Source organism: Burkholderia sp. BCC1047, from assembly GCF_902833155.1.
In the GTDB taxonomy this organism is placed as follows: domain Bacteria; phylum Pseudomonadota; class Gammaproteobacteria; order Burkholderiales; family Burkholderiaceae; genus Burkholderia; species Burkholderia sola.
Genome location: NZ_CADFEH010000008.1, coordinates 1 through 221,162, shown reverse-complemented (window position 1 = coordinate 221,162; position 221,162 = coordinate 1). Strand labels below are relative to the sequence as shown.

General features: G+C 67.1%; 189 protein-coding genes and 2 pseudogenes. 96 read left to right on the top strand and 95 right to left on the bottom strand.

The window, feature by feature from the left end; translation table 11 throughout:
* A partial coding sequence (locus HWX55_RS11835) for a leucine zipper domain-containing protein (RefSeq protein WP_175975734.1) occupies positions 1-408 on the bottom strand: 408 nt, incomplete at its 3' end.
* Between the two features lie 281 nt (positions 409-689).
* Here HWX55_RS11835 and HWX55_RS11830 point away from each other — a divergent pair.
* Positions 690-1,838 (top strand): porin, encoded by a 1,149-nt coding sequence (locus tag HWX55_RS11830; RefSeq protein ID WP_175975733.1) that lies wholly within the window; start codon positions 690-692, stop codon positions 1,836-1,838.
* Positions 1,839-1,891: 53 nt separating this feature from the next.
* Here the strand turns inward: HWX55_RS11830 and HWX55_RS11825 are convergent, their stop codons facing one another.
* Complete coding sequence (locus tag HWX55_RS11825) at positions 1,892-2,350, bottom strand: Lrp/AsnC family transcriptional regulator (protein ID WP_050012095.1); 459 nt, start codon at positions 2,348-2,350, stop codon at positions 1,892-1,894.
* A 183-nt stretch (positions 2,351-2,533) separates the two neighbouring features.
* Here HWX55_RS11825 and HWX55_RS11820 point away from each other — a divergent pair, with 183 nt between their 5' ends.
* Together HWX55_RS11820 and HWX55_RS11815 are read left to right on the top strand one after the other, a co-directional pair.
* Positions 2,534-3,631 (top strand): branched-chain amino acid aminotransferase, encoded by a 1,098-nt coding sequence (locus HWX55_RS11820; RefSeq protein WP_175975732.1) that lies wholly within the window; start codon positions 2,534-2,536, stop codon positions 3,629-3,631.
* Positions 3,632-3,768: 137 nt separating this feature from the next.
* The gene (locus HWX55_RS11815; protein ID WP_244140541.1) at positions 3,769-5,685 is read left to right on the top strand and encodes an FUSC family protein; all 1,917 of its coding nucleotides are present in this window, start codon (positions 3,769-3,771) and stop codon (positions 5,683-5,685) included.
* Here the strand turns inward: HWX55_RS11815 and HWX55_RS11810 are convergent.
* The 5 genes from HWX55_RS11810 to HWX55_RS11790 all read right to left on the bottom strand — a co-directional run bounded on the left by HWX55_RS11810 (position 5,674) and on the right by HWX55_RS11790 (position 14,506).
* Positions 5,674-7,203 (bottom strand): mannitol dehydrogenase family protein, encoded by a 1,530-nt coding sequence (locus HWX55_RS11810; RefSeq protein ID WP_175975731.1) that lies wholly within the window; start codon positions 7,201-7,203, stop codon positions 5,674-5,676. The genes HWX55_RS11815 and HWX55_RS11810 overlap by 12 nt on opposite strands.
* A gap of 30 nt (positions 7,204-7,233) precedes the next feature.
* Positions 7,234-7,962, bottom strand: coding sequence for an HAD-IA family hydrolase (locus HWX55_RS11805; RefSeq protein ID WP_175975730.1), 729 nt, complete (start codon positions 7,960-7,962; stop codon positions 7,234-7,236).
* Positions 7,963-8,017: 55 nt separating this feature from the next.
* Positions 8,018-9,433 (bottom strand): sugar porter family MFS transporter, encoded by a 1,416-nt coding sequence (locus tag HWX55_RS11800; RefSeq protein WP_175975729.1) that lies wholly within the window; start codon positions 9,431-9,433, stop codon positions 8,018-8,020.
* Between the two features lie 647 nt (positions 9,434-10,080).
* Entirely contained in the window at positions 10,081-11,019 is a 939-nt protein-coding gene (locus HWX55_RS11795) for a response regulator (RefSeq protein ID WP_175975742.1), read from the bottom strand.
* 67 nt (positions 11,020-11,086) lie between these two features.
* The gene (locus HWX55_RS11790; RefSeq protein WP_175975728.1) at positions 11,087-14,506 is read right to left on the bottom strand and encodes an ATP-binding protein; all 3,420 of its coding nucleotides are present in this window, start codon (positions 14,504-14,506) and stop codon (positions 11,087-11,089) included.
* 224 nt (positions 14,507-14,730) lie between these two features.
* Here HWX55_RS11790 and urtA point away from each other — a divergent pair, with 224 nt between their 5' ends.
* From urtA to HWX55_RS11750, 8 genes are all read left to right on the top strand, one after another.
* Complete coding sequence (urtA, locus tag HWX55_RS11785; protein ID WP_175975727.1) at positions 14,731-16,005, top strand: urea ABC transporter substrate-binding protein; 1,275 nt, start codon at positions 14,731-14,733, stop codon at positions 16,003-16,005.
* 55 nt (positions 16,006-16,060) lie between these two features.
* Positions 16,061-16,978, top strand: a complete 918-nt coding sequence (urtB, locus tag HWX55_RS11780) for an urea ABC transporter permease subunit UrtB (protein ID WP_011875582.1) — start codon at positions 16,061-16,063, stop codon at positions 16,976-16,978.
* 55 nt (positions 16,979-17,033) lie between these two features.
* Complete coding sequence (urtC, locus tag HWX55_RS11775; protein ID WP_175975726.1) at positions 17,034-18,203, top strand: urea ABC transporter permease subunit UrtC; 1,170 nt, start codon at positions 17,034-17,036, stop codon at positions 18,201-18,203.
* Positions 18,204-18,206: 3 nt separating this feature from the next.
* Positions 18,207-18,950 (top strand): urea ABC transporter ATP-binding protein UrtD, encoded by a 744-nt coding sequence (gene urtD, locus HWX55_RS11770; RefSeq protein WP_175975725.1) that lies wholly within the window; start codon positions 18,207-18,209, stop codon positions 18,948-18,950.
* A 34-nt stretch (positions 18,951-18,984) separates the two neighbouring features.
* Positions 18,985-19,674: an urea ABC transporter ATP-binding subunit UrtE gene (gene urtE, locus HWX55_RS11765; protein ID WP_175975724.1), complete on the top strand. Its 690-nt coding sequence runs from the start codon at positions 18,985-18,987 to the stop codon at positions 19,672-19,674.
* Positions 19,675-19,735: 61 nt separating this feature from the next.
* Positions 19,736-20,974, top strand: coding sequence for a formamidase (gene fmdA / locus HWX55_RS11760; protein WP_175975723.1), 1,239 nt, complete (start codon positions 19,736-19,738; stop codon positions 20,972-20,974).
* A gap of 37 nt (positions 20,975-21,011) precedes the next feature.
* Positions 21,012-21,347 (top strand): zinc ribbon domain-containing protein, encoded by a 336-nt coding sequence (locus HWX55_RS11755; RefSeq protein ID WP_175975722.1) that lies wholly within the window; start codon positions 21,012-21,014, stop codon positions 21,345-21,347.
* A gap of 76 nt (positions 21,348-21,423) precedes the next feature.
* On the top strand, positions 21,424-22,449 hold the full coding sequence (locus tag HWX55_RS11750; protein WP_175975721.1) for an aliphatic amidase: 1,026 nt from the start codon (positions 21,424-21,426) through the stop codon (positions 22,447-22,449).
* Between the two features lie 26 nt (positions 22,450-22,475).
* Here HWX55_RS11750 and HWX55_RS11745 read toward each other — a convergent pair whose 3' ends face one another.
* Positions 22,476-23,285: an alpha/beta hydrolase gene (locus tag HWX55_RS11745; protein ID WP_175975720.1), complete on the bottom strand. Its 810-nt coding sequence runs from the start codon at positions 23,283-23,285 to the stop codon at positions 22,476-22,478.
* Positions 23,286-23,402: 117 nt separating this feature from the next.
* Between HWX55_RS11745 and HWX55_RS11740 the strand changes: the two genes are divergently transcribed.
* On the top strand, positions 23,403-24,320 hold the full coding sequence (locus HWX55_RS11740; RefSeq protein WP_175975719.1) for a LysR family transcriptional regulator: 918 nt from the start codon (positions 23,403-23,405) through the stop codon (positions 24,318-24,320).
* A 39-nt stretch (positions 24,321-24,359) separates the two neighbouring features.
* Here the strand turns inward: HWX55_RS11740 and HWX55_RS11735 are convergent, their stop codons facing one another.
* Positions 24,360-25,253 (bottom strand): LysR family transcriptional regulator, encoded by an 894-nt coding sequence (locus tag HWX55_RS11735; RefSeq protein ID WP_175975718.1) that lies wholly within the window; start codon positions 25,251-25,253, stop codon positions 24,360-24,362.
* A gap of 134 nt (positions 25,254-25,387) precedes the next feature.
* Here HWX55_RS11735 and HWX55_RS11730 point away from each other — a divergent pair, with 134 nt between their 5' ends.
* Entirely contained in the window at positions 25,388-26,389 is a 1,002-nt protein-coding gene (locus HWX55_RS11730; RefSeq protein WP_175975717.1) for a zinc-binding dehydrogenase, read from the top strand.
* 98 nt (positions 26,390-26,487) lie between these two features.
* Here the strand turns inward: HWX55_RS11730 and HWX55_RS11725 are convergent, their stop codons facing one another.
* The gene (locus tag HWX55_RS11725) at positions 26,488-26,793 is read right to left on the bottom strand and encodes a DUF4148 domain-containing protein (RefSeq protein ID WP_175975716.1); all 306 of its coding nucleotides are present in this window, start codon (positions 26,791-26,793) and stop codon (positions 26,488-26,490) included.
* Positions 26,794-27,086: 293 nt separating this feature from the next.
* Here HWX55_RS11725 and HWX55_RS11720 point away from each other — a divergent pair, with 293 nt between their 5' ends.
* Both HWX55_RS11720 and HWX55_RS11715 read left to right on the top strand, forming a co-directional pair.
* Entirely contained in the window at positions 27,087-27,281 is a 195-nt protein-coding gene (locus HWX55_RS11720) for a hypothetical protein (protein ID WP_244140540.1), read from the top strand.
* A gap of 128 nt (positions 27,282-27,409) precedes the next feature.
* A complete protein-coding gene (locus tag HWX55_RS11715; RefSeq protein ID WP_175975714.1) occupies positions 27,410-27,619 on the top strand; it encodes a hypothetical protein in 210 nt (69 codons plus the stop codon).
* Between the two features lie 35 nt (positions 27,620-27,654).
* On the opposite strand, the gene HWX55_RS11710 is transcribed toward HWX55_RS11715, so the two are convergent.
* The 5 genes from HWX55_RS11710 to HWX55_RS11690 all read right to left on the bottom strand — a co-directional run bounded on the left by HWX55_RS11710 (position 27,655) and on the right by HWX55_RS11690 (position 34,453).
* Complete coding sequence (locus tag HWX55_RS11710) at positions 27,655-27,927, bottom strand: DUF4148 domain-containing protein (RefSeq protein ID WP_175975713.1); 273 nt, start codon at positions 27,925-27,927, stop codon at positions 27,655-27,657.
* A 270-nt stretch (positions 27,928-28,197) separates the two neighbouring features.
* Positions 28,198-29,664 carry an efflux transporter outer membrane subunit gene (locus HWX55_RS11705; RefSeq protein WP_175975712.1) on the bottom strand — a complete coding sequence of 489 codons (1,467 nt, stop codon included), beginning with the start codon at positions 29,662-29,664 and terminating at the stop codon, positions 28,198-28,200.
* On the bottom strand, positions 29,657-30,862 hold the full coding sequence (locus HWX55_RS11700) for an efflux RND transporter periplasmic adaptor subunit (protein WP_175975711.1): 1,206 nt from the start codon (positions 30,860-30,862) through the stop codon (positions 29,657-29,659). Before HWX55_RS11700 ends, HWX55_RS11705 begins: the two co-directional genes overlap by 8 nt.
* The gene (locus tag HWX55_RS11695; RefSeq protein ID WP_175975710.1) at positions 30,852-34,106 is read right to left on the bottom strand and encodes an efflux RND transporter permease subunit; all 3,255 of its coding nucleotides are present in this window, start codon (positions 34,104-34,106) and stop codon (positions 30,852-30,854) included. The genes HWX55_RS11700 and HWX55_RS11695 overlap by 11 nt, the downstream gene beginning before the upstream one ends.
* Before the next feature lie 209 nt (positions 34,107-34,315).
* On the bottom strand, positions 34,316-34,453 hold the full coding sequence (locus HWX55_RS11690) for a hypothetical protein (protein ID WP_175975587.1): 138 nt from the start codon (positions 34,451-34,453) through the stop codon (positions 34,316-34,318).
* Positions 34,454-34,504: 51 nt separating this feature from the next.
* Between HWX55_RS11690 and HWX55_RS11685 the strand changes: the two genes are divergently transcribed.
* Positions 34,505-34,879 carry a hypothetical protein gene (locus tag HWX55_RS11685; protein WP_175975709.1) on the top strand — a complete coding sequence of 125 codons (375 nt, stop codon included), beginning with the start codon at positions 34,505-34,507 and terminating at the stop codon, positions 34,877-34,879.
* 102 nt (positions 34,880-34,981) lie between these two features.
* On the opposite strand, the gene HWX55_RS11680 is transcribed toward HWX55_RS11685, so the two are convergent.
* The gene (locus tag HWX55_RS11680) at positions 34,982-35,740 is read right to left on the bottom strand and encodes an SDR family oxidoreductase (RefSeq protein WP_175975741.1); all 759 of its coding nucleotides are present in this window, start codon (positions 35,738-35,740) and stop codon (positions 34,982-34,984) included.
* 134 nt (positions 35,741-35,874) lie between these two features.
* Entirely contained in the window at positions 35,875-36,819 is a 945-nt protein-coding gene (locus HWX55_RS11675) for a LysR family transcriptional regulator (RefSeq protein ID WP_175975708.1), read from the bottom strand.
* 166 nt (positions 36,820-36,985) lie between these two features.
* Between HWX55_RS11675 and HWX55_RS11670 the strand changes: the two genes are divergently transcribed.
* On the top strand, positions 36,986-38,200 hold the full coding sequence (locus tag HWX55_RS11670; RefSeq protein WP_175975707.1) for an FAD-dependent monooxygenase: 1,215 nt from the start codon (positions 36,986-36,988) through the stop codon (positions 38,198-38,200).
* A 110-nt stretch (positions 38,201-38,310) separates the two neighbouring features.
* On the opposite strand, the gene HWX55_RS11665 is transcribed toward HWX55_RS11670, so the two are convergent.
* Both HWX55_RS11665 and HWX55_RS11660 read right to left on the bottom strand, forming a co-directional pair.
* On the bottom strand, positions 38,311-39,258 hold the full coding sequence (locus tag HWX55_RS11665; protein ID WP_050012845.1) for an alpha/beta hydrolase-fold protein: 948 nt from the start codon (positions 39,256-39,258) through the stop codon (positions 38,311-38,313).
* A gap of 61 nt (positions 39,259-39,319) precedes the next feature.
* Positions 39,320-40,417, bottom strand: coding sequence for an OpgC domain-containing protein (locus HWX55_RS11660; protein WP_124554984.1), 1,098 nt, complete (start codon positions 40,415-40,417; stop codon positions 39,320-39,322).
* 381 nt (positions 40,418-40,798) lie between these two features.
* Between HWX55_RS11660 and HWX55_RS11655 the strand changes: the two genes are divergently transcribed.
* Positions 40,799-41,953: a porin gene (locus HWX55_RS11655; RefSeq protein ID WP_175975706.1), complete on the top strand. Its 1,155-nt coding sequence runs from the start codon at positions 40,799-40,801 to the stop codon at positions 41,951-41,953.
* A gap of 41 nt (positions 41,954-41,994) precedes the next feature.
* Here HWX55_RS11655 and HWX55_RS11650 read toward each other — a convergent pair whose 3' ends face one another.
* A complete protein-coding gene (locus HWX55_RS11650) occupies positions 41,995-42,906 on the bottom strand; it encodes a LysR family transcriptional regulator (RefSeq protein WP_175975705.1) in 912 nt (303 codons plus the stop codon).
* Between the two features lie 143 nt (positions 42,907-43,049).
* Between HWX55_RS11650 and HWX55_RS11645 the strand changes: the two genes are divergently transcribed.
* Together HWX55_RS11645 and HWX55_RS11640 are read left to right on the top strand one after the other, a co-directional pair.
* Positions 43,050-44,051, top strand: a complete 1,002-nt coding sequence (locus tag HWX55_RS11645; protein ID WP_175975704.1) for an aldo/keto reductase — start codon at positions 43,050-43,052, stop codon at positions 44,049-44,051.
* 132 nt (positions 44,052-44,183) lie between these two features.
* Positions 44,184-44,924 (top strand): sulfite exporter TauE/SafE family protein, encoded by a 741-nt coding sequence (locus HWX55_RS11640; RefSeq protein ID WP_175975703.1) that lies wholly within the window; start codon positions 44,184-44,186, stop codon positions 44,922-44,924.
* An 83-nt stretch (positions 44,925-45,007) separates the two neighbouring features.
* Here HWX55_RS11640 and HWX55_RS11635 read toward each other — a convergent pair whose 3' ends face one another.
* From HWX55_RS11635 to HWX55_RS11625, 3 genes are all read right to left on the bottom strand, one after another.
* Complete coding sequence (locus tag HWX55_RS11635) at positions 45,008-47,170, bottom strand: hypothetical protein (protein ID WP_175975702.1); 2,163 nt, start codon at positions 47,168-47,170, stop codon at positions 45,008-45,010.
* Between the two features lie 504 nt (positions 47,171-47,674).
* Positions 47,675-48,061, bottom strand: coding sequence for an ester cyclase (locus HWX55_RS11630; protein ID WP_175975701.1), 387 nt, complete (start codon positions 48,059-48,061; stop codon positions 47,675-47,677).
* Between the two features lie 46 nt (positions 48,062-48,107).
* Positions 48,108-49,004: a LysR substrate-binding domain-containing protein gene (locus HWX55_RS11625; protein WP_175975700.1), complete on the bottom strand. Its 897-nt coding sequence runs from the start codon at positions 49,002-49,004 to the stop codon at positions 48,108-48,110.
* 501 nt (positions 49,005-49,505) lie between these two features.
* On the opposite strand from HWX55_RS11625, the gene HWX55_RS11620 reads away from it, so the two are divergent.
* From HWX55_RS11620 to HWX55_RS11610, 3 genes are all read left to right on the top strand, one after another.
* The gene (locus HWX55_RS11620) at positions 49,506-50,378 is read left to right on the top strand and encodes a peptidoglycan DD-metalloendopeptidase family protein (RefSeq protein ID WP_175975699.1); all 873 of its coding nucleotides are present in this window, start codon (positions 49,506-49,508) and stop codon (positions 50,376-50,378) included.
* Positions 50,379-50,586: 208 nt separating this feature from the next.
* The gene (bla, locus tag HWX55_RS11615) at positions 50,587-51,486 is read left to right on the top strand and encodes a class A beta-lactamase (RefSeq protein ID WP_175975698.1); all 900 of its coding nucleotides are present in this window, start codon (positions 50,587-50,589) and stop codon (positions 51,484-51,486) included.
* Positions 51,487-51,605: 119 nt separating this feature from the next.
* Complete coding sequence (locus HWX55_RS11610) at positions 51,606-52,478, top strand: LysR substrate-binding domain-containing protein (protein ID WP_050012835.1); 873 nt, start codon at positions 51,606-51,608, stop codon at positions 52,476-52,478.
* A gap of 25 nt (positions 52,479-52,503) precedes the next feature.
* On the opposite strand, the gene HWX55_RS11605 is transcribed toward HWX55_RS11610, so the two are convergent.
* The 13 genes from HWX55_RS11605 to HWX55_RS11545 all read right to left on the bottom strand — a co-directional run bounded on the left by HWX55_RS11605 (position 52,504) and on the right by HWX55_RS11545 (position 66,167).
* Positions 52,504-52,839: a type 1 fimbrial protein gene (locus tag HWX55_RS11605; protein ID WP_175975697.1), complete on the bottom strand. Its 336-nt coding sequence runs from the start codon at positions 52,837-52,839 to the stop codon at positions 52,504-52,506.
* 363 nt (positions 52,840-53,202) lie between these two features.
* Positions 53,203-53,457, bottom strand: coding sequence for a GlsB/YeaQ/YmgE family stress response membrane protein (locus HWX55_RS11600; RefSeq protein ID WP_175975696.1), 255 nt, complete (start codon positions 53,455-53,457; stop codon positions 53,203-53,205).
* Between the two features lie 155 nt (positions 53,458-53,612).
* Positions 53,613-54,617, bottom strand: a complete 1,005-nt coding sequence (locus HWX55_RS11595; protein ID WP_175975695.1) for a fimbrial protein — start codon at positions 54,615-54,617, stop codon at positions 53,613-53,615.
* 9 nt (positions 54,618-54,626) lie between these two features.
* Positions 54,627-57,224 (bottom strand): fimbria/pilus outer membrane usher protein, encoded by a 2,598-nt coding sequence (locus tag HWX55_RS11590; RefSeq protein WP_175975694.1) that lies wholly within the window; start codon positions 57,222-57,224, stop codon positions 54,627-54,629.
* Positions 57,225-57,419: 195 nt separating this feature from the next.
* The gene (locus tag HWX55_RS11585) at positions 57,420-58,160 is read right to left on the bottom strand and encodes a fimbria/pilus periplasmic chaperone (protein ID WP_175975693.1); all 741 of its coding nucleotides are present in this window, start codon (positions 58,158-58,160) and stop codon (positions 57,420-57,422) included.
* Between the two features lie 122 nt (positions 58,161-58,282).
* Complete coding sequence (locus HWX55_RS11580) at positions 58,283-58,834, bottom strand: fimbrial protein (RefSeq protein ID WP_175975692.1); 552 nt, start codon at positions 58,832-58,834, stop codon at positions 58,283-58,285.
* A gap of 431 nt (positions 58,835-59,265) precedes the next feature.
* On the bottom strand, positions 59,266-60,042 hold the full coding sequence (locus HWX55_RS11575; protein ID WP_175975691.1) for an ABC transporter ATP-binding protein: 777 nt from the start codon (positions 60,040-60,042) through the stop codon (positions 59,266-59,268).
* Positions 60,039-60,953, bottom strand: a complete 915-nt coding sequence (locus tag HWX55_RS11570) for an ABC transporter ATP-binding protein (protein WP_175975690.1) — start codon at positions 60,951-60,953, stop codon at positions 60,039-60,041. The genes HWX55_RS11575 and HWX55_RS11570 overlap by 4 nt, the downstream gene beginning before the upstream one ends.
* A gap of 1 nt (position 60,954) precedes the next feature.
* Positions 60,955-61,869 carry a nickel transporter permease gene (gene nikC, locus HWX55_RS11565; protein ID WP_175975689.1) on the bottom strand — a complete coding sequence of 305 codons (915 nt, stop codon included), beginning with the start codon at positions 61,867-61,869 and terminating at the stop codon, positions 60,955-60,957.
* Between the two features lie 67 nt (positions 61,870-61,936).
* Positions 61,937-63,007 (bottom strand): ABC transporter permease, encoded by a 1,071-nt coding sequence (locus tag HWX55_RS11560; protein WP_175975688.1) that lies wholly within the window; start codon positions 63,005-63,007, stop codon positions 61,937-61,939.
* A 10-nt stretch (positions 63,008-63,017) separates the two neighbouring features.
* Complete coding sequence (locus tag HWX55_RS11555) at positions 63,018-64,619, bottom strand: ABC transporter substrate-binding protein (RefSeq protein WP_175975687.1); 1,602 nt, start codon at positions 64,617-64,619, stop codon at positions 63,018-63,020.
* Positions 64,620-64,699: 80 nt separating this feature from the next.
* Complete coding sequence (gene ddpX / locus HWX55_RS11550; protein WP_175975686.1) at positions 64,700-65,263, bottom strand: D-alanyl-D-alanine dipeptidase; 564 nt, start codon at positions 65,261-65,263, stop codon at positions 64,700-64,702.
* Positions 65,264-65,279: 16 nt separating this feature from the next.
* On the bottom strand, positions 65,280-66,167 hold the full coding sequence (locus tag HWX55_RS11545; protein ID WP_175975685.1) for a MurR/RpiR family transcriptional regulator: 888 nt from the start codon (positions 66,165-66,167) through the stop codon (positions 65,280-65,282).
* 257 nt (positions 66,168-66,424) lie between these two features.
* Between HWX55_RS11545 and HWX55_RS11540 the strand changes: the two genes are divergently transcribed.
* The 4 genes from HWX55_RS11540 (at position 66,425) to HWX55_RS11525 (ending at position 70,987) form a co-directional block, all read left to right on the top strand.
* The gene (locus HWX55_RS11540) at positions 66,425-66,673 is read left to right on the top strand and encodes a helix-turn-helix transcriptional regulator (protein ID WP_050012821.1); all 249 of its coding nucleotides are present in this window, start codon (positions 66,425-66,427) and stop codon (positions 66,671-66,673) included.
* Between the two features lie 3 nt (positions 66,674-66,676).
* Positions 66,677-68,011, top strand: coding sequence for a type II toxin-antitoxin system HipA family toxin (locus tag HWX55_RS11535; protein WP_175975684.1), 1,335 nt, complete (start codon positions 66,677-66,679; stop codon positions 68,009-68,011).
* Positions 68,012-68,327: 316 nt separating this feature from the next.
* The gene (locus tag HWX55_RS11530; protein WP_050012819.1) at positions 68,328-69,584 is read left to right on the top strand and encodes an oxalate decarboxylase family bicupin; all 1,257 of its coding nucleotides are present in this window, start codon (positions 68,328-68,330) and stop codon (positions 69,582-69,584) included.
* 95 nt (positions 69,585-69,679) lie between these two features.
* Complete coding sequence (locus tag HWX55_RS11525; RefSeq protein ID WP_175975683.1) at positions 69,680-70,987, top strand: Nramp family divalent metal transporter; 1,308 nt, start codon at positions 69,680-69,682, stop codon at positions 70,985-70,987.
* Between the two features lie 151 nt (positions 70,988-71,138).
* Here the strand turns inward: HWX55_RS11525 and HWX55_RS11520 are convergent, their stop codons facing one another.
* From HWX55_RS11520 to HWX55_RS11505, 4 genes are all read right to left on the bottom strand, one after another.
* A complete protein-coding gene (locus HWX55_RS11520; protein ID WP_175975682.1) occupies positions 71,139-72,728 on the bottom strand; it encodes an ABC transporter substrate-binding protein in 1,590 nt (529 codons plus the stop codon).
* A gap of 127 nt (positions 72,729-72,855) precedes the next feature.
* Complete coding sequence (locus tag HWX55_RS11515; RefSeq protein WP_175975681.1) at positions 72,856-73,191, bottom strand: sugar ABC transporter ATPase; 336 nt, start codon at positions 73,189-73,191, stop codon at positions 72,856-72,858.
* 272 nt (positions 73,192-73,463) lie between these two features.
* Positions 73,464-75,023 (bottom strand): DHA2 family efflux MFS transporter permease subunit, encoded by a 1,560-nt coding sequence (locus HWX55_RS11510; protein ID WP_175975680.1) that lies wholly within the window; start codon positions 75,021-75,023, stop codon positions 73,464-73,466.
* Between the two features lie 404 nt (positions 75,024-75,427).
* A complete protein-coding gene (locus tag HWX55_RS11505; protein WP_124639145.1) occupies positions 75,428-76,330 on the bottom strand; it encodes a LysR family transcriptional regulator in 903 nt (300 codons plus the stop codon).
* A gap of 146 nt (positions 76,331-76,476) precedes the next feature.
* On the opposite strand from HWX55_RS11505, the gene HWX55_RS11500 reads away from it, so the two are divergent.
* Positions 76,477-78,507, top strand: a complete 2,031-nt coding sequence (locus tag HWX55_RS11500; RefSeq protein ID WP_175975679.1) for an FUSC family protein — start codon at positions 76,477-76,479, stop codon at positions 78,505-78,507.
* A 114-nt stretch (positions 78,508-78,621) separates the two neighbouring features.
* On the opposite strand, the gene HWX55_RS11495 is transcribed toward HWX55_RS11500, so the two are convergent.
* Positions 78,622-80,946 carry an FdhF/YdeP family oxidoreductase gene (locus HWX55_RS11495; protein WP_175975678.1) on the bottom strand — a complete coding sequence of 775 codons (2,325 nt, stop codon included), beginning with the start codon at positions 80,944-80,946 and terminating at the stop codon, positions 78,622-78,624.
* A 153-nt stretch (positions 80,947-81,099) separates the two neighbouring features.
* Between HWX55_RS11495 and HWX55_RS11490 the strand changes: the two genes are divergently transcribed.
* Positions 81,100-82,521, top strand: coding sequence for a PLP-dependent aminotransferase family protein (locus tag HWX55_RS11490; protein WP_175975677.1), 1,422 nt, complete (start codon positions 81,100-81,102; stop codon positions 82,519-82,521).
* 487 nt (positions 82,522-83,008) lie between these two features.
* Complete coding sequence (locus tag HWX55_RS11485; protein ID WP_175975676.1) at positions 83,009-84,727, top strand: SulP family inorganic anion transporter; 1,719 nt, start codon at positions 83,009-83,011, stop codon at positions 84,725-84,727.
* Between the two features lie 97 nt (positions 84,728-84,824).
* Here HWX55_RS11485 and HWX55_RS11480 read toward each other — a convergent pair whose 3' ends face one another.
* On the bottom strand, positions 84,825-85,700 hold the full coding sequence (locus tag HWX55_RS11480) for a LysR substrate-binding domain-containing protein (protein WP_175975675.1): 876 nt from the start codon (positions 85,698-85,700) through the stop codon (positions 84,825-84,827).
* Positions 85,701-85,796: 96 nt separating this feature from the next.
* On the opposite strand from HWX55_RS11480, the gene HWX55_RS11475 reads away from it, so the two are divergent.
* Complete coding sequence (locus HWX55_RS11475; RefSeq protein WP_175975674.1) at positions 85,797-86,396, top strand: LysE family transporter; 600 nt, start codon at positions 85,797-85,799, stop codon at positions 86,394-86,396.
* Between the two features lie 36 nt (positions 86,397-86,432).
* Here HWX55_RS11475 and HWX55_RS11470 read toward each other — a convergent pair whose 3' ends face one another.
* The 5 genes from HWX55_RS11470 to HWX55_RS11450 all read right to left on the bottom strand — a co-directional run bounded on the left by HWX55_RS11470 (position 86,433) and on the right by HWX55_RS11450 (position 90,407).
* Positions 86,433-87,893, bottom strand: coding sequence for a DHA2 family efflux MFS transporter permease subunit (locus tag HWX55_RS11470; protein WP_175975673.1), 1,461 nt, complete (start codon positions 87,891-87,893; stop codon positions 86,433-86,435).
* Complete coding sequence (locus tag HWX55_RS11465; RefSeq protein ID WP_175975672.1) at positions 87,890-88,453, bottom strand: isochorismatase family protein; 564 nt, start codon at positions 88,451-88,453, stop codon at positions 87,890-87,892. The genes HWX55_RS11470 and HWX55_RS11465 overlap by 4 nt, the downstream gene beginning before the upstream one ends.
* Positions 88,454-88,517: 64 nt before the next feature.
* Complete coding sequence (locus HWX55_RS11460; protein WP_175975671.1) at positions 88,518-88,973, bottom strand: MarR family transcriptional regulator; 456 nt, start codon at positions 88,971-88,973, stop codon at positions 88,518-88,520.
* A gap of 73 nt (positions 88,974-89,046) precedes the next feature.
* Positions 89,047-89,280 (bottom strand): hypothetical protein, encoded by a 234-nt coding sequence (locus tag HWX55_RS11455; protein WP_175975670.1) that lies wholly within the window; start codon positions 89,278-89,280, stop codon positions 89,047-89,049.
* Between the two features lie 44 nt (positions 89,281-89,324).
* Positions 89,325-90,407 (bottom strand): serine hydrolase, encoded by a 1,083-nt coding sequence (locus tag HWX55_RS11450; RefSeq protein WP_175975669.1) that lies wholly within the window; start codon positions 90,405-90,407, stop codon positions 89,325-89,327.
* A 231-nt stretch (positions 90,408-90,638) separates the two neighbouring features.
* On the opposite strand from HWX55_RS11450, the gene HWX55_RS11445 reads away from it, so the two are divergent.
* Positions 90,639-91,628 (top strand): hypothetical protein, encoded by a 990-nt coding sequence (locus HWX55_RS11445; RefSeq protein WP_175975668.1) that lies wholly within the window; start codon positions 90,639-90,641, stop codon positions 91,626-91,628.
* Here the strand turns inward: HWX55_RS11445 and HWX55_RS11440 are convergent, their stop codons facing one another.
* Positions 91,629-91,907, bottom strand: coding sequence for a hypothetical protein (locus tag HWX55_RS11440; protein ID WP_175975667.1), 279 nt, complete (start codon positions 91,905-91,907; stop codon positions 91,629-91,631). It lies immediately after the preceding gene.
* A 51-nt stretch (positions 91,908-91,958) separates the two neighbouring features.
* On the opposite strand from HWX55_RS11440, the gene HWX55_RS11435 reads away from it, so the two are divergent.
* A complete protein-coding gene (locus HWX55_RS11435; RefSeq protein ID WP_175975666.1) occupies positions 91,959-92,834 on the top strand; it encodes a LysR family transcriptional regulator in 876 nt (291 codons plus the stop codon).
* 71 nt (positions 92,835-92,905) lie between these two features.
* A complete protein-coding gene (locus tag HWX55_RS11430) occupies positions 92,906-93,190 on the top strand; it encodes a transcriptional regulator (protein WP_175975665.1) in 285 nt (94 codons plus the stop codon).
* Positions 93,191-93,304: 114 nt separating this feature from the next.
* On the opposite strand, the gene mgtA is transcribed toward HWX55_RS11430, so the two are convergent.
* The 3 genes from mgtA to HWX55_RS11415 form a co-directional block, all read right to left on the bottom strand.
* Positions 93,305-96,073 carry a magnesium-translocating P-type ATPase gene (mgtA, locus tag HWX55_RS11425; RefSeq protein WP_175975664.1) on the bottom strand — a complete coding sequence of 923 codons (2,769 nt, stop codon included), beginning with the start codon at positions 96,071-96,073 and terminating at the stop codon, positions 93,305-93,307.
* A 716-nt stretch (positions 96,074-96,789) separates the two neighbouring features.
* The gene (locus HWX55_RS11420) at positions 96,790-98,457 is read right to left on the bottom strand and encodes a S8 family peptidase (RefSeq protein ID WP_175975663.1); all 1,668 of its coding nucleotides are present in this window, start codon (positions 98,455-98,457) and stop codon (positions 96,790-96,792) included.
* Positions 98,454-98,855, bottom strand: a complete 402-nt coding sequence (locus tag HWX55_RS11415; RefSeq protein ID WP_175975662.1) for a hypothetical protein — start codon at positions 98,853-98,855, stop codon at positions 98,454-98,456. Before HWX55_RS11415 ends, HWX55_RS11420 begins: the two co-directional genes overlap by 4 nt.
* Before the next feature lie 20 nt (positions 98,856-98,875).
* Between HWX55_RS11415 and HWX55_RS11410 the strand changes: the two genes are divergently transcribed.
* Positions 98,876-99,772 carry a glutamate/aspartate ABC transporter substrate-binding protein gene (locus tag HWX55_RS11410; RefSeq protein ID WP_175975661.1) on the top strand — a complete coding sequence of 299 codons (897 nt, stop codon included), beginning with the start codon at positions 98,876-98,878 and terminating at the stop codon, positions 99,770-99,772.
* 359 nt (positions 99,773-100,131) lie between these two features.
* Here the strand turns inward: HWX55_RS11410 and HWX55_RS11405 are convergent, their stop codons facing one another.
* Positions 100,132-100,269 carry a hypothetical protein gene (locus HWX55_RS11405; protein WP_175975660.1) on the bottom strand — a complete coding sequence of 46 codons (138 nt, stop codon included), beginning with the start codon at positions 100,267-100,269 and terminating at the stop codon, positions 100,132-100,134.
* On the opposite strand from HWX55_RS11405, the gene HWX55_RS11400 reads away from it, so the two are divergent.
* From HWX55_RS11400 to HWX55_RS11385, 4 genes are all read left to right on the top strand, one after another.
* The gene (locus tag HWX55_RS11400; protein ID WP_175975659.1) at positions 100,268-101,110 is read left to right on the top strand and encodes an ABC transporter substrate-binding protein; all 843 of its coding nucleotides are present in this window, start codon (positions 100,268-100,270) and stop codon (positions 101,108-101,110) included. The genes HWX55_RS11405 and HWX55_RS11400 overlap by 2 nt on opposite strands.
* An 88-nt stretch (positions 101,111-101,198) precedes the next feature.
* Positions 101,199-102,701 (top strand): amino acid ABC transporter permease/ATP-binding protein, encoded by a 1,503-nt coding sequence (locus tag HWX55_RS11395; protein ID WP_175975658.1) that lies wholly within the window; start codon positions 101,199-101,201, stop codon positions 102,699-102,701.
* 23 nt (positions 102,702-102,724) lie between these two features.
* The gene (locus HWX55_RS11390; protein ID WP_175975657.1) at positions 102,725-104,065 is read left to right on the top strand and encodes an amidase family protein; all 1,341 of its coding nucleotides are present in this window, start codon (positions 102,725-102,727) and stop codon (positions 104,063-104,065) included.
* Positions 104,066-104,126: 61 nt separating this feature from the next.
* Positions 104,127-104,525: an ectoine synthase gene (locus HWX55_RS11385; protein WP_175975656.1), complete on the top strand. Its 399-nt coding sequence runs from the start codon at positions 104,127-104,129 to the stop codon at positions 104,523-104,525.
* A gap of 66 nt (positions 104,526-104,591) precedes the next feature.
* Here HWX55_RS11385 and HWX55_RS11380 read toward each other — a convergent pair whose 3' ends face one another.
* The 3 genes from HWX55_RS11380 to HWX55_RS11370 form a co-directional block, all read right to left on the bottom strand.
* Positions 104,592-105,266 (bottom strand): GntR family transcriptional regulator, encoded by a 675-nt coding sequence (locus tag HWX55_RS11380; RefSeq protein ID WP_175975655.1) that lies wholly within the window; start codon positions 105,264-105,266, stop codon positions 104,592-104,594.
* 85 nt (positions 105,267-105,351) lie between these two features.
* A complete protein-coding gene (locus HWX55_RS11375) occupies positions 105,352-106,212 on the bottom strand; it encodes a DUF1989 domain-containing protein (protein WP_175975654.1) in 861 nt (286 codons plus the stop codon).
* Positions 106,213-106,502: 290 nt separating this feature from the next.
* The gene (locus HWX55_RS11370; RefSeq protein ID WP_175975653.1) at positions 106,503-107,039 is read right to left on the bottom strand and encodes a hypothetical protein; all 537 of its coding nucleotides are present in this window, start codon (positions 107,037-107,039) and stop codon (positions 106,503-106,505) included.
* A 292-nt stretch (positions 107,040-107,331) separates the two neighbouring features.
* Between HWX55_RS11370 and HWX55_RS11365 the strand changes: the two genes are divergently transcribed.
* Positions 107,332-108,579, top strand: coding sequence for a multidrug effflux MFS transporter (locus HWX55_RS11365; RefSeq protein WP_175975652.1), 1,248 nt, complete (start codon positions 107,332-107,334; stop codon positions 108,577-108,579).
* 20 nt (positions 108,580-108,599) lie between these two features.
* Positions 108,600-109,121 carry a GNAT family protein gene (locus tag HWX55_RS11360; RefSeq protein ID WP_175975651.1) on the top strand — a complete coding sequence of 174 codons (522 nt, stop codon included), beginning with the start codon at positions 108,600-108,602 and terminating at the stop codon, positions 109,119-109,121.
* Between the two features lie 28 nt (positions 109,122-109,149).
* Here the strand turns inward: HWX55_RS11360 and HWX55_RS11355 are convergent, their stop codons facing one another.
* From HWX55_RS11355 to HWX55_RS11345, 3 genes are all read right to left on the bottom strand, one after another.
* Positions 109,150-109,839, bottom strand: coding sequence for a hypothetical protein (locus HWX55_RS11355; protein ID WP_175975650.1), 690 nt, complete (start codon positions 109,837-109,839; stop codon positions 109,150-109,152).
* A gap of 123 nt (positions 109,840-109,962) precedes the next feature.
* Positions 109,963-112,206 (bottom strand): penicillin-binding protein 1C, encoded by a 2,244-nt coding sequence (gene pbpC, locus HWX55_RS11350; protein ID WP_175975649.1) that lies wholly within the window; start codon positions 112,204-112,206, stop codon positions 109,963-109,965.
* An 11-nt stretch (positions 112,207-112,217) separates the two neighbouring features.
* The gene (locus tag HWX55_RS11345) at positions 112,218-118,268 is read right to left on the bottom strand and encodes an MG2 domain-containing protein (protein WP_175975648.1); all 6,051 of its coding nucleotides are present in this window, start codon (positions 118,266-118,268) and stop codon (positions 112,218-112,220) included.
* Positions 118,269-118,578: 310 nt separating this feature from the next.
* Here HWX55_RS11345 and HWX55_RS11340 point away from each other — a divergent pair, with 310 nt between their 5' ends.
* The 8 genes from HWX55_RS11340 (at position 118,579) to HWX55_RS11305 (ending at position 126,185) form a co-directional block, all read left to right on the top strand.
* The gene (locus tag HWX55_RS11340) at positions 118,579-119,085 is read left to right on the top strand and encodes a sugar dehydrogenase complex small subunit (RefSeq protein WP_050012792.1); all 507 of its coding nucleotides are present in this window, start codon (positions 118,579-118,581) and stop codon (positions 119,083-119,085) included.
* Positions 119,085-120,704, top strand: coding sequence for a GMC family oxidoreductase (locus tag HWX55_RS11335; RefSeq protein WP_089489433.1), 1,620 nt, complete (start codon positions 119,085-119,087; stop codon positions 120,702-120,704). The genes HWX55_RS11340 and HWX55_RS11335 overlap by 1 nt, the downstream gene beginning before the upstream one ends.
* Positions 120,705-120,706: 2 nt before the next feature.
* Positions 120,707-121,984: a cytochrome c gene (locus tag HWX55_RS11330; protein ID WP_175975647.1), complete on the top strand. Its 1,278-nt coding sequence runs from the start codon at positions 120,707-120,709 to the stop codon at positions 121,982-121,984.
* Between the two features lie 176 nt (positions 121,985-122,160).
* The gene (locus HWX55_RS11325) at positions 122,161-122,580 is read left to right on the top strand and encodes a DoxX family protein (protein WP_050012789.1); all 420 of its coding nucleotides are present in this window, start codon (positions 122,161-122,163) and stop codon (positions 122,578-122,580) included.
* Positions 122,581-122,642: 62 nt separating this feature from the next.
* Complete coding sequence (locus tag HWX55_RS11320; RefSeq protein WP_175975646.1) at positions 122,643-123,749, top strand: porin; 1,107 nt, start codon at positions 122,643-122,645, stop codon at positions 123,747-123,749.
* Between the two features lie 486 nt (positions 123,750-124,235).
* Positions 124,236-125,165 carry an aminoglycoside phosphotransferase family protein gene (locus HWX55_RS11315; protein ID WP_175975645.1) on the top strand — a complete coding sequence of 310 codons (930 nt, stop codon included), beginning with the start codon at positions 124,236-124,238 and terminating at the stop codon, positions 125,163-125,165.
* 42 nt (positions 125,166-125,207) lie between these two features.
* Positions 125,208-125,681: an NUDIX hydrolase gene (locus tag HWX55_RS11310; protein WP_175975644.1), complete on the top strand. Its 474-nt coding sequence runs from the start codon at positions 125,208-125,210 to the stop codon at positions 125,679-125,681.
* Between the two features lie 3 nt (positions 125,682-125,684).
* Positions 125,685-126,185 carry an AAA family ATPase gene (locus HWX55_RS11305; RefSeq protein WP_175975643.1) on the top strand — a complete coding sequence of 167 codons (501 nt, stop codon included), beginning with the start codon at positions 125,685-125,687 and terminating at the stop codon, positions 126,183-126,185.
* Between the two features lie 40 nt (positions 126,186-126,225).
* On the opposite strand, the gene HWX55_RS11300 is transcribed toward HWX55_RS11305, so the two are convergent.
* From HWX55_RS11300 to HWX55_RS11290, 3 genes are all read right to left on the bottom strand, one after another.
* On the bottom strand, positions 126,226-126,768 hold the full coding sequence (locus HWX55_RS11300; RefSeq protein WP_175975642.1) for a cysteine hydrolase family protein: 543 nt from the start codon (positions 126,766-126,768) through the stop codon (positions 126,226-126,228).
* A 240-nt stretch (positions 126,769-127,008) separates the two neighbouring features.
* Positions 127,009-128,334, bottom strand: a complete 1,326-nt coding sequence (locus HWX55_RS11295; RefSeq protein WP_175975641.1) for an MFS transporter — start codon at positions 128,332-128,334, stop codon at positions 127,009-127,011.
* Positions 128,335-128,377: 43 nt separating this feature from the next.
* A complete protein-coding gene (locus HWX55_RS11290) occupies positions 128,378-129,562 on the bottom strand; it encodes a M20 aminoacylase family protein (RefSeq protein WP_175975640.1) in 1,185 nt (394 codons plus the stop codon).
* Between the two features lie 182 nt (positions 129,563-129,744).
* Here HWX55_RS11290 and HWX55_RS11285 point away from each other — a divergent pair, with 182 nt between their 5' ends.
* Together HWX55_RS11285 and HWX55_RS11280 are read left to right on the top strand one after the other, a co-directional pair.
* Positions 129,745-130,647, top strand: coding sequence for a LysR substrate-binding domain-containing protein (locus HWX55_RS11285; RefSeq protein ID WP_175975639.1), 903 nt, complete (start codon positions 129,745-129,747; stop codon positions 130,645-130,647).
* 173 nt (positions 130,648-130,820) lie between these two features.
* Positions 130,821-131,141 (top strand): pyrimidine/purine nucleoside phosphorylase, encoded by a 321-nt coding sequence (locus HWX55_RS11280; protein ID WP_006478890.1) that lies wholly within the window; start codon positions 130,821-130,823, stop codon positions 131,139-131,141.
* Between the two features lie 98 nt (positions 131,142-131,239).
* On the opposite strand, the gene HWX55_RS11275 is transcribed toward HWX55_RS11280, so the two are convergent.
* The 4 genes from HWX55_RS11275 to HWX55_RS11260 form a co-directional block, all read right to left on the bottom strand.
* The gene (locus HWX55_RS11275) at positions 131,240-131,572 is read right to left on the bottom strand and encodes a hypothetical protein (protein ID WP_006482964.1); all 333 of its coding nucleotides are present in this window, start codon (positions 131,570-131,572) and stop codon (positions 131,240-131,242) included.
* A 435-nt stretch (positions 131,573-132,007) separates the two neighbouring features.
* Positions 132,008-133,795 carry a chloride channel protein gene (locus tag HWX55_RS11270; protein WP_175975638.1) on the bottom strand — a complete coding sequence of 596 codons (1,788 nt, stop codon included), beginning with the start codon at positions 133,793-133,795 and terminating at the stop codon, positions 132,008-132,010.
* Between the two features lie 14 nt (positions 133,796-133,809).
* The gene (locus HWX55_RS11265; protein ID WP_050012872.1) at positions 133,810-134,223 is read right to left on the bottom strand and encodes a helix-turn-helix domain-containing protein; all 414 of its coding nucleotides are present in this window, start codon (positions 134,221-134,223) and stop codon (positions 133,810-133,812) included.
* Between the two features lie 120 nt (positions 134,224-134,343).
* On the bottom strand, positions 134,344-135,516 hold the full coding sequence (locus HWX55_RS11260; RefSeq protein WP_175975637.1) for an HPP family protein: 1,173 nt from the start codon (positions 135,514-135,516) through the stop codon (positions 134,344-134,346).
* Positions 135,517-135,876: 360 nt separating this feature from the next.
* On the opposite strand from HWX55_RS11260, the gene HWX55_RS11255 reads away from it, so the two are divergent.
* Positions 135,877-136,845, top strand: coding sequence for a LysR family transcriptional regulator (locus HWX55_RS11255; protein ID WP_050012775.1), 969 nt, complete (start codon positions 135,877-135,879; stop codon positions 136,843-136,845).
* A gap of 27 nt (positions 136,846-136,872) precedes the next feature.
* Here HWX55_RS11255 and HWX55_RS11250 read toward each other — a convergent pair whose 3' ends face one another.
* Entirely contained in the window at positions 136,873-138,237 is a 1,365-nt protein-coding gene (locus HWX55_RS11250) for an MFS transporter (protein ID WP_175975636.1), read from the bottom strand.
* A gap of 64 nt (positions 138,238-138,301) precedes the next feature.
* Entirely contained in the window at positions 138,302-139,240 is a 939-nt protein-coding gene (locus tag HWX55_RS11245; RefSeq protein ID WP_175975635.1) for a 2-hydroxyacid dehydrogenase, read from the bottom strand.
* Positions 139,241-139,353: 113 nt separating this feature from the next.
* On the opposite strand from HWX55_RS11245, the gene HWX55_RS11240 reads away from it, so the two are divergent.
* The 6 genes from HWX55_RS11240 to HWX55_RS11215 all read left to right on the top strand — a co-directional run bounded on the left by HWX55_RS11240 (position 139,354) and on the right by HWX55_RS11215 (position 146,431).
* The gene (locus HWX55_RS11240; RefSeq protein ID WP_069617946.1) at positions 139,354-140,262 is read left to right on the top strand and encodes a LysR substrate-binding domain-containing protein; all 909 of its coding nucleotides are present in this window, start codon (positions 139,354-139,356) and stop codon (positions 140,260-140,262) included.
* A gap of 280 nt (positions 140,263-140,542) precedes the next feature.
* A complete protein-coding gene (locus HWX55_RS11235; protein ID WP_175975634.1) occupies positions 140,543-141,577 on the top strand; it encodes a TRAP transporter substrate-binding protein in 1,035 nt (344 codons plus the stop codon).
* 3 nt (positions 141,578-141,580) lie between these two features.
* Positions 141,581-143,467, top strand: coding sequence for a TRAP transporter large permease subunit (locus HWX55_RS11230; protein ID WP_175975633.1), 1,887 nt, complete (start codon positions 141,581-141,583; stop codon positions 143,465-143,467).
* Between the two features lie 8 nt (positions 143,468-143,475).
* Positions 143,476-144,558 (top strand): LacI family DNA-binding transcriptional regulator, encoded by a 1,083-nt coding sequence (locus tag HWX55_RS11225; RefSeq protein ID WP_175975632.1) that lies wholly within the window; start codon positions 143,476-143,478, stop codon positions 144,556-144,558.
* Positions 144,555-145,577 carry a hydroxyacid dehydrogenase gene (locus HWX55_RS11220; RefSeq protein WP_175975631.1) on the top strand — a complete coding sequence of 341 codons (1,023 nt, stop codon included), beginning with the start codon at positions 144,555-144,557 and terminating at the stop codon, positions 145,575-145,577. Before HWX55_RS11225 ends, HWX55_RS11220 begins: the two co-directional genes overlap by 4 nt.
* Complete coding sequence (locus HWX55_RS11215; RefSeq protein WP_175975630.1) at positions 145,574-146,431, top strand: amidohydrolase family protein; 858 nt, start codon at positions 145,574-145,576, stop codon at positions 146,429-146,431. Before HWX55_RS11220 ends, HWX55_RS11215 begins: the two co-directional genes overlap by 4 nt.
* 134 nt (positions 146,432-146,565) lie before the next feature.
* On the opposite strand, the gene HWX55_RS11210 is transcribed toward HWX55_RS11215, so the two are convergent.
* Positions 146,566-147,654 carry an ionic transporter y4hA gene (locus HWX55_RS11210; protein ID WP_069617941.1) on the bottom strand — a complete coding sequence of 363 codons (1,089 nt, stop codon included), beginning with the start codon at positions 147,652-147,654 and terminating at the stop codon, positions 146,566-146,568.
* Positions 147,655-148,196: 542 nt separating this feature from the next.
* Here HWX55_RS11210 and HWX55_RS11205 point away from each other — a divergent pair.
* The 5 genes from HWX55_RS11205 (at position 148,197) to HWX55_RS11185 (ending at position 153,920) form a co-directional block, all read left to right on the top strand.
* A complete protein-coding gene (locus HWX55_RS11205; RefSeq protein ID WP_175975629.1) occupies positions 148,197-149,753 on the top strand; it encodes a 3-hydroxyacyl-CoA dehydrogenase in 1,557 nt (518 codons plus the stop codon).
* A gap of 55 nt (positions 149,754-149,808) precedes the next feature.
* Complete coding sequence (paaK, locus tag HWX55_RS11200) at positions 149,809-151,131, top strand: phenylacetate--CoA ligase PaaK (protein WP_175975628.1); 1,323 nt, start codon at positions 149,809-149,811, stop codon at positions 151,129-151,131.
* A gap of 38 nt (positions 151,132-151,169) precedes the next feature.
* Positions 151,170-151,970 carry an enoyl-CoA hydratase-related protein gene (locus HWX55_RS11195; RefSeq protein WP_175975627.1) on the top strand — a complete coding sequence of 267 codons (801 nt, stop codon included), beginning with the start codon at positions 151,170-151,172 and terminating at the stop codon, positions 151,968-151,970.
* A gap of 137 nt (positions 151,971-152,107) precedes the next feature.
* Positions 152,108-152,779 carry a MarC family protein gene (locus HWX55_RS11190; protein ID WP_027780810.1) on the top strand — a complete coding sequence of 224 codons (672 nt, stop codon included), beginning with the start codon at positions 152,108-152,110 and terminating at the stop codon, positions 152,777-152,779.
* 160 nt (positions 152,780-152,939) lie between these two features.
* Positions 152,940-153,920 (top strand): aldo/keto reductase, encoded by a 981-nt coding sequence (locus HWX55_RS11185; protein WP_175975626.1) that lies wholly within the window; start codon positions 152,940-152,942, stop codon positions 153,918-153,920.
* A 42-nt stretch (positions 153,921-153,962) separates the two neighbouring features.
* On the opposite strand, the gene HWX55_RS11180 is transcribed toward HWX55_RS11185, so the two are convergent.
* The 4 genes from HWX55_RS11180 to HWX55_RS11165 form a co-directional block, all read right to left on the bottom strand.
* Positions 153,963-154,829 carry a CPBP family intramembrane glutamic endopeptidase gene (locus HWX55_RS11180; protein WP_175975625.1) on the bottom strand — a complete coding sequence of 289 codons (867 nt, stop codon included), beginning with the start codon at positions 154,827-154,829 and terminating at the stop codon, positions 153,963-153,965.
* 85 nt (positions 154,830-154,914) lie between these two features.
* Positions 154,915-155,571: a VC0807 family protein gene (locus tag HWX55_RS11175; RefSeq protein ID WP_124554925.1), complete on the bottom strand. Its 657-nt coding sequence runs from the start codon at positions 155,569-155,571 to the stop codon at positions 154,915-154,917.
* Positions 155,572-155,914: 343 nt separating this feature from the next.
* Positions 155,915-156,979, bottom strand: a complete 1,065-nt coding sequence (locus HWX55_RS11170; protein ID WP_124653151.1) for a 2,3-butanediol dehydrogenase — start codon at positions 156,977-156,979, stop codon at positions 155,915-155,917.
* Between the two features lie 348 nt (positions 156,980-157,327).
* A complete protein-coding gene (locus tag HWX55_RS11165; protein ID WP_175975624.1) occupies positions 157,328-158,068 on the bottom strand; it encodes a GNAT family N-acetyltransferase in 741 nt (246 codons plus the stop codon).
* 363 nt (positions 158,069-158,431) lie between these two features.
* Between HWX55_RS11165 and HWX55_RS11160 the strand changes: the two genes are divergently transcribed.
* The gene (locus HWX55_RS11160) at positions 158,432-158,902 is read left to right on the top strand and encodes a DUF3331 domain-containing protein (protein ID WP_175975740.1); all 471 of its coding nucleotides are present in this window, start codon (positions 158,432-158,434) and stop codon (positions 158,900-158,902) included.
* A gap of 24 nt (positions 158,903-158,926) precedes the next feature.
* Here HWX55_RS11160 and HWX55_RS11155 read toward each other — a convergent pair whose 3' ends face one another.
* Positions 158,927-160,129, bottom strand: coding sequence for a GNAT family N-acetyltransferase (locus HWX55_RS11155; protein WP_175975623.1), 1,203 nt, complete (start codon positions 160,127-160,129; stop codon positions 158,927-158,929).
* A gap of 195 nt (positions 160,130-160,324) precedes the next feature.
* Here HWX55_RS11155 and HWX55_RS11150 point away from each other — a divergent pair, with 195 nt between their 5' ends.
* The 7 genes from HWX55_RS11150 to HWX55_RS11120 all read left to right on the top strand — a co-directional run bounded on the left by HWX55_RS11150 (position 160,325) and on the right by HWX55_RS11120 (position 168,474).
* Positions 160,325-161,803 (top strand): PLP-dependent aminotransferase family protein, encoded by a 1,479-nt coding sequence (locus HWX55_RS11150; RefSeq protein ID WP_175975622.1) that lies wholly within the window; start codon positions 160,325-160,327, stop codon positions 161,801-161,803.
* Between the two features lie 42 nt (positions 161,804-161,845).
* Positions 161,846-162,247 carry a hypothetical protein gene (locus HWX55_RS11145; RefSeq protein ID WP_244140539.1) on the top strand — a complete coding sequence of 134 codons (402 nt, stop codon included), beginning with the start codon at positions 161,846-161,848 and terminating at the stop codon, positions 162,245-162,247.
* A gap of 368 nt (positions 162,248-162,615) precedes the next feature.
* Positions 162,616-163,461: a type II CAAX endopeptidase family protein gene (locus HWX55_RS11140; protein WP_175975621.1), complete on the top strand. Its 846-nt coding sequence runs from the start codon at positions 162,616-162,618 to the stop codon at positions 163,459-163,461.
* A gap of 44 nt (positions 163,462-163,505) precedes the next feature.
* Entirely contained in the window at positions 163,506-164,411 is a 906-nt protein-coding gene (locus HWX55_RS11135; RefSeq protein WP_244140538.1) for a hypothetical protein, read from the top strand.
* Positions 164,412-164,759: 348 nt separating this feature from the next.
* Positions 164,760-166,361: a trypsin-like peptidase domain-containing protein gene (locus HWX55_RS11130; protein ID WP_175975620.1), complete on the top strand. Its 1,602-nt coding sequence runs from the start codon at positions 164,760-164,762 to the stop codon at positions 166,359-166,361.
* Between the two features lie 228 nt (positions 166,362-166,589).
* Positions 166,590-167,801, top strand: a complete 1,212-nt coding sequence (locus HWX55_RS11125; protein WP_175975619.1) for an MFS transporter — start codon at positions 166,590-166,592, stop codon at positions 167,799-167,801.
* Between the two features lie 133 nt (positions 167,802-167,934).
* Positions 167,935-168,474, top strand: a complete 540-nt coding sequence (locus HWX55_RS11120) for a DUF4303 domain-containing protein (protein WP_175975618.1) — start codon at positions 167,935-167,937, stop codon at positions 168,472-168,474.
* Positions 168,475-168,529: 55 nt separating this feature from the next.
* Here the strand turns inward: HWX55_RS11120 and HWX55_RS11115 are convergent, their stop codons facing one another.
* The 6 genes from HWX55_RS11115 to cobA all read right to left on the bottom strand — a co-directional run bounded on the left by HWX55_RS11115 (position 168,530) and on the right by cobA (position 173,644).
* A complete protein-coding gene (locus HWX55_RS11115) occupies positions 168,530-169,228 on the bottom strand; it encodes a fumarylacetoacetate hydrolase family protein (RefSeq protein WP_050012751.1) in 699 nt (232 codons plus the stop codon).
* A gap of 117 nt (positions 169,229-169,345) precedes the next feature.
* Positions 169,346-170,287, bottom strand: coding sequence for a helix-turn-helix transcriptional regulator (locus HWX55_RS11110; protein ID WP_050012750.1), 942 nt, complete (start codon positions 170,285-170,287; stop codon positions 169,346-169,348).
* Positions 170,288-170,376: 89 nt separating this feature from the next.
* Positions 170,377-170,976, bottom strand: coding sequence for a uracil-DNA glycosylase family protein (locus HWX55_RS11105; protein ID WP_175975617.1), 600 nt, complete (start codon positions 170,974-170,976; stop codon positions 170,377-170,379).
* A gap of 134 nt (positions 170,977-171,110) precedes the next feature.
* Positions 171,111-172,163: a CmpA/NrtA family ABC transporter substrate-binding protein gene (locus HWX55_RS11100; RefSeq protein WP_175975616.1), complete on the bottom strand. Its 1,053-nt coding sequence runs from the start codon at positions 172,161-172,163 to the stop codon at positions 171,111-171,113.
* 5 nt (positions 172,164-172,168) lie between these two features.
* Entirely contained in the window at positions 172,169-172,762 is a 594-nt protein-coding gene (locus HWX55_RS11095; protein WP_175975615.1) for an ANTAR domain-containing protein, read from the bottom strand.
* A 120-nt stretch (positions 172,763-172,882) separates the two neighbouring features.
* Positions 172,883-173,644 carry a uroporphyrinogen-III C-methyltransferase gene (gene cobA / locus HWX55_RS11090; RefSeq protein ID WP_175975614.1) on the bottom strand — a complete coding sequence of 254 codons (762 nt, stop codon included), beginning with the start codon at positions 173,642-173,644 and terminating at the stop codon, positions 172,883-172,885.
* A gap of 195 nt (positions 173,645-173,839) precedes the next feature.
* Between cobA and HWX55_RS11085 the strand changes: the two genes are divergently transcribed.
* From HWX55_RS11085 to HWX55_RS11050, 8 genes and pseudogenes are all read left to right on the top strand, one after another.
* Complete coding sequence (locus HWX55_RS11085; protein ID WP_244140537.1) at positions 173,840-174,205, top strand: hypothetical protein; 366 nt, start codon at positions 173,840-173,842, stop codon at positions 174,203-174,205.
* Positions 174,206-174,303: 98 nt separating this feature from the next.
* Positions 174,304-175,629 (top strand): MFS transporter, encoded by a 1,326-nt coding sequence (locus HWX55_RS11080; RefSeq protein ID WP_175975613.1) that lies wholly within the window; start codon positions 174,304-174,306, stop codon positions 175,627-175,629.
* 21 nt (positions 175,630-175,650) lie between these two features.
* Entirely contained in the window at positions 175,651-178,224 is a 2,574-nt protein-coding gene (nirB, locus tag HWX55_RS11075) for a nitrite reductase large subunit NirB (protein WP_175975612.1), read from the top strand.
* A 38-nt stretch (positions 178,225-178,262) separates the two neighbouring features.
* Positions 178,263-178,610 (top strand): nitrite reductase small subunit NirD, encoded by a 348-nt coding sequence (nirD, locus tag HWX55_RS11070; RefSeq protein ID WP_050012744.1) that lies wholly within the window; start codon positions 178,263-178,265, stop codon positions 178,608-178,610.
* Between the two features lie 16 nt (positions 178,611-178,626).
* On the top strand, positions 178,627-182,820 hold the full coding sequence (locus tag HWX55_RS11065) for a bifunctional nitrate reductase/sulfite reductase flavoprotein subunit alpha (RefSeq protein ID WP_175975611.1): 4,194 nt from the start codon (positions 178,627-178,629) through the stop codon (positions 182,818-182,820).
* Between the two features lie 208 nt (positions 182,821-183,028).
* Positions 183,029-183,462: pseudogene (locus HWX55_RS11060) on the top strand (hypothetical protein).
* Between the two features lie 425 nt (positions 183,463-183,887).
* A complete protein-coding gene (gene mprF / locus HWX55_RS11055) occupies positions 183,888-186,482 on the top strand; it encodes a bifunctional lysylphosphatidylglycerol flippase/synthetase MprF (protein WP_175975610.1) in 2,595 nt (864 codons plus the stop codon).
* Positions 186,479-187,759: a virulence factor family protein gene (locus HWX55_RS11050; protein WP_175975609.1), complete on the top strand. Its 1,281-nt coding sequence runs from the start codon at positions 186,479-186,481 to the stop codon at positions 187,757-187,759. The genes mprF and HWX55_RS11050 overlap by 4 nt, the downstream gene beginning before the upstream one ends.
* Positions 187,760-187,842: 83 nt before the next feature.
* On the opposite strand, the gene HWX55_RS11045 is transcribed toward HWX55_RS11050, so the two are convergent.
* From HWX55_RS11045 to HWX55_RS11030, 4 genes are all read right to left on the bottom strand, one after another.
* Complete coding sequence (locus HWX55_RS11045; protein ID WP_175975608.1) at positions 187,843-188,280, bottom strand: DUF934 domain-containing protein; 438 nt, start codon at positions 188,278-188,280, stop codon at positions 187,843-187,845.
* On the bottom strand, positions 188,277-190,061 hold the full coding sequence (locus HWX55_RS11040; RefSeq protein WP_175975607.1) for a nitrite/sulfite reductase: 1,785 nt from the start codon (positions 190,059-190,061) through the stop codon (positions 188,277-188,279). Before HWX55_RS11040 ends, HWX55_RS11045 begins: the two co-directional genes overlap by 4 nt.
* A gap of 195 nt (positions 190,062-190,256) precedes the next feature.
* Positions 190,257-190,646 (bottom strand): hypothetical protein, encoded by a 390-nt coding sequence (locus HWX55_RS11035; protein ID WP_175975606.1) that lies wholly within the window; start codon positions 190,644-190,646, stop codon positions 190,257-190,259.
* Between the two features lie 95 nt (positions 190,647-190,741).
* Positions 190,742-192,175 carry a PLP-dependent aminotransferase family protein gene (locus tag HWX55_RS11030; RefSeq protein ID WP_175975605.1) on the bottom strand — a complete coding sequence of 478 codons (1,434 nt, stop codon included), beginning with the start codon at positions 192,173-192,175 and terminating at the stop codon, positions 190,742-190,744.
* Between the two features lie 249 nt (positions 192,176-192,424).
* Between HWX55_RS11030 and HWX55_RS11025 the strand changes: the two genes are divergently transcribed.
* Both HWX55_RS11025 and HWX55_RS11020 read left to right on the top strand, forming a co-directional pair.
* The gene (locus tag HWX55_RS11025) at positions 192,425-193,552 is read left to right on the top strand and encodes an extracellular solute-binding protein (RefSeq protein ID WP_175975604.1); all 1,128 of its coding nucleotides are present in this window, start codon (positions 192,425-192,427) and stop codon (positions 193,550-193,552) included.
* Entirely contained in the window at positions 193,549-195,321 is a 1,773-nt protein-coding gene (locus HWX55_RS11020; RefSeq protein ID WP_124592809.1) for a GGDEF domain-containing protein, read from the top strand. Before HWX55_RS11025 ends, HWX55_RS11020 begins: the two co-directional genes overlap by 4 nt.
* Before the next feature lie 84 nt (positions 195,322-195,405).
* On the opposite strand, the gene HWX55_RS11015 is transcribed toward HWX55_RS11020, so the two are convergent.
* Positions 195,406-195,705, bottom strand: a complete 300-nt coding sequence (locus tag HWX55_RS11015; RefSeq protein ID WP_050012713.1) for a DUF4148 domain-containing protein — start codon at positions 195,703-195,705, stop codon at positions 195,406-195,408.
* A 281-nt stretch (positions 195,706-195,986) separates the two neighbouring features.
* Positions 195,987-196,244: a hypothetical protein gene (locus tag HWX55_RS11010; protein ID WP_006478949.1), complete on the bottom strand. Its 258-nt coding sequence runs from the start codon at positions 196,242-196,244 to the stop codon at positions 195,987-195,989.
* Positions 196,245-196,466: 222 nt separating this feature from the next.
* On the opposite strand from HWX55_RS11010, the gene HWX55_RS11005 reads away from it, so the two are divergent.
* Together HWX55_RS11005 and HWX55_RS11000 are read left to right on the top strand one after the other, a co-directional pair.
* A complete protein-coding gene (locus HWX55_RS11005) occupies positions 196,467-197,363 on the top strand; it encodes a LysR family transcriptional regulator (protein ID WP_175975603.1) in 897 nt (298 codons plus the stop codon).
* A gap of 116 nt (positions 197,364-197,479) precedes the next feature.
* Entirely contained in the window at positions 197,480-198,112 is a 633-nt protein-coding gene (locus HWX55_RS11000) for a LysE family translocator (protein WP_175975602.1), read from the top strand.
* A gap of 70 nt (positions 198,113-198,182) precedes the next feature.
* Here the strand turns inward: HWX55_RS11000 and yddG are convergent, their stop codons facing one another.
* The 3 genes from yddG to HWX55_RS10985 form a co-directional block, all read right to left on the bottom strand.
* Positions 198,183-199,127, bottom strand: coding sequence for an aromatic amino acid DMT transporter YddG (gene yddG, locus HWX55_RS10995; protein ID WP_175975736.1), 945 nt, complete (start codon positions 199,125-199,127; stop codon positions 198,183-198,185).
* Positions 199,128-199,311: 184 nt separating this feature from the next.
* Positions 199,312-199,599 carry a hypothetical protein gene (locus tag HWX55_RS10990; protein WP_175975601.1) on the bottom strand — a complete coding sequence of 96 codons (288 nt, stop codon included), beginning with the start codon at positions 199,597-199,599 and terminating at the stop codon, positions 199,312-199,314.
* A 106-nt stretch (positions 199,600-199,705) separates the two neighbouring features.
* A complete protein-coding gene (locus tag HWX55_RS10985; RefSeq protein ID WP_175975600.1) occupies positions 199,706-201,391 on the bottom strand; it encodes a metallophosphoesterase family protein in 1,686 nt (561 codons plus the stop codon).
* Positions 201,392-201,684: 293 nt separating this feature from the next.
* Here HWX55_RS10985 and HWX55_RS10980 point away from each other — a divergent pair, with 293 nt between their 5' ends.
* The 7 genes from HWX55_RS10980 (at position 201,685) to HWX55_RS10950 (ending at position 206,992) form a co-directional block, all read left to right on the top strand.
* Positions 201,685-201,984: a YXWGXW repeat-containing protein gene (locus HWX55_RS10980; protein ID WP_175975599.1), complete on the top strand. Its 300-nt coding sequence runs from the start codon at positions 201,685-201,687 to the stop codon at positions 201,982-201,984.
* 237 nt (positions 201,985-202,221) lie between these two features.
* Complete coding sequence (locus HWX55_RS10975; RefSeq protein WP_175975598.1) at positions 202,222-203,016, top strand: RNA polymerase sigma factor; 795 nt, start codon at positions 202,222-202,224, stop codon at positions 203,014-203,016.
* Positions 203,013-203,432 carry a hypothetical protein gene (locus tag HWX55_RS10970; RefSeq protein WP_175975597.1) on the top strand — a complete coding sequence of 140 codons (420 nt, stop codon included), beginning with the start codon at positions 203,013-203,015 and terminating at the stop codon, positions 203,430-203,432. Before HWX55_RS10975 ends, HWX55_RS10970 begins: the two co-directional genes overlap by 4 nt.
* Entirely contained in the window at positions 203,429-203,932 is a 504-nt protein-coding gene (locus HWX55_RS10965; RefSeq protein ID WP_050012705.1) for a periplasmic heavy metal sensor, read from the top strand. Before HWX55_RS10970 ends, HWX55_RS10965 begins: the two co-directional genes overlap by 4 nt.
* 230 nt (positions 203,933-204,162) lie before the next feature.
* Positions 204,163-205,557: a DUF1800 domain-containing protein gene (locus tag HWX55_RS10960; protein WP_175975596.1), complete on the top strand. Its 1,395-nt coding sequence runs from the start codon at positions 204,163-204,165 to the stop codon at positions 205,555-205,557.
* The gene (locus HWX55_RS10955; RefSeq protein ID WP_175975595.1) at positions 205,554-206,717 is read left to right on the top strand and encodes a DUF1501 domain-containing protein; all 1,164 of its coding nucleotides are present in this window, start codon (positions 205,554-205,556) and stop codon (positions 206,715-206,717) included. The genes HWX55_RS10960 and HWX55_RS10955 overlap by 4 nt, the downstream gene beginning before the upstream one ends.
* Positions 206,718-206,773: 56 nt before the next feature.
* Positions 206,774-206,992, top strand: a complete 219-nt coding sequence (locus HWX55_RS10950; protein ID WP_175975594.1) for a YXWGXW repeat-containing protein — start codon at positions 206,774-206,776, stop codon at positions 206,990-206,992.
* A gap of 129 nt (positions 206,993-207,121) precedes the next feature.
* On the opposite strand, the gene HWX55_RS10945 is transcribed toward HWX55_RS10950, so the two are convergent.
* Together HWX55_RS10945 and HWX55_RS10940 are read right to left on the bottom strand one after the other, a co-directional pair.
* Positions 207,122-208,318: a tyrosine-type recombinase/integrase gene (locus tag HWX55_RS10945; protein WP_175975593.1), complete on the bottom strand. Its 1,197-nt coding sequence runs from the start codon at positions 208,316-208,318 to the stop codon at positions 207,122-207,124.
* A gap of 415 nt (positions 208,319-208,733) precedes the next feature.
* Positions 208,734-209,204 (bottom strand): hypothetical protein, encoded by a 471-nt coding sequence (locus HWX55_RS10940; RefSeq protein WP_175975592.1) that lies wholly within the window; start codon positions 209,202-209,204, stop codon positions 208,734-208,736.
* A gap of 519 nt (positions 209,205-209,723) precedes the next feature.
* Between HWX55_RS10940 and HWX55_RS10935 the strand changes: the two genes are divergently transcribed.
* Entirely contained in the window at positions 209,724-210,104 is a 381-nt protein-coding gene (locus tag HWX55_RS10935) for a DUF4377 domain-containing protein (RefSeq protein WP_089489398.1), read from the top strand.
* Positions 210,105-210,113: 9 nt separating this feature from the next.
* Here the strand turns inward: HWX55_RS10935 and HWX55_RS10930 are convergent, their stop codons facing one another.
* The gene (locus HWX55_RS10930; RefSeq protein ID WP_175975591.1) at positions 210,114-211,502 is read right to left on the bottom strand and encodes a DHA2 family efflux MFS transporter permease subunit; all 1,389 of its coding nucleotides are present in this window, start codon (positions 211,500-211,502) and stop codon (positions 210,114-210,116) included.
* 91 nt (positions 211,503-211,593) lie between these two features.
* The gene (locus HWX55_RS10925) at positions 211,594-212,871 is read right to left on the bottom strand and encodes an acyltransferase (protein ID WP_244140536.1); all 1,278 of its coding nucleotides are present in this window, start codon (positions 212,869-212,871) and stop codon (positions 211,594-211,596) included.
* Between the two features lie 511 nt (positions 212,872-213,382).
* Between HWX55_RS10925 and HWX55_RS10920 the strand changes: the two genes are divergently transcribed.
* Positions 213,383-213,619: a DNA-binding protein gene (locus tag HWX55_RS10920; protein ID WP_069618041.1), complete on the top strand. Its 237-nt coding sequence runs from the start codon at positions 213,383-213,385 to the stop codon at positions 213,617-213,619.
* Here the strand turns inward: HWX55_RS10920 and HWX55_RS10915 are convergent.
* Positions 213,590-214,487: pseudogene (locus HWX55_RS10915) on the bottom strand (transposase); the annotation flags it as partial. The gene HWX55_RS10920 and the pseudogene HWX55_RS10915 overlap by 30 nt on opposite strands.
* 605 nt (positions 214,488-215,092) lie before the next feature.
* Here HWX55_RS10915 and HWX55_RS10910 point away from each other — a divergent pair.
* Positions 215,093-216,235: an acyltransferase gene (locus HWX55_RS10910; protein WP_175975590.1), complete on the top strand. Its 1,143-nt coding sequence runs from the start codon at positions 215,093-215,095 to the stop codon at positions 216,233-216,235.
* Positions 216,236-216,708: 473 nt separating this feature from the next.
* Here the strand turns inward: HWX55_RS10910 and HWX55_RS10905 are convergent, their stop codons facing one another.
* Positions 216,709-217,743 carry an acyltransferase gene (locus tag HWX55_RS10905; RefSeq protein ID WP_175975589.1) on the bottom strand — a complete coding sequence of 345 codons (1,035 nt, stop codon included), beginning with the start codon at positions 217,741-217,743 and terminating at the stop codon, positions 216,709-216,711.
* A 257-nt stretch (positions 217,744-218,000) separates the two neighbouring features.
* On the opposite strand from HWX55_RS10905, the gene HWX55_RS10900 reads away from it, so the two are divergent.
* From HWX55_RS10900 to infA, 3 genes are all read left to right on the top strand, one after another.
* Positions 218,001-218,432: a type II toxin-antitoxin system VapC family toxin gene (locus HWX55_RS10900; protein ID WP_175975735.1), complete on the top strand. Its 432-nt coding sequence runs from the start codon at positions 218,001-218,003 to the stop codon at positions 218,430-218,432.
* A 392-nt stretch (positions 218,433-218,824) separates the two neighbouring features.
* On the top strand, positions 218,825-219,028 hold the full coding sequence (locus HWX55_RS10895) for a cold-shock protein (RefSeq protein WP_006483056.1): 204 nt from the start codon (positions 218,825-218,827) through the stop codon (positions 219,026-219,028).
* 465 nt (positions 219,029-219,493) lie between these two features.
* Entirely contained in the window at positions 219,494-219,757 is a 264-nt protein-coding gene (gene infA, locus HWX55_RS10890; protein ID WP_006483034.1) for a translation initiation factor IF-1, read from the top strand.
* Positions 219,758-219,969: 212 nt separating this feature from the next.
* Here the strand turns inward: infA and HWX55_RS10885 are convergent, their stop codons facing one another.
* On the bottom strand, positions 219,970-221,064 hold the full coding sequence (locus HWX55_RS10885) for an IS5 family transposase (protein ID WP_175975588.1): 1,095 nt from the start codon (positions 221,062-221,064) through the stop codon (positions 219,970-219,972).
* Positions 221,065-221,162: the final 98 nt, after the last annotated feature.

Below are 221,162 nucleotides of genomic sequence, written 5' to 3'. Positions count from 1 at the left end.
CAGCAAATCGCCTGGCGCCTCGTGTTCGTAGCGCTGAACGGGTTCGCGCGGTTGCAGGTCGCTCAACCGGGATAGCCCAGCACGCGCCAGTACGCGGCTGACGGTCGAGGCAGACACGCCTGCCTGTCGGGCGATCTGGCGCTGCAGCAAGCGCTGCTGGCGCAATTCCACGATCAGCAAGGCCGTCGCCGGAGCGATTGAACGCGGGGAGCGGGCCGGGCGCGACGAGGCATCAGCCAGCGCTGGTGCACCACCGACCAAATAGCGGCCCAGCCATTTACGCACGGTCGGCGCTGTCACGCCATGATCGGCTGCGGCCTGCTGCACACTCGAACCGAATTCGGTGATCTCCTGAACCATCTCAAGTCGACGCGCGAAAGTGAGTCGGGCATTCTTATGGGTGTTCATCCGGCTGGGTTCCTGGAAGGTTGGGTGTTTGGCGACTTCCAGTCTCCCAGACTCAGTCCGGATGAACCATCGATACAACCTATTGAAGCTTCACAGCTAGCCGTTTTCCTCGCTGACAAACATCCCCCATTTTGAAGAGCACCTTCCTGCCGCGAGGGGCTAACAGTAAAAAATCGGCTCATTACACTGCGCCCGTCGCATCGCCGAGCAGTCTCGACGCGGCACAGACGCAGCGCGGAAGCGTTACGACCGGCAAACGAAAGATTTGGGGGTAAATCGTCATGAACAAGCGTTGGGGGATCGTCGCACCCGCCGCGTTGCTTGCTGCAGCCGCTCATGCGCAGAGCAGCGTGACCCTGTACGGCAAGATCGAGGACGGTATCAACTACACGAGCAACGCACGCGGCCACGGAACCGTGCAACTGCAAAGCGGCTATGACTACGGGAGCCGCTGGGGCATCAAGGGCACGGAAGACCTTGGCGCGGGCTACCAGGCGATTTTCACGCTCGAGAGCGGTTTCGACGTCAACACCGGCAAAATGAACCAGGGTGGTCGGGAGTTCGGCCGCCAGGCCTTCGTCGGCATCGCGTCGGATCGATACGGCACGCTGACGTTCGGTCGCCAGTACGACCCGAGCGTCGATCTCTTCTCGCCGCTCACCGCGAACGGCAACTGGACGGGCTACCTGTTCTCGCATCCGTACGACAACGACAACACCGACTACTCGTTCCGCGTGAATAACGCGGTCAAGTACGTGTCGCCGGTGTGGCACGGCGTGACCGCGGAGGCGATGTACGGGTTCAGCAATCAGGCGGGCGGTTTCGCGAACAACCGCCTGTATGGCGCCGCGCTGCAATACCAGCAGGGCGGGCTGACGGTCGGCGCGTCGTATTTGAAGATCAACAACGCACGCAATGCCGACTCGACCGGCGCGATCACCGGCGACAACACGTTCGATGCGTCGTCGCAGCAGAACATCGGCATCGGCGTGAATTATGCGTTCTCGAATGCGCTCGTGGGATTCACGTATTCGCACGTCGACGTCTACGACCCGACTTCGAACGCGTATTTCACCGGCACGACGCAGCCGGCGGGCGGTGCATGGAAATCGTGGAAATTCGACAACTTCGAGGTGAACGGACTCTATCACTTCACGACTGCGTTTTACGTCGGCGCGGCATACACGTACACGCAGGCCCGCGTCGCGTCGACGATCGGCGCGTTCAATCCGAAGTGGCATCAGCTGAGCACGAAGGTGAATTACGACTTGTCGAAACGCACGTCGGTATTTGTCGAGGGCGTCTATCAGCATGCGATGAACGCGCACACGGGAACCGACTTCGACTACGCGTACATTCCGGGCGCCGCCGATATCTCGTCAGGCCCGAATCAATATGTCGCACGTATCGCGCTGCTGCATCACTTCTGATGCCCATGCCCCGTTCGACACGACGCGCCGGCGTTTCCTGGCGCCGTGCGCGATTAGAGCGGAAGCACGGAAGTCTGCTTGATCTTCTGCATCGGAATCTCGGTCTTCACGCTCTGCACGCCTTCGATCCGGGTCAGGTGGTCGATCTGGAGTTGCCGATAGGCGTCGATATCGGCGGTCACGACACGCAGCAGGCAATCGCAATCGCCCGCCATCAAGTGGCACTCGAGCACCTGCGGAAGACGCTGAACCGCTTCGGTGAAACGGTCGACGGTTTTCGCGTCCTGGCTCGTCAGCCAGATGCGGACGAAGACGGTCAATCCCGCGCCGATCTTCGATGCGTCGAGCAGCGCCGCGTAGCGCTCGATGACGCCCGCCTGTTCCAGCTGCTTGACCCGACGCAGGCACGGTGACGGCGATAGCCCCACCTTCTGCGCCAGTTCCACGTTCTGGATTCGTCCGTCTTCCTGAAGCACGTTCAGAATGCGACGGTCCATTTCGTCCAGTTCGATGACGGCCATTGATCGGACCTATTCGGTTGAGGCACGCGGTGCCCGGGTTTTCGGGTTTTGAAGCATGGAATTGCTAAATCGCGCCCATCTTAAGGCGAACACGCAACCTGAAATTATTTTTTTTACGATAAATTTTTGCCCGTAGCAGCCGGGACGGTCCCGCTGCCGATCAAGGGGCAAACGATGAGCACCGATTCCGTCCAGCACTTCGAATTCGAACAAAATCCTCACCCCGTCGCGGCGGCCGAGCGCGCCGCGCTGCTCGCCAATCCCGGTTTCGGCCGGGTCTTCACGGATCACATGGTGACGATCCGGTACTCGGCGGACGAAGGGTGGCATCACGCGAAAATCGGGCCGCGCGAACCGTTCCGGTTCGATCCGGCGACGCTCGTGCTGCACTACGCGCAGGAAATCTTCGAGGGCTTGAAAGCCTTCCGGCTGCCGGACGGCGGCGCGGCGTTGTTCCGTCCCGATGCGAATGCGCGGCGCTTTCGTCATTCGGCCGAGCGGCTCTCGATGGCGCCGTTGCCGGAGACGATGTTCGTCGAATCGGTACGTGCGCTGGTCCGCGCCGACCGCGACTGGATTCCGGCGTTCGACGGCGCGGCGCTGTATTTGCGGCCGTTCATGATCGCGACGGAGGCGGTGCTGGGCGTGAAGCCGTCGCCGGAGTATCTGTACTGCGTGATCGCGACGCCGGTCGGGGCGTACTTCAAGAGCGGCGCGTCGGGCGTGACGCTGTGGGTGTCCGAGCAGTACACGCGGGCGGCGCCGGGCGGCACGGGCGACGCGAAATGCGGCGGCAACTACGCGGCGAGCCTGGCCGCACAGGCGGAGGCGACTCGCGAAGGCTGCGAGCAGGTGGTGTTTCTCGATGCGGTCGAACGCCGCTGGATCGAGGAACTGGGCGGGATGAACGTGTTCTTCGTGTTCGACGACGGGTCGATCCAGACGCCGCCGCTGAACGGGACGATTCTGCCGGGCATCACGCGCGCGTCGTTGATCACGCTGGCTCGGGAACTGAATTACACGGTGCGGGAGGAGGGCTACACGATCGAGCAGTGGCAGGCGGACGCGCGCAGCGGTCGGCTGGTCGAGGCGTTCGCGTGCGGCACGGCGGCGGTCGTGACGGCGATCGGCCGGGTGAAGGGTCGCGCGTACGACTTCACGATCGGCGAAGGCGGCGCGGGGCCGGTCACGTCGCGGCTGAAGGCGGCGCTGCTCGATATCCAGAACGGGCGCGAAGCCGATCGCCACGGCTGGGTGGACCGCGTGTTTTGAGTTCGGCACGGCGGCCGTCGCGTGTCGTGGCGGCCGTCCTGAAAGCTGCGGCCGGCATGCCGGCCGGCACCCGACGTGCGCCCTCCTGGAATGCTCCGATCATGTCAGCTGTTTCGTTGTCACGCGCCATTGACCGCTTGTTCATTGTCGACCCCGGTCTTCATCGGCTGCTGGGCGGTGCGCGCGCCGCACTGGCGAGCGTGCTTGCCGGCGCGCTCGGCATTGCGTCGGCGCTGCATCTCGGTCTCGCGATCACCACGGGCGCCGTGGGCATCCTGTTCGCGATGATCGCGCCGCTCTTCCTGCGCGATGCTCGCCGGCTGGACTGGTATGAATCGCTGGCGTGGCAATACGGCGTCGCATGCGCGAGTTTCGCCGCGGCCGCCGTCGCGAGTGCGTGGCCAGCGGTCGGCAAGGCGGGTTTCGTGATCGTCCTGTTCTGTTCGATGCTGTGCCAGACCCAAGGGCCGCGTACGATCGGATGTGCGTTCCTGGCGATCGCGATGTACTACCTCGGCCTTTATCTGCATCCGGCCGCGCTACAGGTCGGCCACATGCTGGCGATGTCGATCGCGGGCCCGGCGGGCGTCGTGCTCGTCTGCCGGATGCTGTTGCCGACGCATGCGGCGCACACGCCCCGGCTCACCGCGCGCTCGGTATCGCTGCACGCGGCATGCATTGCGCGAAGCGACGTGTCGGACGCGGGCGAGTTCGATGCGATGGCGCATTTGCTCGCGTTGAACGAAGCCGCCATCGCGCTCGAGAATCATGCGTCGACATTCGATGAACGCGACGCGCGTGCATTGCACGCCGCGCTCGTCGCATTGGAGATCGCGGCCGCCCGGCGCGTGCTGAACCATGACCGGACGGATGCCGCCGCCGCGGCGCTACGCGCGGCGATTGCGCGTTTCGATGCCGTCGCCGGCGACGTGGCGGCGCGCAGGACCGCCACACGTCCGCCCGCGTCCCCGCCGCATGCGCGTGCGGTTCGGTGGGGCGCCGGCTGGCGCACGCTTGCATGGTTGCCGGCGGTCCGCGCCGTGGCGGCTGCGTGCGCCGCGATGTTGATCGGCGAGACGCTGTCGTCGGAGCGATGGATGTGGGCGGTGCTCAGCACGTTCGTCGTATTCTTTGGTACGTATTCGTGCGCTGACACGATCTATCGCGGCGCGCAACGCGTCGCTGGCACGCTCGCCGGCGCACTCGCGAGCGTACTCGTCGTCAGCGCCGTTCATCATGCGAATGCAGTCGTGGTCATCGTCATGGGCGTGTGTGTGTTTGCCTGGGCGTACCACATCCTGCATGCCTACGGGCGCGGCGTATTCTTTTTGACGGTGCTGATCGGCGTCGTCTATGCGCAACTGGGGTTCGAGATCGGAACGCTTGCGGAACTGCGTATCGGCGAGGTGTTGATCGGCTGTGCGGTTTCGCTCGCGGCGGCGCTGCTGGTGATGCCGCTGGCGGCATCGCGCCACATCGCGACGCGCTCGCACAACCTGTTGGCGGCGCTGCGCGAACTCGTGCACGAACACGACGACGGCACGCGGTCGCAGGCGGCGCAGACGCGCATGGCCGATCGTCGTTTTCACGACGTGCGGATGGCGATCAGGCCGTTGGCTGCGTGGAGCATGTTCCGCGTATCCGGCGATGCGCGACGGTTGTCGGACACGCTACTGTCTTGCTGGCTGCATGGCCGAATCGTCGCGACGCTCCTGCCTGCTGAAGCCGACGGCTCGGTTGTCGGATTCGAACGGCATTCACGCGCAGCCATCGTCACGCGAATCGATGCGTTGATGGACGATCTGGATCACAGTCGGTCGATGCGACTCGACGCGGCTGCGAACGTGGGGCACGGAACGCTCGCGATATCCGGTGATCGTCCGTTACCGGCCCATCCGGAACTGGCTCGGCTCGACGCGAAGCTGACCGAACTCAACCGCGCATTCGAGGACGCGCTGTTCGGAAAAACGACGGGCGAGGACCGGTCGCATCGCTCCGACCGCAGCGTTCTCGCCACCGATGTTCGGGAAGCGATACGTTGTTCAGGCATCTGAAGCATCGAGCGCCAGCCGGATGGCATCGCGTGTCCTGCGTGCCGCCACGGCTGCCTGCATCGTGCGGAACAGCGCGACGAATTCCGCGTTGGCATCGAGGTCCAGTGCGGCGAACGGTTTTGAGTCGAGGATCGCGAGCGGATCGCCGCTTCGCACACGATCGAGATCCGCTGCATCGAACTGCGGTTCGCTGACGACGAACGGGTTGCCGAGATCGTCGACACCCTTCAGGTAATGCCGAAAGCAAGCCAGCAGCAGAGCTTCGCGGCGCATGTCGCCGTTGCGCGCGACCAGTGCCCCGATGGTCTTTGCATGAAACACCGGGATCTTCGAGGCGCCGTCGTGCGCGACGCGCAGCAACTGGTCGCCGAGCGCGGCGTTGCGGAAGCGCGCGAGCGTGCTTTGAGCATAGGCGTGCGCGGACACGCCGTGCGGTAGCGTGACGATCGGAGCGACGTCCCGGGTCAGGAAGGTGTCGAGCAGCGCGGCGAGATCGCGATCAGCCATTGCGTCATGGACGAAACGATGCCCCAACAGAATCGCCGGGTAAGCGAGCAACATGTGAGAAGCGTTCAGCATGCGCCCCTTCATGGCCTCGTACGTATGGACGTCGTCGCGCAATTCGACGCCCGCGGCGTCGAATGCCGGACGTCCGGCGCTGAAACTGTCCTCGACCACCCATTGCGAGAACGATTCGGCAACGACGGGTGCCGTGTCGTCGATGCCTGACGACTGGTTGGCGCGCAGGCGGGCCGCGTTCGTCACCTGCGGCGCGATTCGATCGACCATGCTGTTCGGGAACGCCACGTAACGCTCGATCCACGCAGCGAGATCGACGTCGACCGCACGTGCGAAATCGAGTACGGCGCGTCGCGCGGTATCGCCGTTACTGCGCAGGTTGTCACAGGACATCACGGTGAAGGGCAGTACGTTGGCGGCTCGACGCCGTCTGAGCGCTTCGACGATGAACCCGAACGCGGTACGGGGTGGTCCCCCCAGCAGATCGTGCGCGACGTCGGGCGTATCGAATCGAAATGCGCCGGTCGTCTCGTCGAGGTTGTAACCGCCTTCCGTGATGGTCAGCGAGACGATCCGGATCGCCGGATCGGCAAGGCGGGTCAGTACGGCCTCCGGATCGCCCGGTGCGTGCAGATACTCGATCATTGCACCGATGACGCGCACTGTCGTCGTGCCATCGCTCGAGAACTCCGTCAGCGTATAGAGGCAATCCTGTGCGCGGAGCGCGTCGGCCTTTGCGACCGAGGTCGGGCCGTTACCCAGTCCGATTCCGCATATTGCCCATTTTTCGTGACCGGGCAGATGCAGCACGTGATCGATGTAGCGCGCCTGATGGGCGCGATGGAAGTTGCCGACGCCGATATGCGCGATGCCTGCGGTCAGGCGACGACGGTCGTAGGCGGGAACGGCGACGTGCGGTGCCACGCGTCCGAGCGTCGCATCGGAGAGCGGATGGGGCGCGCCGTCTTCGCGCGCCAGAGGGGAGGCGTTGTCGTTCATGATCGCGAGGTGTGTCTGGTTCGAGGAAGGTCAGGCGCGCATGCGCAAAGCGGGTGTCGTGCCGTGCATGTGTTGCAGCCAGCGCTCGACGAGCGACGGCAGCGCGGCCATGTCCTCGAAGACGACGTACGCACCCGCGGCGCGCAACTTGTCCGCTTGCGTTCGTGCCGCATGCGCGGCGCCCACGAAACCGAGTACGGTCATGCCGGCGGCAATCGCGGCTGCCGTACCGGTCGCGCTGTCCTCGACGACGATGCACCGTTCGGGCGCGACATGCATGCGACGGGCGGCGGCCAGATAGACATCGGGCGCGGGCTTGGGCGAGGGCACCTGGTCCGCCGTGAACAAGCGTTCGCCGAACATGTCGGCCAGGCCGATCCGTTCGACCACGCTGCGCACGTAGGCAAGATCGCTGTTGCTCGCACACGCCTTGACGAGCGGGATGGCGGCGAACGCGTCGCGCACGCCGTCGATGGCCGGTGCATTCACCGCGTTTGCGTGAACGTCCGCGCGAATCGCCACGAGCGTGTCGTCGTCGAGCGGCCGATCGACGATGGTGGCGACCGTGCGCAGCAGTTGCTCGGCGCGCATGCCGAGGAGGGGACGCACGACGTCGCGAAGGCCGGACAGCCCCCAGAGGTGCTCGAGGCGCGTCACGATGATGCGTTCGGCGATGGCCTCGCTATTGACGAGCACGCCGTCGCAATCGCTGATCAGCGCGTGGTCGGAAAGCTCACGCATGTCGGTGAGTTCGTTCATGTCGGTTTCCGTGACGAGAAGGCGGGATGGACGTAACTGGCTTGAGCGGGGGCGATCATGAATGGTGCGGCCCGAAGGTTCCGCGCTTCAATGCGCGTTCGATGTCCTCGAGACTGCGACCGCGCGTTTCCGGCACCATGAAGAAGATGAACACCCAGGCGAGCGCGTTGAGACACGCGTACGCCCACATCGCCCCGCCGACACCGAGCCATTGGGTCACGGTCAGCGCGGTGCCGGTCAGCAAGAGGTTCGAGCCCCATAGCATTGCCGCGTGCGCGCCGGTGGCCTGGTTGCGAATCGCGACGGGGTAGATTTCGGCGCCCGTGAGCCAGCCGATGACCTGGATGCCGCCGGCGTTGAACACCATGAACGCGATCAGGCAGATGACGATCCACAGTTGCTGCATGGGCCAAACGAAGTCGCCGCGCAGCAGGCAGCCAAGCAGCACGAGGCTGGCTGCCGCGACGGGCAGCGTCGCCAGGCTGAGCGCGCGGCGGCCGACATGGTCGACGATCAGCTTGCCGATGAAGGTCATCACGAGATACGTGATGGCGACGCCGAGTGCGGCCCACAGCGATGCCGACGCGCCGAATCCCGCGTCGCGAAGGAACGTCGGCGTGTAATAGATCATCATCTCGATGCCGCTGAGCTGGGTGAACGCGGCGACGCCGAGGCCGGCAACGAGGGCGGGGCGTACCCAGCGCTCGCGCATCGTGCGCCAGCCCGACGTCGCGCTGTCCTGCTGTCGCTCGACCACATCCTGAATATCGGCAATCTCGTGCCGGACGGCCGCCTGGGATTCCCGCACCTTCGACAACTCGCCATGCGCGTCGGCGATGCGATCCTGCTCGACAAGCCAGCGCGGGCTGCGCGGCAGTCGCGTCATGCCGACCATCAGGATCACCGACGGGACGACCGCGATGCCGATCATCGCGCGCCAGGAAAACAGGTCGTTACCCGCGACGCCGATCAATGCCGCGAGCAAGATGCCGATGCCGATCGATACGTTGAAGTAGGTGACCAGGCGACCGCGCTTGTGCGGCTCCGCGAGTTCCGCGATGTAGGTCGGCACGATCTGCGTCGAGCCGCCGACCGCGAATCCGAGCACGAGCCGGGAAGCGGCAAGGGACCAGACGTCGGGCGAGAGCGCGGCAGCCAGTACGCCAACCGCATAAATCGCCGACACGATCGTAATGGTCTTGCGGCGTCCGAGTACGGCTGACATGCGGGTGCCGGCCAGCGCACCGATCACCGCGCCGAGCAGGATCGCCGCGGCGACGAGTTCCTGTGCGCGGTAGTCGAGCGCGAACTCTCGCGCGATGAGGGGCAGCGCGCCCGAAATGATGCCGGTGTCGTATCCATAGAGCCCGCCGGCGATCGCCGCGATCGATGCGACGGTACGCATGTAGGCGGACGGGGCGGGCCGGGGGCGGGCCGCGGGTGTGTCGGGAAGGGCGGAATCAGAAGCCATGACGGTTTTCCTTGTGATGCGGTTCGTCGCACGGGCGAACGAACGCGTAACGTGACGGCATGTGCCCACTCCGGTAACCGGCGCCGCCGCACGTGCGGCGGCGCGTCGCTGAAGTCGCGGAGCGGGAAGTCGCGGACGGGCGCTCAGGCGAGCGCGTGGACGTGGCCGGGCGGCGTGCCGCCGCGTCGGGCATATGGCACGCGCCGACAGGAGGGACTTCCGGTTTGTACGTGGGGTGATTGCTTCGTCATGTCGGGCACCGGGTAGGGACATCGCTCACGGCCCGTCCAAACCGGTTTGGATCGAAGGCGCGACGATTCCTCTGGTTGAGCACGATCTGGAGCCGCACTTTGGAGCAAGGCGCCAGTGTCTCCTCTGGCGCTTCACGGCCTGCGTTGCAGGCGAACGATTCCGCCGTTGCCGGGGGAGTCGTGACGGTATTTCGGCGGACCAACAGGTCAGGCGCCGAAACAGGGGATGCCAGCCGAGAGGGGCTGGCGGGCTATGGTCTCGTGGCGCGCGCTACAGGGAGCACGTCGCCCGAGGCATGAACAATTATCCAGAATAAGAGCAAAAGATCAAGTTTACGAAATTATGCCTCGGCGAGCGGCCAGATAAGGGTGTGGGAAGTCGATGATCCGGCCCTTTCACGTGCGCTCGAGCATCTTGATCGCCGCGGCGGCGGCTCCCGCACGGGTCTCGACATGCAACTTGCGGAATAGGTGTTCGAGATGCTTGTTCACCGTGCGCGCGGCGATGCCCAGAATGTCGCCGATATCGCGGTTCGTCTTGCCGTGCGACACCCAGAGCAGCACTTCGGCCTCCCGCATGGTCAGGCCGAAGCGTTCGGCGAGCGCATTGCAATGCACCGTGTCGTCTCTTTCCTTGAGGATCACGATCCATTCACCCGGCTCCGGACCGAGCGTCGCACTGGCCGAGCGGCGTATCTGGCCCGAGCCGAATTCGTGCACGGCGTCGCCCTGGGCGCCGCGCGCGAGCCAGTCGATGAACCAGGTGCGCAGCGGCGCAGGCAGTTTCGGCGGCGCATCGGTATCGCGCGCGTTCGTGGTTTGCGCCGCATCGGAGCGGTCGTCATCCGCGGCCGTGTATGCAGCGATATGATGCGCCGCCTGAGGGCTCTGCCACCGAATCGTGCCGTCCGCGCCGACGATCAGCGCCGCGCGCGTGTCGAGCGACAGTGCGGCCTCCGCATACAACTGTGCGCGTGAACGCCGCACGTGGGCGCCGATGCGCGCGCACAACTCCTCGGGCTGCACCGGCTTGGTCACGTAATCGATGCCGCCCACGCGAAAGCCGCGTACGACGTGCTCGCTTTCCGTCAATGCAGTCATGAAGATGACGGGCAGATGCTCGTGCCGTCCGTCCTGCTTGATGCGCACACAGGTTTCGAAGCCGTCCATGCCGGGCATCATTGCGTCGAGCAACACTACGTCGGGCGTCACGCGCGCGAGGCGTTTGAGCGCGTCCTCGCCGGACAGCGCGACGATCACCGCGTAGCCGTTCGCCTGCAGCGTATCGGAGAGAAAGGCGAGGTTCTCCGGCGTATCGTCGACGATCAATATCATGGGCCGTTCGCGCAGCCACGCGGCCGGAGCCTCGACGATCGGGGAGGCCGCGATCGGGGTGTGCGCGTCATGCGTCCGCGCCGCGCGCGAGTCGGTCAAGTTCATGCTCGAGTTCCCTTAGCTGAAAACGTTCCGCCAACGAGCGCAACGCGTCGATTTGATCCCGCAACGCGGGCCAGGCCTCACGGGCGGCGTCGAGCTGTTCGATCACGCCCTGTACGTAGCCGACTTCGAGATGCGCATGCAGATGCTCGACGAGCCCGCGCGGCCACACGGCGGGCGTGAGCGGCGGTGTCGCGACCGGTGCGCTCGCGCCGGTATCGGACGCGATCCAGTCGAGTGCAAGCAGTTGCGCAAGCTTGTCGAGCAGCAGATTCACCTGCAGCGGTTTCACCAGATAACCCTTGCATCCGGTCGCGCTCGCGCGATCTCGGTCGTCGGCGAATGCGTTGGCGGAGAGCAGCACGATGGGCGCGCCCGACAACTGATTCTCGGAGATCAGGCGGCTGGTCTCGTAGCCGTCCATCAACGGCATCGAAATGTCCATGATGATCGCGTCCGCCGTGTGCATCGCCAGCCAGCGCAGCGCATCGGTGCCGCTGGCCGCTTCGGCGACGTCGAAGCCGAGCGGCGTCAGCAATTGCACGACGATGTCGCGCTGGTCGTCGAGGTCGTCGACCACGAGAATGGTGCGGCGCGCACCCGTATAGCCGCGAATCGACGCGAGTTCGGTCGGGGTTTCGGCCGCCGCGTCGACGGCCGGGGCGAACAGGCGCACCACGAAGCGCGTGCCGTGGCCGACTTCGCTGTCCACTTCGAGGCTGCCGCCGAGCGCGTGCGTGAGCAGGCGGCAGATCGTGAGTCCGAGGCCGGCGCCGTGATCGTACGCATGGGCCGCTTCGCCGCGTTCGAACGGCAGGAACAGGCGCTCCATTTCGGCGGGCGGGATGCCGGGGCCGGTATCGATCACCTCGAACTTGAGCGTATCGAGCCCGTGACTCACGCGCAGCGTGATCGTGCCGCTCGACGTGAAGCGGATCGCATTGCCGATCAGGTTCGTGAGGATCTGGCTCATGCACTTCTGGTCGGTGCGCACGGTGGCGGGCAGTCGGCCGACCGTCCGCACGTCGAAGGCGAGCGCCTTTTCGAGCGCCTGCGGACGGAGCATCGACGTCAGATGCGCGACGAAATCGGCGAGCGATACCTTGGCGATGTTCAACTGAAGCTTGCCCGCCTCGATGCGCGCGATGTCGAGCAGACCGTCGACGAGCGCGAGCAAATGCTCGCCGCTGCGATGGATCGTGCGCACGGCGTTGTAGCGCGTGGGCGTGAGTTCTTCCTTCGCCTGCAGCAGCAACTGCGTGTAGCCGAGAATGCTGTTCAGCGGCGTGCGCAACTCGTGGCTCAAGCCGGACACGTAACGGCTCTTGGCCTGATTGGCCGATTCCGCGGCGGCGGTCGCGCGCTTGAGCGCCGCGTCGGTTTTCTGATGCGCGTCGATTTCCAGCATCAGCAATTCGTTTTGCCGCTGCGATTCTTCCTGCGTGACACGACGGTTTTCGCGCTCGAGCACGAACCACCAGGCCGCGATGCAGCCCACCAGCGAGAGCGCGAGAAAGATATTCAGAAAACTGCCCGAGAGCGCATGGCCGATCGACGGTCCGGCGGCGCTCATCGACGTCGCGCTCTGCGACCAGATCAGATAGAGCACGCTCCCCAGCACCGCGAGCATCGCGAACACGAGGCTCGCATAGTGGATCAGGCGTAGCGCGGCGGGGCCGAGTCGCGCACCGGGCAGCACGCGATGCAGCGCGCGGCCGGCCTGCGACGCGAAGCGCGCGTGCGGCTTGCAGCGGTCGTGGCAGCGCGAGTCGAGCGAGCAGCACAGCGAGCAGATCGTGCCGCCATAGGCCGGGCAGTACGCCGTATCGTAGGGTTCGAAGGTGTTTTCGCAGATCGCGCAGCGCAGCGAGGTGGCGTCGCCGGTCGGTTGCGCGGCGCGGGCAATGTAATAGCGACCGCGTGTGAGTACCGCGAGCATCGGCGCGCACGCGAACGCCACGCCGAACGCGATGAACGACGACATCGCCTGGGCGAGCGCGCCGAACAGGCCGCTATGCGCGAGCATCGCGACGGCGGCCGCGATCAGCATCGCGCCGACGCCCACGGGGTTCACATCGTAGAGGTGCGCGCGCTTGAACTCGATATGTCGCGGGCTATAGCCGAGCGGCTTGTTGATGACGAGATCGGCGAACAACGCGCCGATCCACGCGATCGCGATGTTCGCGTAGAGCGACAGCACCTTGGCGATCGCATCGAACACGCCCATTTCCACGAGCAGCAACGCGATCATGACGTTGAACACGAGCCACACCACGCGGCCCGGATGGCTGTGCGTGAGCCGCGCGAAAAAATTGGACCACGCGAGCGAGCCCGCATAGGCGTTGGTCACGTTGATCTTCAACTGCGAGACGATCACGAACAGCGTCATCGCGGGCAGCGCCCAGCTCGCGAGCCCCAACGGATCGAGCAGCAGATGATAGGCGACGAGGTACATCTGCGTCGGCTGGGTGGCGTGGCCGGCATCGACTTCGTACTGGAGCGCGATGAAGGCGAGCAATGCGCCGCCCAGCATCTTGAGCGCGCCGGGCACGATCCAGCCCGGCCCCGTCGAGAGCAGCGCGAACCACCAGCGCGTGCGGTTCTTCGCGGTGAGCGGCGGCAGGAAGCGCAGATAGTCGACCTGTTCTCCCACCTGCACGATCAGCGCGAACACGACCGTCGACGCCTGACCGAAGGCGATCAGGCTGAACGCGCGACCTTGCGGGGCAAAGCCCGCGAAGGTGGTCCATTGCGCGATCAGGTCGGGATGGCGCCACAGCACGGCGGCGTAGGGCAGCACGAACAACACGAGCCACAGCGGCTGCGTCCAGCTTTGCAGGCGGTTGATCAGCGTGATGCCGAACATGACGATCGGAATCACCACGAGCGAACTCACGACGTAGGCGATCGCCAGCGAAATATGGAAATACAGCTGGAGCGCCAGCGACATGATGGCCGCTTCGAGCGCGAAAAAAATGAACGTGAACACCGCGTACAGCAGCGACGTGACCGTCGAGCCGATATAGCCGAAGCCCGCGCCGCGCGTGAGCAGGTCCATGTCGACGCCGTAGCGCGCCGCGTAATAGCTGATGGGCAAACTGGTCAGCCAGATCAGCACGGAGACGGCCGCGATGGCCCAAAACGCGTTCGTGAAGCCGTAGTTGACGACGAGACTGCCGCCGATCGCCTCCAGCACCAGAAACGACACCGCGCCGATCGCCGTATTGGCCACGCGCAACTCCGACCAGCGCCGGAACGAGCGCGGCGTGAAGCGCAGCGCGTAGTCCTCGAGGGTTTCGTCGCCGACCCACGCGTTGTAGTCGCGGCGCACCTTGACGATGCGTTGGGTACCGGGCGCGCCCATTGACGGGTGACTCTGGGACATGAAGATGATCCGAATTGGTGCGAAAGCGGCACGAGCGGGGCGCGAACGGCGTAACGGCGGACCACGCCGCTCAGGATCGCCCTGCAATGCAAATTACATTCCAGTCCGCGCACCGGGAATACGTCGATTGACGTATTCCGATCCTCAAATTGGCTTCCTACATTGCGTCCAACCTCGACCCAGCCCGCAGCGCTCCGCGCCGGGCACCCGATAAGGAGAACGTGATGTCCGCAGACGATCGACTCGATGACGATGGCCAGATGCCTTCGCCGCTGCGCCGGAAAATGCTCGGCGGTCTCGCCGCCGCGCCGCTGATGGCGCTGGGCCTGCCACGCGGCGCGTTGGCGCAAACGCCGCCCACGGCGAAGGTCAACACCACGGGCCTCGCGGTCACGGATACGACCGTGACGGTCGGCCAGCTCCACTCGGCCACGGGCACGATGGCGATTTCCGAAACCGGCTCGATCCAGGCCGAGCGCCTCGCGATCGAGCAGATCAACGCGATGGGCGGCGTGCTCGGCCGCAAGGTGCGGATCATTCAGGAAGACGGCGCGTCCGACTGGCCGACCTTCGCCGAAAAGTCGAAGAAGCTGCTGGAGAACGACCACGTCGCGGCCGTGTTCGGCTGCTGGACCTCGGCCTCGCGCAAGGCTGTGCTGCCGGTGTTCGAGAAGGACAACGGCCTGCTGTATTACCCGACCTTCTACGAAGGCCTCGAACAGTCGAAGAACGTGTTTTACACGGGCCAGGAAGCGACCCAGCAGATTGTCTGGGCGCTCGACTGGGCGTCGAACACGAAGAAGGCCAAGACCTTCTTCCTGATCGGCTCCGACTACATCTGGCCGCGCACGTCGAACAAGATCGCGCGGCGCCATATCGAACAGCATCTGCATGCGAAGGTGGTGGGGGAGGAGTACTACCCGCTCGGCACGACCGAGTTCGCGTCGCTGATGAACAAGATCAAGCTCGCGCGCCCGGACTGCATCTTCGCGACCGTGGTGGGCGGCTCGAACGTGGCGTTCTACAAGCAGTTGAAGGCCGCGGGCATCACGCCGCAGAAGCAATTCCTGCTGACGCTGTCGGTGACCGAGGACGAAGTGCTCGGCATCGGCGGCGACAACTTCGCGGGCTTCTATTCGTCGATGAAGTACTTCCAGTCGCTCGATAACGACAACAACAAGAAGTTCGTCGCGGCATTCAAGGCGCGCTACGGCCAGAAGTCGGTGATCGGCGACGTGACGCAGGCCGCCTATCTCGGCCCGTGGATCTGGAAGGCCGCCTGCGAGCGCGCGGGCAGTTTCGACGTGGACAAGGTGGTCGCGCATTCGGCCGGCATCGAAGTGGCGAACGCGCCGCAAGGCTACGCGAAGGTCGATGCGAACCATCACCTGTGGAGCCGCTCGCTGATCGGGCAGGGCCAGGCGGACGGCCAGTTCAAGGTCGTCGCGCAGTCGGAGCAGCCGATCCAGCCGAATCCGTTCCCGAAGGGCTACATGTAATCCGTCAACCGCAGCGGCGCGGCGGCCGATGACGCCGCCGCGCGAGGAGCGTTCGATGTCCGCTACCGATATTTTCAACATCACGCTGATGCAGGGCTTCGCCGGTCTGAGCCTCTTCAGCGTCCTGCTCCTGATGGGGCTCGGGCTCGCCGTGATCTTCGGCCAGATGGGCGTGATCAACATGGCGCACGGCGAATTCATGACGATCGGCGCGTATACGGTCTACTTGTTTTCGTGGTTTTCGCAGAACGTCTGGCACGCGCTCACGCCCGTGTATTTCTTCTTCGCGATTCTCGCGGCGTTCGCGCTGGCCTTCGCGGCCGGCTGGCTCGCCGAATGGGCGCTGATCCGCCATCTGTACAAGCGGCCGCTCGACACGCTGCTCGCCACCTGGGGCCTGAGCCTCGGCATGCAGCAGGTGTTCCGCTCGACCTTCGGGCCGAAGGAAGTGAGTCCGGCGCTGCCCGACTGGCTGATGGGTTCGTGGGAGCCCACGCCCGGCCTCGACATTCCGGTGAGCGGCATGTTCGTGATGGGCCTCGCGCTGCTGATGACGGGCGGCCTGCTGCTCGCGCTCTATCGGTCGCGCTGGGGCTTGCGCGTGCGCGCCACGGTCGCGAACCGGCCGATGGCGAACGCGGCGGGCATCAACACGCGGCGTACCGACCGCATGACGTTCGCGATCGGTTGCGGGATCGCGGGCGTGGCGGGTGCGGCCTTCACGGCGATCGGCTCGACGGGACCGACGAGCGGCTCGCTCTATATCGTCGATTCGTTTCTCGTCGTGACGTTTGGCGGCGCGGCGAGCCTGCTCGGTACCGTGGCGTCGGCGTTCGGCATCGCGCAGATGCAGTCGATCAGCGAGTTCTTTCTGTCGGGCTCGATTGCGCGCGTGCTCACGCTGCTGACCGTCGTCGTGATTCTGATGCTGCGTCCGCAGGGCCTGTTTGCGTCGAAGGTGCGGCGAGTTTAAGCGCGCGTTCATGCACAAGCGTCATTTACAGCTTCATTCGACTGGAGAGAGGAACATGGAACCCATCCAATCCGCGGCGGGCGGCGTATCCCCGCGATCCGGCCCGGGCGCGCCGTCGGCCGGCTGGCGCGTGCGCGTGGCGCGACTCGATGCGTCCGGCTACGCGGGCATCGTGCTGCTCGCGCTGCTGATCGTGGTCGTGTTTCCGCTCGCGCTCGACACGTTCCGCCTGAACCTGATGGGCAAGTACCTGACCTACGCGTTCGTGGCGATCGGCCTCGTGGTCGCGTGGGGCTACGGCGGCGTGCTCAGTCTCGGCCAGGGCGTGTTCTTCGGCCTCGGCGGCTACGCGATGGCGATGTTTCTCAAGCTCGAGGCGTCCGATCCGGCCGCCACGCACACGCAGACCACGCCCGGCATTCCCGACTTCATGGACTGGAACCAGCTCACCGCGCTGCCCACGTGGTGGAAGCCGTTTCACTCGTTGCCGTTCTCGATCCTCGCGGTGCTCGTCGTGCCGACCGCGCTCGCGTTCGTGATCGGCTACGCGATGTTCAAGCGGCGCGTGGGCGGCGTGTACTTCGCGATCATCACGCAGGCGGTCGCGCTGATTCTGTCGGTGCTGATCATCGGCCAGCAAGGCTATACGGGTGGCGTGAACGGCATCACCGACCTGCGCACGCTGCTCGGCTGGGACATCCGCACGGATCACGCGAAGCTCGTGCTGTATTTCGTGAACGCCGCGTTGCTGATCGGCGCGCTGCTCGCGTGCCGCTGGGTTCAGCGCAGCAAGCTCGGCACGCTGCTGCTCGCGATGCGCGACAAGGAAGACCGCGTGCGCTTCTCGGGCTACGACGTCGCCATGTTCAAGGTGTTCGCGTTCTGTCTCGCGGCGATGCTCGCGGCCATCGGCGGTGCGATGTTCACGCTGCAGGTGGGCTTCATGTCGCCTTCGTTCGTCGGCATCGTGCCGTCGATCGAAATGGTGATCTACGCGGCCGTCGGCGGGCGCATGTCGCTGGTCGGCGCGGTATACGGCGCGATTCTCGTCAATCTCGGCAAGAGCTGGTTTTCGGAGAGTTTTCCGAACCTCTGGCTCTATCTGATGGCGGCGATGTTCATCGGCGTGGTGATGGTGTTTCCGAACGGGCTGGCGGGTCTGTACGACGAGCATGTGCGCCCGCGCGTGCGGCGGCTGCTCGGCGCGGCGAACGAGGAGGCATGAAGCATGAGCAATACCGACTTTCTGCTCGCGATCGAAGACCTGACCGTGTCGTTCGACGGCTTCAAGGCGATCGATTCGCTCAATCTCTATCTCGAACGCGGTGAGCTGCGCGTCGTGATCGGCCCGAACGGCGCGGGCAAGACCACGCTGCTCGATCTCATCTGCGGCAAGACGAAGGAAACGGCGGGCAGCATCAAGTTCCGCAACGAGGAAATCACGCAGCTCGCGGAATTCCGCCGCGTGCGTAAAGGGATCGGCCGCAAGTTCCAGACGCCGTCGATTTACGAAAACCTGAGCGTGGCGCAGAACCTCGAAGTGTCGTTTCCGCGCGGCCGCAGCGTGTTCGGCGCGCTCGCGTATCGCGAGGACGCCGACGTGGCCGATCGCGTACGCGACGTGGCCGATGAAATCGGCCTCGCCGGCACGCTCGATCTGGAAGCGGGGCTGCTGTCGCACGGCCAGAAACAGTGGCTCGAAATCGGCATGCTGCTGATGCAGGACCCCGAACTGCTGATGCTCGACGAGCCGATTGCGGGCATGAGCGTGCGCGAACGCGAGCTGACCGCCGATCTGCTCGACCGCATCTGCCGCAACCGCTCGATGATCGTGATCGAGCACGACATGGCTTTCGTGGAGCGCATCGCGCACAAGGTCACGGTCATGCATCAGGGAAGGATTCTCGCGGAAGGGCCGATGGCGCAGGTGCAGGCCGATCCGCGCGTGATCGATGTCTACCTGGGCCACTGAGCCGGCAACCGAACGACAACACGGAGAACACATCATGCTGGAAGTCGACGATCTCGTCGTCAGCTACGGCCAGAGCGAGGTGCTGCACGGCATCGGCTTTGCCGTTGCGCAAGGCGAAAGCGTGGCCGTGATGGGCCGCAACGGCATGGGCAAGACGACGCTGTTCAAGGCGCTGATCGGCATGCTGCCCGCCAATCGGGGCACGGTGCGCGTGGCCGGCGCCGACGTTTCGAAGGACGAGAGCTACCGCCGCGTGTCGAAAGGCATCGGCTACGTGCCGCAAGGGCGGCAGATCTTCGCGTCGCTGACCGTCGAGGAAAACATCCAGACGGGCCTCGAAAACGCGCAGAGCCAGCGCGTGCCCGACGAACTTTACGCGTTGTTTCCCGTGCTGTTCGACATGAGAAAGCGCAAGGGCGGCAATCTGTCGGGCGGCCAGCAACAGCAACTCGCGATTGCGCGCGCGCTCGCGACCGACCCGAAAGTGCTGCTGCTCGACGAGCCGACCGAAGGCATCCAGCCGTCCGTCATCAAGGACATCGCCAAGGCGCTCAACCAGATTCGCACGAGCCGCCATATCGCCATCGTCGTGTCGGAGCAGGTGTTGAGCTTCGCGCTCGACGTGGCCGACCGCCTGTTCGTGATCGAGGGCGGGCGCTTCGTGCACCAAAGCACGCGCGATGCGGGCGACACCGGCCGCATCCGCGAATATCTGTCTGTCTGAGCGCGGCGCGGCGTTCGCGCGCCGCGCCGTATGTCAATCCGCGAACCCAGGAGCGAACGCCATGCCCGAGACTCTCATCAAGGTCGATCTGAACCAGTCGGCTTACGAAAACGAACAGGTGCACAACCGCTGGCACCCCGATATTCCGATGGCCTGCTGGGTCAAGCCCGGCGACGATTTCATCCTCGAAACCTACGACTGGACCGGCGGCTTCATCAAGAACGACGACAGCGCCGACGACGTGCGCGACATCGACCTGTCGATCGTGCACTTTCTGTCCGGCCCGGTCGGCGTGCATGGCGCGGAACCCGGCGACCTGCTGGTGGTCGACCTGCTCGACATCGGCGCGAAGGCCGATAGCCAATGGGGCTTCAACGGCTTCTTTTCGAAGACCAACGGTGGCGGCTTTCTCACCGATCATTTCCCCAGCGCGCAGAAATCGATCTGGGATTTTCACGGGGTGTACACGAGTTCGCGCCATATTCCGGGCGTGAATTTCGCGGGCCTGATTCACCCGGGCCTGATCGGCTGCCTGCCCGATCCGACGCTGCTCGAGACCTGGAACGCGCGCGAAACCGGCCTGATCGCCACCGCGCCCGATCGCGTGCCGCCGCTCGCGAATCCGCCGTTCGCGGCCACCGCGCACATGGGCAAGCTCGCGGGCGACGCGCGCGACCAGGCCGCCGCGCACGGCGCGCGCACGGTGCCGCCGCGCGAGCATGGCGGCAATTGCGACATCAAGGATCTGTCGCGCGGCTCGAAGGTGTTTTTCCCCGTGTACGTGGATGGCGCGGGCCTGTCGGTCGGCGACCTGCACTTCAGCCAGGGCGACGGCGAGATCACGTTCTGCGGCGCGATCGAAATGGCCGGCTGGGTGCATATGCGCGTGAATCTGATCAAGGGCGGCATGGCGAAATACGGTATTCGCAACCCCGTCTTTCAGCCCAGCCCGATCACGCCGACCTATAACGATTACCTCATTTTCGAGGGCATTTCCGTCGACGAGCACGGCGGCCAGCACTATCTCGATGTCACCACCGCGTATCGCCAGGCGTGTCTGAACGCGATCGAGTACCTGAAGAAATTCGGTTATTCGGGCGCGCAAGCGTATTCGCTGCTGGGCTGTGCGCCGGTGCAGGGGCATATCAGCGGCGTGGTGGACATTCCGAACGCGTGTGCGACCTTGTGGCTGCCCACGCAGATCTTCGACTTCGACATTCGCCCGAATGCCGACGGCCCGATCCGGCACATCCAGGGCGGCGTCGATCTGCCGTGTTCGCCGGATCTCGCGAACGCGTGACCGACACACTGAAACGACGCAGGAACAGGAGGCCGTCATGCCAATCTACGACTTCGAATGCGCGAGCTGCGGGCCGTTCTCGGTCATGCGTCGCATCGCGGATCGCGACAAACCGTGCCGCTGTCCGGACTGCGGCGCCGAAGGCGGGCGCGTCGTCAGCGCGCCTTCACTGGCGCTGATGGGAGGCGCGCGCCGCGCCGCACACACGACCAACGAACGTGCCGCGCACGCGCCGCGTCAGTCCGGCGACGGGCCGCCACTGCGCCATCGCGCCGGTTGCAGTTGCTGCTCGGGCGGCCCGGCGAAGCTCGCGGGCACGGCGTCGGACGGCCTCAAGCGGCCGGCGGGACGGCCGTGGATGATCAGCCACTAAGGTGTGCCGCGCGCGAGCCGATGCGCGAAGCAGCGGCCGTCGCGCGCGGCGTGAATGTGTTCAAGGAGGAAGCGTCATGCGACATGGTGATATTTCGAGTAGCCGCGACTGCGTGGGCGTCGCGGTGGTCAACTACAAGATGCCGCGTCTGCACACGAAGGCGGAGGTGCTCGACAACGCGCGCCGTATCGCCGACATGGTGGTCGGCATGAAGCAGGGTTTGCCGGGCATGGATCTCGTGGTGTTCCCCGAGTATTCCACGCACGGCATCATGTACGACCGCCAGGAGATGTTCGATACGGCGTCGACGATTCCCGGCGAAGAGACGGATATTTTCGCGGCGGCGTGCCGCAAGGCCAACGTGTGGGGCGTGTTCTCGATCACGGGCGAGCGCCACGACGAACATCCGCGCAAGGTGCCGTACAACACGCTCGTGCTGATCGACAATCGCGGCGAGATCGTGCAGAAGTATCGCAAGATCATGCCGTGGACGCCGATCGAAGGCTGGTATCCGGGCGACCGCACCTATGTGACGGATGGGCCGAAGGGCCTCAAGATCAGCCTGATCATCTGCGATGACGGCAATTATCCGGAGATCTGGCGCGACTGCGCGATGAATGGCGCGGAGCTGATCGTGCGCTGCCAGGGCTACATGTATCCGGCGAAAGAGCAGCAGGTGATGGTCGCGAAGGCGATGGCGTGGATGAACAACACCTACGTGGCCGTGGCCAACGCGACGGGCTGGGACGGCGTGTATTCGTACTTCGGCCATTCGGCGATCGTCGGGTTCGACGGGCGCACGCTCGGCGAATGCGGCGAGGAGGAAATGGGCGTGCAGTATGCGGAGCTGTCGCTCGGCATGATTCGCGACGCGCGGCGCAACATGCAGTCGCAGAACCATCTGTACAAGCTGCTGCATCGGGGTTATACCGGCACGATCAATTCCGGCGATGGCGCGAATGGCGTCGCCGAATGTCCGTTCGGCTTCTATCGCGACTGGATTGCGGATCCCGACGCCACGCGTCGCCGTGTCGAAGCGCTCACGCGCGCAACACCCGGCACGCCGGAATGTCCGATCGACGGCATTCCGCACGAAGAGTGAGTATGCGCGCCGTGGGCGTCGGGTGCTCATTGTGCGGCGGATGCGGCACGCCATTCAGGTTTTGCCGCAGCAACGAAGTCTTCGATGAGTCGCGCAACTTCGGTCGGCGCCTCTAGCGGCGCCAAGTGGCCGACGCCAGGAAGAATGTGCATGGTCGCTTGCGGAATACGCGGCAGCAGTTCCGTCCGCAATGTGACCACGCGATCCACCTGGTCCAGTTCCCCGGAGATGACGATCGTCGGTACGTCGATCGACGTTACCGCCGCACTGATATCTTCGCGCATCGCCACCTCCGGCCAGGCAGCTTTAGCCTGCGGCGCAGCCTTCAGGCTATCCTCGATGACCATTTCGCGGCAGGCGGCGTCGAGCGGTTTGGCGGTAAGTACGTGGTCGATAACGAATTCGACCGACTCGCGCGATTGATAGGCGCCCGTCAGCGTCGCTCGTTCTTCCGCGGAAAGCAGCATCGGTGAGGGTGGCGATGGCGCGACCAGCACAAGGCCTTGAAGCCCGTTCGGCCGTCGCGACGCGATGAACTGCGCGACCTTGCCACCCATCGAATGACCGACGAGTACGTAGCGTTGCAAACCCAGTGTCTCGATGACGCCCTCGGCGTCGGCCGCGAGATCGGCAATACCGTAGCCATCCGCCGGTGCATCGGACTTGCCCCAGCCCCGATGGTCAGTGGCGACGGTGCGATATCGGCTCGATAGCTGGTCTGTCACGCGTTGCCATGTCCGCGACGAGCCGCCGTAGTAATGCAGGAACACCAGGGCCGGGTCGCCTTGGCCGGCTTGGGTCACGTGGATTCGCGTGCCATTCGCTTCGATTTCCATTTGCGCTGCCTCTTCTCGGTTGGATGGATGAATCGTAGCGTCGCGCCTGCAATTTGATAATTGCACGCAGGATAGCGGCAGTCGATAATGATGTTATCGAATCAGGCGAGGGCGAAAATGGACCGATTGACCAGCCTTGGCGTGTTCGTCGCTGCTGTCGAAGAGGGCAGTCTGGCCGCGGCTGCGCGGCGCTTCGGGTTGTCGCCGGCGATGGCCGGGAAACACGTGAGTGCGATCGAGGCTCAACTGAATGCGCGACTTCTGCAACGCACCACGCGGCGTTTGAGCCTGACCGATATCGGCCAGACGTACTACGCTCGCAGCAAGCAAATTCTGGAAGCATTTGAAGACGCCAACCGGGAAGCGCATGATTCGCAACGCACGGCGCGCGGCGTTCTCCGCATTGCGGCGCCTGTCACGTTCGGTGCGATGCACTTGGGCGAGGTCACGGCCCGCTATCTCGAGGACCACCCGCAGGTCAACGTGGAAGTGCTGCTCGGCGACCGCTATGTCGATCTCCTGGAGGACGGCATTGACGTCGCCATCCGAATTGGGAGGCTGCAGGACAGCGAGCTCGTTACAAGTCGCATCGCGCCATGTCGAATGGTCATGTGCGCGTCGCCCGCGTACATCGAACGGCATGGAATGCCGCGTAAGCCGAGTGATCTGCTTCATGCACGGCGGCTCGTCTTCAGCGAGGCCGTCTCAGCCGGGGATTGGACATTATTCGATGCGAAGAACCGCGCGCATGTTATCGAAGGGCCTTGTCGAATCGCTGCCAACAATACCCAGATGCTTCTGTCTGCCGCGTTGGCGGGCGCCGGCGTCGCGTACGGCCCGACTTTCGTCTTCGGGGAGCATGTGCGACGTGGCGAGCTCGTCGCGCTACTGCCAGGCTACCGAGCAACCGAGTTGACGATACAGGCGGTCTACCCGAGTGCGCGGCGCATCCCGCTCAAAGTTCGACGGTTCGTCGACTACCTGACTGCAGCGTTGGGCAACGAGCCTCCGTGGGATCGGGGTATGAAGAGGTAGGTAGTGACAAGCCGCTACGCGCGATCGGTTGGCGCCGGTTCAAGTAGAAGTGGTTCCGAGTGCCGACATCAAATAATCGATCACCACCCTGACTCGCGTCGGTACGCGTCGACCGGCTGGATAGACGAGGTGGGTCGCCATGCGTTCCGGCTGAAACTCGGGCAGGAGGACTTCGACCTGTCCGGTATCGATTTCCGCTCCGAAAAGCCATCGTGGCGCCTGGGCAATACCGAGCCCGTGCAGTACCGCGGCGCGCACCTGCTCTGCGTCACCCGTCAAGAAAGACCCCTGAGGAACGCGATGAACGGTTTCCCGCCCGACCTTGAAGCGCCAAGGGCGGCGCTCATGGTTTCGAGCGAAGACGACGCCTGTATGTCCGTCCAGATCGGCCAGCCGGGCGGGCCTGCCTTTGGCTGCGATATAGCCCGGACTGGCCACGAGCAGCGATTCCGTCTCCGATAGTTTTCTTGCGGTCAGCGAGGAATCCACCAGCGGCCCGTGGCGGATCGCCAGATCCACGCCTTCCCCGACCAGGTCGACCTGTCGTTCGGATACGGATAATTCGAGCTCAACGTGCGGATAGTGCCGAAAGAACCCGGGAAGGAGTGGCGTCACGCACAGGCGGCCGTAGGCAGGCGCGGTCGTCAATCTCACCAAGCCTTGCGGAGATTGCTGTCGTGTCCCCACCGACGACTCCAGCGAATCGAAGTCCTCCATCAAGGGCTTGGCCGACTCATAGAACGCCTGGCCCGCCGCGGTGATCACCACCTGACGCGACGTTCGCAACACCAGCTGAGCGCCGAGATACTGCTCCAGCGCGGCAATCTGCTTGCTTACGGTTGGTTGTCCAATGCCTTCCTCTCGCCCCACGGCGGAAAAACTGCCGCATTCGACTAGTCGAACAAACAGGCGAATTGCATCCAGACGATCCATGAGATTCGTATCGATCCATTCTGTATTGGAATCGATGGTATGCCGGGAGACTGCGTTTCGGCAACAGGCGGACTTGTTTAAGTTACCGCCTGTGCAGTTACCGTCATCACTGTTTACCGCTGGAGAAACGCGTCATGAAAGCGATTTGCGTTACCGCTGAACGCTCGTTGGAAGTACGGGATATCCGGCCGCCGAGCCGGCCGGAAGCAGGCCATGTGCTGATCGACATGGAGGCATCTGCAATCAACCATGGCGACAAGATATTTTTGCGTGCGCGTGCTGACGATGGCAAAGCGCTGCCGGCGAGCCAGCACGGCGTGTGGGGCGCATCCGGTGCGGGGATGGTGGTGGCGACGGGTGCCGGTGTACCAGAGCGTTATATGGGTAGACGCGTCGCTGTCTACCGCTCGCTGAACCGTAGCGCGTACAACATCGGGCTTTGGTGCGAAAAAGCGCAAGTGCCTTACACGAGTTGCCTGATCTTGCCCGAACACGTCAGCGCACGGGACTATTGCGGGTCGCTGGTCAACGTGATCACAGCCTATGCGTTTCTCGAAACGATTAGCGAGGCCGGGCACCACGGCGTGATCGCCACGGCGGGGAACTCGGCAACGGGGCTGGCGCTCGCGGCACTCGCTCGTCAGAGAAATATGCCGGTCATCTCCATGGTGAGGAGCCAGGCTGCGCAGGAGGCGCTGCAACGCGATGGTGTCGAGCATATCGTGCGCGCCGATGAAGACTTTACCGACACACTTGGAAAGCTGTCCTCGGAGCTTGGAACGACGGCCGTATTCGATGGCGTGGGCGGTGCGCTGACCGGCCGGATGGCGGCCTGTCTGCCGTTGCACTCGTCCGTATATTTCTACGGCACGATGGCCGGGCCCGTTCCTTTTCCCGTGTCGGCTCCGCTCTTCATGATGAAAGACCTATCGATGCAGCGTTTCAGCAATTTCGAGAGCCGCACGGTGCGAGAGCATGAAAGGCTGGTGGCTGCGCTGAATGCGCTCGAGAGCGTGATCGGCGATCCCGTGTTCAGGACGCGCGTCGGTCAGGAATTCAGCTTCGATCTGATCGACGACGCCATGGCGTACGAGTCCGTCGACGGACGAAAGGCGATACTGACAAGCCGGTCGTGAAGCATCGATGGGGCGTATTGGTTATCAACTTCACAAGAAAACGCGCGCGGTCACGAGGCTCGCGCGCAAACTCGGAGAAGGGTTGCCAGGCGGACAATTCAATTACCGCTCGCCGCGACGGTGTTAGCTACCCCGGCGCAATCGCGCCGGTACTTCTGCATCAGGCGCGCCTGCGCCGAATCGATATCGTCGGGATAGCTGCTCTCGTCTCCGGACGACGGGTCGTAGCCGACGGACTCCAGCACGTTCAGTTCGTTGACGAGCTGTCGGTGGGAGACCGGGCCGTTCGTGTGCACGAACGGATAGTCATGGCATTGCGCCGACGTGAGTTTCGTCTCGGCATGCGCGGAGACGCTCGATGCGAGCATGGCGGCGCAGACGAGGTAACGGACGGGATGATGCATCTTCGGCTCCTGGATAGCGTTGGGTCGAGGCCGTACGGCAGGATGCCTGCGTCGGCCGCAAGATGAAGATTAGGGACAGCGGACTATCCAAGCAGCAGCGCGAGGATGAAACATGTTTTAGGAAAATCCGCATCGGGTCATGCATTGGCTGCCGCATGCACTGAAAGTTAAAGAATCCTTCATGCCTGTGTTCCCGGATGGTCAGGCGCAGCGGCGTATCGTCGAGCGATGGATCATTCGATGCCGCGCACCGCGCGGTGCGCACTGGGGGTAATGCAATGAAATCGACCGTCATGACGGCTGGACTGATCGCGCTGGCGTGTTCGTCGCTGCCGGCGTTCGCGAAGGTGCAGGGAACCGGGCTCGCGATCGCCGATGTGACGCTCGCGCACGCAAAAACCGAACATAGAGATCGTGCGATCGATGCCGAGCGCAATCTCGCGTCGCATCGCGCGGACAGATCGAGCACGCAATCGCACCAGGGCTGAGCTGCCCGACGTTCGAATCGATAGCGCGAGCCGCTACGGTTATCCGGTGACGCCGCCGGACGCATGAACGCGCGACTCCGGCCGAGCAACGAACATGACGGGCGCCTGCCGATGGCAGCGCGCCCGTCATGTTCGTTTACGAGCCGAAGAACGGCACGCAGAAGTCGGGCGGGCCGACACAATCGTCTGGGCCGTCGGGCCGCGCGGAGGCGCACCCGGACAACATGACGCTGACAGCCATCGCGACGAGTGCGATACGGGCGGAACGAGCGAGCAACGGACGAAGTTTCATGAAGTTTGAGCCATTCGGTGGACGGCTGGCGGCGCTGCCGGCGTGAGCCGGGCACCCCGCCCGGCCGCACGGTCGCGCGCATCAATGCGAATAGAGCGTGGAGTTCAGGTACTTGAGTTGTCCGTCCTGTTCGGCGTGCACGAGCTCGGCATGGACCTCGGCGCGCGTCTTTTCATGAATCAGCTGGCCGTAGGGCGGCACCCATTGGCCGGCAGCCTGAGTGCCTGGCACGCCGTCCTTGGTGGCGGCCGGGGAGATCTGCACCGGCCGGCTGCCGGTCAGTGCAAACGCGGGAACGGACAGCGTGCCGATTGCGGCGAGCAGGGCAGTGGCGATGACGTTGGCGGTTTTCATGTTGGGAGTCCTCATGATGATTGAACGGGTTCATCCACCGGCGCGGCGTGTCGGTGTCGCGCACGGGTTGAGGACAAGCATAGGGGGCGGACATTAGCGGATCGGCATACGCAACGTGAAAAGAAATTCATGCATCGGCGCGCAGTCGCGGCGGCATGAAACCGGCATGTCGTGAAGCGTTCCGCGCGATCGGGCCGACGTAAAAAACGGCACCCGTCGTCGCGACGGGTGCCTTGAAATACGACACGCCTCGTCCGTGTCGCAAGGGAATCAGTTCGTTGCACAGGCCGGCGTCGCGGCCGGCGCTTGCGTACCGGATGCGGCTTCATCGGTCGACCACCCGCCACCCAGCGCGGCGATCAACCCCACCGCCGCCAGTTGCCGGCGCGTGTCCAGCGCCAGCATCGCAACCTTCGTATTGAGTTCGGTGGTCTGCGCGGTTACCACATCGAGATAGCTGACGACGCCGTCCCGATAGCGCGACATCGACAGCTGCAACGTGCGTTCGGCCGCCTCGAGTGCTTCCTGCTCGCGATCGGCTTCGTCGCCGAGGTGATGCGTGAGTGCGAGGTTGTCTTCCACCTGCTGACACGCGTCGAGCACCACCGCGCGGTATTTCGCGCCGTTCTCGGCCAGCTGCGCGCGCGCCTGGTCGGTGAGCGCCTGGCGCCGGCCGCCGTCGAACAGCGTCAGCGCGAGGCTGGGCCCGATCGACCAGATCTCGTTCGGCGCGCGGAGCCAGTGGCCGAGGCCCGAGCTCTGGTAGCCGCCGACCAGCCCGAGCGTGACGTCGGGGAAGAACGCCGCGCGCACCACGCCGATCTTCGCGTTGGCGGCGGCCATGCGCCGCTCGGCGGCCGCGACGTCGGGTCGCCGCTGCAGCAGCGTCGCGGGAATGCCGGCCGGGATCGTCGGCAGGTACGCCGCATTCAGGTTCGGCGTCAGCGAGAACGACGACGCCGGTACGCCCGTAAGCGTCGCGATCGCGTGCTCGTCGAGCGCGCGCCGGGCCCGTATGTCCTCGGCCGACGCGCGGGCCGAATCGAGCTGCGTCTGCGCGCGCGACACGTCGAGATCGGACGCGATGCCGCCCGCGTGCCGGCTCATCGTCAGGCGCAGCGCGCGCCGGTAGGTGTCGATCGTGTCGGCCAGCAACCGTTGCTGCTGGTCGAGCCCGCGCAGGCTGAAGTACGCGCTGGCGAGGCTGGCCTGCAGGCTCAGTTGGACCGACGCGAGATCGTCGGCGCTGGCCTGTGCGTCGGCGCGCCCGGCCGCGACTTCGTTGCGGACTTTCCCCCACAAGTCGAGGTCGTAGTCGAAGCCGGCGTCGAGTGTGTTGTCGCCATAGACGTTCGGCTGGTTCGCGCCGCGCAGCGGCCGCGTGGCCGATTGGCGGTTGCTCGAGACCTGCGCGCCGAGGCCGATGGTCGGGAACAGCCCCGAGCGCGCCTGATCGAACAGCGCGGCCGCTTCGTCGTGGCGCGCCACGGCCGCGGCCACGTCGGGGTTGGCCGCGGCCACCCGTGCCTCGAGCCGGTCGAGCACGGGGTCGCGAAACGCCGTCCACCAGCCGTCGCGCGCGATGCGGTTGGCCGGCTTCGCGGCCTGCCAGCCGCCCGCTTCCTTGAAGCTCGCCGGCAGCGCCGTTTGCGGCGCGTGATAGGCGGGCGCGAACGAGCACGCGCAGAGGAACGCGACGCCGGCGAGCATCGCGCAGAGCCGAAGCCGGTTAGCCATGCGCACGCTCCGTGTCGCGCTTGGCAGACGCAACGGTGGGGGCCGGCGCCGCGAGCCTGACCGGGTCGCCGTCGGCCAGCGAATCGGGCGGATTGTCGATCACGCGATCGTCCGGCGCGAGGCCGGTCGCGATCTGCACGTGCGTGCCGAGATCGGTCGCGATCGTCACGGGCTTGAATACCGCGCGATCGTCCTTGCCGACCACGGCGACCTGCAGGCCGGCCTGCCGGAAGATCAACGAGCTGGCCGGAATCGTCAGCACGTGGGTGCTGCCGGCCGGCAGCGCGAAATGCACTTCGGTGTATTCGCCGGGGATCAGCTTGCCGTCGCGGTTGTCGACCATCAACTGGACGAGCAGCGTGCCGGTTGAATCGGCGATCGCGTCGTCGGTATCGGCGAGCGTCGCCCGGAAGGTCTCGCCCGGATGCTCGGGCACGGTCAGCGTGGCCGTCATGCCGGGCCGGATCGCGGCGGCCTCGTTCTGCGGCACGCTCACGTAGACGCGCATCCGGTGGACGTCGGACACCGCAAACAGCTCCGGGCCGGCGCCGCCGCCGGCCGAGATCAACTGGCCGATGTCGGTCTTGCGCGCGGTGACGACGCCGTCGAACGGCGCGACGATGCGCTTGAACGCCTCCAGCGCGTCGAGGCGCCGCACGTTTGCTTCGTTGGCGGCGACGATCGCCTGCTTGGCCGCGAGGTCGCTGGTCTTCTCGTCGGTTTCCTGCTGCGACACCGAATCCTGCGCGAGCATCCTGGTCCAGCGCGCGGCCGTCGACGCGGCCAGCTTCTCGTTGGCGAGCGAGCTCTGCAGGTCGGCGCGCGCCTGCTGCAGTTGCTGGTCGAGTTCGGGCGTATCGATCAGTCCGAGCAGTTGCCCCGACTTCACGTGCGCACCGATATCGGTGTACCACGCATGCAGGTAGCCCGACACCTGCGCGTGGATCGGCGCGCTCTCGAATGCGGACAGATGGCCGGGCAGCACGAGCGTCCCGCCGTCGCCGCCGGCCGACGGCGTGTACGCGACCACGGTCGGCACCGCTTGTTCGGCGGACCAGGTCGTCATTTCCTGTTTCGCGTGCGCGCGGCCGACGATGCCGGTCGCCACGATGCCGACCGCGATCAGCGCGGTGAGCGTGGCGACGAGCTTGAGGTTGGGCAGCCGTTTCGGCGACTTGATATCGATCTCAGTGGACATGGGAAGCTCCGGACGCGGAAAGGGAGGAAGCGCGGGACGCGTCGTGCTTCAGCGCGTCGCGCCGATGCACGAGGCTGAACACGACGGGAACGAAGAACAGCGTCGCGATCGTCGCGCACGCGAGGCCGCCGATCACCGCGCGGCCGAGCGGTGCGTTCTGTTCGCCGCCGTCGCCGAGGCCGAGCGCCATCGGCGCCATGCCGATGATCATCGCGAGCGCGGTCATCAGCACCGGGCGGAAGCGCGTGAAACCGGCTTCGAGCGCGGATGCCAGCGCGTTGCCGGTGTCGGCCAGGCGCTCGCGCGCGAAACTGACGACGAGGATCGCGTTGGCGGTGGCCACGCCCATGCACAGGATCGCGCCGGTCAGCGCCGGCACCGACAGCGGCGTATGTGTGGTGAACAGCATCCAGACGATGCCGGCCAGCGCCGCCGGCAGCGCCGAGACGATCACGAAAGCGTCGGCCCACGAATGGAAGTTCACGACGATCAGCAGGTAGATCAGCACGATCGCGCCGACGAGCCCGAGCAGCAGGCCGGCGAACGCGCCGTTCATGGTCTGCACCTGGCCGCGCAGCGTGACGGTCGAGCCCTTGGGCAGATCCTTCGCGGTGGCTTTGACGATGCCGTCGATGTCGGCCGCGACCGCACCGAGGTCGCGCCCCTGGGTGGTCGCGTAGATGTCGAACAGCGGTTCGATGTTGTAGTGCGACACCACTGCGTTGCCGACGCCGCGCGTGATCGTGGCCAGGCCGCCCAGCAACTGGGACTGGCCGTTCGCGCCGGTGACCGGCAGGTTCCGCAGCGCCGACAGCGTGGTCATCCTGTACTGCGGCGTTTGCGCGACGATCGGATAGGACACGCCGTTGTGCGGGTTGAGCCAGTAGGTCGGGTCGACCTGGCTGGTGCCGGCCAGCGTCGCGACCACCGAGTTCGTCACGTCCTGCTCGGTGATGCCGAGCTGGTCGGCGCGCGTGCGATCGACCGTCACCGTGAACTGCGGATAGGTGCTGGCCTGCTGGATGCGCGGATCGGCGACGCCGGCGATCAGCCGCAGCTTGCGGTACAGCTCGCGCGCATAAGCGAGATTGGCCTGCTGGTTCGGGCCGGCCACCTGCAGGTCGACCGGCGCCGGCGCGCCGAAGTTGAGGATCTGGCTGACGATGTCGGCGGGCAGGAACGAGAACGTGGTGCCCGGATAGGCGCGCGGCAGGCGTTCGCGCAGCGTGTGCACGTAGTCGGCGGTCGGCGCGTGATCGTGCGACAGCGAGATCAGGATGTCGCCGTCCTGCGGCCCGAGCGTGCCGCTGTTGTTGTAGGTCAGGTTGATCCCGCTGTTCGGCAAGCCGATGTTGTCGATCACTGCGCGCAACTGCGCGGGCGGGATCACGCCGCGAATCGTGTTCTCGATGCGGTCGAGCTCGGCGGCGGTTTCCTCGACACGTGTGCCGACCGGCGCACGCACGTGTAGCGCGATCTCGCCGGAATCGATGGTCGGGAAGAAATTGCGGCCGAGCGACGGTGCGAGCAGGAAGGACGCGGCCACGATGCCGAGGAAGGCGACGACGAACGGCTTGCGGCGCGTGAGCGCGAGGCCGAGCAGGATTCGGTACGACGCGCGCACGGCTTCGAAGCGGCGCTCGAACGCACGCTGGAAGCGCACCAGCGGGTTGCGCGACGGCGGGACGTCGTGCGCGCCGGCATGGCCCGCGTGCGGATCCATGACCGCGGCCAGTTCGCCCGACGCGTGACCGGCCGATGCGTGCGGCTTAAGCAGGTATTGCGCGAGCATCGGCACGAAGGTGCGCGACAGCACGAACGACGACGCCATCGAGAAGATCACCGCCTTGGCCATCGGCACGAACAGAAAGCGCGAGATGCCGTCGAGCATCAGCATCGGCACGAACACGATGCAGATGCACAGCAGCGAGACGAGCGCCGGCATCACGATCTGCTTCGCGCCGTCGACGATCGCGGTGCGCGTGTCCTTGCCCTGTTCGAGGTGCCAGTTCACGTTCTCGATCGTCACGGTCGCATCGTCGACCAGGATCCCGACCGCGAGCGCGAGGCCGCCGAGCGTCATCACGTTCAGCGTTTCGCCGGTGGCCGCGAGCAGCGCGATCGCCGACAGCACGGCCAGCGGGATCGACGCGGCGATGATGAGCGTCGAGCGCCACGAGCCGAGGAACAGCAGGATCATCAGCGAGGTCAGCGCGGCGGCGATGATGCCTTCGCGCGCGACGCCGCTGACGGCGCCGTTCACGAAGGTCGACTGGTCGCCCATCGTGACGAGCTTCAGGCCCGGCGGCAGCGTCTGTTCGACCAGCGGCAGCTTCGCCTTCACGCCGGCGATGATGTCGAGCGTCGAGGCCGAGCCGTTCTTCAGGATACTCATCAGCACCGCGCGGTGGCCGTCCACGCGCACGATGTTGCCCTGCGGCGGGAAGCCGTCGCGCACATGCGCGACGTCGCGGATATAAATCGTCGTGCCGTCGACCGACTTGATCGGCAGGTCGTTCAACGCGTCGAGCGAGAGCGGGCTGTTGTTGAGCTTGATGTTGTATTCGAAGCGGCCGATCTTCTGCGTGCCGGCCGGGATGATCTGGTTCTGCTGCGCGAGCGCGTGCGCGACGTCCTGCGCCGACAGCCCTTTCGACTGCAGCGCCTGCGGATCGAGGTCGATCTGCACTTCACGTGTCTTGCCGCCGTACGGCGTCGGAATCGCAACGCCCGGCACCGACAGCAACTGCGGTCGAATGAAGTTGACCGCGTAATCGCCGAGCTTCTGTTCGTCGAGCGTGTTGCTGGTCAGCGCGATCTGCAGCACGGGCACGGTCGACGCGTTGTAGTTGAGGATCTGCGGCGGCGTGGTGCCGGGCGGCATCTGCTTGAGCACGGTCTGCGAGATCGACGTGACCTGCGCGGTCGCCGTGCGGATATCGACCGTCGGCTGGAAGAAGATCTTCACGATGCCGTAGCCGCGGAACGATTGCGACTCGATATGCTGGACATCGTTGACCGTCGTGCCGAGCGTGCGCTCGTAGTACGTGATCACGCGTCCGGCCATGTCGTCCGGCTGCAGACCCGCGTAGTTCCAGACGACGCTGATCACCGGGATGCGGATGTCCGGGAAGATGTCGATCGGCGTTCGGACCGCCGCGAGCGGGCCCGCGATCAGGATCAGCAGAGCCAGTACGACGAACGTATAGGGCCGGGCGAGCGCGAGCCGGACAATTTTCAGCATGAGGTGCTGCTCCGTTCAATATCGTCGTGAAGAAGAGCCGGATGTGCGCGTCGTCGGGAAAAACCCGAGGCGCAACCGATGAGCGCATTCTGCGGAGCGGCCACTAACAGCCGGTCGCAAAAAAGATGAAACAAGTTTTAAGGAGCGGGTGGGCTTAACCGGGCAGGATCGTCGGGATGTGTGCCACCGCGTGCGCGATGCCGGGGGAATCAGGCGGCGGCGAGATGCGTGGCGGTGCGGTCGGGCGTGCGATAGTGGGCAACCACATAGCCGATGAAGCTGCGCACTTTTCCAGCGCTTTCTAAAAAAAGATTCATGCGCAGATCACGAATCTTCAGCCGGTTCACGTGTACCGACGTCGATAATTGGATCGCGTAATTCCGGCAAGGACGACAAAAATGACACAACCGTTGAGCATCAAGATGATCGAGGAGCGCGGCAAGCTCGTGGTGCTGATGTCGATCGAACGGGGCGCGGCCGTGCTCGATCCGGAAGACGTGGACGCGGTCATCCAGTACTTGAGCTTGCTGCGCGCGTCGATGCAGCCGGCGGTGCCGGAGCGTCCGCCGCACGGGCAGCAATTCGTGACGGAAATGGATCCCTGCTGGTATGCCGAGCGCCATCCGGTGCAGGGCGGCGTGGTACTGTTACTGCGTCATGGCGGGCTCGGTTGGGCAAGCTTCGCACTACCGCCGTGCAGCCTCGAACGGTTGCACGCTTCGCTGACGCAACTGCTCGAGGACGAGCGGCGAGCGATCGGCCTGCCTCACTGAATCTGTGTCGCGAACGTGCTTGCATGCAGCGTCGTTGCGACGGCGTGATTCGGTAGCAGCCAGTGCGTGAACGCCGCCTCCCGGCACGGGCCGCGGCGCGCGCTATCCGCGCCCGACGAACGGCATCGCAGTCGCCATGATCGTCATGTTGAGGATGTTGGTATCGAGCGGCAGATTCGCCATCTGGACGACCGCGTTCGCGACATGCGCGACGTCCATCCGCGGCTCGGGCGCCAGGCTGCCGTCCGCTTGCGGGACGCCTTGCATCATCCGTTCCGTGAGCGACGTCGCGGCGTTGCCGATATCGATCTGGCCGCACGCGATGTTGTACCGGCGGCCGTCCAGCGCCAGCGACTTCGTGATACCGGTCACCGCGTGCTTGGTGGCCGTGTACGCGATCGTATCGGGGCGCGGTGCGTGCGCAGAGATCGAGCCGTTGTTGATGATCCGGCCGCCCTGCGGCGTTTGCGTTTTCATCAGCCGCCACGCGGCGCGCGCGCACAGGAAGACGCCGGTCAGGTTCGTCGCGACGACGCTGTTCCACACGTCGAGTTCGTATTCCTCGAGGGACACGACCGGGGCGTTGCGCCCGGCATTGTTGAACAGGACATCGAGCCGGCCGAACCGTTGCGCGATCTGTGCGAACGCGTGGTCGACCGAGGCCTCGTCGGTGACGTCGACGGGAAACACTTCGGCGTCGCTGCCGGCGGCGCGGATCGCGTCCTGCGTGTCGCGCAGCGACGCCTCCGTGCGCCCGAGCAGCGCGATGGTGAAGCCGGCCTGGGCGAGTGCGAGGGCCGCGGCGCGACCGATGCCGGAGCCGGCGCCCGTGACGGCGGCGAATTTCTTCGAGACGGACATGGCGTGATTTCCTGCGGGTTGAATGACGGGGGAGGTGGCCGAGGGTCGATGCCGTCGCCACTTCGACAATGTAGTCGAAATGCATGATGCCCGGATTCGGGCGGCATCGTGAAACACGCTCGCCGCGACCGCGACTATTTCTTCCTGCCGGGCGCGATTTTCCGGCTTCGCGCGCTGGTGTCCGCGAATAGCGCCACGACGACGTCGCGCAGCCACCGGTTCCCTTCGTCCTGATTGACCCGCGTGTGCCACAGCATATGGATCGGCGCGCCGGGCAGCGTGACGGGCAGCGCACGCCAGCCGAGCGAAAACGGCGCGGCGAGCTGCAGCGCGAGATGCTCGGGCACCGTCGCGATCAGGTCGGTGCGCTGCAGGATGTAGCCCACGCTCATGAAATGCGGCACCGTCAGCCGCACCTGGCGCTTCACGCGGCGCCGCGTCAGCCATTCGTCCACTTGCCCATGCCCGGTGCCGGCCGACACCACGACCAGATGTTCGGCGTCGCGCCACGCGTCGACCGTCAGCGGCGCTCCCTCGAGCGGGTGCCCGCGCCGGAACAGGCATACATAGCGCTGATCGAACAGCCGGCGCTGATAGAACCCGCCCTTCAGTTGCGGCAGCAGGCCGATCGCGAGATCGACGCGGCCGTCGGCCATTTCGTCGCCGAGGTTGACGCTCGTGTTGCGCACGGTGTTCAGCGCGATGCCCGGCGCCGCATGCGACAGGTGTTCGAGCAGCGCGGGCAGGAACACGACTTCGCCTATATCGGTCATGCCGATCGTCAGCGTGCGCGTGGCGCGCAGCGGATCGAAGCCGGTGTCGGGGTTCAGCGCCGCGTGCAGCGTCGCGAGCGCCTGCGACACGGGTTCCGCGAGACGCAGCGCGAACGGCGTCGGCACGACGCCGCCGGGCCCGCGCACGAACAGCGGATCGCCGAGCCGGCGGCGCAGCTTGGCGAGCGCGTTGCTGACGCCCGGCTGGCTCATGTTCATTTGCTCGGCGACGCTAGACACGCGCCGTTCCTGCATCAGCCGCTGGAAAAGCAGCAGCAGGTTGAGGTCGATGTCGCTCAGTTCCATCGGTTGTGCGTGGCTCGGTTCATTGCATTCAGTGATGAAGCAGATTCATTTCATTTTATTGCCGGATAAAAGTCCACTCCTGAAAATACCGATACGGCACAGGCATTCGACATGACCGCCGCGCCCGTCGCGCCCCTCACATACGCCTATCGGAGACACCTTCATCATGCAGACGAACCTGAAGATCGCGATCGTCGGCGCCGGCATCGGCGGCCTGACCCTCGCGCTCGCATTGCGCGAGCACGGCATCGATGCGCAACTCTACGAGCAGACCCCTGAATTGCGCGAAGTCGGCGCGGCGGTCGCGTTGTCCGCCAATGCGACGCGTTTCTACGAACGCATGGGCTTGCGCGCGGCCTTCGATGCGGTATGCGCGGACATCCCCGGCCTCGTCTATCGCGACGGGCGCAGCGGCGCGGTGATCGGCCATCATCGCGGCGAGCCCGACTACCGCCGGCAATTCGGCGGCGCGTACTGGGGCGTGCATCGCGCGGATCTGCAGGCCGTGCTGTCGACGGCGGTCGGCCTCGACCGCATCCATCTCGGCCATCGTCTGGTCGACCTCGCGCAGCACCCCGATCGCGTGACGCTGTCGTTCGACAATGGCACGCAGGTCGACGCCGATCTCGCGATCGGCGCGGACGGCGCGCGGTCGATCACGCGACGCTGGATGCTTGGCTACGACGATGCGCTGTATTCGGGCTGTTCGGGCTTTCGCGGCGTGGTGCCGGCCGCGTGCACGGACCTGCTGCCCGATCCCGACACGATCCAGTTCTGGATCGGGCCGCACGGGCATCTGCTGCACTATCCGATCGGCGACGACGGCGACCAGAATTTCCTGCTGGTCGAGCGGCATCCGTCACCGTGGCCGTCGCGCGACTGGGTCATGCCGGCCGAGGAAGGCGAGCAATTGCGTGCGTTCCGGCACTGGCATCCGGCGGTGGTGCAGATGATCACGGCCGTGCCGATCAGCCAGCGCTGGGGGCTGTTTCACCGTCCGCCGCTCGGCCGATGGAGCCGAGGGCGCGTGACGTTGATCGGCGATGCCGCGCATGCGCTGGTGCCGCATCACGGGCAGGGCGCGAATCAGTCGATCGAGGGTGCGGTGGTGTTGGCCGCGCAATTGGCGAAGGCCGGCCCGGGCAATTGGCGCGAAGCGCAGGAAGCCTACGAGCGGCTGCGTCGCGGCCGGACGCGCAAGGTGCAATACGCGTCGATCTCGGCAGCCGACGTGCTGCATCTTCCCGACGGGCCGGCCGCGCACGCACGCAACGCGCGTCTGGCCGACCGCGATCGCGTGCTGCATCACCTGGACTGGATCCACGATTTCGATGCGCTCGATACGGAGCCGAGCGAGCGGCAGGGCGGGACGTGGCTTTGAGCGGCGGGCGGCGCGCCGAAGCGCGGCGCGCAGGGCACGGCGGCCCTCGACGGCGGCGGCCGATTACCGACCCGCCAGCCCGAAACGGTCGGCGCAACGCCCGCCGGCCATTACTTCACGCACTCCAGCGCATACTTCAACCCCTGCCCGAGCAACCCGCGCCACACATCCCACGTATGCCCGCCGTCGACGATGCGCAGCTCGGCCGGGTTCTGCGCGCGGCGCAGGTGCGTGTACAGCACGCTCGATTCCGCCTGGATCGTCAGGTCGTCGTCGCCGGCGGCGATGAACATCGGCACGCGCCAGTTGCGCGCGAAATAGCCGCGCAGTAGCGCCGGGTAGTTCAGTTCGTGCCACACGCGCGAATCGAACTGCCGATCGCCGAACACGCCGACGTAGCGCGCCGCGGAATTGAGCGGCGGCTCGTTCGCATAGATCGCGGGGCTTAGCAGCATCGCGCCGCAGAACAGCCCCGGTTCGAGCAGCGAGAAACGCAGCGCGCCGAAGCCGCCCATCGACACACCGCCGATCGCTCGGCCCGCGCGCTGGTTCGACACCGCGAAGTGCGCTTCGACTTCGGGCAGCAGGTCGTTGAGGAACGCGCTCTGCATCTTCTCCTTGCGGTCGACGTACCAGTCGGTGCCGCCCTGCGGCATCACGATCACGACAGGCGGAATGTCGTGGCGCTCGATCAGCGTGTCGGCGGTGGCCTGCAGCCGGCCTTGCGTGACCCAGTCGTTCGCGTTGCCCGCGTTGCCGTGCAGCAGGTACATCACCGGGTAGCGCGCGCCTTCCGGGTTGTAGCCGGGCGGCAGGTAGACCGTGTACGACCAGTCGCGCTTCAGCGACGCCGACCGGAACGTGCGCAGCACGACGCTGCTGCCCGGATTGACGGGCGGCTCCTGCGCGGTCGATGGCGTCGTCGCGGTCTGGACGGCCGGCGGCGCGGGCGATATGGCCGGCGCGGCGGCAGGCGCGGCCGACGGCGGCGTGGCGTGGGCAGTGGCGATCGCGCCGGCGATCAGGGCGAGGGCGAACGGAAGGGCGAGTCGGCGCATGGCGAATCGTTTCAGGAGTGGCGCCGGCTATCGTAGCAGCGGCGCATGACGGCGCGGCGCGTCATGGCCGCGAACCGAACGGCAGCCGCGCGACGAGCGGCCCGTAGAGTTTGGCGACGAGATACAGCAGCCCGATCGCGACCACGTCGGCGGTCAGGCCGAGCGGCACGTCGAGATAGCCTTCGGTCGCCTGGTAGAGCAGCGAATCGACCGCGAGCGAGATGCCGGTGCCCGCGACGAAGCACAGCAGCCCCTGCCGGCCGATCGTGCCGATCCACGGCATCGCGTGCGCGACCTTCTTCATCCAGCCGAGGTGCACGAGCTTGGCGGCGAGCCACGCGATCGCGAGGAAGTTCACGAGCCGCAGCGCGCCGAGGTTCTGCTTGATCGATGGATCGGTCGGGAACGGCTCGATGCGCAGCCGGTAGTACGCGCCGGCCGCGACGATCGCGAGCGCCGCGGCCGTCAGCAGCCAGCCTTGCGGCTTCGGCGCGAGGGTCTGGTAGACGGGCTGGCAGCGCGCGATCACGCCGAGCACGAACAGGAATTGCCACGCGAACGGGTTGAAATCCCACGGCGCGCCTTCGACGGTCGGCAAGAAGCGTGCGACGTGCGGCGCCGCGTACCACAGCGATCCGCTGAACGCGAGCATCAGCCAGGGCTGCGTGCGCGCGAGCGGCAGCGCGAGCGGGACGAGCAGCGCGAAGAACGCGTACATCGGCAGCACCGACGCCAGGTACGGCTGGCGGCGGAACAGCAGGATGTCGCGCAGCGCGGCGAGCGGCTTGTGCAGCAGCCCGTCGAGATCGTTGGTCGGCATGTTCGGGCCGTCGATCGCGAACGCGTTCAGCGCGGCGGTGATCAGCAGCATCAGGCCGGCCGTCACCAGGAATGCGCGGTAGATCTCGAACGCACGCCGGATGAAACGCTGGCGCGCGGCGGCCTCGTCGTGCCGCTCGGCGAGCGAGTTGTATGCAATGGCGGTCGCGAAGCCGCCGAGGAACACGAACACCTCGGCCGCGTCGCACAGCGCGTACGCGTGCAGCGTCACGCGCGACAGGATGCTGCCGCCGATGTGGTCGACGACGATGACGAGCAGCACGAGGCCGCGGAAGAAATCGAGCTCGGCGTAGCGGCCGGCCCGGGCCGGCGCGGTCATCGGAGCGCCTTTCGGCGCGGGCCGCGGGCACGGCCGGCACGCGCCGCGCATGAATCGGGGTCAAGCATGACTTCGTGAAGAAATGGCGAACGGATGCGCATTGTGCCATCGATGCGAAGCCTTCCGGGTTTACGCGAATGGCGGGCCGGCCGGCCGCTACCGACAAGCCCGGTCAGGCCGTCCGCGCAAGGGGCAGTTGGACGAGCGCAACGCTTTGCGCGCGACGACCTGCACCCGATGGACGGGCGGTTTGCGTCGTGACACCATTTTGTCCTCACGCGGCCGCACACCGCGTCGTCCGCCCTGCGGGCCACACATACAACAGATCGAACAATTCGCCGGGCGCATGGCCTGCCCGGCCCCCGGCTCCGGAGATTCGTCATGAGGAAGCACGTCATTTTTGCCGCCGCGCTCGCCGCCTTCGCCGCGCCGGCCTTTGCCGAGACCAGCGTGACGCTGTACGGCGTGATCGACGAAGGCTTCAATTACACGAACAACGTCAACGTCAATGGGGTCGGAAAGACCAATTACCAACTCGCAAGCGGCTATGCGCAGGGCAGCCGATGGGGCCTGAAGGGCAGCGAGGATCTCGGCGGCGGGCTGAAGGCGGTCTTCACGCTGGAAAACGGTTTCGACGTGAACAACGGCCGGCTCGGCCAGGGCGGCCGCATGTTCGGCCGTCAGGCGTTCGTCGGGTTGTCCGAGTCGCGCTTCGGCACGCTGACCTTCGGCCGTCAGTACGATGCCGTCGTCGACTATCTCGCGCCGCTGACCGCGAACGGCAACTGGGGCGGCACGCTGTTCTCGCACCCGTTCGACAACGACAACACGGACAACTCGTTCCGCGTCAACAACACGGTCAAGTACGCGAGCGCCGACTGGAACGGCCTGACGTTCGGCGGCACGTACAGCTTCAGCAACAGCACGGGCTTCTCGAACAACCGCCAGTACAGCATCGGCGCGCAGTATTCGCTGGCCGGGCTGCAGGTCGCGGCCGCGTACCTGCAGGCGAACAACCCGGGCATCGGCAACGCGGGCGCGATCGCGGCCGACGACGCGAACTTCGTCGCCGATCGGCTGCGCATCTTCGGCGGCGGCGTCAACTACACGTTCGGCCCGGCGACGGTCGGCGTCGTCTATACGAAGACCGACGTGAAGAATCCGGTATCGACGGTCTACCTGCCGGCGTCGACGTTCGCCGGCCTCGGGCTGACCGCGACGAAGTTCCAGAACTTCGAGATCAACGGCAAGTACCAGCTCACGCCCGAGTTCTACCTCGGCGCGCAGTACGTGTATACGGACGGCAAGTACGACGCCGCGGCCGGTTCGTTCAAGCCGAAGTACCACACGGTCGGCCTGATGGCCGACTACAGCCTGTCGAAGCGCACCGACGTGTACCTGCAGGGCGCGTGGCAGAAGGTGGGCGGCGACAAGACGGGCACGGCAGCCGACGGCGGCTATGTCGTCGGGACCGACGGCCCGTCGGCGTCGTCGAATCAGTTCGCGGTGCGCGCCGCGATCCGCCACAAGTTCTGAGTGCGCCGGCGCCGGGGCGAACGGCCCCGGCACGGCCGCCGTCAGTCCGCCCGGCGTGTGCCGCCGAGCGTTTCCGCGAGCCAGTCGACGAAGATCCGCACGCGCGGCGCGAGATGCCGGCCGGTCGGAAACACCACCGACACGGGCAGCGGCCCCGCATTCCATTCCGGCAGCACCTCGACCAGCGAGCCGTCGGCGAGCAGCGGCGCGAGCCCGTCGCGCGGCGCCTGGATCAGCCCGAGGCCCGCGAGGCAGCACGCGAGATACGCCTGCGAGCTGTTGACCGACACGACGCTGTGCATCTTCACCGTGTGCATCTCGCCCGAATCCATGTCCGTATATTCCCAGTCCAGCTCGCGGCCCGTGCGGCTCGAAAAATAGCCGACCGCGACGTGGTCCGGCAGATCGTCCGGCGAGCGCGGCGTGCCGTGTCGCGCGAGATACGCGGGCGACGCGCAGTTGATCTGCGCCATTTCGCCGACGCGCCGCGCGACGAGCGACGTGTCGGACAGCACGCCGACCCGCACCGCGCAGTCGATGCCGTCCGCGACGAGATCGACGAAGCGGTCGGTCGTGCTGATCGCGATGCGCAGGTCGGGATAGCGCGCGTGGAAATCGGGCAGCGCCGGAATCACCTGGTTCAGCGCGAACCGCTCGGGCAGATCGACGCGGATCACGCCGCGCGGCGACGCGCCGGCATCCTCGAACAGCGTCTCCGCATCGTCGAGATCGGCGAGCAACTGCACGCAGCGTTCGTAGTAGGTCGCGCCCTCGGCGGTCAGCGCGACGCGCCGCGTCGTGCGTTGCAGCAGGCGGATCTTCAGGTGCTTTTCCAGATACTGGACGGCATTGCTGACCGTCGGGCGCGGCAACTGGAGCTGCTCGGCCGCTTTCGTGAAGCTGCCGAGATGGGCGACGCGCGCGAAGACGCGCATTGCTTGCAGATGGTCCATGCGGGCGAGAACCTTGGCGGGAACGGGAACAAGGCTCCATTGTTAATCAGCGTCGAATGGTTTGGTGGAGCGTTTCGCGTTTATCGCGCGGCGTCGTGCGGCCAGAATCCGTTTCATCCACTCACCATTCGAAGGAAACGGACATGGACAGGCGTCAACTGGGCCGCACGGGCCCGCAGGTTTCGGCGATCGGGCTCGGCTGCATGGGGATGTCGGATCTCTACGGGCCGGCCGATCGCGACGAAAGCATCGCGACCCTGCACGCGGCGCTCGACCACGGCATCACGCTGCTCGATACCGGCGACTTCTACGGGATGGGCGACAACGAGATGCTGATCCGCGACGCGCTGCGCGGCCGCACGCGCGACCAGGTGCTGATCAGCGTGAAGTTCGGCGCGCTGCGCGATCCAGCCGGCGGGTTTGCCGGCTACGACGCGCGGCCCGCGGCGATCCGGAACTTCGTCGCGTATTCGTTGAAGCGGCTCGGCACCGACTACCTCGACATCTACCGGCCGGCGCGGGTCGATCCGGCGGTGCCGATCGAGGAGACGGTCGGCGCGATCGCCGATCTCGTGAAGGCCGGCTACGTGCGCCATATCGGGCTGTCGGAAGTCGGCGCGGACACGATCCGCCGCGCGGCCGCTGTCGCACCGATCGCCGATCTGCAGATCGAATATTCGCTGCTGTCGCGCGGGATCGAGGCCGAGATCCTGCCCGTCTGCCGCGAGCTCGGCATTGGCGTGACGGCCTACGGCGTGCTGTCGCGCGGGCTGCTGGGCGGGCGCTGGACGGCGGCGCGGCAGGGCGAGCGCGATTTCCGCGCGGCGAGCCCGCGCTTCCAGGGCGAGAACCTCGCGCACAACCTCGCGCTCGTCGACGCGCTGCGCGCGATCGCCGACGAGAAGGGCAGCAATCCGGCGCAGGTCGCGATTGCGTGGGCGCTGTCGCGTGGCGCCGACATCGTGCCGCTGGTCGGCGCGCGCAAGTGCACGCAACTGCAGGACGGTTTGCTGGCGACAGAATTGCAACTAACGGTCGAAGAGCTTGCACGCATCGAAGCGGCGGTTCCCGCCGGGGCGGCTGCCGGCGAGCGCTATCCGGCCGCGCAGATGGCGCACCTCGACAGCGAGCAGGGCCGGGGGTGATTCATGGGGCCGGATCAGCAGGGCCCCGAAGCCCCGTCCGGCGGGCCCGAGCCAGCCTCAGGCAAAGCCAGATGGCGGGCGGCATGGCGGGCAGGCACCATCGGCGCCGTACTCAACGGACGGAATGCCGCCATGCCAATTCATACGCTGACGATCATCGTGCTGGTTTTCCTGCTGGCCGGCGCGGTGAAGGGCATGATCGGGCTCGGGCTGCCGACGATCGCGATGGGGCTGCTGACGCTCGCGATGCCGCCGTCGGCCGCGGCGAGCCTGCTGCTCGTGCCGTCGTTCATCACCAACGTGTGGCAGTTATGGCTCGGCCCGTCGTTCGGCGCGCTGCTGCGCCGGCTGTGGCCGCTGCTCGCCGGCCTGACGGTCGGCACGCTGACGGGCGGGCTGCCTGCGCTCGCGGCCGGCAGCACATGGACGCACGCAGCGCTCGGCATCGTGCTGGTGCTTTACGGGCTGTGGGGGCTGGCGGCGGCGCGGCTGCCCGCCCCGGGCCGCCATGAAACATGGCTGTCGGCCGTGGTCGGCTACCTGACGGGCGTCGTGACGGCTGCAACCGGCGTGTTCGTCGTGCCGGCGGTGCCGTACCTGCAGGCGCTGCGGTTGTCGAAGGACGATCTGATCCAGGCGCTCGGGCTGTCGTTTACCGCATCGACGATCGTGCTCGGCTTGCAGTTGCGCGTGACGGGTGCGCTGCAGACGGTCGATCTCGGCGTGTCGGCGCTCGCGCTCGTGCCCGCGCTGGCAGGGATGGCCGGCGGGCAATATGCGCGGCGCGTGATGAGCGAGAAGATGTTCAAGCGTTGCTTCTTCGTCGGGCTGATCGCGCTGGGCGCGTATATGGCGGGATCGCGGTGGTGGTGAACGCGGGCCCGGGCGCTGCATGATCCCGAAGCCGGTTTCGGCAACCGGCTTCGGGAAGGGGCGCGGGAGCGCGGTTTTGCCGCTTACGCCGGATCGGCGTACCTCAGCGTCCAGCCGACCGTGCGGGTCGCGCCCGCGCCGAGCGCGAACGGTTTCGTCGTGCACGCGAAGTTCGAATGCAACTGCCCGATCGGCGTCGTCGACAGCGGATTCGTCGTGCCGTTCGCCGTGTCGAAGGCGGACAGCGCGCAGTTGTCGAAGCCGGACGCCGCATAGCCTGTCGCGGCGCTGTTCGCGTACGTCACCGACACGCCGTCGCCGTTGGCCTGCGTCGACGCGAAATCCGCGAACGACGTGAAGTCCGTCTCGACCGCGAGGTTGCCCGCGAGCGTGCCCGAACTCAGCGTATCGCTGCGCGAGATCGTGCCGTGCGCGAACGTCAGCACCGTGTGCACCTGCAGGTCGAGATCCGTCGTGTACGCGGCGTTCTTCGATGCGAGGCGGAACTTCGTCGTATCGAACGACACGATCACCTGGCCGTTGCTTTGCTGCACGTTCAGGTTCTTGTAGTACGTGACGGGAATGTAGGTCTTCGCGTTGTACGTCACCTGCGGCACCAGCAGCGCATAGCCGAGGTCGGTCGTGCCGTAGATCAGCTTGTCGGAGAACGGCACCGGGTAATACGGCGTGTACGCGTTATAGTCGGGCGCCTGGCTGAGGTTCAGGTTGATCACGCGCCGGCCGTCGCGCACGGTGAGCAGCGCGGCGCTGTACGGATGCGCGGCATCGCCCGGCTGGTTGTACCAGGTGAGCGTGTAGCGCGGCAGCGCGTCGAGCCACGCGCGGTAGTCCGCATCGGCCATCGGCGTCTGGCCGCCGAAGCCGAGCTTGTTCCACCATGCGTTCACGTACAGGTACTGGTGCAGCAGGCTGAAGTTCTCGCCCATCACGCGCGGCTTGCCGCGATACGTGTCGGTGCCGCGGCCCTTGACCCACATGTTCACCGACGGCGTCGGCAGCGACGGGTCGTACCAGTACGTGTCGAAACGACGCGCGGCCTGATAGATGAATGCATACGCAACCTGTTTCTCGCGATCGGTCAGCACGCCGGCATTGGCCGCGGCCGTCAGCACCTCCATGAACGCGGAATCGCCGTACGGGCCGATCGAGCGGCCGTAGTTGAAGCCCTGGCCGTCGGCGTTCAGCTGCGGCAGGATCAGGTCGACCGACTTGCGCAGATAGCCCTTCAGCTCCGACGTCAGATTCGCTTCGTTGCCCATCTCGAACGTGCGCTCGACCACTTCGCCGATCAGCAGCGTGCTGTAGCGGTCGAAGCGCGCCTGGTCGTAGTAGGTCGTGTGCGTGTTGGATGCTTCGTCGGAGAACCCGCCCGACGAATCGTTGCGGATGTGGTTCGTCAGCGTGTACAGCAGCGCGTCGCGTGCGCTCATCGTCGCGACCGCCGGATCGGTCTTCGATGCGAACGACGGGCTGCTCCAGCCGAGCTTCTGGCGCAGCCCGGCAATGCCGTAGGACACCGCATAGTAGTTCTGCGCGGTGTTGAGCGACGCGATGTCGATCGGCGTGCCGGCGGCCGGGCAGGTCGTGGTCTTGCCGCTCGCATCGGGGCCGAACATGTCGCAGAACGTGAGCCGCTGCTGCAGCGTCGCCAGCATCGCATCGCTGAAGACTTCGTTGAGCATCCCGTGCGCCTTCAGGTTGTTCAGCGCGACGAGGTAGTAGTACTCGCCCCACGAGGTATTCGCATACGCATAGTTGCCGCCCGACTGCGCCATCATCGCGGTCGTGATCGTCTGGTACGTCGCGAGGTAGCTCGCGTATTGCGGGTCGTTCTTCGACTTCATGTCGATCAGGATGTACGACAGGCCGAGCGCGAGCTTGCCGGGCAGGAATTTGTCGCCGGTGTTCGTGTCGAGCACGTGGACGGGCGTGCCGTCGCCGAGATCCATCACCACCTGCGTGAAATCGGGCGATTTCCGGATCAGGTCGAACAGCGCGCGCATCTGGCCCATCATCGTGAGCGGGATGTTCGTGCCGGCCGGCACGCGGGTGTCGGGCGCGCCGTAGACGAGCGCCTGCAGCGAGTTCGCTGCGAGCGTGGGCGGGGTGGACGTAGTGGGCGCCGACGGCGTGTCGGTCACGTCGTTGCCGCCGCACGCGCTGACGAGCACGACGGAAAGGGCGCTGAGCGCGGCGCCGAGCGTGAATCTGCTGCGCGGATGCATGGTGTCTCCAATTTTGAATAGTGATGAAGCACGGGCACGTGTCGCCGATGCCGCGCTCGGTGCCCGTACCGGGCGTCCGCCTTGCAAACTCTGATCCTTGAAGACGGACGGCCCGAATCGCAAATCGGGCAGGCAAGCGTTCCCCCTGCACGGGCCGTGATCGGCGTCGCGCTCGAGCATTGGAAAACGTTTTCCAAATTTAGGCATCGATCGGCGCGATGTCAATGAACTTTCACATCGGATGCGCCGGTAGAAACCCGAATGGAGGAAGCAGGGGCGTGCGAAAGGGGAATCGGAATTACGCGTAAATCGCCGGGATGTTTATCTTGACGATCGCGTGGTCATCGTGCGAAAGAAAAGCTTTGAAGCGGGGAGGGCGAGCATGGGCGGGAAACGGGTTCTCGGTGCATGAAGAGGGAAAACGTTATCCATAAGAATCGGGATGCAGCGAACCGCTCACGGCTGCCCGCCGCCGCATGCGCCGACCCGCCGTTTCGACGACGTTCAAAGCTGCTTCTCGATCGCCGCCTTGTCGATCACCGACCACACCTGGCGGATCTTGCCGTCGTGAAACTCGTAGAACACGTTTTCGGCGAACGTGACCTTGCGGCCGTCGACGGCGAGCCCCATGAACGTTCCTTTCGGCGAACACGCGAAGCGAAGGCGGCACGCGACGCGCGGCGGCTCGCACACGAGCAGCCGGATGTCGAAGCGCAGATCGGGAATGTCGTGGAAGTCCTGCTCCAGCATCGCGCGGTAACCGGCGAGGCCGAGCGGCCGGTCGTTGTGGATCACGTCGTCGGACACGTATTCGCCGAGCGCCGTCCAGTCCTGCCGGTTCAGGCAGTCGATATACGCGCGATAGCGGGTTGCGAGATCGGTATCGGTCATGGCCAAGTCTCCGTATGTCGATGGGGCGAATCGAATGCGGCGCGCGTTACGGCGGCGACGCGTCGCCCGACAGGAACGCGACGAATTCGCGCGTGTACTTCGGCAGCGCGTCGAACGACCGCGCGCAGAGCGTCAGTTTCCGATGGCTCCATGGATCGGACAACTCGACGAGCCGCACGTCCATCGTCTGCATCGCGCGCTCGGCCGCATGCCGCGACACGATGCCGATGCCCACGCCGCTCGCGATCATGCGGCAGATCGCGTCGAAGCTCTTCAACTGCACGCGATAGCGGATCCGCTTGCCGAGCGCGCGCGCCTGGTCGGCGAGATGCACCTGCAGCGCGCTGCCGTCGGTGAGGCCGATGAAGTCTTCGCCGGCGATGTCGTCGAACGCGACCGCGCCGTACGACGCGAGCGGATGCGCGGCCGGCACGACGACGATCAGCCAGTCTTCGCGGAACGGCTTCTGTTCGAGGCCACCGAGCCCGACCGAATCGGCGACGATGCCGACCTCGGCCGTCTTGTTGCGGATCGCATGCACGATCTCCTGGCTCGAGCGTTCCTCGACGCTGATCGACAGCTTCGGATGGTGCGGCAGGTAATCGGCCAGCGCATCGGGCAGGTATTCGCTCAGCGACGCGGTGTTGCACAGCAGCCGGATGTGGCCGCGCAGCCCCTGGCCGTATTGCTGCAGTTCGCCGCGCATGTGATCGATCTGCTGCAGCACGGTGCGCGCGTGGTGTTCGAGCGCGCGGCCCGCGTCGGTGGCCTGCGCGCCGGACTTGGTCCGGTGCAGCAGCGGCACGCCCAGCTCGTCCTCCATCCCGCGAATGCGCTCGCTCGCGGCCTGCAGCGTGATGTGCGTTCGCTCGGCGCCGCCCGTGATCGTGCCGGCTTCGCAGATGTTCAGGAAGAGCCGCAGGTCGGTCAGGTCGAAGCGCATGATGGGCGGAGGGATGGATGGGGGAATGGCCGATAAGTTAGCAGGAACCGCGGCGGCGGTCTCAGGGCCAGCCTGAGACCCGGTTCGCCGCTTCCGCATTTTCGGGGCGCGATCGACGCCCGATCATGGACGCACATCAACCGGGGAGCCTGCCATGCAGATCGATTCGTCGTGGGGCGTGTCGTTCAAGATCGCGCTGCATCTGCTATTCCTGTGCATCGGTGTCGCGTGGGCCGGTGCCGAATTCGTCGCATGGTTGCGGTGAATGTCGTCGCGCGCGACTATCGAAACAAATGAGCCATAGTTTTTTGCGACGAAAATTCTTCCGTTTTTCTGCGCCCAAACCATCAAGTTTTTCCGGATCGGACCGTATTACCGGTAGCGAATGCCGGCCGGCATCCGGTCCGTGATCGTTTGTCATCATTGTTTGCATCCGGTTACACGTCGGCCGTTCCGTTTTTGAGATGCTTGAAAGATTGTCAAACCGGAGTCGGATCGTCCATGAAAACGCGCGAGATTCACCGCAAGGCGGCGTGGCTGTCGGGCCTGGCCGCTGTGCTCGTCATGGCCGGTTGTGCAAATACGCAGTCCGTTCCGCCGAGCGACACGCTGGCGGCGCAGCCCTCTGATTCGAGCTCGTCCGCCGCGGCGCCGCCGGCCGCCACGATGCCGGCCGCGCCGATTCTCGTCGCGCGGAAGTACGTCGTGAAACGCGGCGACACGCTGACGGGCATCGCCACCGCGAACGATTGCAGCGTGGCCGACTTGCGCACCTGGAACAAGCTGGCCGCGAACGGCAGGCTGCGCATGGGGCAGGTGCTGCGGATCGTCAAGCAGCAGCCGCTGCCGCCCGCGGGCGCGGCCGGCACGCAGGTCGTCGCGAACAATGGTGCGGCGGGGAATCAGGGAACTGCGCAGGCAACGTCGCAGGCCACGTCGCCGGCCAGCGCGTCGACCGCGAACGACCGTCAGGTCGTCAAGGAAACGAAGCGTCATGCGGGCGGCGTCGCGCTCAAGTGGCCGGCGACCGGCAAGATCGTCGAAGGGTTCCGGCCCGGGCAGAACCGCGGCATCCAGATTGCCGGCCGGCCGGGCGACCCGGTCCGCGCCGCTGCCGACGGGCGCGTGATGTACGCGGGCACCGGCCTGAACGATTACGGCAGCCTGATCATCGTCCAGCACAACGCGGATTTCCTGACCGCCTATGCGCACAACCGCAAGCTGCTCGTGAAGACGGGCGACATCGTGCATCAGGGCGATGCGATCGCCGAGATGGGCGACCTCGACAACTCGCGCGTCGCGCTGCTGTTCGAGGTGCGACGCGACGGCAAGCCGGTGAATCCGATGCCGTACCTGCCTTCGTCGCAAGGGTGAAGTCGGGCCGTTTCGCTGGAACGCGGCGGCGGTCGCTGCTACGCTAGGTGTTCATGCGAATCCCGCCAGCGCGCGGGGCCGACGGGCGTCTTTCGGGGATGCGCGGCGAATGCCGTCGCGGGCCGGCCGTCGGCGTGAACGGCCGCGCGTCGCCGACGCGCGGCTGCGTCGCTTCGCGCCACCGTTTCCGACAGAACAGACCTCATTCATGGAACACTCTCCGACACGCCGCTCGCTGTTGCTTGCCGCCGTTGCCGCGCCGTTCGTTGCCGCGTGCACGTCCGCGCCGGTCGCCGACCAGGGGCGCGCCCATACCGCGCACGCCGAACTCGCCGCGCTCGAAAAAGCCTCGAACGGGCGGCTCGGCGTCGCCGCGCTCGATACGTCGAACGGCGTGCGCATCGCGCACCATGCGCGCGAGCGCTTCCCGCTGTGCGGCACGTACGCAGTCGTGGCGGCCGCCGCGATGCTTGCGCGCGGCTCGCTCGACGCATCGCTGCTGCCGCGCCGCATCCTGTACCGCCGCTATGGAATCGTGTCCGGCTCGCCGGTGACGGAGAGCCACGTCGACACCGGCATGACGATCGCGCAGCTGTGCGCGGCGATGCTGCAGTCGGGCGACAAAGGCGCGGGCAACCTGCTGATGGGCGTGCTCGGCGGCCCGCAGGCCGTCACGGCGTTCGCGCGCGAAAGCGGCGACACCACCTTCCGCCTCGATCATTGGGAACCCGAACTCAACAAGGCGGCGCCCGGCGACGAGCGCGACACGTCGACGCCGGTCGCGATGGTCGACACGCTGCAGCGGCTGCTGCTCGGCGACACGCTGCGCGAACCGCAGCGCGCGCAACTGACCGAATGGATGGTCGGCGGCGCACGCGGCGCGACCGGCATCGCGGCGGGCGTGCCGCCCGGCTGGCGCGTGGCCGACAAGGCCGGCACCGGCGGCTACGGCACGACGACCGACGTCGCGGTGCTGTGGCCGCCGTCGCGCGCGCCGATCGTGATGGCCGTATCGTTCACGCAGCCGGACGCCGCTGCCGCGGCGCGCGCGGACGTCGTCGCATCGGCGGCGCGCATCGCGGCGGGCGCGCTGACCGCGACGGCCTGAACCTTCGGCGTCTCGCGCGAAGCCGGCGTTTGGCTTATCGTGTCGATCAGCGCGCGCCCGCGTCGGCGCGCGGTCCTTCCGCGTCGTTTTCCGTTCCCGTTTTCCGTTTTCCGTTCGCCATGCGCCGACTTCCGCCCCTGCACGCGCTGCAGATCTTCTCGACGGTGGCTCGCCACCGCAGCTTCACGCGCGCGGCCGAGCAGCTGTGCATCACGCAGGGCGCGGTGAGCCGGCAGATCCAGACGCTCGAGGCGCACTACGGTTTTCCGCTGTTCAGGCGGCATGCGAAGGGCCTCACGCTGACGGCCGAGGGCGAGCAGTTGTTGCCCGTGGTCGACGAGAGCTTCGCGCGGATCGAGGACATCTCGATGAAGCTCACGCGGCAGCGCACCGATCTCGCGCTGAAGGTGCCGACCTGCGTGATGCGCTGGATGCTGCCGCGCATCATGCGCTTCCAGGGCGAACATCCCGATCTCCACGTGCAGATCACGACCGCGTGGCAGCACGTCGTCGATTTCTCGAGCGAGCCGTTCGATGCGGCGATCGTCTACGGGACGTCGCCGGGCCCGGGCGTCGTCGCGCTGCCGCTGTTCGACGAGCGGCTCACGCCCGTTTGCGCGCCCGAGCTGCGGCAGGCGTCGCCGCTCGCCGCGGTCGGCGATCTCGCGCGCCATACGCTGCTGCATCCGACGCGCGACCACCGCGACTGGCGAGCCTGGCTCGACCATGCGGGCGAGCGTGGCGTCGATCCCGCGCGCGGGCCGACGTTCGACACGCTCGATCTCGCGACGAACGCGGCGATGCAGGGCTTCGGCGTCGCGATCGGCGACGTGACGCTCGTCGACGACGACGTCAGCGCGCGCCGGCTCGAACGGCCGTTCGACATCGTGCTCGAAACGGGCGCACGCTACTTCTTCGTCTACCCCGAGAACCTCGGCAGCCAGCAGAAGATTCGCGCGTTCAGCGACTGGATCGCGCGCCATCGCGACTGACGCACGGCCGTTCCGGCAGCGGGTTCTACTGGTAGCTCACGACGGCGATCATCGGCGCGCGCGCGTTGCCCGGACGGTCAGGTAAAACGATTGCGCGCGAGGCCTGCGTAAAGGTCGTGGTCTTGATCGTGCGCAGGCTGGCCGCGTCGACGAACGCGACTTGTCCGCTCGCCGGGCGCGGGCAGTCGGGGCGCACGTGCGCATGCGCGGCGTCGGCGGTGTCGAGCGCGAACGAGCACGGCGGCTCGACGATCATGCCGGTGAAGTGGATGATGCCGGACGCGCCGGCGGCAAATGACGAGGACGAGGCCAGAAGCGAGGCAGCCAGGGCAAACGAGGCGGCAAACAGGCGATGCTTCATGACAGGCTCCAGAGAGGAAGCGCGTCGCAGCGAGGCCGCTCGAATGGCAGTCCGTCAACGCTGCGGTGCTGTATGCGTAAACGGCAATTTCATCGAACCTCTTGAGTGAGAAACCGGAAATAACGACGACGAGCAAACGACGCCGTGTTCCTTCAATCAATTTATCTCAAAATTGAGCGGCCGCAAGTCAGGGTATTGCCGATGACGTAAGCTCGGATGACGCGCGTCAACGGATGCGGGATTCGCAGGTAAATCGTTGAGGGCTCAACGAATCGGTATTCCTGACGATGACGATTCGCCAAAAGAAAACGGCCGCTCGTGTGGGACGAGCGGCCGTTTGCGTCGGAGCGCGGTGTGCGGTGTTCAGCCCGCGCGCTTGCGGATCGCACCCACGACGACGAGCAGCACGATCGCGCCGATGATCGACGCGATCCAGCCGGCGCCCTGGCCCGGCGCATACCAGCCGGCCGCGCGGCCGACGTAGCCGGCGATCAGCGAGCCGACGACGCCGAGCACGATGGTCAGCAGGATGCCCATCTTGTCGTCGCCCGGCTTGAACGCGCGGGCGAGGAGGCCGACGATGAGCCCGACGACCAGGGTTTCGATGAATTGCAGCATGAACGCCTCCCTATGGCGATTGAGCTATTGACGAACGGAAATGGACCGGCACGGCGCACCGAGGTTCCCGGCGGCGGGAACTGGCGTGCGGCGCATCGAGTATCGCATGGCGCCGTGTCGCGTGGATGTCGGCGTTGCGGGAGGGCACGCGTCAATCATTGATAGTCGAGCAGGACCTGCGCCGCGGCATGAACGGAACCGCCGCCGATCTGCGCACCCGTTTGCAGGTAGGACGCCCGCAGCGGAATCGACGGAGATCCGCCAGTGGCCCGGTTGTAGTTCGTCACCGGGTGCGATTTGCGCAGCGTCAGCGGCTGGCCGGTCGCGGCATCGGCGATATGGATGCCGATGCCGCGGGCCGTCGCATCCGGACGCAGCTGCATCCCGCCGGGCGTGCCGACGACCACGTCGTCGAGCGGGGCCAACTGGTACCCGATCCGGTTGTAGCCGGCCGGGCAGTTGTTCAACTGCACCTGGAAATCGGTCGCGCCGGCAGTCGAACCCACGCCGTTGAAGTCGCGCTGCTGCACCGGCGGCAGCGTGACGGTCTGGTCGGGAATCGAGCACGTTCCGTTGACGAAGCTGATTTTCGCGGCGAGGAAGACCTGCGACGACCCGCCGAGCAAGCCGGACTTGTAATAGATCGTGTAGTACGCGCTGATCATGCCTGTATTGAGCGACCCGTCCTGCGGCTGGCGGCTGTCGCGAAACAGCATGACTTCGAGCGAGTTGCGCAGCGTCGTCTTCGTCGACGACACGGCCACGTTGCCGTCGACGATCATGCGCGTGGACAGGCCGGACACATTGGTTTCCAGGTCCGGGCCGTCGGACACCTGTACCCCGCCTTTGGGATACATCTTGATGCTCGTGATCTGGCACGTGCTCGCGCCGCACACGTCCTGCGGCGTGAAGTAATGACGGGCGACAGTCGTTCCGGGCGTCGCGTTGGACGGGCTCGACACCGTTGCCTGCCCGAATGCATAGAGCGACGCTGCCGCCGCGTCGGTCGCCAATGCAGCGCACGCGAGCAGAAAGGTCGACGCCACCGCGATCATGCGGGCCGTGTGTCGGGCCACGCCGCCACGAGTGCCGGGCATGCGCGCGATGCCTGCCTGGCTCGTCATCCGGGGCGATTCGAACGATGCATAAAGGTTTGTCATCTGGGTTCCTTATTGAATGGCGGTGGCCGTCGAGTCGGCCCGGCAGACGCTCGCGACGGTCTGGATGCCCGGCGATCGCCCGCGACGTTCCGCGACGGGTAGCTCGTAGGCGATCCGGCAGACCGAGCGGCCGTCGTCGCCCCATTGAACCGTCAGCGTGCCGCGGTCGTCGAGCCCGCGCGCGAAGATCTTGCTTGCCTGGGCGACGACGCCGACTTCCTTGCCGGCCTCGTCGTGCACGACGGCGCCGAACGGCAGCGGCGTGCCGTCGGCTTGCGGCGCGCGGACGAGCGCGGCGCGGCCGGTGTCGGTTGCAAACCGGATGAGCGGCACCGCACCGGCGCGCGGCGCGATCTGCCGGCTGGTTTCCTTCAGCTCGACGTCCATCGAGATTCCCTTCGGATCGAGCGCGACCGTATTGAGGCTGTACGGCGTCAGGTAAGGCACGACCGCGTAACCGTTGCCGTCGACCTTGACGCCTGCCGCGTTCGTGATGCGTGCGCCAGCGGCGCCCGGCGCCTCGACGATCGCGAACGTTTCCGACACCGGCTGCGAGAACGTGATGCCGCCGCGGTGCGCGACCAGTGCGCCGCGCACGCCGAGCGAGCCCTGCTGGAATTCCGTGCTTGCGCCCGCGCTGGCATTGATTTCGGCCATGCGCGTGCGGTACGTGACGTTAGCGCTGCCGTCCGTGACCGAGCCTGGCCCGGACGAATGGTTCGCGCTGACGCTGTACGACAGCGCGTGATCGTCGCCGAGCGATCCGGACAGCGTCGATTGCAACCGGGTGCGGCCGAGCGTGTCGCGCGACACATTGCCCGAGACGGTCATCGGGCGCGCGTGGCCGAACGGGATCGTGACGCTCGCGTAATAGAGCGTGCCCATGTCGCCGCCTGCATTGCGCTGCCGCGTCGCCGTCAGGCTGTAGGACAGGTTGCGGAACTGGTTCGTATAGCCGATCGAATAGTTGACGTCCGAGCCCGAGCGGTTCCAGTAATTCACGGCCGATGCCGTGGCGTTGATACGCCCGCCGGTCACCCCGAGGCGCTGCGTGAGCGCCAGCGACGCGCGATGGCGTTGGCGCCACACCGAACTCGCCGAGTGGCCATCCCGGACGGCATCGCGCGCCTGCATTGCGTCGGTGAGGCCGAAATAGCCGTCGGTGGAATAACGATACGCGGCAAGGGCGATGTCGGTGCCTGTCGCCTCGACGGATTTCGCGTAGCTGACGCGCACGCTCGACCCGCTGTAGCGTTTCGCGCCGGGGATCGCGGTCATCGCATGCGTCACGTCCGCGCCGAATGCGCCGAACGCCGTATTGAGGGCGCCGCCCAGCATCGCGGAGACATAACCGCCGGCGAGCGTGACGCCGCCGTAGCCCGTCAGCAGGTTGGTCAGGCCGCGCTGGTACGTAGCCTGGGCGAACAGCGGCTGGCTGGATCCGTACGGATTGCGCAGCATGCCCGCGACGAAGCTGTATCGGCCGATGCCCGGCCGCAGCGACATCGGCACGGCGGCATAGGGCACCGAGAACGTATGCACGGAGCCGTCGGCCTCGGAGACCGACACCTCCAGGTCGCCGCCATACCCGGTCGGGTAGAGGTCGTCGATTTCGAAGTTGCCGGGCGCGACCGTCGTCTCGTAGATCGTCACGTCGTTCTGGCGGATCGTCACCTTCGCGTTGCTGTTCGCGATGCCGCGCACCACGGGCGCATAGCCGCGCAGCGAGTCGGGCAGCATCCGGTCGTCCGTTGACAGGCGCACGCCGCGGAACTGCGTCGAATCGAACAGTTCGCCGGACGTGTAGCTTTCGCCGATGACGAGTTGCGACGACAGCGAGGGCAGGTCGCGCTGGAGATAGGTTGCGATGTCCTGGTACCGGCTCTGGCCGCGCGACGACCATGAATAGGATCCTTCATGCCGAAAGCGCCAGTTGCCGAGGTTCACGCCGCCGTTCAGGCCGAGGTAGCCTTGCGTCTGGGGGGGATGGCCGCTGGCTTTCGACGTGTAGAGGTTGAAGTTGTAGCCGAGCAGGCCGACGGTTTCGCCGGCCGTCCATTGATCGGGGCTCACGTAGCCGCGCGCCTTGCGCGCGAGCGACGCCTGCGGAATCGAGAGCCGCAGGATCTGCCGCGTGAAGTCGAACGTCGCGCTTGCGTCCGGCACGACTTCTTCGATCCGCAGGCATGCGCGGTCGTTGGCAAGCGCGCCGACGACTTCCGGCGCGAGCTTGCCAAAATCGAGGCCGACGCGTTCGAGCAGCGTGCGGTCGAAGCACGGCCGGGCGTCACCCGAGTCCGGCGCGGCCGCGAAGCGCACGTCGTAGCGGCCGATCCAGTCGGCGCCGACATGGATGTCGGCGGTATACATACCCGGGGTCGTCACGTTGCGCTGCGCGAAGCGCGAGACGTCGAACTGCTTGCCCAGGCGATTCTGCAGGAATGCGCCGTCGAACTCGACTTGCGCGAGCGTGCTTGCGGCGGCGGATTGCGGGTTCGCGCGGCCATCGCTCGACCACGCGCCGACGCAGGCCGCCACCAGCAGATGGATCGGCTTGATGCGTGGGAGGTCGGCCACCCCGTGGCGCGACGGTCGAGTCGTGGTCATGCGAAGTACTCCATATTTTTTTCGGATCGAACGGATGCGTTTCGCCGCTGCAGTCGCTCGGGCATGTGCGGCGCTGCGTGGCGAATGGCGAATCCGGGGATTCCGTGCCGTCCGGCCGGGACGGCGGAAATGGCGGCGGACGAAGAGGAGGAGCGGACTGCGCGCCGGTGATGCGCGCGGCCGAGCTCGGCCGCGCTATGGGGCGACGGCGACCGGACGCTTGATGTCGGTTGCGCGCCCCCAGTCGTTGATGCTGCCGAATTCGACCATTGCATCCGCGGCCGGCGCGGTGGCGAGATGCTTGATCGGGAATCGTTGCGTGCTTCGCGGCAGCACGTAGCCCATGCCGGCGTCATGCTTGCGGCCCGCGGAATTCAGCAGGACGTTGCCGAAATTGACGACGAACGACGTCGGATTGCTTACCTCGAGCGCGTAGCCGCCATCGACGTGAACCACGCGCCAGTCGAGCTGGTTGGGCGCATCGTCGGCGTTGCCGGTCAGCCCGTCCGGGCGATACATGATCTTGATGCGGGAGCGGAACGCAAGCTGGATGCGGTTCCGGTTTTCTTCCGTGGACGCCTTCGGCGGCACTTCGAGCACGTTCAGCCAGAACAGCGATTCCCTGTCGGCAGGCAGCGGTTCGCCGGTGTGCACGAGACGCAGCGTCTGGCCATTGCCGGCTTCCATCCGGAAGATCGACGGTGTCAGCGTGAACGGCACGTCGATGTTCTCGGGCAATGCGCCGCTGTTGCCGTCGTCGAGCCACGCCTGGACCAGCGCCGGACGCTTGCTGTCGTTCGTGAGCTGGATCGTGACCTCGCGCTCGCTGGACGGGAAGATCACGCGCGTGCCGGCGATCACGACGCTCGCGTCGGCCTGCGACGCGAATGCGGTGACGGCGACGGCCAGCGTACGGAAGAGCTTCAACAGTTTCATGGGCGTAGAGAGTCGGGTCGTTGGCGGGAAGCGGGGGAAAGCGGGCGGAAACGGCGGTTTCCGCGCCGCGCGGCGTGACGGGAGCGGAGATCGCCGGTGCGGCGACCTCCACGCGCTCGTCCTTACTGATAGATCAGCGAGTACTCGACGCGCGAATTGACGTCGCCGGCCTTCACGGCGCCGGATGCGTAGTACTCGGCGAAGTAGTTCAGCTTCGCGTTGCCGTCGGCGTCGATATCGGCGATCTGGGTGCTGGCAGCGGTTTGAGCGCCGATGGGGATCAGCTTCTGTTGATCGTCCAGCACGTTGATCTGGACGCCCGTCGCGGCCTTGGCGCCCGTGTCGATCGTCAGGCGGCCGCTCGACTGATCGACGTTCGTGCCGTTCTCGAAGATCACGCCGACCTTCACCGGATTTTCGTCGCCGACCGTGCAGCCCTTCAGCGCGAGCGAGAACGCGCTGCGACCGGCGACGGAGCCGACATCGGCGAGCGCCGTGGTGCTGACCGGCGGCAGCGGGACGGTGAGGTCCGATCCGCCCTCGACGCTGCACGTCGACGCGATCACTTTGCCGTGGAAGTTGACGGTGCCGTCCGCTGCATGGGCCGCGGACGAAAAGGCGGCGCCGGCGGCGAGCAGGAGGCACGGAACTGCGCTGCGCTTGAGGATGTTCATATTTAAATACTCCAAATAAAGTTCGACTTTCGAAAGCGCGGCTTGAATTTAAATCTTTGAATGACGCGTTTCGGGTTGAATTGTGCCGATGATGTAATGATTTTGTAATGAGACTGGTACGAATCGCTTATCGTTTTTCCTAGTACGCGTACTAATTGTTTGTTGCCGGATGCGGCAATCAGGAGAGGGAGGCGAGGGAAACTGTCAGGAGGGGGCGGACGAGCGTGCTCGTTCCGCTACCGAAATCGGTCGAGTTGCCGATTTCGTCGGTTGCGCCATTCGCGCGACGTATCGTTCGTTATCCGAAGCGAATCAACGCGGGGTGACCGGCCGCCGGAGTGGGGCGGCGGCCGGCATGCCGCGTGACGGGCGGCGTACGTCATGCATCGTTCGCGTGGGCGAACGATCGCGATATCGTCGCGACACGCGTGTCAGGCCGCGGGTGCGTCGATGGCCGGATCGAGCCGGCGATACCCTTCGGTCGCATTCAGCAGCGTGCGCGTGTAGTCGCGTGCCACCCGCCCGGCCCGCACGTCCTCGATCCGCAGCTGTTCGACGATCTCGCCGTGCTGCATCACCGCGACGCGCTGGCACAGGAAGCCGATCACCGCGAGGTTGTGGCTGACGAGGATCATCGTCAGGTTGCGTTCGCGATGCAGGCGGCGCAGCAGGTTCAGGATTTCCGCCTGCACCGATACGTCGAGCGCGGACGTCGGCTCGTCGAGCAGCAGCACGCGCGGCTCGACGATCAGCGCACGCGCGATCGCGACGCGCTGCCGCTGGCCGCCCGACAATTGGTGCGGATAGCGGAAGCGGAACGACGGGCCGAGGCCGACCTCGGACAGCGCGCGGGCGATCCGCGCGTTGGCGTCGTCGATCGCATGGATCGACAGCGGCTCGCGCAGCGTCTGGTCGACCGTGAAGCGCGGATGCAGCGATGCATACGGATCCTGGAACACCATCTGCACATGGCGGCGGAATGCACGATCGGGCGTGCCGCCCACCGGGCGGCCATCGATCGACAGGCTGCCGCCCGCGAGCGGCACGAGGCCGGTCAGCGCGCGCAGCAGCGTCGACTTGCCGGAGCCCGATTCGCCGACGAGCCCGAATACTTCGCCGTCGCGCACCGCGAAGCTCGCGTCGCGCACCGCGTCGACGTGACCCGTGCGGGTCGGGAAACGAATCGAGACGTGATCGACGTCGATCATCGCGAGGCCTCCTGTCGTTCGGCGCGCGCGGCGGTCGGCGGCATCGCGTCGAGCCATGCCGGATCGCGCCGCAGCACCGGCAGTTCGTCGGGCGGGTTCGCGAGCGGCGGATTCGCCGCGAGCAGCCCGCGCGTATAGGGATGCGACGCGTCGCGCAGGTCGCGCGCGGCGCAGGTTTCGACCACGCGGCCCGCATACATCACCGCGACGCGGTCGCAGAACGACATCACGAGCGGCAGGTCGTGGCTGATGAACATCAGGCCCGTGTCGTGCCGCGCGATCATCGCGTCGAGCACCGCGAGCACCTGCATCGACACCGCGACGTCGAGCGCGGACGTCGGCTCGTCGGCGATCAGCAGGCGCGGGCCGGTCGACACCATCATCGCGATCATCACGCGCTGGCCCATGCCGCCCGACAGCTCGTGCGGATACGCGTCGGCGACACGCGCCGGGTCGCGGATCTGCACGGCCGCGAGCGCATCGACGATCCGCTCGCGCAGCGCGCGGCCGCGCAAGCCGGGCTCATGCCGCCGGAACGCTTCGCCCATCTGCTTCGCGACCGTCATCACCGGGTTCAGCGAATATTTCGGGTCTTGCAGGATCATCCCCATCTGGCTGCCGCACAGGCGCCGGCGTTCGCGCGGCGACATCGCGAGCAGGTCATGGCCCGCGAAGCGCATCGTGCGCGCCGACCAGCGCGCTGCGTCGGGCAGCAGGCCGAGCAGCGCGCGGCCGGTCAGCGACTTGCCGGAGCCCGATTCGCCGACGATGCCGAGCCGCTCGCCGGGCGCGAGCGTCAGCGACAGGTCGCGCACCGCGTCGGTGACGACGCCGTCGTGCCCGCGAAAACCGATCTTCAGCCCGTCGATCTCGCACAGCGGGGCCGGTGCGGCGGTGGAATTCAATGACATGTCACGCTCCATGACGCGGATCGAAGACGTCGCGCAGCCCGTCGCCGAGCAGGTTGAACGCGAGGCTGACGAGCAGGATCGCGATGCCGGGCAGCGTCGCGACCCACCATGCGTCGAGCAGAACATTGCGGCCCGACGCGACCATGAAGCCCCATTCCGGGCTCGGCGGCTGCGCACCGAGGCCGAGAAAGCCGAGACCCGCGACGGTCAGGATGATGCCGGCCATGTCGAGCGTCGCGCGCACGATCACCGACGACATGCACAGCGGCATGATGTAGCGCAGCAGGATGCGCGGGCCCGACGCGCCTTGCAGCCGCGCCGCATGGATGTAGTCGGCCTGCGCGATGCGGATCGTCTCCGCGCGCGCGAGCCGCGCATACGCAGGCCACGCGGTGATCGAGATCGCGACGACCGCGTTGATCACGCCGGGCCCGAGCGCGGCGGCGAAGGCAAGCGCGAGCACGATCTTCGGGAACGCGAGCGCGATGTCGGTGATGCGCATCAGCACGCTGTCGACGAAGCCGCCGCAATAGCCGGCCGTCGTGCCGATCAGCAGGCCGATCGGCACGACGATCACGACGACGAGCAGCGCGATGCCGAGCGTCAGGCGCGACCCGGCGATCAGCCGCGACAGGATGTCGCGGCCGAGCTGGTCGGTGCCGAACCAATGCGACGGCGAGCCGGGCGGCAGCAGCCGGTCGGACAGCACCTGGCGCAGCGGATCGTGCGGCATGATCAGCGGGCCGACGATCGCGACGACGATCAGGGCGACCAGGATCGCGAGCCCGAACAGGTTGAGCGGATTCGTGGCGAACCGGCGCCAGCGGCGGTACGCGAGGCCGAACGCGGCTTGCGAGCGCGACGCGGGCGCATCGGACAGCAGCCACGCGCGCAGTGTGAGACGCTCGGCATTCATGATTGGACGACCTTCGGCATCGGCGATGAAAAAAGCGGGGTGAAAGCGGTCATGTCGGGGCGGTCCTTTAGCGTGCACGCGGATCGAACACGCGGTACAGCGCATCGGTCAGCAGGTTGACGGTGATGAACATCGCGCCGATCACGAGCGTCGCGCCGAGCACCGCGTTCATGTCGGCGTTCAGCAGCGCGCCGGTCAGGTATGAGCCGAGCCCCGGCCACGCAAACACGATCTCGGTCAGCACCGAGCCTTCGAGCAGGTTGCTGTACGTGAGCGCGATCACGGTCAGCAGCGGCACCGCGATGTTGCCGAACGCATGCCGCCAGATCACGCGCCGCTCCGAGAGGCCCTTCGCGCGCGCGGTGACGATGTATTCCTGGCTCAACTGGTCGAGCATGAATGAGCGCGTCATCCGGCTCAGGTAGGCGACCGAGTAGTAGCCGAGGATCGCGGCCGGCAGCGCGATGTGCGACACCGCGTTGCGGAACACGTCCCACTCGCCGGCGAGCGCCGCGTCGATCAGCAGGCTGCCCGTGCGCGGGTCGACCATTCCGTCGTACACGGGATCGAGCCGGCCGGGCCCGCCGACCCAGTGCAGCCGCGCATAGAACAGCAGCAGCCCCATCAGCCCGAGCCAGAACACCGGCACCGAATTGCCGATCAGCCCGACGAAGCGTGCGATGTGATCGATTGGCCGGTTGTGCTTCACCGCGGCCGCGACGCCGAGCGGCACGCCGATCGCGATGCCGATCAACGTCGCGATCGTCGCGAGTTCGAGCGTGGCCGGGAACACGCGCCTGATGTCGTCGAGCACCGGGTTCGCGGTCAGCAGCGACATGCCGAGATTGCCGTGCAGCACGTCGCGCGCGTAGATCAGGAACTGCGTGACGAGCGGCTTATCGAGGCCGAGTGCGATGCGCTCGGCCGCGTACGCGTCGGCGGACGCGCGATCGCCGAGGATCGCGAGCACGGGATCGATCGGCACCTTGCGGCCGATCACGAACGTCAGCGCGAGTAGCCCCGCGAACGTGACGGCGAGCGTGAGCGCCCAGCGCAGCACGCGCAGCGCCCAGCGTACGGCCGGGCGCCGCGCGGGCAGCGTGCGCAGTGCTTCGAGGGAGGAGGCGGGAGTCGACATGCGGTGAATCTTATTGCTTCTTCAGGTTACGGTACGACACGAGATCGTTGATCGGCCCGACTTCGAGCCCGCTCACGCCGGGCCGCGTCGCGACCTGCGCGACTTTCTCGAACATGATCACGAACGGCGAGCGCGCGAGCATCGCCTTCTGCATCGCCTGGTACCGCTGCGCGCGTTGCGCGGCGGTCGGCTCGGCGAGCGCGGCGTCGGTTTCCTTCGTCAGTTGCGGAATGTCCCAGCTGTTGCGCCAGGCCAGCATCTTATAGCTCGATTTGTCGCCGTTGTCCGGATTCCATGCAAAACCCTGCGCGTTGCTGTGCGGATCGATGTAGTCGGCCGACCATTCGCCGATGTAGATGTCGTGCTGGCGTGCGCGGTATTTCGCGAGCGTCTGCTTGTTGTCGCCGGGGATCAACTGCACTTTGACGCCCGCCTGCGCGAAGTTCGCCTGCACGGCCTGCGCGATCTCCGTGTACGGATAGTCGTTGCGCACGTCCATCGTCACCGAGAAGCCGTTCGGCACGCCGGCCTTCGCGAGCAGCGCCTTCGCCTTCGCGACGTCGAGCTTGTACGGGTTGGAGTTCAGCGTGCCGAGGAAACCTTCGGGCAGGAAGGTCTGGTGCACCTTGTAGGTCGTCTTCACGACGTTGGACTGGATGCCCGCATAGTCGATCAGCCACTTCAGCGCTTCCTGCACGTCGGGCTTCGCGAGCGTCGGGTTCTTCGTGTTCAGGCCGAGATACAGCAGCGTCGCCTGCGGCGAAGCCGCGACCTTCGCCTTGCCGGATTTCACGACCGACGCGAGATCGTCGGGGCTCAGGTCGCGCGCCGCGTCGACGTCGCCGTTTTCCAACAGCAGGCGCTGGCTCGCGGCTTCGGGCACGTGACGCAGCACGATGCGCTTCATCGCGAGCGGCAGCCGGTAGCCGTCGAAGCGCTGCAGCACGATGCTGTCGCCGGCCGCCCACTTGACGAGCTTGTAGCCGCCGGAGCCGGCCTCGTTGGTCTTCAGCCACGCGTTGCCGAAATCGTTGCCCTGCTGGTGCGACAGCAGCAGCTTCTTGTCGAGCACCGACGCGGGCCACGAGCCGAGCACGTTGAGCACGAAGGTCGGCGCGTATTTGTGGTCGGTCGTGATCGACACCGTCTGGTCGTCCAGCTTCTTCACGTTCGCCGCGACGTTGGCCTTCGTGAGCCCGATGCCGGTCAGCACCGCGGCCGGGCCCTTGTCGAGCAGCACCGTGCGCTGGATCGACCACGCGACGTCGTCGGCCGTCAGCGGGTTGCCCGAGTGGAACTTGAGGCCCGCGCGCAGCTTGAACGTATAGGTCAGCCCGTCCGGGCTCACCGTCCACGATTGCGCGACGTCGCCGTTGAATTTCGACGGATCGCGCAGGTCGACGCGCACGAGCCGGTCGTACGTGTTCGCGACGTATTCCTCCGGCACCAGCTCGTAGATCTCGCCGGGGTCGAGCGTCGTGAATTCGTCGAGCAGCGTGGCCATCACGAACATGTCCTTCGGCGTTTCCGCGCGGGCGGCGGAAAACGGAGCGGCGGCGAGCAGGGACGCGGCGGCCAGCGCCGCGACGAGCGGGGAGGTCGGGAATTTCATGGGCGCTTCTCCATCTGTCGTTGAAGTCGTTTGAGTCGTTGAACGTGAACGTGCATGAAAAACGGGGGCGTGCGGCGTCGTCACATCAGGCGCCACGGGCCGCTCGCCGCATTGTCGATCGGCGGCAGCGCGTGCGAGCCGGGCAGCTCGTAGTGCCACCACTCGCTGTCGATGTGCGCGAAGCCGGCCGCATGCATCACGCCGAGCAGCAGCAGCCGGTTGCGTTGCACGTGCTCGGGCAACCCCGCGTGAAAGTGGCCCGACGCGGCCACCATCTCGTCGAAGCCGGTGCCCATGTCGAGCGGCGCGCCGTTCGCGTCGACGAGCGTCAGGTCGATGGCGGTGCCGCGGCTGTGGTTCGACCCGCGGCCGAGATCGGCGACGAAGTTCGGGTCGGGCAGGAAATCCCACAGCACCTGCTGCGCCTGCGGCGGCCGGTATGCGTCGTAGAGGCGCAGCGTGAAGCCGGCTTGCGCGGCGACGTCGACCGCGCGGCGCAGCGCGGCTTCGGCCGGCTCGAGCAGCAGACAGTGCGCGTGGCGGTAGATCGGCTTGCCGGTCAGGTTGCGCTCGGTCGCGTAGACGAGATCGATCTCGACGCGATGCGTGGCGGGCGTGATTTCGACGAGGCGGTGAGGGTTCATCGGCGGTCCGGTTCGCTCAGGATTCGAATTGGTCGAACGTGCGCTGCAGTTCGCGGTTGCGCGCGACGCGCCGGTCGATCGCGGGACCGAGGCGGTCGACGACGGCGGTGATCAGCAGGTTGAACAGGCAGGTGAGCGGCGCGAGCGAATCCCAGAACTGGCCGACGTCGGTCTTCACCTGCAGCAGGTCGGCCGGCCATTCGCGCGCCCACGGGCAATACAGATCGGTGACGAGCGCGAACGGCTGGCCGCGCTCGGCGGCGGCCTGGCAATAGCGGCGCGCGCTGCGCGAATAGGCGCGCGTATCGGTGACGATGCAGTACGGCCGTTCGAACTCGGAATTCAGCGAATCGACGTACGAGCCCGACTGGCCGTCGGAATAGAACACGCGCGGGCGCAGGTATTCGAGGTAGCTGCTGAACGCATTGCTGATGCCGCGGGTCGACTGAATGCCGAGGATGAACACGGCATCGGCATGCGCGATCCGGTCCGCGACCTGCGCGAACACCGGTTCTTCGGCGAGCCGGTACACGTGACGGATCGCGTCGAGTTCGCGCTCGAGCGATGCGGCGAGCGTGCCGCCGCTGCGCTCGTTGTCGCGCGCGTCGGCGGTCGTTGGCATGGCGGCGGCGCGGCGGTACTCGTCGAGGCGGTCGGTGATCATCCACGGGCGGTCGCCGCCGCCGCGCAGTTCGCGTTTCAGGTCGTCGAGATTCCGGTAACCGACGCTGCGCAGGAAACGCCCGACCGAAATGCCGCTGGTGCCGGTCTGCTGCGCGATCTGGTCGGCGGTTTCGAGGCCGAGCCGATCGAGGTTCGCGAGCATGTAGCTGGCAATGCGTTTCGCGGTCGGCGTCAGCTCGGCAAAGCGGGATTCGACGGTGTGGGCGAATGCGCAGGTCATCGGGCTGTTAGATCGTTGTCATTTGATGATTCGATGTCATCTATCTGACAAAGCCAAAATCATCCGCGCTAGCGAATAAAAACTATGGGGTGGTAGGAGGCGATAGGGCGGTGCGTGCGCACAACGACTGGAGCCGCAACGCCCTGTAGGGTGGAAATATTCCTGATAGGAATATTCCGCGTTTATTTGTATCAGAGATAATTTGCGTTTATGCCTGTCAGAGATATACTGCATGGATTGCATACAGGACCCGCGCCGTGAATCTCATCGTCAATACCCCTGCTCAACTGGGCGAAATCCTGTCGTCCGCGCGTCAGGCCAAGGGGCTGACGCAAGCCGAGGCGGCGGCACGCATCGGCGTCGGCCAATCGCGGCTGTCGTCGCTGGAAACGATCCGCACCGAAAGCCTGTCGCTCAAGCAGTTGCTCGAACTGACCGCGCTGTATGGTCTCGAACTCAGCATCCGCACGAAGGACGGGCGCGACGCTGCCAACGTCGAGTGGTGATCGATGGGACGCAAATCGCACAGCCGCGCGCTATCGATCTGGGCCAACGGCGTGCGGGTCGGCATCTGGCGGATTCCCGCGCGCGGCGACATGGAGTTGCTGTACGACATCGGCTGGAAACAGTCGGATGCCGGCCGCCCGCTGTCGCTGTCGCTGCCGTTCGGCATCGGCCCTGCGCCGTTGCGCGGCGAGCGCGTGAACCACTACTTCGACAATCTGCTGCCCGACAGCGACGCGATTCGGCGCCGGCTTGCGTCGCGGTTCGGCACGGCGACGACCGAGCCGTTCGATCTGCTCGCCGCGCTCGGCCGGGACTGCGTCGGTGCGGTGCAGTTGCTCGGCGAGGATGAAGCCCCGACCGGCCATGACCGGATCGACGGTACGCCGTTGTCCGACGACGACGTGGCGCGCGTACTCGATCAGGCGAGCGGGGCGGCGGGCGGTGCGCAGGACGACGACGACTTCCGCCTGTCGCTCGCCGGCGCGCAGGAAAAGACCGCGCTGCTGTTTCACGACGGGCGATGGATGCGTCCGCATGGCGCGACGCCGACCACGCATATCCTCAAGTTGCCGCTCGGGCTCGTCGGCAACAAGCGTGCGGACCTGACGACCTCCGTCGAAAACGAGTGGCTGTGCCTCGCGATCCTGCGCGCGTTCGGGTTGCCGACGGCGGATGCCGACATCCTGCGTTTCGGCGAACACAAGGTGCTGTCGGTCGCGCGCTTCGATCGCGCGCTGCATCGTGATGGCGGATGGCTGTTGCGCTTGCCGCAAGAGGATTTTTGCCAGGCGCTCGGCGTGCCGCCGCATCTGAAATACGAATCGCAGGGCGGCCCCGGCGTGCCCGATCTGGCCGGCATCCTGCGCCGGTCGGAAACGGCGCAGGCCGACCTCGACACGCTGTTCGCCGCATTGGTGGTGTTCTGGATGCTCGCCGCACCGGACGGGCATGCGAAGAACTTCAGCCTGCGCCTGCTGCCGGGCGGCCGCTTCCGCCTGACGCCGCTCTACGACGTGATGTCGATCTGGCCGGTCGAGGGAGATGGCGCGAACCAGTGGTCGTGGCACAAGGCGAAGCTCGCGATGGCCGTGCACGGCAAGCGCAAGCACTACGCGATGCGTGACATCACGCGCCGGCACTTCACTGCGATGGCGGAGTATTGCCTGCTTGGCGATATCGCTACGCCGATCGTCGAACGACTGATTGCGATGACGCCGCACGTGATCGAATCGGTCGGCGCGGCGCTGCCGGCCGGGTTTCCGGCAAGGATCGCCGAACGCATTCTCGGAGGATTGCTCTTCGCTGCGCAACGGCTTGCCGACATGCCGCGGGAGTGACCCGGTCCCGGTCCGGGCCGGGCAGGTGAAAGCACGCGCATCCGCATTTTCCTGTTCCAGTCGATCGCATCGAGTCGCCATCGCGCGGCGCGCCTATCGATCTCTTCTCGTCGCCATTCATCCATTGCTGCGTCGCAACAATTACAAAAATTAAAGTCGATCAGTTTTAGTCATTAATTCAGGTTAATAATTCATTTAATTTTTAGATGAATATGGATTTAACTTGCGTCACGGGATGTTCGATTTTCGGTAATTCGAAAAACGGCAAGTGTTCCGTAGTGGAAATTCTCTCGATTGCAAAAATGAAGAGGAAATCATGACGAATCTTTCTCGACGCAGGATGTTGACGAGTACGGCCGGCGCCATTGCTGCCGCGGGCATTGCGGTAACGGCGAAGGCCGCTTCGTTCGGTAACCCGGACAGCCCGCCGGAAGGCGCGGTGAATGCGCGCAACCGCCAGAGCCTGACCGACCCGGGGCCTAAAAATCCGGCCATCGCCAATCAATTCCCGTCTTTTCAGGATCCGCCGGCCACCGATATCAACGGGATGCCGTTATTCTGGGCGTCTTTCAATAATGCGCATAAACGCATTCAGAATGGCGGATGGGCGCGCGAAGTCACGCAGGATGATTTCGCGATTTCCGAAACCATCTCCGGCGTCAATATGCGGCTGACGCGCGGCGGCATTCGCGAAATGCACTGGCACCAGCAGGCCGAGTGGGCGATCATGCTCGACGGCCGCTGCCGGATCACGGTGCTCGACGAACTCGGGCGGCCGTCGGTGCAGGACGTCAAGACCGGCGATCTCTGGTATTTCCCGCCCGGCCTCCCGCATTCGCTGCAGGGCCTCGGCAGCGACGGCGCCGAATTTCTGCTCGCCTTCGATAACGGTCGCGCGTCGGAATTCAACACGCTGCTGTTGACCGACTGGATCGCGCATACGCCGCCCGACGTGCTCGCGTTGAACTTCGGCGTGCCGGCCGACGCGTTCAGGAACGTGCCGCTCGACAACCTGTGGATCTTCCAGGGCGACGAACCGGGCCCGCTCGCGGACGCGCAGCGCGCGTCGGCCGCGTCGGCCGGTGCGCCGCCGCATCCGTTCGTGTTTTCGCTCGGCGACATGAAGCCGGTCAGGAAGACGCGCGGGGGCGAGGTGCGGATCGCGGACAGCACCAACTTCAACGTGTCGACGACCGTCGCGGCGGCGCTCGTCACCGTGCACCCGGGCGGCATGCGCGAGCTGCACTGGCATCCGAACGCCGACGAATGGCAGTACTACCTGCAGGGCGAGGCGCGGATGACCGTGTTCGACACGGGGCCGAAGGCGCAGACGGCCGACTTCCGCGCGGGCGACGTCGGCTATGTGAAGAAGAGCCTCGGCCACTACGTGCAGAACACTGGGCAGACCGACCTCGTGTTCCTCGAGATCTTCAAGACCGACCGCTATGCGGAGGTGTCGTTGTCCGACTGGCTTGCGCACACGCCGCCGAAGCTCGTCGAAGCGCACCTGAACATCGCACCGGACGTGATCGCGCAGTTTCCGCGCAATCGTCCCGACGTCGTGCCGCTGTAATGCCGTCGGCGTCTTGCCGTGGCCGGCACGCGGCATGCCGGCCGTGGCGGGCGCGATCCCCGCATCGGTCTTCCTTATTCGAACGGAATACTCACATGATCCCCGTCCCGAGCAAATCTGCCGGTGGCTTCGCGCTGCCGGGCCGGTCCATCGAGCCTACCGACGGCGCGGCGCGCGCCGCGCTGGAAGGGCGCCGCACCGGCGTCGCCGCGCTGCTGCCGTTCGTCGGCCCGGCCGTGATCGCGTCGATCGGCTACATGGACCCCGGCAACTTCGCGACCAACATCCAGGCCGGCGCCGCGTACGGGTACCGGCTGCTGTGGGTCGTGCTGGCCGCGAACGCGATCGCGATGCTGTTCCAGGCGATGTCGGCGAAGCTCGGCATCGTGACCGGCCGCAATCTCGCCGAGCTGTGCCGCGACCGTTTCCCCGCGCCGGTCGTGTGGGGTATGTGGATCGCGTCGGAGATCGCCGCGATGGCCACCGATCTCGCCGAATTCCTCGGCGGCGCGCTTGCGTTCGGGTTGTTGTGCCATCTGTCGCTGTTCGCGGGGATGATCGCGACCGCGTTCGCGACCTGCGCGATCCTCGCGCTCGAAAAACGCGGCTTCCGGCCGCTGGAAGCGGCGATCGCGGCGCTGGTCGGCGTGATCGGCGCGTGCTATCTCGGCGAACTGCTGATCGCGCCGCAGGACTGGCATGCGGCCGCGTTTCATCTGGTGGTCCCGCAGATTCCGGATCATGCGGCGCTGACGATCGCGGTCGGCATCATCGGCGCGACGATCATGCCGCATACGCTGTATCTGCATTCGGGTCTCACGCAGGATCGCACCGCGCCGCGCGACGACGGAGAGCGGCGGCGGCTCGTGCGTTTCTCGAACCGCGAGGTCGTGATCGCGCTGGGGCTCGCCGGGTTCGTGAATCTCGCGATGGTGATGATGGCGTCGTCGGCGTTTCACGCGGCCGCGCCCGGCATGACCGACATCGGCGACGCCTATCACACGCTGATCCCGGTGCTCGGGCCGGCGGCTGGCGCGCTGTTTCTCGTCGCGCTGCTGACCTCCGGCGTGTCGAGCTCGGTGGTCGGCACGATGGCGGGGCAGGTCGTGATGCAGGGCTTCATCCGCCGCCGCATGTCGATCTGGGTGCGGCGCGCGGTGACGATCGCGCCCGCGTTCGTGGTGGTCGCGCTCGGCTGCGACGTCACGCGGGCGATGGTGGCCAGCCAGGTCGTGCTGAGCTTCGTGCTGCCGATGCCGATGATCGCGCTGCTGATGCTGTCGGCGCGCAAGGACGTGATGGGCGCTTACGCGATGCGGATGCCGCTGCGGATCGTCGCCGGCGCGGCGACGGTCGTGATCGTCGGGCTGAATGCGTACCTGGTATGGGCGGCATTCAATTGAACGGGTATGCGCGTTCTTGTCCCGTGACGTGTGCGCGGCACGGTATCCGACCGATGGCGGTCGTTATCGATCGCCGCACGGTCGGCGCCGGCGCCGCGGCCCGCGGCGATTACCCGCGCGGCGGCGTGGCCGCACGCGCGGGCAGCCGCGATTACTTCGCGAGCGTGCGGTATGACACGAGGTCGTTGATCGGCCCGATTTCCGGTCCGGTCGCGCCGGGGCGCGTGGCGACCTGCACGACCTTCTCGAACATGATGATGAACGGCGAGTTCGCGAGCACGGCCTTCTGCAGCGCTTCGTAACGCTGCGCGCGCTTCGCGGGCGATGGCTCGACGAGCGCGGCCTCGGTGTCCTTCGTCAGTTGCGGAATGTCCCAGCTGTTGCGCCACGCGAGCATCTTGGTCGGCGACTGGTCCGAGTTGTCCGGATTCCACGCGAAACCGCGCGCGTTGCTGTTCGGGTCCATGTAGTCGGGCGACCACTCGCCGACGAAGATGTCGTGCTGGCGCGCGCGGTACTTGCCGATCGCCTGCTTCGCGTCGCCCGGGATCAGCTTCACGCGGATGCCGCCCTGCGCGAAGTTCGCCTGCAGCGCCTGCGCGATCTCGAGGTACGGATAGTCGTTCGGCATGTCCATCGTCACGTCGAAACCGTTCGGCAGGCCGGCCTTCGCGAGCAGCGCCTTCGCCTTCGCGACGTCCTGCTTGTACGGCCGCGCGTTCGACGCGCCGAGGAAGCCTTCGGGCAGGAAGGTCTGATGCACCTTGTAGGTCGTGCTGACGATGTTGCGCTGGATGCCGTCGTAATCGACGAGCCACTTCATCGCCTGCTGCACCTCGGGCTTCGCGAGGTTCGGGTTCTTCGTGTTCAGGCTCAGGTACAGCAGCGCCGACACCGGCCACGACGCGATCTTGATCTTGCCGGCCTTCGACAGCGCGGCGAGGCTGTCGGGGCTCAGGTTGCGCGCGGCGTCGGCGTCGCCGTTCTCCAGCAGCAGCCGTTGCGCGGACGCTTCGGGCACGTGGCGCAGCACCACGCGCTTCATCGGGTACGGCGTGCGGTATTTGTCGAAGCGCTGCAGCACGATGCTCTCGTTCGGCGTCCACTTGACGAGCTGGTACGGGCCCGAGCCCGCGTCGTTGGTGCGCAGCCAGCCGCTGCCGAAATCGTTGCCTTGCTGGTGCGACAGCAGCAGCTTCTTGTCGAAGACCGAGGCCGGGCACGCGCTCAGCACGTTGAGCACGAAGCTCGGCGCGTACTTGCGGTCGGTTTCCAGCACGACGGTTTGCGGATCGACCACGCGCACCTTCTGCGTCACGTTCGCCTTCGTGAGGCCGAGATCGGCAAGCACGCCGGCCGGCCCCTTGTCGAGCAGGATGGTGCGCTGCAACGACCACGCGACGTCGTCGGCGGTGACCGGGTTGCCGGAGTGGAACGTGAGGCCGGGGCGCAGCTTGAACGTGTAGGTCACGCCGTCGGCGCCGACCGTCCACGATTGCGCGATCTGTCCGTCGAAGCGCGTCGGGTCCTTCAGGTCGACGCGTACCAGCCGTTCGTAGGTGTTCGCGACGTATTCGGACGGCACCAGCTCGTAAATCCCGCTCGGGTCGAGGGTCGTGAATTCGCCGAGCTGCGTGGCGACGACGAAGATGCCGGACGGCGTGGCTGCCTGCGCCGGCAGCGCCGGAACAAGCGCGACGAGCGCGGCGCTGACGAACAGCCGGGACAGCAGGTGCTTCATGCGGGCTCCGTTGAAAGGGAATCGTGGGTGCGATTCTCTCATCGACGGGCACCCGGATGAAAATATTCGGCAGGCGCGCCGGTTGGCGCGCAGCGGCGGCCGGGCAGACGCCCGGCGCGGGAGGACGTCAGATCGCGCAGCGCGCGACCGCGAAGCGCATCGCTTCCTCGGCCGGTTCATTGCCCGAGCCGCGCACGACCTTGATCACCGAGCCATTGCCCGACGGCGTCAGCGTGACGAAGTACGAATTCGAGCCGACGGCGATGTCCGTTACGCCGTTGTGCTGCGATTGCTCGGTGCCCGACAGGCGGCTGTCGAGGCAGTTCGCGACCGCGTAGGCCGGACGTTGCGACGACACGTAGATCATCGGCGCGGCGCCGGACGCAGAGGCCGAATCGGACGAGGGCGCGGAACCGCAGGCGGCGAGCAGGGCGGCGGGAAGGAGCAGCAGGAATCGTTTCATGGTCGGTCGTCGGGTGTCTCGTATCGAGGCTGGGGCGCGGGGGGCGAAACGCGAAGCTTCGCGACGAAACCGCCCGGAATCGGGCCGTTTTGACGGACGACGATGCAACGGGCGGCTGACGACGGAGTATACCCGCAGCATTCGACGCCGTTGGCGCGTTGAAACGATTCGATACAACCGGCGCCCGCTGCCGGACGGGCGCTTGCTTCCGTTGTCGTCGTGACCGGCGAGTCGCGCTGCCGGCGCGAGGCGCGCCGCTGCCGCGCATCCCGTCAATGCGCGCCGGCCGCCGCCGCGTCGGCATCGCCGCCGCCCGAGCGCACCGGTTTCGTGATCCAGATGAGCGGGATGATCGCGACGAAGATGATCGCCGACACGTAGAAGATGTCGTTCAATCCCATCACGGCCGCCTGCGAATCGACCGACGCATTGAAGAACGCGAGCGCCGAATCGGGGCTCAGGTGCAGCAGCGAACGGGACGTGTCGAGCTGTTGCGTGAAGACCGGATTGGTGACGCTCGCCTGTTCGGTGAGCCGCACGTGATGCAGGATCGTGCGGTCGTTCCACGCATTGCTAATCAGCGATGTCCCCACCGCGCCGCAGAACGTGCGGCCGAAATTCGACAGGCCGGCCGCGGCCGGGATCTTGTCCGGCGGCAGCCCGGACAGGATGATCGACGTCAGCGGCACGAAGAACATCGCCATCGGAATGCCTTGCAGCAGCGTCGGCAGCACGAGATCCCAGTGCGACACGTCGGTGTAGAACGTCGTGCGCATCATGAACACGACCGCGAAGCCGACGAACGCGAGCGTCGCGATATAACGCGGATCGGTGCGCGGCAGCAGGCGCCCCATGACCGGCGTGAGCAGGATTGCGAACACGCCGAGCGGCGCGGTGGCGAGCCCCGAATCGACCGCGCGGTAGCCGAGATAGCCCTGCATCCATTGCGGCAGCAGCACGAGCGTGCCGAAGAACATCCCGTACGCGACGGAGATCGCGATCGTGCCGCCCGCGAAGTTGCGTTGCGTGAAGAGCCGCAGGTCGACGATCGGGTTGGCCTCGTTCAGCTCCCAGATGAGGAAGAATGCGAAGCCGATCAGCGCGACGATGCCCAGCGCGACGATCACGGGCGAATTGAACCAGTCGAGATCCTTGCCCTTGTCGAGCATGATCTGCAGCGAGGCGACCCACAGCACGAGCAGCAGCAGTCCGACCGTATCGATCGGCAGGCGGCGCGTGGCCGATTCGCGATCGCGGAACACGAACCACGTGACGGCCGCCGCGAAGAAGCCGACCGGAATGTTGATGTAGAAGATCCACGACCAGTTGTAGTCGTACGTGATCCAGCCGCCGAGCGACGGCCCCGCGATCGGACCGACGAGCGCGGTCATCGACCACAGCGCGAGCGCCGTCGACGACTTCTGCCGCGGCCACGCGCCGAGCAGCAGCGCCTGCGACAGCGGCGCGAGCGGTCCCGCCACGGCCCCTTGCAGAATTCGCGCGGCGAGCAGCGTCGGCAGGTTCGGCGCGATTCCGCACAGCCACGACGCGAACACGAACAGCAGGATCGACGTGACGAACAGGCGCACCTGGCCGAAGCGCTGCGTGAGCCAGCCGGTCAGCGGAATCGACACCGCGTTCGCGGCCGCGAAGATCGTGATCACCCACGTGCCTTCGTCGACCGACACGCCGAGGTCGCCCGAGATCGTCGGGATCGCGACGTTCGCGATCGACGAATCGAGCACGTTCATGAACATCGCGAGCGATACCGCGATCGTGCCGATCGCGAGCTTGCCGCCCGACAGCGGCGCCTGGGGTGACGGAGATGACATGGTGTTCCTGCGTGATGAAAGGTGGCCCGCGGGGCGCATGCGCCGGTGGCGGCCGCGCACGGGCGTGCGGCGGCCGCGCGTGCGGACACGCGCGACGTGCGCGCGGCCCGGTAAGCGAAGGCCGCTCGCGCGCAGCGTGCGGTTCAGGCGTTCGATCGGATCGGCGAAGCCGTGACGGCTTCGGCAAGCAGGCAGGCCGGTCAGGAAGGCGCGACGCGCGTGACGCGTCGGCGGGCAGCGCTCAGGTGGCTGCCGTCGCGTGTGTGGTCATTTTTCATCGGCACAGGCTAACGATGCGGCGAACGGCGATCAACGCTTGCGCGCTCATTAATTCCTTTCCTGCGCTGCAATAATGCAGCGGACGTGCATCGATTGCCGGTCGTGCGATGGCGGTTACGGCGCGGCTACGACGCGGCCCGCCACGCAGTAAAGACTTCCGTCAGGAATTCGACGAACGCACGCACCTTGCTGTCGAGCGTCGCGCGCTTCGGGTACAGCGCGTGCAGCTCGACGTCGTCGGTGCGGTGCCAGTCGGGCAGCACGATTTCGAGTTCGTTGCTCGCGAGCCGCCGTGTGGTGAAGTGGGTCGAAATCAGCGCGATGCCGCCGCCGCTCGCGGCCTGGCGCAGCACCGTGACCGATTCGTTCGAGATCAGCACGGGCCGCACCGGCACGTCGGCGACGTCGCCGGCCGCGTTGGTCAGGCGCAGCGTCAGGCCGGGCGCGTCGCGGCCGACGAACAGGATGTCGTGATCGGCGAGATCCTGCGGCGTGTGCGGCCGGCCGGCGCGGTCGAGATAGTGCGGGCTGGCCGCGAGCTTCGCGTGCGACCAGCCGAGCGAGCGCGCGACATAGCCGGAATCCGTCAGCACGCCGGTGCGCAGCGCGACGTCGAAGCCGTGTTCGACGAGGTCGAGCGCGCTGTTGTCGTAGATCAGCACGAGCTGGACCAGCGGGTAGCGCCGGCGAAATTCGGCGAGCGCCGGCTCCAGTTCGAACAGGCCGATCGCGTAGGGCACCAGCACGCGCAGCGTGCCTTCGGGCTCCGTGCGCAGCGCGCGCACCTGACGGTCCGCGTCGAGCAGGATCTCCTCGGCGCGCAGGCAGCGTTCGTAGTAGTCGCGTCCGGCTTCGGTGACGGACACGCGACGCGTCGTGCGGTACAGCAGCTGGACGCCGAGGTCGTCCTCGAGCTGCCGGATCTTGCGGCTCACGCGGCTGAGCGGCATGTCGAGTTGCGTGGCGGCGGCCGTGAAGCTGCCGCGCTCCACCACGCGCAGGAATATCCGGATGCTCTCGAGGTCCATGCGATTCGTTTCAGTGTTCGACATGCGCGCATCTTACCGTCGCGGGCCGGATCGCCGCGGGTCGAGCCGATTATCCCGCCCGGCGCAATAACGCATCCCGCCGCCGCCCCGTAGTGGCGGCCGGCGCGCGACCGTATGCTCGCCGCATGAAATTCGCATTCCCCAGCATGCCGCCGCTCGCGGCCGTCCGGGCCGCGCTGCGCGACGCGCGGCCGACGCTGCCGCCCGGCGCGCTTGCATTCGCACTCCGCAATACGGCCGCGTCGCTGCTCGCGCTCTATATCGCGTTCCGGATGAATCTCGACGATCCGATGTGGGCCGCGTCGACCGTCTGGATCGTCGCGCAGGGCAGCCGCGGGATGGGACTGTCGAAGAGCCAGTACCGGATTCTCGGAACCGCGATCGGTGCGACCGTCGCGCTCGCGCTGACCGGCGCGTTCGCGCAGACACCCGAATTGTTCCTGCCCGCGCTCGCCGCCTGGATCGGCTTGTGTGCGGGTATCGCGACGTTCCAGCGGAATTTTCGTGCGTATGCGGCGGTGCTCGCGGGCTATACGGCCGCGATCGTCGCGATGGACGCGGTATCGGCGCCGCTGCACGCGTTCGATATCGCGGTCGCGCGGTTCCTGTACGTGGTGGTCGGCATCCTGTGCGGTGCGCTGTGCGAAACGGTGTTCGCGCCGGGCACACCGCTGGAGGATGTCCGGACGCGGCTCGCGCGCTATCTCGACCGCGCGGTGGCGGTCGGCGCGGGCGCGCTGCGCCGCGAGCCGAACGGCGCGGCCGTGCACCGGCTGTTCGCGGACGCGCTCGAACTCGACACGGCGGCCGAATATGCGGCCGCCGGCGCACCGCCGGTGCGCAACATGATCGGCCATCTGCGCGCGGCGGCGCTCGGCGTGCTCACCGCGCAGGCCGCGGGGCAAGCGATTCGCGAACACGCGGCGCGCGGCGGCGATGCGCCGGAACCGCTCGTCGACGAGGCGGCAAGCGTGCTCGACCGCGTCGCCGTGTCGGGCGATGCGGCGCACGAGATGGCGGCGCTGCGCGCACGCGTGGACGATGCACTGCGTGTCGAAGCCGCCGTGCCGGCCGGCCCGGACACGTCGCGCCTGCTCACGCTCGACCGGCTGTCGGCACTGCTCGGCGGGTTCGACCGCGCATTCGCGAGCCTGGCATTGTTCGACCGGCCGGTGCCTCCCTCTGCACGCGTGCGTTACGCGTTCCACCGCGATCCGGTGCTCGCGTGCCACAACGGCATTCGCGCGTTCATCGCGGTGCTGGCCGCGTCGGCGATCTGGATCTTCACCGCGTGGCCGGCGGGCGGCGGGTTCGTCGCGATCACGGCCGTGGTGAGCGCACTGTTCTCGACACGCCCCAATTCGGTGCGTGCGATCGTCGGTTTCATGAAAGGCACGGCATGCGCGGCGGTCGCGGGCGCCCTCTGCAACTTCATCCTGCTGCCGGCGGTGTCGGGTTTCGAAATGCTCGCCTACATTCTCGGCATGTTCCTGATCGGCACCGGGATCGCGATGCGTCATCCGCGCACGGCCGCGATGGGCAGCGCGTTCTCGATCTTCTTCTGGAATTTCACGTCGCCGGACAACACGACGCGCATCGGCGACGCCGCGTTTCTGAACAGCGCGCTCGCGACGCTGCTCGGCATCGCGTTCGGCGCGCTGGTATTCGCGCTGGTGTTTCCCGGCGATCCGGGCACGAGCCGACGGCGTCTGCACCGCGCGGTGCGTCGCGATCTGGCCGGCATCGCACGCGATCCGCGTGCATGGTCCGCAAGCGCATGGCTGAGCCGCACGGCCGACCGTCTCGGGCGCGAGCTCGGTTTCGCGGGCAGCCTGCCGCAGACGCTGATCGAGCGCGACATGCGTGACCTGCTCGCGATCTGGGGGCTCGGCGACAGCCTGCTGTCGCTTGCCGAACTGGCCACGCGCGAGCCGGCCGCGCGCCGCGCGGCGGCGGTGGTGCGCGCTCGCGTCGCGCGGGCGGATTTCGCGCGGCTCGAACGGACCTGCGACGCCGCGGCCCGCCTGTTGCGCCGTCGCGTGGCCGCGCGCGACGGCGACGCCGCGCATGCATTGCTGAGCGGCATCGTCCTGCTGCGACGGATCGCGGACGCGGCCGCCGAACATGGCGGCTTCTTGCGCGGCCGCCGCGATTGAGCGGCGCGAGTCAGGTGTAGCGGATCAGGCGAGGCGGTACGACGGGCCGGGCGTCACTTCGGCCGGTATCCGCAGCCAGCGTTCGCGCGGACGAACGATCATCGTCGTGCTCCGTCAGGCGGCGATCGAGGCGGGCGCGGCCGCGCGATGCAGCAGCACGGGCACCGACTTCGACGTCGGCGTGTTGCACACGTCGCCGACGCTGTCGAGCGGCACGAGCGGGTTGGTTTCCGGGTAGTACGCGCCGATGCAGCCGCGCGGGATGTCGTATTCGACGAGCAGGAAGCCGTTCGCGCGCCGCTCGATGCCGTCGTGCCACACCGTTTCCATGTCGACCCATTCGCCGGCCGCGAGGCCGAGCATCGCGAGATCGTCGCGGTTGACGAACACCACGCGGCGCTGGCCGAACACGCCGCGATAGCGGTCGTCGAGGCCGTAGACGGTCGTGTTGTACTGGTCGTGCGAGCGCGTCGTCATCAGCGTCATCAGCCGTTCGCCGTGCAGTGCGCGGGCGCGCTGGATCGGCGTGTCGGTCGGCAGCGCGTGCGCGATGAAGTTCGCCTTGCCCGTCGGCGTCAGCCATTCGCGGTCGCGCGACGCGACGCGCAGGTGGAAGCCGCCGGGCCGCGCGATGCGCGTGTTGTAGTCGTAGAAGCCGTCGAGCGTCGCCTCGATCGCATCGCGGATCTTCGCGTAGTCGTCCTTGTACGCGAGCCAGTCGATCTTGCCGCTGCCGAACAGCGCGTGCGCCATGTGCGCGACGATCGCGGGCTCCGACATCAGGTTCGGCGACGCCGGCTTGTTCATCCCGTACGACACGTGGACCATGCTCATCGAATCCTCGACCGTCACGCCTTGCGCGACGTTGTCCTGCAGGTCGATCTCGGTGCGGCCGAGCGTCGGCAGGATCAGCGCGTCGCGGCCGTGGATCAGGTGGCTGCGGTTCAGCTTCGTCGTGATGTGCACGGAAAGCGCGCAGCGGCGCATCCCTTCCCACGTGCGCGGCGTGTCCGGCGTCGCCATCGCGAAGTTGCCGCCCAGACCGACCAGCACCTTCACGTGGCCGTCGAGCATCCCTTCGATCGTCTCGACGACGTCGTAGCCGTGATCGCGCGGCGGTTCGAAATCGAACACGTGGCCGAGCCGGTCGAGGAACGCCTGCGACGGCTTTTCCTCGATGCCGACCGTGCGGTTGCCTTGCACGTTCGAATGGCCGCGCACCGGGCACAGGCCGGCGCCGGGGCGGCCGATGTTGCCGCGCATCAGCATCAGGTTGGTCAGCATCTGTACCGTGGCGACCGAATGCTTGTGCTGCGTGATGCCCATGCCCCACGTCGCGATCACGCGTTCGCTGCGCGCATAGCGCTGCGCAAGCGCGTCGATCTGCTCGTACGGTACGCCGCTTTCGGCCGTCAACGCGGACCAGCTTTCGGCGCGCAGATCGCCGGCGAACGCGTCGAAGCCGGCCGTGTGCTCGTCGATGAACGCGGTGTCGAGTACGCGGGGCGCACCGGCGGCGCGCGCGGCGTCGTCGAGTTCCAGCACGCGCTTGGCCATCCCCTTGATCAGCGCGAAATCGCCGCCGATGGTCGGCTGGATGAACGTCGATGCGATCTTCGTGCCCGACATCGTCAGCATCTCGAGCGGGCTTTGCGGATCGGCGAAGCGTTCGAGGCCGCGCTCCTTCAGCGGGTTGATCGACACGATCGTCGCGCCGCGCTTCGCGCACTCGCGCAGCTCGCCCATCATCCGCGGGTGATTGGTCGCGGGGTTCTGGCCGAAGATCAGCAGCATGTCCGCATGCTCGAAATCGTCGAGCGTGACCGTGCCCTTGCCGACGCCGACCGACGCCGGCAGCCCGCGGCTCGTCGCCTCGTGGCACATGTTCGAGCAATCGGGGAAGTTGTTGGTGCCGTACAGGCGCACGAACAGTTGATAGAGGAACGCCGCTTCGTTGCTCGCGCGGCCGGACGTGTAGAACGCGGCCTGGTTCGGGTCGGGCAGCGCGCGCAGATGGCGCGCGATCAGCGCGAAAGCATCGTCCCACGCGATCGGCACGTAGCGGTCGGTCTGTGCGTCGTACACCATCGGGTCGGTGAGCCGGCCGTGCTGTTCGAGCTCGAAATCCGATTGTTCGAGCAGTTCGGTCACCGTGTGCGCGGCGAAGAATTCGGGCGTCACGCGCTTGCTCGTCGCTTCCGCGGCCACGGCCTTCACGCCGTTCTCGCAGAATTCGAACGTCGACGCGTGCTGTCGGTCCGGCCATGCACAGCCCGGGCAGTCGAAGCCGTCCGGCTGGTTCTGGCGCAGCAGCGTACGGTAGTTGCCGCCGGCGACCTTTTCCTTGATCAGGTTGATCGTGACGGCTTTCAGCGCGCCCCAGCCGGCGGCCGGGTGGGTGTACGGTTCGATGCGCGCGGTCGCGGATTTCTTTTTCATGATGCAGGTGTCGGGGTCGATGCGTGCAGAGTACGCGCGGCACCCGTGCGGCTGTGTGTACACCTGTTCACTTCAAAAAAGAGTACAGTTCCGGCCATTCATCCCGTGCGGATCGCAACTGTGTTGCTGAAGGGAAGTTGAAAGGGGAAGCGCGTGAAGCGTTACGAACAACTGGCCGACGATCTCCAGGCGCAGATCGAGCGCGGCGTGTACCGGCCCGGCGAGCGGATTCCGTCGGTGCGGCACGCGAGCCGGCAACAGCAGCTCAGCGTCACGACCGTGCTGCGCGCGTACCTCGTGCTGGAAAGCCGCGGCCTGATCGAAAGCCGGCCGCAGTCGGGCTACTTCGTGCGGGCGCGCGCGGCAGTGCCGGCCGACGCCGAACTGCATATTTCCGCGCCGGCCGCCGAGCCGTCGGCCGTGGACGTGAGCCGGCTCGTGCTGTCGACGCTGCGTTCGATCGCGCGCGACGACGCGGTGCCGCTCGGCTCGCCGTATCCCGACGCGTCGCAGTTTCCGGTGCAGCGTCTTGCGCGCTATGCGCAGGCGATCGGGCGGCGGCGCACGCGCTGGGGCGTGATCGACGACCTGCCGCCCGGCAACCAGGAGCTGATCCGCCAGATCGCGCGGCGCTATGCGGAGCGCGGGATCGCGGTCGAGCCGGGCGAGATCGTGATGACGATCGGCGCGACCGAGGCAATCAACCTGTGCCTGCAGGCCGTCGCGAAACCGGGCGATACGATCGTGGTGGAGTCGCCGACGTTTTACGCGATGCTGCACGCGATCGAGCGGATGGGCATGCGTGCACTGGAAGTCGCGACGCACCCGGGCGACGGCATCGATCTCGACGCGCTCGAGCGGATCCTCGCGCGCGAGCGCGTCGCCGCATGCATGGTGATGCCGAATTTCCAGAATCCGCTCGGCTTCCGGATGCCCGATGGGCGCAAGCGCGCGCTGGTCGAGCTGCTCGCGAAGCACGGCGTGCCGGCGATCGAGAGCGACGTTTATCACGAGCTGCACTTCGGCGACACGGCGCCGAGCGCGCTGAAGTCGTTCGATCGCGACGGGCTGGTGCTGCATTGCGCGTCGTTCACGAAGAGCCTGTCGCCGCGCTACCGGATCGGCTGGGCGATGCCGGGCCGTTACCGCGACCAGGTCGAGAAGCTGAAATTCCTGAACACGCTCGCGACGCCCGCGATCGAGCAACTCGCGATCGCCGAATACCTGAAACACGACGGCTACGATTTTCATCTGCGGCGCATGCGCAAGCTGTATGCGCAGCAGGCGAGCCTGATGAGTGCGATGGTGCGGCGTTTCTTCCCGGAAGGCACGCGGCTGTCGCAGCCGCAGGGCGGGTATGTGCTGTGGGTCGAACTGCCGCCGCGGGTCGATGCGATGAAGCTGTATACGCTCGCGCTCGCGCAGCGGATCACGCTCGGGCCCGGGCACATGTTCTCGGCCGGCACGGATTACCGGCATTTCATCCGGCTCAACTACAGCTACCCGTGGTCGCGGCAGATCGAGGATGCGCTGAAGGTGCTGGGGCGGCTCGCGTCGGAGTGCGCGGCGCGGTGAGCGCTGCCGGCCGGCGGATGTGGACACGCGTAGCCCGACCTGTGGCAGTACCACGATCAGATGGTCGAACAGGTCGGCCTGGATGGTCTCGTAGTCGGCCCACGTCGTCGTATCGGTGAAGCAGTAGAGTTCGAGCGGAATGCGCGCCGTGAACGCGGGTCGATCGGCTCCCGAATCGGCTCACCTTTGTGAAGGTATCCTTTGCATCGAGGTGAGGGCAGAGGGTGAATCCGCATCACCGCAAGCCGGCGTGCGAGCCGGTTGCCGAATGCGGCGTCTACAGGAACGCGATCGGCCCGAAGCCATGACGGCAGGCCGTCGCGTTTCGATGCGCGCGGTCGGCGATCCATGCAATCATGCGGACGTCGCAGGCGTCGTCGGTGTACCGCACGCGTTGGCGTGCGGCTCCTCCGGCAACGGTGAGCGACACGCGACACCGTTGCGCACCCGTTCGTGGCCCGTCACTTCGACTTCACGCATTTCACGCATGCAAGATTCCAATGAAAGCCGTCCGTCGCGCGTGCGGCTGCTGAAAGGCCTCCTCCCGATCCGTCGCGCGGGTGCCATCCGCGACATCTTCGCGGGCATGTCGCTCGCATCGATGGATATCCCGCAGGTGCTCGGCTACGCACGCATCGCCGGCATGCCGGCCGTCACGGGGCTCTACACGGTGTTCCTGCCGCTCGTTGCGTTCGCATGCTTCGGCGCGTCGCGCCATCTCGTGGTCGCCGCCGATTCCGCGACCGCGACGATTTTCGCGAGCCGGCTGTCGTCGATGGCGCCGGCCGGCAGCGCCGACTATGCGGCGCTCGCCGGCATGGTCGCGTTGCTGACCGCCGCGATGCTGCTGCTCGCGCGCATCTTCAAGCTGGGTTTCCTCGCCGATTTCCTGTCGCGTACGGTGCTGGTCGGTTTCCTCGCTGGCGTCGGCGTGCAGGTGTCGATCGCGATGCTCGGCGACATGCTCGGCGTGGCCGTGCCGTACCCGGCGTCGCGCAGCCTCGCGCAACTCGACTACGTCGTCATGCACCTCGTTCACGCGCACCGGCCGACGCTCGCGCTCGCGGCGCTCGTCGTTGTCGCGATTCTCGCGTGCAAGCGGTTCCTGCCGCGCGTGCCGATGCCGATGATCGCGGTCGCGGGCAGCATCGCCGCGAGCGCAACGTTCGGTTTCGCCGCGCACGGCATCGCGGTGCTCGGGCCCGTGGCGGGCGGGCTGCCGCCGCTGCGCTGGCCGTCCGTCACGTGGCAGCAGTTCCTCGATCTCGTGCCGGTCGCCGCTTCGTGCTTCGTGATGATCATCGCGCAGAGCGCGGCCGCCGCGCGGGTGTTCGCGCAGCAGTACGGCGAGGACGTCGACACCAATGCCGACATCCTCGGCCTCGCGGCCGCGAACGCGGCGGCGGCGCTCGGCGGCGCGTTCGTCGTCAACGGCAGCCCGACGCAGACGGCGATGGCCGACGGCGCGGGCGTGCGCAGCCAGATCGGGCATCTCGCGTTCGCTGCGGTCGTCGCTATCGTGCTGCTGTTCTTCAGCCCGACTCTGCAGTATCTGCCGCATGCGGTGCTGGCCGGCATCGTGTTCACGATCGCGCTCGGGCTGATCAACGTGCGCAGTCTCGCCGCGATCCGTCGGGAAAGCCCCGGCGAATTCACGCTCGCGCTGGTCACGGCCGCCGCCGTCGTGACGGTCGGCGTCGAGCAGGGCATCCTGCTGGCCGTCGCGTTGTCGCTGATGCGGCACGTGCGCCACAGCTACCAGCCGCACACGATGGTGCTCGAACCCGTCGCCGGCAACGGACGGTGGCAGCCGGTGCCCGCCCGGCGCGGCGCGATGACGGCGCCCGGGCTGATCGTCTACCGGTTCGGCGCCGACCTGTTCTTCGCGAACGATCATCTGTTCGCTGCCGAAGTCATCGAACTCGTCGATGCGGCGCCGGTGCCGCCGCGCTGGTTCGTCGTCGATGCGGGCGCGATCACCGACGTCGACTATTCGGCCGCACGGACCTTGGTCGATCTCGTCAGGGCGCTGCATGTGCGTGGGATCGGCGTGCTGTTCGGGCGCGTGAACCGCTATCTGCGCGCGGACATGGATCGTCACGGGATCACCGAGGCGGTCGGCGCGTCGTGCATCTTTGCCACGCTGCATCAGGCGCTGGAGGCGGCGGGCGCGACGCCCGCGCCGCAGGAGCCGGGCACGGTGTAGGGCCTGTTCACGCCGATAACGGGCCAGCCCCACGAACGATTTTTTCCAAACACGGGAACGTGCGTTACTAGCGTGAACACGCTCTTGCTCAGCAGCGCTACGCGACCGCGCGCAGGCGTGCGAAACCGTTGCGCAGGCAACGGGCTAGTTCCGCTGCGGCCGCCGTGTGCTGGCCGCGCGGCACATGCAGGTTGATCGAGAAATTCGGCAGCGCGGGCAGGCCGCTGCCGGCCGGCAGGATGTCGAGATCGGGCGGCACGGTGGACGCGAGCCAGACGGTCACGGCGAGATCGGCGCGCACGGTCGCGGCCGTGGCATCGAAGCTGCCGTTCTCGAACACGGTGCGCCACGCGCGATCGCTGCCGCGCAGTGCGTCGAGCACCGTCGGGCGGAACGCGCAGGTCTGCGCGACCATCGATACCGGCAGCGGCGAGTGCCGGTGCGCGGTGCCGCCTTTCGCGCCGACCCACACCAGCCGGTCGACGGCGATGCATTCGCCGCGCGACGATCCGACCGGCGCCTCGATCAGCGCGACGTCGAGATCACCCTGCTTGAGCCCGCGCCGCAACTCCGGCGATGCCGCGCACACGAGCGTGAGCGCGACGTGCGGATGTGCGTGCGCATAGCTTTTCAGGATCGGCGCGAGACAGGTGCCGACCAGATCCTGCGGCGCGCCCACCCGCACCGCGCCTTCGATCGCACCGGCGCTCAGGTCGGCGAGCAGCGCATCGTGAACGGCGAGCAGCCGGCGAGCCTGTTCGAGCAGCCGCTCGCCGGCCGCCGTCAGCAGCAGGTTGCGATGCTCGCGGACGAACAGCGGGCCGGACAGCATTTCGAGCCGCGCGACCTGCTGGCTGATCGCGCCTTGAGTGAGGTGCAGCGCGTGGCCGGCCGCCGTCATGCTGCGATGATCGGCGACCGAGACGAATGCGCGCAGCAGCGCGAGATCGAGATTGCGAGCCATGCTTCGCATTATGGATGCTAATGGAAGGCATAAAAAGCTTTCGCTGTCGTAATGGCGCAATCGCAGGTAAAAACGGGGCTTCAGTGACGACAACCGGGAGCCTTCGTGCCGCTTCACGACTATCTGCCGCTGGTGCTGTTCGTGATCGTCTCCACCGCGACGCCGGGTGGCGCGACGACGCTCGCGACTGCCTCGGGCGCTCATTTCGGCTATCGGCGTTCGCTGCCGCTGATGTCGGGCATCGCGGCGGGCCTCGCGTCGATGGCGGCGGCGGCCGCCGCCGGGCTCGGCAGTGTGCTGCTCGCGCTGCCCGCGTTGCAGCTCGCGATGAAGGCGGTCGGTTCGGCGTACCTGATGTGGCTGGCGTTGCGCATCGGACGTGGCGGCAAGCCGCGGCTCGATGTCGACGTGCACCGGCCGCAAGGGTTCGTCAGCGGCGTGTGGATGCTGTGGCACAACCCGAAAGGCTGGGCGATGACGCTCGGCGCGGCTGCGTCGTTCGCGGCGCTCGCGCCGGGGCCGGCGCGGCTCGGTGTGCTGCTTGGGGTGGCGTTCGGCGTGGCCGCGATGGCGTCGTTGTCGCTGTGGTGTTTCGCCGGGCTGCTGTTCGCCCGCGTGTTGCGCACGGAGCGGCAGTGGCGTTGCCTGAATGCGGGGCTCGGCCTGTTGCTCGTGGCGTCGATCGTGCCGATGTGGTTGCCGTAACAGGAAACCGCGCGCTCGGTGCGGCGCGGCGCCCGTTCAGCGCGAACCGGCCGGTGCGTTGCCGGCTCGCCGGTCGCCGCCGCCCGCACCGGCCGATCGCAACGGCAGCCGCAGCGTCGTCACGAAGCTCGCCGCATGCAGCGCGCACAGCAGGCCGAACGCCCACGCATACGCGACGGCCTGCGTGCCGCCGGCCGACGTCGCTTCGGCGTGCAGCCGCCACGCGAGAAACAGCGTGCAGAGCGTCGTGAACGTCGGGCCGCCGAGCCGCTGCACGATATTGAGCGACGTGGTCGCCATCGGCAGGTCGCGGCGCTCGACCGACGCATACGCGGCGGCGATCGACGGCGCGCCGATCGCGCTCTGGCCCATGCCGCGCAGGAACAGCGCCGGCACGAGCACGAGCGGATCGTAGCCGGTCAGCGCGACGAACACGAACGGCAGCGTCGCGGCGAGTGCGAGCAGCGCGCCGGCGGCGGCCAGCCGGCGTACGCCGAACCGGCTCGTCAGCGCGCCCATCGACGGATAGGTGACGAGCATGCCGAGCCCGAGCGGCGCGAGCAGCCAGCCCATCTCGCCCGGCGAGCGCCCGCACGCCTGGATCAGGAACACGGGAATCAGCATCTGGCCGGCATACAGCGCGCCATTCGACAGGAACTGCGTGCCGGCTGCCGCGCCGAACACGCGCGAGCGAAACAGCGCGAGATCGATCAGCGCCCGCTCGCCCTGGCGGCGCTCGAAGCGAAGGAACGCGACGAGCAATAGCGCCGAACCTGCGACCGCCGCGATGCCGGGCATCGAGCCGATCCGCTCGACGCCGTACAGGAACAGCACGAGGCCCGGCGACAGTAACGCGAGGCCGATCCAGTCCAGTTCGCGCCGCGGCGCGTCGTCCCGGTCGCCCGGCAGGAACCGCGCGGCCAGTGCGAGCGCGAGCGCGCCGACGGGCAGGTTCACCAGAAACAGCCAGCGCCACGACGTGTGCTGCAGGATCGCGCCGGCGACGACCGGCCCGAGGATCGGCGCGAGCAGCACCGGCACCGCCGCGTAGCCGATCACGCGCGCCATCTGCTGGCCGGCGACGCGCGCGATCATCATCTGCGCCATCGGCGCGAGCAAGCCGCCGCTGACGCCTTGCAACACGCGGAACGCGATCAGCGACGGCGCGGACCACGCGAGCCCGCACAGCGCCGACGTCAGCGTGAACGCCGAGAAGCACCACAGGTACAGCGCCTTCGAGCCGATGCGATCGACGAGCCAGCCGCTCAGCGGCAGCACCAGCGTCAGCGCGAGCAGGTAGCCGCTCGTCACCCACTGGATCGTCGACAGGCTCGCATGCAAGTCGGTCGCGAGGCTCGACAGCGACACGTTGACGATCGTCGCATCGAGCTGCGACAGCAGCGAGCCGAGCGTCGCGACCGCGCTGACTTTCCAGATCGACGGATCGAGCCGACCGGCCGCGTGGCCCGGCGTTGGCTGTCTGCGTGGCCCGCTCACGCGCTGCGTCGGTCGAGCAGCGCGACGATGTCCTGCGTCGTGCCCGTCTCGCCGAGGCGCGGGAACAGCCGCTCGACGCTGTTCGCGTGTGCGTCCGCGTTGAGGTCGGTCATCGCGTCGATGGCGAGCGTCACGTTGTAGCCGAGTTCGTGCGCCTGCCGCGCGGTCGATTCGACGCCGATGCTCGTCGCGACGCCGGTCAGCACGATCTGCGTGACGCCGGCTGCCTTCAGATGCGCGTCGAGACCGGTGCCGGTGAACGCGCCCCAGGTCCGCTTCGTCACGACGTGGTCGCTTGGCTGGCGGTTCAGTTCGGGCACCAGTTCGGTCCAGTCGGCGGGAAGCTGCGCCGTGCGCGGCGGTTGCTCGGTGCGACCCGGTGCGCCGCCTGCGACGTTGACCAGCACGACCGGCAGCCCTCGGCCGCGGAAGGCGTCGAGCAGTTCGCGGGCGTGGGCGATCACCGGTGCAACCGGGTGCGCGGTGGGGAGGGCGACGATGCCTTTCTGCAGGTCGATGACGACCAGCGCCGTGTTCGTGTCGAGACGGGTTGCGCTCATGATGGGCTCCGGGGAAAAGGCGAGGAAAGCCGTGCGCGAATGCTGCGTGGCGCACCGGCCGGGTTCATTGGTCGCCGATGCGGCGGATCAGCGGGATGGCTGCGGCAAGCGCGTCGATGTCGTGCGGATCGAGCTTCTCGATCGCGGCGCCGAGCCACTTGTGTTTCGCGGCGTTGCGCTTGCGTCGTGCGTGGAGGCCGGCGGCGGTGAGTTTGAACAGGATCTGGCGGCCGTCGGTCGGATGCGGTTCGCGCTCGACGAGCGCGTCTTCCTCGAGGCTCGCGAGAATCGCCTTCATCGACTGCGGCTTCATCGCCTCGGCGCGCGCGAGATCGGCGGTCGTCATCGGCCCGTGCCGTTCGAGCCGCGCGAGCGCGCTCGTCTGCGACATGCCGAGCCCTTCGGAGTCGATCTCCGAGCGCAGCCGGCGGATGAGCTGGCCGACCGCGAGGGTCAGGTCGGCGGCGACGGTTTCGGCGGAAACGCCGGGTTTGCGTGGCGGATTCATGCCGCGAATCATAGAACACGACAGTTAAACTTGCAAGTTTAACTGTCGAATTGATCGCCGGCCGACGTTACTGTCCGATGTGCGATTACGTGCGTCGATGCGCGACCGGTACGACTTCGCTGTATCGCGGGGTTGCGTTTTCGTGCAGCAGATCGCCGAGGTACTGGCCGAGTTCGTCGGCGGTGAGCGCCGATGGAATCTGCAGATTGGCCGGGCGCCGCTTGCCTTCGGTGCCGAGATCGAACACGGCCCAGCGGCCGTCGGTGCGCACCACGGCGAGCAGCCGGCCGAAGGCGTTGAAGCGGTATTCGTCCTGCATGGCGTCGCTCCCTTCATGTGAATGCGCCGGCTGCCTGCGTGTGTTTACTGGATCGAACAGGACAGCCAGCGATGGATTCGGATGGCGTCGCTCGACACGCCCGCACGCGTCGGCGCGCCGAGCAGCACGACCGTTTCGCGGCGGCCTTTCACGCGCATGCGCATCACGACGCCGTGCCCCGATTCGTTGATGAAGCCGGTTTTCTGCAGCCGGATCGGCAGGCGGCGGTGGCGCACGAGCGGGTCGGAATTCACGTACACGAGTTCGCCGTCGCCGGGGCGCACGGTGGTCGACAGGTCGGTCGAGAAATAGCGGATCAGCGGATCCTGCGCGGCCGCGCCGACGAGCCGTGCGAGATCTTCCGCCGTCGACACGTTGTGCGGCGACAGGCCGGTCGGCTCGCGGAAGTGCGTACGCCGCATGCCGAGCCGGCGCGCTTCGCGGTTCATCGCCTTCACGAACGCCGCGCGCCCGCCCGGATAGTCGCGGCTCAGCGCGGCGGCTGCGCGGTTCTCCGACGACATCAACGCGATATGGAACATGTCGCGGCGCGACAGTTCCGAGCCGACCTGCAGGCGCGAGCCGGTGAACTTGATCGTGTCGCGGTCGCGCGCGGTCACGCGCAGCACGCCGTTCAGCGGACGATCGGCGTCGCGCGCGACGACGGCCGTCATCAGTTTCGAAATCGATGCGATCGGCCGTACGGTGCGCGCGTTGCGCGCGAGCAGCGGTGTGCCGGAATCGACGTCGAGCACGTAAGCCGCGCGCGAATGCAGCGACGCGACCGCGCGCGGCGTATAGCCGCAACTGGCGAGCAATTTCGGTTTCGCGGGCGCGCGCGGTCGCACGGCGGTCGTGCGTTTCGCGCGCCGCTGCTGCGATGCGGGTGCCGCGTGGCGTTGGGCCGCTTGATGCGTCACGCGCGAGCGACGACGCTTGACGGCCTTTTTCTTGCGATGGGGTGTCTTCTTGACGGCCTTCGTATGGGCATGCGGCTGCACATGGGCGGTGCGATGCGGCTGCACGCGTTGCGCGGACGCATGCGCGGCGAATGCGAGCAGCAGGAACGACAGGGCGAGGATCAGGGTGGTCCGGGCGCGAGGCAGGCGCGCGATGAGGCCGGTCAAGCGAAAGTCTCCTTTTCACGCGCGATGCGGCTGCGCGGAATGCATGGGCGGTCAGCGGGTGCGGGAAATTATACGGTCGATCGCGGGGCGATGACGATTGCATCGGGCCGTCATTGGGTTGTTTCGTAGCGCCCCCGCTGTCTGATGCGACGATTCGCGTCGATATGCCGCGCCTGCGTGACAAGCGGTGGCCCGAGCGGCAAGATGGCGAAGCCATCCTGAGGAGGAACCATGTCCCGCCACCCGCACGTCTTGCATGTGCAGCCGCTCGCATCGCTCGACAGCCTGTCTGCTACAGGTGAACTTGTCGCCTTCAACGTGGGGCCGGACGATGCGTTGTATATGGTATTCGCACTGGAGCCGCTCGATGATCGAACCTGCTCGAACGGTGCGTCGTTTGCGAAAACGACACCGTCCACCTTGCAGCGGTACCGCGTGATTGCGTGGAAGGACGGAGCAATGCTGCTCGACCTCGTGATCGACAACGAACCGTTCAATATTCACGAAATCCAGCCGGTGGAGGACGATCTTCTACTCGTTTGCAGTCGGTCAGGTTATCGAGGGCCAGACGACTACGACCTAAACGGCCGGCTGTATCGCCGTGACGGCACGCCGTGCGGCGAAATACTGCTTGGGGACGGTATCGAGTCCGTGCAAGTCACGGCTACCGGGGAGATCTGGGCGTCTTACTTCGACGAAGGTGTCTTCGGCAACCTCGGCTGGGCTTCACCAGTCGGCGAATCCGGCTTGGTCGCCTGGAACAGGCACGGCGAGCAACGCTATGCATTCTCGCCACCTCAAGGCTTTGGACCGATCGACGATTGCTACGCTCTCAACGTGTCGGGTGACCACGACGTCTGGTTGTACTACTACAGCGAATTTGCGCTCGTCCGCTTGTTCGACCGGCAGGCAGTGGCGTCGTGGCGCATTCCAGTGAAGGGAAGTCACGCGTTTGCCGTGATCCGCGATCCTGCGCAGGAGGGCGCGTACGCGGCGCTGTTCTGTGGCGCTTACAACGATCGTGATGCGTTGCAACTCTTGCATTTGGGGGCCGATGGGGAAGTTCGGCCGGTGTGCACTTATCAAGTGAAGCGCGCGGATTCGGATCCCGTCGGAATTGCTCGGATGGTCGGTCGCGGCCAGGTTTTGTATTTCGTCGGCATGGACCACCACGTGTACCGGATCGATATGACTGCGTTGCTGGCGCGCAGCGACACTTAATTAACGCGGCCAGTTCCGCCGCGACACGACCGCGAAACTGATCGCGATCGAACCGGTCATCGTGCGCGGCGGTGCGTCTTCCAGCGCATCGCCGAAGCGAAAGCGGCGGCTGCGACCGTCCGTGCGTTCGGCACGGCGCTTCGGTGCGCGCGCATCGGCGGTCATGGCGCATGCGTTTGCATCCGCGATATCGGATGACGGCTCGGCCACGCAGTCGGCCGCTGGATCGAGGGACATGAAAGTGCGTTCCGGGAAGGGCATGTCCGTATTGAACGCCATTGCATTCGATCGGTAAAATGAATCTTTCGATCGTTATGATTCCATTAAAGAATGGAACTGAAACTGCTACGCACGTTCCTGACGGTGACCGAGCTGTGCCATTTCAGCCGTGCGGCCGATGCGCTGCACATGAGCCAGCCCGCGCTCAGCAAGCAGATCGGTGCGCTGGAGGCGAGCCTCGGCGGCAAGCTGTTCGAGCGCGGCCGGCATGGCGCGGAACTGACGCCGTTCGGCGAACGCTTTCTGCCCGACGCGCAGGCGCTCGTGCGCGATGCCGATGAAATCCTGGCGCGTGCGCGGGAAGCGACGAGCGGCCAGCGCGGGCATTTGCGGCTCGGCATCTGCCTGTCCGTGCTCACGCTCGTGCCGAAACTGATCGCCGAATTCCGTCGTCGCAATCCGGGTATCGCGGTGACGCTGAGCGACCTGTCGTCGTCCGAACAGACGCGCCGGCTGCACGCCGGCAAGCTCGATGCCGGTTTCCTGCGTTTGCCCGCCGACGAAGGCTTGTCGTCGTTCAAGGTGACCGACGAAGCGCTCGCGCTCGCGGCGCCGCCGCATCTCGGTTTCAAGCGCGTGCCGGCCAACCTCGACGTGCTCAACGAGATCGGCTTCATCGCGCTGCAGCGGGCGCGCGGCCCGGGACTGGCCGCGCAGATCGATCGGTGGTGCGTCGAGCGTCGCTTCGTGCCGCACGTGATGCAGCAGGCGGAGGACGTGCAGTCGGTGCTGACGTCGGTCGCGGCCGGCGTCGGCGTCGCATTCATTCCGTCGAGCGCGCAGTACCTGCTGCGCGACGCGATGGTGCTGCCGCTCGACGGCCGGGACGCGAAGTGGCGGGTGGGGCTCGCATGGCGGGCCGAGCGCGACGATCCCGTCACCACGCGTTTCGTGTCGTTCATGCGCGCCGCGCTCAAGGGCGCGTGACGCGGCGTATAGTGCTCGCGATGGTTGTCTCCATGCATGCCGGCCCGACGCCGGCCGACGAACCCGAACCGATGACTTCAGAATCCGACGAATCCCCGCTCGACCCCGCACTGGTCGCCACGCTCGCGACGCTGAACGAAGCCGCGAGCGATCCGGCCGGCAAGGCGTGGTCGCTGCCGAAGATCGCGAAGCGCGCGCAACTGCCGATGAGCACGCTGCGCCGTGTGCTGACGCAGCTCGACGCCGCCGGCCTGAGCGCGACGACGCTGCACGAGGACGGTACCGGCAGCGCCGCGCTGACCGACGAAGGGCGCGCGGTGTGCGCGCAACTGTTCGGCGCGAACGACGCGCAATGATTGAAAAACGGGCCGCTGATGCGGCCCGAGGCATACGGATGGCTCGACGCGGACGTCGCGCCGGCCCGTTCGTCGCTCGCGAGCACGGGCCGGCACGTCGTCATCGGCGCGACATCAGAACCACTGCTTGTAGCGACGAACGTAGATCGTCTTGACGATCTGCGCGAGCACGATGTAGCCGACCATCGTCGCGGCGAGCCACAGCCAGTAGGTGCCCGGCAGGTGCATGAAGCCGATCGCGTCCGCGAACGGCGAGAACGGCAGCCAGCAGCCGATCGCGATCGCGGTGAAGGTCGACAGCAGCACCGGCAGCGACGCCGTGCTCTGCAGGAACGGGATCTTCTGCGTGCGCAGCAGGTGCACGACGAGCGTCTGCGACACGAGGCTCTCGATGAACCAGCCCGAATTCATCACGATCTGGCCGCTCGCGCCGCCGTTCAGGTGATACAGCGCGCCCGCCCCGAACACGGTCCACATCAGGATGTACGTCGTGATGTCGAATACCGACGACGTCGGCCCGACCCACAGCATGAAGCGGCCGATGTTGCCGGCTTCCCACTTGCGCGGCTTCTTCAGGAACTCGGGATCCATCTTGTCCCACGGCAGCAGCATCTGCGACGTGTCGTAGATCAGGTTCAGCACGAGCAGTTGCGTCGCGAGCATCGGCTCCCACGGCAGGAACGCGCTGGCGACGAGCACCGAGAACACGTTGCCGAAGTTCGAGCTGGCCGTCATGTTCAGGTACTTCAGGATGTTGCCGAACGTCTCGCGGCCCTTGATCACGCCTTCCTCGAGCACCATCAGGCTCTTTTCGAGCAGGATGATGTCGGCGGTTTCCTTTGCGATATCGGCGCCGCTGTCGACCGAGATGCCGACGTCCGCGTCGCGCAGCGCGGGCGCGTCGTTGATGCCGTCGCCGAGGAAGCCGACCGTGTGGCCGTTCGCCTGCAGCGCCTTGACGATGCGCGCCTTCTGCAGCGGCGTGAGCTTCGCGAACACGGTCGTGCGTTCGACCACCTGCGCGAGCGTCGCGTCGTCGAGCGCTTCGATCTCGGTGCCGAGCATCGGCTTGCCGGGTTCGAGGCCGACCTGGCGGCATACCTTCATCGTGACGGTCGGGTTGTCGCCCGTCAGCACCTTCACCGCGACGCCGTTCTCGCGCAACGCGGCGAGCGCCGGCGCGGCCGATTCCTTCGGCGGATCGAGGAAGGTCAGGAAGCCGCGCACGACGAGGTCGTGCTCGTCGGCGGTGCGGTATTGCGCGCGTTCGTCGCCGCGCGGGATCGTGCGCGTCGCGAGCACGAGCACGCGGAAGCCGTCCTCGTTGTACGCGGTGGCCTGTTCGAGCAGCCGCTTGCGGGCGACGAAGTCGAGCGGGCGCACGCCGTCTTCATCCTGCACGTGCGTGGACACCGCCAGCATTTCCTCGACCGCGCCCTTGCAGATCAGCAGATGCGTGCCGTGCGTATCCTCGACGACGACCGACAGGCGCCGCCGCACGAAATCGAACGGCAGTTCGTCGATTTTCTTGTAACCCTGCGGCTTCACGCGGTCGCCGATCTCGTCGGCGCGCGCGACGATCGCGATATCGATCAGGTTCTTCTGGCCGCTCTGGTGGAAGCTGTTCAGCCAGCCGAGCCGCAGGATGTCCTCGTTCTTGTGGCCGGACAGGTCGAGGTGGTGTTCGAGAATGATCTTGTCCTGCGTGAGCGTGCCGGTCTTGTCGGTGCACAGCACGTCCATCGCGCCGAAGTTCTGCACCGAGTTCAGCCGCTTGACGACGACCTTGCGGCGCGCCATCGCGACCGCGCCGCGCGCGAGATTCGCGCTGACGATCATCGGCAGCATCTCGGGCGTGAGGCCGACGGCCACCGCGAGCGCGAACGTGAGGGCGCTCAGCCAGTCGCCCTTGGTCAGGCCGTTAATCATGAACACGATCGGCACCATCACGAACATGAACTTGATCAGCAGCCAGCTCACGCTGGCGACGCCGCGGTCGAAGCTCGTCTCGATGCGCTTGTGGCTCACGACGTTGCGCGCGAGCGAGCCGAAGTACGTGTCTTCGCCGGTCGCGACGACGACGGCCGTCGCCGTGCCGCTGACGACGTTGGTGCCCATGAAGCAGACGTTCTCGAGATCGAGCAGCGACGCCGGTGCATCGTTCGCCGCGCCGGCCGCATGCGTGCCCGCGGATTTGCCGGCCACCGCGCCGAGCGTGTCGTACTTCTCGACGGGCAGCGCCTCGCCGGTCAGCACGGCCTGGCTGATGAACAGGTCGCGCGACGCGAGCAGGCGCACGTCGGCGGGGATCATGTCGCCGGCGGAAAGATGCACGATGTCGCCGGTCACGACTTCGCGCATCGGCACCTCGCGGCGTGTCGGCGCCGACGTGTCGGTCATCGCGCGCTGCACGGTGGCCGTCGTGCGGACCATCGCCTTGAGCTTCTCGGCCGCGCGCAGCGAACGGAATTCCTGCACGAAGCGCAGCAGCGCGCTGATCGTGACCATCGTCAGCAGGATCGTCATGCCGACGTAATCGCGATCGTCGGGCGCCGCGAAATAGACGTCGGTGCAGAAGCTGATCGCGGCCAGCACCAGCAGCACGTAGACGAACGGGTTGTGGAACGAGAGCAGCAACTGGCGGGTCCAGTGCGGCGGCTTGTCGTGCGCGATTTCGTTCGGGCCTTCATGCTGCAGGCGGTCGGCGGCCTGGTCGTAGGTGAGACCGCGCGTGCTGGTGCGCAGCGACTTCAGCGTGTCTTCGAGCGGGCGGGCCGCTTCCTGCGCGGCACGCATGATGCGCGGGTCGGTCTGCTGGCCGGCGCCGGCCTTGATGAAGCCGCGCTGTTTCTTGTGCGAGGTGTTGTTGTGTCGTGTCGTCATGAGTCGCTCCTTGCGCACGAGGCGGCGGGCGGAGAGCGGCCGTGACGTTATCGACGCACGAGCGCTCCCCGCCGCGTCGCGTCAGGCGCGATCGGCTGTGGGTCGGTAAAGGCGGGAACGCTCGCCGGCGCGCGGGATGCGGACGGCGTGTCGATGCGTAGCGTCGCACCGGCGAGCGGTAATCGACTACTGTCGTCTGAGTTCATCTGCACTCCTGTCGGTTGCGGATAGTCGGCACGGGCGATCGGCAGCGGCGCGCGCAACGAGGCGCGCGGCCGGACGGCACGCGAACGGAGGGCGCACGCGGCTGGCGCCGCGCGCAACGCGAACGCACGCGCACGACGGTGCGTCGCGTGCATTCGACAACATCGAAAATTCGGGCGGGAGATCTGGCCGATAGTCAGGCCGGAAGGGCGCCGCATCCTGCTTCCCGGGATGCGGCAGAAGACGAGGCTCTGCGCGTTTTCCTCAGGCAGCAGTCAAGTTGGTGATGCACCAACTACAACTCGCATCGGTGTTCACAGAACACTCCATGTAACTAGACGGGGGCGATGGTAATGGCTCGCTGTGCGAAGCGTCAACCCTTTTGTCAGGCGTTATTTCGAGATACTCGATCGCGCCTGTGCGCGTTCGCAGGCGTATGCGACAGCCCGTCACGAAACAGCCGCGCGCATCCCATGTCGGCATGCGCGCGGCCGCGTCGAACGAGGTGCCCGTTACTGGTTCGCGGTCGCGACGGCGGCCCCTGCATCGAGGATGCCCGAGCCTGCCGGCAGCGCGGTGCACGACGTGCCGGCCGCGAGCTTCGCCGCGCGCGTGCCGCCCTGCAGCTTCTGCAGGATCTGCGCGGGCGTGAGGTTGCCGTTCACCGACAGCATCAGCGCGGCGACCCCCGTCACCTGCGGCGCCGCGAGGCTGGTGCCGTTCGCGGGGCCATAGGTGTCCGAGCCCGGCGTCGTCGTGCCGGTGTTCGACGTCGACAGGATGTTGACGCCCGGCGCGCTCAGCGCGACGTCGGCGCCGAAGTTGCTGAACGACGCGCGGCGGCCCGTCGCGTCGGTCGCGGCGACGGTGATCACGCCGCGGCAGTTCGCGGGCTGGTCGAGCCCGGTCGACAGGCCGTCGTTGCCGGCCGCGACGACCACGGTCACGCCCTTCGCGGTCACGTCGTCGATCGCCTGCTGGAACGTCGTGCTGCAGGCGCCGACCCCGCCGAGGCTCAGGTTGATGATCTTCGCCGGCCGCGGATTCGTCGGTACGCCGGCGACATTGATGCCGGCTGCCCAGCGCATGCCGTCCGCGATGTCGCTCGTCACGCCGCCGCACTTGCCGAGTACGCGCACGGGCAGGATCTGGCCGAGCCACGATACGCCGGCGATGCCGGTGCCGTTGTTGGCGGTCGCGCCGATCACGCCCATCACGCGCGTGCCGTGCCAGCTGCTGTTGCTGGGCTGGCTTGCGCAGTGATAGTACGGGCCGTTGACGTTGTCGATTTCCTGCTGCGTGACCCAGTCGCCCGGATCGGTTGCGTCCGGGCCGCGTGTCAAGCCGTTGTTGCTGGTGTTGACGTTGCTGATGAAGCTGTAGCCGGACAGCAGGTTGCCGACGAGGTCGCCGTGCGGCCGATAGCCGGTATCGAGCACGGCCGTGACGACGGTCGGCGAACCCTTGGTCACGTTCCACGCCGGCGGCAAGTCGATGCCGGCGGCCGGGTCGGACAGGTACCACTGCTGGTTGTAGAGCGGATCGCTCGGCGTGTCGCGGATCTGCATCGGGTGATCCGGTTCCGCGTAGTCGACGTCGCTGTCGGCCGCGAACGCCTGCGCGAGCGCGGCGGCATCGGCGGCGGCCATGCGCTGGCCGAGCGACAGCACGGCCGCGCCGCTCGAGATCGTTCGTTCGACCTGCACGTTCACCGGCGTTTGCGGGACCGTGCTCGCGTACGCGCGTGCGTTGCCGGTCACGGGCGCCGTCCAGCGCGTCATCGCACGCTGGATCACCGCATCGAGTCGCGAGCCGTTGTCGATGGTCGCCATCGCGCGCGTGGCCGTCAGCGTTTTCAGCTTGACGATGAGGTGATCGACCGGCGGCTCGACCGGCGCGGTCTGCGCGGCCATCTGCACGGCGGCCTGCTGCGACGTGCACGCATTGCCGCCGGACGATGTTGGCGGGGCGGTCGGGGTGGGTGCGGGAGCGGGCGTCGGAGCGGGGGCCGGCGTAGGTGTCGGTGCGGGGGACGCGTTGGACGAAGAAGGGTTGCTGCCGTCGCCGCCGCCTCCGCCGCAACCGGCGAGGGGCAGGAGAGCGGCGGCGGACAGCATACCGGCGAGCATGCGCGCATGGGCGGGGCGCGCCAGCGCGAAATTGAAGCGTTTGGCTTTCATGTTGAAAGTCGATCCTCGAAGATAACCGTCGTGCCGGCGGTGGTGCCTGGTCCGGCGCACACCGGACCTTGTTTTTGTTCGGCGCACGCAGGGCTGCTGCGACGCGCCATGCATTGGGTAACGGCTGATGAGGCGGCTTCTTGAATATGTTTTGTGTGAAAAAGGTGGGGAACGCAAACGATTGCGATGCTGTCCTGCAGCATGAACACGCGTTTGGAACGAGTGATCTGGTCATGCGGTGCAAGATTGCGGGCAGTCCACCCGGCGAAACGTGCGGCCCAGGCGCTTTTGCGCGCCGCGGAAACGATTTCTCTCGGCAAGGCTCGCGACGGAGCGCGCTTGACGCTTTCCCCGATGTGGTGCGAATTTTGTTGGGCGTACGATCGCGATTCGATCAACGTTTCGTCAGGAGAAAAGCATGGATCGCCGCTTCCGTTGGCTGGCCGTTGCGCTCACCTGCGCGCTGGCGGGCACCGCGCACGCGCAGGCCCTCACCGGTACGCTGAAGAAGATCAAGGACACGGGCGTCGTGTCGCTGGGTATCCGCGAATCGTCGGTGCCGTTCTCGTATTCGGACAACCAGCAGAAGAACATCGGCTATTCGCGCGACATCGCGTCGCGCATCATCGACCGGTTGAAGACCGATCTGAACCTGCCGAACCTCGCGGTGAAGGAAATCCCGATCACGTCGCAGAACCGGATTCCGCTACTGCAGAACGGGACGATCGACTTCGAATGCGGGTCGACGACGAATACGCTCGAACGGCAGAAGCAGGCTGCGTTCTCGAACAGCATCTTTCTGTACGGCATCCGTTTCAGCACGCGCAAGGATTCGGGTGTGAAGGACTTCGCGGACCTGGCCGGCAAGACGGTCGCGACGACGGCCGGCACGTCGGACGAGCGCCTGCTGCGCAAGCTCAACGAAGAGAAGGCGATGAACATGACGATCATCAGCGCGAAGGATCATGCCGAAGCGTTCATGAACGTCACGACCGGGCGCGCGGTCGCGTTCGTGATGGACGAACCGCTGCTGTACGGCGAGATCGCGAAGGACCGCAATCCGGGTGCGTATACGGTCGCGGGCACGCCGCTCGTCCACGAAAATTACGCGTGCATGATGCGCAGGGACGATCCGGCGTTCAAGCAAGTGGTCGATGGCGTGATCGCGAAGATGCAAACCTCGGGCGCGGCCGAGAAGCTGTACGACCAGTGGTTCATGCAGCCGATTCCGCCGAAGGGCGTGAGTCTCAACTATCCGCTGTCGGCGGAGATGAAGCAGCTGTTCAGGAATCCGACGGATCAGGCGCAGTACTGATCGCCGCGTCGCGGTGGCATCGCGCCGCAAATGAAAAACCGCCGGCATATGCCGGCGGTTTCGCTTTGGAGCCGCGGATGCGCGAATCCCGCTGGCCGCCCGGTCTGCGAAGCAGCACCGCCGGTGGCGGCGAACCCGCTCAGCGTCGTCCGGGCCGGATGCTGAAATCCCCGGCACGCCCCCCGCGGGCCGCCTCGTGTCCGCGGCGCCCCGTCTCGACAGGCTGCGTCTCGCGCCTTGTCTCCGCACGTCCCTTTCCCTTTTTCTGACGCGTCCCGCGCGCCGGACTGCCGGAATGCGCGCGCACGCCGGTGGCGCGCGCGGTGACGCCGTGTGCCGCGTAAACCCGAATTCAGATTTCAATTTGAACTGGTCAGAATCGGCCAAAATTGTTCAACAATTTTCGACGGAAAATCCCGGAGAGCCGCGCAGGGCGGCGTGCGGGAGGCGTTGTGACGTTTCAGCGCGGGCGTCGAATAACCCAGGAGCTTCGCCATGTCTGCTCGTCTTTCGCTTCGACGTTTCCTGCCCGGCGGCCTCGCGCCGCTGGTCTTTGCGTGCTCGCTGGCAGCGGCGTCGCCGCTGCAGACGGTGCGGCCCGGCACGCTGCTGGTGGGCTCGGATCTCACATATCCGCCATACGCGTATCTGGACGCCGGCAAGCCGGCCGGCTTCGACGCCGAGTTCTCGCGGATGCTGGCGCACCACCTGAAGCTGGACCCGGTGTTCCTCGATACGCGCTTCCCGGACCTCATCCTCGGGATGAAGGCACGCCGCTTCGATGTCGTCGCGTCCGCGCTCTACGTGACGCCCGATCGCGTGAAGCAGGTCGATTTCGTGCCGTACCTGAAGACGGGCGCGTCGCTGATCGTCGCAAAAGGCAGCGCATTCCTGCCGAAGACGCCGCAGGACCTGTGCGGCAAACGGGTCGGTTCGATCAAGGGCGCGTCGTGGACGCCGAAGCTGCGCGCGGTCTCGCAGGACGGCTGCAGGGCGGCCGGGCGCGGCGAGATCGCGATCCTCGAGTTCCCGACGTCGCCCGAAGCGACGTCCGCGCTGATGGCGAAGGCGGTCGACGTGCAGATCGAGGATGCAGCCGTCGCGCAGGGGATGACGAAGCAGACGAACGGGCGCATCGAAATCAGTTCGACGACGCTGCTGTACCCGATCGTGATCGGGCTGGGCGTGACGAAGGGCGACAGCGGCCTGCAGCGCGCGCTCGAAGGCGCGCTGAACGATGCGAAGCGCAGCGGCGAATACGGCAGTCTCGTGAAGAAATACGGGTTGCAGGAACCCACGCCGGCCGACCTTGCCGGTGCACTGGGCGCCGCGAAGTAGTCGCGAAGCAGGTACGAAGCACGCACGACCCGACCATCGCGTGCCGCGCAGTGCGGCCGCATCGCCCTTCGGGGTTCAGGAGTCTTCGATGCAGTTCGATTGGCACTATGCGTTGCAGCTGTTGTGGGACAGGGATTTCTGGCGCGCGTGCGTCGTGGTCGTCGAGCTCAGCGTCGCCGCATGGGTGCTCGGCGTGGTGTTCGGGTTTCCGGTGGCGCTCGCGAGGCAATCGCACCGGCCGCTGCTGAAGCGCGCGGCGGCCGGGTATATCTGGTTCTTCCGCAGCCTGCCGCTGCTCGTGCTGCTGGTGTTCATCTACAACCTCCCGCAGGTCGCTCCCACGACCAGCGCGGTGCTGTCCGATCCGTTCACGGCCGGCCTCATCGCGATGGTGCTGAGCGAAACCGCGTATTTCGCGGAAATCCATCGCGGCGGGATCCTGTCGGTGCCACGCGGCCAGCTCGAGGCCGGCCGTGCGCTCGGCATCCGCTTTACCGGCATCCAGCGGCTGATCGTGATGCCGCAGGCGATCCGCATCGCGCTGCCGGCGCTCGCGAACGAGTTCATCACGATCGTCAAGCTCACGTCGCTGGTGTCCGTGATCTCGCTTGCCGAGATCCTGCTGGTCGGGCAGCGGCTCTACACGCAGAACTTCCTCGTGTTCGAAACGATGCTGGCCGTCGCGTTCTACTACGTGCTGATCGTCACGGTGTTCAGCCGGCTGCTCGGCTATCTCGAGCGGCACCTCGACGTCAGCCGCCGCACGCCCGTGCAGTCAGGCCACGCGAATCTCGAACTGCCGCTGTCCGTGCCCGCCATCGCGCCCAGGCCGCGCGCGAACGCGGAGTTCGCACTGCGCGTGAAAGGCGTGCAGCAGCGCTACGGCCGTCACGAGGTGCTGAAGGACATTCATCTCGACGTCGCGCCCGGGCAGGTCGTGTCGATCATCGGCCCGTCCGGTTCGGGCAAGACCTCGCTGATCCGCACCATCAACGGACTCGCGCCGGTGAACGCAGGCGAGATCGACCTGTACGGCGTATCGTTCATCCGCGCGTCCGGGTCGCATCCGCCGCGGGTATCGCACGAGCGCATCCTGGATATCGGCATGGTGTTCCAGAGCTTCAACCTGTTCCCGCACCGCACCGCGCTGCAGAACGTGATGATGGCGCCGTGCTATCACCGGCAGGCCGATACGGCGGCGATCCGGCTGCAGGCGCTGTCGCTGCTGTCGAAGGTCGGGATGCTGGAGCATGCGAACAAGTATCCGCACCAGTTGTCGGGTGGCCAGCAGCAGCGTGTCGCGATTGCGCGTGCGCTCGCGACACGACCGTCGATCATGCTGTTTGACGAGCCGACGTCGGCGCTCGATCCCGAACTCGTCGGCGAAGTGCTGAAGGTCGTCGAGACGCTTGCCGCGGAAGGGATGACGATGATCATCGTGACCCACGAAATGAATTTCGCGTTCAAGGTGTCCGACCGGATCGTGTTCATGGAGCACGGACGCATCCTGTACGACGTGCCGCCGGAGCGGATTCGCGGCAGCGCGGATGCGCGCGTGAAGGATTTTCTGAAGCACGTGCACTTCGCATGAGGAACCACTGGATCGGAGCAGGAATGGACCCGACGGCTTTCCGACTACCCGGCAGGCACGAACCTGCGTGTACCGAGCGGCTGCTTGCCTGTCTGGAACGCGCGGACGCGCATCCCGGCGACATCGGAACCGCATGGCTCGCACGTCGTGACAAAGCCGCGATTGGCGAAACGCGGGCAATGGACGCGTCGTTGCGTGCGGGGACGGTCGATGTGCCGCTGGCCGGGGTCGTGCTGACGGTGAAGGCCTGTTTCGATTGCGAAGGCTGGGTCACGCACGCCGGTTCGCGCGTGCTGGCGGACGCACCGCCGGCGCGCGCCGACGCCGTACTGGTGTCGGCGCTGCGCCGTGCCGGCGCCGTGATGGTCGCGCAGACCGCGATGACGGAGTTCGCGTACGGCGCGCTCGGCGTGAACCGCGCGTACGGAACGCCGGCGACACCGCTCGACGCACGGCGCGAGCGGGTCGCCGGCGGCTCGAGTTCGGGCGCGGCGGTATCGTTGGCGCTCGGTGCGGCCGACCTGTCGGTGGGCTCCGATACGAGCGGTTCCGCGCGCATTCCAGCGGCATTTTGCGGTGTGACCGGATTCAAACCGTCGCGCGGACGCTACGCAACCGGCGGCATGCAGTTCCTGTCGACCAGCTTCGACGTACCGGGCTTGCTGACCGCGACGGTCGGCCTGTGCCGGCGCGCGGACGCCGTGCTGCACGGACGCGGCATGCAACGGGCAGCGCCGGCGAGCATTCGCGACTTCACTTTCATCGTCCCCGAGCCATTCGCGACCGACGACCTCGATCCCGTGGTCGGCCGCGCATTTGACGCATGGTTGTCCCGACTGTCCGCGCTTGGTGCGCGCATCCGGCGCAAGCGGCTCGATTGCGTGGCCGAGGCCGGCGCGGTGGCGCGCGCAGGCGGCATCATCGCCGCGGAGGCGTTCATGCTGCATCGCGCGCGACTGGCCACGACGGCCGAACGCTACGATCCGTTGGTCGGGCCGCGCATTGCCGCAGGCGAGCACGTGCGCGCGCACGACTATGCGGCGGCTTTGCTGCGTCTCGCCGCGCTGGCCGACACGTATCACGCCGAACTCGGCGACGCGGATGCCGTGCTGACGCCGACGGTGCCGATGCTGCCCCCGCGCGTGGCCGATTTGGCCGACGAAGGCGTGTATCTCGCACAGAATGCGCGGGCGTTCAGGCTGACCGAATTCGCGAACCGGCTCGATCTGCCGAGCATCAGCGTGCCTGGCGACCTGCGGCACCGGCAGCCCATCGGCCTGCTGATCACCGGACGTCGCGGCGGGGACGAGCGATTGCTCGATGTCGCGGCTGTGGTTGAACGCGCACTGACCGATTCCGCATGACGCGTTTTCCGGGGGCAGGGCCTGCCTTGCCATCTTTCATCGTCACTATTCAGAGGTGCTCATGATCGTCGTAAGATCGGCCGATATCGCCAATACCGAACGTCACGCCCGCGGACCGGGCTGGGACAGCAAGCGCATGATCGTCAGGCAGGACGGCGTCGGCTACTCCGTTCACGAAACGCGCGTACATGAAGGCGCGGAGCTGCATCTGCATTACAAGAACCACTTCGAGACCAACTACTGCGTGGCCGGAGAAGGCGAGGTGGTCGACACGGCGACCGGCGCAGTGCATCGGATCACGCCCGGAACGATCTATGCGCTGAACCTGAACGATCCGCATATTCTGCGCGCGACGCGCGGCGACCTGCATCTCGTGTGCGTGTTCAATCCGCCGCTGACGGGGCTCGAGACACATCGGGACGACGGCAGCTACGCGCTTCCGACCGAACAGCAAACCTGACCCCGCGTGCTGCCGGGCCGTCGCGCGCCGCATCGTGCGGCGCGCAGCGGCGTGCGGTGCATGGACTCAGGCCGCTTCGCGACGGCTGCGCTTGATTGCTTCGACGAGCATCCGTTCGGAATCGTCGAGATAACGCGCCAGCGTGGTGACGGCTTCGCTGCGGCGGTTCTGCGTGAGCAGCGCGTAGATCTGATATTCGCGCTGGATCCAGTCAGGCGTCTGCACGTGCTTCTCGTCGAGATCGGCGGCGAAGACGAGACGCAGCTGCGCCGAGATGGTTCGGAAGAACTCGTCGAGCAGCGCCGACTTCTGAAGCGCGACGATGTGCTGGTGAAACCGCAGACTGTGCGTGCCGACGGCCTGCCAGTTTTCCTTGCCGAGTTCCCGCTCGGCCGCACGAATGGCGGTCTGCATCTTTTCGAGCAGCGCTGGTTGGGCGAGTTCGGCCGTGTTCAGCGCATGCAGTTCAAGCGTGCGGCGCGCGACGTAGAGATCGCGCACGTCCTGGCGATTGAGCGTGCGCACGACGACGCCCTTGTGCCGCACGAACGTGACGAGCCCTTCACGGCCGAGCTGATGCAGGACTTCGCGAAGCGAGTTGCGTGACGTGTCGTACTCGGCGGCGAGGTCCATCTCGATCAGCGCCGTGCCGGGCGGCAGCTTGCCGCTGATGATGTGTTCGCGCAGTTGATGGCTGATCCGGTCCGCAACCGACTGTCCTCTCGCTTTTTCGCTTGCCATTCCGTTTGTCCGCTCCTCTCCTGATCGTGCGCCGCCGGCGTGGCAGGCCGGCGGCGTTTCGCCATTCTACGGGCAGTGGGCCCGGTCAGGCCGTCTTGTCGTGCTGCCAGTCGGCCTGCGGCGGCTGCATGCCGTGCTGGCCGCGGTACGGCGCGACGGACGGCGACGACCAGCCTTCGAGCAGACTCGGATCGAGCCGGTACACCTCGATGCCGAGCGGCCGGCACACGTCGATCGGATCGCGCGCGTCCGGCCCCCACATCGGCGCCGACAGATCGCCGCCAGGGCAGGTCGACATCGCGCACAGCACGTCGATTTCGGCGAAGAATTCGAGGTAGTCGCCCGGCTTCGCGGGACACGCCTTCATGAAGTACTTGTCGTCGTCGTTCAGGCCCGTGCACTGGAACACGTTGAGCACGTCGTGCACGTCGAATTCGGTGAGTCCGTACGGCGCGACCGCGCGCACGAGGTTCGAGTGGCAGTGGAAATGGAAGTCCTCGCCGGTCAGCAGCTTGTTCACGTAAGGATCGCAGCGCGTGCCGAGCAGGTCGTGCACGCGGCCGCCATCGCCGTCGACGCCGTAGCCGGCGAGCGTGTCGTCGGTGATCGTCACCATCGGGCGCAGGTACGGCAGCGTCGACCACAGCCGGTCGAACGTCGTCACGTGCGCGGCTTGCAACTGACGCGTGCGCGACGCCCACATGCGTTCGCGCGGATTGTGCAGGTTCCAGATGTTGAAGTCGGCGACTTGCGGGCCTTCGAGCGTGACGATCCGGAACACGTGGCCAGCCGGCACCGTCCACGCGAAGCCGCTGCGGATCGGCACGACGTGCGATGCGATCCGTTCGCGCGCGTCCTGGCGTTGGGCGATCGCGGAATAAAAGGCTTTGTCGACGTTCAGGACGGAACCCTTGGTGACCTGGTAGGCGGCGGGATAGTTCGACATGACACGGTACTCTCGGCAAAGATTGGCAGATACGGCGATCCGGCCGAAACCCTTTGTGGCGGCCGGTCAGGCGTCAATTCACATGCTGGATTGTTCAACAATAAACTGGCGCTCCGGGGAGTATAGGGGGAAGGCGGGGAGGTGTGTCAATCGGAGGAAAGTACGGAGGGGCGGGGAGGTGGCGCATGCGCCGCGTTCGGCGAAACGACCGGCGCCAAAAATAAAAAACCGCCGGCACATGCCGGCGGTTTCGCTTTGCAGCCCGGTCGCTCGTGCGCCGGAAGCGCGCGTCAGGCCTTGATTTCAGGCCCGCGTGCGGCCGGCCGTGCCGGCGCCGCCGGGGCAGGCGCGATCGAACGCGTCGAAGGTTGCGCCGGCACGATCACGACGACCGGTTCTGGCATCGCCCACGGCGTCATCGCGAACCCGACGGGCTGCGGCATCGGCATCGCGAACGCGTTGGCGAGCGCGACGCGCTGCAGCGCCATCATCTGCTGCTGCATCGCGACCATCTGCGCCTGCGCCGCCTGCATCCGGTACTGCGCGACCTGCATTTGCCGCAACGCCGCCGCGGGCGGCACGCCGCCCGACGACGACGTCTGCATCTCGAAGCTCGCGCCGCCTTGCGGGCTGTGCCAGCTCCACCTGCTGACCTTCATCGGGCCGACCGCCGTCTGGACGACGCGCGTTTCGGCTTTCACGGGCACGGCCTGCCCGTCGACATTGACGAACATCGGTTGGGCGGCGGCCGCGCCGGCCTGTCCGGCCAACGCGAACACGGGCACGAGTGCCAGCGCACCCGCCGCCATATACGAACGGAATCGCATCTTCGTATCTCCATCGAACGAGACTGAATCAACAATGACGTACGGCTCACGGAGTGAGCCATCCGAGACAATGCGGCCTTCGACTTAAATCAACATTAAAACTGCCGTCGGTCGGCCCGATCCGCGCATTCCATGATGCGCCGCCATCGGCATTCAACCTCGCCCGCGCCAGGGTAATCCTGTCGCCCGGTGCAACAACGGGCACAATACGGAATTCGCCACCACCGCACGCATGTTCGACATTCGAACATTGACGGTGCGGCACTGCTGCCCGATCTCCTTCCCGGTCCTCATGAACGCCACGCCCACTCCCGCGCGCGAGTCGAATTCGCCGCGCTTCCTGCTGTTCCTGATCTGCCTGTTCGCGTCCGCCGGCCAGCTCGCGATCGATATCTACGTGCCCGCGCTGCCCGACATGGCCCGTTCGTTCGCGACCACGCCGCAGGCGATCCAGTCGAGCGTGTCCGGCTACATGGCGGCCTACGCGCTCGGCCAGTTGATCTTCGGGCCGATCGCGGACGCCTACGGACGCAAGCGCGTGCTTGCGTTCGGGCTCGTGATCTACACGATCGGCTGTCTGCTGTCGCTTGGCGCGTCGAACCTCGAGACGTTCATACTCGCGCGCTGCCTGCAGGGCTTCGGGATCGCGACCACCAACCTGCTGGCGAAGGCGATCATCACCGATTCGTTCTCCGGCCAGGCGTTGCTGCACGCGTTCACGTACATGTCGATCGCGTGGGGGCTCGCGCCGATCATCGCGCCGGTGATCGGCGCGCACCTGCAGGAGTGGTTCGGCTGGCGCGCATGCCTCGTGTTCCTGCTGGTCTACTCGCTGGCGATGTGGGCGCTGCTGTGGCGCTACCGCGAAACCTTGCCGAAGCCCGTGCATCTCGAGCCGCGCACGCTGATGGCGAACACGGGCAAGGTGCTGGCCAGCCCGGTGTTCCAGAGCTGTTTCCTCGCGCAGGGGCTGTGCTACAGCATCCTGCTGGTGTTCAACATCGTCGGGCCGTTCATGGTGCAGACCACGCTGCACAAGCCGCCGACCTTCTTCGGGTATCTCGCGCTCGGCATCGGCCTCATGTATTTCCTCGGCGGCCTGTCGAACCGGATTCACGGCCGCGGGCTGCCCAGCGCCGAGCAACGGCTGCGGATCGGCGCGCGCGTGATGGCGGGCGCGTCGATCGCGATGCTGGTGCTGGCGCTGACCGTCGGCCTGCGTGTGTGGACGCTCGCGACGCCGGTGCTCGTGATGGGCTTCTGCGCGGGCGCGATGTATCCGACGCTGATGGCCAAGGGCAATTCGCTGTTCCCGCATATCGCCGGCCTGACGAGCGCGATTCTCGGCTGTGCGTTGCTGCTCGTGTCGTCCGCGATGATGGGCCTGGCCGGTTTCGTGTCGATTCACGTGCTGACGCCGCTCGCGGTGTTCTTCGTTGCGTTGTCGTTCATCGTCGTGTGGATGGTGACGAAGCTGCTGCGGTATCTGTCGCAGCAGCAAGCGGCGCCGGTGGTGTGCGGGCGCGGGGAGGCCGCGTAAGCGCGGATGGTGATCGACTCATGAACCGGATCCTGCTGAATCGCGTCGCCCGGTCCGACGCCGCCGATCTGATCGCCGGCAACCGCGCGAGCCGGAGCCATCATCTGCCGTGGGTCGATTCGTTCATCGACCAGGCCGGATTCGATCAATGGTTCGCCCGCTGCCTGACGGGGCCGAACGTCGGATTGGTCGCGCGCGAGCGGGCGTCGGGCGCGGTGGTCGGCGTGGTGAATCTCAACGAGATCGTCGGCGGCGTGTTTCAGAGCGCTTATCTCGCGTACTACGGAATGGCGGATTTCAGCCGCAAGGGGCTGATGACGGACGCGTTGCGCGCGGCGATCGACGTCGCGTTCGGCGAACTCGGGCTGCACCGGCTCGAAGCGAACATCCAGCCCGGCAACCATGCGTCGATCGCGCTGGTTCGACGGCTCGGTTTCCGGCAAGAGGGATTTTCGCCGCGCTATCTGCGCATCGGCGGCGAATGGCGCGACCACGAGCGTTGGGCGTTGCTGGCCGACGACGTGCATGAAGCCGGCGCCTGACGGTCGATTCTCGTCCCCCTCGCATCGCTTACAGCGGATGGGCGGCCCCGGCCTGCTGCAACAGCGACACGGCCACCGGATCCGGCAGTCCGTTCGAATCGATCGCCCCGGCCTTGCCCAGCGCGACGAGATCGCTGTCGACGCCCGGTTGCCCGACCACGAACGATGTGGTCAGGAACGCCGGCGCGGCGAGCGTGACCGCATAGCGCTGCTGCAGGTTCGTCACCACGGCCGATTGCGCGGCCTGCACGGTATCCGGGCTGTTCATCGCCCGCTGGTAGCGCAGGGTGCCCTGGAAGTTGCCGATCAGTCCGGCCGTGTTCGTTCCGAGTTGCGCCGCGAGATAGACGAGCATCAGCTCGGTCTCGGGTGTCGTGTTGAAGGTGCCGCCCGCATAGGCGAGCGAGTGCAGGCTCGCGCCGCCCGACGCCACGGTGATCACGCATGGCAGCGCCGCGTTGAGCGTCACATGGTAGTTGCCGCCGCCGTCCGTGAGCGTCGTTGTCGAGCCCGCCGCGCAATTGACCGTGACTTGCGCGCTCGCGAGCGCATCGCCCGTCGCGGCCGTGCCCGACAGCGAGACGGTTTGCGTGTTGTCGTTGAAGCACGCGTCGACGCCGAAGCAGGCCTCGCCGTTGCAGGCGGGGAGGGCGGCGAGCGTTGCGACGCACAACGCGCCCAGCGCGGGGCGGGTGAAGCGCGTAAGGCGAATGTTCATGGTCGCGGGCAATCCGAGAGAATGAGGCAACCGGTGCGCGTGGGGGAATGCGGCGCTGTTGTCATTCTATGTCGTGATCCGGGGAAAGCGAATACGGCCGGCCGATAAGACCGCCTCGCCGCCTCAGCGCTTGCGCGCACCCGGCTTCGCGAACGCGCCGCGCACCTCGAAGCCGATCGCGTCGGCGACGTTGCCGCGCGCATCGACGAGTTCGAGCCGATGTCGGCCCGGCCACGGCAGCCACGCGACGCGATCGGCATGGCCGATCACCTTGTCGTCGAGCCGCCACGCGAACTTCGTCGCGTGCCCGGCCGATCGCTCGAACCAGATCCGCTGGTTCTTCGGCGGAATGTCGGGGTCGATCGCGAAGATCGTGCCGTCGGTCGGCGCGCCGATCGTCAGCGGCGCACGCGCACCGTCCTTGCCTGGCGCGACGGGCGCCGCGAGCTGGATCGTGTCGACCGCCGTGCCCGCGATGAACCATTCGTTGCGGGCCGGCTCGATGTCGCGCTCGAACGCGATGCGGCGCGTCTCGACGCCGGCCGGCGCGCGCGGCGCACGGCTCGGCAGGTCGCGGTGCAGGTAGCCGACGACGGCCGACCACACGGGCGACGCGCCCGTGACGCCCGACACGTCCCACATCGGCGAGCCGTCCGCATTGCCGACCCACACGCCGACCGTATAGCGCGACGTGAAACCGATCGTCCAGTTGTCGCGCATGTCCTTGCTCGTGCCGGTCTTGACCGCCGAGAAGAAGCGCGTCGCGAGCGGGTTGTCGAAGCCGAACGTGCGCACGCGCGCGTTGTTGTCGGACAGGATGTCGGTCACCACGAAGCTGGCCGCGTCGCTGAACACGCGCGTGCCGGCGTCCGCCCGCGCGGGCGCCGATGCGCCGGATGCCGGCGTTGGCGCCGTGGCGGGCAGGTCGACGACCTTGCGCGCGACGCCGCCGTTCGCGAGCGCGCGGTATGCATTGGTCAGCGACAGCAGCGTGACGTCCGCGCTCCCGAGCGCCAGACTGAAGCCGTAGTAATCGCCCTCCTGCGCGAGCGGCAGGCCGAGCGCGGTCAGCGTGCGCGCGAAGCGATGCGGCGTGACGAGCACCAGCGTGCGCACGGCCGGCACGTTCAGCGAGCCGCCGAGCGCGCTGCGCACGCTCACCCAGCCCTTGAAATCCTTGTCGTAGTTCTGCGGAATATAGAGGCCGCCGCCAGCCGCGAGATTGATCGGCGCATCGTCGAGCAGCGACGCGGCCGTCAACCGTTTCTCGTCGATCGCCTGCGCATAGAGGAACGGCTTGAGCGTCGAGCCTGCCTGGCGCGGCGCGAGCACGGCATCGACGTCGCGCGCGCTCGACAGCGCCCCCGACGAGCCAACCCATGCGCGGATCTCGCCGGTCGCGTTGTCGATCACGACGACCGCGCCGTCCTGCACGTTGCGCCGGTGCGCGGGCGCATTGAGTTCGGTCAGCGCGCGCATCAGCGTGTCGCGCGCGAAGCGCTGCAGCGGCGCATCGAGCGTCGTGCGGATCTGCGCGCCGGCCGCGGGCTTGACCTCGGCCGCGATGCGCCGCGCGAAATGCGGGGCGAGGGCGGCGCCGTCGTCGCGTACGGCGTTGGCCGGGCGCGCGGTGACGAGCTGCACGTAGCCGTCGAGCGATGCGCACGCCTGCGCGGCCTGCATGTCGCGCAGGATCCGGCACGCGCGTTCGGCGATCTTCGCGGGCGCCGCGTTGGGCGCACGCACGAGTGCGGCGGCGATCGCGGCCTCGCGCGCGTCGAGGCCCGACGGCGCCTTGCCGAACAGCACCTGCGACAGCGCGCCGAGCCCGATCGTCTCGCCGCGGAACGGCACGAGGTTCAAGTACGCCTCGAGGATCTGATCCTTGCGCCAGCTGCGTTCGAGCCACAGCGCGTTCACGGCCTGCGTGGCCTTTTGCGGCAGCGAGCGCTGTCCCGAGCGGCGCGGCGAATCGCTGAGCAGGCCCGCGAGCTGCATCGTGACGGTCGACGCGCCGCGCGTGCGTTCGTTCCACAGGTTGCCCCACGCGGCGCCGGCGATGCCGCGCCAATCGACGCCGCTGTGTTCATAGAAGCGCTTGTCCTCGGACACGACGATCGCCTCGCGGAAGGCGGGCGATACGTCGGCGAGCGACACCCAGTCGCCGCGCCGTTCGGTGCGGTCGATGCGCGTACGCTGCAGCGGCGTGCCGTCGCGCGCGAGCAGCATCCAGTCGGAGCTGCGCCAGTTGCGGCGCACGTCGTCGTAGCCGGGCAGCGCATGCGCGACGAGCGGCGCGGCCAGCACGACGGCGACGAATACGCGGCCGGCGAAACGCGCCGGCCGCGGCAAAGCCAGATCGATCATCGCTTGCCCGGTTACTTGCCCGCGTCGGCCGGCTTCACGGTCATTGGCGGGTTCGGCCACAAACCGTACACGGACGGCGCATACAGCGCCTCGACGCGCGTCGGCGGCAATCCGAACGTGCCGACGTTGTTCAGCCGCACCGTGTACTCGACCGAGAATTTGCCCTTCGGCAAATAGTCGTAGTACGCGCGATAGCCGTCGAAGTCGCGCTCGATGAACGCCGGCCACGCGCCGTCGGGGGTTTTCTCGCCCTGCGTCGCGGCTTCGGAATCGCGGCCGAGGCCCGACCCGAGGATCGTCGCGCCGGCCGGAATCGGATCGTTGACGGCGACCCACGTCATGTCGCTCTGCGCATCGATGTCGAGATGCACGCGCACGACGTCGCCGCGCGTGAGCACGCCCTTGACGGCCGGCGATACCGGCGTGACGGTCTTCGTGATCCGGTAGCCGGCCGCGAACGGCGCGCGCAGCGGCACGGCCGCGAGGCTTTCGACCGTGGCCCATGGGCGGCCCGTGCCGTCCTGCGTGACCGACAGCGTGGCCGGCCCCTGCGACGCACGCGGCCACGGCATCAGCACGCTGCGCGCGGCGGCCGCGCGGGTCGCCGGCGTGGCCGACGCAGGCGCATCGGCGGGCGCGGCCGATGCCGCTTGCGACCACGAGATCGAACGCTCGTCGCCGCCCAGCGCCACCTTCGTCGCGCCGGCGACCGGCGTGCTCTCGTAGGTCCGCGAGAAGCGCTCGACCGCGAGCAGGCCGAGTGCGTTCGACGTCGTCGTCTGCCATGCGCCATGACGTTGCAGCGCGAGCAGGCCGGCGGTCACGCGCGGCATTTCGTCCTTCCATGCCGGGTCGCCCGCGAATTCCAGCGCGAGACGCGCGGCGTTGGTCTCGTTGCTGGTCATCAGCCACCACAGGTCGTCGTCGCGTGCGGTAGAGAACACGAGCTGCGTACCCTGGTACGTCAGGCGCGCCCGCAGGATCTGGTCGACCTGCGCGCGTTTCTCGTCGCGTTGCGGGATGTCCTTCACGCGCGTGAGGATCGCGTGATAGTCGATCACCGCCGAGGTCGGCCACTGGTTCGGCGCGATCTCGATCGAACCGAGCATGCGGCCCTGCGCGGCGCCGTAGCGCGACAGCGCCTCGATCGCGGCGAGCTTGCGCAGGTCGCGATCCTGGCGCGGCGCCCACGCGTTGCGCTCGAGGCGGCCGTCGACGAAGCGCGCGAGCCCGGCCTCGAGCTGCGTACGCAGGTCTTCCGGCAGCGCGAAGCGTGGGTCGAGGCGGCTGGCTTCGTCGGACACCACGAGCAGATACGACGACAGCGTCGGGCTGCCATGATGCGAATCGTCGGACGACGGCGGGAAGTAGCTCGCCAGCCCGTCGCTGTCGAGATAGACGGGCATGCGCGCGATCAGCGCCTGCCATTGCGCGGGGTCGCGCAGCCCGATCGCACGCGACGTCTGCTGTTCGAGGCAGCGATACGGATAGCGTTCGAACCAGCGCCGCACGCCGGGCAGGCCGTCGGCGAGCTTCGACTGCAGCGACACGGCGATGCCGCCGCGCGGCGCGCCTTGTGCGTTGCTCACAGCGCCGGCCGGGGCCGCGACGGGCACCGTCAGCGTGCCGTCGACCTGCGCGAGCGTGGCCTGCTGCACGGTCACCGGCAGCGCGGGCACGACCTTCTGCGCGACGGCCAGTGCGTCCGACGCGCGCTTGCCGCCTTGCTCGGCCGCCTCGATGCGCCAGTTCAGCGCACCGGCCGCATCGAGCGCCTGCTCGGGCACGGTGATCGTCCACGCGACCTCGGTCGCCGCATTCGCGGCCAGCGACACGGTTTGCGGTGCGACGTCGAGGCCTGTCACGCGCGGCGTCACGACGACCTGCATCGCGCGGTCGGTCGTGTTGCGCAGCGTGACCTGCGCACGGAACGCGTCGCCTTCGCGCACGAGCGGCGGCAGGCCGGAGATCAGTTGCAGATCCTGCGTGCTGCGGATCGACGTGCTGCCCGTGCCGAAACGGTCGGGGCCGACCGCCGCGATCGCGACGATCCGGAAGCGCGTGAGCGCGTCGTTCAGCGGCACCTCGACGGTTGCGCTGCCGTTCGCGTCGAGCGTCACGCGCGGGTTCCACAGCAGCAGCGTGTCGAACAACTCGCGGGTCGGCGCGCTGCCGCCCCCGCCGCCGGCCGGCACGGCCTTGCGGCCGAAGTGGCGGCGGCCGACGATTTCCATCTGCGCGGTGGCCGTCTCGACGCCGTACGCGCGCCGGCGCAGCATCGCGTCGAGCAGGTCCCAGCTGTTGTTCGGCATCAGTTCGAGCAGCGCCTCGTCGACGGCCGCGAGCGCAATCTGCGTGCCGGCCGGTGCCGGCTGACCGTTCGGCAGCGTGACCTTCACGTGCGCCTGCGCCTTGCTGCGTACCGTGTAGCGGGTCGCGTCGGTCGTCACGGTCACGCCGAGGCGATGAACGCCCGTGCCGACCTTGATCTCGCCGAGGCCATAGCGGAACGCGGGCTTCGACAGGTCGACGAACGCGGTCGGCGCTTCATAGTGGCGGCCTTCGCGCCAGAACGCGCGCGCCCATTCGACCGGCGCCTTCCAGCCCCACGTGAAGAACGAGTACCACGGCACCTCGCGAATCCGCCCGCGCAGCGCGAGCACCGATACGTAGACGTTCGGCCCCCACGATTCGCCGACCTTCAGGTCGACGGTCGGGTTCTTGCCGTTCAGCTCGACGATGTGCGTTTCCATCACGCCGCCGCGCTCGACCGCGACGAGCGCGGTCGCGTAGCGGAACGGCATGCGCACCTGGAAGCGGGCCGTTTCGCCCGGTTCGTACGACGTTTTCTCGGGGATCACGTCGATCCGGTCGGTGTTGTCGCCGCCGAACCAGAGCTCGTCCTCGCGCGTGACCCATACCGACGTCGACGCATTCGACGCGCGGCCGTCGCCGTCCTTCGCGACCGCGATCAGCTGCACGTTGCCGGCCTGCTCGAGCGTCGCGTCGCAGGCCATGCGGCCCTTGTCGTCGGTCTTGCCCGAGCACAGCACGCCGAGGTCGCGCGTATCGCTCTTGTTGTCGTACGCATAGAAGCCGCCGACCATCCGCTTGCGCGACGACGTCGTGATGCGCGCGACGCCCTTGATCTCGATCGGCACCGACGCGCGCGGCTTGCCCTGCAGGTCGACCGCCAGCGCCTGCACCGGCACGCGCTGGCCGACCGACACCCAGCGGCCGGCCTTGATGCCGGCCACCACCGCGGCCGGCCACAGGATCGTGTCGCCGCGGATCGTCTGCACTTCGCCGTTCGGGTCCGCGAACGTCGCCTCCAGCGCGATGCGCTTCGGTGCGTCGACGTCGGGCAGGCCCTTGAGCGTGACCGAGCCCGCGCCGTTGCGGTCGAGCGTCAGCGGCAGCTTGTCGGCGATCAGCTTCGTCGCGTCGGGATCGTTGCTCGACGCCGACGACGACGCGTTGTCGCCGTCCTGCGCATCGTCGTCGGCGTTGCCGCCGCTCGTGTCGGGGCGATACGGCGTGAAGCTGAAATCCTCGAAACGATCCGCGAACGGCGGCGATGCCCACTTCATCAGCGCCGACACCTGCACGGGCAGGTTCGATGCGCCGCCGCCCGACACGTAGTCGATCTGCACCGCGAGCGGCGCTTCCTTGACGGCGACGAGCGGGCTCTTTTGCGCGTCGCGCGCGCCAATCGAGCCTTTCAGCACCGGCAGCCGGAACGCCTCGACGCGGAAGCTGCCGCTGTAGTAGGTGGCGCTCGGCGCATCGTCCGGGCCGCCTTCGAGCTCGACGCTGTATTCGCCGAGCTTCGCGGCGGCCGGGAGCGTGAACTGCGAATCCGCGCTGTGGTCGGCCGCCCACGTGAGCGGCAGTTTGTACGTCTGGCCGGTGCCGAGATGGCGGATCGTCACGCGCGTCGGGTATTGCGACGGGAACGCGAGGCTCTGCAGCGTCTCGGTGCGGATGAAATGCTTCATCGACACGGTTTCGCCGGCGCGCAGCAGCGTGCGGTCGAACACCGTATGCGCGCGCACGGTCGGCGCGCTGTCGGTGTCGGTCGGCACGTTGAAGCGCCACGATTCGATCCCGCGGTTCCAGCCCGAGCTGACGAACGCCATGTCGGGGCCCGTCTTCGGATCGTCGACGCGCGCCGACACGAAGTAGTCGCTAAAGCGCTGTTCCGACGAGCTGCATTCGCGCTTCGGCTCGAACGGCCCGTCGATCTTCAGCAGGCCCTGCGCGTCGGTCTTGCCGGCCGCGATTTCGTCGCCGTTGCAGTCCGACACGCGGATCTGCGCGTTCGGCACCGGCTTGCCCTTGTCGAGCGTCGTGACCCACACGAGGTTGTTCTCGCGGCCCTGTTTCAGGTGCACGCCGAGGTTCGTGACGAGCACGGCGGTGCGCACGTACATGCTCGACGGTTTCGCGAGCAGCGAGCGGCCGAGCGCGGGCGACGCGAGTTCGAGCACGTAGAAGCCGGGCTTCTCGATCGGCACGCCGACCACTTCGAACGGGCGCAGCGCTTTCGGATCGGCCTTCGGCAGCATCAGCACCTGCGCGCCGGGCTCGCCCGCGAGCAGCGACAGCGAGCGCACGTCGATGCGGCGGTTCTTCGGCGCGGGCTGCTTTTCGCCGGCCTCGAGCGGCACGTAGACCGGGCGTTGCCCCTTGCGCTCCAGCAGGCCGGGAATCTGGTCGTCGATCGAGCCGGCCGTCATCGACCAGTTGTCGAAGCGATCGACGGTGCGCATCCATTGACGGATCGCGGTGTCGTTCTCGACCTTCAGGTTCGCGAATTGCGCGCCGCCCGCGTTGAGGCCCGCGATATGCAGGTCGGCCTCGACGTTGCGCAGCGTGACGGGCACGAGCGCGGGCGTGCCGGGCTCGGCGAAGCGCTCGACGATCCCGAAGGTGCCCGACGAGAATTTCGCGAGCGGCGGCATCGGCGCGGTGCGCGTCGCGAGCGGGAACAGGTCCGCGTTGGACAGCGGCCGGTCGGTCACGTCGTGCAGGCCCGACGGCAGCTCGACGGTGAGAGCCGCCTGCGCGGGCAGCGGCGGGTTGAACGTGACGGTCGTCACTTCCTCGCTGTGATCGTCGGCCGCGAAGGTCGGCGACAGCGAACCGTCGGGGCCGCGCAGCTTGATCGCTTCGGCCTGCTTGCGCGCGATCGGTGCGTTGAACGACAGCGTGAGCGGGCGCAGCGGCGTGCAGGGCGCCTTCGCGTTCTCGCGTTCGCACGAGAAGCTCGCGGCGAACGGTGCGCGCACGGTGAAATCGAAGCGTCGTTCGGTTTCGTTCGCGATGCCGCTCGGGCTCGCGACGCCCTTGCCGTACACGAGCTGCATCTTCGCGCTCGCCGGCAGCGCCTGCGAGCACGACAGCGTCAGCACGCGCGCGGCCTCCTTCTTCAGCCCGAAATGATCGAGTAGCGCGTTGCGCGTCTCGTCGTCGGCCGCCGTGACGGGAATGCGGTTGCCGATGCCGGCCGCTTCGCACCAGATGTTCGCGAGCGCCGAACGCGGCTCGGCCGGGCCGTTCAGCTTCATCACGAAGACCTGCCGCTCCTCGATCTCGCGGGAGCCGGGGCGCACCGACACCGGGAACGGGCCGCCCGTCTGGAACGTGAAGCGACGCGGGCCGCTGACCGCATTGCCGGCGACCGAGCGCAGCGTGTCGTTGAGCCCGACCGAGCAGCGTACGCCGGGCGGCAGGTCGCTTTCGAAATCGTAAACCCAGGTCTTGTCGTCGAGCCAGTGGCCCGAGCCGCGCGCGGCCGTCGAATCGTTGCAGGTCACGCGCGCCGGATTCGGCGCGGACGCCGAGCCGAACGCGACCATCGGTTCGTCGAACTTCACGACGCTCTGCCGGACTTCGGTGACGGTGCCTTGCGGCGACACGCTCACCGTGCGCGCCGCGCCCGCATGCAGCGACAGCGCCGCGGCGCCGCCGAGCGCCGCGACGGCGCCGATGCGCCAGAGCAGCCGGGTCGTGTGGTGGGTGTGGTTCGTTTCTTTGTTGTGCTTGTCGCGCTGCTTCATCGCTCGATTGCCCTCGGAGGGAAGCTTTCTGTTTGATTGCACGGGATTCTAACCGACCGCCGCGCGCGCGCAGCACGGCGTGCAGGTGCAGTGTGTGGTCGGCGCGCGACACGGGCGTGCCCGCCGCAGATTTGTCGCGCCGACGACACAAAATTGCAGCGAAATATCGATTGTCGCGGATTGCGGAACATTAAATGGACTATAAAAAGATTGTTCGATCCGATTTGTGCGCGTACATTTCAGGGCCGCGCCAATGTTTGAGAAATATCAAGCGTGGTTTTCCCGAATCCGGTGTTCGAGAGAAGGAAACATGCACAACGACAACACCCCCCAATCGCGTCGTGACAACGACGCAGCCGTAACCGGCATCACGCGGCGTCAATGGCTGCAGGGCGCACTGGCGCTGACGGCGGCGGGCCTCACCGGCTCGCTGGCGTTGCGGGCCCTGGCCGACGATCCGGCCACCGCGCCGCTCGATACGTTCATGACGCTTTCCGAAGCATTGACCGGCAAGAAAGGGCTGAGCCGCGTCACCGGCGAGCGCTATCTGCAGGCACTGCAGAAGGGCTCGTTCAAGACGGCCGACAGCCTGTCGCAACTCGCCGGTGCGCTCGCATCCGGCTCGCTGAATCCCGACCAGGAATCGCTCGCATTGACGATTCTCGGCGCGTGGTATCTCGGCATCGTCGACAACGTCGTGATTACCTACGAAGAAGCATTAATGTTCAGCGTGGTGTCCGATACCCTCGTGATCCCTTCGTATTGCCCCAACAAACCCGGCTTCTGGGCCGAAAAACCGATCGAGAGGCAAGCCTGATGGCCGATACCGATACGCAAAAAGCCGACATCGTCGTCGTCGGATCGGGTGTCGCCGGCGCGATCGTTGCACACCAGCTCGCGATGGCGGGCAAGTCCGTGATCCTGCTGGAAGCCGGCCCGCGCATGCCGCGCTGGGAAATCGTCGAGCGTTTTCGCAACCAGCCCGACAAGACCGATTTCATGGCGCCGTACCCGTCGAGCCCGTGGGCGCCGCATCCGGAATACGGCCCGCCGAACGACTACCTGATCCTGAAGGGCGAGCACAAGTTCAACTCGCAGTACATCCGCGCGGTGGGCGGCACGACGTGGCACTGGGCCGCGTCGGCGTGGCGCTTCATCCCGAACGACTTCAAGATGAAGACGGTGTACGGCGTCGGTCGCGACTGGCCGATCCAGTACGACGACCTCGAGCATTACTATCAGCGCGCCGAGGAAGAGCTCGGCGTGTGGGGCCCGGGCCCCGAGGAAGATTTGTACTCGCCGCGCAAGCAGGCATACCCGATGCCGCCGCTGCCGTTGTCGTTCAACGAGCAGACCATCAAGAGCGCGCTCAACGGCTATGACCCGAAGTTCCACGTGGTGACCGAGCCCGTCGCGCGCAACAGCCGCCCGTACGACGGCCGGCCGACTTGTTGCGGGAACAACAACTGCATGCCGATATGCCCGATCGGTGCGATGTACAACGGTATCGTTCACGTCGAGAAGGCCGAGCAGGCCGGCGCGAAGCTGATCGACAGCGCGGTCGTCTACAAGCTCGAGACCGGGCCGGACAAGCGCATCGTCGCCGCGATCTACAAGGACAAGACGGGCGCCGATCATCGCGTCGAGGGCAAGTATTTCGTGCTCGCCGCGAACGGCATCGAGACGCCGAAGATCCTGCTGATGTCCGCGAACCGCGATTTCCCGAACGGCGTCGCGAACAGTTCCGACATGGTCGGGCGCAACCTGATGGACCATCCGGGCACCGGCGTGTCGTTCTACGCGAACGAGAAGCTGTGGCCGGGCCGTGGCCCGCAGGAGATGACGTCGCTGATCGGTTTCCGCGACGGCCCGTTCCGTGCGACCGAAGCCGCGAAGAAGATCCACCTGTCGAACATGTCGCGCATCAACCAGGAGACGCAGAAGATCTTCAAGGCCGGCAAGCTGATGAAGCACGAGGAGCTCGACGCGCAGATCCGCGACCGTTCCGCGCGCTACGTGCAGTTCGACTGCTTCCACGAAATCCTGCCGCAGCCCGAGAACCGCATCGTGCCGAGCAAGACGGCCACCGACGCGGTCGGCATCCCGCGCCCCGAGATCACGTATGCGATCGACGATTACGTGAAGCGCGGCGCCGTGCACACGCGCGAGGTCTACGCGACGGCCGCGAAGGTGCTCGGCGGCACCGACGTCGTCTTCAACGACGAGTTCGCGCCGAACAACCACATCACCGGCGCGACGATCATGGGCGCGGATGCACGCGACTCGGTCGTCGACAAGGACTGCCGCACGTTCGACCATCCGAACCTGTTCATCTCGAGCAGCTCGACGATGCCGACCGTCGGTACGGTGAACGTGACGCTGACGATCGCGGCGCTCGCGCTGCGGATGTCGGACACGCTGAAGAAGGAAGTCTGACCGTGCGGAAATCTACTCTCACCTTCCTCCTCGCCGGCTGCCTCGCGCTGCCCGGCCTCGCACGCGCGGCCGATTCGGCCGATCCGGCGCAGATCAAGCGCGGCGAATACCTCGCGGTCGCGGGCGACTGCATGGCGTGCCACACCGCGAAGGGCGGCAAGCCGTTCGCAGGCGGGCTCGGCATGCCGGTGCCGATGCTCGGCAAGATCTATACGAGCAACATCACGCCCGACCCGGACACCGGCATCGGCACCTGGACGTTCGACGACTTCGAGCGCGCGGTGCGGCACGGCGTGTCGAAGAACGGCGCCAACCTGTATCCGGCGATGCCGTACGTGTCGTACGCGAAGATCAACGACGACGACGTGCAGGCGCTGTACGCGTACTTCATGCACGGCGTCGAACCGGTCAAGCAGGCGCCGCCGAAGAACGAGATCCCCGCGCTGCTGAGCATGCGCTGGCCGCTGAAGATCTGGAACTGGCTGTTCCTGAAGGACGGCGTCTACCAGCCGAAGCCGGCACAGAGCGCCGAGTGGAACCGCGGCGCGTATCTCGTGCAGGGCCTCGCGCACTGCAGCACGTGCCACACGCCGCGCGGCATCGCGATGCAGGAGAAGTCGCTCGACGAAACCGGCGGCAGCTTCCTGTCGGGTTCGGTGCTCGCGGGCTGGGACGGCTACAACATCACGTCCGACCCGAACGCGGGGATCGGCGGCTGGACGCAGCAGCAGCTCGTGCAGTACCTGCGTACCGGCAGCGTGCCGGGCCTTGCGCAGGCAGCCGGCCCGATGGCCGAGGCTGTCGAGCACAGCTTCTCGAAGATGACCGAAGCCGACATCGGCGCGATCGCGACGTACATCCGGACGGTGCCGGCCGTGGCCAGCGGCGACGCGAAGCAGTCGCGCTCGTCGTGGGGCAAACCGGCCGAGGACGGCCTGAAGCTGCGCGGCGTCGCGCTCGCGTCGTCGGGCATCGATCCGGCGCGGCTGTATCTCGGCAACTGCGCGACCTGCCACCAGATGCAAGGCAAGGGCACGCCGGACGGTTACTACCCGCCGCTGTTCCACAACTCGACGGTTGGCGCACCGAATCCGACCAACCTCGTGCAGGTGATCCTGAACGGCGTGCAGCGCAAGGCCGGCAGCGAGGACGTCGGGATGCCGGCATTCCGCCACGAGCTGTCGGATGCGCAGATCGCCGCGCTGACGAACTACGTGACCGGACAGTTCGGCAATCCGGCCGCGAAGGTGACCGAGCAGGACGTCGCGAAGCTGCGCTGACGCGGCACGCGACGAAGCAGGGCGACAACGTAAAAGAGGAGGAGCACAGCACATCGGGCGGGCCCCGATGCCGGTTGTTGCAGAGCGGGGCGGGCGGCGCGATTGGGCCGCTCGCTCCGGTTCACAGGCAATCCGGTGCGTGCGGTTGCGCGCGCATCGTTTTCGTTGATCACACCATGACACCGAATCAACCGTTTCTCGCGTCCCAGCGCGATGTGCTGCTACTGCTGTCCCGAATCCTGCTCGTGATCCTGTTCGTGATGTTCGGCTGGAAGAAGATTATCGACTTCTCCGGTACGATCGCGTTCATGGGCAGCGAGGGCGCGCCGGCTCCGATCATCTCCGCGGCGATCTCCGTCGTGATGGAGCTGTTCGTCGGGATCGCCATCCTCGTCGGTTTCCAGACGCGGCCGCTTGCGCTGCTGCTTGCGCTGTATACGATCGGCACCGGCATCATCGGCCACCACTACTGGACGATGACGGGCGGCGAGCAGATCAACAACATGATTCATTTCTACAAGAACATCGCGATCTCGGGCGGCTTGCTTGCGCTCTGCGCGGCCGGCCCCGGACGTTTTTCGATCGATCGCGGATAAGCGACCCGAGGCGCGTGCATGGGGCGCGCGACGGACGGTCGAGACTTCGAGGGGGCATCATTTTGCGACTCAAATACTTCGCATGGCTGATTGCGGCCGCCACGCCGGCGGCTGCGTTTGCACAGACGAGCGTCACGCTGTACGGCCGGATCGACGGCGGCATCGAATACCTGAACCACATCGCGAAGCCGAACGGCGGCAGCGGAACGCGCTGGAGCGCGGAAAGCGGCGACTGGGGCACCAGCATGTTCGGGCTGAAAGGCGTCGAGGATCTCGGCGGCGGGATGTCGACGGTCTTCAACCTGGAAACCGCGTTCCAGGTGATGAACGGCCAGACGGGCGGCGGGCGCATGTGGTCGCGGCGCGCGTACGTCGGGTTGAAGAGCAACACGTGGGGCCAGCTGCAGGCCGGCCGCAACCTGTTCATCGACAGCGACGGCGTGTGGGAATTCGATCCGTTCGTCCAGCAGGCGTTTTCGTCGGCGTCGCTCGTGCGCGGCCGCAACTGGCAGCAGAGCAGCAACAACATCGAATATCACAGCCCGGTGATCGGCGGCTTCGACGTGCAGGCGCAATACGCGTTCGGCAACCAGTCGCGCGGCTTCAACTACGGCGCGGCCGACGATTTCGGCCGCTCGGACGGGATCATGATCTCGTACCACTCGCCGGTGCTTGATGTGCGCGGCATCTATGACGAGCTGCGCGATAACAACGGCAAGTTCAGCAATATCTTCACCGCGTCGCGCGAGTACTTCGTCGGCGCGAACGTGAAGGTGTCGAAGTTCAAGATCCAGGGCGCGTATACGCACTATCAGGCGCCGGACAGTCCGGCCGGTGTCGCCGATCGTGCGGATCACTACTGGCTTGGTGCGACCTACTCGGCGACGCCGCAGTGGGCGGTGACGGGCGGCGGATATTACGTGAAGGTGGGTGATGGCGGTGGAGACGCATCGCACGATCCGTCGGGCCACGCGATCATGTACGTGCTCGGCACCACGTACAACCTGTCGAAACGGACATTCCTGTATGGGACGGTCGCGTATGCGCGTAACGGCGGGAATTCGAACTTCTCGCTGCTCGCGACGCCGCGGGATGCGACGTCGGGGACGAGTCCGATAACGGGCGAGTCGCAGACGGGCGCGTATGTGGGGATGATGCATACGTTCTGAGTGCGGGCGGTTTGTGTTGGTGAAAAAGGCTCGGGCGGTGAAGGTCCGTGCCTTTTTGCGTTTACGGCGCGTCCCGTATCGGCGCTGTCCGTGATGATGCGATATGGTCTCAACAAGGGCTCTTCTGCTGCTTCGAGACCCGTCCTGTTCTCGAAAGTCGGTATGACGCATCGAGCGATCAGCAAGGGGCGCTCGGTAAATTTACATTCGTTCAAGTTTTACCGCCCCGTACATTCCAAAGCAAATCACTCCAATGTCACAAGTCTGCGAAACGGCGGCGGCAGCTTTCTCTGGCTGACATCCGCCCCGAAGCTCGGCGATGACACTGCTGGCCTAGCGCCGTGTAATCAGGTCCACGTTTACTCCAACTGCTCAGACTAGGTCTGTGCCTTTTGACTGCGACGAAACCGATGCGTATGCTTCGCCGACTCATTGATCGTTGTGTCGTCTGATACGCTCGGGAAACGTGATGCGGGACCTTGCTCTATGAAAGATTTGTCTGCGTTGCAAAAACTCATCCGAGCCGACAACCTTGGCTTGGTAGCCGAGCGGGATGGCGCATTCGTCGCCGAGGCGCATACCGCGCGCGGAAAGGTATTCGTCAAGGCCACGATGAACAGAACGGCTTTCGACCGGCACTGTGAAATCCTCGAAGCACTCGAAGCGAATTCTTTCGCACCGAAAATATTGGAGAAGGCCGCTTGGGGGGAGTATGCGATCGTCGTCTTGAGCGCTATTTCAGGCAAGCGCCTCGATCATGTTCTGAAAAATGCGGAGCAGGAAACGAAGCTTCGGCTCGCCGCGGCCGCAGGTTCTGCTTTAGCGCAACTTCATCGCGCAATCACGCCATCGCGCCTGATGGGGATGAAGTTCTGGCAGCAGCGTGACGAGAGGCTGGAGCGTCCTGCCGAATGGCGTGTTCATCTCGACGGGATGGTTTCGAAGTGGCTGTCGCGCCTGAACCAGACGGCTCCTGGCTACCCGGAATACCGCGTTCAGCTGGATAGACTTCGTCATTTCGGCGCTGATCTGCGTGTGCCGTCCGATATCCGCTTGCTGCATTGCGACTACATCGGAAGAAATATCCTGGTCGACTCGGACGATCACGTGTCCGCAATCCTGGATTTCGAGGCCGCGCGTATTGGGGACGCGGCCTATGATCTGGCGAAGATCGTCTGGGTGGACATGGATTTCTCCGACGAAGTGCTGTGCCACGCCTTTCTTGCGGGCTGGGAGGCGACGTACGGTGAGCCGGTACCACGAACGGAATTTCTCTACTATGTCGGCGTGCAGTGCTTGGCGGCCATCGCCTGGACGGATAAGAACACACCGCTCGATAACGCGAATGCATTTCGATCAACGGCGATCCAGACGCTGTGCAAGGTGGTCCGCGAGTTGCAATTGATTGTCAGTTGAAGCGTTGTCGGGGTTTGGGCGATTCTTGTCGGAACAGTGACCGTGCAAATCAAAAACAAGGTACTCGTTTATCTTACATGGCGGGATAGACTACTCGTTTTCACGCAACCCAAGTTCCCGGAAGCCGGGAGGCAAGTGGTTGCCGGCACGATGAATCACGGAGAACTGCCAATAGCCGCCGCGCTATGCGAGCTTCGCGAGGAAAGCGGTATCGGCGACGCTCAAGTCGTGCATGTTCTCGGCTGTTACTTCTATTCGATGAAGAAATTCGGAAGAAGCGAGATTCAGCACCGGCATGTCGTGCATGTCATGGTGAGCGACGCCATTGCAATGAAGGCGCATTGGGCGCATTTCGAGAGCGATCCGGGTTCCGGTGGTGAACCCATTGAATTCAGCTTCCAGTGGGTTCCACTTTTTGGAGCGGAATTCACGCTGATCGGTGGCCACGATTTCTTCTTACCCATGCTGAAACACTTCATGCGCGAGCATCAACATGAGCGGTTGAACAGAGACTGAAACATGAAGGTTTGCATCGTAGGCCCGTCGGGTGCGGGGAAAACGACTATCGCTCGGCAGTTGGCTCGGAGGTTCGATACTGACGCGTATGAATTCGACAACGTTTATTGGGACAAGAGCGGTGAAGAGTACGTGAAGAACTCGGATCAGGCGATGGCTGACGCTATCGCGACGATCATCGCCGAAGCCGGCTGGTTCGTCGAAGGCGCGTACGACAAGCGAATGTATCCGCTGCTTGCCGAGTGTTCACTAATCTTGAAGGTCGAAGTCCCGTTCCGTGTGCGCGTGATACGCCTGATCAAGCGCTTCATCGGGGCGACGGTGACCGGAAAGTTACCTAGGGAGACCTTCCGGAACACCATCGAATTGACCAAGTTTTCGTTCCGCTTCGACAAGCGGCTCAGCGATTTTCTGTCCGCTGACGCAGTGCTTTCGACGAAGGTCGTTTCAGTCCGCGACACATCGTCGAGCATTGAAGCAATACGTATGGCAGGTCTCTGCTGACGCTATTGCAGGCCTGCGCTGATCCGATCGGCGCCGTGCGTCAGAACACGCAGGCCTCGGTCGTCGTCAGCACCGCAAACGGTCCGCCAAGCGTCGCATTGTGATGCGCGACGATCCGCTCGGCTGCCAGCGCAGGCGTATCCATGCAAGTATGCGCATCGGCCACGAGCACCGCGAGAAACCCGAGATCGCCGGCCGCACGGCACGTCGTATCGACGCAGTACTGCGTCTTCATCCCCGCAATCACGATCTCGCCGATACCAGCCGCCTGCAGCCACTCGGCGAGTCGCGTTCCCGCGAAGCAACTCGGGCGAGTCTTGTCGAACACGATGTCGCGTGCGGTATCGATCGCAAGCTCCGGCAGCAGCGCGGCCAGCGGCGCATTGGGCGCGATCGGCGAGCCGGCCGGCCCGGTGTGACGAACGGCGAACACGGGCGCACCGCTTTCATGCGCGCGGCGAATCAGCCGATTGATGTTGGCCAGCACACGTTCACCATCATGCGGACGATCATCGCCATGAAACAACCCGACCTGCATGTCAATCACGAGCAGCGCGCGTTTCGGGGAAGGGGCTTCGGACATTGCGTTTCTCCTGAGTGGCCGATGCAGACGGAGAAACGAAAAGACCCCGTCCGGAACCGGCGGGGCCTGTGGGAATCGGTGACGCTACGATCTTGCGCGCACTCGCTGCACGGGCCCGCCGAAGGCGGCCGTGCGCGTGGTCGTCGAAAGAGTGATCGTGGCATTGTGCATTGATCAATCATGCCCGATGCGCGCGCGCGACGTCAATGGCGCTTCACGTACCGCGCATCGCGCCACCGCTCAGTCCAGCGCCTTCCCGGCCTTCTCGTCCATACAACGAATCGCGAGCAGCGTGAACAAGCCACACCCGATCGCATACCAAGCCGGCGCATTCGGATTCCCGGTCGCGGCGATCAGCCACGTGACGAAGAATTGCGCGAAGCCGCCGAAGATCGCGACGCCGACGCTATACACGAGCGCACCGCCCGTCGCACGCACCGCACGTGGAAACAACTCACCGAGCATGGCCCCCGTCGCACCGATGTTGACCGCATGCACGATCGACAGCGCGGCGATGATCGACAGCAGCGACACGGCGCCCGGCCAGCGATTCAGCGCGATGAACGCCGGGTAGATCGCGGCCATCAGCGCGATGCGCGTCCACCAGACGATCCGGTTGCGCCCGTACACGTCGGACAGGTGGCCGCCGATCGGCGTCACGAGCATCAGGATCGCGCCGGCGACGCAGCCGGCCGTCATCGACAGCCACGTCGGCAGGTGCAGCACCTGCACGCCGTAGATCGCCATGTAGAACACGATGATGTAGTGGATCGACGTGCCGCCGATCGTCACGCCGAGGCCGGCGAACACGGCCTTCCCGTGATGGCGCAGCACATCGGCGAGCGGCAGCGACGCAACCGGTTCGTCGTGCGCGGCGGCGGGCGAGGGCGCCGCTGCCGGGACTTCCTCGACGGTGCGGCGCAGCCAGTAACCGAGCGGAACGAACAGCGTGCCGATGATGAACGGCACGCGCCAGCCCCAGCTTTCGAGTTGCGCGGCGGTCAGCGTCGACGTCAGCGCGACGCCGGTGAGCGCGCCCGCGAGCGCGGCGAGCCCCTGGCTCGAGAACTGGAACGACGCATAGAAGCCGCGACGATGCTGCGGCGCCTGTTCGAGCAGCAGCGTCGTCGATGCACCGACTTCGCCGCCCGACGCGAACCCTTGCAGCAGCCGCGCGAGCACGAGCAGCAGCGGCGCGGCGATGCCGATCTGCGCGAAGGTCGGCGCGACCGCGATCGTCGCGGTGCCGAGTGCCATCAGCAGCAGCGTGAGGATCATCGCCTTCTTGCGGCCGGCGCGGTCCGCATACATGCCGATCACGAGCCCGCCGAGCGGACGCGTGACGAAGCCGACACCGAAGCTTGCGACCGCGAGCATAAGTTGTCCGAACGACGAATGCACGGGAAAGAACAGCTTGCCGATCAGGATTGCGAAGAAGCTGTAGACCGTGAAGTCGTAGAACTCGAGCGCATTGCCGACGGCGGCGGCCGCGATCAGCCGGCGTTTCTTCGCGGCGGCGCGGGCGTCGACCGGCGTGCCGGCGAACGGAAGGGCGGACGTTTCCATGGGGTTCCCCCGGGTAAGCACGAAACTGCGTGGTGAAGGGCCGTCAGGCCGCGAGCCAGGCTTCGGCGACACGGACCCAGTAGCTCGCGCCGATCGCGAGAATGTCGTCGTTGAAGTCGTAGCCGGAGTTGTGCACCATGCAGCCGCCCTTGCTGCCGATCCCGTTGCCGATGAACGCATAGCAGCCGGGGCGCGCTTCGAGCATGAACGCGAAATCCTCGCTGCCCATCAGCGGCGCGGCTTCGGTTTCAACGTGTTCGGCGCCGAGCATCTGGCGCGCGATGTCGGCCGCGAACGCGGTCGGTTCCGCGTGATTGACGAGCACCGGATAGCCGTAGTCGTAGTCGACTTCCGCGGTGACGCCGAAGCTCTCCGCCTGCCCCTTCGCGAGCGCTTCGATGCGGCGCGCGAGCAGCGCACGCACGTCGGCGTTCAGCGCGCGCACCGACAGTTTCATCACGACGGTTTCGGGAATGATGTTGAACGTCTCGCCGGCCTGCACGCTGCCGACGGTGATCACGGCCGCATGCTGCGCATCGACCTCGCGCGCGACGATCGTCTGCAGCGCGACCATGATGCTGCCCGCGGCCGACATCGGATCGCGCGCGAAATGCGGCATCGCGCCGTGGCCGCCGACGCCGCGCAGCGTGATCGTCACGCGGTCGGCCGACGCCATCGCGGCGCCGGTGCGGAACGCCATGTCGCCGGCCGCGCGGCCCGGCATGTTGTGGATCGCGAAGATCGCGTCGCACGGGAAACGATCGAACAGGCCGTCGTCCATCATCGCCTTCGCGCCGCCGAAGTTTTCCTCGGCGGGCTGGAAGATCAGGTTCAGCGTGCCGGAGAATCGGCGCGTGGCCGCAAGGTGGCGCGCCGCGCACAGCAGCATCGCGGTGTGGCCGTCATGGCCGCATGCATGCATCTTGTTCGCGTGGCGGCTTGCGTACGGCAGGCCGGTGGTTTCCGCGAGCGGCAGCGCGTCCATGTCGGCGCGCAGCCCGACCGTGCGCGCGCCTTGCCCTTCGCGCAGCACGCCCACCACGCCGGTCTTGCCGATGCCGCGATGCACGTCGTAGCCCCAGCCGGTGAGCAGCTCGGCGACGAGGTCGCTCGTGCGCGTTTCTTCGAATGCGAGTTCGGGATGGGCGTGGATGCGGCGGCGCACCTCGACGAGCTCGGGGGCGATCGCGGCGATGCCGGGGATGACGGGGTTCACGGCTTGCAGCATGGTCTCTCCAGTGGGGCGGGTGGGGCGTTTGACGCGCATATGACGACCAAGCATATAAATTTCTTTTGCGTACCAGAAGCTGCTAAATTGCTTTGGTGCACACCGCCGGTTGCCGCTCGGGAATACCCTGAACCACTGCGCGGCGCGGTGCACAGGGTTTCCCCGGGTCACGTATTGCCGCCATGAAATACCATCAGCTGAAAGCGTTCGTCACCGCCGCGGAGGAAGGCAGCATTCGCGCGGCCGCGCGGCGCCTGAACGTGTCGCCGGCCGCGCTGACGAAGGCGGTCAAGGAGCTGGAGATCGCGCTCGGCGTATCGCTCGTCGTGCGCACCGCGCGCGGCGTGCAGCTCACTGCGTTCGGCCAGCAACTGCAGGTGCGCGCGCGGCTGATCGTCGCCGAAATGCAGCGCGCCCGCGACGACATCGAGCAGGCGCAGGGCGCGATGACGGGCTCCGTCGCGGCGGCGATCACGCCGGCGGCGGCGGTGACGATCCTGCCGGACGCGTTTCGCGCGTTCCGGCGTCGCTTTCCGGTGGTGCGCGTCAATCTGGTCGAAGGGTTTCCGGGCGTCGCGCTGCCGCGCCTGCATGACGGTTCGCTCGATTTCGCGGTGGCCGTCGTCGTGCCGGAGCTGCTGGCGGCCGAGTTCGATCATGCGGAGCTCTATGCGAGTCGCTCGCTGATCGTCGCGCGCAAAGGGCATCCGCTCGCGTCGGCCACGTCGCTTGCCGATCTCGTCGAGGCCGACTGGCTGATGAATCCGTCGCCGGAAAGCTCCACGCAGGTACTGTTCAACTCGTTCGTCGCGTACGGGTTGCCGGTGCCGGCGCGTGTCGTCGAGTGCCCGAGCTTCGGTCTCGCGCACAGCCTGATGACCGGGTGCGACCTGATCGCGTCGATGCCCGAGCAATTGCTGCAAGGCGAGTGGGCGCGCGATCAGCTCGCGGTGCTGCCGATCCGCGAGCGCTTGCCGGGCGTATCGGTGCAGGTCGTCACGCGCCGCGACAGCCCGCTGACGCCGGCCGCGGCGATGCTGCTCGATTGCCTGCGCGATTCCGCGCGACGCAAGGGATTGAGGTGAGCGCGCGCCCCGCAAGGATCACGTAGTGATCCTGACGATCATGGGCCCGGCATGTGCCGGCCGCACGCCATTCGGGCGCACCTTGCGCGAGCCGGTATCATAGCGGCCGGCCCGCCGCTCCGGCCGGCCGCCAACCACACCGCCATCCGGCATCCAGCAATCAGAGGCATCCCATGACCAGTGCAACCCAATTCGACAACGTATCGGTCGTCAAGCGCGCGAACGTCTATTTCGACGGCAAGTGCGTGTCGCATACCGTGCTCTTCCCGGACGGCACGCGCAAGACGCTCGGCGTGATCCTGCCGTGCGCGCTCAACTTCGGCACGGATGCGCCCGAATTGATGGAAGTGCAGGCCGGCAAGTGCCGCGTGAAGCTCGACGGCAGCAGCGAATGGCAGACCTACGGCGCCGGCGAATCGTTCTCGGTGCCGGGCAAGAGCCGCTTCGACATCGAAGTGCTCGAGACGCTCGATTACGTCTGCAGCTATCTGTAACGCGCTTCCCGCGCAGCAAAGAAAAAGCCCCGCCGAAGCGGGGCTGGTCGCAAGCGGATGGCGCGAGGCCGTCCGAAGCGCCTGTTCTCGTTACTGCATTACAGGCAGGCGTTGATGTCGCCGGCGGACGCTGCGTCGCCACGCACGCCGACCCACGTTTTCGCACCCGGCTTCCACGACGGACGAACCATCGCGGCGGCGCCGTTCGGCGGCTGCTGGCCCGGTGCGTACACGTCGGTCGCGAGGCCGTTGGCCAGCACGTTCTGCGAGATCACCTGTTGTTGCGACTTGTCGGCCCAGGTCTTGGCGATGCACGCCGACACGTCGGGCGCGTCTTTCTGGCTTTGTCCCACGTTCTGCACGGCAGGTTCGGCGGCATGAGCAGAAATTGCCACGGTCAATGCGATGAGCGGTAAGTATTTCACGTTCACGTTATCTCCCTCGAGTCGTGATTGATTGAGTGGGATGCGCAGCAATGCTGCGTGCAAGTGAGATTCCATCCTGCACGCACGGTTCCGACCATTCCGAAACAAGTTGTTAACGCGCTTGCCAAATGGCGGCTCGGATGCTGCGCAGGTTGCTGCGGCGCGGCATGCGTCGTGTACGGTTCGACGTCATGCGTGGCGCGGTCCGCGCGCTGCCCGATCGTGGTGTGGTGAAGTGACGGCCGCGGCTGGCGGGATGTCGGTGCATCCCGCGCCGCGACGCTTTATCTGATGACGAAGTGGAATGGCTGATGGATGGCCCCGTCGCATGAGCACCATGATGACAAACTTTCGTCTGCCGAATTGTTAACCAACTTTAAACGCAGGAAGGCGGCGGGGAAGCGAGGCGCGGCCGGGCGAACGCCGCGCATGCGGTTTGTGTCAGCCGGCCTTGCGCGAGCCGACGTCGCGCAGGTTGACCGGAACGACCGGACGGAAGCGCTCGCGCTTCTGTTCGTCGTCGAAGTGCTGGAGCGCCGGCTTGATCAGGTCGCTGCGCGACACGATGCCCGTGACGCGCAGCGATTGTTCGTCGGCGACCACCGGCAGGCGTTCGAGGCCGAGCATCGCGAGGCGAGACGCGACGACGCGGCACGTTTCGTGCGCCAGCGCGACGACCGGTGCGCGGTTGGCGAACGCGTCCGAGATCGGCGTGTCGGCGTCGGCCTGCGCGCGCTGCGCATCGAGCATCGCGCGATCGACGAGGCCGAGCAGTCGCCCGTGCTGCACGACCGGATACGCGCGGTGCGTCTGCTTCGCGCCGAAGTATTGCGCTTCGACGGTATCGAGCGTCGTTGCGCCGTCGACCGCGACGAGCCGATCGGCCGACGTCATCACTTCGCCGATGTCATGACGTTCGAGCGGATCGACGCCGTATTCGCGATAGATGTGATAGCCGCGACGTGCGATTTTCTCCGTCATGATCGAGCGCTTCAGCACGATGGTCGCGAAGCCGTGCGCGACGAGCGTCGCCGCAAGCAGCGGCAGCAGCGCGTTGGCGTCGTGCGTGAGGCCGAACGCGAACACGATCGCGGTGAGCGGGGCGCCGAGCGTCGCGCCGAGCGTCGCGGCCATGCACACGAGCGGCCACAACGCCGGATCGCCGCCCGGCAACACCGGCGACAGCACGGTGCCGAGACCGGCGCCGAGCATCAGCAGCGGGGCAAGCACACCGCCCGACGTGCCCGAGCCGAGCGCGATCACCCACATCACGGCCTTCACGATCAGCAGCGCGAGCGCGATCTTCAGCGCGATGTGCTGGTGCAGCAGGTCGCCGATCACGTCGTAGCCGACGCCGAGCGCGCGCGGCTCGAGCCAGCCGCCGACGCCGATCACGATCGCGCCGAGCGCCGGCCACCACATCCAGTGCACGGGCAGCTTCGCGAATGCGTCTTCGACGCGATAGAGCGCCGCCGACAGGCCGCACGCGAGCATGCCCGACAGCAGGCCCGCGACGATGCACGACAGCAGCGCGACGGGCGTCGGCGCGGCCGTCGTCAGCGGAAACAGCGGACCGACGCCGAAGAACACCGCGCGTGCGAAGCCCGCCACCGCGCACGCAAGCGCGACCGGCAGGAAACTGCGCGGACGCCATTCGAACAGCAGCAGTTCGACCGCGAGCAGCACGGCGGCCACCGGCGTGCCGAACACGGCCGTCATGCCGGCGGCCGCACCGGCGACGAGCAGCGTCTTGCGCTCGGCGGCGGTCACGTGCACGCATTGCGCGATCAGCGAGCCGAGCGCGCCGCCCGTCATGATGATCGGGCCTTCGGCGCCGAACGGGCCGCCGCTGCCGATCACGACGCCGGACGACAGCGGCTTGAGGATCGCGACCTTCGGCGACATCCGGCTCTTGCCGAACAGGATCGCCTCGATCGCTTCCGGAATGCCGTGGCCGCGGATCTTCTCCGAACCGAAACGCGCCATCAAGCCGACGATCAGCCCGCCGATCACCGGGACCGCGATCACCCAGGCGCCGAGCGTGTTGTTCGCGGGCGAATGGTCGGCGAACGACAGTTGCTGGAAGAAGAACAGGTTCGTGAACAGGCGGATCAGGCTCAACAGCACGAATGCGGCGAGCGTGCTGAGCAGGCCGATCCCGGCGGCGAGCAACGCGATCCTGGGCAGGCGTTCGTTGGTCGAGAAATCGCGTTTGTGTGGTGCGTTCATCGGAGTGGCAAGGGTCAGTAATCGATCTGGGGAACCAGGAACGTGCCCTTGAGCGACTTCAGCTCGGCACGATGCATGGCCGCGAGACGGGCAAGCAGCGTTTCGCCGGCCGGCTCGAGGTGGACTTCGACCTGGCGGCGGTCGGCTTCGCTCGGCTTGCGCTTCACGAGCCCGAGTGCTTCGCAGCGCGTCACCAGCGCGACGACGCCGTGGTGCTGCGCCTGCAGGCGTTCCGCGAGTTCGCCGATGGTCGCCCATTCGCGATGCGGATAACCCTTGATGTGCAGCAGCAGCAGGTATTGCAGCGGCGTCACGCCTTCGCTTTGCGCGGCGCGTTCGGAGAAGCGCTCGAAGCGGCGCATCTGGTAGCGGAACTCGGACAGTTGCTGGAAATCGCTTTTCGTCAGTGCGCGTCGGGTATCGGTCATCGAGGTCATTCGGGCAGTCGGTTGCGGTGACGATAAATATATCACAACGTGATATAAATGGCCGAAATCGGGCGAAAAGGCTGCATTCCGCGTTCCGCCGGCGGCTACATGTGGTGCGCGCTACGCGGCTTCGAGCATTTGGGTCTGCTGATAAAGGCCCGTGACGAGATCTGTCTGCGTCATGATGCCGACGAGCCGGCGTGATGCATCGACGACCGGAATATGGTGGTGGCCCGAATGCGTGAACAGCGGCACGAGCGCGGTGATCGGCATCGTTTCCGGCACCGACGCGACGTCGCGCGTCATGACCGACGCGACGCTCGCGGGCTGGCCGCCGAACGATTGCGGCAGCCGCGCGGACAGGCGCTGCCACAGCGGGGCCGGATGGCGCAACTGGCGCGTGAGGTCGGCGCGCGTGACGATGCCGATGAGGCGGCCTTCGCCGTCGACCACGGGCAGCGCCTTCACGCGGTGGCGGTCGAGCAGCGTGAGCGCGGCCGTGACCGACGTCGACGGCGCGACCTCGATCGCATGCTTCGTCATCAGGTCGGCGCACTTCAACTGGCCGAACGTGCGCGTATAAGCCTGCATTTCCGTTTCGCGCAGCAGCGTTTCGAGATCGTCCGGATCGACGTCGAGCCATTCGCCGCGGCGCTTCAGTACCGCATCGAGGTCGTCGCGCGTGAAGCCGCCGCGCGCCGGTGCGGCGCCCGCCTGCGGTTTCGCTTCGGGGCGCACGCCGCCGTGCGGGTAGCGGTGCCCGGTCAGCGCGTGATAGACGAGCGCGGCCGACAGCAGGATCGCCGATTGCAGCGCGATCGGCTGCAGCACGAAGCCGAAGCCGAGCGCATGGATCGCCGGGCCGCCGACCACCGCGGTGAGCGCGACGGCGCCCGACGGCGGGTGCACGCAGCGCAGCGCGAACATGCCGCCGATCGCGCAGGCGATCGCGACCGCGGCGGCCGTGATCGGATCGGCGATCCATTGCGCGCACGCGACGCCGACGGTCGCCGCGACGAGATTGCCGCCGACGATCGACCAGGGCTGCGCAAGCGGGCTCGCCGGCACCGCGAACAGCAGCACGGCCGACGCACCCATCGGCGCGACGAGCAGCGGCACGAGGCCCGGCACGCCGGGCAGCAGCCGCATCGTGACGCCGACCGTCGCAATGCCCACGAGCGCGCCGGCGCACGCGCGCAGGCGCTCGCGCCAGCCGAGGGTCATCGGATGGGGAATGAAACTGTGCAGCCATTGCCGCAACGTGCGGCGCGACGGGGAGAAGCCTGACGACATGGATGGTGAGCGGTAAAAGGACGGCGCCGGGGCGCGGTGACAAGCGTCGAATTATATCGTGTTGTGATATAAATTGCCGCGCCGCATCACGCCGTTGCACGCGCACGACGTACAAGTCTTGCAAAATCCTTTCATCGCATGAGAGCTTGCGCGCGCCTCACCGCGCAAATTTGTCTGCAGCGGCGTACAATTCGGCGCAGTCAATTCCCCCGTCATGCCAGAACCCTGTCCTCGATGCCCGCTCTCCCGCCTTCTCCCCGGCACGGTGATCGATTCGACGCGGTTCGCGGCCGCGTTCCGTTGCCCCTCTGACGCGAGCGCCGCCGACGCCTCCCCACCGACTCTCCCCAAGCCAATTCAATGGACATGCTCGAAAACATGCGCCTGTTCGTGCGCGTTGTCGAAGCCGGCAGTTTTACTGCGGTCGCGAAGGAAATCGACGCGACCACCGCGCAGGTGTCGCGCGCGGTCTCGAACCTCGAAGCCCACGTACAGACGCGCCTGCTGCATCGCACGACCCGCCACCTCGGCCTGACCGAAAGCGGCGAACGCTATTTCGAGCGCGCGAAATCGATCCTCGCGGAACTCGACTACGCGAACGCGGAGGCGCGCAACGCGCTGCTGCGGCCGAGCGGCAAGATGCGCATCCATGCGATGACGGGGCTCGGGCAGAGTCATGTCGTGTCGTCGATCGTGCGCTACCAGGCGGACAACCCCGACGTGTCGGTCGAGCTGACGCTCGCGCAGCGGATGCCGAATCTGGTCGAGGAGGGCTATGACGTGTCGATCGTGACCGCGTCGCAGTTGCCCGATTCCGGCTATGTCGCGCAGACCTGCGGCACGAGCTGCAGCGTGCTGGTCGCGTCGCGCGAATACCTGGCGCGGCACGGCACGCCGCAGACGCCCGACGAGCTGCCGAACCACGTGTGTCTGCGCCTCGACACGCCCGCGTCGCCGGCCGGCGAATGGCGGCTCGAACGCAGCGACGGCGAGGAGACCGTCTACGCGCTGCAGCCGGCGCCGTTCCAGGTCAACGTGCCGGATGCGCTGTGCGTCGCGGTGCGTGCCGGACGCGGGATCGCGTGCGTGGCGCTGTATACGGTGCTCGACGATATCCGCGAAGGGCGCCTGATCCGCGTGCTGCCCGAATACCGGCTGCAGACGGTGAGCGTCTATGCCGTCTATGCGACGCGCCGTTATCTCGATGCGAAGATCCGCACCTTCCTCGATCACCTGCGCACGACGCTCACGCCCGCGCTGGAAAACGATCTGCGCGAACTCGACCGGCTGACGACCGAGCACGCGCCGGCCGGCCGCCAGCGCGCGTAACGGTGCGCGTGCGCGCCGCCGCGGCGTTCATGCGGCCGGCGCGATGCGGATCCGCTCGAAGCGGCCCGCGAGCCACGTGTACGCGGCAATGCCGATCAGCCCGTGCGCGGCGACGAACCACAACGCGCCGGCGAACGAACCCGTGCTCGCGACGAAGTAGCCGATCACGAGCGGCGTGACGATCCCGGCGATGTTGCCGAGCCCGTTGAAGACGCCGCCGCTCAGCCCGACCATGCCTTCCGGCGCCGTGTCGGCGAGCACGGCCCAGCCGACCGCTGCGAGTCCCTTGCCGAAGAACGCGATCGTCATCAGCGCGATCACGACCGCGTTCGACGATGCGCCGTTCGCGAGCACGAGCAGCGTCGCCATCGCCATCCCCGCGACGAAAGGCGTCTTGCGCGCCCGCGACGGATGCATGCCGCGCCGGATCAGCCAGTCCGACAGCAGGCCGCCGAGCACGCCGCCCGTGAACCCGCAGATCGCCGGAAGCGCGGCGACCCAGCCGGCTTCCATGATCGTCATCCCGCGTCCCTTGATCAGATAGATCGGGAACCACGTGATGAAGAAGTAGGTGAGGGCCGTGATGCAGTACTGGCCGATGTAGATCGCCCACAGGTTACGGTGGCGGAACAGTTGCGACACGTCGCGCCACGACGCGCGCGGCCGCTCGCGCACGCGGTTCGCCTCGAGATCGACGAGCGCGCCGTGGGCGCGCAGGTAGTCGCGCTCCGCGTCGGTCATGCGCGGGTGGCCGTGCGGTTCGCGATACCACGCGAACCACAGCGCGGCGAGCGCGATGCCGAGCAGCCCCATCCACAGGAATACGTGTTCCCAGCCGAGCGCATGCGTGAGCCACGCCATCGCCGGCGTGAACAGCACGACGGCCATGTATTGCGCGGAATTGAACAGCGCCGACGCGGTGCCGCGCTCGGCCGTCGGGAACCAGCAGGCGACGATCCGCGAATTGGCCGGGAACGCCGGCGATTCGACCAGGCCGAGCATGAAGCGCATCACGAACAGCGCGAGCGTCGCGGCCGCGCCCTGCACGGCGAACCCGCCGACCGTGCCCTGCAGCATCGTGAATATCGACCACAGCAACAGGCTCAGGCCGTACACGCGCCGCGCGCCGAAGCGATCGAGCAGCCAGCCGCCCGGAATCTGGCCGATCGCATAGGCCCACGCGAACGCCGAGAAGACGATGCCGAGTTGGACGGGCGTGAGTCCGAGGTCGTGCGCGACGCCGGTGCCGGCGATCGACATCGTCGCGCGGTCCGCATAATTGACGACGGTGACCGCGAAAATCAGCGCGAGGACCGCATAACGGACGCGGCCGATCGTGCGCGACGCGGCGGACGATGCGGCGAGCGCAGCGCCGCTGGATCGATTGGACATGCATGTCTCCTGGCCTTCGTCGTGCGAAGGCATCGGTGTTGTAACGGGAAGGGGCGTGCCGCGCTCAGCGCGTGACGCTGGTCGGCGGGCGCTCGCCCGCGAAGCATGCGGCGAGGTTCGCGAGCACGATGCGGCCCATTGCCTCGCGCGTTTCGTGCGTGGCGCTCGCGCGGTGCGGCTGCACGACCACGCGATCGAGTTCGAGCAGCGCGGCCGGCACGTGCGGTTCGTTCGCGAATACGTCCAGCCCGGCGCCGGCGATCGTGCCGTCGGCCAACGCGCGCACGAGCGCGGCCTCGTCGACCAGCTTGCCGCGCGCGACATTGATCAGGAATCCTTTGGGGCCGAGCGCGGCGAGCACGTCGGCCGTCACGATCACGTTGCCGTGATCGGCCGACGCCGCGATCACGAGCACGTCGCTGTCGCGCGCGAGCGCGGCGAGGTCGGGCACGAAGCGATAGCCGCTGTCGCGATGCTCGCGCGGGCCGAAGTAACTGACGGGCATCCGGAACGCCTGCGCGCGCTGCGCGATCGCGCGCCCGACGCGACCGAGCCCGACGATGCCGAGCCGCTTGCCCGTGACCTGCGTCGCGAGCGGCTGGGCCGTCTTGCCCCAGCGGCCGGCGCGCACGATCCGCTCGCCGGCGCCGAGGTCGCGCAGCGTCATGAGGATCAGCCCGAGCGCCATGTCGGCGACGTCGTCGGTCAGCACGTCCGGGGTGGTCGTCACGTGGATGCCGCGCGCCCGCGCGCGGTCGAGATCGACCGCATCGGTGCCGATGCCGCTGATCGCGACGATCTCGAGCGCGGCGAGCCGGTCCATCAGTGCGGCGGACAGGCCGTTCGCGCCGCCGGTCACGACGCCGCGAATGCGCGGCGCCACGCGATCGAGCAGCGCGTCCGGTTGCTCGGCCGCATACAGTCGATGCACGGTGTAACGGGCGGACAGTTCGGCGTCGATGGTGTCGGGGAGCGGCTGCGTCAGCAGGATGTCGATGGTCATGAAGGTCTCGGTCGTCGTGCGCGACGTGGGTCGCGCATCAGGTGGAACCGAGTATAGAAATCGCATCGATATCGGTCTAACATCAAAAGACTATCGATTGATTCAAGATTTGAATGATTGAACTGCACCAGCTTCGCTGCTTCGTCGCGGTTGCCGAGGAACTGCATTTCGGCCGGGCGGCCAGGCGGCTCTTCATGACCCAGCCGCCGCTCAGCCGGCAAATCCAGTTGCTCGAGCATGCGCTCGGCATCGCGCTGCTCGAGCGCAGCAGCCGGCAGGTCAGCCTCACCGCGGCCGGCGAACGCTTCCTGCGCGACGCGCGGCACATCCTCGAATTCTCCGCGCGCGCCGAGCAGGCCGCGCAGCGCGTCGCGCACGGCGGGGCCGGGCGCATCACGCTCGGTTTCACGGCCGTCAGTGCGTACCGGATGATCCCGGTGCTGCTCGCGCACGCCGCGCATGCGTTGCCGGACGTCGACGTCGAACTGCGCGAGATGGTGTCGACCGTGCAGATCGACGCGCTCGCATCGCGGATGCTCGACGCGGGTTTCGTCCGCCAGCGCGCCGCGCGCCAGCCGCTCGAATACCGGCTCGTGCAGCGCGAACCGATGCTCGTCGCGGTCGCGGAAGGCGCGCCGCTCGCGGCCTACGCGCAGATCGGCCCCGACGAGCTCGACCGGCAGCCGTTCATCGCGTATTCGCCGAACGAGGGCAAGTATTTCCACGACATGATCTCGGGGATGTTCGCGGGCGCCGGGCGGCTGCCGAACTACCTGCACTACGTCGGCCAGACGCATACGATCCTCGGCCTCGTACGCGCGGGGCTCGGCGCGGCGCTGGTGCCGGCGTCGGCCCGCGAGCTTCATGTGGACGGCGTGGTGTTCCGGCCGCTGGCGGGCGCGAATGTGGCGGCCGAGTTGTATCTCGCATGGCGCGCCGACAACGACAATCCGGCGCTGCCGGTGTTCAACGCGATGGTCGAGCGGTTTCTGACCGGCAGCCCGGACGACGCGGGCGTTTAGCGGCGCTTGCTTGCATGAGCGGAGCGTTCGAGGGCGCTAAAAAGTCTGTCGTCTGACGATTCGGCCTGTCGGTTCGAATTATGTCGGCGACGTCTGAAACGCACGAAAAACGGCGATCTTTCATCCAAAATTGCGCCGGAACCCCACCCGCATACCACCCATCATTTCACCCCGGACAGGGGAAACCCTCATTTTTCTCTCATCGGTCGTCGTATTACTGTATCGATACACTAAATCGATATAGTTGCGTCGCGAGACGCACTCGCAAAGGAGACGGCTCATGAGTACCTATACCCGGCGGCGCTTTCTGCAGACGGCGTCCGCCGCCACGCTCGCGGCCGCGGGCAGCTTGCCGGAAACCGTGCGCGCGCAGCAGCAGCCGGCGGTCACGCTGCGCTGCTCGTCGTCGATGCCGGCCGACCAGAACGCCGCGCACTACGTGTGGTACCAGCGTCTCGCCGCGAACCTGAAGGCGAGCGTCGGCGATGCGATTCGGGTCGACTACTTTCCGAACAGCCAGCTCGGCAAGGAAAGCGACGTCGTGCAGCAGGTCAAGATCGGTGCGATCGACATGATGATCGCGGGTTCGTCGATCTGGGCCACGATCGCACCGGAGCTCGGGATGCTCGATCTCGGCTACCTGTTCGACAGCTACGCGCACGTCGCGAAGGCGCTCGACGGCCCGGTCGGCACGAGCCTGAACGCGCTGCTGCAAAAGCGCGCGGGTTGCTCGGTGCTGACCTGGGGCTCGCATTTCGGCGGACGCTGCGTATTCACGAAGCAGCCGGTGACGGCGCTGCCCGGGTTGAAGGGGACGAAGCTGCGCGTGCTGCCGACGGCCGCGTTCATGGATACCTTCAAGGCGATGGGCGCGGTGCCGACGCCGATCCCGTTCGGCGAGCTGTACATGGCCGTGCAGACGGGCGTCGTCGACGGCCTCGAACACGATCCCGCCACGGTGCTCGCGAGCCGTTTCGACGAGATCGTGAAGTCGTGCTGGCAATCGCACCACGTATTCGCGGCGATGACCGTCGTGATGGGGCGACGTGCGCTCGACCGGATTCCGGCCAACCTGCGACCGGCGTTCGACCGCGCGGTGGCCGACGCGACCGTGCCGCAGCGCGCGATTGCCGCGCAGAAGGCCGCGCAGGCGGAGCAGGCGCTGAAGCAGCGCGGCATGGCGTTTCACCCGCTGGCCGAGGGCGAGCGCGCGGCGCTGCGGCAGACGATGCAAGACCGCCTGTATGTGGCGTTCGCGAAGCAGTATCCGGCCACCGCGCCGCTCTTTCCGGCGATCGCCGCCGCGCGGGGTTGAGCGATGGACATGCATTCCGTCTCGGGCGCCGCGCCGGCGCCCGCCGCAGGCCGCCCGGCGCATCGCGCCGCCCGCGTGCTGGATGCGGTGCTGCGCTGGATCGAGATCCTGTCGGCCGCGGTGCTCGCCGTCGACGTGCTCGTCGTGTTCGTGTCGGTCGTGTTCCGCTATTTCCTGCACGACCCGGTCGACTGGGCCGAGGAAGTGGCGAGCGCGCTGATGATCGTGCTGGTGTTCTTCGGCGCGGCGACGGTGCTCGGGCGCAGCCAGCATGTCGGCATCGACGTGTTTCGCGGCCTGCTGCCGGCACGCTGGCAGGGCGCGTTGATCCAGGTCGGTCACTGGATCGTGGCGGCCGTTGCGCTGAACCTGCTGGTGTCGTCGTGCCAGTTGCTCGCGGATTCGTACGACCAGATGACGACGGGCGGCTTGCCGGGCTGGATCAACGGGTATCCGATGATGTTCGGCGCGCTGTTCATGACGGTATTCGCGCTCGCCAATGCGCTGAACGCGCCGCGCCGCCGGGTGATCGGCACGTTCGCGTGCTGTGCGGCGCTCGCGGCCGCCATCTACGGCTGGAACGCGCTGTGGCCCGCGCATGCGGTCGCGCCCGGCACGCTGCTCGTCGCGGGCTTCGTCGGCGGGCTGGTGCTCGGCGTGCCGATCGGCTTCGTGCTGGCGTTTTCGGCGCTGCTGTATTTCCTCGCGGATCCGACGCTGCCGCTGCTCGTCTACTCGCAACAGGTGATGGCGGGGGCCGATCACTTCGTGCTGCTCGCGGTGCCGTTCTTCGTGCTGGCGGGGCTGCTGATGGAGTCCAACGGGATGTCGGCGCGGCTCGTCGAATTGCTGCTGCGGATGTTCGGACGCGTGCGGGGCGGGCTCGGCCTGATCGTGATCTTCGCGACGGCCTGCTTTTCCGGCGTGTCGGGCTCGAAACTGGCCGATATCGCGGCGGTAGGCGGCGTCGTGATGCCGGCCGTGCGCCGCGCGCGGCAGGACCCGAACGAAACCGCCGCGCTGCTCGCATGCAGCGCGGTGATGGCCGAGACGATTCCGCCGTGCGTGAACATGATCATCATGGGCTTCGTCGCGAACATCTCGATCGCCGGGCTGTTCGTCGCGGGGATCGTGCCGGCGGCCGTGCTCGCCGCGTCGCTCGCGGTCGTGACGGTGATCACCGGACGCAAGATCGACGTGGCCCAGGTATTCGGCGAGCGTCGCGCGTGGCTGCCGCTCGCGGGCGGCGCGCTCGTCGCGCTGATCATGGTTGCGATGATCGGCAAGGGCGTGACGTCGGGGATCGCGACGTCGACCGAAGTGTCCGCGTTCGCGGTGGTCTATGCGCTCGTCGTGGGCTGGCTCGCGTTCCGCGAACTGACGTGGCGCTCGGTCGGCCGCGTATTCGTGCGCGCCGCGTCGATGGCGAGCGGCATCCTGTTCATCGTCGCCGCGGCGTCGAGCGTGTCGTTCGCGCTGTCGATCGAGCAGATTCCGGCCCTCGTCTCGGGCACAATGACGGCGTTTGCCCATCAGTACGGCGCGACGATGTTCCTGCTGCTGTCGGCGCTGCTGATGATCGTGTTCGGCGCCGTGCTCGAAGGCGCGCCCGCGCTGATCATCTTCGGGCCGCTGCTCGCGCCGATCGCGCTGCAGCTCGGCATCCATCCGCTGCATTTCGGCACGGTCGTGGTGGTGGCGATGGGCTTCGGGCTGTTCGCGCCGCCGGTCGGGCTCGGGCTATTTACGACGTGCGCGATCACGGGCACCGAGGTCGGCCGCGTGGCCCGGCCGATGGTGAAATACCTGCTGGTGCTGTTCGCCGCCCTCGTGGCGCTGATCTTCGCACCGGCGTTTTCGTTGTGGCTGCCGGCCCATTTCGGCCTGTAGCCCGTTCCATGCAAGACGACATGAGTACGATTCAGGACGTGGCCCGTCATGCGGCCGTTTCGGTCAGCACGGTTTCGAACGTGCTCAACGGACGCACCGACCAGATGAAGCCGGCAACGCTCGAACGCGTGAAGGCGGCGATGGATGCGCTGCAGTACCGGCCGAGCACGCTCGCGCGCCAGCTCAAGACGGGGCAGACGCCGCTCGTCGGGCTGCTGGTGCCGTCGATGGCGAACCCGATGTACGGCTACATCGCACGCGAAGTCGAGGCCTGCGCGCAGGAACGGTATGGTCATCGCGTGCTGATCGGCAACACGTACCGCGATGCGCGCAAGGAGGCGTCGTTCTTCGACGATCTCTACGCGCATGGCGTGCGGCGCGTGATCGTGATCTCGTCGCTCGCCGACGAAAGCCACCTCGAGCGCGCGGCCGAACGCGGGATGACGGTCGTCAGCTACGACCGTCGCGCGACGCCCGGCGAGCAATCGAAGGTCGATCACGTGACGGCCGACAACGAGGCGGCCGCGCGGCTCGCGACGCGCCGCCTCGTCGACGCGGGTCATACGCGGCTCGCGTTCGCGACCGTGGCCGGCATCACCGTGAGCCGCAGCGACAAGATCCGCGGGTTTTTCGCCGTGGCAAGCGAGGCGGGCGGCGCCATGCAGGCCCGCGTGCTCGATGGCGGCCCCGCGAACGAATACGGCGACTCGGTGATCGTCGACGTCGGGCGTGCGCTCGGCGCCGAGTTCGCGGCCGATCCGGCGCGGCCGACCGGTATCGTCGCGGTCAACGACCTGTTCGCGCTCGGGCTGATGGCCGGACTGCGCGACGGCGGGCTGCGGGTGCCGGACGACGTGTCCGTCATCGGGATGGACGGTCATTTCCTGTCGGCGATCTCGTGGCCGGCGCTGACCACGGTGCAACTGCCGGTCACCGAAATGGCCGGCGAGATGGTGCGGCGCGTGATGCGGCAGGAGGGCGACGCGCCGTCCGCACCGGGGCAATGCGTGTTCGCGGACGTGACGCTCGTCGAGCGCGCATCGGTCGCGCCGCCGCCAGATGTGACCGGCACGAACGGAGGTCACGCATGACGCGCGTCTACGTCACGCATCCGACCGGGATGATCGACCACTACTTCGGCGCCAGGGCGTTGCGCGCACTGGGCGCGCTCGCGGACGTCACCTGCAATCCGCACGATCGCGAACTCGGCACGGACGAACTGATTGCCGCCGCGCAGGAATGCGACGCGATCATCGCGTACCGGCAGACCCCCGCGCCTCGCGAACTGTTCGCGGGGCTGCCCGCACTCGCCGCGTTCGTGCGTTGCGCGGTCGACATCCGCACGATCGACGTCGCCGCGGCGAGCGCGTTCGGCGTGCTGATCACGCAGGCGAGCCCCGGCTTCGGGCCGGCCGTCGCCGAGTGGGTCGTCGGCGCGATGATCGACCTCGCGCGCGGAATCGGCGGTTACGCGGATGCCTATCATCGTGGTGCACCGCCGGTGCCGAGGATGGGGCGCGAACTGCGCGGCAGCACGCTTGGCCTGATCGGCTACGGGCAGATCGCGCGTCATCTCGCACCGATCGCGACGGCGCTCGGGATGCGTGTGCTCGTCAGCGATCCTTACGTGCGGATCGACTCGCCGCCGCTTGAACAGGTCGATTTCGCAACGTTGCTGCGCGACGCGGATTATGTCGTCTGCCTTGCGCCGGCCACGCCGGCCACCGCGAACCTGATCGATGCGGCGGCATTCGCCGCGATGAAGCCGGGCGCGTATTTCATCAATGCGTCGCGCGGCGAACTCGTCGACGAGCAGGCGCTCGCAGATGCGCTCGACGGCGGCCGGCTCGCCGGCTGCGCGCTCGACGTCGGCCGCGCGGCGGACCAGATGCCGCCCCCCGCGCTTGCCGCGCATCCGCGCGTCATCGCGACCCCGCATATCGGCGGATTGACGCTGCCGTCGATCGAACACCAGGCGCTGGAGACGGTCGACCAGCTTGCCGCACTGCTCGACGGACGTGTGCCGAACGGCGCGGTCAACGCCGCGCAGGCGACGCGGCTCGCGCGCTGGCGCAGGTCGAGCGCATCCGTCGGGCAGGGGCTGCGATGACGCGCGACGGGGCAGACGGCATGCGGTTCCCGGATGCGTGCGATTGCCATATCCATATCTACGACGATGCGTATCCGCTCGCGCCGACGGCGACGTTTCGGCCGCCCCATGCGCCGGTGGATGCATATCGGCGCATGCAGCGGGCGCTCGGCCTCACGCGTGTGGTCGTCGTGCAGCCGACCGGCTATGGCTTCGACAACCGCTGCACGCTGGATGCATTGGCCGCGTTCGGTTCGCGCTCGCGTGGCGTCGCGACGTTGCCGGTCGACGTGCCGGACGCCGAGCTGGAACGTCTGCATGCCGCCGGCATGCGCGGCGTGCGGTTCATGATGCTGGCGGGCGGCACCGCGCAATGGGGCGATCTGGAGCGGATGGCCGCACGGATCGCGCCGCTCGGCTGGCATATCGACCTGCAGTTCGACGGTCGCACGCTGTGCGATATCGAACAGGCGCTATCGCGGCTGCCGGCGCGCGTGGTGATCGATCACACGGGCAAATTCCTGACGCCCGTCGCACCGGATGCGCCGTCCTTCCTCGCACTGCGCCGCCTGCTCGATCGCGGCCACGCATGGGTGAAGCTGTCCGCGCCGTACGAGACGTCGCGATCCGGCGCGCCGGGCTACGACGACGTCGCGCGTCTTGCCGCCGTGCTCGCGCGCGGCCATTCGGCGCGCTGCGTGTGGGGCAGCAACTGGCCGCACCCGAACGCATCGCCGGTGCCCGACGATGCGCGCCTGCTCGGCTGGCTGCGCGATTGCGCGGCCGACGATGCTACGGCTCGCGCAATCCTGGTCGACAACGCGGCTGCGCTCTACGGATTCCACGCCGATACGCGGCGCGATGACGCGACGTAACGCGCTGTCGATCCGGACGCATTGTGCGATTGCGACCCGGTGACGGCGGCGTGAAGCGAAGGAGGGCGGAAGGGACGGGAAGACATGCACGCGGCCCGGCGAAGAGGATTCGCCGGGCCGCGTGCATCGGGACGTCAGTGCGTGAACGACAGGAACAGATAAGCGGCGAACAGCGCGACGTGCACGACGCCGTGCAGCACCGTCGTGCGTCCCTGGCTCAGCGTGAGCGTGCTGACCAGCAGCGTGAGCGCCAGCAGGACCGTTTCCATCGCGCCGATCCCGAGCGTGAGCGGCTGGCCGACCCAGATGAATACGGCGGCGACGGTCGGGATCGTGAGCCCGATGCTCGCGAGCGCCGAACCGAGCGCGAGGTTCATGCTGGTCTGCAGGCGGTTCGCACGCGCGGCGGTGACGGCCGCGAGCCCTTCCGGCAGCAGCACGAGCGCGGCGATCACGATACCGACCGCGGCTTCGGGCGCGCCGAGCTTCAGCACCGCATGCTCGACGGCCGGCGACAGCAGCTTCGCGAGCAGCACGACCGCGACGAGGCTCGCGAACAGCAGCACCATGCTGATGATCGCGGTGCGGTTGCTCGGCGCGGCCGCGTGCACCGCTTCGTCCGCGCTGTCGTGCGCGGCGAGGAAGTAGTCGCGGTGGCGCACGGTCTGCACGAACACGAACGCGCCGTACAGCACGAGCGACGCGACGCCGGCGAACGCGAGCTGCGATTTCGAGAAGAACGGGCCGGGTGCGGCGCTCAGGTAGTTCGGCATCACGAGCGACAGCACCGACAGCGACGCGAGCACCGCGAGCGCCTTGCTCGCGCCGCGCCCCTGGAAGTCCTGTTCGCCGTGCTTCCATGCGCCGACCAGCAGGCAGATGCCGACGATGCCGTTACAGATGATCATCACGGCGGCGTACACGGTGTCGCGGGCGAGGCCCGATTTTTCCGGGCCGGCGCCGAGCATCACCGACACGATCAGCGCGACCTCGATGACGGTCACGGCGACCGCGAGCACCAGCGTGCCGAACGGTTCGCCGACGCGGTGCGCGACGACTTCCGCATGATGGACGGCGGCGAACACGGCGCCGGCGAGCGCGGCGGCGAACACCGCGATGGCGAGGCCTTCGGCCGGCACGACGCGCGACAGCGCGAGTACCAGCCACGCGGCAAGCGGGGCCCAGAGGGTCCAGCGCGGAAGCTGGTTGGACGAGAGCGGCATGAGGGATTCCTTATGCGAGTGGCGGCGCGCGACGCGCCGTCACGGGTTGACGAAGCCCGGCCGTACTATCCGCCGAACGAGGACGATGAAACCGATGGGGGGCGGCACGCAGCGGTGCCGCCCTGGGTTCGCTGCCGCGAGGCGGCGACGGCGCGGGCGGGCCGAAACCCGTCGCGGGATGAAACGATTCGATGCGGTTGCCCGCTGACAGCGAGACGAGCAACACGTGGCAATGCGCGGGCCGGAGCCTGGATTCGACCCCGAAAGAGAACGACGGACGGCGGTGATGGCGCGACACGCGTTTCCCCCTGGAATCCGGCGATTTGTCGAATTTTATCAGGCGATCCGGCGTCACTATCTCATATTCGAATCATTACATTGACCTTTCGGTTTACAAAAAGTGCCCTGGCCCATCGATTTTTTGTCGTTGCAGCTTCCGTAACGGTGTCTTGCACGACACATTCGGGCTCGCCCTGACATAAATCTACCGACCGGTCGGTTTATAATCGCTCGCACTTCCACTTCATGACGGATCGCAAGCGATGGCTGTTTCCTCTGCACATTCGGTGAACTCGGGCGCACTGGCGCCGTCGGCCGTCGTCGGCGTGATCGGCGCCGGCGCGATGGGGGCGGGCATTGCGCAGGTTGCGGCGGCGGCCGGCCATCCGGTGCTGCTGTACGACCTGAACGAAGCGGCCTGCGACAAGGCGCTGGCCGGCATCCGCGCGCAGTTCGCGCGGCTCGCGGAGAAGGGGCGGCTCGAACCGGCACAGGCCGACGCGGCCGCTAACCGGATTCGCGCGGTGCGCGCGCTGGCCGATTTCGCGGGCGCCGCGCTGATCGTCGAGGCTGCGGCCGAGCGGCTCGACGTGAAGCGCGAAATCTTCGCGACGCTCGAGCGTCATGTCGACGACGCCTGCGTGCTGGCGACCAACACGTCGTCGATCTCGATCACGTCGATCGCGGCCGGGCTGCGTGTGCCGCAGCGCGTCGCCGGTCTGCATTTCTTCAACCCGGCGCCGCTGATGGCGCTCGTCGAGGTGGTCAGCGGGCTCGCGACCGCGCCCGAGGTCGGGCGGATGCTGCATGCGACCGCCGCCGCGTGGGGCAAGCAACCGGTGATGGCGAAATCGACGCCGGGCTTCATCGTGAACCGCGTCGCGCGGCCGTATTACGCGGAGGCGCTGCGCGTGCTGAACGAACAGGGCGGCGCGCCGGCCACGATCGACGCGGTGATGCGCGAAGCGGGCGGCTTCCGGATGGGGCCGTTCGAGCTGATGGACCTGATCGGTCACGACGTGAATTTCGCGGTGACCGAGTCGGTGTTCCGCGCGTACTTCAACGATCCGCGCTACACGCCGTCGCTGATCCAGCAGGAGCTCGTGAACGCGGGCTTTCTCGGGCGCAAGTCCGGGCGCGGGTTCTACTCGTATGCGGACGGCGCGACGCCGCCCGCGCCCGACCTCGAACCTGCACGCGACGCGCCGGCCGACGTCGCGCTGTTCGCGCAGGACGGCCCGGCCGCCGCGCTGCATGCGCGCTTCGTCGAACGCATCGCGACCGCGCGGCGCCACGACGCGCATGCCGACGAGCTGCTCGCCGTGGCCGGCCGCGCGTCGATCGCGCTGACCGACGGCCGTACGGCGACCGCGCGCGCCGCCCAGACGGGCGTGGCGGATCTCGTGCTCGTCGACCTGGCGCGCGATTACGCGCAGGCCGGGCTCGTCGCGCTGACGCGCGCGCTCCAGTGCAGCGACGCCGCGTATGCGGACGCGGTCGGCCTGTTCCAGCACGCGGGCTTTCGCGTCGTCGGCATCGCGGACGTGCCGGGGATGGTCGCGATGCGCACCGTCGCGATGCTCGCGAACGAGGCGGCCGACACGGTGAACCAGGGCGTGTGCTCGCCGGCCGATCTCGATCTCGCGATGGAGAAGGGCGTGAACTACCCGTGCGGCCCGCTCGCATGGGCCGATGCGATCGGCATCGGCCGCGTGCATCGCGTGCTGTCCAACCTCGCGGCGAGCTACGGCGAGGATCGTTATCGCGTGTCGCCGCGTCTTGCCGCGCTGTATGCGGCCGGCCGCACGTTCCGGTCATGACCGCTTCGTCACCTCGAACACGACAACGACATCACTCCATTGGAGGAGTACCCCGATGACTCACCCGACGCATCCCGCCGCCGCTCTCGAGCCGATCGAGACCGCCAGCCGCGACGAACTGCAGGCGCTGCAGCTCGACCGCCTCAAATGGTCGCTGCGCCACGCGTACGACAACGTCCCGCACTATCGGCGCACGTTCGATGCGGCGGGTGTGCATCCGGACGACCTGAAGTCGCTCGCCGATCTCGCGAAATTCCCGTTCTCGACCAAGAGCGACCTGCGCGACAACTATCCGTTCGGCCTCTTCGCGGTGCCGCGCGAGCAGGTCGTGCGCGTGCATGCATCGAGCGGCACGACGGGCAAGCCGACCGTGGTCGGCTACACGGCGCGCGACATCGACACGTGGGCGAACGTGACCGCGCGCTCGATCCGCGCGGCCGGTGGCCGCCCGGGCGATACGCTGCACAACGCGTTCGGCTACGGCCTGTTCACCGGCGGCCTCGGGATTCACTACGGTGCGGAGCGGCTCGGCTGCATGGTCGTGCCGATGTCCGGCGGGCAGACCGAGAAGCAGGTGCAGCTGATTCGCGATTTCGAGCCGAAGATCATCCTCGTCACGCCGTCGTACATGCTGAACCTGATCGACGAGATGGTGCGGCAGGGGATGGACCCGGCCGAATCGTCGCTGAAGATCGGCATCTTCGGCGCCGAGCCGTGGACGCAAGCGCTGCGCAATGAAGTCGAGACGCGCGTGGGCATCGACGCGCTCGACATCTACGGGTTGTCGGAAGTGATGGGCCCGGGCGTCGCGTGCGAATGCGTGGAGACGAAGGACGGCCCGGTGATCTGGGAAGATCATTTCTACCCGGAGATCGTCGATCCCGTCACCGGCGAGGTGCTGCCCGACGGCAGTGAAGGCGAGCTCGTGTTCACGTCGCTGACGAAGGAGGCGATGCCGGTGATCCGCTACCGCACGCGCGACCTCACCGCGCTGCTGCCGCCGACCGCGCGCGCGATGCGCCGGCTCGCAAAGATCACGGGCCGCTCCGACGACATGCTGATCGTGCGCGGCGTGAACGTGTTCCCGAGCCAGATCGAGGAGATCGTCGTCGCGCTGCCGCAGTTGTCAGGCCAGTTCCAGATTACGCTGTCGCGCGACGGTCACATGGACCGGCTCGACCTCGCGGTCGAGTTGCGCTCCGAGGCGGCGGCGTCGGTCACCGATGGCGATCGCGCGGCGCTCGCGCGCGAACTGCAACACCGGATCAAGACGATGGTCGGCGTGTCGTCCGGCGTGACGGTGCTGGCGGCCGGCGGTATCCCCGCGACCGCGACCGGCAAGGCGCGGCGCGTGATCGATCGCCGTCAGGCCGCCTGATGTCGATGTGTGCCGTTCTACCCGAGGAAACCTGTTCGATGGATGAATTGAAGACCCTGGCCGTCGCGGTCGATGCGCGCGGCATCGCGACCGTCGCGCTGCAGCGCGGCGACGTGCTGAACGCGTTCGACGAGACGATGATCGCGGAGCTGACCGACGCGTTCACGACGCTCGGCCGGCGCGACGACGTACGCGCGATCGTGCTGCGCTCGGATGGCCGCGCCTTTTGCGCGGGCGCCGACCTGCAGTGGATGCAGCGCGCGAGCGCGAACGACGCCGCCGCGAACCTGCGCGACGCCGAGCGGTTCGCCGCGATGATGCGCGCGATCCGGCAGTGCCCGAAACCGACGGTCGCTCGCGTGCAGGGCCACGCGTTCGGCGGCGGCGTGGGCCTGTGCGCGGCGTGCGATATCGTGATTGCGAGCGACCACGCGCGCTTTTCGGTCAGCGAGGCGCGCTTCGGGATCCTGCCGGCCGTGATCGGCCCGTATCTGGTCGAGGCGGTCGGCCAGCGCCAGGCGCGCCGGCTTGCGTTGACCGCGACGCAGCTCGCGGCCGCCGAGGCCGTCGCGATCGGCCTGATCCATCAGGCCGTGCCGCTCGATGCGCTCGACGACGCGCTCGAGCGGACGCTCGCGGAACTCGGCCGCAACGGCCCGCACGCGCTGATGGAGATCAAGCGCTTTTTCGATGCGATCGGCGAGTATCCGCCGTCGGACGAACGCGCGGCGTTCACCGCGCAGACGATCTCCCGCGTGCGGGCGACGCCGGAAGAGAAGGAAGGCTTCGCGGCTTTCTTCGCGAAGCGGCCGCCGGCGTGGGAGACGGGCGCCGAATAAGGCCGCGCGACGAACTTTCACGACGATCGACGGCGGAACCGGGCCGGCCGCATTTTGCATCTCGGGCGCGAGCGCTTGCACTACAATGCGTGACCCCCGGCGCGCTGCCGGCCCCGTCCCGACCGATGCTTCGCACGATGATCGTCAATCGCCTTGTCTCCGAGATCCTGTTCGGCTTTACCGGCCTGATCGGCATCATCAATCCGATCGGCATCGCGTTCCTGTTTCTCGAACGGACCGAGGCGCTTACCGCGCACGAACGCGATCTGCTCGCGCGAAAGGTCGCGTTCAATGCGTTCGTCGTGCTGATGGTCGCGTTCTTCGCCGGCACGCCGGTGCTGCATTTCTTCGGGATCTCGATGGAAGCGCTGCGGATTGGCGGCGGCTTCGCGGTTGCCGTCGCCGGCTGGCAGATGCTGAACGAACCGGACGGTCCGGGTGGCGGCGACACGCCGGTCAAGCCGATCGACGCGAACGCGATCATGACGCGCGCGTTCTTCCCGTTGACGGTGCCGCTGACGGTCGGGCCCGGCTCGATCGCGACCGCGATCGCGCTGAACGCGAACCGCACGCACAAGCTGTCGGAATTCATGCTGTCGAGCATCGTGTCGATCGCCGTGTCCGTGCTCGTCGCGCTCGTGATCTGGCAGGTCTACAGCCGCTCCGCGCTGCTCGCGCGCTACCTCGGCAGCGAAGGGACCAAGGTCGCGAAGCGCGTGTCGGCGTTCCTGCTGCTGTGTATCGGCGTGCAGATCATGCTGACCGGCTTCTCCGCGTTCCTGCAGCCGATCGCCGACCAGGCCAAGTAACCGGGGCCTCCCGGTTCGTCCTTCGAGGTTCGTCCTTTCACGCAGCCTGCACGCGGCGCGCGGTCATACGCGTTCGCGGCATGCGGGATACCATGCAACGTCTGGCGGATGCGCGGCGCGCATCCGGCCGCAACCCCCAACTTGAGTGGCGAGGCGTGCAATGGAATACGTGAAATTCGGGTCGACCGGGCTGGATGTGTCGAAGCTGGTGCTGGGCTGCATGACATTCGGCGAGCCGTTGCGCGGCACGCACCCGTGGACGCTGCCGGAAGCGGAAAGCCGCCCGATCATCCAGCGCGCGGTCGAGGCCGGCATCAACTTCTTCGACACCGCGAACATGTATTCGGACGGCACGTCCGAGGAGATCGTCGGCCGCGCGCTGCGCGATTTCGCGAAGCGCGACGAGGTCGTAATCGCGACCAAGGTGTTCTACCGGATGCGGCCGGGACCGAACGGCGCCGGCCTGTCGCGCAAGGCGATCATGACCGACATCGACCAGAGCCTGAAGCGGCTCGGCACCGACTACGTCGATCTCTACCAGATCCACCGCTGGGACTACGGCACGCCGATCGAGGAGACGCTCGAGGCGCTGCACGACGTCGTGAAGGCCGGCAAGGCGCGCTATATCGGCGCGTCGTCGATGTTCGCATGGCAGTTCGCGAAGGCGCTGCACACGTCGAAGCAGAACGGCTGGACCCGCTTCGTCAGCATGCAGAACCACCTGAACCTGCTGTATCGCGAAGAGGAGCGCGAAATGCTGCCGCTGTGCGAGGACGAACGCATCGCGGTGATCCCGTGGAGCCCGCTCGCACGCGGGCGCCTGACGCGCAACTGGGACGAGTCGTCGGAACGGCAGCAGAAGGACGACGTCGGCCAGCGGCTGTACGACGCGACGGCCGACGCCGACAAGGCGGTCGTCGAGGCCGTCGCGGCGATCGCCGCCGCCCGCAACGTGCCGCGGGCGCAGGTCGCGCTCGCATGGGTCGCGCAAAAGCGCGGCGTGACCGCGCCGATCGTCGGCATTTCGAAGCCGCGGCAACTGGACGATGCGCTCGGCGCGCTCGCGCTGAAGCTGACCGACGACGAGATCGCCACGCTTGAACGCCCGTACGTGCCGCACGCGGTGGCCGGGTTCAACTGAGCGGCGGCGCGGGCGACACAGGCGTCGGCGCCGCCGCCGCGATCACCGCGCGGCGGCGAGCATCGGGTAGGTGAACAGGCCGAAGTGGACGACGTTCAGCCCCGCATGCGCGAGCGCGGCGGCGAGCAGGCCGCCGCGCCGCCACGCGAGCCCGTAGCCGACGCCGGCCACCGTGCCGAGCACGATCCATGGCCAGCCGCCGGCCGCATGCGCGGCGCCGAACAGCACCGCGCCGGCCGCGAGCGCGACCCACGGGCCCCATGACCAGGCGCGGAGCACGCGGGTCAGCCCGCCTTGCACGTAGCCGCGGAACAGCGCTTCCTCGGCGAGCGTCACCAGCAACAGGTTGTTCGCGAGCCACAGCCAGCCGGACGGCGGCCATTTGGGCGCCCAGCCGACCATCCCGAACGCCAGCGCGCCGACCAGGCACGCGGCAGCCGTCGCGACGGCCGCCACGACGCCGGTGCGCAGCGCGCGCGACAGCGCGACGTCGGGGGCGACCCACGGCAGCATCCACAGCAGCCACAGGCCGATGAGCGGCTTGTCGAAATTCAGGTACATCGTGAACGGCACGGCGTCCGGCGTGAAGCGGATCGGCCCGATCACGCGCGGATTATGGAAGCCGGGAATCAGGTGCAGGCTCAGCGCGATCGCGAGCGCGGCAAAGACGACGTGCGCGGCGATGCGCACCGCGAGCAGGCGTCCGGGCAGCACGCCCCAGCCGGCCGCGATCAGCAGCGCGAACGGCGCCAGCGTGATCGGCGCAAGCTGGCCGAACGCCAGCGCGCCCGCATAGCCGAGCGCGGCGAGGCCGATGCTCAGGCCGTGCAGCGGGCGATGCCATGCGAATGCGGCGGCCGCGAACAGGGCGATCCAGATCGTGGCACACGGAAGGAGCGAAAGGGACATGACGGGAAACGGATCGGCGGACGAGACGCCGCGCATCATACAGCAGGCGCCGTGACATGCCGCCGGGCAACGGGCCTGCCGCGTGTCAGCGGCCGGCCGTCTCGGTGACGCCGCTGCGGCCGGGGATGTCGACGCTGTTGCGCACGCGCATCCGCCGTCGGTACCAGAACGTCCACAGCAGCAGGCAGGCAAACACCGTATAGCCCATGACCGGCGACACGACGAGCACGCGCTCGACCGGCCAGCTGACGACCATCCACCAGCGCAGCAGCATCTCGATCGTCATGATGGCGCCCCACACGAACGTCATCAGCCGCAGCATCTGCCGCAGGCCCGGCTGCGCGTCCCAGACGGCTTCGAAGTGCGCGGCGCCGCCGTCCATCTCGCGGGCCACGGTGGCGCGGGCCAGATAGTAGATCAGCGGGCGTTCGCGGAACAGTGACAGCAGGAACACGATGCCGATCGTGCCCGACCCGATCGATTCGCGCATCAACAGCGTGCGCGGGCTGCCGCCGAACGCCATCCCGACGATCGACAGCGTGATGCCGAGCAGCACGATGGCCGCCACCGCGTCGACGCGGCGCGAGCGGATGAATTCGACGATCGACCAGACGATCGGCGGAACCGCCGACGCGTACAGCGCGCCGGTTTCGCCGAAATACGGATGCGCGACCCGATAGGCCACCCAGGGCAGCACGAGGTTGACGAAGAGTTCGAGAATCAGTCCGGCTCGCGGTTTCACGGTGCGCTAGTTGTGAAGCGTCAAGAGGTTGTTTCTCGACGCAGGAAGTCTCGCCATCGGCGCAATGCCGCCGTTGCCCTTGTTGCCCCGAAAAGGGTTCGGCCCAGTATATCGAAGAATCGTGCGCGGTTGCGGTGTCGCCTGTCGCGACGGCGAGCCGCCGGACTAGCGTGCAGCGGCCGGCGGATTGATCGGCGCACGCGGCAGCCGGGCGGGGCGTTCTGCACGATCGCGCCGTCGCGTGGTGTCGTGTCGCGGCACGTCGTCGATCGGGATGCGTTGGCGGTACGCGAGCCTGCGCGGCGCGGCGTGAATCGACGCCGCGGCCGCGCGTGCCGTGCCGTCAGGAGACGGCCGGCTGGACGATGATCTTCACGTTGCGGTCCTTGTGGTTGACCAGTTCCTCGAAGCCGCGCGTGACGATGTCGCCGAGCGCGATGCGTCCGGTGATCAGCGGCTGCACGTCGATGCGGCCGTCCGCGATGAAGCGGATCACGTCCGCGAATTCGCCGTTGTACGCGAGCGAGCCGATCACTTCCTTCTCGGTCGACACGATGTCGAAGAAGTTGAACGGCGCCGGCTCCTCGAAGATGCCGACCATCACCGACTTGCCGGCCTTGCGGATCACGTCGATCGCGAGCTTCGCGGTGGCCGTGTGGCCGATGCACTCGAACGACACGTCGGCGCCGTAGCCGCCCGTCAGCGCCCTGACTTCCGCGATCGCGTCGGACGTCTTCGGATCGATCACGACGCTCGCGCCGACCTCCAGCGCCTTCTGCTTGCGCGCGGCCGACATCTCCAGCGCGATCACGCGCCCCGCGCCCGCGGCCTTCGCGCACATGATCGTGCACAGGCCGATCGTGCCCGCGCCGACCACGACGACGGTCTGCCCGACGATGTTGCCGGCTTTCTTCACCGCATGCAGCCCGACCGCGAGCGGTTCGATCAGCGCGCCGGCCTCGGTCGGGAAATTGTCGGGCAGCTTGTACAGCAGTTCGGCCGGCACGTTCACGTATTCGGCGAACGCGCCGTTGTTCATCAGCCCGGTGAACGCGAGGTTCTCGCAGATGTTGTACAGCCCGTGCCGACAATACCAGCAGGTGCCGCAATGCTGGCACGCGTCCGCCGTCACGCGGTCGCCGACCGCGAAGCCCGACACGCCCGCGCCGAGTTCGGCGATCTCGCCGCTGAACTCGTGGCCGAGGATGCACTGGCCTTTCAGGCCGGTCAGCGGATGCGGCGCGTCGACCGGGATGAACACCGGCCCGGCGACGTATTCGTGCAGGTCGGAGCCGCAGATGCCGCACCAGTGCACGCGGATCGTGACCCAGCCTGCGGGCGGGCGCTCCGGAACGGGAACCTGTTCGACGCGGATGTCGTGGCGGCCGTGCCAGACGGCGGCTTTCATGCTGGGCGGGGTGATCGATGCCGGTGTACTCACGTTGCTGTCTCCGTCAGGTTGTCGTCGGGCGTGCGGCAACGCTGCCGGTGCGCCCGTCGCGCGATTGCGCGATCGACCGGTATGCAGGAACGGGGCCAGCGTGAATCGGGGCTGTGCGTGGCGTTAGGAAGATACGCGGTACGCGCACTGCACCATGTCGCTTTTCGCCGTCCGGTAAAGGTTCGGAAGAAATGGCGGGTCGAATTTGCTGCGATAGCGAAGCGGCGAGTCGAGTGAGACGCCGGGACGTTCGTCTCAGCGCAATGAGACGAATCGCGAGACGAACGGTGACGGGGGGCGCGGTTCGATCCGCGTTCAGGCGAGCACTTCGTCGACGGCAACCCTCGCGAGCGCCTTGAATCCCGCGGCGCGGTACAGCGGCTGGCCGGCTTCGGTCGAGATGAGCCATACGCGCTGCGCACCGCGGTGCCGCGCGTGCGCGACGATCGCGGCGAGCAGTTGCGTCGCCAGGCCGCGACGCCGGTATGCGTCCGCCGTCCCGACGCGGTCGACGACGATATCGCGCGGCGATGCGAAGCCATAGCGCGCGGTGGCCGCGATCTGCCCGTCGACGCGGTGCGCGAACAGGAACGCGGCCGGATTCGGCTGGAACGGCGGGAAGACGCCGCTGGCGTTGAACGCGGCGATGGCGTCCGGCGTGTCGCAGGCGAGTGCTTGTGCGAGCGCATCGTCGCCGGACAGCCCGTCGATATCGGCGGCCATGAAGTGCTCGTCGGTCAGCCGGCGCGTCCTGCCGTGCAGCGCGGGCGGCAGCGGGGCCGCGCCGTAGCGCGTGATCCACGCGCCGACGGCAAACGGGCCGGCGCCGGCGACGGGCGCACCTTCGATCATGAAATGCTCGGACGGCCGGCCCATCGCGTCGTCGAACTGCACGACATGGCCGTCCGGGCCGTCGTGCAGCGGCGCATCGCGCCGGTCGCGCGCGGCGCAGTATCCGGCGATGAACGCGCGTACGGCCGCCTTGCGGCGCGGGAAGGCGGACCACGCCTCGTCGAGCGGGAACAGCGTGGCCGGTGCGGGGGAGGCGGTCGGCATGCGTAGATGCGCAGCGTTGTCGGGGGCGAAGCCAACAGCTTAAATCAGGACGCCGTCGGGTGTCGCGCCGGCCATTGTCGTCATCGTCGAAACGGATCGTTGCGCACGCTACCCCTTTACTTGAAGTTAACTTCAATTTGTATCATGTGCGGCAATCCGATTGCGTTCGCGTGAGGCATCCCGTTGCACGCTGCCGCTTCGATGGCGGTGAAGCTGACCGCAGCGCCTGTCGCGGCCGATGCCGCCATGCCGCCGTCGCGCGGCTGCCGGCGCGGCGATCGGTCTGTTCCTGCGGCGCGAACCGATGGGCCGGCGCTGAGTGCTGCGCCTGCGTCGGTCCACCTGCACGGAAATCCGTCAAGCATGCTCGACATCATGGAAAGCCTGATCTGCGAAGAAGACCGGTCGTGCGATGTGCTCGCGTCCACGCTCGACGAAGACGATGTGCCGCCGTCGCTCGACGGCGTGGTCGCGCATCCGCTCGCGCCGATTCCGGCGCATGCGACGGCTGCGGTGTCGCCGTTGCGCCCGCAACTGTTCGTCACGGTGCTGGAGGCTGGCGACGACGCACTGCTGGTGCGATGGGTCGAGAGCGGCCGCTGTCATTACGGCGAGCAGCGTTGGCGCCTGCGCGTCGCGTTGCAGCCCGGTCGCTGCGCGCTCTCGGGGCAGACGATCGAGCCGGGCGAGCCGGTGTTCCGGCCGGTGCGGCGGCCCGTGCCGGCCAATGGCGACGAGATGATCCACCCGGCAGCGGTGTCGGGTATGGACGGTTCGGTGTGCGATGGCGCGCCGGAGGACGGCGCACGCCATCCGGCCGATATTCATGGCTGAACATCGGCCGTCCGGGCGACGACGTTACTTCTTCAGATCGTGCCGGTACTGGATGAACCCGGCGTTGTTCGCGAGCCTGTCGTACAGCGCACGTGCGGTCGTGTTGGTTTCGTGCGTGAGCCAGTACACGCGGCTCGCGCCGGCTTCGCGGGCCCGTTCGTACACGGCCTCGATCAGCGCGCCGCCCGCGCCTTGCCCGCGTGCGTCGGGCGCCGTGTACAGGTCCTGCAGGTAGCAGTACGGCCCTTCGGTCCAGCACGAGCGGTGGTAGATCGCATGCACGATCCCGACCATCGCACCGGACGCGTCGAACGCGCCGAGCACGAACATCGGCTCGGCCGGGTCCATCAGGCGCGCCCAGGTCGTCGCGAACACCGCGTCGCTCAGCGCGGTGTCATAGAACGTCTGGTAACCCTGCCACAGCGGACGCCACGCGGCTTCGTCGGCGGCGACGAGCGGGCGCACCGTGACGCGCGTGGCGTCGTTTGCGCGGCTGGCCGCATCGCGCGCGGCGGCTTGCGCGTGGCGGATCGCGGTGAGCGACTGGCGCTGGTTGCCTTCGGCGTCGAAGTTCTCCGGGGCGAGCCACGCGTCGAACGCGGCGCGGACGTCCGGCCATTCGCCGTCGATGATCGAGAACCACGCGGTGTCGCGATTGCGGCCGCGGTAGACGATCGCCTGCCGGAACGTGCCTTCGTAGCGGAAGCCGAGGCGCGCGGCCGCCTTGCGCGACGGCGCGTTCAGGTCGTCGCACTTCCATTCGTAGCGCCGGTAGCCGAGCGTGTCGAACGCATACTTCATCAGCAGGAACTGCGCTTCCGTCGACACCGGCGTGCGCTTGAGCAGCGGCGAGAACGTGACGGAGCCGACCTCGATCACGCCGTTGGCCGGATCGATGCGCATCAGCGCGAGCGTGCCGACCGCGCGGCCCGTGGCGCGATCGATCACCGTGTAGTGGAGCGGATCGGTGCTCGCCTGCGCGCCGCGCGCGTAGTCGCGGTAGCTGGACGCGTCGGCGTACGGGCCGTGCGCGAGATAGGTCCAGTCGCTGCCGTCGGGCGCTTGCGCGTAGGCGGCGTACAGGTCGGCCGCGTGGCGCTCGGCGTCGAGCGGTTCGAGCCGGCAGTAACGGCCTTCGAGCGCGATGCGCTCGGGGCGCGGACGCGCGGACCAGTCGGGAACGGGGTGGCCGATGGGCTGCTGGAAAGCGTTGGTGAGCGTGGGCAAGGTCGATCTCGCTTCGGTTGGCGGCCGGCGACATGCCGGCATGCAGACGATCGTAGTCCCGGCGAGGTACCATGAGAAGCGCCAGAGTATGGAAAATTTATGGTGCCACGAGCGGTGGCCGTCAGGCTTATGAGCGCTTACCAGTGCGCCACTGGCCATCCGTCCCGTTCCCGCCTTTCACGCTGCAATGTTCCGATGACGACTCCCTTTCCTTCCGCCGACGCGCCGTTGCTGCCGCTCGATGCGCCGCTGGCGCGCGCGCCCGGCGCGCCTTCGCTGCAGCGCCAGTTGCTGCGCCGCGTGCGCGACGCGATTCTCGGCGGCGCGATGCCGGCCGGCACGCGGCTGCCCGGCACGCGCGCGCTGGCCGAAACGCTCGGCGTGTCCCGCAATACGACGGCCGCCGTGTACGAGCAGCTCGTCGCCGAAGGCTTCCTGCAGTCGGACCGTCGCGGCACGCGGGTCGTCGGGCTGTCGCGGCCGGCGCCGCCGCGCCGGCGTGCGGCGCCGCCGGTCGTCGCGCAGCGGCTCGGCCGGATTCGCCCGAGCCTCGTCGGCACCGGCGAATCGGAGGGTTTCCGGCCGGGCGTGCCCGCGCTGTCGCATTTCCCGGTGGACGCGTGGCGGCATGCGATCGACCGTGCGTTGCGCCGCGCCGGCCGCGACCTGCTGGCGTACGGCGATCCGCTCGGCGAGCCCGCGTTGCGCGAATCGATCGCGCGCCATCTGGCCGTCACGCGCGGCGTGCGCTGCGACCCGGAGCAGATCGTGATCACCGAGGGCGCGCAGGGCGCGATCGCGCTGTGCGCGCAGTTGCTGACGAATCCGGGCGATACGGTGTGGGTCGAGGAGCCCGGCTATCGCGGCGCGCGCACCGCGATGCAGGCGGCGGACCTCGACGTCGTGCCGATGCCGGTCGACGCGGAAGGGCTGCGCGTGGAACCGGACGATTGGGGCGAGCGACCGCCGCGCCTCGTCTACACGACGCCGTCGAACCAGTTCCCGACCGGCGCCGTGCTGTCGATCTCGCGCCGGCTCGCGCTGATCGATGCGGCGCGCCGCCATCGCGCGTGGATCATCGAGGACGACTACGACAGCGAATTCCGTCACACCGGCGAGCCGATCGGCGCGATGCAGGGGCTCGCGCCCGATTCGCCAGTCGTCTATCTCGGCTCGTTCAGCAAGACGATGTTTCCGGCGCTGCGGATCGGGTTTCTCGTGCTGCCCGACGCGTTGCTGGCCGCCGTGCGGCCGGCGCTGCCGGAGATGCTTCGCGGCGGGACGCGCCACGTGCAGCTCGCGCTGGCCGATTTCATCGAGACGGGCGAGTACGGCCGGCATCTCGGGCGGATGCGCCGGCTGTATCGCGACCGGCGGCGTTTGCTGCTCGCCGCGCTCGACAGCAGCCTGAGCGTGCCGCACCAGGTCGAGGGCGGTCCGTGCGGGCTGCACCTCGCGCTGCGGCTGCCGGCGCGTTATCGCGATCGCGCGATCGTCGAAGCGGCGCGCGCGCATGGCATCGGGCCGTTTCCGCTGTCGGGTTTCGCGATCGATGCGGCGCGGGCCGGCAACGGACTCGTGCTCGGTTTCGGCAATACGTCGGCCGACGCGTTCGAGCCGATGTTGCGGATGGTGTCGGCGATCGCGGAGCGGGTGGGCGCGGGTGGCGCGTGATGGTATGGTTTCGCGATTTCAACTGCTTGCTGCCCGATCGTGATGACGCTCCGCCCATCCCTGCTGTTCGCTGTCATTGCCTGCACGTCGTGGGCGACCGTCGCCGCTCACGCGCAACCGACGCACGACGGCTTCATCTGCGATACCGACAAGCATCACATCGTGATCGACCACGCGGCGGATCGCGCATTGCGCTACCGCGCATGGAACAAGCCGCATCCGGTCGACGGGAAGCCGGACGTCGACGTGCGCGGCGGCACGGAAACCACGGGCGGAACGGATCCGTGCGTGAGCACCGACTGGTCGTTCAAGCGCGGCAATATCACGTACGAGGTATCGGACAGCGCCGCCTGCACCGACGGCAAACCGCCGCGCGGCGCTTACGGGACGGTCTCGGTGACAATCAACAAGGAATTCGCGGCGCGTTACTGGTGCGTCAAGTAACCGGTGCTTTAAAACACCGAAAGGCTGCGCCGTCGGCAAAACATTCAATATTTTAAAAAATCGGCCGATATCCCGATATTGAAGTTTCCTGAACACGCGACGTGAATCGAAAGTCTTGCTTTTTCGATCGTAAGGAATGGTCAATGGCGCTTGCCACGACACATGCCATGAGCGACGATTCTGCCCCGTGACAAGCGGTTACTTTTTCATGATGAATGGATAGTGGAGGACGAAGGCCGGCGCAAGTCGCGATGCGTCGCATCGGCCATGTGCTCCTATAAATAAAAATGCCGATCCGATGAGATCGGCCGCAGGCATCCGAGCGCGCAATCACCGCGTGTGCCGTCTGCGAAATCGAACCGAGCCAGATGAAACCCGATTCAAGCCACTATTGCTTCCCGAATCTGCTGGAAGCGTTTTTTATCGTCGTCGTGCTGAACCTGGTCGAGTATTTGACGAACTCGATTATCTGGTCGCTCGGCCGCAGCGCAGGGCTTCAGACGATGGCGATCGCCAGCATCGGAAGGGTGCTCGCGAACGGGCTCTTATTTACGGTGCTGCTTCATCACAGCAAATTGACCTACCGTAGCCTGCTGCACGACAGCGTGGATTCCTGGCGAACGACGATCAGGCGATTTCTCGTGCCCGTTTTGCTGATTACACCGGCATTGCTCGTGGTGATGAGCGTGCTTGAAGTCGGCATCGGGCAGTTTTTCCCGTGGAGCGGAAGCCGGGAGGACGCCGGCGAGGTTTATGCGAATGGCGGACTCGGCCTGATCGTATTGACCTGCGTGATTGCGCCGCTACTCGAAGAGATGTTGTTTCGCGGCGTGATGCTGCGCAGCTTCTTGCGACAGTACCCGGAGGGAACGGCTATCGCGCATTCGGCCGCCGTGTTCGGTCTCGCGCATTTGAATGTGTATCAGTTCGCGCTCGCATTCGGACTCGGTTTGTTGATCGGGAAGCTCTATGCGGCCACCCGATCGTTGTTGCCGGGAATGTTGATTCACGCCTGCTACAACACCGCGGTGGTCATCGTCGCACTGAAATCGCCGTTCGTCCTCACCCGGCAGAGCCTGCTCGAGATCTGGCCGACGTCCTGGTGGTTCGGCGCGCTCGCGTTGGGCGGCGTCGGCGCGTGGGGGCTGGTCAAGTCGGTGGATGCACTGCGAATGGCGCCCGCGCGTACGGCAAACGACAACGGCGCGAACTGAGCGCGCGTCATGATGGTTTCTACAACGAGAAAACGAGGTAAAGCATGCGGGGCAAGCAAGTCTGTCTGGTGGGTCTGGCGAGTACGGTGTTGATGCTGGCGGCGTGTGGCGGCGGCGATGACGGTGGCGCGGCCAAAACGGGCAGCAACGCATCGAACAACGATACGGCGGGAACGCCGACGGTCACGCCGCCCGCCACGCCGGCGCCGGGCGCGCCTGGCCAGCCGTCCGCACCCACGGCCTGCCGACCGAACGGCCGCTTCAGCTATTCGGGCGCGGCGTCGCCGGTTGCGGCGAACAACGGCCAACTGGCGGTGCTCGTGGTGCCGAATTTGCCGAGCGAGTGGGCGAAGAACCGCAACATGACGGCGGACAATGTGCCGGCGACGAGCCTGGTTCAGCAGGGAAGCGGCGCGTTTACGACGCTGGCGTCGTCGTCGGCGGCGACCGACTGCCTCGGGCTCGACCACGGGGCCGTGACCGAGATCCAGGGCGTCGGCACCGATGTGGCGATCGGCCGGTGGAATCGCGCGATGGACACCGACGGCAATACCTATACCGATGCGCAGGGCGTGCACTACGCGGTCGGCACGCCGCTGTCGTTGCCCGCCACGGGCGCTCCGCTTTCGTGTACGCAGGTAATTTCCGACACGGTGGCGAGCAACAACGGCGGCGCGGATGGGGCGCTCGTTTCGGCTTCGGCCATGCTGGATCCGGTCACGCGCATGCTCACCACGCTGAACCTGTCGATCCAGCTCGGAAGTACGCAACACGGGCTGACGTATACGCAGGTGCCGTTGAACGGCGTGTTGAAGACTACCGGGCCCGCAACGATTCAATCGATCGTTGTCGGACATGACGCGGCCCAGCCGCTGGTCGCCGTCGGTTACACGGCTGCGTTGCCGAACACGCAAGGCGTCGGCGGGGTGGCGGTATTGTCGTGCCACTGAACGGAGCGGGTGCCGGCTCGTCGACGGATGCGGACCGATGACGGACCATCCGCGCTTCGCATGCTGTCTGTCGGTCATGCGCGACAGGCTGATGATTGCCCGCAGACCGTCACGCTGACGCCGGCACGCGCACCGCTGCGTGGTGGATATTCGGATTGACGAACCGCGCGCTTTGTTCGAAACGAACGCCGTCGCGGTTCCGCCGCCACGGCGCCTCCCGGCATACGGGTTTCGATTCGTGTGTTCCAACCGGCGCGTGCGCTATAAATGGTTGGGTGTACCGGTGCTTGTCGGGCGCCTGCGCGTCTCGCGCAGGGTAGCGTCGCGGCTGCCGGGGGAGGTGGCACCGTGGTTTGCCAGACGCTTGCTCGCGCCGTGCTTCGCACCGCGTTGATCGGGGGCGTGTTTGCCGGATGTTGGCCGCCGCCCGCCGCCGTTGCCGGCACCCTCGCACCGCACGCCGCACCACCGGCGATGAAGGTGCGGCCGCCCGCCGCGCCTTACGCGATGCCGGTCGATTTCCCGGCGATCGTCGAGCGCTACGGCCCGGCGGTCGTGACCATCGTGGCCGCCACACCCGATCCGCAAACCGGCGGGCCGGCCTTTGCCGCCCTCGATCCCGACGATCCGCTCACCGCGTTCTTCCGGCACGGTGCGGCGCCGCCCGCACCGGCGGCGCCGGCGCCCGATACGCTGCCGCGTGCGGTGTCCGGCAGCGGCTCGGGCTTCATCGTCAGCGCCGACGGCCTGATCGTCACGTCCGCCCATGTGGTCGACGAGGCGACCGACGTGACGGTGCGGCTCACCGACCGCCGCGAATTCAAGGGGACGGTGCTGGCCGTCGATCCGCAAAGCGATGTCGCCGTGCTGCGCGTCGACGCGACGAAGCTGCCGTTCGTGCGCGTCGGCGATTCGTCGAAGGTCCGCGCGGGCGAACCGGTGATGACGATCGGCGCGCCGGACGGATCGGGCAACACGGTCACGGCCGGCATCGTCAGCGCGACGTCGCGCCGCTTGCCGGACGGCAGCGCGTTTCCGTTCTTCGAGACCGACATCGCACCGAACCCGGACAACTCGGGCGGCCCCGTGTTCAATCGCGCGGGCGACGTGATCGGCATCGCGGTGCAGGTCTATACGGGCACCGATCGCTACGTAAGCACGACGTTCGCCATCCCGATCGCATTCGCGGCAAGGATGCGCGCCCAGTTGCGCGCGCAACAGCAGGCGCAGATGCAGACGCAACAGCAGGCGCAGCAGGCTCAGGCGCCTGCGCCGGGCACGCCGTCGGGCAATGCGTTCGGCGCGGACGTGCAGGACGTCGGCGTCGGGCTGGCCGCGGCGTTCGGGCTGCCGCGTCCGGCAGGCGCGCTCGTCAACGGCGTCGCGCCCGGCTCGCCGGCCGCCGCGGCCGGCCTGAAGCCCGGCGACGTGATCGTGAAGATGGGCGACAAGACCATCGGTCGCTCGGCCGAACTGGACGACCTGGCCGCCGCGCTGCCGCCCGGCGCGAAGGCGCCGCTGCGCGTGATCCGCAACCGTGCGCCGGTGAAGCTGACGATCGTCGGCGCCGACGACGCGGGCATGAGCGCGGCCGCAACGGTCGGCATGGCCGCGCCGAAGGCCGGTGGACGGCCGGGGCCGGCTGCCGGCGAGCCCGGCGATGGCGGTGCCAGCGGTGACCGCGGCGATCGCCTCGGGCTGACGATGCACGCGCTGAGCGACGCCGAGCGCCGGTCGACGGGGCTCGCGGTCGGGATGATGGTGGACGCGGTGCACGGCCCGGCCGCGCGCGCAGGCATCCTGCCCGGCGACGTCGTGCTGGAACTCAACGACACGCTGCTGGAGACGCCGGACGACGTGCAGACGCTCGAAGCGAGCGGCGGCAGCGTGATCGCCGTGCTGATCCAGCGCAACAACGCGCGGAAGTTCGTGTCGGTGCGCGTGCGGTAGGGCGTTGACGCGGCTGCTAGCGTCCGCCTAACATCGTCCGGTATCGCTGGCGGTCCGCCACGCATTCAGGAGCCACTCGGCATGAAAACGGCTTGCTTCATCGTAGTAGCTCACAGGCGCAGGGTCCGGTAGCGGCACCGCGCCGGCACCCATGCGCCCCCGACTCGTGCGGGGGCTTTTTTTTGTGTTGCGCACGGCCGTGCGGCCCGTGCGCGGGAGGGCTTTCGCTTGTCATCGAACCTGTCGACCGCTTCCGATCCGGCGTCGCCGCGACACGCAACGTTGATCCTGTTGTGCGCGTTGTCGGTGCTGCCGCTGAGCCTGTTCTTGCCGTCGCTGCCGGCGATCGTGCGCGACCTGCACACCGACTATGCGCTCGTCGCGCTGTCGCTCGGTGGTTATGCGGCGGTGGCCGCGTCGCTCGAATGCGTGACGGGGCCGCTGTCCGACCGGTTCGGCCGGCGGCCGATCGTGCTGACGAGCGTCGCGATATTTACGCTCGGTTCGCTCGGCTGCGCGGCGGCGACGGATATCCGCGTATTTCTCGGCTGTCGGATGATGCAGGCGGCGATCACGTCGGTCTATCCAGTGTCGATGGCGGCGATCCGCGACGCCGGTGGCGGCGCGCGCGCGGCGAGCCGGATAGGCTATGCGGCGATGGCGGCCGCGTTCGCGCCGATGCTCGGCCCGACGCTCGGCGGCGTGCTCGATCAGACGGTCGGGTGGCGCGCGAGCTTCTGGCTGCTCGGCGCGGTCGGCAGCGCGCTGTTCGGCTGGTGCGCGTTCGATCTCGTCGAAACCCATACGCGCCGGCCGTCGAGCTTCGCGCAGCAGCTTCGTGCGTATCCGGCGCTGCTGCGTGCGCGCCGTTTCTGGGCCTATGCGCTGTGCATGGCGTTTTCGACGGGCACGTTCTATGCATTCCTGGCCGGCGCGCCGCTCGCCGCGAAAACGCGGTTCGGCATCGCGCCGGCGGAGATCGGCTTCTACATGGGGACGATCACGGCCGGTTTCGTGGGCGGCAGCTTGCTGGCCGCGCGGGTCGCGCGCCGCTACGCGCTGGCCACGACGATCCTGTGCGGGCGGGTCGCGGCGTGTGCGGGTCCGCTGATCGGCCTCGCGCTCGTGTTCGGCGGCGCGACGCACGCGCTCGCATGGTTCGGTCCGTGCGTGCTGGTCGGCATCGGCAACGGGCTGAGCAATCCCGGCGCCCATGCGGGCGCGGTGTCGGTGCGCCCGGAGCTGGCAGGCAGCGCGTCGGGGCTGGCCGGCGCGATGACGATCGGCGGCGGCGCCGCGCTGTCGTCGCTGACAGGCGCGCTGCTGACCCCGCGCAATGCCGGCTACCTGCCGCTCGCGATGATGCTGCTGTCGGCGGCGATCGCGCTGGCGGCCGCCGTGTACGTGCGGGCGTTCGACGGGCAGGACGCCGGGCGGTGAGCGCGGGTGCGCCCCGGTACCGGCGCGCGGCCGATTGACGGACAATCGACAATCCGCCGCATGCCGGGAGACGACGCATGATCCGCGCGCCGCGTGTCCCGGCGAGCGCGAAGGGCGACTGGACGAGGATGCGATGAGCGACTTTTCTGATTTCCAGCGGGACATTGCCGATGCCGCGAGGGCGACCTTCAGGGCGCTGCGGGCGTTGCACCCGGACGAGCATTTCTATGCGTTTGCGCTGTACACCGACAGCGGCGCGATGACGGTGGTGCCGGCCGCCAATTCTGTCGAAGGGCTGCGCCGAATCCGCGCGCAACAGGCGGTGGCGGACGACGATCCGTGGTTCGTATGGGGCGTGTCCGAATGGGCGTACGCGGCGGCCGAGGCGTCGCCGTTCAACGCGATCTGCGGCAGGCTCGCCGACGAAGTGCTGAGCCCGCAGTTCGTCCAGTCGCGCTTCAGCGAATTTTCCCGGCAACTGCACGCCGACATGATTGCGGCATTGCGGCTGCTCGATCGCGACGGCGTGTTCGGCACGGGCGACGATAGGGCGGCCATCACGCTGTTCGTGTCGATCAGCGACGACGACGCGGCCGAGGCGCTGGAAAACGCATCGGCGAAAGCGCTGAATCCGCCCGCCGTCGCCGACGCGTTCCTGCGCCGCTACGACTGACCGGCATCAGAATCTCGCACGGCGGCCCGGGCACGCGGCCGCCGCGCATGTCGCGTTACGGCTTCGCGCCGACCACGAATTCGAACGTCGCGATGCCGTCGACGCCGCCCGTCACGCGATCGCCCGGCTGCAGCGCGCCGACGCCGGCCGGCGTGCCGGTGAAGATCAGGTCGCCGGCCTTCAGCTCGACCGAGCGCGACACGTACGCGATGACGTCGGGCACGGGCCAGATCATGTCGGCGAGGTCGCCTTGCTGGCGCGTGTCGCCGTTGACCGCGAGCCAGATGCGGCCGGTCGCCGGGTGGCCGGTGGCCGTCGCCGCGCGCAGCGCGGTCACCGGGCCCGATGCGTCGAAACCCTTCGCCCAGTCCCACGGCCGGCTCAGCTTCTTCGCTTCGGCCTGCAGGTCGCGGCGCGTGAGGTCGACGCCGACGCCGTAGCCCCACACGTGCGACAGCGCGTCGGCCGGGTCGATCGACCGGCCGTCCTTGCCGATCGCGACGACCAGCTCGATTTCATGGTGGAGGTCGTTCGTCAGCGGCGGATAGGCGACCGTGCCGCTGGCCGGGACGATCGCGTCGGCCGGCTTCGTGAAGAAGAACGGCGGTTCGCGGTCGGGGTCGGCGCCCATTTCGCGGGCGTGGTCGGCGTAGTTGCGGCCGACGCAGAAGACGCGGCGCACCGGAAAGCGCGCGGACGACTGTTCGACTTCGACGGAAGGACGCTCGGCGGCGTCGATGACATAGGCGGACATCGGATTGGCCTCGTTCGGTAGGAAGACGGACGACCGGCGCGTCGGCCGGCATGCGTGCAACGATACCCGACGTGCGTGCGCGCGGATGCGACGCAACTGCGTTTTACCGGGACAAAACTACGCGTCGGCGGCCGGCTGCGCGTCGTCGGCGGCGGGCAGCGCGGCGTTCGCGTCGCGGTACGCCTTCGGCGACACGCCGACCCGCGCACGAAAGCGCCGCGCGAAATAGCCTTCGTCGCGAAAGCCGACCGAGCGGGCGATGTCCGCGATGCGCCGGCTGGTATGGGCCAGCAGCGACTGCGCGAGCGCGATCCGGCGCTCGGTCACGAGATCGGTGAAGGTGCTGCCGGTTTCCTTGCGCACCAGGTGCGCGAGGTAGTTCGGCGACAGAAACGCGGCTTCGGCGGTCGCGGCGAGCGTCAGGTCCTCGCGGGTCAGGTTCGCGCGCACGTGGCGCAGCACGCGGGCCAGTGCGTCGCGCCGGCCGGCGCGCTGGGCGCCGCGTTGCGCGAGCTTGTCGAGCGCGCCCGCGTACTGCGTGCAGACGAGCCCGATCAGTTGCAGCAGGTAGCCGCGCAGCAACGTGGTCGAGCCGAACGTGCGCACGCGATCGGCGTCGAGCATGCACAGCGCGAGGCGGCGCGCTTCGTCGTACGTATCGCCGGTCAGGATGAAATCGACGTGCTCCTGGAAGCGGAACGGCGTCAGCTCGGGGAAGCGGTGCGCGGGCACGTCCTCGAGATCGAGCGGATCGACGTCGAGATCGGCGCGCAGGAACGCCTGGCTGAAGTTGATCACGATGAAATGCGCGCCTTCCGGGTGCGGAATCAGGTGCTCGCGGTGCGGCAGCACGAACGCGAGCGCGCCGCGCGGAAACGGCCGCGTGACGCCGCCGATGCGCTGCTCGGTGTCGCCGCCGAGGTTGAACTGGATCTGGAAATACGCGTGCCGGTGCGGCTCGGTGATCGCCTGGCGCGACGCCTGGTCGCGGATGTAGAAATCGAGCCGGTCGCTGCGTTCGGGCATCCCGTACAGGCGCGGCGGGGCGGTGGAGGGCATGAAGGATTGTGCTGTTCGTGACGCGGTGGAGCCGCGATGGTACAGCGAACCGGGCGCGACGGGGACGGGCGCGGCCCCGCGCTACCCGGTCAGCCCGCCGCGAGCGGCGCGACCCGGCGCCGCAGTTCGGGCACGACGTCGGCGTCGAACCACGGATGGTGCTTGAACCACGCCTGGTTGCGCGGCGACGGATGCGGCAGCGGCAGGATCGCGGGGCCGTAGTCGCGCCACGCATGCACGGTGTCGGTCAGCGTCGCCTTGCGTGTGTCGCGCAGGAAATGCCGCTGCGCGTACTGGCCGATCAGCAGCGTGAGCCGGATCGACGGCAGTTCGGCCAGCAGCCGGTCGATCCACAGTGGCGCGCATTCGGGGCGCGGCGGGTTGTCGCCGCTCGCGCCGCGGCCCGGGTAGCAGAAGCCCATCGGCACGATCGCGAAGCGCGTCTCGTCGTAGAAGGTGTCGGCGTCCACGTCGAGCCAGTCGCGCAGCCGCTTGCCGCTCGCGTCGTCCCACGGGATGCCGCTCGCATGGACGCGCGCGCCCGGCGCCTGCCCGACGATCAGGATGCGTGCATCGCGATGCGCGCGCACGACCGGGCGCGGGCCGAGCGGCAGGTCGGCTTCGCATGCACGGCACGCGCGGATTTCGGTGAGCAGCACGTCGAGCGGCGCGTGCGTTGGTTTCGGCATTGATTCGGAGCGGGGATGGGGGGGCAACGCGGTGTCGCCCGAGCGGCACGAGCGGCCGGCGGTCGGCGGCCGGGCCGCCTCCGTGGCGCCGGCGGGTACCGGCTGCACTGCGCGGTGCGCGCTACGGCTACGCGCTACGCCTGCGACAGACCCGCCGCGCCGCCTTCGGCGACCGCAGCATCATACAACGCGGTCTGCGCGATCGCCGCGGCGATGCCCGCGTCGTCGTGCGAGCCGTCGAGCATGCCCCAGCGCCGGTATTGCGACAGGAACCACTGGCCCTCGCGCGGATCGGGCCGGTTCACCGCGCCGCCGTCGTGAAAGCGGATCGGCAGCGGCGGCGTCGCGAACGGCCCCGCGCCGTAGTCGCCGAGCAGGCGCGGTGCGATCAACCGGGCCGGCACGCCGAGCGCGTCGGGCGACGCGAGCCAGTCGGCCGCCTCGCGGCGGTGCGCGGCGCTGTCGAGCCACGCGCACGCGTCGACGAGCGTGCGGACCAGCGCACGTGCGGTGGCCGGATACAGCGCGACGAAATCGCGCCGGGTCGCGAGCACCTTCTCCGGATGATCGGGCCAGATCTCGCTCGTGACGGCGACGGTGCGGCCCGCGCCGCATGCTTCGGCCACCGCGTGCCACGGCTCGCCCGCGCAGAAGCCGTCGAGCTCGCCGCCCGCGAGTGCCGCGACCATCTCGGGCGGCGGAATCACGACGCTGCGCACGTCGCGCAGCGGATCGATGCCGTGCGACGCGAGCCACGCGTTCAGCCACATCGCGTGCGTGCCCGTCGGGAAGGTCTGCGCGAGCAGCGGCTTGCGGCCGAGCGTCGCGAACGCGGCGCGCACGCTGCCGGTTTCGCGGTAAGCGTCGGCGAGGCCGCGCGACAACGTGATCGCCTGGCCGTTGCGGTTCAGCACCATCAGCGCGGCCATGTCGGCCTGCGGGCCGCCAATGCCGAGCTGCAACCCGCAGACGAGCCCGTACAGCGCATGCGCGGCGTCGAGCTCGCCGCTGAGCAGCTTGTCGCGCACGGCCGCCCACGACGGCTGGCGGCTCAATTCGAGCGTGAGGCCATGACGCGCACCGAGGTTCAGGCGTTGCGCGACGATCAGCGGGGCCGCGTCGCTGAGCGCGACGAACCCGAGGCGAAGATGCGCGCGTTCCGGCGCGGCGGGAGGAGAGGTATTCATTGGACTCATGACTGGGGTGACGCGTCGAGCAATTGTCGCGCGACGTCGACGATGCGCAGGCCCTGATCCATCGCGCGCTTGCGCAGCGCCGCATAGGCGTCGTGTTCGGACAGCTTGCGCTGGTCCATCAGCACGCGTTTCGCGCGGTCGATCAGCTTGCGTTCGTCGAGTTCGCGCTCGACGTCGGCCAGCCGGCGGCGCAGTGCGTCGTCGTGCGAGAAGCGCGCGAGCGCGACTTCGAGAATCGGCGCGAGGCGCTCGGCCGACAACCCTTCGACGAGATATGCGCTGACGCCCGCGCCGACCGCCGCGCGGATCAGTTCCTGATCGGCGTCGTGGCTGAACATCAGCACGGGGCGCGGCGCGGTCGCATGCATGACCGCGAGCTGCTCGAGCGTGTCGCGCGACGGCGAATCGGTATCGATGATCACGACGTCGGGGCGTTGCTCCTCGACGGCCGCCGGCAGGCGCGCGGGCGTCGCGACGTCGTTCAGCATCTCGTAGCCGAGGCGCGCGAGCGCGTCGCCGAGTTCGCCGATCGGCTTGTCGGTATCGGTGACGAGCAGCACGCGCAGGCGGGCGGGGGCGGACGAACTCATGAGGCGGGCAACAGGAGCAGTGATGCGTCGGTGCAACCGGCGGGCGATGCAGGCAGGCCGCACGCGCGGCAGGGGCGAAAGGAAACGGGGAGCGGCTGAGGCCGCGCGATGCCGCGCATGTCAGGCGGCCCGCGCAAGCGCCGCGTCGGCTGCCGCGTCCGCGTCCTGCGCGGCCGCTTCGCCGATCGCGCCGCCGACGAGGATCACGGCCGGGCTGCCGAGCCGCGCCGCTTCGACGCCGCGCGCGAGCGTGCCGAGCGTGCCGGTCCAGCGGTGCTCGTCGGGCGTGCCGGCCCATTGCACGGCTGCCGCCGGCGTCGACGCGGGGAGCGCGGCGAGCAGGCCGGCCGCGATGCTGTCGACGCGGCTCATCCCCATGTAGATCGCGAGCGTGGTGCCGGTCGCCGCGAGCCGTGCCCAGTCGGGTTCGCCATGGTCCTGGCGGTGCGCGGTGACGAACGTGACGCCCTGGCAGTGCTCGCGGTGCGTGAGCGAGATGCCGAGGCTCGCGGCGGCGGCGAATCCCGACGAGATGCCGTTGACGATCTCGACCGGAATCGCGGCCGCGCGCAGCATCGCGAGCTCTTCGCCGGCGCGCCCGAACAGCAGCGCGTCGCCGCCTTTCACGCGCACCACGTGCGCGCCGCGCAGCGCGTAGCGACGCATCAGCTTCTCGATGAACGCCTGCGGCGTGGAGCGGCAGCCGCCGCGCTTGCCGACGCGGATCACGCGCGCCTGCGGCGCGAGTCCGACGATGCCGGGCGCGACGAGATCGTCGAGCAGCAGCACGTCGGCAGCGGCCAGCGCCTTTACCGCCTTCAGCGTGAGGAGATCGGGGTCGCCGGGGCCGGCGCCCAGCAGCGTGACTTTGCCTGTCGTCATTGTCGTATTCCTGTGCCGCATCGCATCGCTGCGGCGGTCTGATGTCGCGTTGTTGCGCGGCGGCGGCGGGCGGTCGAAACGCACCGGCATCCGGCCGTGCCGTGCACGGGGGGACGCCGTTGTCCTGTCGGGCCCGCCGTGAAGGGCGGGCAGGGTTTTGCGGGGACTGCCCACCGGCGCCGTTGCCGGTGATGCATGGCGTTCAGCAATATCCGGGCCAACCGGCGCAACGCGCGGTCAGCGCATGCCGCGATGCACTGCGCGATGGCCGCACGCGTGCATGCGCATGCCTCACATGGGCCGTCGCCATGTCGCATCGGTGTGCATCGTGCGCCGTCCGCGCGCACCGCGATGTCGCACGGCGACAGTGCTGCAGCGCACCACATCTGTGCCTCGGTGCATCGCGACGGAGAGCGCGCGATGCGTCGCCTCGCGTCGCGTGCTGTCCGCCAAGCCTTGTGCGACGAGGCTTTCGGCCGGATTCGTGCCGATATGGCACGGCGTTTGCGTAAGCTGGTTCGGGCGGATCAACGGCGATTCGCCCGCAGTACCGAATACTGACGCGCCCGGCAACGGGCTTCATGGGCAACGGCGTCCTACGCATCGGGTCTCGACGAGACCGGGTGCGCAGGACGCCGTTTTTCGTTTGGGCGGACGACATGACCGACAAAGCTACCCGTATCGATCTCTTCAGCCTCCGCACCGCGCCGATGCGCGCGTTCCATCTGACGTGGATGGCGTTCTTCGTATGCTTCTTCGCGTGGTTCGCGTGCGCGCCGCTGATGCCGTTGATCGCGCGCGAATTCCATCTCACGGCGGCGCAAGTCGCGAACATCAACATCGCCGCGGTCGCCGCGACGATCGCCGTGCGGCTGCTGGTCGGCCCGATGTGCGACCGGTTCGGCCCGCGCCGCGTGTATGCCGGGCTGCTGCTGCTCGGTGCGATCCCCGTGTTCGCCGTGTCGTTCACGCACGACTACCTGTGGTTCCTGATCTGCCGGCTCGGCATCGGCGCGATCGGCGCGGGCTTCGTGATCACGCAGTACCACACGTCGGTGATGTTCGCGCCGAACGTGGTCGGCACCGCGAACGCGACGACGGCCGGCTGGGGCAATGCCGGCGCGGGCGCGACGCAGGCGCTGATGCCGCTGCTCGTCGCCGCGGGCCTGATGCTCGGCTTCGGCGAGGATGCGTCGTGGCGCATCGCGCTGGTCGTGCCGGGCGTGGCGATGCTCGTGATGGCGTGGGCGTACTGGCGCTTCACGCAGGACTGCCCGCAAGGCGATTTCGTCGCGCTGCGCAAGCAGGGCGTAACGATCGACAGCGGCAAGAAGGGCGGCTGGGCGAGCTTCTTCGCGGCCTGCGGCAACTACCGCGTGTGGATGCTGTTCGTCACGTACGGCGCGTGCTTCGGCGTCGAGGTGTTCATCCACAACATCGCCGCGCTGTACTACGTCGATCACTTCAAGCTGTCGCTGAAGGACGCCGGCTTCGCGGTCGGGATGTTCGGGCTGCTCGCGCTGTTCGCCCGCGCGCTCGGCGGCTGGCTGTCCGACAAGATCGCCGCACGCCGCAGTCTCGACGTGCGCGCGGCGCTGCTGTGCGCGCTGATCATCGGCGAAGGGCTCGGGCTGATCTGGTTCTCGCATGCGCAAGGCATCGGCATCGCGCTCGTCGCGATGCTGACCTTCGGCCTCTTCACGCACATGGCGTGCGGCGCGACCTACGCGCTGGTGCCGTTCATCGACCGCAAGGCGCTCGGCGGCGTCGCGGGCATCGTCGGCGCGGGCGGCAACGTCGGCGCGGTCGCCGCGGCTTTCTTGCTGAAGGGCGTCGGCGACGTGCAGAACACGTTGAGCCTGCTCGGCCTTGCCGTGACCGCGACCGCGTTGTGCGCGATGGCCGTGCGCTTCAGCGAAGAACACAAGGCGCGCGAAGCCGAGCTGCGCGATCGCGCGCTGGCCGCCGCCAGCGCCGCGAACTGATCGACCGAAGGAACCGTCATCATGAAACTCATCGTCATCGGCCACGGCATGGTCGGCCACAAGCTCCTCGAATGCGTCGCGGCGCAAGCCGGCGCGGCCGGCGCGCTGCAGGTCACCGTGCTCGGCGAGGAGCCGCGCCCGGCCTACGATCGCGTGCATCTGTCGGAATTCTTCGCCGGCAAGTCGGCGGACGAGCTGTCGCTCGTCGAACCCGGCTTCTTCGCGCGCCATCCGCAATTCGACCTGCGCCTGAACGCGCAAGTCGCATCGATCGACCGCGCCGCGCATACGGTCACGCTCGCGTCGGGCGAAACGCTCGCGTACGACAAGCTGGTGCTCGCCACCGGCTCGCGTCCGTTCGTGCCGCCGGTGCCGGGCCGCGATCGCGCGGGCTGCTTCGTGTACCGGACGATCGAGGATCTCGAAGCGATGCAGGCGTGCGGCGCGCACGCGAAGCGCGGCGTCGTGATCGGCGGCGGGCTGCTCGGCCTCGAATGCGCGAAGGCGCTGCGCGACATGGGGCTTGAAACGCACGTCGTCGAATTCGCGCCGCGCCTGATGGCCGTGCAGGTCGACGACGGCGGCGGCCGGATGCTGCGCGCGAAGATCGAGGCGCTCGGCGTGACCGTGCATACCGGCAAGAACACGCTCGAAATCGTCGACGGCGCCGAAGGCGCGCACCGGATGGCGTTCGCCGACGGCTCGCATCTCGACACCGACATGATCGTGTTCTCGGCCGGCATCCGGCCCCGGGACGAACTGGCCCGCGCGTGCGGGCTCGAGATCGGCCCGCGCGGCGGCATCGCGATCGACGACGCGTGCCGCACGAGCGACGCCGACATCTACGCGATCGGCGAATGCGCGGCCTGGAACGGCATGGTGTACGGCCTCGTCGCGCCCGGCTACGACATGGCGCGCGTGGTCGCGAAGCAGCTCGCGGGCGACGCGGACGAGGCGGCGGAGGCCGCGTTCGCCGGCGCCGACATGAGCACCAAGCTGAAGCTGATGGGCGTCGACGTCGCGAGCATTGGCGACGCGCACGGCACGACGGCCGGCAGCCGCACCTACCAGTACGCGGACGAGCGCCGCCAGGTCTACAAGAAGCTCGTGGTGTCCGACTGCGGCAAGTTCCTGCACGGCGCGGTGATGGTCGGCGATGCGGCCGAGTACGGCACGCTGCTGCAGATGATGCTGAACCGCATCGAGTTGCCCGAGTCGCCGGAATTCCTGATCCTGCCGTCGTCGGACGGCGCGGCGAAGCCGGCGATCGGCGTCGATGCGCTGCCGGAAGGCGCGCAGATCTGCTCGTGCAACAACGTGTCGAAGTCGCAGATCTGCGCGGCCGTCGCAGACGGCGCGACGAGCCTCGGCGCGCTGAAGACGTGCACGGGCGCCGGCACGTCGTGCGGCGGCTGCGTGCCGCTCGTCACGCAGATCATGAAGGCCGAGATGAAGAAGCAGGGCCTCGCGGTCAACAACCATCTGTGCGAGCACTTCCCGTATTCGCGCCAGGAGCTGTTCCATCTGATCCGCGTCGAGCGCATCACGACGTTCGACGCATTGCTGCACAAGCACGGCCGCGGGCTCGGCTGCGACGTGTGCAAGCCGGCCGTCGCGGGCATCCTCGCGTCGTGCTTCAACGAGTTCGTGCTGAAGAGGGAGCACGCGGGCCTGCAGGATTCGAACGACTACTACCTCGCGAACATCCAGCGCGACGGCACGTATTCGGTCGTGCCGCGCATGCCGGGCGGCGAAGTCACGCCGGAAGGGCTGATCGCGGTCGGTCAGGTCGCGAAAAAATATGGCCTCTACACGAAGATCACCGGCGGCCAGCGCGTCGACCTGTTCGGCGCGCGCGTCGAGCAACTGCCGTCGATCTGGGAGGAACTGATCGCGGCCGGCTTCGAATCGGGGCACGCGTACGGCAAGGCGCTGCGTACCGTGAAGTCGTGCGTCGGGTCGACGTGGTGCCGCTACGGCGTCGACGATTCGGTCGGCCTCGCGATCGACCTGGAGAATCGCTACAAGGGGCTGCGCGCGCCGCACAAGATCAAGTTCGGCGTGTCCGGCTGCACGCGCGAGTGCGCGGAAGCGCAGGGCAAGGACGTCGGCATCATCGCGACCGAGAAGGGCTGGAACCTGTACGTGTGCGGCAACGGCGGGATGAAGCCGCGCCACGCGGAACTGCTCGCGTCCGATCTCGATCGCGACACGCTGATCCGCTATATCGACCGCTTCCTGATGTTCTACGTGCGCACGGCCGACCGGCTGCAACGCACCAGCGTGTGGCGCGACAACCTCGAAGGCGGCCTCGATTATCTGGCCGACGTCGTCGTGCACGACAAGCTCGGGATCGCGGCCGAGCTCGAAGCCGACATGCAGCACGTGGTCGACACCTACGAGTGCGAATGGAAGCGCGCCGTCACCGATCCCGACACGCGCAAGCGCTTCCGCCACTTCGTGAACAGCGACGCGCCGGATACGACCATCGAATTCGTCGAGACGCGCGGCCAGATCCGGCCCGCGACGCCCGGCGAGCGCGTGGGCGGCAAGCCCGTGTCGATTCCCGTCGTCGCCGAACCCGCAACCGTTTGACGCTGACCGACACCAGCGTCTTTTCCAAGGAGCCCATCATGAACGATCGTCTTCCGCTGTCCTGGACCCGCGTGTGCCCGCTCGACGACATCGTGCCGAACACCGGCGTATGCGCGCTCGTCAACGGCGAGCAGGTCGCCGTGTTTCACGTCGCGCATGCCGAGGAAGGCGGCGTGTTCGCGATCGACAACGTCGATCCCGTGTCGCAGGCCGCCGTGATGTCGCGCGGGCTGATCGGCAGTCTCGGCGAGCGCGTCGTCGTTGCATCGCCGTTGTACAAGCAGCACTTCGACCTGCGCACCGGCGAATGCCTGGAAGCGCCCGAGAAATCGGTGAGCGCGTATCCGTCGCGGGTCGAGGACGGCTTCGTATGGATTGCGGCCTGAGCGCCCCGGAGCACGCATGACCGCCACCCCCGTCAAGAGCGTGTGCCCGTACTGCGGCGTCGGCTGCGGGATGGTGCTGCACGTCGAGGATGGCGAAGTCGTCAAGGTGTCCGGCGACGCCGACCATCCGACCAACTTCGGGCGGCTGTGCACGAAGGGTTCGTCCGCGCACGTCGCGCTGCGCCGTTCCGGGCGGCTCGACCGCGCGTTCGTGCGCCGCGCCCGCGAGGACGACCTCGTGCCGCTGCCGGCGCGCGACGCGATCGCCGAGACCGCGCGGCGGCTGCGCGCGGTGCTCGATACGCACGGGCCCGATGCGCTGTCGTTCTACGTGTCGGGGCAGATGTCGATCGAGGCGCAATACCTCGTCAACAAGCTCGCGAAGGGCTTCGTCGGTACCAACAACATCGAGTCGAATTCGCGGCTGTGCATGGCGAGCGCGAGCACCGGCTACAAGCAGTCGCTCGGCGCGGACGGCCCGCCCGGGTCGTACGAGGATTTCGATCGCGCGAACCTGTTCTTCGTGATCGGCGCGAACATGGCCGACTGTCACCCGATCCTGTTCCTGCGGATGATGGATCGCGTGAAGGCCGGCGCGAAGCTGATCGTCGTCGATCCGCGCCGCACCGGCACCGCCGACAAGGCCGACCTGTTCCTGCAGATCCGGCCGGGCACCGATCTCGCGCTGACCAACGGGCTCTTGCATCTGCTGCATGCGAACGGGCGCACCGACGCCGCGTTCATCGATACGTACACCGAAGGCTGGGACGCGATGCCCGCGTTCCTCGCCGACTACACGCCCGAGCGCGTCGCCGCGATCACGGGGCTCGCGGAAGCCGAGATCCGCACGGCCGCGCAATGGATCGGCGACGCGCAGGAATGGATGAGCTGCTGGACGATGGGGCTCAACCAGAGCACGCACGGCGTGTGGAACACCAACGCGATCTGCAACCTGCATCTCGCGACCGGCGCGATCTGCCGCCCGGGCAGCGGGCCGTTCTCGCTGACCGGCCAGCCGAACGCGATGGGCGGACGCGAGATGGGCTACATGGGGCCGGGGCTGCCGGGCCAGCGCTCGGTGGCGTCCGATGACGACCGGCGCTTCGTCGAGAACCTGTGGCGCGTGCCGGCCGGCACGCTGCGCAAGGACACCGGCAACGGCACGGTCGACCTGTTCGAGCGGATGGCGGCCGGCGACATCAAGGCATGCTGGATCGTCTGCACGAACCCGGTCGCGACCGTGCCGAACCGGCGCAACGTGATCGCCGGGCTGCAAGCCGCGGAACTCGTGATCGCGCAGGACGCGTTCCTCGACACCGAGACCAACCGCTACGCGGACATCCTGCTGCCCGGCGCGCTGTGGGCCGAGGGCGACGGCGTGATGATCAATTCCGAGCGCAACATGACGCTGATGCGCGCGGCGGTCGCGCCGCCCGGCGACGCGCTGCCCGACTGGCGCATCATCGCGGAAGTCGCGCGCGCGATGGGCTTCGGCGATGCGTTCGACTATGCGTCGGCGGCCGACGTGTTCGACGAGATCGTCCGTTTCTCGAATCCGGCGACCGGCTACGACCTGCGCGGCGCGAGCCACGCGGCGCTGCGCGACGGGCCCGTACAGTGGCCGGTCGCGCCGGGCGCCGCGCGCGAGCGGCACCCGATCCGCTACCTGAACGACGGCGTGAGCCAGCCGCTGCGCACGGCAGCCGACGGCAGCGATGCGCCGCGCATCGTGTTCCCCACGCCGTCGGGCAAGGCGCGCTTTTTCGCGCGGCCGCACGTCGATCCGGCCGAGCTGCCCGACGACACGTTCCCGATCGTGCTGAACACCGGGCGGCTGCAGCATCAGTGGCACACGATGACGAAGACGGGCAAGGTCGCGATGCTGAACAAGCTCAACCCGCGCCCGTTCGTCGAACTGCACCCGGACGATGCGCGCGCGCTCGGCATCGCCGCGAAGGACAGCGTCGAGATCCGTTCGGCGCGCGGCCGCGCGGTGCTGCCGGCCGTCGTGACCGACCGCGTGCGGCGCGGCAACTGCTTCGCGCCGATGCACTGGAACGACGTGTACGGCGACGACCTGTGCATCAACGCGGTGACGAACGACGCGATCGACGCGGAATCGCAGCAACCCGAACTGAAATACTGCGCGGTCGCGCTGACGCGTGTCGACACGGACGCGTTCGCGTCGACCGCCGACGACACGGCGCGCACCGACGCACGCGAGGACGATGCACCGCCCGCGCCCGTGCCCGCGATAGCGCCGATCACGGCCTCACAGGAATCCGACATGGCAGACATCGACACTTTCGCGGCCGCGCTCGGCGTCGCCGATTTCGCGCCGCCGCCGCTGACCGACACCGAGCGGCTGTACGTGGCCGGCCTCGTCAGCGGGTTGAAGGCGAGCGCCGGCCGTCGCGAAGGCAGCGTGCCCGTGCTGCCGGCCGGCGCGCCGCTGACGCCGCCCGTGCGGTTCTGGCTCGACGGCATGCTCGCGGGGCTGTTCAGCCGCTCGCTGCCCGCGCACGCCGCGGAGCGTGCCGCGCCCGCGCTGCCGGCCGACGCTGCCGCGGCCGGCAGCGTGCGCATCGTGCGCCCGCGCCCGAAGGTCACGTTGTTGTGGGCGTCGCAGACCGGCAACATCGAATCGTTGACCGACGATTACGCGACCAAGCTGATGAACGCGGGCTTCGAGATCCGCACCGCGTGCATGTCCGACTATCCGGTCGCGTCGCTGGCCGGCGCGCAATACGTGCTGCTGATGACGAGCACGTTCGGCGACGGCGATGCGCCCGACAACGGCAGCGAGTTTTGGGACGCGTTGCAGGGCGGCAGCGCCGCGCGCCTCGACGGCGTGCATTTCGCGGTGCTCGCGTTCGGCGACCGCAACTACGACCAGTTCTGCGGCCACGGCCGCCGGCTCGACGCGCGGCTCGCGGAACTCGGCGCGGCGCGCCTGTGCGCGCGCGTCGATTGCGACGTCGAATTCCAGCACGATGCCGATCAATGGCTCGAGCGCGTCGTCGCGCGGATCAAGGAGGCCGATGCCGCGCTGCACGCGGTGCCGGCCGGTGGATTGAGCCCGTCGGGGCTGCTGCCGACGAAAGCGCATCCGGCGCCGTCGAAACTCGTCGCGAACCTGCGGCTGAACCGGCCGGGCGCCGCGAAGGACACGCGCTACGTGTCGCTGTCGACCCAGGGCGCGAACCTCGAATACGAAACCGGCGATGCGCTCGGCGTGTGGCCGACCAACTGCCCGGAGCTGGTCGACGAGCTGCTGTCCGTCACCGCGCTGAAGGCCGATGCACCCGTGTCGGTGCCGGGCGTCGGCGACATCCGGCTCGGCGATGCGCTCGCGCGCCACTTCGACATCACGCGCCCGCATCCGGACACGCTGGCCTTCATCGCGTCGCGCAGCGCGAACGGCGCGCTGAAGTCGTTGCTCGGCGACGATCGCAAGGCCGACCTCAAGCAATGGTTGTGGGGGCAACAGCTTGCGGACGTGCTGCACGAATACCCGGTCGAGCTGTCGGGCGCGGAGCTGGTCGGCATGCTCAAGCGCATGCAGCCGCGCCTGTATTCGATCGCGTCGAGCCCGAGCGCGCACGCGGGCGAGATTCACCTGACCGTGTCGGCCGTGCGCTATCACAACGGCCGGCGCGCGCGCAAAGGCGTCGCGTCGACGTTCCTCGCCGATCGCGCGGACGACGGCCGCGTGCCCGTGTTCGTGCAGAAGTCCGCGCATTTCCGGCCGCCGGTGAACGGCGACGTGCCGATCGTGATGGTCGGGCCGGGCACCGGCGTCGCGCCGTTCCGCGGCTTCCTGCACGAGCGGCAGGCGCGCGGCGCGCGCGGGCGCAACTGGCTGTTCTTCGGCGAGCAGCACGCGCAGACCGACTTCTACTACGGCGACGAGCTGAGCGCGATGCGCGACAGCGGGTTCCTCACGCGGCTCGATCTCGCGTTCTCGCGCGACCAGGCCGACAAGGTCTACGTGCAGGACCGGATGCGCGAGCAGGGCGCCGAGCTGTTCGCATGGCTGGAGGAAGGCGCGCACTTCTACGTGTGCGGCGACGCCGCGCGGATGGCGAAGGACGTCGATACGGCGCTGAAGGCGATCGTCGCCACGCACGGCGGCATGTCGGACGAAGCCGCGAACGACTACGTCGCGCGGCTTTCGAAGGCACGGCGCTACATGCGCGACGTGTATTGAATCGGGTGAGCGGCGGGCGGTTGTCAGCCAGTTTCGCGGGCAGGTTGATTGCTGGCGCTCCCATGCGCGCGCCTGATCGGCGTGCACGAACGCTTCGAGCGGAAACGCCAGCCGCTCGGGCGCGGCGTCACCGCATCGGCCACTCGCTGCAGCAATGGACCCGGCGGCGCATGATGGCGGCTCCCCCACGAAGCCATGGAGTCGCGTGATGACCGTCTTCCCGCATTTTCCGATTCGAACGTTCGTGATTGCCGCCGCGTTGGCGGCCACCGCGGTTTCCAGCGCACCGGCCATCGGCCAGAAGTCGACGGTGCCGGCAGGTTCGGCCGCTGCGACGCCCGACAATGCGGTGCTGCTGACCGTGTTCCTGAAGCACGACCAGTCGCGCCCGCTTGCCGAACTGAATGCGCAACTCGCGAAGCAGGGGTTCTACAAGGCGTTTCCGCCGCCGGGCGTCGAGGTGGTGAGCTGGACGGTGACGATGGGGATCGGGCAGATCGTCGTGCTGCGGCTGCCGGCGTCGCGGCTGCGCGAGGTCAACCGCGTGCTCGAGGATACGGCCTGGGGCGCGTACCGGACGGAGTTCTACCCGACATACGACTACAAGGCGATCGGGATGGGGAGCATGAGCGGGCGAAGTAACGCGCGGTGGCGTATGTCCGTACCGGCGGTGCGCCGCGGAGGGGCGCGGCGAATCGGCCCGCCGCCATTCCGCACCGCGCCGCGCCCTCGCGTTTTCGTCCTCACCCGGCGGGCTCGGCGCGGTAAATTCCACCGAAATGCATCACAAGTCATTCATCCGATGAAAAAACTACCTCCGTTGCCGGTATGATGCGCACCTTGCGTTCGTGGGACGCACGGTTTCTTTATGCGTTTCGATGCGCGAGAAACCACAAATCCGCACAAAGGTGACGTGAAAGATTCTGTAATATAAGTTCCGTATACTCGTAAGTTCTGATCCAGGCGCCGCGCCCGTCTTCGGCCGGCCGCCCATGCAGAACAACCAGACTGGTCGCCGCCCGGCCAACCCGCGCCGCGACACGCTATGCACCACCACTGAACACGTTATGTCTTCCCGCCACCCTGGTTCGCCCGGCCGTGCCGAGGCGGTGATCGCCCGTGCCCGGGCGCTGATCCGCCACGAGCGCGTGCTGTCGCCGCTGCTCGCGCTCGGCATCGGCCTGCTGCTGATCGTGGTTTTCCAGCATCTGTCGGAATCCGTCGACTACCGGTCCGTGATCCGGCAGCTGCGTCACATGTCCATCGGCGAATGGGGCGCGTCGCTGGCCGCGACGGCCCTCAGCTATCTCGCGCTCGTCGCCCGCGATGCGGTCGGCCTGCGCTATGTCGCGGCGAAGGTGCCGCGCGTCGCGCTGTGGATCGGCGCGATCGCCGGTTCCGCGCTGGGCAACGCGACCGGCTTCGGTGCGTTGACGGGCGGGGCCGTGCGTGCGCGCGTGTACGGCGTGTCGGGCGTCACGCCCGCCCAGATCGGCCGGATGACGGTGTTTACGAGCGGCACGCTGGCGCTCGCGATGGTGTTGATGACGGCGGTCGGCATGGTGTGCGTGCCGGAGGCGCTCGCCGCGATGCTGCACGTCGCGCCCGGCGTGCTCACGTGGACGGGCGCCGCGTTGCTCGTCGCGCTTGCCGCGCTGGTCGTGCTTTGCGGCAAGACTGCGCGCCCGGTCGTCACGCGCTTCAAATGGCTGTCGTTCGACGTGCCGTCGCGGCGCGATCTCGTCGCGCAGGTCGTCTATGCGGTGCTCGACGTCGCCGCCGCGGGCCTGACGCTGTGGGTATTGCTGCCGGCGGCGCCCGTCGGTTTCCCGACCTTCATCACCGTCTACGCGGCGGCCTTGCTGCTCGGGATGATCGGCCATACGCCGGGCGGGATCGGCGTGTTCGAAGCGGCGATGGTCTTCACGCTCGGTCGCGAAGTGCCCGCGCATGCGATGGTTGCCGCGCTGATCGCGTATCGCGCGATCTACTTCGGCGTGCCGCTCGTGCTGTCGGCCGGCCTGCTGGCCGGTTTCGAGGGCCGCGCGCTGCGGCGCCGGCTCGTGACGCGGCAGGCCGTGCGCGTGTCGCAGCTCGCGCCGGTGTTCCTGAGCCTCGTGACATTCGCGGTCGGCGGGATGCTGGTGATCTCGAGCGCGACGCCCGCGTTCTGGCACCGGATCGCGATCCTGCGCCACATCGTGCCGCTGTGGGTGCTCGAAGGCTCGCAGGTGATCTGCAGCGTGCTCGGCGTCGCGCTGCTGTTCGTCGCGCGCGGGCTGCTGCGCCGGCTCGACGGCGCGTGGTGGATGACCTTCGCGTTGACGCTCGCGAGCCTCGCGCTGTCGCTGGCCAAGGGCCTCGCGTTCGTCGAGGCCGGCGTGCTCGGCACGCTGCTCGTGCTGCTGCTCGTCAGCCGTCGCCGGTTCAACCGTCATTCGTCGCTGCTCGCCGAGCGCTTCACCGTCAGCTGGTTCGTGTCGGTGGCGATGGTGCTGATGCTGGCCGTGTGGGTGCTGTTCTTCGCGTTCCGCGACGTGCCGTACACGCGCGATCTGTGGTCGCATTTCTCGTTCGATGCGCGCGCGCCGCGGGCGCTGCGCGCGACGCTCGCGTCCGGCGTGTTCGTCGCGCTGTTCGCGCTGTGGCAACTGCTGCGCCCGGCGCCCGGGCGTTTCGTGAAACCCGCGGAGCAGGACCTGATCGACGCGGAGCAGATCATTCGCGCGCAGGAGTGCAGCGACGCGGGCCTCGCGCTGATGGGCGACAAGTCGTTCCTGTTTTCCGAATCGCGTCGCGCGTTCCTGATGTACGCGAAGAACGGCCGCACGTGGGCCGCGCTGCACGACCCGGTCGGCCCGCGTGAAGAGTGGCCGGCGCTGATCAGCAAGTTCATCGCGCTCGCACACGCGCACAGCGGCCGCGCGGCGTTCTACCAGGTGCGCGCGAACGCGTTGCCGCTGTATCTCGACGCGGGGCTCACGCTGATGAAGCTCGGCGAGGAAGCGCATATCGCGCTCGACCAGTTCGACCTGAAGGGATCGAACCGGTCGCACCTGCGCTACGCGCTGCGCCGCGGCGACAAGGATGCGCTGACGGTCGAGGTGATCGCGCCGGGCGACGTACCGGCCGCGCTGCCGGCGCTGCGCGACATCTCCGACGGCTGGCTCGACAGCCGCGATGCGCGCGAGAAGAGCTTCTCGGTGGCCGCGTTCCACGACGGCTATCTGTCGACGCAGTCGGTGATGCTGGTGCGGCAGGCCGACAAGCCGATCGCGTTCGTCACGTTCATGACGACCGACCTGAACACCGAGGCGACGGTCGGCGTGATGCGCCATCTGCCGGAGGCTTCGCCGTACGCGATGGAGTATTTGTTTACGCAGCTCGCGCTGCATCTGAAGGAAGCGGGGTTCCGCAAGCTGAGCCTGGGCATCGCGCCGTTCTCGGGGATGGGGGCGGCGAAGATGCCGTCGCCGTTCCACCGGCTCGGCCTGATGGTCTGGCGCTTCGGCGGCCGCTTCTACAACTTCCGCGGCTTGCGCGCTTTCAAGAGCAAGTTCGAACCGCACTGGGAGCCGCGTTATCTCGCGGCCTCGGGCTCGGTCGGCGTGTTCGTCACGCTGGCGGATCTGTCATTGCTGGCTGGAGGTCGGCGTTCATGATGTCGAAGAAGTTAATCGCGAGGGCGGCAGCCGCCTGCGCGGGAATGATGTTGGCCGGCGCCGCGTGCGCCGCGCAGCCGGCCGCAGTGAAAGCCGAAACTGTCTCTGGCGGCCGCTACGGGCCTGTGACCGTGACCAAGCCGAGCGGGCCGCTGCGCGGTTTCGTCGTGCTGTTCTCGCGTGAGGCCGGCTGGCATGCCGCCGATCAGCAGGCGGCCGACGCGCTCGCGAAAGCCGGGGCGATGACGGTCGGCGTCGATTCCGGGCGTTACGCGGCGAATCTCGCCGCGAAGCAGGAGGCCTGCCATCACCTCGACGGCGACGCCGAGGCGGTCAGTCATCAACTCGAACGGCTTGCGCAGTCGTCGCGCTATTTCACGCCGATCGTCGCGGGCGTGGGCCAGGGCGGCGCGATCGCGAAGCAGATCCTGTCGATGGCGCCGGAGAACACGATCGCCGGCGTCGTCGCGGTCGGTTCGGCCGCGAAGCTCGATCCGCGCTTCAAGCCGTGCCCGCCCGATTCGACGATCGTGCGCCGTGCGATGCCGGGTTTCGTCGAAACGGCTGCCGCGGGCGACACCGCGAAGCTCGTATCGCTCGTCACGTCGCACCTGCGCGACACCAGCAGCAGCGACGAACTCGACGTGTCGGACCTGCCGCTCGTCGAGCTGCCGGCCAAGGGCGGCAGCGACCGGCTCGCGATCGTGATCTCGGGCGACGGCGGCTGGCGCGATCTCGACAAGACGATCGCCGAGGCGCTGCAGCGCGACGGCGTGTCGGTGGTCGGCATCGACGCGCTGCGTTACTTCTGGAGCGAGAAGCCGCCCGCGCAGGTGAGCCGCGATCTGGCCCGCGTGATGCGCACCTACACGGCGCGCTGGCATGCGAACCGCGTGGCGCTGGTCGGCTACTCGTTCGGCGCCGACGTGATGCCGTTCGCGTACAACCGGCTGCCCGCCGACCTGCGCGACAAGGTCGCGGTGATGTCGCTGCTCGGCTTCGCGCCGTCGGCCGATTTCCAGATCCGCGTGACGGGCTGGCTCGGCATGCCCGCGAGCGACAAGGCGCTGAAGGTCGCGCCGGAAATCGCGAAGGTGCCGCCGGCGCTCGTGCAGTGCTTCTATGGCGCGGAAGAGACGGACACGATGTGCCCGGCGCTCGCGAACACGGGCGCCGACGTGATCAAGACGCAGGGCGATCACCACTTCGGCCGCGATTACATCGCGCTCGAGAAGAAGATCCTCGGCGGGTTCGGCAAGCCGGCGGCGGCGCGCTGAACGCCGGCGGCGCCCGCGTGACGGCGGGCGCCGGCCGGTTTTGCTTCCGGTTCATCGTACGGGCGGCCAGCGAGCCGCCCGTTTCATTTTCCGGGCTGCGCTGTCGCGTCCTGCGGCGGCATCGTCGTTCTCGCATCGCGCTGATAGAAGCCCGGAAACCGGTCGAGCTGCCGCCGTGCGGCCGTGAGGTCGGTGTCGTCGCCGAGCACCGCGCTCGAAAACCCCGTGCGTTCCATCAGCAGCAACTGGTCGACCAGGACGTCGCCGGTCGCGCGCAGGTCGCCGGCGAAGCCGTAGCGCTTGCGCAGCAGGTAGGCCTGGCTGTATGCGCGGCCGTCGGTGAACGACGGAAACTGCAGGTCGATGCGCTCGGCCTGCGCGATGCGCGCGGCGAGCGGCGGCAGTGCCTCGTCGTTGCCGATCGTCAGCGTCGTCGCGCCGTGCTGCTCTGTATCGTCGGCATGGTCGGCCGGCGTCAGCAGCCGGATGCGTTCGTTTGCGTTCGCGATCTCGTGGTTCATACGGGTTCTTCCTGATGACGTGCGGCGTTCGCGGCGGCCTTGAACGGCTCCGTGCCGACGCGGCGCACCGTGTCGATGAATCGTTCGCTGCGGCCGTTCGCGTCGACGCGCGCGTCGAGATACGCGTTGACGATCGCGTCGACGACGTCGACGATCTCGTCCGCCGAAAACGACGGGCCGATCACCTTGCCCGGCCGCGCGGGGCCGCTTGCGATCGAGCCGTCCGACCCGCCGAGCGTGACCTGGTACCACTCCGCGCCGTCCTTGTCGACGCCGAGGATGCCGAGGTGGCCGCTGTGATGATGGCCGCACGAGTTGATGCAGCCGCTGATGTGCAGGTCGATGTCGCCGATGTCGTGCAGCAGGTCGAGATCGTCGAAGCGCTCGGCGATCGCGTCGGCGACCGGAATCGAGCGGGCGTTCGCGAGCGCGCAGAAATCGCCGCCCGGGCACGCGATCATGTCGGTCAGCAGCCTGACATTCGCGCTCGCGAGCCCGATCGCGCGGGCGTTTTCCCACAGCAGGAACAGGTCGTCGACGTGTACCCACGGCAGCACGACGTTCTGCGTGTGCGTGACGCGCGCCTCGCCGGCCGAGAAGCGGTCGGCGAGATCGGCGAGCGCGTCGAGCTGGTCCGGCGACGCGTCGCCGGGCGCCTGCAGGCGGCGCTTGAACGACAGCGTGACGATGCGCAGCGCCGGGTCGCGATGATCGGCGACATTGCGGGCGAGCCAGCGCGCGAACGCCGGATGACGGCTCGCCTGCGCGGACACGCGCGCGTTCGCGTCCGCGAGCTCGAGCGTGCGCGGCTTCAACCGCGGCGGGACGAACGACGCGGCGACGCGATCGAATTCGGCTTGCGGGATCGTGTGCGGGCCGCCGTCGTGGACGACGATCTGGCGGAACTCTTCCTCGACGTCGTCGATGTAGCGTTGCCCCTCGGTCTTCACGAGAATCTTGATCCGCGCCTTGTACTTGTTGTCGCGCCGCCCGTAGCGGTTGTACACGCGGACGATCGCCTCGATGTAGTTCATCACGTGCTGCCACGGCAGGAACGCGCGCAGCAGCGTCGCGATCGTCGGCGTGCGGCCCATCCCGCCGCCTACGCTCACGCGAAAGCCGAGCGCGCCCGCGTCGTCGCGCACGAGCTTCAGCCCGACGTCGTGCCAGTCGGTCGCCGCGCGGTCTTCGGTCGCGCCCGTGATCGCGATCTTGAACTTGCGCGGCAGGAACGCGAATTCCGGGTGCAGCGTCGTCCACTGGCGCATCACTTCGGCGAACGGGCGCGGATCGGCGATCTCGTCCGGCGCGACGCCCGCGCGTTCGTCGCACGAAATGTTGCGGATGCAATTGCCGCTCGTCTGGATGCCGTGCATGTCGACGGTCGCGAGCAGGTCCATCACGTCGGCCGCCTTCGCCAGCGGAATCCAGTTGAACTGCACGTTGGTGCGCGTCGTGAAGTGCGCGCTGCGGGTCGGCAGGCGCAACGTGCCGAGCAACGCCTGCGCGTCGCACGCGGCGCGGTAGGTGGCGTCGTCGGGTACGTCGTAGTCGCGCGCGATCCGCGCGAGCATGCGAAGCTGCGCGCTCGACAACTCGCCGTACGGCACCGCGACGCGCAGCATCGGCGCGTGGCGCTGCACGTACCAGCCGTTCTGCAGGCGCAGCGGCCGGAACGCGTCCTCGCCGAGCGTGCCTTGCTGCCAGCGTTCGAGCTGGTCGCGGAACTGGGCGGCGCGGCTGTGCACGAGCGCCCGGTCGAAATCGGTATATCGATACATGACGTGATACGCGAGAGGCGCCACGGCGCATGGCGCGCGGCGCGGGAAGGCGTTGCGACGGATGTCAGGCAACGGAAGACAGCGTAGGGAACGCGATGCGGCGCGACAAGCAGCAGATCGGAACGAAAAAGACGCAGCAGATGGCCGGCGGGGCGCCGGCGTGGGCCGGGCATGCGCGCATGCCCACGGCCGACGTCACGCGTCGACAACGAGCGCCGGATCGAGCGCGCGAATGCGCTGGTCGATGAAGTAGCCGCCGCCTTCCTGGTAGCGCAGGAACAGGCGGCCGCACGCGCGACAGCGGCTGACGGCGCAGCGGTTGTACGGGAAATGGCGCGGCGCGATCGGCGCGTCGTCCGACGCGTAACGCGTGCCGGCCGGATGATATTCCGCGTAGGTCGGCTCGGGTTCGCCCGGCGGGATGAGCGTGGCCACTTCGATCAGTTGGGTGTCCGGCAGCGACAGCGGCAGGGTCGTCCAGCCGGCGAGCGAGGTCTTCGTGCACGTGCACGGCTGCGTGACGTGCGCCGCTTCGGCCGTCAGTTTCAGCAGCGCGTCGTGATCGAGGTAAGGCAATTGGCTCATGGGCAATCGGGAAAGGGCGGCGGGACCTGCAATGTAACCCGCGTACGGATCGTCTGCATGGCCGTGACGCGGCCGGCGCAGCACGCGTTGCGCGATCAGCCTGCCTTGCGAACCGACGGCTGCGCGACCAGTTCGCCGAGCACGTGGATCGCGCGCTCGATGTCGTGGCTCCACGGATGGCCGAAATTCACGCGCACGCAGCGCTCGAAGCCGTGCGCGGCCGAAAACAGCGGGCCCGGCGCGAAGCTGATGCCGCGTTCGATCGCCTGGCGATGCAACTCCATCGCGTCGATCGCGTCGGGAAACGCGAGCCACAGAAAATACCCGCCGTCGGGCCGTACCCATTCGACGCCGGCCGGCAGCCAGCGCCGCAGCGCGTCGTCCATCCGGTCGAGCTGCGTGTGCAGCGCGCCGCGCAGCTTGCGCAGGTGCCGGTCGTAGCCGCCGTGCTCGAGATAGTTCGCGATGCCGGCCTGCGCGGGAATGCTGGCCGACAGCGTCGTCATCAGCTTGAGCCGCTGCACCTTCTCCGCGAACCGGCCCGCGGCGGCCCAGCCGATCCGGTAGCCGGGCGCGAGCGTTTTCGAGAACGAACTGCAGTGCATCACGAGGCCATGACGGTCGAACGCGCGGGCGGGCAGCGGATAGTCCGGGCCGAAATGCAGTTCGCCGTACACGTCGTCCTCGATCAGCGGCACGTTGCGCGCCGCGAGCAATTCGACGAGCGCGCGCTTTTTTTCGGCGGTCAGCGTGACGCCGGTCGGGTTCTGGAAATTGGTCATGAACCAGCACGCGCGGATGTCGTGCCGGTCGAGCGCGTTCGCGAGCGCATCGAGATCGAGGCCCGTGCGCGGATCGACGGGAATCTCGACCGCGCGCAGGTCGAGCCGCTCGATTGCCTGCAACGCCGCATAGAAGCCCGGTGCTTCGACGGCGACGACGTCGCCGGGGCGCGTCACCGCCATCAGGCACAGGTTCAGTGCTTCGAGCGCGCCGTTCGTGACGACGATTTCGTCGATCGGCTGCGAGATGCCGGTCGCGAGATAGCGCCGCGCGATCTGCTGGCGCAGCGCCTCGTTGCCGGGCGGCAGGTCGACGACCGTGCTCCACGGGCTCACGAGCCGCGTGGCCTGCGCGAGCGACTTCGCCAGGCGCGGCAGCGGAAACAGCTGCGGCGCCGGGAATGCGGAGCCGAGCGGCACGATGCCGGGCTGCGTGGCCGCATCGAGCACGGAGAACACGAGGCTGCTGATGTCGACCTTGCGCGTGACGCCGGCACGGCTCGCGCGGCGTTTCGTCGTCGGGCTCGCGGCCGGCTGGGCGCCCGGCGCGACGTAGTAGCCCGAGCGTTCGCGCGCGCGGATCAGTCCCCACTGTTCGAGCAGGTAGTACGCGCGAAACACCGTCGACTGGCTTACGCCATGCTGCGCGATGATCTGCCGCAGCGACGGCAGGCGCGTGCCGACTGCAAGGTTGCCGTTGCGGATGTCGTCGGCGATCGTGTGGGCGAGGGTTTCGTAGCGTTTCATCGGCGTGGGCGGAGCGCGTCGTCGCCGTGCGCGGGCCGGAGCGGCGCCGCGCCGTCGGGCGCGGCACATTGTCCGATGCGCGGCCTGAAAAGGAAAGGCGCGGCCCCCCCACACGGGCCCCTGTAATTGGGGGACGTTCGGCCGCGAGGCCCGCGAATATGCGCGATGTGCGGCTTGTTCCGATTGCGTGACCCTGCGTTTTATGGTCTCGTTGCGGGATATCGCATCGACTCAAAAAAGGACAGTCGGATGCAGGCGGGCGATTCACGCGGGGTCCGATTGATCAGGGGAATCGGCGCATGCGCGCGCGCCCGCGGCGCCGTGCGCATGCTGCTCGTCATATCGATGCTGGGCTGGCTCGCGCCCGCTCTGCCGGCCTTCGCCGTCTCTCCCGAAACCGTCAACGACAACGTGCTGCGCGTGCTGGCCTGGCCCGGTTACGCGGATAGCGATATCGTCAGCGCATTCGAGACGCAGTTTCATGTGCGCGTCGAAGTGACGCTGGTCGATTCCGACGAAGCGTTGTGGACGCGGATGCACAGCGCGTCGCCGCCGCCGTACGACGTGCTGGCCGCGAACACGGCCGAGATCCAGCGCTATGCGCATGAACGCCTGCTCGCGCCGATCGACCTGTCGCATATCCCGAACCGGCGGCGGCAATTGCCGAATTTCCAGCAGCTCGCGACGATCGGCGGCCTCGTGCAGGACGGCGCGTCCTACGCGATCCCGTTCACGTATTCGTCGATGGGGCTGATCTACGACCGCAAGCAGGTGCCGGCCGCGCCGCGCTCGATGCGCGAACTGTGGAATCCGCGCTATCGCGGCAAGGTGCTCGACTTCAACAGCGCGCAGCACAATTTCTCGTTCACGGCGCTGGCGCTCGGCTATCCCGATCCGTTCCGCCTGTCGCCCGCGCAGACGCTTGCCGTGGCCCGCAAGCTGATCGACCTGCGCCGCAACCTGCTGACGTACTACACGCTTCCCGAGGAAGCGACCGCGCTGTTCATCCAGCATCGCGCGGCGCTGATGTTCGGCAACTACGGCACGCAGCAGGTCGAGCAGTTGCGTCGCGCCGGCGCGGACGTCGGCTACGTGATCCCGGACGAAGGCGCGCTCGCGTGGCTCGATTGCTGGGCCGTCACGCGCGGCGCGCGACGGCCGGAGCTTGCCTTCGCGTGGATCAACTACATGCTCGAACCGGCGATCGGCACGCTGCTGACCGAGCGTCAGGGGCTCGCGAACACGCTCGAGCCGCGCGGCCTGGATACCGGGCGCCAGCATCTCGTGTGGCTCCAGCCCGTGGAGGACATCGCGCGCCGCGAGTCGCTGTGGAGCCGCATCGTGTCGGGCGATCGGCCGGAGCGGTTCGCAAAATGATCCGGCTCGGGCTCACGTCGAAGCTGTCGGTGCTGTTCGCGTGCATCGGCGTGATCGCGTCGGGCACGACCGGCTACTACGCGTATCGCGCCAACCGCGCGATGCTCGTGCAGGAAGCGCAGCACAGTCTGCTGATGTCGACGCAACTGCTCGGGCAGCGCTTCACGACCGCGCTCGCCGACGTTGCGGACGACGCGCTCGTGCTCGCGCAGTTGCCGTCGTCCGCGGCCGTCGCGGGCGGCGACAATGCGGACAACGCGCGACGCATGCGGCTCGAGCAGGTGTATTACAGCTTCATGAGAAATCATGCGGAATACCTGCAGATCCGCCTGATCGCAAGCGGGCATTTCGGGATCGAACGCATTCACGTGGATCGCGATGCGCGCGGCATCGTCGTGCTGCCCGAAAGCGCGTTTCAGGAGAAAGGGCAGTTCTCCTACGTATTCGATACGCTGGCGACGGCGCCCGGTCATATCTACCTGTCGCCGATCGTGATCAATCACGAGACGGGATCGCATGCGGCGCAAGGGCTGCCGATCCTGCGCGTCGGGACGCCGGTGGTCGACGCGTCGGGTCAGACGGTCGGCGCGCTCGTCGTCGACGTCGAGCTTTCCCGGGTGTTCGACCGGATCGAACGCGATCTGCCGGACGACTATGCGGTCTATCTCGCGAACGAGTGGGGCGATTTTCTCGTGCATCCCGATCCGGAACAGGCGTTCGGTTTCGATCGCGGCCGGCGCGTGCTGATGCAGGACCGTTTTGCCGTCACGCGCGTGCTGTTCGACAGCGGGCGCACGAACGTGACGCTCAATGGACTCGCGCAGCCCGATCAGGCGCCGGGCCAGATGTTCGCGTTCGTGCGCACGCCGTTCGGGCACGACGAGGGCAGCCGCTTCGTCGTGCTCGGGATGGCGCGCCCGCTGGCCGACGTGCTCGCGCCGGACGGCATGCTGGGCGAACGGATCGTCAGGATGGTGCTCGTGTCGAGCGTGCTGGCGGTGATTCTCGCGATCCTGTTCGCGCGTGCGATCACGCGGCCGCTGCAGGCGCTCGCGCGCGCGGCGACGCACGTGTTCGACGATTCGGCCGCCGAACGGCTGCCGGTCGCGCGGGCCGACGAGATCGGCGTGCTCGCGCGTTGTTTCGACAGCATGCGCGTCGAGATCCGCACGCAAATGGCGATGCTGCGCGCGAAGCAGCAGGAGCTCACGCATCTCGCCGGTCACGATCCGCTGACCGGCCTGCCGAACCGCCTGCTGTTCATGGAGCATCTCGATGCGGCGATCCGGCATGCGGCCGCGGCGCGCGAGGGGCTGGCGGTGATGTTCGTCGATCTCGATCGCTTCAAGCAGATCAACGACCAGCACGGCCACTCGGCCGGCGATCGCACGCTCGTCGCGGTCGCGAAGCGGTTGAGCCAGGTGCTGCGCGGCGACGACATGGCTGCACGGCTCGGCGGCGACGAATTCATCGTGCTGATTTCGGACGTGCGTTCACCGGCGGTGATCGGCGATGTCGCGACGCGCATCCAGATCGTGATGGCCGAGGAGCTGGAGTTCGACGAAGGGCGCATGGCCGTCGGCGCGAGCATCGGCGTCAGCGAGTTTCCCGCGGACGGCGCATCGGCCGAGGAGCTGCTCGTCAAGGCCGACGCGGCGATGTACGCGGCGAAGGCCTCCACGCAGTGCGTGTGCGTGCGCTATCAGGATCTGGTCCGCGGCGGCGTGCCCGACGGGACCGACCGTGCCGCATCGAGCAGCAGCGGCTGACGGCGGGGCGAAACGCGACGAGCCCGTCGCGGGACGGGCTCGTCACGGGTGCGGGCTGCACGCGCAAGGCGCGCAGCGGCACGCTTAGTGGCCGAAGTAGACCGAGTCGCGCGGGCTGTGTGCCCGGCCGACCGGTGCGCCGCCTTCGACGGTCGCGGCCGGTTGCGCACCGAAGCCGCTGTTGTCGATGCCCTGCACGCGGGCTTGCGCGGCCTCGAGGTCGGCCGGGTAGTGCGGGCTCGCCTGGCTGGGCTTGTAGCCGGCCTTTTCGAGCTGGACCAGTTCGTTGCGCACTTGGGCGCGGGTCACGGTGCTTTGCGCGAATGCGCCGAACGAGGCGGACAGGGCGACGGCGGCAACGACTGCGGAAACGAGCGATTTCATGATGACCTCCGATGTTTATTGGCTTTCCGCGTTCGACACCATGTCGTCGGCGGTTGATTACATCGTAGGCGCCGGCTCACCTAGGGTAAACGTGACTTTCAGCGAAAGATCGTTGCTTTACGGGTAATAATTCGACGCAAACGCGATCCGTCCCCATGCTATATCGCAAGGATGGCAGGCAATGGCGGGAGAGTGTGGGGGCGGGGGCTGGGGCCCCGCGCCGGACGGTAAACGACGGCGAAGAGCTCGCGGTGGAACCGCAGGGCTACAGCGCTGCCGGATCAGACCCCGTCGTCGTCGATTTCCTTGCGCTCGCGACGTTCCTCGTTACCGCGGCGCGCGCGCAGGCGCTGGCGCGACAGGACGGCGATTACCTGCTGGGTCGGCGCGCCGGACGGCAACTCGTTGCGGATGCGATCGGGCACCATCGGCAGGCCCGCGCGCTGTCGGCGCAGCGCCTTCGCGATTGCGCGGCGGCATTCGTCGCCGTGGCAATCCCATTCATCGCGGATTCTCTGGCAATAACGACATTGTTCCATCCGAATAGTCTAACGCGTCTTCGGGAATGGAGCAGGGCGTGGCGCCGGACGGATGACGCGCTGGGCGGTTGACGGCCCGCGGTACGGGCGCGTCGCAGCTTTCGGAACCCCTGCGCGATCCCGCTCGCGCCCGACGCATGACCGTCGAACCGGTTCAATATAATTCAACACAACTGGCCGCCTCATGCGCGGCGTGCATATCTCCGAACGAAAGGAAATCCGATGACGCTTGCCCAGTTGCAGGCCCTGGCCGCCGTGGTCGAACTCGGCTCGCTGACGGCCGCGGCAGACCGGCTCAGCCGCAGTCAATCCGCGATCAGCCACGCGCTGACGGAGCTGGAGGACATCACGCAGGTCAAGCTGCTCTGGCGCGACCGGCAACCGGTCGTCCTGACGGCGGCCGGCGAACGCCTGTGGCCATATGTCCAGAGCGTGGTGCGGGAAGCGCAGCTGCTGCGCCAGCAGTTCAGCCTGTCGCGCGGCAAGCTCGAAGGGAAACTGGTGGTCGCATCGCTGCCCAGCGTGTCGCTGGCGTTCGTCGTGCCCGCGCTCGAAGCGTTGAAGGACATGCACCCGGGCGTATCGGCGGTGCTGCTCGAAGGCACGGACAGCGAAGTCGAAGGGTGGATCGACGACGGGACGGCCGACGTCGGCGTGGTGGCCGGCACGAAGACGTTCGCGCACCACCTGCCGCTGCTCGACGAGGATTTCGTCGCGGTCGCGGCGGACGATCTGTTCGCGGGCCGCAAGAGCGTGTCGGCCAGGCAACTGGCCGCGGCGCCGTTCATTTTCTCGAAGGCGGGGTGCGGGCCGGTGATCGCGGATTACTTCGCGCGCGGCGGCGTGCCGCTTCGGGCCGCGTTCAACGTCGTCGAGATGCGCACGATCCTGTCGATGGCGGAGGCCGGCATGGGCGTGTCGATCGTGCCGCGTATCACGCTCACGTACACGCCGTTCGGCGGCCGCGTGCTGGCGCTGTCGCCACGGCTGCATCGCTCCGTGCGACTGGCGTGGAATACCGCCGGCAATGCGGTTGCCGAGGAGTTCGTGCGGCTCGTCGACGCGCAGCGTCCGAAGGCCGAAAAGACGATCCGGACGCGCGCGAAAAAGGGCAAATAGCGAGCGGCGAGCGCAATGAACGGCGCTCATGGGCGACGTGCAGTTTATTCATGCCGACGATGGCCGGGATGCAATACATTGTTCCTACCTCGTCATCGATCCCGAAGGAGTGTGCCGTGCCGGCCTTGCCCATCCTGTTTGCGTTCGGACTCGTGTCGCTCGGCATGGCGCTGACGCCCGGACCGAACATGATCTATCTGGTGTCGCGCTCGATCTGCCAGGGTCGCCGCGCCGGGCTGGTCTCGCTCGGCGGTGTCGCGCTGGGATTCGTGTTCTACATGGTGTGCGCGGCAGTGGGCATCACCGCGCTGCTGATGACCGTGCCGTATGCGTACGATGCGTTGCGCGTGGCCGGCGCGCTGTATCTGGCCTACCTCGCATGGCAGGCGCTGAAGCCGGGCGGACGCTCCGCGTTCCAGGTCCGGCAGTTGCCGCACGACAGTCGCGTCAGGCTGTTCATCATGGGCTTCGTCACGAACCTCGCGAACCCGAAGATCGCGGTGATGTATCTGTCGTTGCTGCCGCAGTTCATCGTGCCAGGGCACGGCAGCGTGCTCGCGCAATCGCTGGCGCTCGGCTGCGTGCAGATCGCGGTGAGCGTCAGCGTCAACGCGCTGATCGCGTGCGCGGCCGGTTCGATCGCGGGTTTTCTCGCGGGACGGCCGCGCTGGGCGGCGGTTCAGCGCTGGCTGATGGGCACGGTGCTGGCCGGGCTGGCCGTGCGGATCGCGCTGGAATCGCGCAGCTAGCGTGCGTCCGTCGATGGTTCCGGGAATCGCCGGCAGCGATCCGGCGTTGTGTCGACGGCACCCGGCATCGTCACCCTTGGTAATGGCTCTTCGCTTCCTTGGCGATCGGCACGGGCTCGGTCGTGTCACGACGCCGTCCACGCGTCGCGAGCCAGCACAGGATCGAGCCGCCGCACACCATCGACGCGCCTTGCCAGAATTCCGCCGACAGCGGCGCGTGCAGCAGCGTCGCGGCGAGGGCGGCGGCGAGCACCGGCGTGAAGTACGATGCGCCGACGATGACCGTCACGTGGCCGTGCATGATGCCGGTGTTCCAGGCCGCATAGCCGAAGCCGAGTGCCGACGCCGCCAGCACGAGATACGCGACCGCACGCAAACTGAACGTCATGCCGCCACCGCCTTCGATCGCGAACTTGATCCAGAGCACCGCGGCGACCAGCATGAAGAACGGCGTCACGCCGTTCTTGCCGTCGGCGATGCGCGCGGTCACCGTGCAATAGGCGGCCCAGATCAGCGCGCCGAAGAACGCCAGCCCGTAGCTCAGCGGATTGTCCGCGACGTTGCGCAGCATGCCGGCCGGATCGAACCCCTGGTCGCCGCCGAGCACCCAGCAGATGCCGAGCATCGACAGCAGGACGCCGGGCACGACCAGCAGGTTCGCGCGCTGCTTGTTGAACACGATGGCGGCGACGAGCGTGAGGCTCGGCCACAGATAGTTGACCATCGCGACTTCGATCGCTTGTCGAGCGTTGCTCGCATAGCCGATCGACAACGACAGGCACACCTCGTACGACACGAACAGCAGCCCGCCCCACAGCAGATAGTTTTTCGGGAACCGGCTCAGGTCGGGGAAGCCGATCGAAAACAGCAGAAGCACGGACGCCACCGTATAGATCATCGCCGCGCCGCCGGTCGCGCCGAGGTTTTCGCTGACCCCGCGCACGAGCGCGACCACCGACGCCCATAACAGCACCGCGCCGAGCCCGACGAGCGTTGCGTTGTTCTTGCGTTTGATGCTTGCTGCCTGTTTCAACATGCTGATTCGATTTCGGATGGTTCGGCTCGGCTCGCGCATGCCGTCATCGCGAGCAGCGATACAAAGCGGAGATTTCGCCGGAAGCGCGCATTTTACGGGGGCGCAGCCGTCGCGGCGATTCAGCCGGACCGGCGTGTCCGGTCGATTCGGTCGTGCGAGCCGATCACGCGTCGTCGATACGCCACGGTGCACCGATTTCCGACAGCGCACGTCCGATCGAATCGAGCATCGCGTTCCGCGTCGGGCCCAGCGTCGTGACAAGGAGGAAACCGGCTGCTTCGATCGACAGATCGATGAGCGGCCAGCCGTTGGCCGCATCGCGAATTTCAAGCCGTCGTTCGTGTGGATCGACGTCGATGTCGACGTCGCCATGCGCTTGTCGCAGCGCATTGGCGATGGCGTCGAATGCGTCGGCCGAAGGGGGCGTGTGAATGCGGTATTCGAAACTCATCTGCGTGGACCGGTGTGCGAGGCGGGCAGTCTAACCCGCGCCGTGCCTCCCGTCCGTCGACTGTAACGCATCGGGCGCCCACCGCAGCGGGCGCCCGATGCGTCGATCACCGCTCGCGCCGCTTCTTGCTCAGCTCGATCGTCTCGAACAGCTCGTATTGCGCGGTCGGGTGCTGGTCGGCGCCCGGCGCGTGGTAGTAGCGCATCGTGATCGTCGTGTGGCCGCCCGGCTTGCCCGGATCGTGATCGAACACCGCGATCCCGTAGCCGGTGCCCGTATCGCGGCGCGCGGACCAGATCGCATCCTCGAGCGCATCGGCCGGCTGGCGCACGAACGTGTTCGGCGCGGTGCCCGGCACCGGCCGGTTCGGCTTCGTGAATACCTTCGCCTGCGCAAAGCCGGTCGACGGGTTTTCGCCGTACACGTCGAGCGGCGCGCTGGTGCCGCCGCCGCCGAGGATCAGGTGGATCGTGCCGTGGCTCGTGTCGAACTTCGTGCGGTCGGGATCGTTCGAGCCGACCGGGCGCGGCTGCAGCGTCTCGACCACTTCGCCGGTCTTCGCGTCGACGCCCGCGCGGTGATTGCAGCCGCGCACCGGGTAGCTGCGCTCGTAGTCGTGATCGTGGCCGCACAGCACGAGATCGACGCCGTAACGGTCGAACAGTGGCAGCCACGCTTCGCGAATGCCCTTGTCGGACCCGTTGCCCGTCTTCGACGAACTGAGCGCGTCCTGGTGCATCTGCACGACGATCCAGTCGATGTCGTCGTCATGCGCGGCATGGCGCAGCGTGCGTTCGAGCCAGCGCGTCTGCTCGCCGTTGCTGTAGCCGCGCACGTAGAACGACGTGCCGGGCTCGATCGGCGGTCGGCCGGTGCTCGCGGCCGGCACGAGCGGCGCGGGGCCGCCGACGAACGCGGCGGCATCCTGGTACACGACATCGTCTGCGTCGAGCGACACGAACAGCACGGAGCTCACGCGGAAGCTGTACCAGCGGCCCGGAAAGTGCGTGCCGTTTTCCGGCAGCGTATAGCGCGCGAGGTACGAGTCGAGCCCTTGCGGTCCATTGTTGAACTCGATCTCGTGATTGCCGGGGCACGGCATCCACGGGCGATTCGCGGCCGACGTCTGGTTGTTGTTGCCGAAATCGCGCCACACGTCGGGCTGGTGCGCCGGGTTCAGGTTCGCGTAGCAGAGGTCGCCGTTCAGCAGGTGAAACAGCGGCTGGAACTGCTCGACAGCCTGCACCGCGAAGCGGCTCTGCGGCGACGACAGCACCCAGGCACCGTTCGGCGTCGCGAGATCGCCGTAGCTCGTGAAACGGAACGGCGCCCGGCCGCGCGGCGCGGTCGAAAAATTCGCGGAGAACGGCTGTGCGGCGTTGCTGTCGTTGTCGGCCGTGATCTCGTAGCGGTAGCGCGTATCCGGCTTCAGCCCGTGCACGCGCGCGTGATACGCGAACACGGTCTCGCCGTTCAGGCCGTCGGTGTACAGGCGCTGGACGCCGTGTACGGTGCGCGGCGGCTCGCCGTCGGCGACGATGCGCGCGCGCGGATTGACGGCCGGGGCGAGCGATGCCCACGAGATCACGACTTCCGACGTCGGGTCGTTGCCCCACGTCAGGTGAACCTGTTCGGGCGTGCCGTCCGGATTCGACGCGGCGGCGCGGGCGGCCGCGAGCCCGCCGGCGGCGGTGGCGAGGCCGGAGACGCCCGCGAGTTTCAGGAAGCCGCGACGCGACACGGAAGCGGCCGGCTCGTTCGGCTGATCAGGGGAGGTGTCCTGGTTCGACATGGTCGGTGTGTTCGTTGATGGGACGCGAGAGGGGGGCCGCACGGCCATGCGCGAGCGCGGCCGGGGCGTGGGCCGGAAACGAGCGGGATCCCGGTCGCATGCATTGTCGAAGGGCAGTTTTGCCGCGTTGTGACAGTTCGCAACCCGGCGTGTGCGCTGGCCGATACATAGGGTCCCGCGCCGCGCGGCCTCCGCGAAAATTATTCGCCGATGTCGCGACGGATTTCTCCCGCCTGCTCCGTTTAACGCATGAACGACCGCTTCCGGTCAATGCCGTTACTTCGGAGTCTTTCATGAAACTTTCTGTTCCATTGCGATGGGCTGCCGGCTGCCTGGCGGCGCTCGCGACGTCCGCCGTATTCGCGCAGGCCGTCATCGTCGCGCCTTTTGCGCCGCCGCCGCCGCGCGTCGAAGTGATGCCGGCGCCCCGAGCGGGCTACGTCTGGGATCAGGGGCACTGGCACTGGCGGCAGGGCCGTTACGTGTGGATTCCGGGCCACTGGCAGATCGTGCGGGTCGGTTACCACTGGGTGCCCGGGCATTGGGCGGCGCGCGGCCCGGCCTGGCGCTGGGTGCCGGGCCACTGGGCCTGACGGGCCCTGACGCGCACGCCGCCGGGCGTCGAAGCGATGCGCGCGCGGCGGATTCTTCATGCAACCTCATGAGTCGAAGCGATGCTTTTTCGAACCATCGTGATACTGGCGGCCGCGGCCCTCGTGCTGGCCGGCTGCGTCGTGGTGCCGGCCCGTCCGGTGTATTACCGGCCCGCGCCGGTCGTCGTATATTGAGCGCGCCGGCCGACGGTCGCGCGGCCGGCAGACAGGATCGACATGCGGCGCGAACCGGATGTCGATGAAACCGGCACGGCCGATGCCGTGTGCGACGCCGGGCGCGACGCGCGCGGAGATCCCGAACCATCGGAACCGTCGGCATGGCGCCGTCCGGCGATGGCCCGACGCATGCAAGGAGAGCACGACGATGAGCTTCAGCCGGGCGGCGGGTCCCTCTGCCGTGACAATGCGGCGCCCGCGCGCCGCGCAACGGAGCAGGCGGCGTTGAACGATCGCGGCGACCGCGATCCGGACGCGGAACTCGTCGCGCGCGTCGGCGCACGCGATGCATCGGCGGTGCGCGTGCTCGTCGCGCGCAAGCTGCCGCGGCTGCTCGCATTGGCGACGCGCATGCTCGGCGACCGGAACGAAGCCGAGGACGTCGCGCAGGAGACGTTCTTGCGAATCTGGAACCACGCGCCGCGCTGGCGCGAAGGCGAAGCCCGCTTCGACACGTGGCTGCATCGCGTCGTGCTGAACCTGTGCTACGACCGGTTGCGCGGCCGGCGCGAGGAGCCCGTCGACACGCTGCCCGACGTGCACGACACGCAGCCGGAGCCGGCCGTGCATGCGGAACTGCGTTCGCGCGACGCGCGCGTGCGGCAGGCGCTGGCCGCGTTGCCGTCGAGGCAGCGGGAAGCGCTGGTGCTCCAGTACTATCAGGAAATGTCGAATGGGGAAGCGGCCAACCTGATGGGCATCACCGTCGATGCGCTGGAAAGCCTGCTCGCCCGTGCGCGGCGCAACCTGCGCGCGCAACTGGCCGGCGACCCACCTAGCGAGGACAAGCGATGACACCCGAACGATTTCGCACCATCGTCGCCGCGTATGGCTCGGACGCGCGGCGCTGGCCGCAAGCCGAACGCGCGGCGGCCGAAGCGTGGGCGCACGCGCATCCGCGCGACGCACTGGAAGCGCTCGACGAGGCCGCCGAGCTCGATGCGTGGCTGATGCAGGACACGGTCGCGCCGCCCGCGCCGGCGCTGGTCGAACGTATCGTCGCGACGGCGCCGCCGCCGCAACGCGCGCGACGCCGCGGCCGGGTGTGGTGGTCGGGCGCGGCGTTCGCAGGCGTCGGGCTGGCCGGCGCGCTCGCCGGTGCGGTGGCCGTGTCGATGCTGATGCTCGGCAGCGCGCCGATCGCACAACACGAACCGGGCTACCTGACGACGACGTTCGGCGGCCCGAGCATCGACGGAGCCGACGAATGACCGAACGCGGCTGGAAATTCACCCTCATCGGCTCGGTCGTGCTGAACGTGTTCATGCTCGGTGCGATCGGCGGCGGCGCGTATCAGTGGTTCTCGACCCATCGCGACCTGCACGCGGCCGGCACGCCCGCATCGCGCACCGCGTTGCGTTTCGCCGCGGATGAATTGCCCGATGCGCGGCAGCGCGAGTTCGCCGCCGCGCTGAAGGCGGCGCGCAAGAGCGGCCGCGATTTCGCGCGGGAAGGGCGCGACGGTCGGATCACCGTGCTCGACCTGCTCGCGGCGCCGCAACTCGATCGGGCGGCGATCGATGCGGCGCTCGACCGCACGCGCGCGGCCGACACCGCGATGCGGGCGCAGATCGAGCGCAGCGTCGTCGATTTCGCGGCGACGCTGACACCCGACGAGCGCGTGAAGTTCGTCGACGGCTTGCAGCACAGCGGAAACTGGCGTCTGCCGCCGAGGCTGCAGAAGAAGCCGGACGCATCGGCGAGCGAGTAAGCCGAATAAACACCGCGCGCGCGGGCGGCATGCAATCTGCGTGTTGCTCGCGCGTCATGCGTGTGCCGCTTCCGATGAATCGCGCGGTCGTTATCCATCGACGACGCACGCCGCCGCGTGCGAGACTTTCGCCCCGCGTTTCCCCGATCACAAAAAATATTTCCCTTCCCGCGACGGATTTCTTGGTGTGCTTGCGTTGAACGTGAGTACGCACCGCAAGAGAGCCCGTCATGGACCACCCGAACGACGCCACGCCGGCCGCGATCGCGCTGAACCGCTTCGGTCTCGGCGCGCGCGCCGACGAAGCCCCGCCCGCCGACCCGAAGGCCGCATTGCTCGCCCAGTTCGACCGCTACGATGCGCGGCCCGCCGCATGGGCGAGCGAGCCGGACGCGGTCACGCTCGCCACGCGCTTCGCGAACACCCGCAACGCGATGACGAGCGACGACCCGGCCGCCAAGCGCGCAACCGAGCAATCGATTCGCCGCGACGGCTACGACGCGTATCGCAGCGCCGTCGCCGCGCGCATGAACAGCGCGCTGACTACGTCCGCGCCTTTTGTCGAGCGTCTCGTGCATTTCTGGGCGAACCATTTCGCGGTATCGGTCGACAAGGGGCAGGTGGCCGCGTACGCGGGCGCGTTCGAGCGCGACGCGATCCGTCCGCACGTGCTCGGCCGTTTCGAGGACATGCTCGTCGCCGTCGAGCAGCATCCCGCGATGCAGGTGTTCCTCGATCAGGCGCGCTCGGTCGGCCCCGACAGCCCGGCCGCGCTGCGTGCGCAAGCACGCAATCCGTCGGCGAAGCGCGGGCTCAACGAGAACCTCGCACGCGAAATCATGGAACTGCATACGCTCGGCGTGCGCACCGGTTACACGCAAGCCGACGTGACGGAATTCGCGCGTGCGCTGACCGGCTGGAGCATCGCCGGCGGCCGCGGGCCGCAACCGGGCGATGCGGCGCCCGGCGCATTCGTGTTTCGCGCGAATCTGCACGAACCGGGTTCGCGCACGGTGATGGGCCGCACCTACGATCAACCGGGCGAAGCGCAGGGGCGCGCGGTCCTGCACGACCTCGCGCGATCGGAGGCGACCGGCCGGCACATCGCGTTCCAGCTCGGCCGTCATTTCGTCGCCGACACGCCGCCGCCCGCGCTGACCGACCGGCTCGCGCGCGCATTCGATGCGAGCGGCGGCGACCTGCCGACCGTCTATCGCGCGCTGGTCGACGCGCCCGACGCGTGGTCGCCGGTCAACCGCAAGTTCAAGACGCCGTGGGAATGGGCCGTATCGTCGCTGCGCGGGCTCGGCTGGTGCGACACCGCTGATCTCAAGGCCGCGCCGCTGCTCGCGCAGCTCGGCCAGCCGGTGTGGCGCCCGGGCTCGCCGGCCGGCTACGACGACGTCGCCGCGAGCTGGGCGGCGCCCGACGCGCTCGTGCGCCGCGTGGAGATCGCGCAGCGCTTGGCCGCGCGTACGGGCGACCGGCTCGATCCGCGCACGCTGGGCAACACGCTGCTCGCCGGTTCGATGAGCGCGCCGACCGCGACCGCGCTCGCGCGCGCCGAAAGCGCGACGACGTCGCTCGCGCTGCTGCTCGTGTCGCCCGATTTCCAACGGAGATGACCATGATACTGTCCCGCCGACAATTCCTCCGCGTGGCCGCCGCCGGCGCGGGCGCGATCCTCGTCGCGCCGCGGATCGTGTTCGCGAACGTCGAGACCGACCGGCGCTTCGTGTTCGTGATCCAGCGCGGCGCAGCCGACGGCCTGAACATCGTCGTCCCGTATGCGGAGCCCGCGTATGCGTCGCTGCGCGGCCCGCTCGCGATCGACACGGCGGCCGCGACGCGACTCGACGGCACGTTCGCGCTGCATCCGTCGCTCGCGCGGACCGCGCAGTTGTACCGAGACGGGCAGGCGCTGTTCGTCCATGCGATCGCGTCGCCGTATCGCGACCGTTCGCATTTCGACGGCCAGAACGTGCTCGAAACGGGCGGCCGCGCGCCGTACCAGGTGAAAGACGGCTGGCTGAACCGGCTGGCCGCGCTGTTGCCCGCGACGCGCGACAACGCGATCGCGTTCGCGCCGACCGTGCCGCTCGCGCTGCGCGGCACGGTGCAGGCCGCGTCGTATGCGCCGTCCGGTTTGCCGGCCGCGCCGGACGATCTGCTCACGCGCGTGTCGGCGCTCTACGAAGCCGACGCGCAGCTCGGCCCGTTGTGGCAATCCGCGATGGAAGCACGCGGCCTCGCCGGCGACGCGCATGCACGGCAGGACCCGGCCGGCGTCGGCAAGCTCGCCGCGACGTTTCTCGCGCGCGACGACGGGCCGCGGATCGCGATGATCGAGACGGGCGGCTGGGATACCCATAGCGCGCAGAACGCGCGGCTCGCGAATCAGTTGAAGGCGCTCGACACGATGCTCGCCGCGCTGCGCGACGGCCTTGGACCTGCATGGCAGCAGACCACGGTGCTGGTCGCGACCGAGTTCGGCCGCACGGCCGCGGTGAACGGCACGGGCGGCACCGACCACGGGCAGGCATCGGTCGCGATGCTCGCGGGCGGCGCGGTTGCCGGCGGGCGCGTGATCGCGGACTGGCCGGGGCTGCGGCCGGGCGACCTGTACGAAGGGCGCGACCTGAAGCCGACCGCGTCGCTCGACGCGCTGATCGCGGGCGCGGCCGCCGACAGCCTGCGGCTCGATCCGCGTCGCACCGCGGCTGCGCTATTTGCGGAAAGCGGCGCGACACGGCCGATGAGCGGCCTGATTCATGGGGTCGCGTGATGCGGTGCGTGCCGCGCTCGGCCCGGTCAACCAACAACACAACAGGAGAATCGACAATGAAAATCCGATCCGTTTCGCTGGCCATACTGGTGAGCGCGACTGCCATGCTGATGTCCGCCTGCGTAGTCGAGCCCGTGCGGCCGCCGCAACCTGCGCCCGTCGTCGAGGTGGCGCCGCCGCCGCCCGCACCCGGCTATCGCTGGGCGAAGGGGCATTACCGGTGGGCCGGCAATCACTGGGCGTGGGTGCCGGGGCATTGGGTGGCCGTGTACTGACACGGCAAGCGCATCGACGTGCTGCTGTGCGGCGAGATCGACGTGCCGGCCACAAGCGATCGTGCGAAGTGCCGCAGCAACGGCGGTCTCGGCGGGCTCGACCTCGTACGCTGAGCGGCGCAACGCAGCCTAGTCCCACCCGATCCGGTGCTTCTCCTCCGTCTCGCGATGGCGCCAGTCGTCGTCCGCGTGAAGATACTGGCTCGTCGTCGTGAGCGATACATGGCCGAGGTTGTCGCGCACGAGCCGCAGGTCGATGCGGCCATCGGCCATGTGCGAGCCCGCGCTGTGACGCAACCAGTGCGCGGATGCCTGTTCGAGCACGCGCGCCGCCTGCTCGCCGGCCTCGCCATTCGCACGTAGCCGGTCGGCCGCGTGCCGGAACACCTGCTTCACGATCCGGTGCAGCGCCGCACGCGTGAGCGGCTTGCGCGTCTGGCCGACCGGCAGCACGAGCGGCGTCGGTTCGCCGTCGAGCGGCAGCGCGGGCAGGCCGTGCGCACGCCGGTAGCGCGACAGCTCGGCCATCATCTCGTCGGTGGCCGGCACGAGCCGCTGCCGGCCGCCTTTGCCCGTCACGTCGAGCCACCAGCGCGCGTGTCCGTTCGCGTCGCGCCGGCAGAAAAATTGCCCCATCGTCGTATCGGCCGCTTCGGTGATGCGCAGCCCGCCGAGATACAGCAGCGTGAAGAGCCACCGCGCGCGATCCGCATGGAAGCATGCGCGTGCATCGTCGCGCGGCATCGCGGCGATCGCATCCTTCACCGATTGCCACAACGGCTGCCCGAGATGGCGCGTGACGCGCGGCGCGGGCCGGCGCTGCCGCTGACGCGACAACGCGAGCGGGTTGCCGGCCAGATAGCCGGCCTGCACGAGCCACGAGAACATCACGTTCAGGATCACCAGCGCCTGCCGCTGGCTCGCTGCCGACAGCGGCCCGTAGAACGGCCGCCAGCGCGGATCGTCGCGCGGATGCTTGCGGCCGCCGTTCGCGCACCATAGCTCGGCCGGCGCGGGCGCGAGCAGGAACTGCCGGTAGACGACGAGATCCTCGTGCGTGAGCGACGACAGCGGCTTGCCGCATGCGATCACGGCCCACAGCAGCAGGCGTTCGGCTTCCTTGCGGTAGTTCTGGAACGTGGTCGGCGTATCGACGAAGCGCGCGAGCCACGCACGCACGGCGTCGAGGTCGTTGGTCGCGGCGATCTGCGGATGCGCGCTGCCCGACCGATTGGTGCCTGAGCGTCCGTCGAGCGCGGCCGGCACGGTCAGCGTATCGATCGGCAGCGGGCGGAGTGCAGTGTCGGGCGAAGCGGATGCGGTCATGCGAAGGAAACGCGCTGCGCGAATCGCGCGGGCGTGGCCGGGCGCACGAACGCAGCGCACGAAAGCGTATCGGGAAGCGCCGATGGTACACGATCACCATACGGTGAGGCCGCTGTCGATGGCGACCGCCTGGCCGGTGACGAAGTGCGCGGCGGCCGAGCTCTTCCGCGGCCGACACGACGGTGTTCGGCAGCACGACCTGTGCGCTGGCTTCGGCGAAGCACGGTGCTGCCTGGCGTCCGACGCCGGTCACGACGACACTTTTCTGTGAAGCGTTCCATTCCTGTCTCCTGAGGCATTGGATGGAGGGACAGGTTAGACGGCAGCGCCGGCGCTCCGAATGAAACGGACTAGGCGGATGTGACGGTGGGGAGTCGCCACCGATGCGGCACGGCGGCGACCGCAGGCTGTTGCGTCAGCCGCCGACCTGCTTGTCCAGCAACCGGAACTTGCCGTTCTCGAACAGATAGCGATATCGGCCGCGCGATTGCCCGTCGGGCCTGCCGTTCACGACGAGCAGCCGGCTGTCGGAGCGGAAATCGGTCGGCGTACTGTCGTCCGTGATCTTTACTTCGCGCACGATGGTCGGAAGCCAATACACGTTGCCCGTTTTAGCGTCGAGCGCGAACACGCGCATGCAATTGTCGTTGTGTCCGCAATCAAAGGTCCACAGGATGTAGTGGCTCGCGAATGTCACTTCGTTGACGGCGGCGCCGTCCCGGATATTCCTGGCGAACTCGCGGTCCTGTGCAGTGCGCAGTTTCGGTTCGGCGATCGGCCCGTCATACACCGGTCCGTTCAGGTATTTGAGGAAATCGTCGCGCTCGTCCGCCAGCGCGTGCCAGCTTACGGTCAATGCCGCGGCACAGACGAGCAGGTTCGCCATCGTGGTGGAAAAGCGGTGCTTGCGTATTACGATCCCGGAATGTCGATCGGCCATTGTCGAGTGTTCTGTTGTTATGGGAATCGAGATCGTAATGCAACTCGGCGAGGGTCGAAGCGATTACCGTGGCGTCAAGCTTTTCACGACGAATGCCGCAAGCCTGCCGTGCCCCGCATACCAGCGATAGGGACGTCCTCGAACGGGGCCTTCGTCGGTCGTCGTGAGCCATGCGCCGAACGGCTCGCCCGTCAGTTTCGGCTGGCAAAAGGCGGCGTCAAGGCCGGAGGCGCCATGGTCATTCGAGTTGTCTCCTGTTGCGGCCGCCGGGTCGCGGTCGGTACGGCGTGCACGTGCGGACCGCCGATCACGAAGCGCGCGGCCGAACCGGAACACGGAGATGCATCGTCTCGCACGCGACATCCGATAAACGGCGGTGGTCGAACGCATCCTGTAAGGTGTTTGTGAACCTTCTCGCCGGGTGGCTCGTCTAATTGGCCCCCAACGCTCGCAGAGGCATACCAGATGATTCACAAGATTCGAACGCTGCTCGGCGCGGCCGTCATTGCCGGCAGCACGCTCGTCGCCGGATGCCAGACCGACGCCGCTGCCATCGCGCCAAGCGCGGCGCGCCCGGCCGACGGCACGCCCGTGACGAAGACGGTCTATGTCGCGCCGCAGTCCGCGCGCTGCACGGGCGTCGCGCCGATGGAGTGCCTGCAGGTGCGCAGCAGCCCGAGCGAGCCGTGGAGCCTGTGGTATGCGGGAATCGAAGGGTTCGCGTACCAGCCCGGCTACCTGTACACGCTCGAAGTCGACGAGTACCGCGTCGCGCGGCCGCCGGCCGATGGTTCGTCGATCCGCTGGGTACTCAAGCGCGTCGTCGAGCGCAGCCAGGTGAACTGACGGCCGCGATCACGCGGAAGGGCGCGCCGCCGCCCCGGCAGGCGGCGCGGCCGTATCGATCCGCCGGAACACGACCGACGACAGCAGCGTCACCGCGCCCATGCACGCGAACGACAGCATGAACCCGTGCGCCATCGAGCCCCGATAGGCAGCGAACAGGTTGACGAGCCCGCCGCCGATCGACACGCCCAGCCCCATCGCCAGCATCTGCATCATCGTGAACAGGCTGTTGCCGCTACCGGCATCGGCATGCGACAGCCCCTTGAGCGTCACGCCGTTCATCGCGGCGAACTGCATCGAATTCGCCGCGCCGAACACGATCAGCAGCACGCTTTCCAGCACCGGCGCGGGCCGCGCCGACACCAGCGCGAACCCCGCGATCGCGAAGCCGACGATCCCCGTATTCACGACCAGAAACGCCGCGTAGCCGAAGCGCTTCACGAGCGGCGCGATCCAGCGTTTCGCGACGACGCCCGCGATCGCGGCCGGCAGCATCATCAGCCCCGATTGCAGCGGCGTATAGCCGAGCTGCACTTGCATCAGCAGCGGCAGCAGGAACGGCACCGAACTCGTGCCGATCCGGCACAGCAGGTTGCCGAGCAGCCCCGAGCCGAAGTTCGGCTCGCGGAACAGCCCCAGCCGGAACAGCGGATGCGTGCGGCGCCGCGCGTGGGGCAGGTACGCCAGCGCGCTCGCCAGCCCGAGCCCGGCGAGCCCGGTCGCCCACGCGGTGCGGTGCGCGGACATCGGCGGGTCGATCGCGAGCGACAGCGCGATCATCGCGGCCGACAGCAGCGCACAGCCGACGAAGTCGAACGGCGGCGGCTGCGTCGCCTGGTCGTGCGGCAGGTAGCGTTGCACCGCGATGAAGCCGATCACGCCGACCGGCACGTTGACGATGAACACCCAGTGCCACGAAATCGCCTGCGTGAGCCAGCCGCCGAGCGTCGGCCCGACGATCGGGCCGAGTTGGCCGGCGATCGACACGAACGCGATCGCCGCGACGTACTGCTCGCCCGGCACGCGGCGCAGCACGGCGAGCCGCCCGATCGGCAGCAGCATCGAGCCGCCGATGCCCTGCACGGCGCGTGCGACGACGAGCTGGCCGAGCGTGTGCGACGCCGCGCAGCCGATCGACGCGAGCACGAACACGAGGATCGCCACCGAGAACACGCGGCGCGTGCCGAACCGGTCGGCGAGCCAGCCCGAGGCCGGCGTGAGCATCGCCATCGTCAGCGTGTAGACGACCACGACGGGCTGCATCGCGAGCGGCGACGCATGCAGGCTTTGGGCGATCGACGGCAGCGCGGTGTTGACGATCGTCGTATCGAGCGACTGCATGAAGAATGCAGCGGCGACGATCCAGAGCAGCACGGAATGGGTGGGTTCGCGGGACATGGCGAAATCGGTGGTACGGAAGACGGGCGCCGGCGCGGGGTCGCGCGGCGGCCGCCGGCCCTCAAGCGCTCGATGGTACCGATTCCGCCGGTCATCGGGAAGCGGTCTCGCCGACCGCATCGAGGGCATGTTCGTCGTCGGCGGGACGCTGCTCGACGTGGCGCGTGCGCGTTTGCGCGGTCGCGCGGCGTGCCGTGCGTGCGTCGTGGCGCTTGGCGATGAACGGATGCTCGACGTAGCGGTAAGTCAGCAGCGAACACAGGACGGCAACCAGCGCGCATGCGAGCGCGAGCGTCCAGATGCCGGAATCGCCAGCCGAATTGATCGGGAAAACGAACTTGTTGAACGCATGAATGATCATGTACACGATCACCATGTGGATCATGTAGATACTGAAACTGGCGGTGCCGAGCAGCGCGAGCGGCCGGGTGTCGAGCAGGCCGTAGAACGTGTTCCCGCTGGCGATGCAGAGAAACACCGGGAGCAGCGGCAGCGCGCCTTCGATCGAATAGCGTTCGGCCGGGGACGGCGACATCGCGAGGATCAGCAGCGCGACGGTCGCCGCCGGTTTCGTCGCGAGCCGCGCGCGGATCGCGGGGTGCCGCGACACCTCGTAGGCCACCGCGCCGAGCGCGAACAGCAGCGCCATGCCGCCGGGCGGCCCGAACAGCGCCGCGCACGCCGTGACGATCGCGAGCGCGAGCAGCTTGCGCCACGCACGCGTGGCGACGAACCAGGCGAGAAACGGAACGGCGATGTAGAACCGCCATTCGTAGGCGAGCGTCCACCAGACGCCGCTCAGATACGGCGTCCGCTCCGCTCCGTTGATCGGGAACGCGCCGAACCAGCCGAGCGAAACGGTCTTGAGCAGGTCGGCCAGCAACTGCGTCGGTGCGCCGACGGCGTTGCGGGGAAACCAGTAAAGCGTGCAGACGACGATGACGGCCGCGTAAAACAGATAGAGCGGCGCGACGCGTCGCACGCGTCCGACGAAGAAGGTCCGCACGTCGAGCGCGCCTCGGCATGCGCGTTCCCAGAACAACAGCCCGGTGACCATGAAGAACATCGCGACGGGAATCGTGCCGAGATTGCGCAGGAAATCTGTGCCGGCACCCCAGACGCCGGTCGACAGCAACGCCTGGTTGCACGCGAAGTGATGGAAGACCACGGAGACGGCCAGCAGGCCGCGGAAACCGTCGAGATTGCGATAGCGCATCGACAGCGACTTGTCGACGGCCGACCGGTAGAACGGCACGTGTCGGGCGACGAGCCACGCGATGATCGCCACGGCCGCAACGCATGCCGGGAAGTAGAGTTTGTCGGGTGTCGGGGAGAACAGGGTTTCCAGAGAGGGCGTAACAAAGTCCACTGAAGAGCGTCTCGTGTCTTGGATCGGGATGTCAGGCACGGATGGTCGGATGGTCCGCGTCGATGCAAGGTCTTCTGCGCGCTTCGCACGGCTATCGATCGCCGGTCTTGTGATCCGATGGTATCAAACGATTGCGAGGGGCGCGGGCGATGTGGCGGCCCGTTGTGCAACACGATGTTTCAGCGCGAATCGATGCGGCGCGCGTATTCGTCGTGCTTGTCGCCTGCGGGGCTCGCGTCGCAAATCCTGTTCCTCGCCGGTCGGATATTCGCCGTCGTCGATGGCGCGCGACTGGCCACTCGGCCGGCTTCCCCGTCGTCCGGCGCGGGCTTACCTTGAGCGACAGCAGTTCGATGCGTCGGGCCAGCAGCGGAAGAAGGGCGGATTCCTGCCGTCCGCTGCCGCTGGTCTACGCCGACCCCGGGGTCTGTCCGGTCATGAAGGTGATAGCAATGCTTGCAATTTACCTTCATGGCGCTATCATTGATAGCAAATCTGGATGGAGGTACTCATGGCAAATCTTCTGGTGCGTAACGTGGATGACACTATCGTTCAAAGCCTGCGCGAGCAGGCCGCGGCTAATGGCAGGAGCGCCGAGGCCGAACATCGAGCCATTCTGGCCGAAGCGCTCGGCCGACCGAAGCGGCGCACATTCGCGCAAGTGCTGATGAGCATGCCGGAGGTGGGCGAAGACGCGGATTTCCAACGTGTTCAGGATTCAGGCGAGGTCAGGCGTGTTTTTGATTGAATCGGGCAGCAAACGAGTCGGACGGGACTTGACGGCCCGATCGCATTTGCGATCAGGCCGTTTACGTTGATGAGCAGCTTGAGGTGCTCGCGAAGTCGCTTGAGGACGGCGGGCAGCTTGGCAAAGGCCGGCGTGCGTGCGACCCACATCGTCTCGTGCTTGATCAGACGGAACGGGCGAACGAAGCTCAATTCGGTTGATTCGCTTGGCTTCAAAGGCGGCGCACGCCATTTCTCGACGAATCGGGTTGTAGGCGATCATGTCCGGCTCTCCTGATAGGTGCCCTCGCCGGTTCGGCTGCGTAGCGTCAGTTCGCTATCCAGCATGGACTGCTTCAATTCGCGGTAGCTGGTTTCTACCTGCCAGCGCCGCTCGTAGCAAGCAACCCGGTCGGTCAACTTGAAGTGACGCCAATCGGTCAAGGACGTCAGCAGTCCGCGCTCCCGCCACTGTGCATCCCGAATGCGCGGCGCACACGCTGTCCCGCTAGATCGGGACATTTCTGCCGAGCCTGATGCGCGACGCGCATGCGTACCAGCGCATCGTCCGGTTTGCCGGACAGCTCCCAACGGGTATTAGACTTTGCCGGGATGAGGACGTGGCGATTGGGCTCGCCGAGCTCAGGCCGCATGCGATTTCGGCAGCCGGGAGGCCTTTGCCCCAGACCGTGAGCGGATGGTCGGGAATCTGCGCCAGCAGATTCTTGGCGTAGATCATCTCGTTGGTGTCGTAGTGGCCAAACGCGGGGTTCGCCATGAGATGCGTTGGGATCGAGTTGAGCGTGACTGCCCGCACTTGGGGCGATTCACCACTTTACCGCTCGCGTAGCTCTCAGCCCGAACGGCTCCCGATTCGCGACATTGTCCGGTCTGACTCTCACGGGGCCGCGCGGCGCCGGCGCGCCGGACGTAGCGCTGCTATTCAGCGAAGCGGCGCCGTCACGTCCCCGAATGCGACACCGGTGGCGCGCTGAATGGCGTCAGCAGTTCCGTTTCCTACGGCAGCGGTGGCTCATTGGGCGCAAGCTCTGCGGCCACAGCAGGTGGCAATGGGTTGGGCGGCCTCGTTATTGTGTGAGTACGCGTGATGAAACCCTATAAAGACATTGTGACGTAGGGATCGAGCCACTGACCGATGGCGCGGGAAACGACGTACCGATCGAGACTAGGTCTACTGCCGAGTAGTGGCCGAAATGATCGATGTCACCGATATTCCCCCCAATCAGAAGTGCCGGTGGATCTTTGAAGGCGGCACATTTTCTCTACCGGCATCAGGTGTCCGAGATAGTCCTCGGTGGGATAGTATTGCTCCGCAATCACAGAAATTGTTAGGGTGACAAGTATTATTTTAGTCGCGCGACCTATTGTCACCTTCACTAGACTAATGTCAACCTGTTAGGATTGCCGGTGAGACCTTGTAACTAGAAGCTTGATCTTTCCGGTATTATGCCCGCTAATAATAAGAGGGGGCGACATGTTGAAAAAACGAGAGAACGGGCGAATCCAGTCACTAGATGGGCTGCGAGGCATCGCAGCCGTATCAGTTGGCGTTTTCCACGGTTTGCTGCACTATGATACTGGCGCCGTTCAGCGGGTATTTGAACCGTCTGTTTTTGACGCATCAAGTTTGCGCGACGTATTCTTGAAAATACTTTTGTCACTGTTTAATGGGCACTCTGCCGTAATTATCTTCTTTGTTTTGAGTGGATTTGTTTTGACTGAGTCCATGAGGAAGATGGAGGGCTGGAGTGGTGCGGATGTCGTTAGGGTATTCGTTGTGAGGAGAATATTTCGAATTTACCCAGCGATTTTCGGTTGTATGGCATTTTTGTTTGTGTGTGTAATTGTATTTTCTAGAACGGGACTCTTGCCTTTTCCTAATTTTTCATTTTTTGAGGTGTCGAAGGCGGCTCTTTTGATAGATGCGGCGATCGATGGTCCGCTTTATACTCTTCAGATCGAGCTTTGCGTAATTCCATTTTTACTGCTCGTTCATTTCTTGCGAAAAAAAATCGGCTTTCTGGCCGACTTTATTTTTGTGTTCTACTCCTTGTTGGCGTTACAGGTGCCGCTGTTGGGGTTAGGGTTTTCCGCGTTCGCAGCCAACATGCTGGCGTTTGCATGCGGGTGTATGTTAGCCAGTGCATCAATCTCGGCGGTCTTCGCTGAAATGGGGGCGCGTGCTTGGGTGTTGGTCTTGATCGTCCTTATCGGTATTACAGTCCTTTACTCCGTGCAGATGTACTCGGTAATGTTGATCAGAATGTTCGCGGCTGCATTGCTCGTCGGCTTGGTCGCCAATCAAGATAATTTTTTATCAACTATTTGCCGTTCAAAAACGGCAGTGTTTTTTGGGAGTATTAGCTACAGTTATTACTTGTGCAATGTTCCTGCGCTTTATATTTCGTACGCAATTGTAGATAAATTTGTCCCTGCTCCGCAAAGCAGTGCGCTTGTATGGGGTGCTGTTATATCGATTGGTTCATTTGTCGTGGCAACTCCGCTTTCGGTTCTGTCGTATAGATACATAGAAAATCCATGTGTGAGAATGGTGAGTCGCTTTGGCAAGATGCGCACTAAGAGCGAGCCAGCTTCGCAACTCGCGAAGGGCTTGTAGTTGCGTGCCCAACTACTAGCTCTATAACCGCCTCCGGGCGGTTTTTTTACGGGGGATCGATGAGGAGCCATCTCGCGGCAAGCGCCGCGAAGGTGGCGCCTGCAGTGGGCAGCAAATTTCTGGATGTGGCTTACCAGCGACGATATCAACTGGCGCGTAGCGGTCGCGACGAGCGGATCTAGTCACGCAATGGATTACGGTGAACCTGCCGAACAACACGGCTGCAAATTGCGCAGCATCGGCCTTACGGTAGGGGATTGGGACGTTCAGGGTGTAGTGGCTTTATTCCGCACGGCTCAACGTCGATCGAATCCGGCGGTCGGTATCTCGACGACTTCGGCCACGTTTTGGGGGGAGGAGCAGTACCACCGCCAAGATCGGTGCGAACGGCGCGGGCTTGGGCAATGTCATGGGTACGCCAACGGCTTGGCTACGCTGTCGGCGGCCACGACCGTCTATCAGCTTCGGATTCGCTAAGCTGTCTGTGCGGTCTTTCGTGCGGGGCCGGCGAAGCCGTTTTTCAGAGCGAGCGCCGGCTTCTCGATGATGAACCACGAGGCCGTAGCGATTGGCGTCACAATCAGGACCGTTAGCAGCGAAAGGGCCGTAGGATTCATGCCAGTGCCGAAGTGCCACACCAACATTTGCTGAATCAGGAACGCGTAGATATAGACGCCGTACGAAATGTCGAAGCGGTTCAGGAACGCCAGCTTCGGAAGACGTTCCGCCGCGAAAATGACGATGAACGGCAGCAGTAGGTTGAACGCGTATGCCTTAATCTTCCAGTCAGGGCTTGCCGCGAACACGTAAAACGGCAGCAGCGCCAGCAAGACCGAAGCCGCCCACAGGACCCAACTGCGCGGCAGTGCGACGGTAGCGAGAAATGCGCCACCCCAAAAGAACACACCAAGCCGCGCGAGCTGGAAGGTATCGACACCGAGCATCACGCCGTCTGTCCACAGTATGTTTCCCATGAACGCGGCGTACCAGCCTATCAGCATCAGCAGCATCCCGCGCCAGTTCAGTGCGCCAGCCCAGGATACACCGAGCAACAACAGGTAACAGGCCACCTCATGTGTCAGTGTCCAAAGTGAACCGTTGATGACGGAAACCGGGTTCGTTGAGAAAAAGTGCGGCAGCACGGGTACGGGGCGGAACAAAGACAGGTTCGTCAAATATGCGAGCCAGCCAGGGTGCCACGTGTGTGCCATGATCGGACCGGCGACGAAGATCGTTAGCAGGAGCAGCGCCGCAAGGCCGGGAAAGATACGCAGCGCGCGATTGCGCAGATACATCAGTGGGTGGGGAGTACGCTGCAGCGACTTGCAAACGAGATACCCGCTGATCGCAAAAAACGCGCTCACACCGAACTCGCTGCACTGCGGAAAGCCGTGCCGCTCGAGCCAGTCGTGCGGTCGCCCGAGTACGACATAACTGTGCGTGATGATGACAGCATAGGCCGCGAGCAGGCGTAGGGCGGTGAATGCGTTTTGGCTATTTGGTGCCATGACGATTCCTACTATGTCTCCGGCATGGATGGTATCAGAATCGTCCGTGCGCTATATGGGTCGAAACCCGTGTAGCGCATTGGCCGCGGGCGCGATGCTGCAGCTGTATCCAGCGAAGGAAATGTCGGCCGAGCCGGCTCCAATGGGTGTTCAGAACCTTATGGCAAGTGATTGATTTTACTGGCGCCAAGATGCAGACTCTGGCGGGCATTTTTCAGCCAGAATCTTGCATTAATCAATTGAAATTAAAAGGAAATATGCAGGAAAGTCAGGCGTTTTTGATTGATACGAACGTCATCAGCGAAATCAGGAAGGGCAAGCGAACCAACCGCGGCGTGCGGGCGTTCTTCAGGCAGGCCGAAGCCGAAGCGAGCCCGCTTTATCTCTCCGTCGTGACGGTGGCCGAGCTGCGGCGCGGTGTCGACCTGATCCGTCATCGCGGCGATCACCAGCAGGCGTCGGCGCTCGAGGCCTGGATGGCGATGATCGTGTCCGGCTATGCGCCGAACATCCTGCCGGTCGATATCGAGACCAGCCAGATGTGGGGGCATTTGCGCGTGCCCGATCCGACGCACGAACTCGACAAGCTGATCGCGGCCACCGCACTGATCAATGATCTGACGGTCGTCACGCGCAACGTCGACGATTTCGCTCGCACCGGCGTTCGGTTGTTGAATCCGTTCGACTAGCGTCGGGGGCGGGCTCGATGCCGCGTGCGACGCTGTTCGCGCCGGGCACCATGGCGCTGTAGACCGACATGCTGGGCTTCGTGGTGGTGATACGAATCGGAGCCGCAGTAAAAGCGGGCGGTCATCAAAGAATGAGGGATGCATTCAAACGGGCTGTGTCGACTCAAAACCTCCGTCATGGAACGCGTCCGAAGCGCTCGCGCTTGTGCGCCGCATCAAAATAACTTGACGAAACGTCCGGTACCGCGTAGTGTCCGAGACCGAAGTCATCAAGAAGTCCGATTGCTCATCATTGGCCGTACACCGTGCGGCAGTCGTTGGTCTCTCCCTCTTTGATTCTTTCTGTGCCCGTCGCGGGCGCATGTTCAATTATTTGTATTAAGGAAGTATTTGTGGATACCGGTACCGTCAAGTGGTTCAACGAAACCAAGGGCTTTGGTTTCATTTCCCCGGACAACGGCGGCGACGATCTGTTCGCCCATTTCTCCGAAATTCGCGGCACGGGCTTCAAGACCCTGGCCGAAGGCCAGAAGGTCAGCTTCGAAGTGAAGCGCGGCCCGAAGGGTCTGCAAGCGTCGAACATCACGCCGCAGTAAGCCGCATCGGCAGCGGTCGCCAAGCGGCGGCCGATGCCGGATGGAGTATCGCGCGGGGCGCCGCATGACGGCGGCCTGTGCGTTCCGATGCGCACGACCGATGCATCGCGACATTCACGATGCATCGGTCGTGACGCCTCCCTCATCGCATGCGTGAACCGCACGCGACGCAACGCCCTCGCGAAGCGCACGTCGTTTCGCGAGCGCATCACCGCTTCAACGCATCAACCCGAGCAGACCGCCGCCATGCCGTAGCTGGCGCGGTCCCGACTTGCGCGGCGCTGCTGGCGCCGCAGCCACCGACCGCCCGAACGTCGCAACGCGCCGGGCTCCGATCGCAAGACGGGCCCGAGGCCCGTCTGAACGAACCGATCCCGGCTGCCTGCCGGCCGCCGTCCCGTTTGCGGGAGCGGCGCCGGGCAGTTGCCGCGGCCGCGGTCAATCACCTTGTCTGGAGGAATTGGTTTGGCAAAAGAAGAACTGCTGGAACTGGACGGAATCGTCGACGAAGTGCTGCCGGACAGCAAATACCGTGTCACGCTGGAAAACGGCGTCGTGGTCGGCGCGTACGCGTCGGGCCGCATGCGCAAGAACCACATCCGCATTCTCGCGGGCGATCGCGTGACGCTGGAACTGTCGGTGTACGACCTCACCAAGGGCCGCATCAACTTCCGGCACAAGGACGCGAATTCCCCGCGTCCGCCGCGAAGCGGGCAGCCGCGCCGCTAAGCGGCCACGACCGGTGCGCAGCAACGCGCACCGATCGCCACCTGTCCGGCCCTAGCAGGCTGTTGAAAAGCGCCTCGTTCCGACGATCGGGGCACTGTTTAAAAGGGTTTCGTATGCGATTGGCCGCTGAGTTGCTGACGAATCGTGCCGGATGCCCCGCTTGCGAGCGGGCCGGCCGACGCGTTGCCGCGCAACAGCTACGGTTGGGCGGCTCATCGCGCTGCTCCCTGCGGCACCGCTGCCAGTATTCGAGCCATTCGAGTCAGGTTGCTCGCCAGCATCGTCAGCTTGAAGTGCTGGTCGACTCGCTTGATGCCGCGATACGCGGTCTGTCGAATCCTGCCGACGGTCTTGCCCCAGCCGAAGTGCTCTTCGATGCGTTTGCGAATCACCTGGCTGATGCCATAACCGGCGTGCCGCGAGGTGCGGCCATCGATCGCGCTGCCGCCTTGATGCGCGTCGTTGCGCGCGACATGCGGCGTCACCTTGCGCGCACGACAGTCCCGCACAAAGTCGCGCATGTCGTAACCCTTGTCGGCGCCGAGCGTCTTGGCGTGACGACCCGGCACGCAATCGAGCAAGCGCAACGCACTTGCGCGTTCGCCGAAACCGTCAGCGTGGCTGACCACCGCGCCGACCACCAAGCCCGAGCGGTTCTCCATCAGGATGTGCCCCTGATAACAAAGGATGGCTGCGCTTTGCCGCCCCTTGCGGAACAGGCGCGCGTCCGGATCGGTGCTCGATTCATGCGTATCGTTGCTGCGCCGCTTGCCCTTCCAGTCGGTGTCGACATTGCGGCCACCGCCGGCTGGTGGATCGTCCGAGCCGTCCTTGGGCCGGAAGCTCTTGTGGCTGGCCCAAGCCTGGATCAGCGTGCCATCGACCGAGAAGTGTTCTCTGGACAGCAGCCCTTGCTTGTCGGCCAAGCTCATGACTTCGGTAAAGAACGCTTCGACCACTTCGTGCTCGAGCAGACGATCACGGTTCTTGGAGAACACCGAGTGGTCCCAGACGGCGTCTTCGATCGCCAGTCCGACGAACCAACGGAACAGCAGGTTGTAGCGCATCTGTTCCATCAACATGCGCTCGCTGCGCACCGAGTACAGCACCTGCAGCAGCAATGCACGCAGCAGTTTCTCCGGCGCAATCGACGCACGGCCGCTATCCGCGTAGATCGTGCCAAACAGCCCATTGAGCCGCTTCAGCGCTTGATTGACCAGCAGCCGAAGCGGCCGCAACGGGTGATCGGCCGGCACGAAGTCTTCCAGCTTCACCGTCGTGAACAGCGGTTCTTGCATCTCGTCCATTCCGCGCATCGCTCTCGTCTGCCCAAGATCATGAACACGATATCTCTAACGCACCGCTCGCAACGCCCGTTTACACCGTATCCAATTTCAACAGCCTG

What these genes read in the sequence shown, in the direction of transcription:
- HWX55_RS11830 (WP_175975733.1), top strand. Translation starts at nt 690, where the DNA reads ATGAACAAGCGTTGGGGGATCGTCGCACCCGCCGCGTTGCTTGCTGCA.
- HWX55_RS11820 (WP_175975732.1), top strand. Translation starts at nt 2,534, where the DNA reads ATGAGCACCGATTCCGTCCAGCACTTCGAATTCGAACAAAATCCTCAC.
- HWX55_RS11810 (WP_175975731.1), bottom strand. Translation starts at nt 7,203, where the DNA reads ATGAACGACAACGCCTCCCCTCTGGCGCGCGAAGACGGCGCGCCCCAT.
- HWX55_RS11805 (WP_175975730.1), bottom strand. Translation starts at nt 7,962, where the DNA reads ATGAACGAACTCACCGACATGCGTGAGCTTTCCGACCACGCGCTGATC.
- HWX55_RS11800 (WP_175975729.1), bottom strand. Translation starts at nt 9,433, where the DNA reads ATGGCTTCTGATTCCGCCCTTCCCGACACACCCGCGGCCCGCCCCCGG.
- HWX55_RS11795 (WP_175975742.1), bottom strand. Translation starts at nt 11,019, where the DNA reads ATGATATTGATCGTCGACGATACGCCGGAGAACCTCGCCTTTCTCTCC.
- HWX55_RS11790 (WP_175975728.1), bottom strand. Translation starts at nt 14,506, where the DNA reads ATGTCCCAGAGTCACCCGTCAATGGGCGCGCCCGGTACCCAACGCATC.
- urtA (WP_175975727.1), top strand. Translation starts at nt 14,731, where the DNA reads ATGTCCGCAGACGATCGACTCGATGACGATGGCCAGATGCCTTCGCCG.
- urtB (WP_011875582.1), top strand. Translation starts at nt 16,061, where the DNA reads ATGTCCGCTACCGATATTTTCAACATCACGCTGATGCAGGGCTTCGCC.
- urtC (WP_175975726.1), top strand. Translation starts at nt 17,034, where the DNA reads ATGGAACCCATCCAATCCGCGGCGGGCGGCGTATCCCCGCGATCCGGC.
- urtD (WP_175975725.1), top strand. Translation starts at nt 18,207, where the DNA reads ATGAGCAATACCGACTTTCTGCTCGCGATCGAAGACCTGACCGTGTCG.
- urtE (WP_175975724.1), top strand. Translation starts at nt 18,985, where the DNA reads ATGCTGGAAGTCGACGATCTCGTCGTCAGCTACGGCCAGAGCGAGGTG.
- fmdA (WP_175975723.1), top strand. Translation starts at nt 19,736, where the DNA reads ATGCCCGAGACTCTCATCAAGGTCGATCTGAACCAGTCGGCTTACGAA.
- HWX55_RS11755 (WP_175975722.1), top strand. Translation starts at nt 21,012, where the DNA reads ATGCCAATCTACGACTTCGAATGCGCGAGCTGCGGGCCGTTCTCGGTC.
- HWX55_RS11750 (WP_175975721.1), top strand. Translation starts at nt 21,424, where the DNA reads ATGCGACATGGTGATATTTCGAGTAGCCGCGACTGCGTGGGCGTCGCG.
- HWX55_RS11745 (WP_175975720.1), bottom strand. Translation starts at nt 23,285, where the DNA reads ATGGAAATCGAAGCGAATGGCACGCGAATCCACGTGACCCAAGCCGGC.
- HWX55_RS11740 (WP_175975719.1), top strand. Translation starts at nt 23,403, where the DNA reads ATGGACCGATTGACCAGCCTTGGCGTGTTCGTCGCTGCTGTCGAAGAG.
- HWX55_RS11735 (WP_175975718.1), bottom strand. Translation starts at nt 25,253, where the DNA reads ATGGATCGTCTGGATGCAATTCGCCTGTTTGTTCGACTAGTCGAATGC.
- HWX55_RS11730 (WP_175975717.1), top strand. Translation starts at nt 25,388, where the DNA reads ATGAAAGCGATTTGCGTTACCGCTGAACGCTCGTTGGAAGTACGGGAT.
- HWX55_RS11725 (WP_175975716.1), bottom strand. Translation starts at nt 26,793, where the DNA reads ATGCATCATCCCGTCCGTTACCTCGTCTGCGCCGCCATGCTCGCATCG.
- HWX55_RS11720 (WP_244140540.1), top strand. Translation starts at nt 27,087, where the DNA reads ATGACGGCTGGACTGATCGCGCTGGCGTGTTCGTCGCTGCCGGCGTTC.
- HWX55_RS11715 (WP_175975714.1), top strand. Translation starts at nt 27,410, where the DNA reads ATGTTCGTTTACGAGCCGAAGAACGGCACGCAGAAGTCGGGCGGGCCG.
- HWX55_RS11710 (WP_175975713.1), bottom strand. Translation starts at nt 27,927, where the DNA reads ATGAAAACCGCCAACGTCATCGCCACTGCCCTGCTCGCCGCAATCGGC.
- HWX55_RS11705 (WP_175975712.1), bottom strand. Translation starts at nt 29,664, where the DNA reads ATGGCTAACCGGCTTCGGCTCTGCGCGATGCTCGCCGGCGTCGCGTTC.
- HWX55_RS11700 (WP_175975711.1), bottom strand. Translation starts at nt 30,862, where the DNA reads ATGTCCACTGAGATCGATATCAAGTCGCCGAAACGGCTGCCCAACCTC.
- HWX55_RS11695 (WP_175975710.1), bottom strand. Translation starts at nt 34,106, where the DNA reads ATGCTGAAAATTGTCCGGCTCGCGCTCGCCCGGCCCTATACGTTCGTC.
- HWX55_RS11685 (WP_175975709.1), top strand. Translation starts at nt 34,505, where the DNA reads ATGACACAACCGTTGAGCATCAAGATGATCGAGGAGCGCGGCAAGCTC.
- HWX55_RS11680 (WP_175975741.1), bottom strand. Translation starts at nt 35,740, where the DNA reads ATGTCCGTCTCGAAGAAATTCGCCGCCGTCACGGGCGCCGGCTCCGGC.
- HWX55_RS11675 (WP_175975708.1), bottom strand. Translation starts at nt 36,819, where the DNA reads ATGGAACTGAGCGACATCGACCTCAACCTGCTGCTGCTTTTCCAGCGG.
- HWX55_RS11670 (WP_175975707.1), top strand. Translation starts at nt 36,986, where the DNA reads ATGCAGACGAACCTGAAGATCGCGATCGTCGGCGCCGGCATCGGCGGC.
- HWX55_RS11665 (WP_050012845.1), bottom strand. Translation starts at nt 39,258, where the DNA reads ATGCGCCGACTCGCCCTTCCGTTCGCCCTCGCCCTGATCGCCGGCGCG.
- HWX55_RS11660 (WP_124554984.1), bottom strand. Translation starts at nt 40,417, where the DNA reads ATGACCGCGCCGGCCCGGGCCGGCCGCTACGCCGAGCTCGATTTCTTC.
- HWX55_RS11655 (WP_175975706.1), top strand. Translation starts at nt 40,799, where the DNA reads ATGAGGAAGCACGTCATTTTTGCCGCCGCGCTCGCCGCCTTCGCCGCG.
- HWX55_RS11650 (WP_175975705.1), bottom strand. Translation starts at nt 42,906, where the DNA reads ATGGACCATCTGCAAGCAATGCGCGTCTTCGCGCGCGTCGCCCATCTC.
- HWX55_RS11645 (WP_175975704.1), top strand. Translation starts at nt 43,050, where the DNA reads ATGGACAGGCGTCAACTGGGCCGCACGGGCCCGCAGGTTTCGGCGATC.
- HWX55_RS11640 (WP_175975703.1), top strand. Translation starts at nt 44,184, where the DNA reads ATGCCAATTCATACGCTGACGATCATCGTGCTGGTTTTCCTGCTGGCC.
- HWX55_RS11635 (WP_175975702.1), bottom strand. Translation starts at nt 47,170, where the DNA reads ATGCATCCGCGCAGCAGATTCACGCTCGGCGCCGCGCTCAGCGCCCTT.
- HWX55_RS11630 (WP_175975701.1), bottom strand. Translation starts at nt 48,061, where the DNA reads ATGACCGATACCGATCTCGCAACCCGCTATCGCGCGTATATCGACTGC.
- HWX55_RS11625 (WP_175975700.1), bottom strand. Translation starts at nt 49,004, where the DNA reads ATGCGCTTCGACCTGACCGACCTGCGGCTCTTCCTGAACATCTGCGAA.
- HWX55_RS11620 (WP_175975699.1), top strand. Translation starts at nt 49,506, where the DNA reads ATGAAAACGCGCGAGATTCACCGCAAGGCGGCGTGGCTGTCGGGCCTG.
- bla (WP_175975698.1), top strand. Translation starts at nt 50,587, where the DNA reads ATGGAACACTCTCCGACACGCCGCTCGCTGTTGCTTGCCGCCGTTGCC.
- HWX55_RS11610 (WP_050012835.1), top strand. Translation starts at nt 51,606, where the DNA reads ATGCGCCGACTTCCGCCCCTGCACGCGCTGCAGATCTTCTCGACGGTG.
- HWX55_RS11605 (WP_175975697.1), bottom strand. Translation starts at nt 52,839, where the DNA reads ATGAAGCATCGCCTGTTTGCCGCCTCGTTTGCCCTGGCTGCCTCGCTT.
- HWX55_RS11600 (WP_175975696.1), bottom strand. Translation starts at nt 53,457, where the DNA reads ATGCTGCAATTCATCGAAACCCTGGTCGTCGGGCTCATCGTCGGCCTC.
- HWX55_RS11595 (WP_175975695.1), bottom strand. Translation starts at nt 54,617, where the DNA reads ATGACAAACCTTTATGCATCGTTCGAATCGCCCCGGATGACGAGCCAG.
- HWX55_RS11590 (WP_175975694.1), bottom strand. Translation starts at nt 57,224, where the DNA reads ATGACCACGACTCGACCGTCGCGCCACGGGGTGGCCGACCTCCCACGC.
- HWX55_RS11585 (WP_175975693.1), bottom strand. Translation starts at nt 58,160, where the DNA reads ATGAAACTGTTGAAGCTCTTCCGTACGCTGGCCGTCGCCGTCACCGCA.
- HWX55_RS11580 (WP_175975692.1), bottom strand. Translation starts at nt 58,834, where the DNA reads ATGAACATCCTCAAGCGCAGCGCAGTTCCGTGCCTCCTGCTCGCCGCC.
- HWX55_RS11575 (WP_175975691.1), bottom strand. Translation starts at nt 60,042, where the DNA reads ATGATCGACGTCGATCACGTCTCGATTCGTTTCCCGACCCGCACGGGT.
- HWX55_RS11570 (WP_175975690.1), bottom strand. Translation starts at nt 60,953, where the DNA reads ATGTCATTGAATTCCACCGCCGCACCGGCCCCGCTGTGCGAGATCGAC.
- nikC (WP_175975689.1), bottom strand. Translation starts at nt 61,869, where the DNA reads ATGAATGCCGAGCGTCTCACACTGCGCGCGTGGCTGCTGTCCGATGCG.
- HWX55_RS11560 (WP_175975688.1), bottom strand. Translation starts at nt 63,007, where the DNA reads ATGTCGACTCCCGCCTCCTCCCTCGAAGCACTGCGCACGCTGCCCGCG.
- HWX55_RS11555 (WP_175975687.1), bottom strand. Translation starts at nt 64,619, where the DNA reads ATGAAATTCCCGACCTCCCCGCTCGTCGCGGCGCTGGCCGCCGCGTCC.
- ddpX (WP_175975686.1), bottom strand. Translation starts at nt 65,263, where the DNA reads ATGAACCCTCACCGCCTCGTCGAAATCACGCCCGCCACGCATCGCGTC.
- HWX55_RS11545 (WP_175975685.1), bottom strand. Translation starts at nt 66,167, where the DNA reads ATGACCTGCGCATTCGCCCACACCGTCGAATCCCGCTTTGCCGAGCTG.
- HWX55_RS11535 (WP_175975684.1), top strand. Translation starts at nt 66,677, where the DNA reads ATGGGACGCAAATCGCACAGCCGCGCGCTATCGATCTGGGCCAACGGC.
- HWX55_RS11530 (WP_050012819.1), top strand. Translation starts at nt 68,328, where the DNA reads ATGACGAATCTTTCTCGACGCAGGATGTTGACGAGTACGGCCGGCGCC.
- HWX55_RS11525 (WP_175975683.1), top strand. Translation starts at nt 69,680, where the DNA reads ATGATCCCCGTCCCGAGCAAATCTGCCGGTGGCTTCGCGCTGCCGGGC.
- HWX55_RS11520 (WP_175975682.1), bottom strand. Translation starts at nt 72,728, where the DNA reads ATGAAGCACCTGCTGTCCCGGCTGTTCGTCAGCGCCGCGCTCGTCGCG.
- HWX55_RS11515 (WP_175975681.1), bottom strand. Translation starts at nt 73,191, where the DNA reads ATGAAACGATTCCTGCTGCTCCTTCCCGCCGCCCTGCTCGCCGCCTGC.
- HWX55_RS11510 (WP_175975680.1), bottom strand. Translation starts at nt 75,023, where the DNA reads ATGTCATCTCCGTCACCCCAGGCGCCGCTGTCGGGCGGCAAGCTCGCG.
- HWX55_RS11505 (WP_124639145.1), bottom strand. Translation starts at nt 76,330, where the DNA reads ATGGACCTCGAGAGCATCCGGATATTCCTGCGCGTGGTGGAGCGCGGC.
- HWX55_RS11500 (WP_175975679.1), top strand. Translation starts at nt 76,477, where the DNA reads ATGAAATTCGCATTCCCCAGCATGCCGCCGCTCGCGGCCGTCCGGGCC.
- HWX55_RS11495 (WP_175975678.1), bottom strand. Translation starts at nt 80,946, where the DNA reads ATGAAAAAGAAATCCGCGACCGCGCGCATCGAACCGTACACCCACCCG.
- HWX55_RS11485 (WP_175975676.1), top strand. Translation starts at nt 83,009, where the DNA reads ATGCAAGATTCCAATGAAAGCCGTCCGTCGCGCGTGCGGCTGCTGAAA.
- HWX55_RS11480 (WP_175975675.1), bottom strand. Translation starts at nt 85,700, where the DNA reads ATGCGAAGCATGGCTCGCAATCTCGATCTCGCGCTGCTGCGCGCATTC.
- HWX55_RS11465 (WP_175975672.1), bottom strand. Translation starts at nt 88,453, where the DNA reads ATGAGCGCAACCCGTCTCGACACGAACACGGCGCTGGTCGTCATCGAC.
- HWX55_RS11460 (WP_175975671.1), bottom strand. Translation starts at nt 88,973, where the DNA reads ATGATTCGCGGCATGAATCCGCCACGCAAACCCGGCGTTTCCGCCGAA.
- HWX55_RS11455 (WP_175975670.1), bottom strand. Translation starts at nt 89,280, where the DNA reads ATGCAGGACGAATACCGCTTCAACGCCTTCGGCCGGCTGCTCGCCGTG.
- HWX55_RS11445 (WP_175975668.1), top strand. Translation starts at nt 90,639, where the DNA reads ATGTCCCGCCACCCGCACGTCTTGCATGTGCAGCCGCTCGCATCGCTC.
- HWX55_RS11440 (WP_175975667.1), bottom strand. Translation starts at nt 91,907, where the DNA reads ATGGCGTTCAATACGGACATGCCCTTCCCGGAACGCACTTTCATGTCC.
- HWX55_RS11435 (WP_175975666.1), top strand. Translation starts at nt 91,959, where the DNA reads ATGGAACTGAAACTGCTACGCACGTTCCTGACGGTGACCGAGCTGTGC.
- HWX55_RS11430 (WP_175975665.1), top strand. Translation starts at nt 92,906, where the DNA reads ATGACTTCAGAATCCGACGAATCCCCGCTCGACCCCGCACTGGTCGCC.
- mgtA (WP_175975664.1), bottom strand. Translation starts at nt 96,073, where the DNA reads ATGACGACACGACACAACAACACCTCGCACAAGAAACAGCGCGGCTTC.
- HWX55_RS11420 (WP_175975663.1), bottom strand. Translation starts at nt 98,457, where the DNA reads ATGAAAGCCAAACGCTTCAATTTCGCGCTGGCGCGCCCCGCCCATGCG.
- HWX55_RS11410 (WP_175975661.1), top strand. Translation starts at nt 98,876, where the DNA reads ATGGATCGCCGCTTCCGTTGGCTGGCCGTTGCGCTCACCTGCGCGCTG.
- HWX55_RS11400 (WP_175975659.1), top strand. Translation starts at nt 100,268, where the DNA reads ATGTCTGCTCGTCTTTCGCTTCGACGTTTCCTGCCCGGCGGCCTCGCG.
- HWX55_RS11405 (WP_175975660.1), bottom strand. Translation starts at nt 100,269, where the DNA reads ATGGCGAAGCTCCTGGGTTATTCGACGCCCGCGCTGAAACGTCACAAC.
- HWX55_RS11395 (WP_175975658.1), top strand. Translation starts at nt 101,199, where the DNA reads ATGCAGTTCGATTGGCACTATGCGTTGCAGCTGTTGTGGGACAGGGAT.
- HWX55_RS11390 (WP_175975657.1), top strand. Translation starts at nt 102,725, where the DNA reads ATGGACCCGACGGCTTTCCGACTACCCGGCAGGCACGAACCTGCGTGT.
- HWX55_RS11385 (WP_175975656.1), top strand. Translation starts at nt 104,127, where the DNA reads ATGATCGTCGTAAGATCGGCCGATATCGCCAATACCGAACGTCACGCC.
- HWX55_RS11380 (WP_175975655.1), bottom strand. Translation starts at nt 105,266, where the DNA reads ATGGCAAGCGAAAAAGCGAGAGGACAGTCGGTTGCGGACCGGATCAGC.
- HWX55_RS11375 (WP_175975654.1), bottom strand. Translation starts at nt 106,212, where the DNA reads ATGTCGAACTATCCCGCCGCCTACCAGGTCACCAAGGGTTCCGTCCTG.
- HWX55_RS11370 (WP_175975653.1), bottom strand. Translation starts at nt 107,039, where the DNA reads ATGCGATTCCGTTCGTATATGGCGGCGGGTGCGCTGGCACTCGTGCCC.
- HWX55_RS11365 (WP_175975652.1), top strand. Translation starts at nt 107,332, where the DNA reads ATGAACGCCACGCCCACTCCCGCGCGCGAGTCGAATTCGCCGCGCTTC.
- HWX55_RS11360 (WP_175975651.1), top strand. Translation starts at nt 108,600, where the DNA reads ATGAACCGGATCCTGCTGAATCGCGTCGCCCGGTCCGACGCCGCCGAT.
- HWX55_RS11355 (WP_175975650.1), bottom strand. Translation starts at nt 109,839, where the DNA reads ATGAACATTCGCCTTACGCGCTTCACCCGCCCCGCGCTGGGCGCGTTG.
- pbpC (WP_175975649.1), bottom strand. Translation starts at nt 112,206, where the DNA reads ATGATCGATCTGGCTTTGCCGCGGCCGGCGCGTTTCGCCGGCCGCGTA.
- HWX55_RS11345 (WP_175975648.1), bottom strand. Translation starts at nt 118,268, where the DNA reads ATGAAGCAGCGCGACAAGCACAACAAAGAAACGAACCACACCCACCAC.
- HWX55_RS11340 (WP_050012792.1), top strand. Translation starts at nt 118,579, where the DNA reads ATGCACAACGACAACACCCCCCAATCGCGTCGTGACAACGACGCAGCC.
- HWX55_RS11335 (WP_089489433.1), top strand. Translation starts at nt 119,085, where the DNA reads ATGGCCGATACCGATACGCAAAAAGCCGACATCGTCGTCGTCGGATCG.
- HWX55_RS11325 (WP_050012789.1), top strand. Translation starts at nt 122,161, where the DNA reads ATGACACCGAATCAACCGTTTCTCGCGTCCCAGCGCGATGTGCTGCTA.
- HWX55_RS11315 (WP_175975645.1), top strand. Translation starts at nt 124,236, where the DNA reads ATGAAAGATTTGTCTGCGTTGCAAAAACTCATCCGAGCCGACAACCTT.
- HWX55_RS11305 (WP_175975643.1), top strand. Translation starts at nt 125,685, where the DNA reads ATGAAGGTTTGCATCGTAGGCCCGTCGGGTGCGGGGAAAACGACTATC.
- HWX55_RS11300 (WP_175975642.1), bottom strand. Translation starts at nt 126,768, where the DNA reads ATGTCCGAAGCCCCTTCCCCGAAACGCGCGCTGCTCGTGATTGACATG.
- HWX55_RS11295 (WP_175975641.1), bottom strand. Translation starts at nt 128,334, where the DNA reads ATGGAAACGTCCGCCCTTCCGTTCGCCGGCACGCCGGTCGACGCCCGC.
- HWX55_RS11290 (WP_175975640.1), bottom strand. Translation starts at nt 129,562, where the DNA reads ATGCTGCAAGCCGTGAACCCCGTCATCCCCGGCATCGCCGCGATCGCC.
- HWX55_RS11285 (WP_175975639.1), top strand. Translation starts at nt 129,745, where the DNA reads ATGAAATACCATCAGCTGAAAGCGTTCGTCACCGCCGCGGAGGAAGGC.
- HWX55_RS11280 (WP_006478890.1), top strand. Translation starts at nt 130,821, where the DNA reads ATGACCAGTGCAACCCAATTCGACAACGTATCGGTCGTCAAGCGCGCG.
- HWX55_RS11270 (WP_175975638.1), bottom strand. Translation starts at nt 133,795, where the DNA reads ATGAACGCACCACACAAACGCGATTTCTCGACCAACGAACGCCTGCCC.
- HWX55_RS11265 (WP_050012872.1), bottom strand. Translation starts at nt 134,223, where the DNA reads ATGACCGATACCCGACGCGCACTGACGAAAAGCGATTTCCAGCAACTG.
- HWX55_RS11260 (WP_175975637.1), bottom strand. Translation starts at nt 135,516, where the DNA reads ATGTCGTCAGGCTTCTCCCCGTCGCGCCGCACGTTGCGGCAATGGCTG.
- HWX55_RS11255 (WP_050012775.1), top strand. Translation starts at nt 135,877, where the DNA reads ATGGACATGCTCGAAAACATGCGCCTGTTCGTGCGCGTTGTCGAAGCC.
- HWX55_RS11250 (WP_175975636.1), bottom strand. Translation starts at nt 138,237, where the DNA reads ATGTCCAATCGATCCAGCGGCGCTGCGCTCGCCGCATCGTCCGCCGCG.
- HWX55_RS11245 (WP_175975635.1), bottom strand. Translation starts at nt 139,240, where the DNA reads ATGACCATCGACATCCTGCTGACGCAGCCGCTCCCCGACACCATCGAC.
- HWX55_RS11240 (WP_069617946.1), top strand. Translation starts at nt 139,354, where the DNA reads ATGATTGAACTGCACCAGCTTCGCTGCTTCGTCGCGGTTGCCGAGGAA.
- HWX55_RS11235 (WP_175975634.1), top strand. Translation starts at nt 140,543, where the DNA reads ATGAGTACCTATACCCGGCGGCGCTTTCTGCAGACGGCGTCCGCCGCC.
- HWX55_RS11230 (WP_175975633.1), top strand. Translation starts at nt 141,581, where the DNA reads ATGGACATGCATTCCGTCTCGGGCGCCGCGCCGGCGCCCGCCGCAGGC.
- HWX55_RS11225 (WP_175975632.1), top strand. Translation starts at nt 143,476, where the DNA reads ATGCAAGACGACATGAGTACGATTCAGGACGTGGCCCGTCATGCGGCC.
- HWX55_RS11220 (WP_175975631.1), top strand. Translation starts at nt 144,555, where the DNA reads ATGACGCGCGTCTACGTCACGCATCCGACCGGGATGATCGACCACTAC.
- HWX55_RS11215 (WP_175975630.1), top strand. Translation starts at nt 145,574, where the DNA reads ATGACGCGCGACGGGGCAGACGGCATGCGGTTCCCGGATGCGTGCGAT.
- HWX55_RS11210 (WP_069617941.1), bottom strand. Translation starts at nt 147,654, where the DNA reads ATGCCGCTCTCGTCCAACCAGCTTCCGCGCTGGACCCTCTGGGCCCCG.
- HWX55_RS11205 (WP_175975629.1), top strand. Translation starts at nt 148,197, where the DNA reads ATGGCTGTTTCCTCTGCACATTCGGTGAACTCGGGCGCACTGGCGCCG.
- paaK (WP_175975628.1), top strand. Translation starts at nt 149,809, where the DNA reads ATGACTCACCCGACGCATCCCGCCGCCGCTCTCGAGCCGATCGAGACC.
- HWX55_RS11195 (WP_175975627.1), top strand. Translation starts at nt 151,170, where the DNA reads ATGGATGAATTGAAGACCCTGGCCGTCGCGGTCGATGCGCGCGGCATC.
- HWX55_RS11190 (WP_027780810.1), top strand. Translation starts at nt 152,108, where the DNA reads ATGATCGTCAATCGCCTTGTCTCCGAGATCCTGTTCGGCTTTACCGGC.
- HWX55_RS11185 (WP_175975626.1), top strand. Translation starts at nt 152,940, where the DNA reads ATGGAATACGTGAAATTCGGGTCGACCGGGCTGGATGTGTCGAAGCTG.
- HWX55_RS11180 (WP_175975625.1), bottom strand. Translation starts at nt 154,829, where the DNA reads ATGTCCCTTTCGCTCCTTCCGTGTGCCACGATCTGGATCGCCCTGTTC.
- HWX55_RS11170 (WP_124653151.1), bottom strand. Translation starts at nt 156,979, where the DNA reads ATGAAAGCCGCCGTCTGGCACGGCCGCCACGACATCCGCGTCGAACAG.
- HWX55_RS11165 (WP_175975624.1), bottom strand. Translation starts at nt 158,068, where the DNA reads ATGCCGACCGCCTCCCCCGCACCGGCCACGCTGTTCCCGCTCGACGAG.
- HWX55_RS11160 (WP_175975740.1), top strand. Translation starts at nt 158,432, where the DNA reads ATGCTCGACATCATGGAAAGCCTGATCTGCGAAGAAGACCGGTCGTGC.
- HWX55_RS11150 (WP_175975622.1), top strand. Translation starts at nt 160,325, where the DNA reads ATGACGACTCCCTTTCCTTCCGCCGACGCGCCGTTGCTGCCGCTCGAT.
- HWX55_RS11145 (WP_244140539.1), top strand. Translation starts at nt 161,846, where the DNA reads ATGACGCTCCGCCCATCCCTGCTGTTCGCTGTCATTGCCTGCACGTCG.
- HWX55_RS11140 (WP_175975621.1), top strand. Translation starts at nt 162,616, where the DNA reads ATGAAACCCGATTCAAGCCACTATTGCTTCCCGAATCTGCTGGAAGCG.
- HWX55_RS11135 (WP_244140538.1), top strand. Translation starts at nt 163,506, where the DNA reads ATGCGGGGCAAGCAAGTCTGTCTGGTGGGTCTGGCGAGTACGGTGTTG.
- HWX55_RS11120 (WP_175975618.1), top strand. Translation starts at nt 167,935, where the DNA reads ATGAGCGACTTTTCTGATTTCCAGCGGGACATTGCCGATGCCGCGAGG.
- HWX55_RS11115 (WP_050012751.1), bottom strand. Translation starts at nt 169,228, where the DNA reads ATGTCCGCCTATGTCATCGACGCCGCCGAGCGTCCTTCCGTCGAAGTC.
- HWX55_RS11110 (WP_050012750.1), bottom strand. Translation starts at nt 170,287, where the DNA reads ATGCCCTCCACCGCCCCGCCGCGCCTGTACGGGATGCCCGAACGCAGC.
- HWX55_RS11105 (WP_175975617.1), bottom strand. Translation starts at nt 170,976, where the DNA reads ATGCCGAAACCAACGCACGCGCCGCTCGACGTGCTGCTCACCGAAATC.
- HWX55_RS11100 (WP_175975616.1), bottom strand. Translation starts at nt 172,163, where the DNA reads ATGAATACCTCTCCTCCCGCCGCGCCGGAACGCGCGCATCTTCGCCTC.
- HWX55_RS11095 (WP_175975615.1), bottom strand. Translation starts at nt 172,762, where the DNA reads ATGAGTTCGTCCGCCCCCGCCCGCCTGCGCGTGCTGCTCGTCACCGAT.
- cobA (WP_175975614.1), bottom strand. Translation starts at nt 173,644, where the DNA reads ATGACGACAGGCAAAGTCACGCTGCTGGGCGCCGGCCCCGGCGACCCC.
- HWX55_RS11085 (WP_244140537.1), top strand. Translation starts at nt 173,840, where the DNA reads ATGGCGTTCAGCAATATCCGGGCCAACCGGCGCAACGCGCGGTCAGCG.
- HWX55_RS11080 (WP_175975613.1), top strand. Translation starts at nt 174,304, where the DNA reads ATGACCGACAAAGCTACCCGTATCGATCTCTTCAGCCTCCGCACCGCG.
- nirB (WP_175975612.1), top strand. Translation starts at nt 175,651, where the DNA reads ATGAAACTCATCGTCATCGGCCACGGCATGGTCGGCCACAAGCTCCTC.
- nirD (WP_050012744.1), top strand. Translation starts at nt 178,263, where the DNA reads ATGAACGATCGTCTTCCGCTGTCCTGGACCCGCGTGTGCCCGCTCGAC.
- HWX55_RS11065 (WP_175975611.1), top strand. Translation starts at nt 178,627, where the DNA reads ATGACCGCCACCCCCGTCAAGAGCGTGTGCCCGTACTGCGGCGTCGGC.
- mprF (WP_175975610.1), top strand. Translation starts at nt 183,888, where the DNA reads ATGTCTTCCCGCCACCCTGGTTCGCCCGGCCGTGCCGAGGCGGTGATC.
- HWX55_RS11050 (WP_175975609.1), top strand. Translation starts at nt 186,479, where the DNA reads ATGATGTCGAAGAAGTTAATCGCGAGGGCGGCAGCCGCCTGCGCGGGA.
- HWX55_RS11045 (WP_175975608.1), bottom strand. Translation starts at nt 188,280, where the DNA reads ATGAACCACGAGATCGCGAACGCAAACGAACGCATCCGGCTGCTGACG.
- HWX55_RS11040 (WP_175975607.1), bottom strand. Translation starts at nt 190,061, where the DNA reads ATGTATCGATATACCGATTTCGACCGGGCGCTCGTGCACAGCCGCGCC.
- HWX55_RS11035 (WP_175975606.1), bottom strand. Translation starts at nt 190,646, where the DNA reads ATGAGCCAATTGCCTTACCTCGATCACGACGCGCTGCTGAAACTGACG.
- HWX55_RS11030 (WP_175975605.1), bottom strand. Translation starts at nt 192,175, where the DNA reads ATGAAACGCTACGAAACCCTCGCCCACACGATCGCCGACGACATCCGC.
- HWX55_RS11025 (WP_175975604.1), top strand. Translation starts at nt 192,425, where the DNA reads ATGCAGGCGGGCGATTCACGCGGGGTCCGATTGATCAGGGGAATCGGC.
- HWX55_RS11020 (WP_124592809.1), top strand. Translation starts at nt 193,549, where the DNA reads ATGATCCGGCTCGGGCTCACGTCGAAGCTGTCGGTGCTGTTCGCGTGC.
- HWX55_RS11015 (WP_050012713.1), bottom strand. Translation starts at nt 195,705, where the DNA reads ATGAAATCGCTCGTTTCCGCAGTCGTTGCCGCCGTCGCCCTGTCCGCC.
- HWX55_RS11010 (WP_006478949.1), bottom strand. Translation starts at nt 196,244, where the DNA reads ATGGAACAATGTCGTTATTGCCAGAGAATCCGCGATGAATGGGATTGC.
- HWX55_RS11005 (WP_175975603.1), top strand. Translation starts at nt 196,467, where the DNA reads ATGACGCTTGCCCAGTTGCAGGCCCTGGCCGCCGTGGTCGAACTCGGC.
- HWX55_RS10990 (WP_175975601.1), bottom strand. Translation starts at nt 199,599, where the DNA reads ATGAGTTTCGAATACCGCATTCACACGCCCCCTTCGGCCGACGCATTC.
- HWX55_RS10985 (WP_175975600.1), bottom strand. Translation starts at nt 201,391, where the DNA reads ATGTCGAACCAGGACACCTCCCCTGATCAGCCGAACGAGCCGGCCGCT.
- HWX55_RS10980 (WP_175975599.1), top strand. Translation starts at nt 201,685, where the DNA reads ATGAAACTTTCTGTTCCATTGCGATGGGCTGCCGGCTGCCTGGCGGCG.
- HWX55_RS10975 (WP_175975598.1), top strand. Translation starts at nt 202,222, where the DNA reads ATGCGGCGCGAACCGGATGTCGATGAAACCGGCACGGCCGATGCCGTG.
- HWX55_RS10970 (WP_175975597.1), top strand. Translation starts at nt 203,013, where the DNA reads ATGACACCCGAACGATTTCGCACCATCGTCGCCGCGTATGGCTCGGAC.
- HWX55_RS10965 (WP_050012705.1), top strand. Translation starts at nt 203,429, where the DNA reads ATGACCGAACGCGGCTGGAAATTCACCCTCATCGGCTCGGTCGTGCTG.
- HWX55_RS10960 (WP_175975596.1), top strand. Translation starts at nt 204,163, where the DNA reads ATGGACCACCCGAACGACGCCACGCCGGCCGCGATCGCGCTGAACCGC.
- HWX55_RS10955 (WP_175975595.1), top strand. Translation starts at nt 205,554, where the DNA reads ATGACCATGATACTGTCCCGCCGACAATTCCTCCGCGTGGCCGCCGCC.
- HWX55_RS10950 (WP_175975594.1), top strand. Translation starts at nt 206,774, where the DNA reads ATGAAAATCCGATCCGTTTCGCTGGCCATACTGGTGAGCGCGACTGCC.
- HWX55_RS10945 (WP_175975593.1), bottom strand. Translation starts at nt 208,318, where the DNA reads ATGACCGCATCCGCTTCGCCCGACACTGCACTCCGCCCGCTGCCGATC.
- HWX55_RS10940 (WP_175975592.1), bottom strand. Translation starts at nt 209,204, where the DNA reads ATGGCGAACCTGCTCGTCTGTGCCGCGGCATTGACCGTAAGCTGGCAC.
- HWX55_RS10935 (WP_089489398.1), top strand. Translation starts at nt 209,724, where the DNA reads ATGATTCACAAGATTCGAACGCTGCTCGGCGCGGCCGTCATTGCCGGC.
- HWX55_RS10930 (WP_175975591.1), bottom strand. Translation starts at nt 211,502, where the DNA reads ATGTCCCGCGAACCCACCCATTCCGTGCTGCTCTGGATCGTCGCCGCT.
- HWX55_RS10920 (WP_069618041.1), top strand. Translation starts at nt 213,383, where the DNA reads ATGGCAAATCTTCTGGTGCGTAACGTGGATGACACTATCGTTCAAAGC.
- HWX55_RS10910 (WP_175975590.1), top strand. Translation starts at nt 215,093, where the DNA reads ATGTTGAAAAAACGAGAGAACGGGCGAATCCAGTCACTAGATGGGCTG.
- HWX55_RS10905 (WP_175975589.1), bottom strand. Translation starts at nt 217,743, where the DNA reads ATGGCACCAAATAGCCAAAACGCATTCACCGCCCTACGCCTGCTCGCG.
- HWX55_RS10900 (WP_175975735.1), top strand. Translation starts at nt 218,001, where the DNA reads ATGCAGGAAAGTCAGGCGTTTTTGATTGATACGAACGTCATCAGCGAA.
- HWX55_RS10885 (WP_175975588.1), bottom strand. Translation starts at nt 221,064, where the DNA reads ATGGACGAGATGCAAGAACCGCTGTTCACGACGGTGAAGCTGGAAGAC.